The following is a 230,686-nucleotide window of genomic DNA, read 5'->3' on the forward strand; positions in this document are numbered from 1 at the left end:
CCTGTCAGGCCCATGATGAAGGATGTTTCAATGGAAACATCCTTTTTTGTTTGCCTTTTCTTACTGTTTCCGTTACAATTAATACATAATTTAACTTACCATAAGTAGACTATTCTAGAAAGTTGTTGGGTGATGAAAAACAACCAGTTGAAATTCCAGTAAGTTCCAATAGTGGGTAATGCCACTCGGTTAGCTCCGTTATCAGGTGATAATAAGTGTTATTTGCTTTGGCATTAAAGTAGATAAAAACTGGGTGGTACCACGGAAGCGCGTTTTCGTCCCTATTCCTACAAGGTTTAGAGGGGAAACGCGTTTTTGCATACTATAGATATTATGGAGGATAAACTATGTTAGATATAAAATATTTACGGAAAAATGTGGCAGAGGCAACTCGCCGTTTACAGGATCGAGGCATCGAATCTGAGAAGTTAACGACATTATTAAGTTTGGATAAAGCGCGTCGTGAGGCGATACAACAGGTAGAAAGCCTAAAAGCTCAAAGAAATGAAGTCTCTGATAAAATTGCTTACGCGAAGCGTAATAAAACTGATGCTAGTGAGGCTATTCTTGCAATGCAAGAAGTCGGATCAAAGATCAAAGCACTGGATGCAAGACAAGCAAGTCTTGATATGGAAGTTAAAAATTTAGCAGCTCATCTTCCTAACTTAGCTGCGTCTGATGTGCCAGTAGGACCTGATGAAGCAGCAAATGTTGAACAACGTGTTTGGGAACCTAAGACATATGGCCAAAGATTGAAAGCACACCAAGAGGCACCAGAATGGTTAAAAGCACATTATGAAGTCGGCGAGACGCTTGGTATTTTAGATTTTGAAAGGGGTGCTAAGGTATCAGGAGCACGTTTTCTTTATTATGTGGGTGATGGCGCACGACTTGAGCGAGCTGTGTATAATTTCATGTTAGATGAGCACCGTCAAGAAGGCTACACTGAAATGATTACGCCAATTGTGGTTAATGATGCTGCGATGTTTGGCACCGGTCAATATCCTAAATTTCAAGACGATGCATATCGTGTTGAGGGACTTGAACAGACTTATATTCCGACTGCTGAGGTGCCATTAACTAATTATTATTCAGGGGAAACACTACCAGCTGAAGACTTGCCGATTAAATTTACAGCGTTATCACCATCATTTCGTAAAGAGGCAGGTGCTGCTGGTAAAGATACGCGTGGCTTAATTCGGTTACATCAATTCAATAAAGTTGAAATGGTGAAGTTTACTAAGCCTGAACAATCATATGAAGAGCTTGAAAGTATGACGGCCAATGCAGAAAATATTCTGCAGAAACTTGGGTTACCATATCATGTCATTATGCTGTCAACCGGCGATATGGGCTTTTCAGCAGCTAAAACATATGACGTTGAAGTTTGGATGCCACAACAACAAGTTTACCGAGAAATATCTTCTGTCTCAAATACGGAGGACTTTCAAGCGCGTCGCATGCATATCACATATCGCAATGAAGCAGGACAACTAGCTCTGGTTCATACGCTTAATGGTTCTGGCCTTGCTGTGGGAAGAACCGTAGCTGCTATATTAGAGAATTACCAAAATCCCGATGGTAGTGTGACAGTGCCTGAGGTGCTACGCCCTTATTTGGGTGGCCAAGATAAATTGATGGCAACGCCACATCATTAATGTACTAAAAGTCTGTATTTATCAGGCTTTTTTTGCTACAATTGACAGTAGACTATTGTGCGCTAAAACACACAAATTTATATTTCAGAGGAGAAACACACAACCTACTAGCGTTGTGTGCTAAAAATAATGGCAAATCCAATACGAAAACTAGTTGATAATTCAAAAAAACAACTAAAGAAATTAAATCATATTGCTGATAAAGTTGAGGACTACGCTGACGAGATGGCGGCTTTGTCTGATGAAGCGCTTCAGGCCAAAACGCCGGTATTTAAAGAAAAAATTGCTGATGCTTTGCGTGATGTGACAGAGACAGATAAACAAAATAAAGTACTAGCAAAAACATTAGATGCACTCTTGCCGGAAGCATTTGCGGTTGCACGTGAAGCAGCAAAACGCGTGTTGGGATTGTATCCATTTCGCGTGCAGATCATGGGTGCTGCTGTTTTAAATGACGGTAACTTGGCTGAAATGCGAACGGGTGAAGGAAAAACATTGACGGCCACTATGGCGGTCTATTTGAACGCGCTAACAGGTCGTGGCGTACATGTAGTCACTGTAAACGACTATCTTTCCGCACGAGATGCCGAGCAAATGGGGCAGTTATATAATTGGTTAGGTCTATCTGTTGGGGTCAACGTAGGTGACGCGCCAGCTGAGGAAAAACGTGCTGCTTATGATGCAGATATCACGTACTCAACGAACTTTAATATTGGTTTTGATTATCTACGTGATAACATGGTGAGACGTGCTGAAGAACGTGTCATGCAGCGAGGTTTGAATTTTGCGTTAATTGATGAAGCTGATTCTATCTTGATTGATACAGCACGTACACCGTTGATTATTTCGGGACCAGGATCGGGTGTCTCTCAGTTGTATGGGCGTGCAGACCGTTTTGTAAAAACATTACAACAAGATGAAGACTACAAGATTGACGAAGAAGCAAAAACGACAATGCTTACCAACGATGGCATCCATAAAGGCGAAATTTTCTTTAATCTAGATAACCTTTATGATGCTGGAGATACAGCTTTAACACATCATATTGACCAAGCTTTACGTGCGAATTTCAATTATATCAATGATAAAGACTACGTTGTACAAGATGGTGAGGTCAAGTTAATTGACCAATCTACTGGCCGTATTTCTGAAGGCACACGCCTATCTGACGGCTTGCATCAAGCAATTGAGGCTAAAGAGGGTGTTGAAATTCAAGAAGAAAACAAATCTATGGCACAAATCACGTACCAAAACTTGTTTAGAATGTATAAAAAGCTGTCTGGTATGACAGGAACAGCTAAGACTGAAGAAGAAGAGTTACGCGAAATTTATAATATGGAAGTCATTACTATTCCAACCAATCGGCCAATCAAGCGAGTTGATTACCCTGATTTGCTATATCCATCTATTCGTGCTAAATATAATGCCGTTGTCAAATTAATCCAAGAATTACATGAAAAGGGTCAACCTATTCTTATTGGTACGGGATCAGTTGAGTCGTCAGAATTACTATCAAAAATTTTGATGGCACAAAATGTACCGCATAACGTACTTAACGCTAAAAATAATGCCAAAGAAGCTGAAATTATTGCTAACGCGGGGCAACGCGGGGCCGTGACAGTAGCGACGAACATGGCGGGTCGAGGCACTGATATTAAGCTTGGCCCTGGTGTAGCTGATTTGGGTGGTTTGGCAGTTATTGCTACAGAACGTCATGAGTCACGACGTATTGATAATCAATTGCGTGGTCGTGCAGGTCGTCAAGGTGATGATGGCTTCTCACAGTTTTTCTTATCACTAGAAGATGACTTGATGATTCGTTTTGGTGCGGAACGTATTAGAGCTGTTTGGGAACGGATGAATCTGGATGAAGAAGAGACGGTTATTAAAAATCGTTTAATTACACGTTCAGTTGAATCAGCTCAAAAGCGTGTGGAAGGCAATAACTATGATACACGTAAAAACGTTTTGCAATATGATGATGTGGTACGAGAACAACGTGAATTAATTTATCATCAAAGAGATATCATCATTGATGAGTCACAATCATTGGATTGGGTTTTGATGCCAATGGTTTCACGTACGATCAATCGCGTAGTGACAGCACAAACAAAAAGTAAAAAGCCTTCAGAATGGCAGTTACAACAAATCATTGTCTTTGCGGAAAATGTGCTTGTCAACGAAGGTGCGCTGACTGAAAATGATTTGTCTGGCTTGTCACGAGAAGATATTGAAGCGAAGTTATATGCCCTAGCAAAGGAAAACTACGCTAACAAAAAGCGGCAATTATATGAACCGGAGCAAATGTTAGAATTTGAGAAGGTTGTGATTTTGCGTGCTGTAGACCAACATTGGACAGATCATATTGACGCACTGGATCGTTTGCGTCAAGGGGTTGGTTTACGCGGCTACGGCCAGTTGAATCCGTTAATCGAATATCAGAATGAAGCTTTTGAAAACTTTAATAAGATGATTGCTGATGTCGAATATGATGCGACGCGTACATTTATGAAAGCTGAAATTCGTCAGAACTTGAAGGCGTAGTTTTTAGATTCCTTTATAGATAATGCAATAACAGGAGCGAGCCAAAGTGTTCGCTTTTATTTTGAGAGGGTAAAGACATGGAAATTATTGATGCTAAGCATGCGTTAGCAGACATACAAGAAAATATTGCGCGTTTTCAAGGCACTTTAGATCTAGAAGCGTTAACGGAAGAAATTGCCGATTTTGAAAACCGTATGACAGAACCTGGATTTTGGGATGATAATACAAAAGCGCAAAAAGTTATCGAAGAAAACAATGTGCTAAAGAATCGGCGCGACTCATTTTTGAATTTAACGAATCAGGCTGAAGAAATTGAAGTCTTAATTGATATGCTCGCTGAAGATCCTGGAGATGTTGATACAGCTACTGAATTGGCAGACAGCATTGCACAAGCCCAAAAAGATGTTGAGGCTTACAATCTGGAACAGTTACTAACGGAACCATACGACGCTAATAATGCCATTTTAGAAGTTCATCCTGGCTCGGGGGGAACAGAATCAACGGATTGGGGTGCAAACTTATATCGCATGTATACGCGTTGGGCTCAACAGCATGGCTTCCAAGTTGATGTGTTAGACTACCATGCTGGAGATGAAGCCGGCATTGATAGTGCGACAATAAAAATTACTGGGCATAATGCGTTTGGCTTTTTACGAAGTGAAAAAGGCGTACATCGTTTTGTTCGTATCTCACCTTTTGATTCAGCAGGCCGCCGTCATACTAGTTTTGTCAGTGTTGATGTGATGCCAGAGTTAGATGACACTATTGAAGTTGAAGTCCGCGACGATGATATTAAGATGGATGTCTTTCGTTCTGGTGGTGCTGGTGGGCAGAACGTCAATAAAGTGTCAACTGGTGTGCGCCTAACCCACGAACCAACAGGGATTGTTGTGTCATCAACAGTGGAACGAACACAGTACGGTAACCGTGATTACGCCATGAAGCTCTTGAAAAGTAAATTATACCAGCTCGAACTTGAGAAACAAGAGGCTGAGCGGGCTGCTTTAACTGGTGAAAAAATGGAAAATGGTTGGGGATCACAAATTCGTTCATACGTATTGCATCCTTACCAGATGGTTAAAGATCACCGAACAAATTATGAAACAAATCAACCACAGCAAGTATTAGATGGTGATTTGGACCCGTTCATTAATGCTTATTTACAATGGCAATTAAGCTTAAAAAATCCAAATTAAGGTCGAAACAATATGTTTCGGCTTTTTCCATTATCAAACATATTAGTTTCTAACAATAGTCTAATGCGTTATAATATAAGTCAACATTAGACATTAACTGCCTAAAAAATGGAGGGCATAACATGGATAACAAATATACATCAAGTGCACAGAATGTGCTGGTTTTGGCACAAGAACAAGCAAAATATTTTAAACACCAGGCTGTAGGAACAGAGCACCTATTGTTAGCCTTAGCAATTGAAAAAGAAGGCATTGCAAGCAAAATTCTTGGCCAATTCAACGTGACCGATGATGATATTCGCGAGGAAATTGAACATTTTACCGGTTATGGCATGACATCGCGCTATGATAAAAATATCTATTTACCCTATTCGCCAAAAGCTGGCGACATACTTCGTCAATCAGGCGAAGAATCACGCGCGCTAGCACAGACCCAAGTTGGTACAGAGCATGTACTGTTAGCCTTATTACAGGATGAGAGTATCTTATCATCGCGTATTTTATTAGCGTTGGATGCCAATTTACAAGAAATGCGCCGAGCAATTTTGCGGAAACTTGGTGTCACCGATGTACGCAAGCAAATGAAGCAACGTGACAAACAGCAATCACAAGGGACACCAACCCTGGATAGTTTGGCACGTAACTTAACACAACGTGCTAAAGATGGTAAAATGGATCCCATTATTGGGCGCTCAAAAGAGGTGCGTCGTGTTGTACAAATTTTGTCACGACGTACAAAAAATAATCCGGTATTGATTGGTGAACCAGGTGTTGGTAAAACAGCTATAGCTGAAGGTTTAGCGCAAAGAATTATTGCTAATGATGTTCCAGACACATTGAAAAATAAGCGGTTGATGGCATTAGATATGGGCTCTCTGGTCGCTGGCACAAAGTACCGTGGTGAATTTGAAGATCGCTTGAAGAAAATTATTGAAGAGATTTATCAAGATGGACAGGTGATTCTGTTTATCGATGAGCTACATACTTTAATTGGTGCTGGCGGGGCTGAAGGGGCTATCGACGCTTCAAACATTTTAAAGCCAGCTTTAGCAAGAGGTGAATTACAGACCTTGGGCGCAACGACTTTTGATGAATATCAAAAATATGTCGAGTCGGATGCAGCCTTGGAGCGACGATTTGCGCCGGTGACGGTGGATGAGCCATCACAAGAAGATGCCATCAGTATTTTGAAGGGTATTCGTTCTAAATTTGAAAGTCATCATCAAGTAGCGATTGATGATGCTGCGATTATTGCTGCAGTAAAACTATCATCACGGTATATTACAGACCGTTTTTTGCCTGATAAGGCGATTGATTTAATGGACGAAGCTGGTGCGAAGGTTCGTATTGATGCGATTAATCGGCCAAACCCAGTGAATAAAAACAAAGCCAAATTGGCTGAGACAGTTGCGGCTAAAGAAGCAGCAATTACTGCGCTTGATTTTGAAGGTGCAGCTAAATTGCGCACCGAAGAAGTACGCTTAAAAAAGCGTATCAATAAAGCTGAAGCAAAGTTGGCGGATGATACACAACAAAATTACCATCTTCACGTGACTGAAGAAGATATTGCAGAAGTGATTTCACAGCAAACGGGTGTACCGTTAACGCAACTGGAGAAAAATGAACAGCAGCGTTTAGTCAATTTAGAAGCTGTCCTTGGTCGACGTGTCATTGGTCAAAAAGCAGCGATTTCTGCTGTGGCACGTGCAATTCGTCGTGCACGTTCAGGCTTGAAAGACCCTAATCGGCCAATTGGTACTTTTATGTTTTTGGGTCCAACAGGTGTCGGTAAAACAGAGCTTGCTAAGGCATTAGCGGAAGCCATGTTTGGTAGTCAAGAAAATATGATTCGTATTGATATGTCGGAATATCAAGAACGTTGGTCAGCTTCTCGACTTGTAGGCTCAGCACCAGGTTACGTAGGATATGATGAAGGTGGACAGCTAACCGAACAAGTGAGAAACCATCCTTATTCCGTGGTGTTACTGGATGAAGCAGAAAAAGCGCACCAAGATATTTTTAATTTGATGCTACAAGTCTTTGACGATGGTTTTTTGACGGATTCAAAAGGCCGTAAAGTTGATTTTCGTAATACAATTATCATCATGACTTCTAACTTGGGGGCAACACGTTTGCGTGATGAAAAATCAGTTGGTTTTGGCGCAGTTGATTTGAAAAATAATCATGCTGCGATGGCTGAAAAAATTCGTGAGACGCTAAAAGAAACATTCCGTCCAGAATTTATTAATCGCTTGGATGAAGCGGTCGTATTTGAACCACTAACAAAAGATGAGTTACATCAAATTGTTAAATTAATGAGCCGCACAGTACTACAGCGCGTAGCAGAGCAAGGTATATCTGTTAAAATAACGCCTGCAGCTATTGATGTCGTTGCTAGTGCCGGATTTGATCCAGAGTATGGCGCACGACCAATTCGACGGGCTTTGCAGACAAAGATTGAAGACGTTTTGAGTGAAGAATTGTTGCGTGGTCAGATTACCACTGATACGACTGTGACAATTGGTGCGAAAAACGGTGATATTAGACTAAGCATTAAACCTATCGATAAAGTAGCAGCTAAAGCTTAAAAGCCATCACTTAACAAAATAAGTGATGGCTTTTTCACCGAGATTAGCAATGAGCCAGCCGGCTAATAAATAAGGCACAAAAGGCAGACGTGCTTGATTGGCAAAGAGTAAGCCAGTAAAACCTAGTATTGTGGCAATTAACAATGTGTAAGCGAAAATCAGACTATCATTAATTAAGATAAAGCACAGCAGGATGGGGATGTCACCAAAACCAAGCTTGTGGCGATAAACTAAATAGAGACACACAGGGATGACGAGGCAAAAAACTGTTATTTTGTCCTCGAACTGATTGAAATGGCTGGTCATAAACAAATAAATGAGCCAAGGGTATAAAACGCCTATGTGTATCGTGTGGCTGTAGATATCTTCACACGATAGAAAAAATAGTAATACCGCAGTTATCCACACTGTAATATCAGAAAAAAGTGACCAACCAATCATTGCGCCAAGTAGTTCGATATGTGCATAGTGCATACCAAATTTAAATTGACAATGACGACAATGGCCATGTAACAAAATAGCAGATATAACCGGGATTAAGTCATACCAAGATAACTGATGTTGGCATCTAAAACAAAAGGAACGTTTAATACCTAGGGGTATGTTGTGATTTAAGCGCTCGGCAAGGCATAATATTGTAGAAGTGAGCACTGCGTTAAATAGAATAATTAATAGTGTTTGCATAAGGGATTAGACGGAAAAATAAGCGATGACTCATACAAAAGGATATAATCATTTGATGTGCTGATTCACTCTTGACATTAGTCTATAATCTGGTATTATATTGAACGTGCTTTTAAGTAATCTGTTCTGTGAAATCATCACAACGTGCTGAACGGCGCTGTAAAGGCAATTGTCAGCAGATTCCCAGTAAGCATTTTTGTTTAATTACAAAAATGACACACCTGGAACTGTGTAATTAATAAAAAATTTAAGGAGACCGTAGCATGCCTACAATTAACCAATTGGTTCGCAAGCCCCGTAAGTCAAATGCGACTAAGTCAAAGTCACCAGCTTTGAACTTCGGCTATAACTCAATGAAGAAGAAAGCAACAAATAACGTTGCACCACAAAAGCGTGGTGTTGCCACACGTGTTGGTACAATGACACCAAAGAAGCCTAACTCAGCTTTGCGTAAGTACGCTCGTGTGCGTCTTTCAAACTTGTATGAAGTTACTGCTTATATTCCAGGTATTGGTCACAACTTGCAAGAACACTCTGTTGTTTTGATTCGCGGTGGTCGTGTGAAGGATTTGCCTGGTGTGCGTTACCACATTATTCGTGGTGCATTGGATACAGCTGGTGTTGACGGACGTATGACATCACGTTCAAAGTACGGCACAAAGGCGCCAAAGAAGTAAGAAGGAGACTGACAAATGCCACGTAAAGGTTATACTAAGCGTCAGGAAGTTTTGCCTGACCCAATTTACAATTCAAAGCTCGTTTCACGTTTGATCAACAAGTTGATGCTTGATGGTAAGCGTGGAACTGCTTCAACAATCTTGTATGATGCTTTTGATCGTATCAAGGAAGCTACTGGTAACGAACCATTGGAAGTTTTCGAACAAGCCATGGAAAACATCATGCCTGTATTGGAAGTTAAGGCTCGCCGTGTTGGTGGATCTAACTATCAGGTGCCAATCGAAGTACGTCCTGACCGTCGTACAACATTGGGATTGCGTTGGTTAGTAAACTACTCACGTTTGCGTAACGAACACACAATGGATGAACGTTTAGCTAAAGAAATCATGGATGCAGCTAATGATACTGGTGCATCTGTTAAGAAGCGTGAAGATACGCATAAGATGGCTGAAGCTAACCGTGCATTCGCGCACTATCGTTGGTAAGGTTTTTGGCACAACCTTGTGTGTTGTGCTTAAATTAAACCATCATTTATTGGGATGCTAAATTTAATCGTTCACATCGCAATAAATAGTGTAAAATGACAGTAGATGGTAAAGCACTATTGGCTTTTACCATCAAAAAGCGAACACAATTCTGTGTCGCTTTTTGTTGCATATAGAACAAAACCAGGAGATAACTCACAATGGCAAAACGTGAATACCCACTAGAACGTACACGTAATATTGGTATCATGGCCCACATCGATGCGGGTAAGACAACAACTACGGAACGTATCTTGTATTACACAGGTAAAATTCACAAAATTGGTGAAACACACGATGGTGCTTCACAAATGGATTTCATGGAACAAGAAAAGGAACGTGGAATCACAATCCAATCAGCTGCCACAACAGCCGTATGGCACGGTTTCTTTGACCAATTCGCAAAGACACCCTACCGTGTTAACATCATCGATACACCAGGTCACGTTGACTTTACAATTGAAGTTGAACGTGCTTTGCGTGTTTTGGATGGCGCTGTAGCTGTCTTGGATGGTGCTGCTGGTGTTGAACCACAAACTGAAACAGTTTGGCGTCAGGCAACGACTTATGACGTGCCACGTATCGTATTCGTCAACAAGATGGATAAGTTGGGTGCTGATTTTGCTATGTCAGTTGAATCAATGCATGAACGTTTGCAAGTTAATGCTGAAGCCATTCAATGGCCTATTGGCGCTGAAGATGAATTCGAAGCAGTAATTGATTTGATTACACAAGAAGCTTATTACCCAGTTGATGATTTGGGTGAAAAGTGGGAACCACGTGAAATTCCTGCGGAATTAAAAGAATTAGCGGAAGAAAAGCGTAATACTTTGATTGAAGCTGTTGCTGATGTTGATGATGATTTGATGGAAAAGTACCTTGAAGGTGAAGACATTTCTGTTGAAGAATTAAAGGCCGCAATTCGTCGCGCAACTTTGGCATTACAATTCTACCCAGTTCTTGCAGGTTCTGCCTATAAAGATAAGGGTGTTCAAATGATGTTGGATGCCGTTGTTGACTATTTGCCAGGACCTTTGGATGTTAAGCCATATGTTGCTAATGATCCAAAAACAGGTGAAGAAATTGACTTGATTGCTGATGATAGCAAGTCATTTGCTGCGTTGGCCTTTAAGATTATGACTGATCCATTCGTTGGTCGTTTGACATTTATGCGTGTTTATACTGGTACTTTGCAATCAGGTTCATACGTACAAAACACATCTTCTGACACGCGTGAACGTGTTGGTCGTTTGCTACAAATGCACGCCACATCACGTACAGAAATTGATGAAGTTTTCTCAGGTGATATTGCAGCAGCTATCGGTTTGAAGAATACAACAACTGGTGATTCTTTGACAGCCGTTGATCATCAATTGATTCTTGAATCAATGGAATTCCCAGAACCAGTTATTGAATTGGCTATCGAACCAAAGACGAAGGCTGATCAAGACAAATTGTCTAATGCTATTCAAAAGTTAGCCGAAGAAGATCCATCATTCCGTGCGACAACAAACCCTGAAACTGGTGATACATTAATCGCTGGAATGGGTGAATTGCAATTGGATATCATGGTTGATCGTATGCGCCGTGAATTTAACGTTGAAGCAACAGTCGGTGCACCTCAAGTTGCCTACCGTGAAGCCTTTACACAAACAGTGCAGGCGCGTGGTTACTTCAAGCGCCAATCTGGTGGTAAGGGACAATATGGTGATGTTTACATCGAATTCTCACCAAACGAAGAAGGCGCTGGATTTGAATTCGAAGACGCTATCGTTGGTGGCGTTGTGCCACGTGAATATATCCCATCAGTTGAAGCAGGTTTGAAGGATGCTTTGAACGCTGGCCCATTGGCTGGCTTCCCATTAGTTGATTTGAAGGCTAAGTTGTATGATGGTTCATACCACGATGTCGATTCATCTGAAGCTGCCTTTAAGATTGCTGCGTCATTAGCTTTGAAAGAGGCTGCCAAGACTGCCGGTGCAGTTATTCTTGAACCAATTATGGCGGTTGATATTGTTGCACCTGAAGACAATCTTGGTGATGTTATGGGACACGTCTCAGCACGCCGTGGTATGATTGAAGGTCAAGAATCTCGTGGACCTGTTTTGGCTGTTAAGGCTAAGGTGCCTTTGTCAGAAATGTTTGGTTATGCAACAACTTTGCGTTCTGCAACACAAGGTCGTGGTACATTCCAAATGGTATTTGATCACTATGAAGCTGTTCCTAAGAACATTCAAGAAGAAATTATCAAAAACAGCGGTAAAGAAGCTTAATTCTCAACTTCTTAAAACCAATGTGATTAACTGACAGATGGTTCAGTATAAACGGCGTCACTCTACTCAGAGTGGTGCCGTTTTATTTTAAGTATATTGAGGCTTAATATGAAAAAAGAATATAGTCATTATTTAGTACCAGGAATTATTGTTGTTGGCATGGTATTACGGCTCCCATTTACTTCAATACCGCCTATTATAAGCAATATTGCTAAAGCACAACATGTGCCTGTTGGACAATTAGGTATTTTAACGACCATTCCACTTCTAGCATTTGCATTATTTTCATCTATAGCACCTAAAGTAGCACAAAAATTAGGTTTGGAAAGAGCTTTCTCACTAATGCTCTGTGTCATGATTGTTGGCTCAGTACTTAGGATTATTGATACTACCTTTCTTTACATTGGAACATTGATTGTTGGTATTGGTATTGCACACATGAATGTTTTATTGCCAAGCGTTGTGCGAACTTATTTTCCAACACGTCTTGGATCGATGACTTCCCTATTTACGTTTAGTATGATGTTGGCGACAGCCGTTGGCGCCGGATTAGCGGCACCAATTACTATGGCAACTAATTGGCGCATATTTATTTTGCTACTCACTGTATTGCTCGTGATAGCATTGCTGATATGGTTGCCAAATGATTACTTTGCGGCAAAACAAAGAATAATGAATAAATTAACAGTACCGGTGGACATAAAAGATGATCAACCATCAGTTTGGCGTAATAAATATGCTTGGCTCTTACTTTTTTTTGCTGGTATGCAATCTGCGATGTTTTATATATTAATGGCTTGGGGACCAACGATGGCGGTGCAAACAGGTATATCAACAGCCGTAGCTGGTATATTTGCTGGAATTAATGCTTTAATTGGATTACCCTTTGCGTTAACAGTACCAACAATTGTCTCGCGATTAAATGGCAAGCAGCGCCAGTTATTAGTTGGCATGACATCGCTTGTTGGCATCTTGGGTTATCTATTATTGCTTCACCCTGTAGGAAATTTTTGGTACTGGTTAATCGTTAACCTGATGATTGGTGGGAGCACATCCGTACTTTTTCCTTATCTAATGACGACGTTAAGCTTGAAGACGAGCTCACCAAAAGCAACAGCAGTATTATCTGGTATGACACAGAGTGGCGGCTATTTATTGGCAGCTTTGGGACCAGTTTTATTTGGTTATGCATATAATTGGTTTAAGAGTTGGCAACCACAATTAGTGGTTGTATTGTTCTTATTTATCTTGATGACTATTGCAATTATTACGGTTGAGAAACAAAATAAAATATTGTGAGAAAAAAGCATGTCACGCGTGAAGTGGCATGCTTTTCTTGTTACAATATATCTATTGACTAAAAGTGAGGGTTGGGAATTGACTAACACATCAACACCAATTATTGAATTTAAAAATGTTGGCTTATCATATGATGATAACGAGGTACTTAAGAATATTGATTTGTCTTTGGAAGCAGGCAAATTTTATACGTTATTAGGACCATCGGGATCGGGAAAGACAACCATATTAAACTTAATCTCTGGGCAATTAACCGCGACACATGGTGACATTTTATTTGAAGGCAACATTATTAATGATGTGCCTGTCGAAAAACGTAATATGAATACGGTATTTCAAGATTACGGCTTATTTCCAAATATGAATGTTTTTGATAACGTGGCATTTGGTCCGACAATTAAGCGTATGAGCAAGACCGACATCAATGCAAAAGTTACCGAAATGCTGGATTTGGTTAAATTAAGCGACTATGCTGATCGAGAAATTAACGAGCTGTCGGGCGGACAACGCCAACGTGTGGCGATTGCAAGAGCGTTAGCAAACGATCCAGAGGTATTGCTCTTAGATGAACCATTGTCAGCTTTAGATTATAAATTGCGCAAGGACATGCAATATGAATTACGGGAAATCCAACAACGTTTGGGCATTACTTTTGTCTTTGTGACACACGATCAAGAAGAAGCACTGGCTATGTCTGATTGGATTTTTGTGATGAATGATGGGGTTATTCAACAGAATGGATCACCAGAAGATATTTATGATGAACCAATTAATCATTTTGTTGCTGATTTTATAGGCGAATCTAATATACTAGATGGCATCATGAAGACCGATTATTTAGTGCACTTTACCGGTAAAGATTTTGAGAACGTTGATGCGGGAATGCGGCCTAACGAACGTGTCGAAGTTGTTTTGCGACCGGAAGACTTAGATCTTACAACCATTGAGAATGGCAAACTAGTCGTCACAATTGATGACCAATCGTTCCGAGGGGATTACTACGAAATTACTGCGTTAGATGATGATGGGAATGAGTGGCAGGTACAGGCAACCAACAAAGCGGAAATTGGGGAACGCGTTGGTTTAACGTTCGATCCTGAAGATATTCATATTATGCGATTTAATGAGTCGGAAGATGATTTTGATGCCCGTCTGGAAAGTTATGAGGATGATGCTGATGATGCCAAAGAGTAAGCGTCAACGACAATTCTTTTATATTATTCCCTATGGGATATGGTTAGTTCTGTTCGTTATTGCTCCATTAGTGTTGTTAGTGTTTCAATCTTTAACAACACCAACAGGTCACTTTACATTGCATAACTATGCGATTTATTTTGCTAGTGGTACTTACTTGCGGATGACATTTAATTCGGTGTGGTATGCGTTTTTGATTACAGCAGTGACCTTAATTGTGAGTTATCCAATGGCTTATTTGTTAAATCAATTAAAACAAAAACAATTTTGGCTGCTGCTCATCATTTTACCCACGTGGATTAATTTACTGTTGAAAACGTATGCGTTTATTGGTTTGTTATCCAAATCAGGCACGGTTAATAATTTTATTGGTTTGTGGGGGGTTGTACCACAGCAACTCTTATTTTCGGATTGGAGTTTCTTATTAGTCGCAGCATATATTGAGATACCGTTTATGATTTTACCTATCTTTAACTCATTGGCTGAAATCAATCCACGATTAGAACAAGCTAGCCGAGATTTAGGTGCTAATCGCTGGCAAACGTTGCGACGTGTGATTGTGCCATTATCGATGCCGGGGGTCAAAGCCGGTATTCAAGCGGTATTTATCCCGAGTTTGTCACTATTTATGATTACGCGTTTGATTGGTGGTAATCGTGTTATTACTTTAGGAACAGCCATCGAAGAACACTTTTTAGTGACGCAGAACTGGCAACTGGGCTCTACAATTGGCGTTGTGTTAATTGTGGCAATGGTTATCACAATGATTTTGACACGTGATCGTGCACGCCGCTCTGCTAGAAAGGGAAGATAAACCAATGATGAAAAAAATCAAATGGGGTAATTTATATCTTTGGCTGATGTTTGTTGTGTTATATTTACCCATCATATTTTTAATTACTTATTCTTTTAATGCCGGCAAAGTTATGCAAGGGTGGTCGGGTTTTTCGCTGAAACACTATGGTGAGTTATTTGCAGATACGCGTATTTTGGAAATTGTTGTGAATACTTTTTTAGTTGCTTTATTGTCGTCATTGCTATCTAGTGTTATTGGGACAGCAGGGGCATTGTACATTTATAATATTAAGCATGCACTGACTAAAAATGTCTTCTTATCTTTGAATAATATCTTATTAGTTTCACCGGATGTGATTATCGGTGCAGCGTTTTTAATTCTTTTCACGGTTATGGGTTTCTCACTGGGCTTTACTTCGGTACTTTTGTCACACATTGCGTTTAGCATTCCGATTGTCGTCTTGATGGTATTACCACGGCTGCAAGAAATGAATCGCTCGCTAGTTGCCTCAGCTAAGGATTTAGGTGCTAATAATTGGCAAATGTTAACACGTGTGATATTACCAGTTATTTCACCAGGTATTTTTGCCGGTTTCTTTATGGCTTTTACCTATTCCTTGGATGATTTTGCTGTGACTTTCTTTGTGACTGGCAATGGGTTCTCGACGCTTTCTGTAGAAATCTATTCGCGTGCACGTCAAGGTGTTAGTCTAGAAATCAACGCTTTGTCGGCGATGATGTTTATGGTGTCATTAGCACTGGTGTTAATTTATTATGTGATTTCAACACGTGCCGCTAAAAGCAAAAAACAAGGCACTAGATTAGTTTTACCGGCATCGGAGGGGTTATAGTATGAAAAAGCTTATCACAGGTATTTCAGCTATTTTAGTACTTGTTGTCCTGCTGTTTGGAACGCAACGTTATTTGGCGTCTCAGACAGGTACCGGAGAATCTTCTGATAAAGTGTTAAATTTATACAATTGGGGCGATTACCTTGATCCTGATTTGATTACTAAATTTACTAAAGAAACTGGTTACAAGGTCAGCTATGAAACTTTTGATTCAAACGAAGCGATGTACACGAAGATTAAGCAAGGGGGGACGTCATACGATTTAACAGTACCTTCTGACTACATGATCAAAAAAATGAAGCGTGAGAACTTATTGTTGCCTTTAGACCATAGTAAGCTGACAGGTATCAATAATTACGATACGCGTTTCATGAATCAAACATTTGATAAAAATAACAAGTATTCATTACCGTATTTCTGGGGTACTTTAGGCATTATTTATAATGATAAATATGTCAAGCCTCAGGATGTCCAACACTGGGACGATTTGTGGGCGCCTAAATTCAAAAACCAAATCATGCTAGTTGATTCGGCCAGAGATGCTTTGGCTATGGCTTTAATTACACAGAATAAATCAGTCAATGATAAGTCAACAGCCGACTTGGCTGCAGCCCAAGCTAAATTGACCACGCTAATGCCTAATATAAAAGCAATTATAGCTGATGAGATTAAAATGTATATGGCGCAAAATGAAGCTGCTATTGCTGTAACCTATTCAGGGGAGGCTTCTCAAGCAATGGGCAACAATAGTCATTTGCACTATGTTGTGCCCAGTGAAGGTTCTAACCTATGGTTTGATAATATCGTGATGCCAAAAACAGCAAAACATAAAGCAGCCGCCTATGCGTTTCTTAATTTTATGAGTGAACCGAAAAACGCTGCCCAAAATGCAACGTATGTTGGATATGCTACACCGAATAAGCGTGCGATGCCATTCTTATCGGAAGCAGTTCGTCATGATAAACAGTTCTATCCTGATAAGAAAACATTAGATAATCTTCAGGTATATGATGACTTAGGTCAACGATGGACCGAAAAATATAATGATGCCTTCTTAGAATTTAAAATGTCGCAGAGATAACCTTAAAAAACCAATGATGATTGATTGGTTTTTTTTTTTATTGCCCAACAGCACAAATTAATTTAAAAAAGGGTTGCTATGGCGCTGTTAATCTGTTAATATAGTTAAGTACGCTTTTGGAACGGTAGTCACATAAACCTACCGAAAGCCTGGTGTATCAATATTTAGCGATGATGATTAAGGTTGCGACACGCGCGGCCGCGTTGCCATGGGCGCGCAAAACACAAGCAGTGTTGTCGGTTTTTAATCGGAGTTAGCTGATTTACAAAATCAACGAGGAGGCACGAAATAATGGCACAAAAGAAGATCCGTATCCGTTTGAAGGCATACGAACACCGTATCTTAGACCAATCAGCAGAAAAGATTGTTGAGACAGCTAAGCGCACAGGTGCAGAAATTGCTGGTCCTATCCCATTGCCAACAGAACGTACATTGTACACAATTCTACGTTCACCACATAAGCATAAGGATAGCCGTGAGCAATTCGAAATGCGTACGCACAAGCGATTGATCGACATTGTGAACCCTACTGACAAGACAGTTGACGCATTGCGTAAGCTTGAATTGCCATCAGGTGTTGCAATCGAAATTAAGTTGTAATTCATCGGATTACACTTCGCGCCTCATCGAGGCAAAATAAAGTCAAGAAAAAATTAAGGAGATTAGTCATGACTAAAGGTATCTTAGGCCGCAAAGTCGGTATGACTCAGGTTTTCACAGAATCTGGTGAATTGATCGCCGTAACTGCTGTTGAAGCTACACCAAACGTTGTATTACAAGTTAAAAATATTGCAACTGATGGTTATAATGCTATCCAACTTGGTTACCAAGACAAGCGCACAGTTTTGTCAAACAAACCTGAACAAGGTCACGCTTCTAAAGCAAACACGACCCCTAAGCGCTACGTTCGTGAAGTCCGCGATGCGGAAGGCGAATTTAACGCAGGGGATGAAATTAAGGTTGACACATTCCAAGCAGGTGATTACGTCGACGTAACCGGTATCACAAAGGGACATGGCTTCCAAGGTGCTATCAAAAAGCTTGGACAATCACGTGGTCCTATGGCCCACGGTTCTCGCTACCACCGTCGTCCTGGTTCAATGGGTGCAATCATTAACCGTGTATTTAAGGGTAAGCTATTACCTGGTCGCATGGGTAACAACAAGCGTACTATGCAAAATGTTGCTATTGTTCACGTTGATGTTGAAAACAACTTGTTGTTGTTGAAGGGTAATGTCCCTGGTGCCAACAAGTCACTATTGACTATCAAGTCAACAGTTAAAGTTAACGCAAAGCATCCTGAAGTTAAGATGGCCGGTGTATCTGCATCTGCTACAACTGAAGAAGCTTAATATAAAATATATAGAAAGGAGAACAATCAATCATGACTAAAGTTGCTGTATTAAAGCAAGATGGTAATCAAGCTGCTGAACTCGAATTGAATGACGCAGTTTTCGCCATCGAACCTAACAACGCCGTTATCACTGATGCAGTTTTGATGCAACGCGCATCAATGCGTCAAGGGACACACGCTGTCAAGAACCGTTCAGCGGTATCTGGTGGTGGACGTAAGCCTTGGAAGCAAAAGGGTACTGGTCGTGCACGTGCCGGTTCAATCCGCGAACCACAATTCCGTGGCGGTGGTATTGTTTTTGGACCTACACCACGTTCATACGCATACCGTATCAACCGTAAGGCATACCAATTGGCTTTGAAGTCAGTTTTGTCACAAAAAGTTGCTGAAGGTAAGTTAGTAGTTGTTGATGCTTTGTCATTTGAAGCACCAAAGACACAAGACTTCAAGAAGGTTTTGGCTAACTTGTCAGTTGACACAAAGACATTAGTAGTTGTTGATGAAGACAACGAAAACGCAATCTTGTCAGCACGTAACTTGACTAACGTTCAAGTTATGACAACAAAGGGTATCAACGTACTCGACGTTGTTAATGCAGATAAGCTGGTGATTGTTCAATCATCAATCGAAGAAATCCAAGGAGGTCTTGCCTAATGGATGCACGCGATATTATCCGTCGCCCGATTATCACTGAAGCCTCAATGGCACAAACAGAACGCAAGCGTTATGTTTTTGAAGTTGATACTCGCGCAACAAAGCCTGAAATTAAGAAGGCAATTGAAGAGATCTTCGACGTTCAAGTAAGTGGTTTGAACACAGCTAACGTTCGCGGTAAGAAAAAGCGCCAAGGTCGTTATGTTGGTTACACACGCAAGTTGAAGAAGGCAACAGTAACGTTGTCTAAAGATTCAAAAGATATTCAGATCTTTAACGAAGGTTAATTCTAAATAGGAGGAAAAGACATTGGCTATCAAGAAGTATAAGCCAACCTCAAACGGACGTCGTAACATGACGGCTTCAGATTTCGCTGAAATCACGAAGTCAACGCCCGAAAAGAGTTTGTTGGCAAAGAAGTCAAAGACTGGTGCACGTAATAACTCTGGTCGTATGACTGTTCGTCATCACGCTGGCGGACATAAGCAAGCCTACCGTTTGGTAGACTTCAAGCGTATTAAAGATAACACGACAGCTACTGTAAAAGCTATCGAATACGATCCAAATCGTACAGCAAACATTGCTTTGCTTGTCTATGAAGATGGTATTAAGTCATATATCTTGGCGCCAAAGGGATTGAAGGTTGGCGATAAAGTACAATCTGGTCCTGATGCCGACATCAAGGTCGGCAATGCCTTGCCATTGAGCAACATTCCTGAAGGTACTTTGATTCACAACATCGAATTAAAGCCTGGTAAGGGTGGTCAATTGGCACGTTCAGCTGGTACATCAGCACAAATTTTGGGTAAGGATGGCAAGTATGTCATCGTGCGCCTAACATCAGGTGAAGTACGTTTGGTTCTTGCAACTAACCGTGCAACTATTGGTGAAGTTGGTAACGCTGAACACTCATTGATTAACTGGGGTAAAGCTGGTCGTAACCGTTGGCGTGGAAAGCGTCCACACGTTCGTGGATCAGTTATGAACCCTAACGACCACCCACACGGTGGTGGTGAAGGTAAAGCCCCTGTCGGTCGTCCAAGTCCTATGTCACCATGGGGTAAGAAGACTGCTGGTAAGAAGACTCGCGATAAGAAGAAGGCTTCAACAAAGTTTATCGTTCGCGGTCGCAAGAGTAAGTAAGGGAAGGAGACAACTAATGGCTCGTAGTTTAAAAAAGGGACCATTTGCGGACCCACACTTGCTTAAGAAGATTGAAGCGCAAGCTGATTCTGAAAAGAAGTCAGTGATCAAGACTTGGTCACGTCGTTCAACAATCTTCCCAAGCTTTATCGGCTTTACAATTGCCGTTTATGATGGTCGCAAGCACGTTCCAGTTTTTGTGCAAGAAGACATGGTTGGACACAAGTTGGGTGAATTCGTACCAACTCGTACGTTCAAAGGCCACAAGGCTGATGACAAAAAGACTGGTAAAAAATAAAGGAGGAAATTGAAAAATGGCTGAACAAATTACTTCAGCTCGTGCGACAGCCAAGATTGTTCGCGTTGCCCCACGTAAGGCACGTCTAGTTCTTGACACAATTCGTCGTAAGAGCGTTAACGAAGCATACGCAATTTTGAAGTTCCTACCTAACACTTCTACTGAAGATATTTACAAGGTTTTGAACTCAGCAGTTGCTAATGCTGAAAACAACTTCTCATTAGACAGAGAAGATCTTATTGTGAAGGAAGCCTTTGCTAACGAAGGACCTACGCTTAAGCGTTTCCGTCCTCGTGCCAAGGGTTCTGCTTCACCTATCAACAAGCGCACAAGCCACATCACAATTGTGGTTGCTGAGAAGGAGGCAAAGTAATGGGTCAAAAGATTAACCCTACTGGATTCCGTGTCGGCGTTATTCGCGACTGGGATGCAAAGTGGTTTGCTGACAAGGCTGATTATGCTAACCAACTTCACGAAGACTTGCGTATTCGTAAGTATATCGAAAAGAACTTAGCGGACGCCGCAGTTGATCGCATCGAAATTGAACGCAGCACAAAATCACGTGTTGACGTTTCTGTCCACACTGCTAAGCCAGGAATGGTTATTGGTAAGGGTGGCTCTGAAGTTGAAAAGCTTCGTACACAATTAGCAAAATTGACAGATAGAGATGAAAAGGGTCGTTCAAAGCGCGTTTTCATTAACATTGTTGAAATCAAGAAGCCTGATTTGTCTGCTCATTTAGTTGGACAGCAAATTGCTGGTGACTTAGAACGTCGTGTGGCTTTCCGCCGCGCAATGCGTGGTGCTATTCAACGTGCCACACGTTCAGGTGCTAAGGGTATTAAAGTTATGGTTTCAGGTCGTTTGAATGGTGCTGATATTGCTCGTATTGAACAATACACTGAAGGCACAGTGCCTTTGCACACATTGCGTGCCGACATTGATTACTCATGGGACGAAGCAATGACTGCTTATGGTAACTTGGGTATTAAGACTTGGATCTATCGTGGTGATATTTTGCCACAAAAAAAGAACAGTAAGTAAGGAGGGAAGCAAACATGTTAGTACCAAAGCGTGTTAAATTCCGTCGTGTACACCGTGGTCACATGCGTGGCGAAGCAAAAGGTGGAAAGACGGTTGCGTTCGGTGAATTTGGCTTGCAAGCAACAACTTCAAGCTGGATTACCAATCGTCAAATTGAGGCTGCCCGTATTGCAATGACACGTTATATGAAGCGTGGTGGTAAGGTTTGGATTAAAATCTTCCCTCACAAGTCATATACATCTAAAGGTGTCGGTGTTCGAATGGGTAACGGTAAGGGTGCACCCGAAGGTTGGGTTGAACCTGTTAAGCGTGGCAAAGTAATGTTTGAAGTTGGTGGCGTTCCTGAAGCTACTGCACGTGAAGCATTGCGTTTGGCACAGCACAAGTTGCCTGTACGTACAAAGATTATTGCTCGGGAGGCTGAATAATGGCTAAAGCAAGTGAATTGAAAGAATTGTCACTTGCGGATTTGCAAAAGCGCGAAGCCGAATTCAAGGAAGAATTATTCAACCTGCGTTTCCAATTGGCTACTGGCCAACTTGAAAACACGGCGCGTATTGCACAAGTTCGTAAGGACATTGCACGAGTTAAGACAGTTATTCGTGCGCAAGAATTGGCAAACGCCAACAAATAAGACGAAAGGAAGAAGCTGAAAAATGAGTGAAGAACGTAATGCTCGTAAGGTTTATCAAGGCCGTGTTGTTTCAGATAAGATGGACAAGACAATCACTGTCGCTGTTGATACTTATGTGACACACCCTGTCTATGGTAAGCGTGTTAAGTACACAAAGAAGTTTAAAGCCCATGATGAGAACAATACTGCTAAGATGAATGATATTGTTCAAATTATGGAAACACGTCCTTTGTCTGCAACTAAGCACTTCCGTTTGGTTAAAATCGTTGAAGAGGCTGTTGTTCTCTAATTCGATTGATATCAAATCGTCGTAATTAATTGCTAACTAAGGAGGAAGAACCATGATTCAACAAGAGAGTCGTTTAAAAGTGGCTGACAACTCTGGCGCACGTGAAATCTTAACGATTAAAGTGCTCGGTGGTTCAGGCCGTAAGTTTGCTGGTGTGGGTGACATGATTGTTGCTACAGTTAAGCAAGCTATCCCTGGTGGTAACGTAAAGAAGGGTGACGTCGTAAAGGCTGTTATCGTTCGTACTGTTTCTGACGTTCGTCGTGCAGACGGTTCATACATCAACTTTGATGAAAACGCCGCTGTTATCGTTAAGGACGACAAGTCACCAGTTGGTACGCGTATTTTTGGACCTGTTGCACGTGAATTGCGTGACAGCGACTACATGCGTATTGTTTCATTGGCACCAGAAGTGCTCTAATACTGACAAGGAGGAGCCAAATCATGTTTGTAAAAACAGGTGATAAGGTTCGCGTCATTGCCGGCAAAGATAAGGGAAAAGAAGGCACAATCACTAAGACTGTTGCTGGAAAAGATCGCGTAGTTGTCGAAGGCGTGAACATCGTTAAGAAGCATCAAAAGCCTTCTAACGAATATCCACAAGGTGGTGTTATCGATATCGAAGCACCTATCCATGTATCAAACGTGCAATTGCTTGACCCTTCAACTAACGAACCAACAAAAGTTGCGTTCAAGATTGAAGATGGCAAGAAAGTTCGCGTATCTAAAAAGTCTGGTAACGTACTAGGCTAATATTGAAAGGTGAAATCATTTTCATGGCTAACGCACTAAAAGAAAAATATGTTAATGAAGTTCAACCTGCTTTGATCGAAAAGTTTAACTTTACATCACCAATGCAAGCCCCAAAGATCGACAAAATCGTTCTTAACATGGGTGTTGGTGATGCAGTTTCAAACTCAAAGAACTTGGATGAAGCGGTTGAAGAATTGAAGCTAATTGCTGGACAACAACCAGTAATTACAAAGGCAAAGAAATCAATCGCTGGTTTCCGTTTGCGTGAAGGTATGTCAATCGGAACTAAGGTTACATTGCGTGGTGCACGTATGTATGAATTCTTAGACAAGTTGATCAACATTTCATTGCCTCGTGTCCGCGATTTCCGCGGTGTATCATCAAAGGCCTTTGATGGTCGTGGTAACTACACACTTGGAATTCGTGAGCAATTGATCTTCCCAGAAATCGATTTTGACCAAGTTAACCGTGTTCGCGGCTTGGATATTGTTGTTGTTACAACAGCTCAAAACGATGAAGAGGGTCGCGAATTGTTGACACTCTTGGGCATGCCATTTGCTAAGTAATTAGGCATTTTAAAAACGTTTGTTACTCTTAAAAAAGAGTGACACGTTTTTAACTGTTATAGACCAAAATAGTCTATAATAGTTAAGAGCGTGTCATTTCATTATGTCCGTTCAAAAATAAAAGGAGGATATCGATAGATGTCTATGACTGATCCAATTGCTGATTTATTGACACGTATTCGTAACGCCAATTTGGCACATCACGAAGTCGTTGAAATTCCAGCATCAAAAATTAAAAAGAGCATCGCTGAAATCTTGAAATCAGAAGGTTTCATCCGCGACGTAGAGTACATTGAGGATAACAAGCAAGGTGTTATTCGTGTATTTCTTAAGTATGGGGAAGACCGTAACCGCGTGATTACAGGAATTAAGCGTATCTCAAAGCCAGGTTTGCGTAAGTATGCCAAAGCTGATTCATTACCAAAGGTTTTGAATGGTTTGGGTATCGCAATTATCTCAACTTCTGCCGGTGTTATCACTGACAAAGAAGCGCGATCAAAGCAAGTTGGTGGCGAAGTAATCGCTTACGTTTGGTAATATATCTAAGAAAGGAGACTTACCATGAGCCGTATTGGAAATAAAGTAATTACACTTCCTGCTGGTGTTGAAGTATCTCAAGAAGGTACAGTTGTTACTGTTAAAGGCCCTAAAGGCACATTGTCACGTGAAATTGCTTCACAAATTTCAATGTCTGTCGAAGGTACTGAAGTAGCATTCACTCGCGAAAGTGACGACAACAAAACAAAAGCTTTGCACGGTACAACACGTGCTAACGTTGCGAACATGGTCGAAGGTGTTTCAGAAGGATTCACTAAGACATTGAAGCTTGTTGGTGTTGGTTACCGTGCTGCAAAGTCAGGTTCAAAATTGACTTTGTCAGTTGGTTATTCACACCCTGTTGATTTTGAAGACCGTGAAGACTTAACTGTTGAAGTACCAGATGCTTTGACTGTTAAAGTTTCAGGTATTTCAAAGCAACGTGTTGGTGACTTAGCCGCTGAAATTCGTGCCGTTCGTTCACCTGAACCATATAAGGGCAAGGGTATTCGTTACGAAGGCGAAGTTGTTCGTCGTAAGGAAGGTAAGACTGGTAAGTAAAAGTAATTTACTTAGCACGATTATCTTAACTCTCAAAATAAATTTTAAATGGCATATAGCCATCAGAAAAGGAAAGCACAGCTATGATTTCAAAACCAGATAAAAACAAGCTCCGCGTTAAGCGTCACAAGCGCGTTCGTGGAAAGATTTCTGGTACTGCTGCTCGCCCACGTTTGAACGTTTTTCGTTCTAATGCAAACATCTACGCGCAATTAATTGATGACGTAGCGGGTGTAACGCTAGCAAGTGCCTCAAGCCATGATGCAGAAGTATCAGGTACAAAAACAGAACAAGCTACTAAAGTTGGTGAATTGATCGCAACACGTGGTAAGGCTGCAGGATTCGAAGATGTTATCTTTGATCGTGGTGGTTACCTATATCACGGCCGTGTTCAAGCATTGGCAGAATCAGCCCGTGAAAACGGATTGAAGTTCTAAGGAAAGGAGGAATATAAAAAATGGTTGAATTCGTTAACCCTAAGTCACTTGGTGAATTAGAAGAAAACGTTGTTGCTATTAACCGTGTCACAAAGGTTGTCAAGGGTGGTCGTCGTTTGCGTTTTGCTGCGTTGGTTGTCGTTGGTGATAAGCAAGGACATGTTGGTTTTGGTACAGGAAAAGCACAAGAAGTGCCTGAAGCTATCCGCAAGGCTATCGAAGACGCTAAGCGTAAGTTGATTACTGTTCCTACAGTTTCAACGACTATTCCTCACGACGTCCTTGGCGTATGGGGCGGCGGTAAGATCTTGATCAAGCCAGCCGAAGAAGGATCTGGTGTTGCAGCCGGTGGTGCCGCACGTTCTGTTATGGAACTAGCAGGTATTGCTGATGTGACTGCGAAGTCACTTGGCTCAGCTACACCAGTTAACGTTGTTCGCGCAACTTTTGATGCTTTGACAAGTTTGAAAGATGCAGAACAAGTAGCAGCTTTGCGTGGTGTTTCTTTGGAACACTTGGCTGAATAAGGAGCGATAAAATGGCTGATTTGAAAATCACTTTGATTAAAAGTGCGGCTCATCGCTTACCTAAGCAACGTGCGATTGTTAAGTCTTTGGGGCTTGGTCGTGTGTCTAGCTCAGTGGTGAAGCCTAACAACGAAGCTACTCGTGGCGCAATTTTCCACATTGCACACTTAGTAAGCGTCGAAGAAGTAAAGTAATAAACTATTAAAATAGGAGGTACCGAAAGATGAACTTGAACGAATTACAACCTGCTGCCGGTTCACGCAAGTTGCGTAACCGTGTAGGTCGCGGTACGTCATCAGGAAACGGTAAGACATCCGGACGTGGTCAAAAGGGTCAAAAGGCTCGTGGCAAAGTGCGTTTGGGGTTTGAAGGTGGACAAATGCCTTTGTACCGTCGTATTCCAAAGCGTGGATTTACTAACATTTCACGTAAGGAATTCGCTGTGGTTAACTTGGAAAAGTTGAACACATTTGCTGATGGTACAGAAGTGACGCCAGCACTTTTGATTGAAAACGGTATTGTTAAAAATCAAAAGTCAGGTATCAAAGTTTTGGCTGTCGGTCAACTTGAAAAGAAGTTGACTGTTAAGGCACATAAGTTTTCTGGCGCTGCTAAGGCTGCTATTGAACAAGCCGGTGGAACAACTGAGGTACTTTAATGCTACGCACGTTATTTAATGCAGTACGTGAAAAAGATATTCGTAAAAAGTTGGGATGGACGTTTTTAATTCTGTTTATTTACAGAATTGGCACACATATTACGGTGCCAGGTGTCAACCCTTCAGCTATGGCGAATATGGCTAACTCAGGATTAATGAACATTTTGAACATTTTTTCTGGTGGTGGCTTGATGAACTATTCATTGTTTGCAATGGGTGTTTCACCATACGTGACGGCACAAATTGTTGTGCAACTTTTGCAATTAGATATCGTGCCTCGCTTTGTTGAATGGAGTAAGCAGGGTGAAGTTGGTCGGCGAAAGTTGAACAATGCCACACGTTGGTTAACCCTTGTACTTGCCTTTGTTCAATCCGTTGGTATTACAGCAGGGTTTAACTCGCTGTCTGCCTACGGGTTAGTTAGCCAAACAAACAATGTCATGTCATTTATCGTCATTGGTTCAGTAATGACGATTGGGACATTTTTTGCGATGTGGCTAGGTGAAATGATAACTGAAAAGGGACTTGGAAACGGTGTTTCTATGATCATCTTTGCTGGCATCATTGCACAGGCACCTGAAGGTTTGTATGAAATTTTCAAAGAAAATATTTTACAAGCAAATTCAAATGATTTAACAAACGGTATTGTCTTTATGGCTGTGTTGATAACAGCAATGATCTTGATTATTGGTATTACAACATGGTTCTATGAAGCTACTCGTCGTTTGCAAATGCAGTACACGCGTTCTGCAGTATCATATGGTAGTGAAGCTTATTTGCCACTTAAAGTTAACGTTTCTGGCGTTATTCCGGTTATCTTTGCTTCGTCGTTTATTAGTACACCACAGACAATTTTGTTTGCATTCCAAGATAAATTTGCTTCGGCACAATGGTATCAAGTGATGCAACAGATTTTCAGTATGACGACACTACCAGGTGCAATTCTTTATACCGTATTAATCATTGTCTTTACATACTTTTATGCTTTTGTGCAAGTTAACCCAGAAAAGTTAGCTGAAAATTTGCAAAAGCAGGGGGCTTACATCGTTGGTGTACGTCCTGGTGATGAGACAAAAGCATTTGTGTCACAGTTACTTTTGAGCTTGAGCTTTGTTGGCTCTATCTTCTTAGGTTTCGTGGCACTAGTGCCACTCATCGCGTCAGATGTATGGAGTTTGAACGAAAAAATTGGTCTAGGGGGCACCAGCTTATTAATTGCTATTGGTGTTGCACTTGACTTAATACGTCAAATTGATGGTTTGATGCAAAAGAGAAATTATATTGGGTTTATTACGAAAAAACAGTTAGCAACTCGGGAGGCAACTAATGGCTAATAATTTGATTTTGTTGGGTTTGCCAGGTGCTGGTAAAGGCACACAGGCAGAATTTATTGTGAAGGACTACCCTACTGTTCATATTTCTACAGGAGATATTTTCCGTGCCAATTTAGCTAATGATACATCATTAGGTAAGCAGGCGCGTGAATACATGGACGCTGGGAACTTGGTCCCTGACGAAATCACAAATGCGATGGTTGCCGATCGTTTGAATCAAGATGATGTTCAGGCTAATGGGTTTATGTTAGATGGCTATCCCAGAAATGAAGCACAAGCTGAGTTTTTAGATCACTATTTAGCTGAAAACAACTCTGCCGTTTCTGCAACACTTTATTTTGAAGTTTCTGATTCATTACTGCGTGAACGTCTGTTAGGACGTGGTCGCGCAGACGATACACCTGAAGTTATTGATAACCGTTTGGAAGTTAATAAAGCCGCTAATTTGCCACTTGTAGATTATTACAAGCGTGCAGGTGTGCTTCACACAATCGATGGCGGACGTGAACTGGCCGAGGTGTATCATGATGTGAAAGCAGTTTTGGACAACTTATAAAAGTTTCTAAAATCACATTGAGAAATGCCAGTATTTCTGGTATAATTTGATAGGTTAAGCACTTATCAGCAATGTTGAACATGATTAATACAGGAGGTTAAGTGCATGGCCAATGATGTCATCGAAATTGAAGGTAAAGTTAAAGAAACTTTACCAAATGCGATGTTCCAAGTAGAACTCGAAAATGGCGCTGTAATTTTGGCACACGTTTCGGGTAAAATTCGTAAGAATTTTATTCGAATCTTGCCAGGTGATCGTGTCACAGTCGAAATGTCACCATACGACTTAACAAAGGGTCGTATTACTTATCGTTTCCGTTAAGAAGTGATTTGGAATAATCAGTTAACCGAATAGGAGGAATAGATTATGAAGGTACGCCCATCAGTTAAGAAGATGTGTGATGCTTGCCGCGTTATCAAGCGTAATGGTCGGACAATGATCATATGCTCAGCTAACCCTAAGCATAAGCAACGCGCTGGAAAGTAATTTTCAGAACTACGCAGAATAAATAGTTATTGTAAATAGACATAATCGTCGTTTTCAAAATATAAATAGGAGGTAATTTGTTATGGCTCGTATAGCAGGTATTGATTTGCCACGTGACAAGCGTATTGTCATTGGCTTAACATACATCTACGGAATCGGTAATACTACTGCACAAAAGATTTTGGCTGAAGCTGGCGTATCTGAAGACGTCCGTGTTCGTGATCTCTCTGCAGATCAAGAAGACGCCATCCGTGCAACAGTTGACAAGTTAAACTTGCAACTTGAAGGAGACTTGCGTCGTAAGGTATCTTTGGATATCAAATCATTGCAAGAAATCGCTTCATACCGTGGCATTCGTCATCGTAAGGGCTTGCCCGTTCGTGGACAAAACACGAAGAACAACGCTCGTACACGTAAAGGCCCAGCTAAGGCAATTGCTGGCAAGAAAAAGTAATCTAAGATTATCTTTTTCTGTTGTATCCTAATCGATACGGCACATGATTATCGCAACCATAGTTGCGTAATGTTGGTTATTAAGTTAACCCGAGAAATTATACGAAAAGTATTGAAAAGGAGGCAAACATTATGGCAGGTCGTACAACGCGTAAGCGTCGTGTGAAAAAGAATATTGAAGCTGGTGTGGCTCACATCCATTCAACATTCAACAACACTATCGTCATGATTACTGATGTTCAAGGTAACGCAGTTGCTTGGTCATCAGCCGGTGCACTTGGCTTCAAAGGAAGTCGTAAGTCAACACCATTCGCTGCTCAAATGGCAGCGGAAGCAGCAGCAAAGGGTGCCATGGAAATGAACATGCGCACTGTTGCGGTTACTGTTAAGGGGCCAGGTTCTGGTCGCGAATCAGCTATCCGTGCTTTGGCAGCAGCTGGCTTGGAAGTAACATCAATCAAAGATGTTACACCAGTTCCCCACAACGGATCACGCCCACCAAAGCGTCGTCGTGTTTAATTGATTTTCATTGCTCTTGCTTTGAAAGAAGGGGTAAGAATTACAGATGATTGAATTTGAAAAGCCAAATATTCATAACATCGAAGAGGATGCGCACTATGGCAAGTTTGTCGTAGAACCTCTTGAGCGTGGATACGGTACAACGCTAGGTAACTCATTGCGTCGTATCTTACTTTCATCGCTTCCGGGCGCAGCCGTTAATACGGTTCAAATTGACGGCGTTGTCCACGAATTTTCAACAGTGGATGGCGTTGTTGAAGATGTCACACAAATTATCTTAAACCTTAAGAAAGTTGTGTTGGCGATTGATTCAGATGATGAACGTAGCCTTGAAATTGATGTTCAAGGTCCTGCAGATGTTACTGCTGCTGATTTGCAAGCAGGAGCTGATGTAGAAGTTTTGAATCCTGATTTGCATATCGCTACTGTGGCAGCAGGTAAGTCATTGCATATGACGGTCACGGCAGTTAAAGGTCGTGGTTATTCATCGGCTGACGAGAATAAGCAATTGCGCGACGAAATGCCTATCGGCGTGTTGGCAGTTGACTCAATTTATACGCCTATCGAACGTGTGAACTATCATGTTGAAAACACACGTGTTGGATCACGTGATGATTATGATAAGCTCACTTTTGATATTTGGACAAATGGTTCAATCAAGCCAAGTGATGCTTTGAGCCTCGGTTCAAAGATTTTGGCCGAACATTTGAACTTGTTCATGGACATATCTCCAGTGGCAGCTGAAGCCAATGTTATGGTAGAAGCAGAACCTGTTGCAGCTAGTGCGTCAGATTCAGCGCCAATTGAAGATTTGGACTTATCAGTTCGTTCTTATAATTGTCTCAAACGGGCCGGTATCAACACCATTGTGGAGTTGACAGATCGCACTGAAGCCGACATGATGAAGGTGCGTAATCTCGGTCGGAAATCACTTGACGAAATCCAAGAAAAGCTAACAGAAATGGGCTTAGGATTCCGCAAGGAAGATTAACACATGTCTTTAAACTACTAAAAAGGAGGATTCACCAATGCCATATCGTAAGTTGGGTCGTACATCTTCACAACGTAAAGCGATGTTACGTGATTTAACCACTGATCTTTTGATTAATGGTCGTATCACAACAACTGAAGCTCGCGCCAAAGAAGTTCGTAAGACTACTGATAAGATGATTACATTAGGTAAGCGTGGTGACTTGGCGGCTCGCCGTCAAGCTGCTGCCTTTGTCCGCAACGAAGTTGCTGACGTTATCGAAGACGGCGACAACGTGAAAGTCCAATCAGCTTTGCAAAAGTTGTTTGATGACGTTGCACCTCGCTTTGCTGAACGTAATGGTGGTTATACACGAATTCTCAAGACTGTCCAACGTCGTGGCGATGCCGCTCAATTGGTCATCTTGGAACTTGTTGATTAATAATTATCATCACATCTAAAAATCCTTGAAGTTATAAAAACTTCAAGGATTTTTTATATGTTCTATTAATATTTACGGTTGAGTAAAATACCGCTTAGCTGTTCGAGCTGTAATCGAATGCCTTCATCAGGTAATGACTGAATCATCTGCTTTAAGGATTCAGTATAGTTAGTCAATAAATCTGATAATTTCACCATGGCATTACTTTCAGTAATCAAGGTATGCAAAGTCATCATTTCTATGTCGCTAATATCATCACGCTTGGCTAATAAAGGTATTATTTTGTCAGAAATTACCGGATCTGCTAGCGCAAAGAGTATGGGGGCTGTATAGATGCCGTTACGGATATCTTGGCCCACTGGCTTGCCAAGTGATAAATCTTGTGTGATTGACTCAAAATCCAAATAATCATCTAGTAATTGGAAGGTGACACCAATATTTTCTCCGAGATGACTGACCGTTTCTAGTAAAGGTTCACTGTAATTGTCTCCACTAATGACACCAAAACTAACGCTCAATCTAAACAATGCTGCTGTTTTACCTTTAATTTGAGTTAAATAAGAGTTAAAATCAGCAGACAAATTATATCTATTTTGCTTTTGAACAAGCTCGCCAAACAGTATTTCTTGTAAGGCTTTTAGAGCGAGTTTATTAGCAGCGGGTTTGTCGGCGCGCTCCAAAAGTGAAAACATACCAGTCAATAGATAGTCGCCGGCGTAGACGGCAGTATCTTTGCCAAATTGACTTTGAATACTTTCATGGCCGCGACGTAATTTAGATTCATCAATAATGTCATCATGAATCAACGTTGCTAGATGGAGTAATTCAAGGCTAGCACCAAGTGAAATAGCCTTAGCGTTGTAAGGGTTATCACTTAATCTAGAAAATAATAGGGTGAGTGCTGGTCTAATAAGTTTTCCAGCATTGAGCTGGGATCGAATGGCAGTGTCGATTTCTTCAAAACCAATGTGCCAACTTGCAGACATATCTTCTAAGACAGCCTGCAAAGGTGCAGATAATTCAGGAAAATCTTCCCAAAATTTGGGTAAAGTAGGCGTAGACATGTTAATTTTTCTCTATTTCTCTCAAGTATACTTACTGATAAGTATACAGGTATTATGTACAAAGTGCGAGAAACTAAGTATCGCACTTTATTATTATAACTTACTTATCTAAATCATCATAAATTGACTTAGCTTTACCATACCAAAGTCCACCGAATAGCTTTTGAAGTAATGGCACAACATAGAAATCCAAACCAAATCCACGGCCAGAACCATTCATAATAGCAATGCTTGAAAGCAAAATGAACCAGTGTGTCATATCAAAGCCATTAGTAGCCCACGCTGTGATTGTTAAAATAATTGAAACAACAGCAAGTGGCCAAGTGAAGAGACCAAGTAAAATACCTGCACCAGCCACAATTTCAATGAAACTAGCTAGACCATGCTGCCAGAAGAGCATGTTGAGGTCACCGAGTCCACCAACTGCAGCTAAAATCCAAAAGATACCTAGAAACAGACGTAATGGTGTAGACCATAACACGTTACCGAGACGTGAAATCGTACCTTGGAAAGGATTACGGCCATTTTCTGTCCGGAAAAACTCATCCATCATATAGTGGAAAATTGAATACATTGAACGAATTTGAGAGTAAAAGAATAGGTTGATGCCGTGTTTTGCCAAGCTAGCGAAGAAACCAGAGAAATTTAAGCCCATGAGACTAGCTACGGTGTAATGTGAGCCAATAGACACAGCGAAGCCATGATACTTAACCAACTCAGAAAATGTCTTAGCTTGACCAAAGCCAAGATCAGCTAACAGATTATGAGATGCTGTACGAGCAGCACTTTCAGCACCTTCTACGGTTTGTGGGACAGGGCCTGTCTTTTCATCAACATATGATAAGGTATCGCCAGCAACATAAATATCTGTTGCTGATTCATCATTATCTAGTTTGGCACGCATATAATCATCAGCTTCAATACGACCGCCTCGTCCATATTTGAAGCCCCAGTCAGAAATAAATGACTTAGCTTTAACACCTGCTGTCCAGATTAACGACTTTGTAGGTAATGTTGATTCATCAGCAAAGATGACACCGTCTTCATTGACACCAGTGACACGTGAGTTGAGACGAATATCAACACCGTTGCTAGTCATATATTTGAAAGCCTTATCAGCCAAATGACGGTCTTTTAGCATGTTTAGAATTGAAGGTGATGCTTCCAACAAAACCAGCTTAATTTCACTTTCATCTAGCTTATAGTTTTGGGCCAAGACACGTCGTTGCTCAATAAATTCGCCCATCAATTCAGCACCTGTGAAGCCAGAGCCAACAACTGCAATCGTTAGTAATTGGGCACGTTTTACAGGGTCTAATTCAGCAGCACCTTGACCAATAATGTTTTCCACGTGATTACGAATCTTCAAGGATTCTTCCATCGACCACATTTCAAAACCATGTTCTTTAACACCGGGGGTTCCAAAGTCATTTGATTGACCACCAATAGCTAGAATAAGCTTTTCGTAATTAATATCCCCATGTGTTGTTTTAATAATTTTATCATTTTTGTTAATACCATTGACCTCAGCAGTCAACAATTTAACATTTTTATTCTGATAGAAGAGATGTTCTAAATCTTCTTGTACGTGTTTAGGTGCAACACGTTGTGAAGCCACTTCGTGCAATTCTGTCATGTACGTGAAGTAAGAATGCTTATCAATCAAAATGATATTATATTCTTTATGTGATTTTAACTTCTTTGACAAAGTTTTTGCTGCAAATACACCACCAAATCCAGCACCAACAATGACAATGTTTTTTTCTGCCATGACTATTTTCTTCCTTATTGTGAATTGTCTAATATTCTTGTGAAATATCTATTTTATTATAGACTAATTTCCGTTATTTTAAAAGAGTTTACCTGAAAATAAGTTTGTGAAGTAACGTGTCTGTTAATAACATATGGCATAAACTAATAATAGTATAATACGAGCAACCTATGATAAAATAAGGTCTAATGACAAAAGCAATTAAAATTAACAATTTAAAATACAGTTATGATTCTGATCAGAATTTATTCGATGATTTTAATCTCGATATTGAAACTGGTGAATGGGTAGCATTAGTTGGGCATAATGGTTCAGGTAAATCAACATTAGCTAAACTGATATTAGGACTAATTGCCGCGACTGGCGGAACCATTAGTGTTTTTGATGATATATTAAGTCCCGAAACGGTTTACCGTATTCGAGAACAGATTGGCATGGTTTTCCAAAATCCAGATAATCAGTTTGTCGGTGCAACAGTGGCTGATGATGTCGCCTTTGGCTTAGAAAATAAGCAAGTTGCTAGTATCGAGATGCCAAGATTAATTGAGGAAGCACTCACGATTGTCGATATGCAGGCGTTTAAAGATCGCGAGCCGCATATGCTTTCTGGTGGTCAAAAACAGCGTGTAGCGCTCGCTAGTGTGCTTGCTTTAAAGCCTAAAATTATTATTTTAGATGAAGCAACTGCAATGCTGGATCCAGCGGGTAGACAAATGGTCATGGCGACTTTAACGTCACTTAGAGAGCGATTTGGCAAAGCATTGACGTTAATAACGATTACACATGATATGGATGAGGCTGCATTAGCGGATCGTGTCGTAGTTATTAATGATGGGCAACTCATTTTGGACGGCACACCGCATCAAGTGTTTAGCCAACAGACTATGCTACGTGACAGCGGCTTAGAATTACCTTTTTCAGGAGAGTTGGCCTCACAGTTGCACAATCATCCTGAAAAATACTTAGACGAAAGAGAATTAATTCAGTGGCTATCAGATTTGAGCAAGTAAACTTTACTTATGGGGCTGGGACAACATTATCACAAGATGTATTACATGATATTAATGTGAATATGCCAACTGGTGAAATAACGGCGATTATTGGACAAACTGGTTCAGGTAAATCAACACTTATTCAACATATTAATGGGCTATTAAAGCCAACAACAGGGCAAGTTTTGATTGATGATTTTAAACTCACATCAGGTACCAAGGAAAAGCAACTTATCCAATTGCGACAAAAAGTGGGTATTGTTTTTCAATTTCCGGAAAATCAATTGTTTGCTAATACGGTAATTGAAGATGTGATGTATGGGCCATTAAATTTTGGTATGACGAAAGCGGCAGCCAAAATAGCCGCTGAGCAAGCATTAACGCGTATCGGCGTGTCAGAAAATCTATGGTCGAAATCACCATTTGATCTTTCTGGTGGGCAAATGCGTCGCGTGGCAATGGCAGGCACTTTAGCTAGTGATCCTTCGGTGATTGTTTTAGATGAACCAGCAGCCGGTCTTGACCCGCGTGGGCAAGCTGAATTACTGGCACTTGTTTTAGAGTTGAAAAAAATGGGCAAGACTGTTGTATTTATTTCCCATCAGATGGAACATGTAGTCACCGTTGCTGACCAAGTTATTGTGATGCATGAGGGCAGAATCGTAGCGCAAGAAGCACCAAAAGTTTTGTTTAATCGTGATTTATCTTGGTTTCAAGACTTGATGCTAGATTTACCCAAAGCAGGCCAATTTGCTGAAAAAATGAAGGCGGCTGGGCTTATTTTGCCACGCAGACCACTCAATTTACAAGATTTAGCTTCATTAATCAATAAGGGGGCGCAACATGAATAATATTATGATTGGTCGCTTTGTGCCCGGCGAGTCGCTCATTCACCGTCTTGACCCACGTACTAAAATGATTGGGACATTTATCTACATTTTTGTGATGTTGTGGGCGAACAATTGGCAAACCTATCTTTGGTCAGCTGTCTTTGTTGTTGGTTTAATTAAATTTACTGGCCAATCTTTTAAATTATATTGGGATGGCTTGAAGCCCATTTTTTGGTTAATTTTATTCACTGTTATTTTACAGTTACTATTTACTCCAGGTTCGCCAGTATTATGGCATTTAGGCCCGCTAAGTGTGACTGTGCCAGGGGTAGTGAACGCGATTTATGTGATGGTGCGCTTTGTTTTAATTATTTTAATGTCAACCATTCTAACTTTGACAACACCCCCCACGAGCATAGCTAATGCTATTGAATCCTTGTTGGGACCTCTAAAAAAAATCAAAGTGCCAGTTGCCGAATTGGCGCTGATGCTATCAATTGCGTTACGCTTTGTACCTTTACTCATGGATGAGACGCAAAAAATTATGAATGCCCAGAAATCACGAGGCATGAGCTTTTCAACTGGTGGCCCAATTAAGCGGGCTAAAGCAATTATTCCATTACTTATTCCGTTGTTTGTTGGTGCACTACAGCGCGCGCTAGATCTAGCCAACGCAATGGAAGTCAGAGGATTTAAAGATGCAGTTCAGCGCACACGCTATCGTATACTGCATTATGACCGGAATGATTATATTGCTTTTTTTACCATTGTTTTTTTTGTGATTATCTTTTTTGGTATCAAAATAGTCACAGGATTTTAGAAAATTAAGGAGTGCATCAATGAGGTGCAATAGTCATGACACGATATAAAGCAATAGTCGCATATGATGGCAGCAATTTTTTTGGTTTTCAAGTACAAACTAAAAGTGGTGTTGAAGTCCAACGCACGGTACAAGGTGAACTTAATAAAGCCGTCAATCAAATGGCTAAGCAGCCTGTCACACCCATTAAAGTAGTCGGGGCTTCCCGAACAGACACTGGCGTGCATGCTTTTGGGCAGGTGGTGCATTTTGATTTACCATTCGATATTAATCCTGTCGGCGTGAGCAAGGGATTGAATACACTCTTACCAAGAGATATTCTTATCAAAGCAGTTACGAAAGTTTCTGATGATTTTCATGCTAGATTCAGTACACATGCCAAACGTTATTTTTATCGTGTGTCTACGACAGCATTTACGGACCCGTTTAAACGCCATTACACTGGCCATTTTCATTGGCATTTAGACACAAGTCGAATTCAGGAAGCACTACCTGATTTAATAGGCGAACATGATTTTGCTAGTTTTGCTGCTTCGGGTAATCAAACGGCATCGACAGTTCGCACGATTACTTCAGCACAATTGATTGAGAAGCCAGACGAGCAAGAATTGGTATTTGTTTTTGAGGGAAATGCTTTTTTATATAATCAAATTCGAATCATGGTAGGCGTGTTGCTAGAAATTGGCAATGGTCGCCGTGAAATACACGATATTCAACGTTTAATTGCAGTCAAGGACCGTGAGCAGGCCCGTTTTACTGCACCAGCGAGCGGCTTGTACTTGGACGAAATTGACTATGGTGAGCACCCTGCCAATTAAGCACGATTTGTGAATGGATTTTGCCAAAACCATTGACAATAACCCTTATTTTAGGTAAGATAGAACACGGTATTGTTTACCTCACGATAAGCCCCGGAAACTTATTGTAATTGCGTAGCAAGGAACGGCTACGCCTGTAAACAACTAATCAAAGGAGCGCAAACATGCGTACAACATTTTTAGCAAAACCAGGTGAAATCGAAAAGAAGTGGTATATTATTGATGCCAAAGACGTCGTTTTGGGACGTTTGTCAACAGTAGTTGCTTCAATTTTGCGTGGTAAGAACAAGCCAACGTTTACACCAAACGTTGACATGGGTGACCATGTAATCATTATCAATGCAGCCGAAGTAAAGTTGACTGGTAAGAAAGCCACAGATAAGGTTTACTACCACCACTCAAACCACCCAGGTGGTTTGAAGGCTCGCACAGCTGGAAACTATCGTGAATTCAACCCTGAAAAGTTGCTTGAATTGTCAATCCACGGTATGTTGCCAAAGAACACTTTGGGACGTAAGCAAGGCTTGAACTTGCACGTGTATGCTGGTGCAGAACATGCCCATGCAGCACAACAACCTGAAGCACTTGACATCAACAAGTTGGTTTAAGAAAGGAGAATTTAAATTATGGCTACAGCAGTACAATATGCCGGCACAGGCCGTCGTAAGAACTCAGTTGCTCGTGTGCGTTTGGTTCCAGGTAATGGCCAAATCACAATGAACGGCAAGTCAATCGAAGAATATATTCCTTTCGCTAACTTGCGTGAAGTTGTTTTGCAACCATTCAACGCTACTGAAACATTGGGTAACTACGATGTATTAGTTAACGTTATTGGTGGTGGTTATTCTGGTCAAGCTGGTGCAACACGTCACGGTATCGCCCGCGCGTTGTTGACAGTTGATCCTGATTTCCGTGCAGCATTGAAGTCAGCAGGTTTGTTGACACGTGACTCACGAATGAAGGAACGTAAGAAGCCAGGTTTGAAGAAAGCCCGTAAGGCATCACAATTCTCAAAGCGTTAATATTTTATTTGCGTTATTCAATTGGGAACTATATCAAGCACCATCTATTAACGATAGTAGATGGTGTTTTTTTGTGGCGATTTTTTTGCATTTATTGCTTTTTTGTAATAGAATAATCTCATTACGGGATGTAGCTCAGTTTGGTAGAGCGCTGTGTTCGGGGCACAGAGGCCGTGAGTTCAAATCTCGTCATCCCGATAAAAAAACACCAACAAAAAGTTGATGTTTTTTAATCAAATAATATATTTTTTAAATTGTTCAAGCTCTAATTGTGATAGTTCGACTGTCAACAACGTACCTGAATCATCATAATTTTCCGCAATAAAAGTATGATTGGCTGCTAATTTTGCTTGTACGGCCCCTTGATCAAATGGTATATGTAACGTCACAGTTTCGTTATCTTTAAAGACATGTTTTTGAATTAACGTAATGAGCGCATCCTGAGATGCTGCTTCAAGTGCTGATAAGGTAATTGCGTTTTCGCCCGAAACATCTGGATAATTGAGCGTTGTCTTATCGGCTTTATTGTAAACAGTCACCATTGGTATGTTAGTAATACCAACTTCGCGTAAGGTGTTTTCTGTCGTAGTCATCATATCTTTATAATGTGGGTCCGAGATATCTACAACTTGTAAGAGTAAATCAGCTTGCGCAGCTTCTTGTAATGTTGATTTGAAAGCTGCAACAAGGTTATGTGGCAGTTTAGAAACAAAGCCAACTGTATCACTGAGTAAAAATTGTGTCTTATCTGGTAAGGTGAGTTGCCGTACAGTTGTATTTAATGTGGCAAATAGCATATCCTTTTCAAAAACTTGTTTGGTGTCATCAGATTCGGCTCCGATACCAAAACGAGCCAATAAGCGGTTCATTAACGTTGATTTGCCGGCGTTGGTGTAACCAACCAATGCGACATTAGGCAGATTATTAGCCGTTCGCCGTGCCGAACGTGTATCTTCACCCTTCGATAAATCAGCTAATTCTTGTCTAATATGAACCATTTGCGACGTAATACGACGACGCGACTCTTCGAGTTTTGTTTCACCAGAACCTCGCGATGTAAAGCCACCACCACCGGCACCTGTTTGTTGATCGAGACTAACCGACATACTGGTCCGCAAGCGGGGAAGTTGATATTGCAGACGCGCTAATTGGACCTGCAATTTTGCTGCTTTCGTTTGTGCGCGTTGTGCAAAAATGTCTAAAATTAAACCTGTCCGATCCAAAACAGTTGCTTGCGTTACTTTTTCTAGGTTGCGAATTTGGGATGGGGATAATTCGTCGTTGGCGACAATCATATCCACATCATATGTTTTAACCGCTTCGGCAAGTTCATCAACCTTACCTTTACCAAAGTAAGTTGCTGGGTTTGGTCGTTCAAGCTTTTGTGAAAAAATGATTTCGGGGATGAGTTGATTAGCTTTGGCTAAATTAGCTAATTCTTCTAATTCGTAGTCAATATTACTTGCATTAGTCGATAAACCAATTAAAAAGACGCGGCGTTGTCCTTGATTAGTGACATGTTGTTCAGTCATAAAAAAATACCTCCAGTAACTTATAAACGAGACTGGGGGCATTTTGACGTGTTAAGGGCAAAGCTGCAAACCAATCTCAAGAAATGCACACAAAAATAGACAATCTATTTTGATATGCGGAATCTTAAAATTTGTTCAACAATGTGCTTTACTTCCTTCATTAATATGATGTTTAAAGTGTAACAGTTTTCAAGTGACTTGTCCACGAAAACGGGTTAAAAAACGGTGCTATCATCATTAAAACGAATAATGTCAGCATGATCTACTGATAGCGCAATTTGCATTACTGCACCGTTTTTAACGGGTTCGCCAGCTAAATCATGGCGTCCTAACTTTTCAGCAATACCGCGGATGGTGGTGCCGTGGGATACAATTAATACATTATCACCATCTGAATGGCGTGATTGAATATCTGCAAAACCGTGAGATACGCGATGCCACCATTTTTGATCATTCTCAGCAAAATGATAAGGATCAGCTAATGCAACAGTGTCCATTGCATCAGCCATACCATATTTTGCAACGAGATTGGCGTAGGTGCCAAAGTTCTCTGTTTTATAGGCTTGTAGTGTTGTGGTGACAGTTTCACCATTAATACCTTCAAATGAGCCAAAGAATTGTTCGCGGAAATCAAAAAGTTGGGTAGGCTCTTTGGGTGATTGCGTCGTGTTGTTTTGTAGAATATAGCGTGCTGTGTGGATTGCACGGGTTAAGTCAGATGAATAGGCACCATCAAAGTGGATATTGTTAAGGCGCTCACCTGCATCAATGCCGTGTTGGATACCCTTAGGCGTTAGTGGTGCATCAGACCAACCCTGAAAACGATGTAAGAAGTTAAAGTAAGTTTCGCCGTGGCGAACAATATAAAGATTAATAGCCATAATATGGTGTGCTTATTGTTTAATCATTAATATTGATTAGCAACAAGTACAAACCTCCTAATAATAGATTACTTTTATTTTATCATTTGTATGTAAAAGCTTGTAAAAAAAAACCACATTTGTGGTTTTAGTTCGTGGCAGCTTTTTCAGATGGTTGCTCGTTATTTTTATTAGTCATTTCATCTTCATCAAAAATACCATTATTGTTACGATCTTGTCGTGGTGTTGGAGACACCTGAACAATAAATTCGGAAATATAGGCATTGTCGTAATCTAAAGCTGTGAATTGGAAGTTAGCCACTTTCATGGTATCGCCAGCTCTGAATTCTGGATCGTGATTTAAAACGTAACCAGTTAATGTGACGGCATCATCTTCTTCTAATTCTTTAATCGTTTGACTAAAGTATCTTTCAAAATCATAAAGCGTCATTTTACCTGACACCTTGTAGCGATGATCACCGAGCTTTTCAATGTAGTCGTCTGAAACATCATCAATTTCGTCACGTACCGTACCAAATAATTCTTCATAAATATCTTTATCGGTAATTAGACCACTAGTGCCACCATATTCATCGACTACGATGGCAATTGGTGAGCGCTTAATAATCATTTCATCCATGACATCATGAAGATCCATATTTTCAGGTACCGCTGGGATATCACGCATGATTTTTGATACGGGGTCTTTGTCATTAATTCGTGCTTGTCTGACGAGGTCATAGTTAAAGACGTAGCCAAGCACCTTGTCTTTGTCGTTATCAGCAATCACGGGGAAGCGAGAATAGCGTTCTTGTAAGTACAAATTGAGGGCATCAGCAATTGGCGTTTTCACATCAATTGCTGTCATAGAAGTACGATCAATCATAATATCAACCGCAACTTTATCATTCATTTCAAATGCGCGCTGCATAAAGGTTAAATCTTCTTCGTCCAACTCACCAGCCGCAGCAGCATTTTTAGACAATGATAGAATTTCAGTTTGAGAATAGATATCTTCCTCACCATCAGTTCTAAAGCCTAACAAATGTGTGATGACGTTGGATAAGTGGTCTAACGCCCAAATCATTGGGAAGAGTGCGATATGGAAAAAGCGCACGGGACGAACAATGAAAAGTAGTACCTTGACAGGAGACTCAATCGCGATGTTTTTTGGTACCAAGTCGGTAAATACAGCGTGAACAATGGTAAAAATAATCATTGCTGATACAGAAGAAACAATGGCTGAGTACTCAACTGGTAAAAGTCCAGTGCCGAGGATAATTTTTGCAACAGTCGCTTCACCAACCCAACCCAAAATCAGACTGGTTAGCGTAATACCAACTTGTGCAGTGGAAAGATATTCAGTTAAATGTGTTACCATGTGGATGGCATTTGCTATATTTCGTGAAGGCTTTTCTCGATTTTCCTGTAAATCACGAAGTGCACTGAGACGCACCTTAACCAAAGAATATTCAGTCAGTGTGAACAAAATAGCTAGCAACAGCACCAAAACAATAATGAAAAAGTTAAGGAGCATAGACGGACCAGAATCCAAATTCGTAAACCTCTTTTCTTATTATAACTACCGGCTATTATACCAGAAAATCAGACTGAATATTGTAAAATTATTAAAATTATAACTTTTTCAAATAAGACGAACAATGTACCTTAATAAAATGCTAAATGGATATAAAAGCGAACATATTTTCGCAACATGAAAACTAATTTTATGAATGATAGTCGGTAAAAATTTGGTAGACTAGGTATACTGCCTGTTTTATGATAAAAAACTAGATATTTCATTTGTGAACAAATGCGCTAAACGCTTGATATGGCAATGTTTTCAACAAGCATTTCTTGACATTGTGAATTTTTCGCCTGTTTGAATCAGAGATATGTTGGTTTCATTGACTTGTGTCGAACAACTGTTTGTGAACACACATATTGTCCTTGTTTATTTTTGAAAAATAGGTAAACTAACTAGTACATAGTTCTTTGAATTTAATTGATTAAATATTTTAAAAAGTGGGTGTTAACATTATGGAGAAAGTAACCGTTTATACAAAATATGATTGTGTACAGTGCAAGATGACTAAAAAGTTTCTGGAAACACAGGGTATTCCATTTCGAGAAATAAATATTGAAGAAGAGATTGAGTATGTTGATGAATTAAAAGCTGATGGTTTCCGTCAGACGCCGGTTGTATCAATTGAAGGAATGCCTAAGTTTTCTGGATTCCGTCCAGATGTATTAAAAAAGATTTCGGCTTAATCTTAAAGTGATTGATAACATCGAGCGACCAATCGATGTTTTTTTATTTGCCAAGTGATTAGCCAATCGGAAGGATAAGTATAATGCCGTTAAAAGAGATTAACATAGATGAAGTAACATATTTTGACCTAAATAATCAGGTTAATATACCCAAGAATAATCAAATACAGTTAGATAAAGATCAAGAGGCGCTAGATGCCTTTTTGAAAGAAAATGTCTGGCCAAATGTTTTGAAATTTGATTCATTAGCTCAACGATTTGATTGGCTGTTTGATAATCAATTCATTGAACGAGAATTTATCGCACAATATGATTTGTCATTTATTGAAAAATTATATGCTTATCTTGAAGGTGAACATTTTAATTTCAAGTCTTTTATGGCTGCTTTTAAGTTTTATAATCAGTATGCACTAAAAACAAATGATGGCCAATACTATGTCGAAACATATGTAGACCGTGTGGCTATGAATGCTTTGTATTATGCTAACGGTCAAGAGTCATTGGCACTTAAGTTGGCTGATGAAATGATTCATCAACGTTATCAACCAGCAACCCCTAGCTTTTTAAATGCTGGTCGTGCACGGCGAGGTGAGTTGGTATCTTGCTTTATCATTCAAACATCTGATGATATGAATTCAATTGGACGTACAATTAATTCAGCATTGCAGTTATCTAAGATGGGTGGCGGGGTTGGTATTAATGTTTCCAATGTTCGCGAGGCTGGGGCACCTGTTATGGGCATTGCTAATTCAGCTGGTGGTGTTGTACCCATTATGAAATTGTTAGAAGATTCATTTACATTTTCATCGCAGGTTGGTGCTCGTCAAGGTGCTGGTGTTGTCTACTTATCTATTTTCCACCCAGACATTATGGCCTTTTTGTCAACAAAAAAAGAAAATGCTGATGAAAAAGTGCGTGTGAAGACACTATCTTTGGGGCTTACGGTACCAGATAAATTCTACGAATTAGTTCGCCAAAATAAGACAATGTACTTGTTTAGCCCAGTTGATGTGGAAAAAGTGTATGGCCAATCATTCAATTATGTTGATATAACAGCGGAATACGATAATATGGTTGAAAATGATGCAATTACCAAGTATCGTGTTGATGCACGCATGTTAGAAGAAGAAATTTCAAAACTTCAGCAAGAGTCTGGGTATCCTTATATTATCAACATTGATGTAGCTAATAGAGAAAACCCAATTGCAGGTAAAATTGTCTCTTCTAACCTCTGTTCTGAAATTTTGCAAGTGCAAAGACCTTCAGACATTGATAATGGGCAGCAGTATACGCGTTTAGGGTCAGATGTCAGTTGTAACTTGGGATCCATCAATATCGTTAATATGATGGCAACGCAAGACTTTGATACATCTGTTGATACAATGGTGCGTGCCTTGACATTTGTATCAGACACATCTAATCTTGATGTGGTACCTTCAATTGATAAAGGTAATAAAGAAAAGCATGCTATTGGTCTTGGCGCAATGGGATTAGCAGCTTATTTTGCACAAAATCAAATGTACTATGGTGATGAAGAAGCGCTGGACTTTACAACAACTTTCTTTATGACGCTGAATTATTATTCTATTAAGTCATCTATGCGCATTGCAAAAGAGCGTCACGAAACATTTTATGAGTTTGAGAAGTCAACGTATGCTAATGGTGCCTACTTTGATAAGTATATTAACAATGATTGGCAGCCTAAAACGCAAAAGGTTGCGCAAGCTTTTGCGCCACACCATCTGCCAACTAAAAATGATTGGTTGACATTGAAAGACGACGTTGCAAAATATGGCATGTATCATGCATACCGCCATGCGATTGCACCAACAGGTTCTATTTCATACGTTAACGACACAACGGCAACGTTATTACCTATTGTGAATAAGATCGAAGAACGTCAAGAAGGGATGATTGGTAAGGTATATTATCCAGCGCCTGGTTTAAGTGATGAAACTATGCCATATTACGTATCGGCCTATGACACGGATATGCGTAAAGTAATAGATGTCTATGCTGCTGCACAAGAGCATATTGATCAAGGAATGGCGTTGACATTATTTATGCGCTCAACACTTTCTGATAAGCTTTACGAATGGAAAAAAGGTAGAACGGATAAAATGACAACGCGCGATTTAACTATTTTGCGTCACTATGCCTTTAATAAGGGTATCAAGTCGTTATATTATGTACGTACTTTTACAGACGACAACCAAGAGTCTGGTGTTAATGAATGTGAAAGTTGCTCAATCTAATCTGAGTTAAAAGATAAATGCTAAGTAGGTGTTTATCTGTACATAAGATATGAATATTTGATTAAGGAGACAGGGGGACCTATGGTAAAAATGACAGTCTTGTATGCTTCAACAGAGGGTAATACCAAGTCCTTTGTTGAAAAATTACAACGGGTTGCGGCGCAGTATGGTGATAAAGTAGACGCCCGAATGATTGGGGAAGAAACGGACTATGCTAATGAAACAGCGCCTTTTATCGCTATTGTCCCCACCTACTTAACGGGTGGAACCGGGGCTGGACCAGAAGTGACAGAAATATTTACGAATGCGCTGGGAGAATATATTGCCTTTGGCAATAATCGACGTTATTTAAGGGGAATCGTTGGATCCGGTAATCGAAATTTCAATGTGCAATTTAATCTTACTGGGAAACGTTACGCCGAACAATTTGATGTGCCAATGTTGTTTGCTTACGAACTGAGAGGCAGCAAATTTGATGCCGAAAAAGTGTATAATTTAATGAAACCATTATTTGGAGAATAACTGTGAAACATATAAAAGATAATTCATATACAGCAATTAACTGGAATAATATTGAAGATGAGTTAGACAAGGCAACTTGGGAAAAGCTAACACAGCAATTCTGGCTTGATACACGTATTCCGATTTCTAATGATTTGAGGACATGGCGTGGTAATATGTCTGACCAAGAGCGGCAAACCTTGAATTTAGTTTTTGGTGGTTTAACAACGCTTGATACATTACAATCACAAGATGGTATGGCCTCTCTGAGGTTAGACGTTGTGAATCAAAAAGAGGAAGCCGTTTTAAACAATATACAATTTATGGAATCTGTGCATGCTAAGTCATATTCTTCTATTTTTGAAACATTAAACGAAAAATCAGAAATTGAAGCGATATTTGATTGGGCAGATTCTAACGAATTTTTACAGTACAAAGCTAATCGTATCAATGATATTTACCAAACAGGTACGCCATTAGAAAAGAAAATAGCTTCAGTATTTCTTGAAACATTTTTGTTCTATTCTGGTTTCTATACACCGTTGTATTTCTTGGGACATAATAAAATGTTAAATGTTGCTGAAATTATTAAATTAATTATTCGTGACGAGTCTGTTCATGGAACGTATATCGGTTATAAGTTTCAAATAGGCTTTAATAAGTTGCCTGAATCAGAAGCAACAGCACTTCAAAGCTGGATGTATGATTTACTTTATGAATTATACGAAAACGAAGAAAAGTATACACACGAATTGTATGATGATTTAGGTTGGACAGAACAAGTATTAACATTTTTGCGCTACAATGCCAATAAGGCACTCATGAATCTGGGGCAAGAGCCAATGTTCCCAGATGGTGCAGAGGATGTGAATCCGGTTGTCATGAATGGTATTTCAACATCTACAGCTAATCATGATTTCTTCTCTGGTGTAGGTAATGGCTATTTGCTGGGTGCGGTTGAAGCGATGGATGATTCAGATTACACCATTGGACAATGATGGATTAATAAACTATGATATGAAAAAGGACATGATAATAACATCATGTCCTTTTTAAATTAAATTTCGTCGTATTTGAAAAACGGAATACGTGCTTTCAAATATTTGGCCAATTTAGCATAACAGGTTGCCGCGAAAACAACCCAAGCATAAGCAAATAGTATAGCAGCAATGGTATCACTGAAGAAATTGGCATTGAAGTAGATACGGCTCATCAAGGTTAGTCCGCCAATCAAGAAGGCAGCCCATTGCATGGTGAACTGTATGGCAATATTGTTAATGTTTGGGATAATAAGGATACTAACTATGAATATAACCACGAATAGTCCGAATACGTGACCACTTGGGAAGGCTGGTGAGCTATCACCAATTAAATGCCCAACAGGACGTGATCGCTGGATTAAAAACTGTATTATTTTTAAGACGATATCACCTGTTAATAGTGTGATAATGGCCCAAACGGCTGGAATACGCAATCTAGCAAGAATTAATACGCCAGCTAAAATTAGTGTATAAACGATATCAACAACAGGGTTGCCTAAAAAAGTAGCTATAGTCATAATAACGTCGCCAAAGTTACTTTGGAAGCTATTAAACCAGCTATGCATCCAACCATCTAGTGCGACGGGGATTATGAAATTGAGTTTAACGAGAATAGCTAACAATAAGGCAATAGCTAGTACGAGCACTGCTTGCCGACGTTGCTTGTTTGTCACAGCAATAATCATATAATATCACTCCAGATGAAGAATTTTACCTTATTCTAGTATAATGAATGGCGTACATATAAACAAGGCTATTCGGCCACGAATATAAAATTACTGACGCTTGGTTGTGGGTGTTTTAATTAAAACATTAAAAAGACTTGTCAATAGTTCCATAATTTGTTATGATAGTATAGTTGTTTGAGACATGGGAGTGTAGCGAAGTCTGGCTAAACGCGACGGACTGTAACTCCGTTCCTTCGGGTTCGTAGGTTCGAATCCTACCGCTCCCATAGCCGATTTAATAGTTAGCGGCTAAAAAGATTAACTATTGCCCCTTCGCCAAGTGGTAAGGCATCGGTTTTTGGTACCGACATGCGCTGGTTCGAATCCAGCAGGGGCAATTTTAAAAGACCAACCATTTGTGGTTGGTCTTTTATTTTCTTAATTGTAGACGACATAAAAAAGCCAACACATTGATTAGTGTGTTGGCTTTTTTATTACTTGCTCAAAGTCTTCTTAGAAACAACTGACAAATCATCAGCTAAATCGTAAACCAATGGTTGGCCATTGGCAATTTCAACATTTAAGATGTCATCATCAGAGATGTTTTCCAAATGCTTAACCAAAGCACGCAATGAGTTACCATGGGCAGCAATAACAACGTTTTTACCAGCTTGCAATTGTGGGGCAATATCTGATTCCCAGAAAGGCAAAACGCGTTCCAAAGTAATCTTCAAGTTTTCGCCTAATGGCAATTCGCCTTCAGGAACATCTGCGTAGCGACGATCAAAGGCGGGGTATGTCTTTCCTTGAACAGTCATTTCTTTATCGTAACCGTCCAACAATGGTGGCAACACATCATATGAACGGCGCCAAATGTGCACTTGTTCGTCGCCCCACTTTTCTGCAGCCTCAGCTTTATTTTGGCCTTGTAAAGCACCGTAATGACGTTCATTTAAACGCCATGACTTAGCTTCCGGAATGAACAATTGTCCAGCTTCTTCCAATGCATAATGCAATGTTGTGATGGCACGTGTCAAAACTGATGTGTAAGCTTGATCGAATTGGATGCCTTCAGTTGCCAATAATTCGCCGGCTTCCTTAGCTTGTGCGATACCTTTGTCTGACAACTTTGTGTCGATCCAACCGTTAAATAAGTTCAATGCGTTCCATTCACTTTGACCGTGACGGATTAATACTAACTTAGCCATGTGTGCTAAACTCCTTAATTTGTGTTTAATATAACATATCCATTATACCACGATTTTTCGACACAAAAAAACTCGCCTAAGCGAGTTTTGAAAGTATCAGAACTTAATCTTACAACTTTACGATGTTTGCAGCTTGCAAACCACGATCTGATGATTCAACTTCGAATTCAACAGCTTGACCTTCTTCAAGAGTCTTGAAGCCGTCACCTTGGATAGCTGAGAAGTGTGCGAACACATCTTCACCGTTTTCGCGAGTTACGAAACCGTAACCCTTTTCGCCGTTAAACCACTTTACTGTGCCTTTTTCCATGATATGTTTCTCCTTTGGTGTGCTCCACCAATGATTTTATTTTGTAACTTAAATAATTGGTACTTGAGCGCCTTCCGAGAAAAACAAATCAAAATCAATAACTTTTATTACAAACACAGTGTAACATACTGGTGAGAATAATCAAGTATAATATGAATTGATAAGCGCTTGATAATGCAATAGTGCGCTAGAAGTCTGTTATCTTGACATTTTCATTGGGCTGGGTTAGAATAATATGGTTGTCAATACAAACGACATCGCAGCCGTGGCGGAATTGGCAGACGCGCAGGATTAAGGATCCTGTGCCCGTTTAGGGCGTGCGGGTTCGACTCCCGCCGGCTGCATAATCAAGGCACTTCCCATTACTAAAATGGGAGGTGCCTTTTACTTTTAAAAGCTATTCAGTTTTTCCTTGTGGTAAAATAGAAGCAATGGAGAACAACGATGCTACTTTTTAAACGAACAAAGCGAGATGAAAAGGCAGAAGACGTTATACCACAATCTGCTTTAGAAAATATGCAACAAGAAAATGATCAATTATTAGATCAAATAGAAGCATTGAAGTTAGATGTATCAGAATTAAGGTCTGAAAATGACCGACTAGTTGAACAGCTAAATCAAAGCAAGTATCAACGTAAATTGATTAAAACAAGTATGGGGCTTGGCGTGTTAGTTGTGAGTTACGTTTTGCTCCACCTTGTTAATGAAGACGTGCAATATACAGCAATGTTACTATTAATTGAGGCAGCATTTATGTTTATGATGTTACAAGGAGATGATAAATAATCATGTCAAAGATGCATAAAGAACAGCGTGTGCCATTTGTCGTTGCTAATTGGAAAATTAATAAATTGCAAGCTGATGTCATGGATTTTTTATCACAAGTCAATGATAAGGTGCCCGACCAAAAAGTTGTTGAAACAGGAATTGCGGCACAGGATTTGTTTTTAGCTGACATGGTTCGGACGACGGCGGGCACACCTATACATGTGGTCGCTGAAAATGTACATTGGGAAGACGGTGGTGCTTATACAGGGGAGACTTCTCCTAAGGCTTTGAAAGACATTGGCGCAACCTATGTTTTAATTGGCCACTTTGAGCGCCGTAAATTTTTTAACGAAACAGATTCGACTGTGAATTTGAAAGTAACCGCTGCATTACGTAACGGCTTACGCCCGATTATTGATGTTGATGAAGATATGAGTACTTATGCACAGTTTATGGATGCAGAACCGTCTGTTGCACAAGTTGCAGCAGCATTAGCAGGTGTGTCAGTAGATCAGATTCGTAATGTGACGATTGCTTATGAGCCAACTTGGGCTATTGGTTCCGGCGAAGCGGCAAGTGCTGATCAAGCGCAAAAAGCAGCACATTTAATTCGTCAAACATTAGCAAAGCTTTATTCACCGGTTATCGCCGAACAGGTTAGGGTGTTGTATGGTGGGTCGGTAACACCGGATAATGCGCGTGAGATTATGTCACAAAATGATATTGATGGTGTTTTGGTAGGAACGGCTGCATTAGATCCTAAAAAATTTTTACAATTAATTGAAATTGCTCGGGACCCAACTGTTCCAGAATTTGATATTGATCACATTTAATTGGACTTGCAAATTAGTGGTAAAAGCGTATAATTATTGATAGTAGTACTGTGAATAAATACGGAATTTTGCGAAATATTGTCCGCAATGCCTTTATATTGAAGCAAACGTTGTCTGCGGAAACAGCGGCGATTGCTTTTTTTGTGCCTATGCGGGAACAAAAATAGTCTAAAAGACCGTTTTGTAACCAAATTGTAATAACAAAACGCAGCAAAAAACAAACGAGGTGATAAATGTGGCAGGACATTTAGTAAAGTACGGTAAGCACCGTACCCGTCGTTCATATGCTAGCATCAAAGAAGTACTTGATGTGCCGAATTTGATTGAGATTCAAACGGCATCTTACCAATGGTTCTTAGATGAAGGTATCAAAGAAATGTTTGGTGACATCATGCCAATCGATGACTTCCAAGGGACATTGTCTTTGGAATATGTTGATTATCAATTGATGGAACCAAAGTATAATATTGATGAGGCGCGTGAACACGACGCCAATTATTCAGCACCATTACATGTGACTTTACGCTTGACGAACCATGAAACCGGTGAAATTAAGTCTCAGGATGTATTCTTTGGTGAGTTCCCATTAATGACAGAACAAGGAACGTTCATTATTAATGGTGCGGAACGTGTTATTGTATCCCAATTAGTACGTTCTCCGGGTATCTACTATAACCAAGAAAATGATAAAAATGGTCGCCCACGTTATGGAACAACAGTTATTCCTAACCGTGGTGCTTGGTTGGAATACGAAACAGATGCTAAGGGCATTGCTAACGTCCGTATTGATCGTACACGTAAGCTGTTGATGACAGAACTAGTACGTGCATTAGGCTTTGGATCAGATTCTGACATCATTGATATTTTCTCTGACCAATATGATGCTTTGAACATGACGCTTGAAAAAGATGTGCATAAAGACATGTCGGATTCACGTGTTGAGGAAGCCTTGAAAGATGTTTACGAACGTCTGCGTCCAGGAGAACCCAAGACAGCTGATTCATCACGTGCTTTATTGGTCGCACGCTTCTTTGACCCAAAGCGTTATGATTTAGCTTCAGTTGGACGTTATAAGATTAACAAGAAGTTGTCATTAAAAACACGCTTGCTTAATCAAACATTAGCTGAAACATTAGCTGATCCGGATTCTGGTGAAGTCATTGCTGAAAAAGGCACATTAGTTGATAAGACTGTGATGTCTAAATTGAGTCCGTTCTTGGATCGTGAAGACTTCAAGACAACAACTTATACACCATCAGGAGACGCAGTACTTGAAGAACCTGTAACACTCCAAAAAATTAAAATTGAATCACCTGAGAATCCTGAAAAAACATTACTATTAATTGGTAATGGGCACATTGATGAAAATGACCGGACAGTGCGTCCAGCAGATATCTTAGCTGGTATGAACTACTTCTTGAATTTACAAGAAGGCATTGGAAACGTTGATGATATTGATCATCTTGGTAACCGTCGTATTCGCTCGGTTGGTGAGTTGCTACAAAATCAATTCCGTATTGGTTTGACACGTATGGAACGTGTTGTGCGTGAACGTATGTCAATTCAAGATGCAAATACAGTTACACCACAACAATTAATCAACATTCGACCTGTTGTGGCAGCTGTTAAAGAATTCTTTGGTTCATCGCAACTTTCACAGTTCATGGACCAAACAAATCCATTGGGCGAAATGAACCACAAGCGTCGTCTTTCAGCCCTTGGACCTGGTGGTTTGACACGTGATCGTGCTGGTGTTGAAGTGCGAGATGTGCACTATACACACTATGGTCGAATTGATCCAATCGAAACACCAGAAGGTCCAAACATTGGTTTGATTAACTCATTAGCTACTTATGGTCGCATTAACAAGTATGGCTTCATTGAGACACCTTATCGTCGTGTTGATTGGACAACCCATATGGTTACTGACAAAATCGACTATTTAACTGCTGATGAAGAAGATAACTATATTGTCGCACAGGCGAACTCACCGTTGAACGATGATGGTAGTTTCGTTCACGATACAGTTATGGCACGTTTTGGTGAAGAAAACATCGAAACACCAATAGATCGCATTGATTACATGGACGTTTCGCCTAAGCAAGTTGTTTCTGTTGGTACAGCAGCGATTCCTTTCTTAGAAAATGATGATTCTAACCGTGCCTTGATGGGTGCCAACATGCAACGTCAGGCCGTACCTTTGCTTGACCCACATGCACCACTTGTTGGTACAGGTATCGAATATAAGGCTGCTCACGATTCTGGTGTTGCCATGATTTCTCGTGCTGCTGGTGTTGTTGAATATGTTGATGGGCGTCAAATTCGTGTGCGTCGTGAAGATGGTCAACTTGATACGTACGAACTAATGAAGTTCCGCCGCTCAAACGGTGGTAAAAACTATAACCAAAAGCCAATTGTCCATGAAGGTGAGCATGTTGAAGCCGATGAAGTTTTGGCTGATGGCCCATCAATGGAAAAAGGTGAACTTGCTTTGGGACAAAACCCATTGATTGCCTTTATGACTTGGCAGGGTTATAACTTCGAAGATGCCATTGTTTTGAACGAGCGCCTAGTTCGTGAAGATGTTTATACATCAATTCATATTGAAGAATATGATTCAGAGGCCCGCGATACAAAACTCGGACCGGAAGAAATGACTCGCGAAATTCCTAATACTGGCGAAGACCAATTGAAGGATTTGGATGCTGATGGCATCATTCGTGTGGGAGCAGAAGTTCATGATGGCGACATCTTGGTAGGTAAGGTGACACCAAAGGGTGTGACTGAATTATCAGCTGAAGAACGTTTGTTACATGCTATCTTTGGTGAAAAGGCACGTGAAGTACGTGATACATCTTTGCGTGTTCCTCATGGTGGTGGCGGCGTTGTGCAAAATGTCCGTATCTATACGCCTGAAAACGGGGATGAATTAGCACCGGGTGTTAACATGATGGTTCGTGTTTATATTGCACAAAAACGTAAGATTCAAGTTGGTGATAAGATGGCCGGCCGTCATGGAAACAAGGGAACAGTCTCTGTTGTTGTTCCTGAAGAAGATATGCCATACATGCCAGATGGTACACCAATTGATATCTTGTTGTCACCCATGGGTGTGCCTTCACGTATGAACATTGGTCAAGTTCTTGAATTGCATCTTGGTTTTGCGGCTAAGAAGCTGGGTATTCATGTTGCCTCACCTGTCTTTGACGGTGCAAGTGATGATGAGATTGAAGCAGCTTTACGCGAAGCTGGGTTGCCACAAGACGGTAAGTCAGTTGTCTATGACGGCCGTACTGGTGAAGCCTTTGATAAACGTGTCGGCGTTGGTGTCATGCACTATATGAAGCTTGCCCACATGGTCGATGATAAGATTCATGCGCGTTCAATCGGACCATATTCATTAGTAACGCAACAACCTTTGGGTGGTAAAGCACAATTTGGTGGTCAGCGTTTCGGTGAAATGGAAGTTTGGGCCCTTGAAGCTTATGGCGCTGCATACACTTTGCAAGAAATTTTGACTTATAAGTCAGATGATGTTGCTGGTCGTGTTAAGGTTTATGAATCAATCATCAAGGGTGAACCAATTCCACGTCCAGGTGTGCCTGAATCATTCCGTGTGCTTGTAAAAGAATTGCAAGCACTTGGCTTGGATATGCAAGTCTTGGATAATGCAGGTGATGAAGTTGAATTACGTCAAATGGATGAAGATGATTCAATTTTGCCAGTTGATGCACTTGAAAAGTTGGTTCGTTCTAACCCTGAGTTGTTAAATAAAGAAGATGAAGAAGTTGCTGCAGCATTCTCTAAGGTAGAATCTCGCGATAATACTGAAGTAACCGACGAAAATTAAAATACAAATACAATGTGTCATTGTCATGGCACGTTTGTTATAAGTTATTTTTAATCGCGTGATTAAGAGTAACTTATAGCAAACGTGCAGTGATTGCGAGACATGTTGATATCATAAATAATGAAAGGTAACAGCAAATAGATGGCAATCGATGTTAACAAGTTCGAAAGCATGCAAATCGGTTTGGCTTCTCCTGATAAGATCCGTTCATGGTCTTATGGTGAAGTAAAGAAGCCTGAAACGATTAACTATCGAACACTTAAGCCAGAAAAAGATGGCCTGTTTGATGAACGCATCTTCGGACCTACAAAGGATTATGAATGCGCCTGCGGTAAATATAAGCGAATCCGATACAAGGGAATCGTTTGTGATCGCTGTGGCGTTGAAGTCACATCATCAAAAGTTCGTCGTGAACGTATGGGGCACATCGAATTAGCTGCACCTGTTACACATATTTGGTACTTCAAAGGTATCCCGTCACGTATGGGACTTGTCTTAGACATGTCACCACGCTCACTTGAAGAAATTATTTACTTTGCGTCATATGTTGTCATTGAACCTGGTGATGCACCAGTTGAAAAGAAGCAATTGATGACAGAACGTGAGTACCGTGAACTGAAGCGCGAATATGGTGCTAGTTTTAAGGCTGGCATGGGTGCTGAAGCAATTAAAGATTTGTTGGCAAGTGTTGATTTAGCTGCCGAAGCAGATCAGTTGAAGCGCGAATTACAAGAAGCAACAGGTCAAAAACGTGTACGTGCCGTACGTCGTTTAGATATTATCGAAGCCTTCTTGCAGTCAGATAATAAGCCGCAATGGATGGTTATGGATGTGATTCCAGTTATTCCACCAGATTTGCGGCCAATGGTTCAATTAGAGGGTGGTCGTTTCGCCACATCTGATTTGAATGATTTGTATCGTCGTGTCATCAACCGTAACAATCGTTTGAAGCGTTTGCTTGATTTGAATGCCCCAGGCATTATCGTGCAAAATGAAAAGCGTATGTTGCAAGAAGCCGTTGATGCATTAATTGATAATGGTCGTCGTGGCCGTCCTGTAGCTGGACCAGGTAATCGACCATTGAAGTCGCTATCTCACATGCTAAAGGGTAAGCAAGGTCGCTTCCGTCAAAACTTGTTGGGCAAGCGTGTTGATTACTCAGGTCGTTCAGTCATTGACGTTGGACCATTCTTAAAAATGAACCAAATGGGATTGCCACGTCCAATGGCAATTGAATTGTTCCGTCCGTTCATCATGAAAGAATTGACCACACGTAAGTTGGCTGGCAATGTTAAGTCAGCTAAGCGTAAGATTGACAAAGCTGATGAAGATGTGATGGATGTATTGGAAGACGTTATCAAAGAACACCCAGTTCTTTTGAACCGCGCACCTACACTGCATCGTTTGGGAATCCAAGCTTTTGAACCGGTATTGGTTTCAGGTAAGGCGATGCGTTTGCATCCACTGGTTACCGAAGCCTATAACGCCGATTTTGATGGCGATCAGATGGCCATTCACGTACCATTATCTGATGAAGCACAAGCTGAAGCACGTTTGTTGATGCTTGCTGCGGGTCATATTTTGGCACCTAAAGATGGGAAGCCAATTGTGGCACCATCTCAGGATATGGTTATTGGAAACTATTACTTAACGACCGAAGAAGCTGGTCGTGAAGGTGAAGGTATGATTTTCTCTTCAGTTGAAGAAGCAAAAATTGCCTTTGCAAGTAAGGTAGTCCATTACCACACACGTATTGGTATCCAGACGTCTTCATTCCCAGAAGCAAAACCATTTACTGATGAACAACGTTCAAAGATTATGGTGACGTCTGTTGGTAAATTGATTTTTAATGAAATTTTGCCAGTTGATTTTCCATATATTAATGAACCATCTGAAGATAACTTCAAGGGTATTAGTGAACAATTCTTCATCGAAGCCGGTGAAGATATTCATGACTATTTGGCTGACACAGCAGTTATTGGCGCTTTCAAAAAAGGCTTCTTATCAGATGTTATTGCTGAAGTCTATAAGCGTTACAAGGTAACCGAAACATCATTGCTTTTGGATCGTATGAAAGATCTTGGTTATGAAAAGTCAACTGAATCTGGTTTGACTGTTTCGATGAATGATGTGACAGAATTGACTGAAAAGCCAGCTATTCTGGAAGATGCACACAAGCAAGTTGCAACAGTGACCAAGCAGTTCCGTCGTGGTTTGATTACTGATAGTGAGCGTTATCAACGTGTTACTGAAATCTGGACAAAAGCCAAAGATGTTATCCAAGATAAGTTGATTGCGTCGTTTGAACCAACTAACCCAATCTTCATGATGCAAGATTCAGGTGCGCGTGGTAACATTTCGAACTTCGTTCAATTAGCTGGTATGCGCGGCTTGATGGCTGGTCCTGGTGGTAAGATTATTGAATTGCCGGTTACTGCCAACTTCCGTGAAGGCTTAACTGTGATGGAAATGTTTATTTCAACTCACGGTGCGCGTAAGGGAATGTCAGATACGGCCTTGAAGACTGCCAACTCTGGTTACTTGACACGTCGATTAGTTGATGTTGCGCAAGACGTTATCGTTCGTGAATGGAATAATAACGCTGACCGTGGTGTTGCTGTTAAAGCAATCATGGATGGTACATCTGTTGTTGAACCATTGTACGATCGTATCTTGGGTCGTTACGCAATGAAATCAGTCTTTAATCCAGAAACGGGTGATAAGTTAGTTTCACGTAACGAAATGATTGATGAAGATGTTGCTAAAGCAATCGTTGCAGCTGGCATTGAAGAAGTAACCATTCGTTCCGTCTTTACTTCAACAACAGAACACGGTGTGTCAGTGTTAGACTACGGTCGCAACTTGGCTACTGGTGAAGAAGTTGAAGTTGGTGAAGCAGTTGGAACCGTTGCAGCACAGTCAATCGGTGAACCAGGTACACAATTGACCATGCGTAACTTCCATACAGGCGGTGTTGCTGGTGGAAACGATATTACCCAAGGTTTGCCTCGTGTGCAAGAAATTGTTGAAGCACGTATTCCTAAGGGACGCGCCGAAATTTCTGAAGTAACGGGTACAGTGGTTGCCATCGAAGAAAATCCAGCTGAACGTACAAAGGCTGTAACGATTGAAGGCGAAACTGATACACGTACGTACACACTACCATTGGCAGCGCGTATGCGTTTTGCTGAAGGGGATGACATTCAACGTGGTGATGCCATTAATGAAGGACCAATTGATCCTAAGGAATTGCTTGCGGTCACTGATACATTAACGACAGAATCATACATGTTGACGGAAATCCAAAAGGTTTACCGTTTGCAAGGTATTGAAGTGTCTGATAAGCATATTGAAGTTATGATTCGTCAAATGTTGCGTAAGGTACGCGTCATGGATCCAGGTGAAACTAGTCTTTTGCCAGGTATGTTAATGGATATTGCCGATTTCCAACGAGCCAACGAACCAGCTTTGTTTGATGGCTTAGTACCTGCAACAGCACGTCCTGTTTTGCTTGGTATTACGAAAGCTGCTTTGGAAACGAATTCATTCTTGTCTGCTGCATCATTCCAAGAAACAACGCGTGTCTTGACTGATGCTGCTATCAGAGGAAAGAACGATCCATTGGTAGGTTTGAAAGAAAACGTTATTATTGGTAAGATTATTCCTGCTGGAACAGGTATGGCAGAGTATCGTAAAATTAAGAGTAAAGTCGTTGGGGAAGTTGTTGCGCAACCAGAAGTTGAGCAAGAACCAACGCCTGATATTCCTAAGTTAGATGATGTTGCTAAGTCTTTTGAAGAATAGACTTTCAACCACATAGCACTTAAATATTAAAAAACCAGTCACTTTTATATGTGGCTGGTTTTTTTTTAACAATAATCTAATTAGGCCAAAATATGTCCAATTAGGCCAAAAAGATGGGCAACAAATGTTTTATTCGCTAAACTAAAATAGTTCTGCAGAACATTTATCAAACTTGTACGCGTTGTGAAAATCTCGCGTATAATATAATTATGCATAATTTACAATACGAACAAATGAATGGGTTGTCGTTGGCTTATATCGGTGATGCAATATACGAACTTGAAGTGCGCCAATATTTATTATCATTAGGAATAACTAAAGTGAATGCGTTACAGAAACAAAGTAAGTTCTACGTTTCTGCCAAAGCACACGCGGCTTTATTTAATCATATGACAACAGATAACATACTGACTGAACAAGAACTTGTGTATTTTAAGCGCGGACGTAATGCCAAATCACATACAAAGGCAAAAAATACTGATGTGGTAACGTATCGCATTTCAACGGGTGTAGAAGCCTTGTTCGGTTATCTTTATTTATCTGAACAACATGAACGCATTAGTCAATTGATGCGCTGGATTTTTGAACAAGTTGAGACAGGGAGAACAAGTGAATGAAACGTGAACAGGGAACAGCAGATCAAGCAGAATTTGTTTATGGGCATTATGCCAGTGTCGAATCTCTTAAAGGAACACAAGAGATAAACAAAGTATGGTTGCAGACAGGTTTGCAGGACAAAATTAGAAATGAAATAACGCAATTGGCTAAAAAAAGGGGTTTGGTTATTCAGCAAGCACCTAAATCTAAATTGGATGAATTGACTGATGGCGGTAATCATCAGGGGGTTGTTCTAAGCGTAGCTGCATTTGCATATGCAACTGTTGATGATTTGTTTGACTTTGCCGACGCACATCATGAAGCCCCTTTCTTTCTCATTCTTGATGGTATTGAGGATCCACATAATTTAGGCTCCATTTTGAGAACTGCTGATGCAGCTGGGGTTCATGGCATTATTATTCCTAAGCGACGTGCTGTTCAGTTGACGGCAACGGTTGCTAAGATTTCTACAGGTGCCATTGAGCATGTGCCTGTTGCGCGTGTCACGAACTTAGTTAATGTAGTGGGGGAATTAAAAGATCGTGGTGTGTGGGTTTTTGGAACTGACATGTCGGGTGATGATTATCGTCGTTGGGATGCTGAGGGACCCACTGCCTTAGTGATTGGTAATGAAGGGAAAGGCATATCACCACTTTTGAAAAAGAAAGTTGATAGTATGCTTACAATTCCGATGGTTGGTCATGTTCAAAGTTTAAATGCTAGCGTTGCAGCGAGTTTGTTAATTTATCAAGGATTTAATTCACGTCACCCACTATAAAATAGTGAGGATAATATATTTGGGTAAGGACAAATTAGTTCCAGTTGTACATGCAGCACAAAGAGGACATGATTTTGCTTATCATGTTTTAATAAAACATTTAAAGGGTGCTGTATTTGATGTCCATCGTCGTAAAATAAGTGGTAGAATGACGGCCGATGATTGGTATGCTGATGGATTGGAAGTATTGATTAAATGTGTTAATAAATTTGATACACGACAACCACGTGCTAAATTTTCCACTTATTTTATTACGGCATTATCAAATCATGCAACAGATTTAGTTAGAGCACATTATACTGCTAAATCCGATTTTGAAAAAACAATAATGTCAGACAGTGCTGAAGCGGATGGTTACTGTTTCGAACAAGGAACAGATACTTATAATCCAGAAAAGTTAGTTATTTTAAAAGATATGTTGCAGCATACTGAACTAGCGCAAACAGCCGAATTTAAAAAAGCAGCATTACATTTTTTGGGTGTAAAAGCAATGACTACTTCAAGTAGCGGGCGCCGCTTGGAGCAAATGCAATATCGCCTAAAAAAGGCGATTAATCATGCGATTGAAGCCCCATTGTGAAATAATTATGCGACAACGTGTGTTTCAACGAGCTCTCTGTGATATAATATACATGGTATAAAACCATAAACCAAAGGAGAAATAGACATATGTCTTTAATCACTGATATTATCGCACGTGAAGTTCTTGACTCACGTGGAAACCCTACACTTGAAGCAGAAGTTATCACAGAATTAGGTGGTTTCGGTCGCGGTATGGTGCCTTCTGGTGCCTCAACTGGTGAACACGAAGCTGTTGAATTGCGTGATGGTGACAAGTCACGCTTCGGTGGTAAGGGTACAACAAAGGCTGTTGCCAATGTTAACGATGTTATCGCTAAAGCTTTGGTTGGTAAGTTCGATGTAACTGACCAACGTGCAATCGATCAAGCTATGATCGAACTCGACGGTACAGAAAACAAGGGTAAGTTGGGCGCAAACGCTATCTTAGCTGTTTCAATTGCAGCAGCACGTGCTGCTGCCGACGAATTGGGTGTACCATTGTTCTCATATTTGGGTGGTGCAAACTCATACGTATTGCCTACACCAATGATGAACGTTATTAATGGTGGTGCACATTCAGCTAACAAGGTTGACTTCCAAGAATTCATGATTATGCCTGTTGGTGCACCAACAGTTAAAGAAGCCATTCGCTATGGTGCTGAAACTTTCCATGCTTTGAAAAAGTTGTTAGAAGCAGACGGTAAGGCAACTTCAGTTGGTGATGAAGGTGGCTTTGCACCTGATTTTGCTGATAATGAAGAACCATTGAAATATTTGATCCGCGCTATTGAAGCAGCTGGTTACAAGCCAGGTAAGGATATCGCAATTGCAGTCGATGTTGCCTCATCAGAATTATATGATGCAGCAACAAAGACATACAAGTTGCGTTGGTCAACAGGTGATGAATTCACAACACCTGAATTCATTAAGTATCTTGAAGACTTGGCTGATCGTTACCCAATCATTTCAATCGAAGATCCTATCGATGAAAACGAGTGGGAAGATTGGGCTGAAATCACTTCTGAATTGGGCAAGAAAGTTCAATTGGTTGGTGATGACTTCTTTGTTACTAACACGCAATACCTACAAAAGGGTATCAACATGGGCGCTGCTAACTCAATTCTAATCAAGGTAAACCAAATTGGTACTTTGACAGAAACTTTCGAAGCCATTGAGATGGCCAAGGAAGCTGGTTATACAGCTATCGTGTCACATCGCTCAGGTGAAACAGAAGACACAACAATTTCTGATTTGGTTGTTGCTACAAATGCTGGTCAAATTAAGACAGGTTCATTGTCACGTACTGATCGTATTGCAAAGTATAACCAATTGATCCGTATCGAAGAATTGTTGGATACAACAGCACAATACAAGGGTATTCATTCATTCTACAACTTGTCAGCTGCTGCTCGTGAAGCTATTCAAGCGAAGTAATAATTTAATGCCGAAATCATACCTTTGGGTATGATTTTTTTTTACATATAATTAACAATGAATGGTATGATTAATTTTAACAAGAGTAAAAATTATAATGGTAGGTTAAGAGCATGAAACAGAAACCACTTGTGATAACAATAACTGCCGGAATTACTATAGCAACTATTGCACATATTATTTATTGGCAAACTCGTGATGCAAGGACTAGAGAGAAGGAACCAATCAGTAGGATATTACGATGGCTAATACAACAAAAATAGCGCGGTGTGCATGGGCCTCTGGTAGTAAAACGACGCCTTTAATGATGACATATCACGATCTGGAGTGGGGACATCCCCTAAAAAATAATGATAGCTTGTTATTTGAGCTATTAACATTAGAAATATTTCAAGCTGGTCTGAGCTGGGAGATTGTATTAAAAAAGCGTCATCACTTAAAAAAAGCCTTTTGGTCGTTTGATCTCGAATCTGTGGCAAAAATGGGTGATGATGATGTTTATCGGTTGTGCCAGAACGCTGATATCATTCGTAACAAGCAAAAAATTTTAGCCACGATTCATAATGCAAAGGTAATTCAGCAAATACAGACATCATATGGTAGTTTCTCAAATTATATATGGCATTTTACGGAAAATCAGGTGATAGATCACAATATTCAGATACCAGCAGAGGTGCCGTCAAAAGATGCATTGTCAGAATATATTTCAAAAGCAATGAAAAAGATAGGGTTTAAGTTCACGGGGCCAGTTGTTATATATGCTTACTTGCAGAGTATTGGAATCATTAATGATCATGAGTCAAATTGTACTTTTAAATATCACAACTAATTTTTTAGGGGATAAATAAATAGTTCATGTGATAAACTAAGTGTAAATAAAAATTGAGGAAATTATGGCAAAATTAGAGGGTGTAATTTTATTAAATTCCAGCACCGCTGCGTTGCAAATTGTCAACGTGACGACTGGTAAACGAATTGAAAATGTCACGCGTGAGTTTAATGAAAGCGATATTAATGCACCAGTATTTTCAAATGAGATTATGCATCGTGCATTAGCACAAGTACAACGTTTTCAACAATTACTCCGTGATTATGATGTGACCGCCGTTAGATTGTATGGTAGTGAAGCGCTCTCACAAATGAAAAATGCTGTTTACTTTGCAGATCAAATTCAAAACATCACGGGTTTGAATTTGAGCTGGCTTAATGGTAATCAAGAAAGTTACTATCGGCAGTTAGCAGTTAGACGAGCACAGCTTGATGGCAAAACGTTATTGGTTGATGAAGATGTTTTTGTACTGGGTATGAGTTCTACTCGAGTGGATTTGGGCTATTTTGAACATGATTATTTTAAATTTTCGCAGCATTCGTCTGTTGGTCCGATTAGATTGGCTCAAACGATTCATGATATGGCTGTTGAAGTCACGGAAGAAACAGCTTTGGCCAGTGAATTTATTAACAGTAAACTGGCTGATTTTTGGCATATGTTACCACCGTTCAATGCTATTGACCGATTGATTTTATTAGGAGCAGATACAGCGCAACGTATTTTTCTGCCCGAAAACAAGCATTGGGTTGCAGTATCAAAACAAGACATTCAGTTAGTTATTAGTGATTTGGGTCGCTTAAATGATCAAGCCATTATTGAAAAATATGCCGTTGATTTCAACGACGTACCATTTGCTTTAACCGAAATGTTACTTTTAATGAATGTTATGCAGGCTACTAACGTTAAAACAGTTCAAATCAGTGATTTAACGGTATTAGATGGTCTCATTGTACAGGATGTTCGTGATGATAACGATATTATTACTGCTGCGCGTGGTATAGCTGATCGGTATATGGTTGAGGAGAATCACCGTGAAATTGTCTTAACTTATGCAAACCAGTTATTTGACCGCTTAAAGCGAGTGCATCATCTGGGAAAGCGTGACCGACTGTTACTCAGTATTGCTGCACTTGTCCACGATGTGGGCAGTTTCATCAACTCTCAAAAACATTATCAGTATTCCGAAGAAATTTTATCGGGAATAGATTTTCATGGTTTATCGACCGTAGAACAACGTATGATTGCCACTATTGCCCGTTACCATAGTGCCGAAACGCCAGATAGTGCCTTACAAGGCACACATGAATTTTTGCCACAAGAACGCCTACGCATTGCTAAGTTGGCGGCGCTATTGCGCCTAGCAGATGCTCTAGATGACAGTAGACTACAAAAAATAGATAAATTGTCAGTTTCAATCGGGAAGGAAAAGATAACGGTCACAGGACAGACAGTTGCTAATTTACAATTAGAAATTTATGTTTTCAGACAAAAAGCCAGTTTCTTTGAAACGGTATTCGGCTTACCAATTGTGTTAAAGAAAAAGGGGAGAAGAAGTTAATGGTCGATTTTAAACAGCCAAAATACTATGTTAATCGTGAAATTAGTTGGCTGGCTTTTAATGATCGTGTGTTAGAAGAAGCGCGCGATACTGCTAATCCATTGTTTGAGCGAGCTAATTTTTTGGCGATTACACAAAAAAATATGGACGAATGGTTCATGGTGCGTGTCGCTAGCCTGCAACAACAAGTCATGCTAGGTCATGATAAAGTTGATGCTGCAGGGCTAACACCAAAACAGCAGTTAGATGATGTGTCGGCGATTGCTGGGCAACAAATTAGAGATCAGTATCAAGTATTAACGCGTAGTTTGTTACCGGCACTAAAGCGAGAAGGCTTAACACTATTAAAACCAGAGCAGCTTTCTAAAACACAGCACAATTTTTTAAAACATTTTTTTGAACAAGAAATTTTGCCTGTTTTGACACCGATGGCAGTGGATTCTACGCGACCATTTCCTTTTCTAGCAAATGACACTTTGAATATTGGGGTACGATTAAAAAAATCAGGTGAAAAATCAGAAAAATATCTTGCTTTTTTGCAAGTACCTGAAACTTTCACACGTGTAATTGCTTTGCCAGAGGAACAGCAGGCCATTTTATTAGAAGATGCTGTTCAGATGTTTTTAGCTGCACTATTTCCTGGTTATACTATCAAAGAATCTATGGTTTTCCATATTTTAAGAGATATGGAACTCGATGTTGCTGATGATGAGGATACGCCAAATATTTTACAAGAAGTGCAATCCAAGCTACAAGAGCGTGAACGTGGTCGAATTATTCGTGTGATTTTATCTAGTACAGCAAGTAAGGCGTTTACAGCCAAGCTAGTCAAGCTATTGCACGTTGATGAACAGCGTGTTTATGCCGTTAATGGGCCAATTGATTTAACTTTTCTAAATGTATGGCTAAAAAATAATGTGAATGCGCAACTTAAATTCTTGCCGTTTAAAGGTTTCAATAACCCAGATTTAGCCCCTAGTCGTATTTTTGAAAGTATTCGTGCAAAAGATTACCTTCTACATCATCCTTATGATTCTTTTCAATCTGTATTATCCTTTATCCAGACAGCAGCTCAAGATGATCAAGTCTTAGCTATAAAAATGACGCTCTACCGTGTGTCAGGAAAATCCCCTATTATTAAGGCCTTGGGATTAGCCGCACAACGTGGTAAGCAGGTGACGGTTCTTGTAGAAATCAAGGCACGTTTTGATGAAGAAAATAATGTTCATTGGGCGCGAGAATTAGAAAAGCAGGGCGTTCATGTCGTCTATGGGTTACGTGGTTTAAAAACACATGCGAAAGTGACGTTAATTGTGCGTCGTGAAGAAGGTGATATTCGCCGTTACATTCATCTTGGTACAGGGAACTATAATGATGTCACGGCTAATTTTTACACCGACTTGGGGTTGCTCACGAGTGATGCTGAATTAGGCGCTGATGTGGCGTCAATTTTCAATATTTTGACAGGCTATTCAGATCCAGGTTATTTTCACCAGTTACATATGTCCCCTGATGGTATTCGTGAATTTATTTATGAACAAATTGATCGTGAAATTGCCAATGCGAAGGCTGGTAAGCCAGCTGGTATTAAAATGAAATTTAACTCATTGTCAGATGAACGCATGGTAAAACATCTATATGCAGCCAGTCATGCAGGTGTACCAATACATCTCATTGTACGTGGTATTACTATCTTAAAAGTTGGAATTTCTGATGTAAGCGAGACAATCAGTGTGCACTCGATTGTTGGTCGGTTCTTAGAACATAGTCGCATTTATAGCTTTGAAAATGATGGAAACCCCAAAGTTTACCTATCATCAGCTGATTTAATGACTCGTAACTTAGACCGACGTGTTGAATTATTGTTCCCACTCAAGGATGATAAGTTACGCGATAAAGTATTAGAAATATTTGAAACAATGTGGCAGGATAATGTTAAAACGCGTGTGTTACAGGCTGATGGACAGTATGAGAAGAAAGATCGGCGGGGGGTTGCAAGATTAAATGCACAAGAAACCTTCATTGAAGCCGCTGTTCGGCAAACGGATCAAGAGTTAAAACAACAAAAATTAACTGAAATGACCCAGCGCTTTGAACCATTAAATAACCCGTTTACCAATGAAAATGAGGAGGAAAAATCATGACAGTCATTGCAGTCATTGACTTAGGCTCTAACTCTGTTCGTATGACAGTGAGTCGCTATCATGCGAATGGGTCGTATGATGTTTTAGCGCGCTTTCAGGAAATGGTTCGCTTATCAGCAGGAATGGGTAAGGAAAAAGTACTACAACCAGAAGCTATTAAGCGGACATTAGTTGCCTTAGAAAAATTTAAGTTGGCATTAGAAGCATATAATCAAGATAAGTTGTCAGTACACGCTGTAGCAACAGCGGCGGTACGTCAAGCCAGCAACCAAAAAGAATTTTTATCAGCTTTTAAAAAGACTATGGGTTTCAATTTACGCGTCTTAACTGGTGAAGAAGAGGCCCATTATGATTATGTTGGTGTTGTGAATACCTTTCCAATTCATGATGCTTTAATTTTGGATACCGGTGGCGCGTCATCAGAAATTGTATTAGTACGAGATAAAAAAGCTATTCATGCTGTTAGTTTACCAGTTGGTGCGGTTAATATTTCTGAGCGCTATCTAGAACGAGATATCGTGTCGGCTCGTGCACTGTTTCAGGCCATTATTGGTTTGAGACAGCTATTTGGCGATATTGCATGGTTACACGAAGCGATGAATTTACCACTGATTGCGTTGGGTGGGAGCAACCGAACATTAGCTAAAATCAGTCGCAAAAAAGAAAAAATTCAAGATATGGCCATTCATGGCTATCATTTGACCATGTCAGATGTTGCGACAATATATCAAGAAATTTTAGGAAAAAATTTAGAGGGACGTAAAAAAATCCCCGGCCTAGCTAAAGAACGTGGGGATATTATTGTTGGTGGCCTCTTACCTCTTATTGAGTTATTGCTTTACACCGAAAGCCGACAAGTGATATTCTCTCAGAGTGGGTTACGCGAAGGGTTCTTATTCGAACAAATTACTTTGAATACAGGACACGATGTTGTATCACCGGAGCCTGCTGCTATGACAGTTGACACCGAGGATGTATCACAGTGAATCTCTGATGTGTAGAAATGCAGGAATGCGAACAATATCTGCAGGAAATTGATCTCGTTCAATATTTTGGATGAGTGTATCGGCTGCAACACGCCCAATTTCTTGGGGATTTTGTGAAACAGCCGTAATGGCAGGTGTTAACATATCTGCATATTGGTCATCGTCATAACCAATAATGCCAACTTGATCTGGAATAAGAATCTTTTGTGTCTGTAAAAATCGAATAGTTGACCATAAAACATGCCCATTTAAAGCAAAAATGGCTGTTTTTTTTGTGCACTTTAAGTAAGACAGTAATTGGCCTTCCCAATGGCGATCTGAAGTAATCTCAATTTGACTAATTTTAATTGTTGTTGTTGCCAAGGCGTCGGCAAGTCCTTTTAGACGATTCATACGGCTTGAAATGCCATGAATGTGGTTAGACAAAACAACAACCTGTTCGTAATTTGATTGTTTTAATAGGTTAGCGACCTCACGTGATTTTTGATAGTTATCTGAAACGATGGCTGGCCAAATGACAGGGTGAGTGTAGCGATCAACCTGTACAACTGGTAACTGTGCATCGATGATATTTTGGTAATGACTGGGATGATTAGTCAGTGGTTGCAGAATAACCCCATCGACTTGTTCGGTCATCATTTTTTCTAGATTACTTGCCTCACGTGTCGAATCATTATCAGCATCCATGATTAATACTTGATAGGGTGTTGATTGAAAGTAGTCACCAATACCTTTAAGCAAACGAGAAGTATACATATTTGAGATATCGGCAATTGCGACACCAATCAAAAAAGAGCGTCTTGCTTTGAGTGATTGCGCTTGACGGTTGGGGTGATAATCTAGCCTCGCAATGGTTGCTTCAATACGCGACCGCGTATTGGCAGACATGTTATCGAACTTACCATTTAGAAAACGAGAAATCGTGGTCTTTGATACGCCGGATTCGCGAGCAATATCAACAATTGTCACTTTTTTATTCATAAACTTATTATACTTTAATTTTAAAATAAGTCATTGACAAAGAAATTGAAAGCGTTTACACTTATCTTGTAAACCGGTTTCCGTAAACGATTAACCTAAGGAGAATCACGTCATGAATGACCAACCGATGCATATTGATCCAGAAAAATTCGCTTTCAAATTTCTTGAGGCCTATCATTTTGATTTCAATACGCAACATTTAGAACAACAGGCGAAACAAGAATTAGCTGCTTACTTATCGGCCTATTATCTTGCTGATAGATTTAATCAGATTGAGCATCAAAATTTTAACCGTCCAGCCAAGACAGATTTGTCGCATTTAGGGTTTGACGAGCTACTCAAGCATGTGACCAACTTAAATAATTATTGAGAGGAAATATTATGAAAACAGAACAAATTGTATTAAATCTTTTGGTTTTTGATCAATCACGAAAAGCAGGGATGCAACAATTGGCTATGTTACACCATGTTGTTGATTTGGGAATTGGCGCAGCTGAAATACGTCGTGAATATTTTGATGATGTAACAGCTGAAATTGCAGGTATTGCTAGTTACGCCAAAGAACATCAATTACAATTGTTTTATTCTGTGCCTGATGAACTCTTCGTTAATCAGCAATTAAATCCGAAATTAACGCAATATTATGATGAGGCTCAAGCGATGGGCGTAACTGCCATCAAGTTTAACATTGGCGATTTTATAGCATTTTCGCAATCGGATGTCAGTGAGCTCAAGCAATTATTGGCACGTGGCATTCAGACAAATATTGAAAATGACCAAACATTAGTTTCAGGTCGATTAATGCCTATTCAACGTTTTATGGTCGGTGTGCAGCAGTCTGGCCTAGACGTTGGTTACGTTTATGATATGGGTAACTGGCGATATGTTAACGAGGATGAAGTGGCGGCTGCTCAGCAATTAAGTCACGTCGTGCGTTATATTCATGTGAAGGATGATCAAGGGGTTGCAGAAACACTTAAAACAGTGCCCTTAGGTGAAGGGGAAATTCAGTGGCAAAATATTTTACAGTTATTACCAAGTAATGTCCCTGTTGCTATTGAATATCCAACACAAGATGACACGGTGATTAAAAGGGGAATTGATGATCTCCTAAACTATGAGGCGCATCAATCATGACGAATATTATAATCAGTATACTATTATTGTTAACATTTATTGGTTTTATTTATTTCATCATTAAAGGTGGCAATTTAGTCATTGGTTTCTTTGTAATGGCTATCTTGTGGTCAGTCATCGGACTGATACCATTTAATCAAGTCATTCAAAATGTGATTGCAAAACCAGCCTTAAATTATGGCCCCACTATTATTTATATCGTATTTGGTTCATGGTTTGGGCGGGTGTTAGTTGATTCTGGCATTGCCGGCTCAATCTCTGCTCAAACACAAAAAGTGGGCCGGAAAGCACCAGTACTTGCTGCTATTTTAGTCGTCTTAGTCACTGCTTTGATTTTTTCATCAGCTTACGGTGTTGGTTCAGTGATTGCCATAGGTGTTATTTTAATTCCAATACTATTATCAATTGGTGTACCGAAAAAAGTTGCAATACCAGCATTCACTATGGCAATTGGTGCGCCAATGTATATCAATGTTGTGCTATTTAATCAAATTAAAGCATTTTTTCCATCTGTTAATTTTTCTGGAAAATATCTCGTTTTTGGTTTAGTAGCAATGTCTGTGCAATTATTAGGTGTGATACTATTTATTCTGCTTCATGCTAAACAAATTAAAAATGGCAAGATTGAAACTATCGCCGATTCTGAAGAAACTACCATAACGCAGACACATCCTATCACATATATTATTCCCATATTGCCAGTTGCTTTAAATATGTTTTGTCATTGGGATGCGATTCCAGCTTTACTGTTAGCAACAATTATTGCGCTATTGTTCACAGGACAAATGGCATCATATACAAAACTGGTTGCTTTCATTAACAAAACAGTTAGCCAAGCTATTAATGATATTTCTGGGCTCATTATTTTTTTGATGGCTTTGGTGATGTTTGCTGGCGCAGCAACTGCCAATGTGCCACATTTTAAAAGTATGATTGAGGTTATTTTGCCACATAATCCGCTAATATTAGCAGTAGCAATTGGTATATTAGCACCGTTAGCCTTGTTTAGAGGCCCTTTACATGTCTGGGGTGCGGGGGCAGCTACCGCGGCAGTATTAGCAGCAACTGGCACATTTTCGCCAATGTTTTTACTGCCACTACTTTACACGGCTAGCATTATGGCGGTTTCAATTGACTTAACCCAATCATGGAATACTTGGGCATTGACCTATTCCAAATTGGAAACCAAAGAATTCTTAAAAATGGGCATACCAGTCATGTGGGCTGTGTCTATTGTGAATGAACTATTAGTTTATGTATTTTTCGGACATTAATAATATATAGAAAGTGTGGAAATATGAGTGAAATACTAACGTTAGGCGAACCTATCGTCACGTTTACAGCAACTGATTTAAATGCTGGTTTAGTAGATAGTATTAATTATTACAAGTTTTTAGGCGGTGCCGAATTGAATGTCTTAATTGGCGCCACTCGTTTAGGACATACAACCGACTATATTTCTCAAGTAGGGGCCGACCCATTAGGACAATTTACGATTAAAGAAATCGCGCGTCATCAAGTTGGCAATCAATATATTTCAGAAGATGCGAAGCATTGGACAGCCTTTCAATTGAAAGAACTAGTTGACCAAGGTGATCCTAAAACTTTTAATTTTCGAAAAAATTCTGCTGCCGCGCATTTAACACCGGACAAAATTGATGCTATTGACTTAACAACTACCAAAATGGTGCATCTTTCCGGTATTTTTCCGGCGATTTCTGTACAAGCACGTGAGACCTTTAAATATTTTGCTGAAAAGGTTATTGCGCAAGGAATTACAACGACTTTTGATCCTAACTTAAGGCCAGCTTTGTGGGCAACTGAATCAGAAATGATAACAACCATCAATACATTAGCAAAATATGGTACCATTGTGTTGCCTGGTATTGATGAGGGTGAAATTTTAGTCGGTACGCGTGATCCGGAAGCAATTGCTGATTTTTACTTAGGTAATAGTGAACGTACGACCACTGTTGTTGTTAAATTAGGCACTAAGGGTGCTTATATTAAAAGTAAATCAGGTGAAAGTACAATTGTTCCTGGCTTTAAGGTGGCTAAAGTCGTTGATACGGTTGGTGCCGGGGATGGTTTTGCACTTGGTCTTATTACAGCTCTGATTGAGGGAGCCACTATGACAGAGGCAGTAACACGTGGCAATGCAGTCGGTGCCTTGCAGGTTCAGACAACAGGGGATAACGATGGCTATCCCACACAATCAGAGTTAGCTGAATTTCTTTCAAGCAACGTACAAGGAGTTAGAAAATGACAAAAAAAGTATATTTACCAGATGATATTCCTGCTGTGGGCAAAGACATTTTGACAGCTGCAGGTTTTGAAGTCATTGTTGGTACCGGTCGCCAACGCGAGATCATGAAAAAAGAAGGTGCCGAGGCAAATGCTGTGCTTATTGGCACACAAACTTTTGACGAAGACATTATGCGGGCTATGCCAAACCTGCAAGTCATCGCGCGTAATGGCGTTGGTTATGATGCTGTTGATATTGCAGCAGCTACGCGACGGGGTATTTATGTTGTCAATACGCCAAAAGCACTATCTAGTTCTGTTGCTGAAACAGCTGTTGCTGAGTTATTGGCAATTAGTAAGAATCTATACCAAAATGCTAAGGCTATTCATGAGGATAACTGGGGTTACCGTAAACAACACCCAGGACGCGATGTTGCCGGTAAAACGGTTGGTATATTAGGTTTTGGCAGAATTGGGCAGCAAGTCGCTGAAAAGTTGAGTGGTTTTGGTCTCCACGTCATAGCTTTTGATCCATTTGCAAAGTCTACTGACACAGTCACCATCGTTGACCGTGAGATGGTGTTTAAAAAATCAGATTATGTGATGATTCATTTACCAGCCATGCCGGAAACGATTCATTCGATTGGTAAAACAGAGTTTGACATGATGAAAAATGATGCCTATTTAATCAACATGGCACGCGGTAACATCATCGTGACGTCAGATTTGGTTGCTGCACTAAAAAATCATGATATTGCTGGCGCAGCTTTAGACGTTTTCGAAGAAGAACCACTACCCGTAAGTGACCCTTTGGTCGCATTAGATAATGTGCTATTAACGCCACATATTGCCTCCAATACGGTAGAAACGAAAGAACGTATGGCTATTGATGCAGCACATGATATTGTTCGAGTGCTTATGGGTGATCAGCCAGTATCATCAGTTAACCAGATATAGTAACAAACAAAAACAGCACAGATTAATCTGTGCTGTTTTTTATAATGATCCACCCGGGAGTCGAACCCGGATTTCAAGAACCGGAATCTTGCGTGCGATCCATTACACTAGCGGATCATAACTATTTAATTATAGCCTATTTGGTTGGAATTTCAAAGAAAGTTTCGTCACCAATAGCGATATTAATTTGTCCAGCGAGTAAATCGTTCAAAGTCGTCTCTACTGCTGTAATATTTTCTTCGGCAATGGGCACAATAAAGTGGACATTTGTGTCATAAATGACATCCAAAATATGATATTGCTGATTGGTCAACCAATAATTTAAAGTATCACTATGCTTGTAATCTACCGTGATTGTTACTTTGATTCGGGTCAAGCGTGTAACCAAACCAGCTGCTTTTATGCCGTCAGCCGTGGTGCCGGCATAGGCACGAATTAAGCCACCGGCTCCTAGCTTAACGCCGCCAAAATATCGAGTGACGACAGCAACGACATCGTGTACCTGATTTTTCTGTAAGACTTCTAACATGGGTACACCTGCTGTACCGCTAGGTTCACCATTATCAGAATAACGTTGAATTTGATCACGGTCGCCAATCATGTAGGCAAATACGTTATGTGTTGCTTTATGATGTGTTTTCGTTATACGATTAATAAAATCACGTGCTTGTTCTTCTGAGTTTACGCGGGCTATATTGAAAATGAAACGTGATTTTTTAATAACTTGTTCCCAAGTGTAGTCGTGTGGTGCGATTGTGACATAATTATTCATATATCGTATTATACAGCATGAATAACTACTATGGACGTCAGATTGTTAATCCTAAAATTGCATCAGTACCAGCAGGTATTATTGTCAGGCCAGCTTTTATTTCTGGTATTTGTCAGCGTTGCGGACAGCAACAACTTGCCCCCTTGCCGAACCAGCAGTTCTATTGTTTAGCATGTTTGTCACTAGGGCGTGTGAGTTCGTTAGATGTACTATGGTCATTACCAGAGCCCAATGCTTTTGCCCATCACGAGATGACTTTGACATGGCAAGGGACACTAACGGCTCAACAACGATTAGTGAGTCAGGCTTTAATCGATACGCTGGGCGCACAACAAGAACATCTTGTTTGGGCAGTTACGGGTGCTGGTAAAACTGAAATGATGTTCCCGGTAATTTCTCATGCTTTACAGGCCAAGCACCGCGTAGCTATCCTCTCACCAAGAGTAGATGTTATTGTTGAGTTGGCACCTAGAATAGCAACGGCTTTTAATACGACGCCAATGGCTGTCTTATATGGGACGCAAGAAGAAAACTATCGCTATACAGCGCTAGTTTTGGCCACGACACACCAAATGTTACGTTTTAAATCGGCATTTGATTTATTAATTATTGATGAAGTGGATAGTTTTCCCTATGTGAATAATGCCATGCTAGCATATGCTGTTAAACAAGCAAAAAAAGCTGAAAGTACAGTCATTTATTTGACTGCTACACCAACAAAAATCATGAAAAAGCGTGCTGAACGTCGTGAGATAAACGTTTCCTACTTACCTTTGCGATTTCATCAGCACCCATTACCAACATTAAACGTGAGTTTAGTCGGACGTTGGCGAAAAAAGTTGCCACAGAAACTGCTGCGGCAATTACGTCAATTTCAAAAGCGGATGCAACGTTTCCTGATTTTTGTACCACGCGTTGCTGATACGCTAGTTATTTATCGCAAGATTAGTCAACGCTTTCCCGATATGTTGGGTGATTTTGTTCATGCAGGGGATGTCTCACGTCAACAGAAAGTGCAAAATATGCGGGATGAAAAAATTCAGTACTTGGTGACAACAACCATTTTAGAACGAGGTGTAACTTTTCCTGGTATTGACGTCCTGATATTGGGTGCTGAGGAGGAAACTTTTAGTGAAAACGCACTTGTTCAAATTGCTGGTCGGGTCGGCAGAGACAACAAAAGGCCCACTGGTTTGGTTCGAGCTTACGTCCAACACATTAATCTGAAGGTTTTAGCTGCCAAACGGCAGATTAAATTAATGAATCGTCGTGGGGCAACGTTAGGTGGCAAACGTTGATGTGCCTTATTTGTCAAAAAAAGCGACGCGAAACAATTAGCCTATTAGAAACACTAGGTTTACTTAAACAAAAACACCAAACAATCTGTGAGCAGTGTGCCACTCAGTTTGCAAGCATTACGTTGTCTTGTTCCGGTTGTGGTCGACAGCAAGAACATAATGAGCTTTGTTATGATTGCTGTCGTTGGCAAAATCAGGGCCAACTCTTGCTAACTCATCAAGCATTATATGTATATAATGACGCTATGCATGACTATATGCAGCGCTATAAGTTTAATGGTGAGTACGCTTTGCGTCATGTATTTAATCGTCAATTAATACAGGCAGTTCAAAATATAGAGATAGATTTGGTTGTTCCAATACCAGTTAGCCAATACACATTACTGACAAGAGGTTTTAATCAAACGCTTGGCTTATTTGAAGGCTTACGATATCAACAATTATTATCAGTGTCTCAAGCAAAAAAAACAGATCAATCCCGGTTTAATCGGCAAAAGCGCCTAACGCGTGCGCAACCTTTTGTTATAGCAAACCATACATCTTTAAGCGGAAAATCCGTTTTGCTGATTGATGATGTGTATACTACCGGAAGAACGCTCTATTATGCAGCAGAATTAATCTACACACTAGGGGCTAAAAATGTGAAAAGTTTGTCTTTAGCGCGGTAAATATGAAAAAATGATTATTTTTACAGAAAACGCTTACACTTATGGTATAATAACTATAGTAACTCAATGGAGGAATTAATTATGTTAGATTATAATGTACGTGGCGAGAATATCGCGGTAACTGATGCACTTCGTGACTATGTCGAAAAGCGTTTAACTAAGTTAAACCGATACATTGAAGAAAAGTCGAGTGCTAACGTTAATTTACGGACCTATAAGTCGGATAATTCCGGTAAGGCGGAAGTCACAATTGTACTACCTTATGTTGTCTTACGTGCGGAAGATACAAACCCAGATTTGTATGCTGCGGTTGATGCCGTTTCTGAAAAGTTAGAACGTCAAATTCGTAAGTATAAGACTAAGATTAATCGTAAGTCAAGGGAAACGGGCTTTAAGGGCATTGATTCAAAAAATGAAATTCCTGCAACTGATTCTGATGATGAAGCATTGCAAATTGTTCGTACGAAGCAAGTTGATTTAAAGCCAATGTCACCTGAAGAAGCAGCGCTACAAATGGATTTGTTAGGGCATAACTTCTTTATTTTCAGAGACGCTGATACAAATACAGATTCTGTTATTTATAAGCGTCAAGATGGTAAGTATGGCTTACTGGAAACAGTCGAAGACTAATTTTGATTGACATAGGAGCGGCGTCATGACGTTTAGCTCCTTTTTGATGTACAAAAACCTTATATGACAGAATTGTTTTAAAAGTCATAAAACTTTATAAAGCCTAACAAAAAAGCTGTTTTTATCGGTATGCTATTATTAGCAGATAGAAGAGGTTTTTTATGTTAAAGTGGCATGATGTATTAGAAGACAGACGACAATTAATCACATGGCTTTGTGCGATATGTATTCCAGTATGCCTACTTATCGGTATGATAGGGGTAGTTGGGCATCGGACAGAACAGGCAAAACAATTACGTGTAGCGGTTGTTAATTTAGATCAGGGTGGTCAGTATCAAGGCAAGCAACGACAAGTTGGACAGGAAGTCGTTGCAACGCTTAAGCGTACGCAGCAATTTAAAACGATAACTTTTAAAGACGCAAAACAAGCTCGGCAAGCACTTAAAGACGGTCGTGTGGCCAGCACTGTTATTATTCCTAAGCAATTAACGCAACAGTTAGGTCAGTTCCAACAAAATGGCCAAGCAACAGCAATCACACGCTTAGTGGCCAGTGGTCGCAATCAATTTGCTGCTAAGTATATACAGGAAAAATTAAACCAAGTATTAGCGCAAGAAAATACAATGCTTATGGTCGGCGCAGAAAATAATACAATATTCAAAAACATTGCTAGTCAAAGTGACAAGTTAGCTCAGCAATCCAATGATTTGCAAGTTAATTTGCAAGCAATAGGTAATGGTATTGATTCGCAGACCCTAGGGGATTTGCAGGACACAGCTGGTGATGTGGCAACTAAATTAGCTAATTATTCAGCGCAATTAAATGACGCCATCAATGCTGGCGATAGTGCTAAAACGCAAGCAATGGCGGTAGCGATTAACAATCTGTCATACACGATGCAAAGTAGTGTTGTTGGTGGCATTAGCAATGCGAACGCTAATTTAGCTCAGACAAAAGCACTTAGCGACCACAATGGTAGTATTCAATCCAGCGCTAGAGCAATCCAAAGTCAACAAGCAGACATAGCAGATAAATTAAAAACATTGTTTGGTGACAATGATGCTAATAAAAATACGTCACCACTAACGCAATTAATGGTTTTCAAAACGGACGACACACAACTTGTTCAGCAAGATGGACAGGTGTTTTTACCTTATCTATTAGTTATTGGGGTAGCACTTTTGGCCGCTTTAATTGGCTTGTTGCTTCCAAATATGGAAGCTAATCAAGATATTCTTGCTTTAGAACAATGGTGGCGTATCTTTAGAATAACTGGTGTATTGAGTACAGTTGCCGTCATTTTGATGTCTTCGACTGCTGTGATATGGCGTATTTCAGTGGGGAATATAGTCATCATTATAGGTGCTTCACTCCTGACATCTTGGGCAATGATTGCGCTGGTCTGGTTTTTGAAACAATGCTTAGTTTTAGTTGGCTGGTGGGCGTCTGTCTTATTATTAGTTATCCAAATCATCTTTGCCCAACCTATATTGGCGGCAAATTCAGTGACAACACTTATGCGACAACTGTTACCATTATCAGCTTTGCATGATACGCTACAAGGGGTAATTTTTGCTGGTGATATACAGCAAGGCATTGTGACAATAGTTATTTGGTTTATGGCTCTGACAATATTTGTCGTGGGTTACTATCGTGTCAAGCAAAGACGTCATTTTAAAGCAGCTATTGAGCAGTAATTATTTTGCTGCAAATAAGATGTATTTCTGATAAAGTTTAGCAATAGACTTGATGTAAAAGGTAACAAGCAAGATGACAGTTAAAACACAAGCAAATGAAGCAACGCGTGAAAAAATTATGCTAGCCGCAACGACAGTATTTTTATCACACGGTTACGAACAAACAACGACACGAGATATTTCAAAATTACTAGGCATTAGCCAGCCAGCACTTTATCACTATTTTGGTGACAAAGAGGCACTTTTCGTCGCAGTAATTAAACGTGTTGGGCACCAGGTTTTTTCAGACATGTCTGATATTTTAGCCCAACAGTATGCGCAACCAATTGATCAGTTAACAGCATTAACAACAGTGATTGTGACGCGTCATCCGCGAGACGTGTTTACCTTGATTCACGGTAGTTTTGCAACGCTTTCAGCAGAAAGTCAACAGCAATTAGGTCGCGTGTTTGGTCATGACTATGTTATGCCAATTACCCATTTTTTTGAGCAAGCAGCCGTGAAACGTAGGGAAAATATCGATGCGCGTATGGCAGCTTCCTTTTATATTACTAGTTTAGCCCCGTTATTTGGCAGCTTTCACGCACTTGATGACAACTTGAACATGACGGCGCGAATTCAACAGTTATTGGATCTCATTTTTTATGGTGTCTCAGAACGTTGAGTTTTAAAGGCTTAAATGTTATCCTTGTATAAGAATTAATGGAGAACATATATGGCAAGTCAAAAAGTATCACTCGCGTGTACAGTATGTGGTTCTCGCAATTACACAGTCACTTTATCAAAAGATCGCACAGAACGTTTAGCGGTCAGTAAGTATTGTTCTTTTTGTGGGAAGCACACGTTACATCAACAAACAAAGTAAAGGTTACGAAAATGTTGAAATATTTTAGAAACGTTGCAGCAGAAATGAAAAATGTGACATGGTTGTCACCAGATCAAGCCTCAAAAGAGACAGTAACAGTTATTACTGTGTCAGTTGTGTTTGCGCTATTTTTAGGCGGCGCCGATTGGCTAATGCAAAGTGGCTTTAATATGATCATGAAATAATAGCAGTATATTCAAAAATGTAGTATACTGTTTATAGCGAGGAGAACTTCTGTGGAAGTTCTTTTTTATATTACAAAAGAAAGGGCGCATTTAAGGATAATTCACTCAGATGATTATCGTTAAATCGATTAATAACATGTCAGAAAATAACGAAACCCCCATTACAAACACAGATGATATCGAAAAGTCTTGGTTTGTCGTTCATACATACTCAGGGTATGAGCATAAAGTAAAAGCAAACTTAGAGTCGCGAACACAGACAATGGGTATGAGTCAACAAATCTTTCGGATTTTGGTACCAGAACAAGAAGTGACAACAATCCAAGATGGTGAAGCTAAGACTTCAGTTGAAAATGACTTCCCAGGCTATGTTTTGGTTGAAATGGCAACGCCACAAGACTACAATATGACTGATGAAGCTTGGTACGTTGTCCGTAACACACCAGGCGTTACAGGGTTTTTGGGTTCGCACGGTGCGGGTTCCAAGCCAAATTCATTGTTGCCAGAAGAAGTTGATTTGCTGATGAAGCGTATGGGTATGGTAACACGCGAAGTGGTCGATCTTGATGTCGAAGTTGGTCAAGTTGTCAAAATTATTGCTGGACCTTTTTCAGGTATGGAAGGAACAGTTACTGCTATTGATTCAGAAAAGCAAACTTTGGAAGCCACAGTTGAAGTCTTTGGTCGTGAAACACCGACAGAACTTGACTTTGCTGATGTCGACACTGTTTTAGATGAAGCTTAAAAAAACTATTGCTAAGATAGTTTTTTTTTTGTATAATAGACGAGTATGTCATCGACATACGTGGGAGCAGCACTTAAGCTGCGTCTACCACAACACGAGGAGGAAAAAATCGTGGCTAAAAAAGTTACAACAGTAGTTAAACTACAAATTGCCGCTGCTAAAGCAACGCCAGCACCACCAGTTGGTCCAGCTTTGGGACAAGCCGGTATTAACATCGCGCAATTCACTAAAGAATTTAACGCGCGTACAGCAGACCAAGCAGGTTCAATTATTCCGGTGGAAATCTCTGTTTTCGATGATCGTTCATTCGAATTCGTTACAAAGACACCACCTGCTGCTGATCAATTGCGTAAGCTTATTGGTAAGGGTTCAGGTGAACCTAACACTAAAAAAGCTGGAAACGTTACTTTGGATCAAATTCGTGCAATTGCTGAAAATAAGATGGCAGATTTGAATGCCAACGATATTACAGCAGCTATGCGTATGATTGAAGGTACAGCACGTTCAATGGGTGTTACTGTTGATGGTGTTGACTTGACTGTTGAAGGAACAGCAATCAAGGAGGACGCAGAATAATGACTCAAAAGCATGGTAAAAAATATACTGCAGCATTGGCAAAGGTAGAAGCTGAAAAGAATTATGCCTTGAACGATGCTGTTGCATTGGTTAAAGAAATTGACTACGCTAACTTTGATGCTTCAGTTGAAGTTGCATTTAAGTTGAATGTTGATACACGTCAAGCTGATCAACAATTGCGTGGCGCAGTTGTTTTGCCAAACGGTACTGGTAAAGATAAGAAAGTTATCGTATTTGCACAAGGTGACAAGGCCAAGGAAGCTGAAGCTGCCGGCGCTGATGTTGTTGGTGCTGCTGACTTAGTTGCCCAAATTCAAGGTGGCTGGATGGACTTTGATACAGCCATTGCCACACCTGATATGATGGCACAAGTTGGTCGCGTTGCTCGTATCTTGGGACCTAAGGGTATGATGCCTAACCCTAAGACTGGCACAGTAACAATGGATGTTGCTAAGGCTGTCTCAGATGCTAAGGGCGGACAAGTGACATACCGTACAGATCGTGACGGAAACGTTGCTGTACCTGTGGGTCGTGTATCATTTGAAGAAGGTAAGTTAGCTGAAAACATTAAGACAATTGCTGATACTGTGTTAAAAGCACGTCCAGCAGCTGTTAAAGGCACTTACGTACAACACGTATCTATTGCTTCAACATTTGGCCCAGCCGTTGCATTAGATCTTAATACATTATAATTATTTGACGATATCAATTTCATTTGGTATACTCATTGAGTGAATTAAATCATTTTGCCTAAGACTCAGGTGGTATTTATACCTTAATATCCTGCCGAGGAAGTTTAAAAACTTTTCCCGTGTGTCTTTTAGCGCACGGGATTTCTTTTGCAAAATAATACTAAGGAAGGAGAAGTTATAACATGAGTGAAAAAACTATTGCGATTAAAGCGCAAAAAGTTGAAGAAATCGCTGATCAATTCAAGAATGCTGCTTCAGCAGTTGTTGTTGACGCTCGTGGATTGACAGTTGCGCAATCTACAGAATTACGTCATCAGTTGCGTGAAGAAGGTATTGTTCTTGAAGTTATCAAAAACAAGATTTTGACACGTGCTGCTGAAAAAGCTGGTTTTGCTGAATTGAACGACATTTTTGCCGGTCCTTCAGCCGTGGCCTTCTCAAATGATGATGCAGTTGCACCATCACGTATTTTGAAGAAGTTTGCTGACGCCAACGAAAAGTTGGAAATCAAGGGTGGTGTTGTTGACGGCACTATTGCTAACATCGAAGACATCAACAAGTATGCATCTTTGCCATCACGCGAAGGTTTGCTTGGTCAATTGATGGCCGAATTCCAATTCTCAATTCGTTCATTTGCATATGCTGTTAAGGCTGTGCAAGACAAATTAGAAGAGGGCGGCGAAGCTGCTGAAGAAGCACTTGCAGCGGAATAAGTATTTTTGGTTGGACAACCAATCAATGACACAGTATTAATAAAAATTAAACATATAAATTGGAGGATTTAATCATGGCTTTTGATAAAGACGCGATTATCGCATCATTGAAGGATGCAACAATCTTGGATTTGGCTGACTTGGTTTCAGCAATCGAAGAAGAATTTAACGTTTCAGCAGCAGCTCCTGTAGCAGCAGCTGGTGGTGCTGACGGTGCAGCCGCAGCTAAGACAGACTTCGACGTAGAATTGACTTCAGCAGGTACTGCTAAAGTTAAGGTTATCAAGGCAGTTCGTGAAGCAACTGGTCTTGGTTTGAAGGAAGCTAAGGACTTAGTTGACAATGCACCTTCAATCGTTAAGGAAGGTCTTGACGAAGCAGCAGCCAACGATTTGAAGGCAGCTTTGGAAGAAACTGGCGCATCAGTTACTTTGAAGTAATTTCAATTTTTAAAATTTACGGATTTGTATTGTGTTGGATGATAAACTATGTTATCTTACAACTAAACAACCGTTATATTAAAAGAGGTGCTTCGGTACTTCTTTTTTTGTACATAATATTTAAAGGGGTATACTATGCCAACTAAATCGGGAAAAACTGCAAATGAAATGTACTTTACTGCTAATCCAAATTCCGAACACCATTATCAAAATTTTGAATTCGAATTGTTAAACCACAAGCTACATTTCACGACAGATAGCGGTGTTTTTTCAAAATCTACAGTTGATTTTGGTACGCGCACCATGCTTGAGGCCCTTGAAACGGTCATTATTAATGATGGCAAAATATTAGATTTAGGCACAGGTTATGGCCCAGTTGGCATTGCTATTGCAAAAGCAATGTCGCGGCAGGTTGATATGGTAGATGTGAACGAACGCGCTTTAGAACTTGCACAACAAAATGCGCAGAAAAATGGTGTGACGCAATTAACGCGAATTTTTCAGTCTAATATTTATGACAAAATTACGGATAAGTATGCACTGATTTTAACAAATCCGCCAATTAGAGCAGGAAAAGCTGTGGTGACAGTCATGTTGCAAGATGCGATAAAGCACCTTCAGCCAGGTGGCAAGCTAATTGCTGTGTTACAAAAAAAACAAGGGGCACCATCAGCGCAAAAAAATATGATGACCATATTTGGTAATGCTCGTATTATTGCTAAGAATAAAGGTTATTATATTTTGGAGAGCACTTATGATTCAAATACCAACATTTAGTGATGAACAAATTGATTATTTCATGCAAGTGGCGTTAAACGAAGCAAGCATTGCTTTTAATGAGGGCGAAGTGCCGATTGGCGCGGTAATTGTTAAAAATAATCAAATTATTGCCAAAGCGCATAATCATCGAGAGGCAGAACAATTAGCAACAGCACACGCTGAACTGATGGCAATCGAAAAGGCTAATCTCAAATTAAAATCATGGCGGCTAGAAAATACAGCCTTATTTGTGACGCTTGAACCATGCGTGATGTGCGCGGGGGCAATTATTAACTCGCGTATTCCTGCTGTGTATTATGGGGCAGATGATGTTAAGGGTGGCGCAACGCGATCACTTTATCGCTTATTAGAGGATGCTCGCTTAAATCATCGTGTGGCTGTACATCATGGAATAAGAAGTGAGGATTGTGGGCAATTACTTAAACAGTTTTTTGCACAAATTCGGCTGAAACGTCAAGAAAAAAAGGTTTTACCAAACAAATAATACACGAAATTAAAAATTCGTACTATAATAGACCTAGACTGATTAATAAAGAGGCAAAAAATACATGCATAACCCTAATGCTTGGCGCCAAGACCAAGATTATCTTAATATTGTTGATGATTTATTACAACATGACGAAGTACAGCAACTCGCACAATACACGCAGCATCATTTTTCTAACCGCTTACGGCACTCCATTTCAGTGTCGTACCAATCATATACTATTGCTAAGAAAATCGGTGCAGATGCTGAGGCAACAGCCAGAGCCGGGCTTCTACATGATATGTTCTACTATGATTGGCGCGTGACAAAGTTTGAAGAGGGATCACATGCGTATGTTCATCCCCGAATTGCTTTACAAAACGCACGCAAGATAACACACATTAGTGATAAAGAAGCTGATATTATTGTGAAACACATGTTTGGCGCAACAATTGCCTTGCCAAAATATCGTGAAAGCTGGATTGTATCGATCGTTGATGATTTTGCGGCTGTCAATGAATATCTTATTCCAAAAGCGTATCTAACTTATTTTAAATGGCATACAAAGTGGCTCAAGAAAGTTTCTGAAGTGTTTGCTTAAAATAGAGAAATTAGATATAATAATAAAGCAGGCAAATGTCGGCTCTCGAACCGGGTCAGGACAGGAATGTAGCAGCCCTAAGGTTGTTCGATGTTGTGCTTGTGTACATATTTGGCCGCTTAGCGGTCTTTTTTTGTCAGTTGAGTTATCGTAAGATAAAATAGGCAAGCAAAAATTGCAAATACAATTCAGGTGCAGGAGGAGAAAACATTGGCGTATCAAGCATTATATCGTGTATATCGGCCGCGAACATTTGAAGACATGATTGGGCAAGAAGTCATTACACAGACTTTGAAAAATGCTATTGAGACTCATCAAACGGGTCATGCTTACTTGTTTTCAGGACCAAGAGGCACTGGGAAAACTTCTGCTGCCAAAATTTTTGCTCGTGAAGTGAATGGGATTGCCCCCGAAACTGATGATTCACAAATATCAGATATTGTTGAATTTGACGCGGCTTCCAACAGTCGTGTCGAAGATATGCGCGATATTTTATCGAATGTTGATTATGCACCGATTGAAGCTGAATTCAAAGTTTATATTATTGATGAAGTGCATATGCTATCAAATAGTGCTTTCAATGCGCTACTTAAGACGTTGGAAGAGCCACCAGCAAATGTGAAATTCATTTTAGCAACGACTGAACCACAAAAAGTCCCAGTTACTATTTTGTCACGGACACAGCGATTTGAATTTAAACGTATTGATGGTCAAGCGATAGCAGCTCATTTAGCTGATGTTCTAAAGCAACAGCATATTGATTTTGACCAAGATGCTTTGCGTATCATTGCCAATGTGGCTGAAGGCGGCATGCGTGATGCTTTGTCTATTTTGGACCAAGTAATTGCTTTTGGCACTGACACTGTGACAGTTGATAATGCCTTACAGGTTACTGGGTCAACCACCACAACACAATTAATGCAGTATCTCACAGCAGTAACAAATAGCCAAACACCAGAAGCACTGAAATTGTTACATGATATACTAGTTGCCGGCAAAGATGCACAACGTTTTGTTAGTGATATTATCGGTCTATTAAGAGATATCATGCTGGCTAATATTGCACCGGAACTCATCAAATCAACCGCACCTTTAAATGACTTACGCACATTAGCACAACAATTAAATTCGCAACAAATTCAAGCCATGATGGGCGAACTAGATGATATTCAAAAGCAGTTGCTGCAGACAATGCAGAGTGATGTGTACCTCGAATTATTAACTGTTAAACTAGGGATGATGATACAAGGTGATCAATCGCATACTGAATCGACTCAACATGCAACGCGCAATACATCGTCATTTGCGTCGCCAGAATCCCTCAATGACCCAACAGTCACAACGCAACCTGTATCTTCAGATACACAACCAGATACAACTACGGTAATTGCGGAACCAACTCAAAATGAGGGTGTAAGTGCTCAAGAAAATTTGGAAGCGACACATGATACTGTTAAGCCAATAGCACAATCATCACAGTATGATGAGTCAGAAGCAGTGTCCCACAATAATAGCTTAGCGCGTACTGGCCAGTTAGCTGTTTTTGCTATTTTACAGGCGGCTAAGCGTGACACCCTTAGCCGGTCAAAAAGTACTTGGGCAACGTTAATAAGCACTTTTAATGTTGCACATCAAGCTTTGTTGACAATAGCATCGCCAGTTGCAGCAAGTCAAGAAGGACTGGTCGTGGCTTTTGATTACCCAGCCCTACTAGATCAAGCGTTAAAAGATGTCGTCTTACAAGAAAAACTGATTGCGGCGTTGCGCGAGCAAAATTTGCCAACAGCTTTAGTGCTTATTTCAAAATATGATTGGCAGCAGGAACGTGCAGAGTATGTTAAGCAGCTTAAAGCTGGGACAACACAGACAATTAGCTTATCTGATGTGCCATATGTCAGTCAGCAAGAAGTATTAACGACAGCGACAGATGCTACCATAACAGCGACAGATGCGGTGATAGCGCCAAAAGTTGTGACAGAAGCGCAAAAATTGTTTGGCAATGATATTGTGACAGTTGTTGACTAAGAAATGAAATGAAAGGATTGGCTGACAAATAAGCCTGGTCGTGTTTATGGATTATCCAGAACCAATTGCAAAATTAATTAATAGTTATACCAAATTACCAGGTATTGGCCCAAAAACAGCAACTCGCTTAGCTTTCTATACATTAGGCATGCAGGAAGACGATGTTGTTGATTTTTCAAAGTCGCTTTTGTCGGCAAAAAAAGATCTCACCTTCTGCCGAATATGTGGTAATATAACTGAAAATAGTGTCAATCCATGTGCCATCTGTCAAGATAAGTCGCGTGATCAATCAACGGTGTTTGTCGTTGAAAACTCACGAGATGTCATGGCTATGGAGAATACGCGAGATTATTACGGTCTTTATCATGTTTTAAATGGTGTGATTTCGCCTAGTGCAGGGACTGGACCAGAGGATATTAACTTGCCAAGCTTGATTCGTCGACTATCAGACCATCAAGAAATCAATGAAGTTATTGTTGGTACCAATGCTAATGCTGAAGGTGAGGCAACAGCGATGTACTTGGCGAGACTGTTAAAGCCAGCAGGCATTAAAGTGACACGATTAGCGCATGGCTTAGCTGTTGGGTCTGATATTGATTACGCTGACCAATTGACATTAATAAAGGCTGTACAAGGACGAACAGAACTATGATATTTGGTAAGAAAAAGACAAATTTAAGACGTGAATATGATCAGGCATTAGTTTTTCAAATTGACAAAGCTAAAATAGATTGGGACACTGCAAAAAATTCAGAAGAAGCATTGCTTGATGGTCAGGTGAATGTTCGTCTCATTCAAGCACAAACGGCATTAGCCAAAGCAAAATTTAATTATTTATATCGTGAGGCACGTCGGCGAAAAACAGTTGGTCATATGCAGACGCATGTCTTAAAAACTGACCGCATATAGTGTAGTAGCCGTTGCGTGCAATTACGTTGAGAAAACATTGGGGATTATGACTAGACCATTATTTATCACATTTGAAGGGCCCGAAGGTGCTGGCAAAACGAGTGTATTGGAAGCACTAGTGTCTGAATTAAAACCAATACTTGGTGATCAACTTGTGACAACAAGAGAACCAGGGGGAAATCCTATTTCTGAAGCCATTCGTCAGATTTTACAACCAGAAGATGACAATGGGATGGATGATCGAACCGAGGCGTTGCTATATGCTGCTGCTAGACGGCAACACATCGTTGAAACTATTTTACCGGCTTTGTCTGCAGGAAAGGTCCTAATTTCGGACCGCTACGTTGATAGCTCGTTAGCTTATCAAGGTGGTGGCCGCGACTTAGGGGTCGACAACATTTGGCAAATTAATCAATTTGCTATTGATGGTCTATTACCAGACCTCACAATCTATTTTGATGTACCTTCAGAGTTAGGCTTGAGTCGTGTGATGGCTAACCGTCAGGGCAAAATAGATCGCTTGGATAAAGAAAGTTTATCCTTTCATCAACGTGTTCGAACAACATACCTTGAGCTACAACATGATTTTTCTGATAGAATTAAAATAATTGATGCAACACAGCCGTTAACAGATGTCATATCAGATACGCGTGCGTTGCTACAAGAGGCATTGAATTCGCGAAAGGGGTAATAATTTATGAAATTAATTACAGCGATTGTTCAAGATAAAGACACAAATAGGTTGAGTAATGCATTTGTTAAGGCAAATATACGTGCGACACGTTTAACGACATCAGGTGGTTTCTTACGTTCTGGCAACACAACATTTTTGATTGCGATTGATGATGATCGTGTACAAGATGTGTTAGATATTATTCAAAAAGTATCTCAGAAACGCAAGCAGTTTATGGTACCGCCAATTAATTTAGATGCAGGTGGTGACCACATGGGGGCCTATCCAATTGAAGTCGAAGTTGGTGGGGCAACAGTATACACACAGAGCATTGAGTCATTTCATCAGTTCTAATGCAACCAGATTTTTTAACGACAACAAAACAATATTATCCAACACAAATGGGACATTTTCATGGGTTAATTCGCAGTAATCAGCTTAGTCACTTGTACCTATTTGTTGGACCGAGCCAGCAGACTAAGCTGGCTTTTTCGCATTGGCTAGCTTGGGAAGTTGTTGGTCCTAATGAGCTAAATGCCATGCGCATTAATAAAAACGAACACCCAGATGTCAAAATAACACGACCAAGTTTACCTAAGAGTGGTAGTGGCACAAAGCGTACATGGAAAGTTGACCAAATTAGGAGTTTAAAGCCTGAGTTTATTACTATGTCGCGAGAAAGTCCACGTAAAGTCTTTGTATTTGATGCTATTGAAACGTTACAAGCAGAAGCTGGTAATGCGTTACTGAAATATATTGAAGAACCAGCAGGGCCACAATTGATGGTAATGCTAGCAGAAAATGTTAATGATATTTTGCCAACAATCAAATCGCGTGCACAAATTGTACACCTTAGACCGGAAATACAATTAGATACACCGCACAACGATGAAACAATAGCAGATTTTGAAGCGTGGCAACAATTAACCCGTAGCCTATTATTCAAATGGTTTGAGTTAATGATGCAAAGACGTATTGAAGCCTTTGTTTACGTGCAACAATATTTAGTTAGCCAATTAAAAGATGAACAGCAGCAAGCATTATTTTTAAATTGGCTACATGAACTAACGCGCGATACCATTGTATTTGGTCAAATACCTGAAACACAGTTGAAATTTCCTAAGCTAATTGGGCTATATAAAGTGCTAAATAAGCAGTACAATCAGGCACAATTAGTGAAAGCTAGCGATGCCATACTCAGAGATGATTTTTTTCGACAGTTTAATATGACTTTACAAGCGCGACTTGAAAAAATAGTATTAGATGTTGCTATCGCGTTAGGAGCGTAACATGAATCAACAAAAAAGCTTTGAAAAGCATGAGACGGGCACGTTGTTTTTAGTACCAACACCCATCGGTAATTTACAAGATATGACACCACGGGCAATTGATACTTTGAATGCAGTGGCCCTAATTGCAGCTGAGGATACCCGACACACCCAGCAGTTATTGAACCACTTTGATATTGAAACGAAACAAACGAGCTTTCATGAGCACAATTGGCAGTCAAAAATACCGAGTTTAATTGCAACGCTTAGCCAAGGGGGGGATGTTGCACAGGTCAGTGATGCGGGAATGCCGTCTATCTCTGATCCTGGTAAAGAACTGGTTGCTGCGGCTGTGGAAAACAATATACCAGTTGTCCCGATTCCTGGGGCAACAGCTGGTGTAACAGCTTTAATTGCAAGTGGTTTGGTGCCACAACCATTTTATTTTTATGGTTTTTTACAAAGGAAAAATAGTGAACAACTGTCAGAATTAAAACAGTTATCCACAGTAAAAGATACGGTTATTTTTTATGAATCGCCGCATCGTTTAAAACAAACCTTAGCAAACATTCAAAAAGTAATGGGCAATGATAGACAAGTTGTTTTGGCGCGTGAATTAACTAAACGATATGAAGAATTTTTGCGAGGCCATATTGAAGAATTAGTTTTATGGTCCAAAAATAATGATATTCGTGGCGAATTCGTGGTGATGATTGCTGGTTTTACTGGTGCTAGCCAGTCTGAACCAGAGACAGATTTAACCATGTTGTCTGTTCATGACGCGGTCTCAGCACTGGTAGCAAAGGGGCTTAAGCCAAATGCTGCGATTAAGCAAGTCGCAAAAGAACGGCAATTAGATAGACAAGCAGTTTATACAGATTATCATGGGTTAATGTAAGGGGCAAAAAATGAATTCTTTTGAAATTAAGCGTCGCGTTGAATATTACGAAGCCGACGTCACAGGCAAGTTAGCTTTGCCAATGATATTAAATTGGGCTGTTTTAGCTTCTAAGTTACAGAGTGATGCGTTAGGTGTGGGACAATCAACACATTTAGCACGTGGCTTGGGGTGGATTATTTTACAGTATGAGGTACATATTACCAGACGCCCAGCTGTCAATGAAGAAATTACGATTCAAACTTATGCCGCGAAATATAATCCGTTTTTTGTGAGACGTCCGTTTGCATTTTTTGATGCACAGGGTGAGGAGATTATTCGCGTAGATTCAATTTGGACCATGATTGATATTAATAATCGACGGATGGCGCGATTACCACAGGATATCGTTGATAAGTATCAAGCTGAACGCGTGAAGCAAATTCCGCGTATGCCCAATCCAATTAAAATTTTGCCGAATGATGACATGATTAGCAAAGATTATCACGTGCGCTATCTCGATATTGATGCTAATCAACATGTCAATAATTCGAAGTATTTTGAATGGATGCAAGATGTTGTCCCAACAGAATTTTTAGAAACCCATGAAATTACATCAATCAATCTAAAATATGAGAATGAAATACATTTAGGTCATACAATTCAATCACAAGTTGTGCTTGGCAATCAGTCCAGTAAGCATCGCATTATGTTGGGGGATGTTGTTAGTGCTGAGGCAGAATTCAATTGGCGTAACGTGACATTATAGTGTACACTGAGAGTATCATTTTAGAATAAAGAGGCTTATTATGTCAGTATTAGTACTAGGTGGTGCCGGTTACATTGGCTCACATATGGTCAAAACACTTGTTGAAGCTGGTCGCGAAGTGGTAGTTGTTGATGCTTTATTTACAGGACATCGTGACGCTGTAAATCCCGCGGCCAAGTTTTATCAAGTTGATATTCGCGATAAAGCAGCATTATCGGCAGTATTTGAACAAGAAAATATTGAACAAGTTGTTCATTTTGCTGCTTTTTCAATCGTACCCGAATCAGTAGCAAATCCGCTGAAATATTTTGATAACAATACAAGCGGTATGATAACGCTACTCGAAGTGATGAAAGCACATGATGTTAAGCAAATTGTGTTCTCATCAACAGCAGCAACTTATGGTAATCCTGTCAACATTCCAATCAAGGAAACGGATCCACAAAATCCAATTAACCCTTATGGTGAATCAAAGTTGATGATGGAAAAAATCATGGCTTGGTCTGACCAAGCTGATGGCGTGAAGTGGGTAGCCTTACGTTACTTCAACGTTGCTGGTGCAGCTGAAGATGGCACAATTGGTGAAGACCACAAGCCTGAAACTCATTTAGTGCCTATTATTTTGCAAGCTGGGTTGGGACAACGTGACTATATTGAAATGTTTGGCGATGATTATAAGACACCAGATGGCTTTAATGTTCGTGATTATGTTCATGTCTTAGATTTGGCAGATGCACATATTCGTGCGCTAAAGTATTTGGCAGATGGGCATGATTCTAACCAATTCAACTTAGGGTCAGCAACTGGATTTTCAGTTAAAGAAATGGTTGAAGCCGCACGTGAAGCAACAGGTGTTGACATTCCAGCTAAAATTGGACCACGTCGTGCCGGGGACCCAGATATTTTGATTGCTAACTCTGACAAAGCCCGTGATGTGCTTGGTTGGGCGCCAAAATATGATAACGTACAAGACATTATTAAGACGGCTTGGAATTGGCACAAGAGTCATCCAACAGGCTATAACGATAAGTAAATTGCTAACAGAAAGAACAACCATTAGGTTGTTCTTTTATTTGGTTTGACAAGAAAAGTAAAAGATGTTTTACTATATATATGTAAAATATCTTTTACATAAGGAGTTGGCATTGCATAACTATATCCGTAAGCGACGAAAAGAACGACATTTGTCACAGGACATGTTAGCCCAAAAGGCGAATGTCACGAGACAGACAATAAATGCTATTGAAAATGCAAAATATGACCCATCGTTAGCGTTAGCTTTTAAATTAGCCACAATATTAGAAACGACGGTGGATCAGTTATTTACCAAAAGTGAGGACGAGAATGATTAACGTCAAAAAGAATGCACTCATGACAACACTTATGGTGTTTGGGCTACTCATCATTTCTGTGACATACAGCGTGACAGGGAACATGGCATTATTTGCCATTTACTTTATTTATGGCATCGTGCTATTAAAATATTATAGGACACAAAAACAGACAATAGGCCAACTGTCTAAAAAAGCACAGCTGACTATTAAATTGGATGAATTATACAACGATGAGCGTGAATTAAATGCCATTATGATTGCCAACCGCTTTGCCACACACGCTGCATTTAAGGTGTTGGCAATACTGGGTATTTTGTGTGTTAGTTTTTCACGATCATTGGATCAAATAACAATATCTTTATCCAGTGTGGGTATCGTGTTGTTAATACTTGCGTTTCTTTTGCAATTGTTTTATGTGACAAGATTATTTTATGAGCTACGTGATAATTGACAGGCAAACAGTGAATTAAAACTATTGCGCAAAACAAAAATACATGATATACTATTTTTTGTTGTGAAAGCGACACATGGACAGTTAGCTCAGTTGGTAGAGCAACGGACTCTTAATCCGTGGGTCCAGGGTTCGAGCCCCTGACTGTCCACTAAGTAACCGATACAAATTGTATCGGTTTTTTTTATGCACGGCTTAATGTGCCATGACGTGGTAGAATGAAATGGTATGAAGCAAGTGAGTACCTTGCGATGTGGGCAAAACTATTGGGGAGTTAAACATATGATGGGACGACGTCAGATTTGGCAGAAGATTACACTTATCGTTATTGTTATCGTAGTGGGCATACTAATTATTAGTTTTTTGCAGCCTACGCGTAAAAAAGCGCAGATGCAGACAACCACGACATCAAAAGCTGTATCTCAAGATTCTGGGTTACCCAAACAGGCAAGCGTGTCAGATTGGCAACTTATTTTAGTTAATAAACAGCACGCACGGCAATCAGAAATACCTTTTACGCATGTTACTGTGGATGATAAACAGATGGATAAACGCATTGTGGCGCCGTTAGCAGCATTTCGACAAGCTGCTCAAAGAGCAGGTTATGCCACCACGCTTGTTTCAGCGTATCGATCAATAGCTTACCAAACACAAGTGTATGATCAGTCCATTGCGCAACATGAAGCCAATGGTATGACCCATGATCAAGCCGTCAAACTAACGCAAACAGTCATCCAAACGCCAGGTTCATCAGAGCATCAAACCGGGTTAGCGGTTGATTTAGCAGGCACAGATGCAGTGGCAAAATATCCACAATTAATGGCGCAAATGGATGAATTTAAGTCACAGCAGTGGCTAATTCAACATGCACCAGCGTATGGTTTCATTTTACGTTATCCGAGTGATAAACAAGCCATAAGTGAGACAGGAATCGATTATGAATCATGGCATTTTCGCTATGTTGGTATTGACAATGCACAGTATATCACTAAACATCACTTGACCTTAGAAAAGTATTTGTCACAATTAGGACAACGTTAATTCTGAAAAATAGGCCAAATTTTGATATACTAGTTAGGGACTAAATTAATAGAAATTAGGAGAATTGGCATGATCGTATTATCAGGCACTATTGGCGCCGGCAAAACAAGTTTAACGGAAATGTTAGCAGAACACTTGGGTTCAGAGGCGTTTTATGAAAGTGTAGATGATAATCCGATTTTGCCACTTTTTTATGAAAACCCTAAAAAATATGGCTTTTTATTACAGATTTATTTTCTAAACAAGCGACTATCGCAAATTCAAGTTGCACAAGCAACTGGGCGTCATAACATTTTAGATCGCTCAATATATGAAGATGCGCTGCTGTTTCAATTAACGGCTGATTTAGATCGGGCAACACAAACAGAAGTTGATATATATAAATCACTACTAGATAATATGATGGCTGAGATTGCTGGTACAGCAAATCTGAAAAACCCAGAACTTTTAATTCATGTACGTGTTAGTTTTGAGACAATGTTAACACGTATAAAAAAACGCGGACGCTCATTTGAACAAATCGATGAAAATCCTGGGTTATATGCTTACTATAAAGAACTTAACAAACGTTATGATGATTGGTTTGCAGCGTATGACCGCTCGCCAAAAATCCAAATTGATGGTGATCACTATGATTTTGTGACTAACACCACAGCACGTGATCAAGTATTAGCAGCAATTGATGATAAATTGTCAACATTGAAAGATTAAGTTGCTGTCAGTATATCCAATTGCTTTAAGTAAAGGAGCGACTATGTCAACATATGGTTTTATTGGTACTGGTAATATGGCACAAGCCATGATGAAAGGCCTATTGCGTCAAGGTGTCCCAGCAAAAGATATCCACATCACTTCACCGCGTTCTGCTGAAAAATTGGCGGCAGAACTAGGTGTTGTGGCTATGTCGCCAGAATCATTGGTAGCTGCCAGTGATCTCGTTGTTTTAGCTTTTTTGCCTAACCAATTAGAGAAAATTGTTCAGCCATTAAATTTGCAAGATAAGTTAGTAGTTTCTGTGTTAGCAGGTGTTACACTTGAAACGCTTTCTGCGGCGACAAAGTCAACTCAAATTGTACGCACACTACCTAATGTCAATGTGGCAATTAATCAAGGGGTTATTGCGTATGCAAGTACAGTATTATCGGCAACGCATGAGAAAGTATTTCAACAATTTGCTGACAGCTTAGGGCATCATTTTGATGTGAGTGAATCCCAGTTTGCAACTTTTTCTGCAGTTGCAGGTTCTGGACCAGCCTATGTTTTCAAGTTTATTGCTGCATTAGCTCAGGCAGGAACGCAAAATGGTTTAGAAGCAACACTGGCTACAAAAATAGCCACACAAACTGTCCTTGGCTCAGCTGAAATGCTGAAACAGAGTGACTTAACAGCACAAGCCTTGCAAAATGCAGTGGCCTCACCTGGGGGTTCAACCCGTGCTGGCTTGGACGATTTTGATACCCAAAATTTTGACGCAGTTGTTGCGCATGCCATTTTAGCAACAATAAAGCATAAGCATCTTTAATCTTTGCACAAAAGAAAACCGCTCAATGTATTATTGAGCGGTTTTCTTTATTGTTAGGCCCAATCACCGTTACGGAAAACGGGAACGCTGTGATTGTCTTGTGTTATCCCATCAATCATCATATCAGATGAACCAATCATGAAGTCGACATGTACATCGGAGATGTTCCAACCACGGCTAGCCAAAGATTCGGGACTAGCAGTTTTACCATCTGAGATGTTCGAAGCATAGGCTGCGCCAATTGCTAAGTGGTCTGAAGCATTTTCATCAAAGAGTGTGTTATAGAATAAAATACCACTTTGTGAAATCGGTGATGGATCAGGCACAAGCGATACTTCGCCCAATGACTTTGACCCATCATCTGTCTCAATCAATTGCTTCAAGACGTTTTCACCTCTTGTTGCTGTCGCGTCAATGATACGGCCATCTTTAAAATCCAGTGCAATGTTGTCAATGAGGTTACCTTGATATGATAGAGGCATAGTGGCTGCGACATGACCATCAATGTGACGATTGTCAGGGGCAGTGAAAACTTCTTCGGTTGGCATATTTGGAATAAAGATATTACCGGCTTTATCTTGTGAAATAGCAGCTTCCCAAATATGGCCTTCAGCTAAACCAATTGTAAAGTCTGATTTAGCATTTTTATAATGGAGCGCTTTAAAGTTTTGTTGATTCAGCCAATCCGCCTTGGCTTGTAATTTTTTGATGTGGTGGTTCCAATTATCGATGGCGTCTGATGTGTCATCGATACGTACATCTTTCAAAATCTCTTCCCATAGGCGATTAACAGCAGCTTGACCAGACAAATCTGGGAAAACTTTTTCAGCCCATGCTTGCCCAGCCGCAGCGACAACTAGCCAGGAAATATCATCCTTCATTGTTGCTTCACGCACACTTGTAAAGGCCTTTTGATTGGCTTTGGTCATTGTCTGCAAACGTGTTGAATCAACGCCAGCAAGACCATCTGGGTCCTGCGATACAAGCGAAATACGTGAAGCGTTATTAGCCATTAGCGTATTAGCTTTTAAGATATCATATTCTGGGACATTCGCTAAACGTTCCAAGGATGTATGCGTTAAAAACGCCTTATTGATTTGTTGATCAGACCATTCTAAGACAACTTCATGTGCACCAGCACGATAAGCCGCGGCAACAATCTTACGTGCAAAATAAGCTTCATCAACGGCGGCGTAGAGTATGATAGTTTGGCCCGGTTGAACGTTCACACCGCGTTTAACAATTAATTCAGCATATTGGTCTAATTTGTGGTCAAGTGTCATGTTTTTTAGTAATGTCAGATGTTATTTATCTAACGTTTCCCTTCATTTTTTAAAAATAATATCATCATTATCTCATGAAAAATATAAGACATCAACTACTGTGATATTTGTGACCTAAGCTTAATGTATTTTATGAGCGTTTGGCTAAGAAATTTTGTATAATTAATATTATGACAAATAACACTGAAACCCCAAAAAAAGTTAAGACTAAAAAATCTTTGTCGCTCATTACCTGGCTAATTATTATTGTTGGTATTATAGCAACAATTGTCATTTGGCTAATGGCCAAACCACCAATTACTGTTGTGAAAAACACGGCACCAAGTGGTTTTAGTGTTCAAGGTGTTGCCATTAACCAAACTTCAGGTTATGTGGATTATAATAATCTAGCAACAAATGGCATTGATTTTACCTACCTGCGTGCAACTTCAGGGGTTACTTTTGCAGATGATGGTTACCAGGCAAGCTATGACCGTGCGCAAGGGGCACATTTGAAAGTCGGGAGTATTCAAGTATATGATGCGAGTGTTGACGCTGCAACACAGGCACAATATTTCATTGATAAAGTTGGCAATAATATTGGGCAATTACCAATTGCCATTTATGTAACTAATGATCAAATTGCTACGAAAAGCAGCAAAGAACGATTAGCCGTACTTATTCAGTCGCTGTCTACACATTATAATCGCGATATTGTCATTTACACGACACCTAACGTGCAACAACAATTAAACCAAGTCATCAAAAAGACAAAATATTGGTTAATTGCAGATAATACTGATAATAGAGCAACAGCAAATCAATTTATTCAGTATAGTGAAGATCATACAATTGGTAAGGGCTTGAAGGCGGTTAAAATGCCAACTAGTGTATTTAATGGTACAAGACAACAATTTAAGGAGATAAAATGATAAAACTTGGTATTATTGGGACAAATTGGATTACCAAAATGTTCGTAGAAGCGGCATTGGCAACCAATGAGTATGTATTAACGACAGTTTATTCACGCTCGTTAGACAGTGGGGAAAAATTTTTAGCTGACTTAAGGATTGAAGATGCATCTGTTGTCACAACTTTAAGTGATTTGTATGCAGACATTGATGTCGTTTACATTGCTTCACCTAATGCTTTGCACTTTGAGCAATCAAAGGCGGCGATTGAAGCTGATGTGCATGTGATTGTTGAAAAACCAACAACAAGTAATCCTGTTGAATTTGCTGAGATTGAACAATTACTCGCTCAACATGCAGACGTTCGTTATTTCGAAGCAGCAAGGCATATTCATCAACCGAATTTTAAAATTATCGCGCAGACCATTGGTGAGTTATCAGAAATACAAGGGGCAACACTAGTCTATCAAAAGTATTCATCACGATTTGATGCCTATCTAGCTGGCAAAGAACCAAATGTCTTGACACGTGAGTTTAGTGCGGGCGCTTTGTATGATTTAGGTATTTATCCAATATATGCTGCCATTGCCTTGTTTGGTGCACCACAAGCTGTTCAATATTTACCAATATTACTGGCAAATGGGGCCGATGCCCGTGGTACAGCAAACCTATTCTATGATAAATATAATGTGACGGTTATTTTCGGTAAGAATGCTAACTCTTATTTGCCTAGTGAATTTTATGGTTTAAAAGAAACCATTTCAACGTCAAATATAGCCGAACTAGAGCATGTCACTTATTATGATGGTGAGGGTCAGACTGAAAATATCGGGGAAACACCTTATGATAATCCTATGATTCGTGAGGCACAAGACTTTGCCAATGTCATCAATGATCCAGTAGGTAATCACGTGATATATAATCAGTGGTTCCAACTTGCAAAACAAGTCAACCAAACATTGTTTGATTTGCGTTCGTCTGCGGGGATTGAATTCCCAGCAGACCAGAAAGAATAATAAATTAATGGCTATTAGACCAGAGTTACAGGAAAAATTTAATCAAGTATTTGACAAACCGACACCAATCCAAGATGCAGTTTGGGAACGTTTAACAGATGGCGGAAGTGTTTTTGGATTGGCACCAACGGGTACTGGGAAAACATTGGCTTTTCTATTACCAATTTTGTCGCGTATAGATACAAACGCAAAACGCACACAAGTGTTGATTTTAGCACCCAGCCAAGAATTAGCTATGCAGACAACGTCTGTTGCGCGAGAGTGGGGTGCTACGATTGGGGTAACTGTTACGAGCCTGATTGGTGGTGCCAATGGCCGTCGACAGGCAGATAAATTGAAAAAAGATAAGCCACATGTTGTTATCGGTACGCTCGGTCGTGTATTGACTATGGCTGCGGGTGGTACGCTAAAATTTGGGATGGTTCAGACTGTTATCTTTGATGAAGCAGATGCCATGCTAAATGACGAACGGCATGATAGTTTGCAAGAATTAGCAACTCAATTGCCAGAAAAAGTACAACTAGGCCTCTTTTCGGCGACTTCTGGTGTTGATTTGAAATATGTTTCAGACACTTTTAATCAGATTGTCAAACCTATTTCAGTTGGTACAGATGCGCCAGCAGCAATAAGTCATGAGTTTCAATATGTTGATCAAAAAGCCAAAGCAAATATACTCATTCAATTAGCGCGACACAACCAACAGGCTCTGGTATTTTTTAATACAATTAGTGGTCTGGTGAATATGCAGGCAACACTGCGTCACGCACATGCCAGTGTGATGAGCATCGGTAGTAATGACAAACGACAGGTACAACGTGCAGATGCATTGCGTCTCTTTAAGAAAGGTGACGTTAAGTTATTACTCGTGACCGATGTTGCGGCCAGAGGTTTAGATATTGATGATTTACCACTGGTAGTTAATGCGCAACTACCACAACGAAAAAAGACTTATATCCACCGTGCTGGTCGGACTGGTAGAATGGGTAAGCCAGGGCGAGTACTGAATCTCGGCAATGATCATGATATTCGTAATCTCAAACACGAATTAGGAGACGATTTTGCCTTAGTGAAGGCAGTGAATGATTTTCCTGACAAGACAGAAAAGACATCGGTACAAGTTGGTAATGCAGCATCGCTATCTCGTGCAAAGTTAACCGCTAGAGATTCGGATGTCAAAAAGTCGGCATACGTTAAAGCACCTCAATCCGACATAAACCATGTTATTTCTGAAAAGCCAAAAAAGAAAAAGCGTGCTAAAGCATCAAAAGATAAAGGTAAGCCGAAATGGGCAGGGCAAAAAAAGTAAAAACGCAGATTGCGTTTTTTTTATTGACATTTGCATCTTAAAATTATAAAATATCTCATATTAATAACATTTTTCTAATTGCATAGGGGACAGCAACATGGCAATGAAATATATTAAGCAATTGAAAAAGCAACTCAACCTACTCATTTCCTAATGAGTAGGCATTTTGAGCACTGTCTACGGTATCTGGTAAGTACGTAGACAGTTAGTTGATGGGAAAAGCATTCTAACTGATCAGCAGTTAGAATGCTTTTTTGTTAGGAGAAAAGATGATTGTAGATATTGATAAATTTATAAATACACGTAAACAGCTAAAAATATCACAAGTGGCCTTATCGGCAGGCATTTGTACCCAAGCAACCTTGTCGAAATTTGAGCATCAACAGCAGACACCTTCTCTAGAAATAACAAGTGCACTTTGTTCACGACTTAATCTGACCTTAGATGATATTTTTATTATTGAGAATTTGAACAAGCGCCAAGAAGAATATCTTTTACAACAAATTTTTAGAGCATTAAGTAGCCAAAATGATATGTTATTTGAAACAGTTGTTAGAACTTGTGATGTGAGACAGTTTTCTTTGGCGGGATATCAGTTACTTCAATTGTGTCGTTACTTTAAAGTGGTATTAGTGACAAAAAACACACAACAGGCGAAAAAATTATTGAAAACAATCGTAGTTAGTAAGTTAACGACGGCGCAATGTTATTTTTTTTATGCGATTACGGCGTATTATTATCAATTAATTGGGCGCACAAAGGAAGCAGGACAAATAGTGTCCGACTTGTTAGAACGAAAAGATAGTATAATGTCTGGTGAGTATAGCATTGTGAAAATCATGACAATTTACACCATTGCTATGTCACAACGAGATATGCAACATACTCAAGCATCAGTCACTACGGCGGCAAAGGGTATTGCTTTATCAAATCAATATGATCAAACAGCATTTTTAGAAAATTTTTTTTGGTTAATAATAGATGCTAGTCCGACGTGGTCTAGTCAGCATTTCGTTGTAACCGAACTAACTAAAAATGCGTGTTGCTTGGCTAAAATGCATGGCAACCAGTGGATATTAGACAAAATAAATCAACAAAGTGGGGGAAAACAATGACAACATTACAAATTAAGAATTTACATGTGGCAGTCAGTGGCAAAGAAATACTAAAAGGCGTGAATTTAACAGTTCATACTGGCGAAATGCATGCCATTATGGGGCCAAACGGTACCGGAAAATCAACATTGTCTCAAGCTATCATGGGACATCCAGCTTACCAGGTAACATCGGGAAGCATTACTTTAGATGGACAAGATTTATCAGAAATGGCTGTTGATGAACGCGCACGGGCGGGTTTATTTCTGGCTATGCAATATCCATCAGAAATTCAGGGTGTCACTAATGCGGAATTCATGCGTGCAGCCATCAATGCGCGACGACCTGAATCCGATCAGATGAGTATTATGACATTTTTAAAGACCTTAGATCGTCAACGTGAGTTTTTATCGATGACATCGGAAATGGCAGAACGCTATCTCAATGAAGGTTTTTCAGGTGGTGAAAAGAAGCGGAATGAAATTTTACAAATGATGATGATTCAACCTAAAATTGCTATTTTAGATGAGATTGATTCAGGCCTAGATATTGATGCCTTGAAAGTTGTGTCACGAGGTGTCAACCATATGCGCTCAGATAACTTTGGCACATTAATGATTACACATTATCAACGGTTATTAGATTACATTGTCCCAGATTTTGTCCATGTTATGATGGGTGGCAAAATTGTTAAAACGGGTACTGCAGATTTGGCAAAAAAGTTAGAGCTGGAGGGCTATGCTGGTTTACGTGATGAACTTGGACTGGATATTGTGTTAACTGACGAAGACGCTGATCGTCTTGTGGCGGTGAAGCATGAATGAAGAAAGTCTACCCTTGCCTGAATTTACCAAGGTGAAGTATCGTACTTGGCAGTTAGATCAAATGAACCCTTCTCAGGCACAGAGCGCAACGTCCCATTTTTTAACAGACGAATTAGGCATTGAAGTAAGTGGAACAGCAACGAGCTATTATTATTTACCAAAATATCTTGTTGCGCAAGGCGTGTTGCTGACCAACATCAATACTGCTCAATCACGTTATCCGCAACAATTGGATAAGCTGTTAGGACAAGTCATTGCCAATAACACTGATCGACTAACAGCGCAAAATGCCCAGAAATTTAACACAGGCATCCTACTTTATGTGCCTGACCATACAGTGATTAAAGACGTGATCCATCTTAATTTGAACCAATTATCGGTTGGCGGAAATGATTATATTGCGCGGGTATTAGTTTATGTTGGTCGTCAGTCATCAGTCACTATTTTACAATCAGCCCACACAATAGGCTCTGACACAACAAAAGCATCGCTTGTCGTTGAAGTGATTGCTGACGTTGGCGCCTCGGTTCACTATGCTAATCTAGACGCGTTCTCTGGCAAAACAACAGCTTACATTCATCGTGAAGCTGATATTCGTGACCATGCTACCTTAGATTGGTCAAATGTGGCTTTTAATGATGGCCAAGTGGTGACCAAATTAGTGAGTCACTTGAATGGTGAGGGGGCTGTTTCACATGCAAATATTATGGCGATGACCCACCATAAACAGACGCAGGGTTTTATGACGAACATGGTTAATCGTGGCCGTCATTCACTTGGTCATATTTATCAACGCGGTGTCATTTTGAATCATTCAACCTTGGTTTTTAACGGTATCGGACAAATCATTAAGGGTGCCAAGGGTTCTGATGCACAACAAGAATCACGTGTATTGATGCTATCACGTCGGGCACGTGGCGATGCAAACCCTTTGCTCCTCATTGATGAAAATGATGTCACTGCTGGGCATGCAGCATCAGTTGGTCGCGTTGATGAAAATCAAATGTATTACTTAATGAGTCGTGGTTTGAGTGAAAAATTGGCACGAGAACTAGTTATTTGCGGTTTTATGGGTAATGTTTTAGCAGAAATACCGACAAACAGAGCACAACAAGCTGTTATTAATGCGATTGCGGAGAAACTAAAAAATGAAAATTAAACCATCAGATTTTCCTATTTTGGCACAACAGGTCAACCAACATCGACTAGTGTATTTGGATAGTGCAGCAACATCTCAGAAACCAGCAAGCGTACTGGCAGCTTTGAACCAATACTATACCCATGACAATGCAAATGTTCATCGTGGTATTTATGATTTATCACAACGAGCCACCACTGCTTACGAATTAGCACGAGATAAAGTACAACATTTTATCCATGCTAAGAAACGTGAAGAAATTCTTTTTACGCGTGGTACAACCGAAGCGATTAATTGGGTTGCGCAAACTTACGGCATGACGCATATTAATCCTAGTGATGAAATTGTTATTTCTTATATGGAGCACCATGCCAATATTGTGCCGTGGCAACAACTTGCTAAACAACGTGGTGCAACCCTAAAATATATTAGGTTAGCTGCCAATGGCACATTAGATATGCACGATGCAGACAAACAAATTACGGCACGTACTAAAATTGTTTCTATCACACAGGCGTCAAATGTGTTGGGTGTTGTTAACCCAATTAAACAAATCGCAGCTTTGGCTCATGCTCAACACGCAGTATTGTTGGTTGATGGTGCGCAATCTGTACCCCACATGCCAATTGATGTGCAACAATTAGATGCTGATTTTTTTGTTTTTTCAGGTCATAAAATGATGGGTCCAACAGGAATTGGCGTCTTATATGGCAAACGTGACCTTTTGGCACACATACCACCTGCGCAATTTGGTGGTGAAATGGTAACAACTGTTTCACAAAATGACGCTCATTTTCAACCATTGCCTTGGCGATTTGAGGCTGGGACACCTAATATTGCTGGAGCCATTGGTTTGGGTGCTGCAATTGATTATCTACTGACATTAGATATGGTGGAAGTTGCCAAATATGAGCAACAACTAACACAATACGCATTAGAGTCATTACATAAAATTGATGCTATTACGGTTTATGGTGCTGATGATGTCCACCAAACAGGGATTATTACTTTTAACATGGCAGGCGTACATGCACATGATTTAGCCACGGCATTAGATCAATTGGGTATTGCAGTACGTGCTGGGCATCACTGTGCGCAGCCACTAATGCGTTATTTAGGCGTAGCTGCAACGGTGCGCATGAGTTTCTATGTGTATAATACGCTTGACGATATTGATGACACTGTTGCTGCAATAAAGGAAATAAAGGATTACTTTAAAAAATGACTTTGCATAATTTAGATCAAATTTATCGACAAGCTGTACTTGATTATGCCCAACATCCCCACCACAAAGCACCAGTGACAAAAGCGGATAGTTGTCAAATTGAACAGTATAATCCAACTTGTGGGGATATTATTCGGTTAGCGCTGACAGTTGAACATCAAACAATAGTTGCTTGCCATTTCGATGGTGAGGGATGTGCTATTTCGACGGCTTCAGCATCAATAATGATGGACCTTATTATCGCGCAATCGTTAGTCACCACTAAAGAACAAATCAAATTATTTTCGCGTATGGTGACAGGAGATGATGGTGACTATAAAATGTTGGGGGATGCACAAATGTTAGCTGGCGTCACACAGTTTCCAGCACGTGTGAAGTGTGCCACGTTGCCATGGCACGCATTGTCGCTGTTAATACAACAAATTGAGGAGGAATAGTGTCATGGAAATTGACCGCCAAGAAGCATTGGAACGCACAAAAATAGCAATTCAAACCAAAAAAATAGACGAATTAGGCCGTCAAGATGATTATCAGGCTGTTTTTTCAACTGGACGTGGGCTTAACGAATCAGTTATTCGCGCGATTTCTGCTGAGAAAAAAGAACCAGAGTGGATGCTTAACTATCGGTTACGTGCTTATCAATCTTATTTAGATATGCCGATGCAAACTTGGGGACCAGATTTAAGTGACATCGACTTTGATGCTATCTATTATTATAATAAACCAACACATGAAAAATATCGTGATTGGCAGGACGTACCAGATACTTTGAAACAAACCTTTGAAAGGTTGGGTGTGCCAGAAGCTGAGAGGCGTTGGCTAGCAGGCTCTTCAGCACAATACGAATCGGAAGTTGTTTACCATCGGATGAAAGCTGAATTTGAAAAAACAGGTATCGTATTCACGGATACAGATACAGCAGTACAAGAATATCCAGAATTAGTGAAAGCTTATTTTGGTTCGTTAGTAAAACCGACCAATAATAAATTAGCGGCCTTGAATGCGGCAGTATGGTCAGGTGGCACTTTTATCTATGTGCCAAAAGGTGTCCATGTCACTACGCCCATTCAATCTTATTTCAGAATTAATACAGCGAATGAAGGACAGTTTGAGCGCACACTAATTATTGTTGATGAGGGGGCACATGTTGACTATGTTGAAGGGTGTTCGGCACCAATGTATTCTGGTGATGCATTGCATGCGGCCGTAGTGGAAGTGATTGTTAAAAAAGACGGCTATTGCCGATATACAACCATTCAAAACTGGTCAAATAACGTTTATTCTTTAGAAACTAAGCGTGCTGCTGCACATGAAAATGCCACAATGGAGTGGGTGGATGGCAATTTTGGCTCAAAAACAACCATGAAGTATCCATCAGTTTATTTGGAAGGTGAAGGCGCGCGAGGAACCATGCTGTCCATTGCTGTTGCTGGACAAGAGGTGACACTAGATTCTGGTGCGCAAATGATTCATCATGCTAAAAACACCTCTTCGTCGATAGTGTCTAAATCAATAGCTCATGATGGCGGTGCAACGGATTATCGTGGCACGATTAAATTTGGCCGTGAATCTGATGGGTCTTTTGCCCATGTTGAATGTGATACGATTTTGATGGATGACCAGTCATCTGCTGATACGATTCCCTATAATACCATTTTGAATGGCAATGTATCGATGGAACATGAAGCTAAAGTATCACGTGTGTCTGAAGAACAGCTTTATTATCTTATGAGTCGTGGTATTTCTCCCGAAAAAGCCACAGAAATGATTGTTATGGGATTTGTGGAGCCCTTCACAAAAGAATTGCCAATGGAGTATGCTGTAGAATTAAATCGTCTCATGAAATTTGAAATGATTGGATCGGTGGGTTAAATGGCTACAATTGAAGAAGCTATTATGGCACAGTTGCGTATGGTTGTTGATCCTGAATTACAGATTGATATTGTCAATCTTGGTTTAATCAATCAGGTTACCTATGAAGAAGATGGACATGTCATCATTAATATGACGTTAACGACAATGGGATGTCCGTTAACATCAGTATTAGAAACGATGATTGACGATGCGCTTAAAATTTTACCAGAAGTTAATACGACAGAAATTGTATTGCAATGGGAACCAGCATGGACCATAGATCGCATGTCACGTTACGCTAAAATGGCATTAGGCTTAAAATAATGCGTGATATTATATCCATTTGGCATATTTTGATATAATTGCTTGCCGTTGAGACATAAAATGATTATGATGAGTTTATTAAATGAAAAGGAAAAAAATCACATGATGAGTAGCATGACAACACAAATAAATAATAGTGCAGTGCGCCTTCTCAACTTGCTTAGAAACTCCTAACAAGTTGGGCTTTTAAGGCTGGTTTGTTGGGTTAAGTTAAACTCTAACGGCTGGCTGACGAGGACATGTGATAATCCCAAACAAGCCGTTTAACGGCAGGTTTGGGATTTTTTGATGACTAAGGGGGTCAAAATGACAAATCAAATCACTTTTTATGACCCCACCATGCGTGATGGAGAACAAACCATAGGAGTAAATTTTACGATTGATGAAAAAATAAAATTAGCGCAAGCACTAGAAAAATATGGGGTGTCTGCTATAGAGGCTGGTTTTCCAGCAGCATCCAAAAAAGACTTTGATGCTGTGGTAGAAATTTCAAAGGTAGTACACACAGCTAAGGTTGTTGGTCTTGCGCGACTTGTGCGTCAAGACATTGATGCCGTGGTTGCAGCCACACAGCAGGCAAAGCACCCCATGATCCATGTTTTTATTGCCACATCACCAGTGCATCGTACCTATAAGCTACATATGTCGCCTTCAGAAATTATTGAAAAAGTAATATCAGATATTCGCTACACAAAAACAATGATGTCAGAAATAATTTTTTCACCAGAGGATGCCACGCGAACTGAACCAGAATTTTTAGCGCGCGTGATTCAAGCAGCCATTGAATCCGGCGCAACGATGATTAATATACCGGATACCGTAGGCTACGCCACACCATATGAATATGGTGAACTGTTTGAGTATTTACGCGAACATGTACGAGATTTTGATCAAGTGACTTGGGCCACACATACACACAATGATTTGGGAATGGCTAACGCCAACGCATTGGCAGGTATTATGCACGGGGCTACAGAAATTCAAGGCACAATTAACGGTATAGGTGAGCGTGCGGGGAATGTCGATATTATTGAGGCTGCTGCAGCTATTTATGTTCGACGACAAACTTTTGCGAAACAAACAGCAATTATTTTAGAGCAATCAAAGCACATTTCGGATATTGTTGCTCAGGCCACTCACATGCCGGTAGCTAAAAATAAACCCATCATGGGGCGTAACGCGTTTGCACATGAGTCAGGCATTCATCAAGATGGGTATCTTAAGAATCCTGAAACTTATGAAATCTTGAGACCGGAAATGGTCGGGACGCAAGCCTCATTACCACTAGGAAAACTATCCGGTTCGCATGCTGTCATGAATCAGTTGCTCTCTCTGGGCTATCATATTTCTCGTCAAGATATGGTGACCATTCTACCTATTTTTAAGCGTATTGCTGAAAAAACATCAACGGTTTCCGATCAACAAATGCAAGATATGATGACCATGATTCAAACCAACAAGATGATGGGGGCCATTCATGAGTGACATCAAAAAAATAGCGATATTAAAAGGCGATTACATTGGACCGGAAATTATGGCTGCAGGGCTGGCAGTTTTAGAAGCCGCGACGGCGGGTTCTACTTTTAAATATGAGTTAATCGACCTGCCTTTTGGTGGGGATGGCATAGACCGTGTAGGCGACCCGCTACCTGAAAAAACGATTCAAGTAGCGAAACAATCGGATGCCGTCTTATTGAGCGCGATTGGTGGTCCTAAATGGGATGACGCAACGAAACGACCCGAAGAGGGATTACTTGGTATGCGATCGGCTTTAGGCTTGTTCGCAAATATCCGACCAACGCATATCACAGCAGCACAAATTGCGCGTTCACCACTAAAACAATCGTACGTTGCAGACACCGACTTTGTGATTGTACGTGAATTAACGTCAGGCGCTTACTTTGGTGAACCCCGTGTGTTAGCAGCAGACTTTGCAAAAGATACCATGTATTACAGTACTTCTGAAATCACTCGAATCATGCAGACAGGCTTTCAACTTGCCGAAAAACGACGACAACATGTCACGATTGTGGATAAATCAAATGTGCTGGCAACGTCTAAATTGTGGCGTCAAATTGCAACAGAAGTGGCAAAAGCCTACCCGGATATTTATGTTGATTATTATTATGTCGATGCTATGTCGATGGCTATTATTGCTAAACCTACAGCCTTTGATGTGATTATCACGCCGAATCTATTTGGTGATATTCTCAGTGATGAGGCAGCACAAATTACTGGGTCTATCGGACAAATACCTTCAATGTCAGTTGGTCAAGGCGGGCCGAATTTATATGAGCCAATTCACGGATCAGCGCCAGATATTGCCGGAAAAGGTATTGCGAATCCAATGTCAATGATTCATGCTGTAGCGATGATGCTTTCCGAAAGTTTTGGGGAAGTGAACTTGGCCAGGCAAATTACTGATGCTGTATCGGCTGCCATTAATGCTCAGGTTATGACGCCTGATATGGGTGGTCATGATACAACGCTCACAGTAACTAACTACGTGATTCAATCTATTCAACATGTGAGAGAGGGTAAGCAATGAAGCAAACACTATTTGATAAAATTTGGAATACGCATGTAGTGGCTGGTGAGCCGGGTGAGGCACAACTGATTTATGTCGATTTACATTTAATTCATGAGGTGACCTCACCACAACCGTTTGATGGTTTGCGTAGTACAAAGCGGCAATTACGACGACCGGATTTAACCTTTGCCACAATGGATCATAATGTACCAACAAAAGACATTTTTAATATTGAGGACCAAATGTCTCGTTTACAAATGGATACTTTGGTAAAAAATGCGCAAGAGTTTGGGGTGCCATTGGCTTCAATTGGTGATGATAAGCAAGGCATTGTCCATGTTGTTGGTCCAGAGCGCGGGCTAACACAACCGGGAAAAGTCATTGTTTGTGGGGATTCACATACAGCTACACACGGTGCATTTGGCGCCATTGCGTTTGGTATTGGTACATCTGAAGTTGAACATGTGATGGCTACGCAAACGATTTGGCAAGTTAAACCAAAAACGATGGGCATTAAAGTAACAGGTGAAATGCCAAAAAATACTTATGCTAAAGATATTATTATGGCTATTATTGCAGAACATGGTGTCTCTTTTGGTACCGGTTATGCGATTGAATTTTATGGTGAAACGATTGAGGCGCTGTCTATGGCTGCACGGATGACATTATGTAATATGTCAATTGAAGCAGGTTCAAAAACTGGGATGGTGAAGCCAGACCAGACCACATTTGATTATATAGCCGGTCGAGAGTTTGTACCAAAAAAATTTGACTCGGCTAAGGCTTATTGGTCGCAATTTTATACAGACGATGAAACGGCCTTCGATGAGATTATCACTTTTGATGTCAGTCACCTTAAGCCGATGGTAACATGGGGAACAAATCCGGGGATGGCAACTGCAGTAGATCAAATATTACCGGAAATAAGAGATGATAATGATCGCGCAGCATACGATTATATTGGTTTAGAGCCAGGAATACCAGTGACCGATATTCCACTAGACTATATTTTTATTGGCTCTTGCACAAATAGTCGTTACGAAGACTTGGCAATCGCTGCTGCCATGATGAAAGGGCAGCATTTGGCACCCAATATCACAGCATGGATTGTGCCAGGGAGTCGCGCCATTCGTAATCGTGCGATTGCAACCAGTATTGCTAAAATTTTTGAAGCGGCGGGTTGCGAATGGCGAGAACCTGGGTGTTCAGCATGTTTGGCCATGAATCCAGATAAAATACCAGCCGGCAAGCATGTGGCTTCCACGTCTAACCGTAATTTCATTGGGCGACAAGGGGCTGGCTCTCGTACACATTTGGCTTCACCAGCAATGGTTGCTGCTGCGGGTATTGCCGGACACTTTGTTGATATTACAGAAATCTGATTTAAGGGGGATCTATGGAAGCATTTATTAAAGAAACAGGTCGTGCGGTGGTGATCCCAAACGACAGTATTAATACCGACATCATTTTACCAAAGCAGTTTTTGAAAAATATATTGAAAACGGGGTTTGGGCCACATTTATTTTATGATTGGCGCTATCTTGCAGATGGCAAAATAAACCCGAAATTTGAGCTCAATAAGCCAGAACATGCTGGTGCTACTGTACTGATTACTGGGGTTGATTTTGGTTCTGGTTCGTCGCGCGAACATGCGGTATGGGCACTTACTGATTATGGCTTTCGTGCGGTGATAGGTGGCAGCTTTTCAGATATTTTTTATATGAATGCCACTAAAAATGGGTTACTACCTATTGTGTTACCAGAAGCAGAACGACAAATTTTACGTGATATAAAACCTGATGAAACAATAACGATTGATTTGCCAAATCAAATAGTCACTTATAACAATAATCAATTTCACTTTGATATTAATCCGCAGTGGCAAGCAAAGTTTATTAATGGTGAAGATGATATCGATGTCACAATGAAATTTGAAGCAGCCATTACAGCGTTTGAAAAAAAACAGCCAAACTTTGATTAGGAGGAAACCAGATGAATCGTGCAACTGTCTTGCAACAGAGCATGGACGCAACACTTGTCGCCATCTGGGGACCAGAAACGAAAAAATCTACAATGAACTAAAAGGAGTATTGAAAATGTCAGAAACAGCTACAACTACAAAAACAATAACATGGAACGGTGGTGTTCAAGAAGAGGCCATCACGATTTTGAAAGCAGCAGGGGGCATGATTGTTAGTCCAACAAAGGTTGGTTACATTATTATGACTTCTGATAAGCAAGGATTAGAACGCAAATTTTCTGCAAAAAATCGTCGACGAAATAAACCTGGGGTTGTTTTATGTGGCTCAATGGCACAAGTCAAAGCATTGGCACAAATGACGCCCGAAATTGAGCAAATGTACCAAAAACATTGGGATGACGATATTTTGCTTGGATGCATTTTGCCATGGAAAGCGGCCGGTAAGGCCATGATTCCAGCAGATGGCAGTCAAGAATTGATGATGGATCAACGTGAGACGAGTTGTTTTGTGATTAAGTTTGGTAAACCAAGCGAACAAATTGCCAAGACAATGTGGGAAACTTACCATAAGTTTTCGTTTGCGAGTTCAGCAAACCCATCAGGCAAAGGGAACCGCGGACTTGTCACAGGTATTGGGGAACAGATTGAGCGGGCAGCAGACTTAATTATTGAAGCTAATGACTATGTTGCTAGCATTCAACCTGATAAAACAGTTGATACACGCTATGAACAAGGTGTTATGGTTTCAATGGTTGATGACAAAGGGCACCTTATTCCAGAACAGCATGGTCGTGTGGGCGTGCAACCAGCACCTATTGTTATTCGTAAGGGATTAGATGTTGATAAAATTATGAAGCACATGAGTGATATTTTCACTACCTGGGATTACCGACATGGTTTCTATTATTAAGTGGGCAACAGAACAATTAGGAGAATAGTATGATAGAAAAACAGCACCGCACCACATTACAAACCGATATTCTACGGTATAGTAGCTTTATTTTACTCATTTTAGTAGCTGGTATTTTGCTACTAATGTCAGGTGTTGCAAAATATCCTGAAATCATAGGAATGGCTTATTTATCCTTTACGTTTGGGTTGCGTCATGCCTTTGATGTTGATCACATTGCAGCGATTGATAATATGACACGTAAAATGCTGAACGATGGCAAAAATACACGTGGTGTGGGCTTTAGTTTTTCATTTGGACATTCAATGGTGGTTGTTTTAATGGCATTGTTGACGGTTTTATTTGTGGCGTGGGCGAAGCAATCCATGCCGATTTTTGAGCAAATTGGCGGTGTTTTTGGGACAATGATAGCTGCTGTTATGCTGTTATTATTGACGGTTGTTAATACGTTTATTATGCGTGGTATTTGGCGAGAGTTTAGGCACATTGGACGTGGTGGACAGCAACACACGACTGATGAACGATATCAGCAAACAGCAATCTATCGCTTCTTTTTAAAGTTGCTAAAATTAATTAAACACAACTGGCAAGTTGCAATTGTTGGCTTTTTGTTTGGTTTGGGTTTTGACACAGCGACGCAAATTGCGGTATTAGCGACATCAGCGACGGCTGCAAATGCAGGCATTGCCTGGTATACCACGCTTGCTTTCCCGCTGTTATTTACAGCTGGTATGTGTTTGATGGACACAGTGGATGGTTTTTTCATGAGTACCACCTATACTTGGATTGTGTCGTCATCGTATCGTAAGGTTTACTATAACTTGATTTTGACAGGTATTTCGATTATGGCTGCAGGCTTTATTAGTTTTGTTGATTTCATTCAGTCAATCAGTGTGATGCTTAATTGGCATAATAGTTTGACCGATTGGGCACAAGCTTTAGATTTCAATAAATTAGGGATTATTTTAGTGGCAATATTTGCCGTAACATGGATTATTGCCTTAACATTGTGGCGTGTACTAAAGCTCTCTGAGAAAGATGTGTTATCTCACTAAACTGCAAAAGAATGTCTGTTACTAAGCAAGATTCTTTTCGTATAATAAATGCGTTAACCATTACAACGGTTGAATATGCTACTATTAATGGTAGGATATAAATTTATTGTGTCAGTTGTTTTTAATCTTCTATTAATCAGAAACAAGTACAATAAAAACAACATAACGCTACAATGGAGATGCAAAATGTCAAAGGCAATTAAAATTTTATTAATCGAAGATGATGCTAATCTCGCAGATAATATTGTGGGCTTTTTGCAAGATTTTGCGGACGTTAATGTTGTAACCAATGGATTAGATGGGGAATACGAGGGACAAGAATCCCCTTATGACTTAATTATTTGTGATTTAATGTTACCTGGCGAAAATGGGCTAGAGGTGATTAAGCACTTGAGAGACAATGATATTGAGACGCCTGTCTTAATTTTAACGGCTAAAAGTTCTTTGGATGATAAGATTGAAGGTTTCAATGTTGGTGCTGATGATTACTTGACAAAGCCTTTCTATCGTGAAGAGTTACTAGTACGTGTTAAGGCATTATTGCGCCGAGCAGGTGTCTATTCTGAAGATAACATGATAACTGTTGGTGATGTACTCATTAATTTGGAAAATCGCGGGGTACAAGTTCATGGTCAACCGGTTAAATTAGTGGGTAAGGAATTTGATATTTTAACTTATTTAGCTCAAAACAAGAACATTATTGTGACACGAGATCAAATTTTTGACCGTGTGTGGGGAATTGATTCAGATACGACGATTAATGTTGTCAATATTTATTTGAACAATCTTAGACGTAAATTAGAAGCTGTCGGGCAAAATGATTTGATAAAAACATTACGCAACATCGGTTTTATTTTAGAGGTTGATGATGCCTAATGTCATTAATAAACAACAACAAATTCGCGGATTTTTACTTTTGATTGCGAGTTTTTTTGTTATTTTCTCAGTTCTTGGTGGGGTGATTTATTGGTCGTACACACGGACAATTTTTCAGAATTCTGATTCTGCCATTACCCAACAAATTAAACAGTTTAATTTAGCAGGGGCATTAAGAGATTCGGAAGATACTAACCGTAAATCACCAATGCTGTTACAATCTAATACATTGGCGGATGTTTGGGTTTATGATAAAGACAAACATCTCTTGTTAGATGACCGTATACCAGAATCATTACAAGAGATCTACCGCAAGCAGTTCAAATATCGTGGTAATTTTATCTCGTCAAGACCCAAGACAGTACAAATAGAAGGTAATTACTATCGTGTCGCCAGCGTAGAATTTATTGACAATACCCGTAATAATAGTGGGCAACTTGTTAAGTATGGGATTATCACTGTCAATGTGAATGATACAATTTTTAACCTGAACCACTTCAAAAAAGTTATTTTGTGGTCGTTTGGTACTTTTGGTCTACTCGCATTGATGGTCTCATATTGGATTAGCCTTAAAAATATGAAACCAATCATTAAATCTTGGCAACAGCAACAAGATTTTGTTAATAACGCGGCACATGAATTACGAACACCGATGGCAGTCATTCAAGGTAAACTAGAAAATATGTTGACGCACCCAGAATCAACAGTCCGCGAGCAGTCGAATGCAATTATCTTGTCGCTATCAGAAGTACGACGTCTAACGTCCTTAACGAACAATATGCTCACATTAGCAAAGTCAGAATCCAATATGACGCGTATTGAAAAAGAACCGACTAATATCGCCGATTTCTTGTCTCGTATTTTAGCACCTTATCAAGAAATGGCAGAATTTGATGGCAAGCAGGTATTACTTTCTGCACATGTTAATCAGCCTATTTATATTGATCAAAAGCGCATTCATCAGTTAATTGTACTTTTAGTCGATAATGCTATGAAATATTCAGAAGCAGGTGCCACGGTAGCAATTGCTGCTAGCATTGAAAAACGTAAGTTTGTTTTGACAGTAGCTGATACGGGACGCGGTATTAGCGATGAAGCCAAAAAGCATGTTTTTGACCGCTTTTATCGTGAAGATAAAACAGGCAGTCGCGAAACAGGTGGTACTGGTCTGGGACTATCTATTGCGGAATGGATTGTCAGGGCACACGGTGGTAAAATTACTGTAGCAGACAATCAGCCGAAAGGCACCGTTTTTAGAATTACCTTACCACTTTAATATTCAGTAAAACTTGTCACGCTATACTACTTTTATCTTAGGAGGGTCGTTATGAAACATAGTTTAATTGTCGTGGCTGCCGTTTCGGCAATTGTTGGTGGCGGAGTTGTTTATTCAGGTACGCAGCCAAACTCGTGGTTTCAAAGAGAACCAGCAATTGAGAAAAAAGCTAATGTCACAGGGCAAGCAACCATAGCTAAAACATCTTATAAAAGCCAAGACACAGCAACGACAGCCTACAATAAAGTTAAAGATGCTGTTGTTACAGTTCAGAATATGAAAAGAGAGACAGCGCAGCCAACAGATGGTTTTGCTGCATTATTCGGACAAAAACCTAAGCAAAATAATCCAAATGGTGCCGTTCAAACAGCATCAGAAGGGTCAGGTGTTGTTTATAAAATTGATAATGGTTATGTCTACATGATTACTAACAATCATGTCGTGGCTAATTCCGATGCATTACAAATCATCACGGCTAGTGGTGAAAAAATCAAAGCAACTATTGTAGGGACTGATCAACAAAAAGATTTGGCTCTCATTAAAGCCAAGACAGATGCAATTAAAACGGTTGCACCATTTGGCGATACGAAGAATATCCAATCGGGACAGCCGGTCTTAGCCATTGGTTCGCCGTTAGGTTCACAATATGCCACTTCAGTAACCAGTGGTATTATATCTGCTCCTCGCCGTGATTTAACAAGTCAACAGACTGGCGGTAATACAGAGCAAGTGATCCAAACAGATACTGCTATTAATCCTGGTAATTCAGGGGGCCCCTTGGTTGATTTAAATGGGCAAGTAATTGGAATTAATTCTTCAAAAGTAGCCGCTTCAGACAACGGGACAAGTGTAGAAGGCATGGGCTTTGCCATTCCTGCTGATGTCGTACAAAGCTTCATAAAAAACACTGAAAAATAATATGAGTTAAAAACACCATTGCGTCGATAATTATCGATGTAATGGTGTTTTTTGATACTTTTCAACGGATTTTCAAATATATTAGTAAAACATATGAAAGGGCTTTCATTAATAAGAGTGATGTGCTATCATTAAAACTTGTAAACGCTTACAAGTGATAACACTTGTTTCTACTAGAGGAGAAGTAGCATGATTAATACTGTTAGCAAAAGTGCTAAGCATCATCATGATTTTGGGCAATTAGCAGATGGATATCTGAAAAAGACACCAATTTTCCAATTTGTCGTTGTCTCACTTATGTTTCCGTTGTGGGGAACAGCAGCAAGTTTGAATGATATTTTAATTACGCAGTTCAAAACTGTTTTTGAATTAAATGATGCAGCGACAGCTTTTGTTCAGTCTGCATTTTATGGCGGTTATTTTCTGGTAGCCATTCCAGCGAGCTTTGTGATTCGCAAAGCGTCTTATAAAGTAACGATAATGACAGGGTTAGTCGCCTATATTTTGGGCGCAGGGTTATTTTTTCCGGCTTCACGTGTAGCAACTTACTCAATGTTTTTAGTGGCGATTTTTGCGATTGCGATTGGCTTGTCCTTTCTTGAGACAGCAAGTGATACATATAGTTCCATGATGGGTCCCAAAAAGTATGCTAACCTACGTTTGAATATTTCACAAATCTTGAACCCAATAGGTAGTATTACGGGTATTTTGTTGGGTAAGTATTTGATTTTTGGTTCTGTGGGCAATTTATCAGAGAAAATGTCTGGTATGCAAGGTGCAGAACGAATTGCATACGGTGAAAAAATGTTGCAGTTGACCTTGCAACCGTATAAATACATTTTGTTTGTCTTGATTGCGATGTTGATTGTCTTGGCTTTTACTAAAATGCCAAGTGCTAAGCCAATTGTGGATGAAACGAAACACGCTAAAGTGCGTTTTAGTGAGTCCATTGCTTATTTGTTTCATAATTATCGGTTTAAAAAAGGTATTTTAGCGCAATTTATCTATGTCGGCATGCAGACAGCAGTTTGGTCATTTACCATTCGTCTAGCTTTGGTGATGAATCACAGTATTTCTGATGCACAAGCGTCTAATTTTATGATTTATTCATATATTGTCTTTTTCCTTGGAAAGGTTGTAGCGACATGGCTATTTACTCAAATTAAGCCGACGCAAGTATTGACTGCTTATTCAATTTTAGGGACCTTATCACTACTGCTGGCAACATTTGCCCCAGGTATGATTGCTGTTTATGCAGCCGTTGGCGCCAGCTTCTTCTTTGGACCACAGTGGCCAACTATCTATGCGCATACACTTGATAACGTCGCAGATAAGCGTCATACCGAGACAGCAGGTGCCATTTTGGTCATGGCTATTGTTGGTGGTGCTGTGGTACCAGCTATCCAAGGACTTGTATCGGATGCGGTGGGTTCGATGCAACTATCATTTATCGTCCCTACCGTAGCATTTGCTTTAGTCAGTTACTATTTTGCAACTGAAATCAAGCACGATATTGAATGATTGAACGAAATGGAGAAACTCATGGCAATCAATGACTATTTTACTGGGATACAACATGTTGGCATACCAACTCAGAATTTAGAGGCAACAATAGCCTTTTATGAAACACTTGGCTTCAAAAAAGCCGGTTTATTTCGAAATAATGACAGTCGTTGTGCTTTCATGCAATTTAATAATCTCGTTATTGAGACATGGGAGGGCGATACAATAAATCATGCGGGGGCAATTAACCACATATCTTTGAATGCAACAGACATTGATAAAGCCTTTGCAGCTGTTAAAGCAGCTGAGTTGACCTTGGTGGATCAAGAGATACAAAGTATCCCTACTTTCTGGGAAAATGGCATACGTTACTTTAACATTTTGGGACCGAATCAAGAAACGATTGAGTTTTGTCAAATTTTATAACTAAAAAAAGACACATAGCCTATATGTGTCTTTTTAATTCAACGTCCTTTGGTACCAATCGAGAATTTGTTTTGGTGTGAGTCGTTCGCCGTGACCAATGCGAGATATTTCTTTACCATTCTCAAACAAAACAAAAGATGGAATGCCACGTAAATTATATGCTGTTGCAACGTCCAGGTTATCATCACGATCAGCATCGAACCAGTTTGCTGTTTGGATAACAGTGTCTTTAATATTTTGGATGAATGGTTTAATAGCACGGCAATCGCCACACCAATCCGCTGAAAGAAACATGACATTACGACCAGGCTTGTGAATATTTTCTGTCACAACAGCGTTGGTATTTTTGACAGGCTGATACATGGTTATTCTCCTTAGTGACATTATTTTTGAAAAGTATACCACAAATTCTAATGGATAATATTTTTTATGTTTGTGAGTTTAAAATGATAAAAATAAAAAAAGGATTTGAAAAATGTTTGACATCACACAAATGTTGCGTTAAAGTATAAACAACATAAACGTTGATGAGATAAGTACACTATTTAATCTTAATGAGAGAGCCCGTATTTGGTGTAAGCGGGTAAGTGCGGATAGTCGAAAATGGTCTTGGAGTTTTTTATGGAGATGAGCCAGCGAGCACTCATATGTGTGACGTAGTAAGTTGAAATCGAGGGTGTTCGTTAACGCACGACGTATAACCAAAAGTATTCACAGATGTTCTCGACGAATACTTTGAGGCGTACGCTTAAGGTGTTGTGCGGAAGCACAACATGAACACAGGGTGGTAACACGTGTATTGAACGTCCCGTAGTCTAGCAATCTAGACTACGGGATTTTTTTGTTAACAGCAGGACCAGGAGGGGTAAACAGTGAGTGTGACATTGCAAAATGGCTTATTACGTAGAAAAAAAATAATTGTGGGGGAATTTAATATTTTAGCACCGACGTTGAATATTTTGGTGGTTAATTTAATGCCAAATCGATTACAGACAGAAAAACAATTTGTGGCACATTTGGCATCACAACGTATTAATATCAGGCTGACTTTTGCAGTGCCAACTGCGCATAAAGTGAAGCATGAGAGTAATTTAATTAAAGGACATTATGTCACGCTAGATGATATTTGGCAAGAATACTTTGACGGTCTCATTGTAACTGGTGCGCCAGTTGATCAAGTTCCCTTTGAATCAATTGACTATTGGTCTGAATTTCAGAAGTTATTGTTTTGGCGTCAATCTCATGTGTCTGAAAGCTTATTTACTTGTTGGGCAGCCTATGGTGCTGGTTACGTTGAAAAAAATTTTCCGGTTGAATCAGTAGTACACAAAATTTTTGGTGTCTATCAAGCAAGTGTGGCAAGTGATAATCAACACCCAGAATTAGTGCAGAATATTGACCAGCTGATCATGCCACACTCTCGTTATTTTACAATTCCAGATGACAATGTGTCCAAGAACTTAAGGATTGCAGGGAACAATCAAGTAGGAACAGTGTTGTTAAGAGATGCATCGCGACATTCCACTTATACCACTGGGCATTTAGAATATGACACGAATACCCTGCAAACTGAATATTATAGGGATATTCAGCAAGGCGTTCTACCACAAAAACCAGAAAATTATGATAGTTTTGGTCAACCTAACAATACATGGCATGTAAGCGCTAAAAGTTTTTTCGGCAATTGGACTAAGCTATTGCTGATGCAGAAGCATTTGCCTGAAACTGTTGATTACATCGCTGCACTCGGATAAAAGGAGCCTTTGAATATGGAATTAAGTATTGATACTGTTTTAGCACAAGCAGGGAATGGTAGTGATGATGACAAAACTGGTGCGATTGTGACGCCATTATATTTTTCAACGGCTTATCGGCATCCTAGTTTGGGCGAATCAACTGGATTTGATTATGCACGTTTAACCACCCCGACACGAGCTGTACTTGAACAACAACTTGCATTATTAGAGAAAGGGGTGCAAGCTTTTGCAACTAGTTCGGGTATGTCAGCGATTGATTTAGTTTTTGAAACTTGTCTTAAAAGTGGCGACCATTTTTTGACGAGTGATGATTTATACGGTGGGACATATCGTTATTTTGATGCCATTGTATCTCAAAGTCAGATTACCTATGACACATTTGATACTGTTTCTCATCTGATGCAAAAGCTTCAGTCGAACACGCGATTGATTTGGCTTGAAACACCCTCTAATCCAATGATGAAAGTGATAGATATCGTAGAGTTATGTAGACAGGTACGTCGTGTCAGTCCAGATATTGTGATTGCTGTGGATAATACATTTTTAACACCAATTTTTCAACAGCCTTTAGCATTGGGGGCAGATATTGTTGTCCATTCTGCAACAAAATATTTAGGTGGACATAATGATTTATTAGCTGGCGCGGTCATTGCCGGTAACCAGTTGCTTGCCAAACAGTTGATGGATACACTCATAACACATGGACAAGTGTTGGATAATTTTAGTGCTTGGCTGCTGATTCGTAGTTTGAAAACGTTGCACCTGAGAATGGCACGGCACAATGAAAATGGCCAGTATCTAGCTAAGAAACTTCTGAATGTAGCTGGTATAACTAGTGTAAAGTACGCAGGAGTAGGCGGTATGATAAGCTTCTATTTGGCTAAAGGATATGATGTTAATCGCTTTTTAACACGATTACAACTTGCTTCGTTTGCTGAAAGTTTAGGCGGACCAGAGACGTTAATTACAATACCAGCAATACAAACACATCATGATATGACCATTGAAAAGCGCGAAGCATTAGGCATAACGGACCAGCTTGTCCGTGTTAGTGCCGGTTTGGAAAACAAATTAGACATATTTGAAGATATTGAACAAGCAGTGGTGGGGGCAAAACTATGAGTGATTGGACAGATATTATTCACGTTGCAACAACACATGACCCATTATCTGGCGCCATCAATACGCCAATACAGCTCAGCTCTACTTTTCATCAATCATCTTTTAATGATTTTGGTGAGTTTGATTATGCACGGTCTGGGAACCCAACACGTGCATCAGGCGAAATAGCAATTGCGACACTCGAACATGGCACGCATGGATTTCTTTTTAGTACGGGGATGGCAGCTATTAGTAGTGTCTTGTTTACCTTATCTGCTGGTGATCATATTGTTGTGAGCAAGCATGTTTATGGTGGTACTTTCCGTGTACTAGAAGATATCCTACCACGATGGGGAATTACACATGATTTTGTCGACTTTGCTGATGTGGCAGCTGCTACAAAAGCCATTAAGCCAAATACGAAAGCATTATATATTGAAACACCTTCAAATCCAACATTACAAGTTACCGATATTAAAGCTATTGTTGCTGTCGCAAAAAAGCATCATCTGCTAACAATTGCGGATAATACCTTTTTATCACCATTTTTGCAGCGACCATTGGATCTGGGTGTTGATATTGTTGTCCATTCTGCGACTAAGTTTCTAGCTGGTCATTCGGATATATTGGCTGGTGCTGTTGTCGTTAAACAGAAAGCATTAGCTGATCGCATTTATTTTATTCAAAATGCGGTTGGTGCTACCCTTGGTGTGTTTGATACATGGCTGCTGTTGCGTGGTATGAAGACGTTAGCAGTACGGATGACGCAATCCAGTCAGTCCGCTAAAAAAATTGCCACTTTTTTAGCTCAGCACGATAAAGTTAGCCGTATATTATATCCCGGCTTATCAACGCATCAAGGTTATGATATTCAGCTATCACAGGCTAAAAACGGTGGTGCAGTTCTCAGCTTTGATGTCGGTAGCCAGCATAATGCACAAACTGTTGTTGCTAATTTGAAAATACCTGTATTCTCGGTCAGTTTGGGTGGTGTCGAAAGTATCATTAGTTATCCGCCAAAAATGAGCCATGCAGAATTAACAACAACACAATTATTAGAAAACGGAATTTCTCCTGGTTTACTCAGATTATCCGTAGGATTAGAATCTGCCGATGATCTCATAAATGATTTAAATCAGGCATTAAACAAGATAAAAAAAGGAGCATGATAACTATGACACAGGCAGGAAAATTAAACTATCATTTCGATCAAGTGGGGTCATATTTACGACCTGAAAACTTAAAGATAGCGCGTGAACAATACGCAAATGGTGATATTTCAAAAGAAGATTTATTAACAGTACAACATGCTGAGATTAAAAAGCTTGTCGCCCAGCAAGTGGCTGCCGGCTTAAAGGCTGTCACTGATGGCGAATTTAATCGGTCGTGGTGGCATCTCGATTTTCTAGGGAACTTGGGTGGTTTTGAATTTTACGATCAAGTAGATTCTTACAAATTTCATGGTGAAAAAACACGATCAACCAATATACGACTAAATGGCAAGGTTCATGCTAATTTAAAGCATCCGTTCTTTGAAGATTTTGACTATTTAAAACGCATTGTACCTGATGGTATTGAAGTTAAGCAAACCATACCGTCGCCAAGTTTGATTATCAACCGCGATCAACGGTCAGATGCATGGGCACAATACTATGACAACTGGTCTGATTTTCTCGATGACTTAGCGCAAGCTTACCATGATACACTGCAGCAATTTTATGACTTGGGTGCACGTTATATTCAGCTTGATGATACAACTTGGGCTTACTTGATTGCACAGCTCAACGCTTACCGTGATGATCCAGTTGGCCGTGCGCCATTTGAACAAATAGCAGCAGATGATGTGTATGTCATTAATAAAGCCATAGCAGGTTTGCCAGAAGATTTAAAGTTATCGACGCACATTTGTCGTGGGAATTTCAAATCCACTTACTTATTTGAGGGTGGTTATCAACCAGTAGCTCAATATCTTGGACAATTAAATTATGATGCTTTTTTCTTAGAATATGATAATGATCGTTCAGGTGACTTTGAACCACTGAAAGCGATTTACAATAACCGGCCAAATGTTGAAATTGTATTAGGTCTATTAACGTCTAAATCAGCTGATTTAGAATCCTCACAAGAGGTTATTGCGCGTATTGACGAGGCAGCAGCTATTATTCCAAGATCTCAGTTAGCGCTATCCACGCAATGTGGCTTCTCATCAACAGAAGAAGGCAACATTTTAACAATTGCTGATCAATGGCGTAAGTTAGCCTTGGTCAAAAGCATTGCTGATCAAGCTTTAGGGTAAAAATAATATCATTTGTTGTCGCTAACCGAGGCGCGTATACTTAGGTTAACGCATTATTAAAAGGAGAAAATTATGTCAGAAACAGTTGTTGAAAGTTTCACACTAGACCATACAAAGGTTAAAGCACCTTATGTTCGTGTCATCGAGACACAAAGTGGCCCAAATGGTGGAACCATTACTAATTACGATTTACGCTTAACCCAGCCTAATGAAACGGCTATCGAAACTGGGGGATTGCATACGCTAGAACATCTTTTTGCTGGCTTAGTGCGTGATGAAATTGATGGCATTATTGATATGTCGCCATTTGGCTGCCGTACTGGGTTTCATGTCATTTCTTGGGTAAATTATGATTCAGAAACTTTGGCCAAGGTCTTTAAGAAAGTCTTGGAAAAAATAGCCAGTGATGATATTACTGAGGTACCTGCTGCGGAAATTGAGAGTTGTGGTAACTATAAAGATCATAGCTTACATTCTGCTAAAGAATGGGCCAAACTAATTTTGGCTCAAGGCATTTCAAGTGATGCGTTCGAACGTCATGTTGTATAAGTATTAAAAATAGCCGAGATGAGTAATTGTGTCATACACTAAACAGAGAGTTCAAGTTGGCTGAAATTGAACAGGGTAGCACTATGAATATGGTCTCGGTATATTATTGGTTACTATTGTGAGCTGAATAAACAGTTAGCATTAGTCGGTGAGCGCGTTATTGCTTGGTTAATTGGAATGATCCGATTAACAATGAGATATACCTGTGTATATAAACGCTGGGTGGTAACACGATCACACGTCCCGCAGTCTAATAATTTAGACTGCGGTTTTTTATTAGTCAAATGAAACGGGTGGTAGATGATGAAGAAGCAAATAATCTATTATTTACATGCCAATCAAGTTGTCACTGCTATCTTTCTTTGTGGGGATGGCGCACAGGTTGACTGCTAAGCGTTAAAACACTATTTAAGCGGAAAAAATTAATATTTGAAAAAGGTAAAGTATATGACAAACAAGACTTTAAATAAAATTGGCTTTCAACATGTGGGATCATTTTTGAGGCCAGAACAACTTAAACAAGCGCGCGCAGACTATGAAGCGCATAAAATTACTGCAGCCGAATTAGACAAGGTAACGGATGAAAAAATCAAACAGTTAGTCGAAAAACAAGTGGCTGCTGGGTTAGACATAATTACAGATGGGGAATTTCGGCGCTCGTATTGGCACCTTGATAATTTTTGGGGTTTTGGTGGTGTTGAACGTTTCAAGTTTGGCGAAGGGTATCGTTTTGCCCATGAAGAAACACGTGATGACTCAGCACGTTTAACGGGGCGTTTAACTTTTGACGCTGAGGTGCATCCTTTTATTCAACAGTTTGTATTCTTAAAAAAATTGGCAGACCAGCATGGTGTGGCTGCTAAAATCACGCTACCTGCACCAGCGCAATTTTATGCTGAGCTTGTGCGTGGGGATAATGCAGCACGTATAGTAAAGTATTACGACAATTATGAGACATTATATGATGATATTAAGCGTGTCTATCATGAAGAAATGTTGGCATTATATGAGGCGGGGGCACGTACCATACAATTAGATGATTGTACTTGGGGCATGTTGGTGGATCCGAAATTCTGGTCTTTGATGGCTGGCGACGATTTTGATGCTCATACGATTAAGCAAATTTATTTAGACTTAAACAACGGGGCGATCGCTGGTTTGCCAGATGATTTAGTGATTAACACACATATTTGTCGTGGTAATTACCATTCAGATTGGGCAGCAACAGGTGGGTACGATGCTGTTGCTGAACCATTATTTACGCAAGAAAATGTTGCTAATTATTTCTTGGAATATGATACAGCGCGATCAGGTAGTTTTGAACCATTAGCAAAAGTGTCAGGAAATAAGTGTGTTGTTTTGGGCTTGGTAACAACTAAAAGTGGTGAATTAGAGGATCGTCAAACTATTATTGACCGTATTCATGATGCGTCAAAGTATCTGCCACTCTCACGACTTTGGTTATCAACGCAATGTGGTTTTGCTTCAACCGAAGAAGGCAATGTGATTACGGAAGCACAACAATGGGCAAAATTGGCATATGTGAAATCGATTATTGATGAAGTATGGCAATAAATAATCAGGCGAGTTATCGCCATACATAAAGGATAATCATATGGAGAACCAAAGCAGTTTGAAATCATATGAATTGAATCACATCGCCACTCGCGCTATACTTTAATTATTTACTTTGAGAAAAATTGTGTGATAGGTTAAATTATTTAGGGAATAGGATAACAATATGAATCGAAAAAAACTGACGGGTATTGCCATTGTGGTTGTGCTAATAATAGGTAGTTATTTGTTTTTACAGCAAAAACCAAAAGAACAGCCAAAAAGCCAATTGCAAGTTGCCGTTCAAAACCCAATTACAACACTAGACCCAAATTTTGCTGATGATATTGGTTCTAACTGGGCTGAAACACAAACGTTGGAAGGCTTATATACATTGGATGATAAAGGTCAGGTGGTCGCTGGTATGGCGGAAAAAGTCGTTAAGCCAACGGTCAATAATACGGTTTATACGATTAAAATAAAGGCTAACCAAAAATGGTCGGATGGCACGCCTGTTACAGCTGATGACTTTGTCAATTCGGCTAAGAGACAAGTTAATCCCGCCTCAAAATCAACACGAGCGAATCATTTTAAAGATTTAGCTAACTATGATAGTATCCGCAAGCAAGGTGCAGATATCAATGAACTTGGTATTAGTGCACCGGATAAGGCAACAGTTAAAATTCAACTATCACATCCCGTGCCGTATTTTAATTTTATCTTAGCTAACCAACTTTACCCAATTAATATGGCAAAGGTGCAGGCATATGGTAAAAGGTATGGGCAAACAGCCGAGACGACGGTGTCTAATGGGGCTTATGCAATTAAAAATTGGAATCAATCAGCTACCACTTGGCAATTTGTTAAAAACCCATATTATGCTAACAAGCAACAGGTCCATTATCAAACGATTAATACAACTGTTGTCACGAATGCAACGTTAGCTAGTAAACAGTATTTGGCCGGTAAAGTGGATGAAGCCGAAATTACTGGAAGTGTCCTATCTGATTTAAAAAAGCAGCATAACAAAGATATTAAATCACAACAAAAAGGTCGTATGGTGTTTATTGTTTGGAACGCACAAGACAAAATTGCCGGCAATACCAATTTTAAAAGGGCAGTGAGCTATGCAATTAATCGGGATGTTTTGGCACAACAAGCTTTGGGAGATGGTTCAACAGCAGCAAAATCTATCGTACCTAGTGGTGAAATCACAATAGATGGGCAAGACTTTAACCATGATTTATCGTTACCTTTTGACAAAACAAAAGCGCAAGCATATTTGAAAAAAGCACAGGATGAATTAGGGACCAAAAAAATTAGCCTCAATTTGAACTTGGCAGATACCGATGCTTATCGTTCGTTAAGTGTTTACCTGAAAGAGAGAATTGAAAGTGTATTACCTGATGTTACAATTAATATTAACCGAATGCCGTTAAATGCAGAAATTTCCGCATTTAATGCACGTAATTTCCAGGCAGGTACGTTGAGTTGGTCGACAGATTATAACGATCCAATTGATTTCTTGGACATGGCCTATTCAGATGGCGCAATTAATTTCACAAAATGGCAGCATCCGGATTATGACCAATTGATTCAACAAATTAATCAGCAAGGTGATGCAACAACAACACGCTTTAAATTAGAAAAAGACGCAGCTAAATTAAATAATGACTTAAATGGTGTCACACCACTCTACCAAATGGCCAATGTTCATTTATTACAATCACACGTACGTGGCTTAACTTATCCAGTAATTGGTTATCAAAATTATAAATATGCTAAGTAGCGCGAAAGAAGGACAGAACAATCATGAAGAAAATAGGCATTGCTGGTAATCACTTGATGCATGCTAATCCGAGGTTTGGCACGAATTATGTGAATTATATTCAGAAAAATTATGCGGCAGGTATCACTAATGGTGGGGCACTTCCGATTATTTTGCCAATTGGCGCCCCCGAATTAGCCTCAGATTACATCGCAACAATCGATGCGTTACTATTACCTGGTGGCCAAGATGTCTCACCAGATGACTATGGTGAAGAACCTATACCACAAATCGGTGAAATAGATCCGCAACGTGATGCTTTTGAAATAGCGTTAATTCAAGCCGCAATTGTCGCAGATAAGCCTATTTTTGGTATCTGCCGTGGCGCACAGATAATTAATGTTGCCTTGGGTGGTACACTATACCAAGATTTAACAACACAAGTACCGGCATTAGCGGTCAAACATGACCAGTATCCAACAAAATGGTCGACACCAACACATCACTTGGCTTGGCAAAGTAGTAACTGGCTAACAGCACATATGTCAAAGACGGCGTTAGTCAACTCTTTTCATCATCAAGCAGTCAAAACATTGGCGACAGGTTTGCAGTTAGATGCTACTAGCACTGATGGCGTCATCGAAGCCTTTTCAGATGAAGAACGGCGTATTTACGGTGTTCAATGGCATCCGGAAATGCTGCTGATGGCGGATAAAAATGCACAACTTGTTTTTGATGCGTTCATTAGTAGGGTTTAACTACTTGTTTGTCATAAAGTCGTTATATAGGACGGCTTTTTTTCATTGCTAAAATAGCGTACAATGTGATGAGTGATGAATAAAAAAGTTTTTGGGTGCGCAGGTGGGAAATAAAACACCGTCATCCTGGAGAAGAAAATGTTTCAATATATAAAAAAGATTTTGATTGGTAAGCCACTAAAAACACTAGATGAGGGCGGACAATCACTTTCTAAGAAAAAAGCGCTTGCACTATTGTCATCAGATGCGTTATCATCTGTTGCTTATGGTACAGAATCGATTACAACAACTTTGCTGGCTGCAGGCGCGGTTGCGTTGTGGCTCCAGCTACCAATCGCTTTATTGGTTCTGATACTATTGGCAGCAATTGTTTTGAGTTACCGACAAATTATTCATGCTTACCCTTCAGGTGGCGGTGCGTATGCGGTAGCGAGTGAAAATTGGGGCGCTAAGGCCGGCTTGGTCGCTGGTGGCTCCTTACTTGTGGATTATATGTTGACGGTGGCAGTATCTGCCTCGGCTGCATCTGATGCAATCACGGCAGCTATCCCGATGTTCCAACCTTATGTTGTGCCACTATCGATTGTTATTGTGGTGTTATTGACAGGGATGAATTTACGCGGATTACGTGAAAGTGCTAATTTTTTGATGTTTCCCGTTTATTTCTTCATCATGGCTTTAGGCATAATGATACTGTGGGGTGTTTATCAAGCAGCAACTGGGCAATTGCCTTACCATGCTGCTGCACGTGTTGGCACGAGTTTTTCCGGCTTGTCATTTGTGTTGTTTATGCGAGCCTTTTCTAGTGGTTCCTCATCATTGACAGGTGTTGAAGCAATTTCCAATGCTGTACCAAACTTTAAAGTACCAAAAGAGAAGCATGCAGCAACGACACTGAGTATGATGGCCTTAATTTTGGCCTTATTTTTTGGTGGTATTACTTTTCTAAGTTATTGGTACGGGGTTAAGCCAAATGCCCATTCGACCGTATTGTCTCAAATTGCGGCAACAACATTTGGCGGACATGGTGTTGGTTTTTATTTCATTCAGCTTGCGACGGCTTTGATTTTGGCAGTGGCGGCTAATACCGGTTTTTCTGCATTCCCAATGTTGGCACTTAATCTCGCTCGGGATAAGTACTTGCCACATCTTTATATGGATAAAGGTGATCGATTGGGTTATTCAAATGGTATTTTATCACTGGCATTTGGTGCGATTATTCTGTTATTGATTTTCCATGGTTCAACAGATGCGCTGATTCCTCTATATGCTGTCGGCGTTTTCGTACCATTTACACTATCGCAATCAGGTATGATTATCCATTGGTGGCGTAAAAAACCAGGTTATTGGTGGTTTAAAGCCCTGATTAATTTTATTGGCGCCGCGATATCGGCAATTCTAGTTATCACGCTATTTGCGACACGTATCGAGCACGTTTGGCCATATTTGTTGATTATGCCAATTGTGATGTTTATGTTCTTAAATGTTAAGCATCATTATGTTAGCATTGCACGTCAGTTGCGTTTAGAATATGTTAAAAATGATCGTGCGGTTCGACATCACTATGATGGTGCCACGGTGATTGTATTAGTATCAAATATCACTAAGGTGACAACAGAGGCCATTGATTATGCATTATCAATTGGCGATTATGTTGTTGCGATGCACGTGAGTTTTGATGTTAATCCTAAAAAAGAATTAGAAACATCCAATGGCTTCAAAGAAGACTTTCCAGATGTGCGTTATGTTGATATCCATTCATCTTATCGGTCAATTGTGAAACCGGCATTAAGTTTCGTAGATGCCGTTGTGAAACAGGCTGAAAAGCGTAACCATTCTGTGACTGTTTTGTTGCCACAATTCGTACCGAAAAAGCCGTGGCAGAATATCCTACACAACCAAAATTCGTTAAGGTTACGTACAGCATTTGCTTCACGTAATGATATATCTGTGTCAACGTATTATTATCACTTATCAGAATAAATTGTGTACATCACACAAACAAGCGCAATAGCTAACCGTAATTTTACTTAAAGGAAAGGGCGACGCCATTATTCGACGTTAGAGGCTAAAATCTATGTCATTTGATACAAAATTAATTTTGTTTTTTATTTGGGTTGTGATCGCTATGACAATTTCAACAGTTGGCCTGATTCTTATCATGAGATGGTACCACCGCGAAGTTAAAAAAGTTAAAAGTGCACAACAAGAGAAGCAGGTACTAGACAATAAACGAATACCAAAAAAATAAGGGACAAAAAAAGCAGTCAGACGTTTGACTGCTTTTTTAGAACGATTCGGTTGGCACAGTGTTAAGTTTACTTTGCCAATCGATGTCTGGATATTTACGTTGTAGTGTGGTAGCAAGCACTCTCTTTGCTAGATTACCATTTCGTGTAAAAATAGGTCCGTGGAAATAAGAACCATAGACATTTTTATAAATGACACCTTCAGAATGATCCATGCCGTTGTTACCGTTGCCGGAAATAACGGTACCAAGTGCACGTTCGCCTTGGCCAAGGAAAGTTCGTCCTTGGTGATTTTCAAAGCCGTGATATTCTTCACCATTGTCGTTGTTTTTGATGACAATATTGCCAGTTAAACGTTTACCCGACAAAACGGTTAAGCTTTTATCATACATATTTGTTGTAAAATGATCCATCACGCCAATACCGTCAACTTTTTTGCCATCGGCCATAACCATGTAATGTCCTAAAAGTTGAAAACCACCACAAACAGCTAAGAGTGGGCCGTCATTTTCGATATATTGTTTTAAATCTGTTGCTTTTTGCTTGAGGTCTTCGGCGACGATAGTCTCTTCATAGTCTTGTCCACCACCAAAGAGAACAAAATCAAACGCTGAACTATCAAAACGATCCCCTAAAGAAACCAGATGGTAATTCATCGTTACACCTATTTTGGTAGCATAATATTTTAGGGCAATAATATTACCATAATCGCCATAGGTATTCATGAGGTCACCATAAAGATGTGCGACCGAAATGTCATATGTCGCCATTAAAAGCCTCCTTTAATGTAGCCAGCCGAGCCTAATTGTTCACGTAATTGTAGCATTGCCGTGTAAGTTGCGACAATGTATACCTTATCTGTTGGCATGGCTTTGATTGCTTCAACAATACGTGTAAGATCTTGATAAATGGCCTGATCTTCAAAGCCGGCCATTTTCAAACGAACGTGAATATCTTTATAACGCTGACCACCGGTGGCAACAGCTTGAATGTTGGTATCATGCAGTTTTTCAAACTCAGCATCCCAAATCCAGCTTGTGTCAATACCATCGGCATAATTGGCATTGAGTAATGCGAGCATAGAAAAATCATCCTGTTCGGTAAGCATCATATCAATAACCGAATTGGTGCCGACTGGGTTTTTAATGAGGACAATGGTGACATCCTTACCATCAACATGAATGGCTTCTTGGCGACCAAATATTTGTGCATTTGACTCAAAAGCTGTTTTTATCTGATCGGCTGAAACATTAAATTCGCGTCCGACAGCAAAGGCGGTGAGGGCGTTATAAATGTTGTACAAACCACCAATCTCAATGCGCAGTGGTGTATTATCAATTGAAAAAGTAGAGTATTTTGGTGTGAGCTCATCGACATGTGTGACTTGATAGCGTAAGTTAGGCCTAGCAAATTGATCAGTGGTGCTAAAATATTTACCAAGATTAGCATAAGTAATGAAATCATAGTGCAATACACTGTGGTCTGTTGGTGATAAAATACCGTCTGTATTAATTGGTGCTGCACCTGGCTGATATTCTGCAGGCTGTACATGATTAAATCCAAAATAACGTCGTTCATTCGGGAAATCGCCGCGTGTGAAAATTGGTGAATCGCCATTAGCTAAGACGACCGCTTCGGGGGCATGCTTGATACCCGCGATAATTTTATCGTAAGTGGTGTAAATTTCACCATAGCGGTCAAGTTGATCTCGAAAAATATTTGTCAAAACAAACATCTTAGGCTTAATTGCAGAAGCAATTTTTTCGACGTTAGCTTCATCTACTTCTAATACAGCAACGGGCTTCTTGCCATTCGCTGATGGCTTAATTTTACTAGTAACTAGCGTACCAGTGATACCTTGAATCATATTCGAGCCAGAATGGTTGGTAATGACTTCATAACCGCCAGCTTGTAAAACACGTGTGATTAAGGCAGTGGTTAACGTTTTACCATTTGTACCGGTAACAATAACTAAATCAAAATCTTGCTGAATAGACTTTAAAACATCAGGATCAATAGATACAGCTAATTTACCTGGTAAGCTAGTGCCACCACGATGGAGCACGTCATGTAGCAACCAATGAGCGCTTTTGGCTGTTGTACGTGCAAGTGTACTTTTAAGTGTCATAAATATCCCCACTTTCATGTTTATAATTTTACCACGGGAAGGCTTGTTTTGGCAGTTTTAGTTCATATTTGTCACATGCTTAGTCAGGTTGTTTCATTAGACGACTCGTCTAAGTAGTTAATCATTTTGCTTGAATTTTGATATAATGTTAAGGAGTGACAATTCTTTGTCAACGATGAAGAATTGGGAAAGGGTGTGTTGACGAATGAATCCGCCAGCACATATAAATTATGGCACAATTATTCTTTGAATATGGCGCAATGAGTTCAGGCAAGTCAATTGAAATCCTGAAAGTCGCGCATAATTATGAATCGCAAGGACGTAAGGTTCTGCTGATGACCCCTAATATTGATACACGAGCTGGTGTTGGCATCGTAGCGAGTCGTATTGGTTTATCGCGTGAAGCCGTCGCCGTCAAACCCGAAGACGATTTGTATGAGTTAATCAAGCAAATGAAAAATAACGATAATCTGGCTGTGGCGTTAGTTGATGAGGCACAATTTTTGACGACAAAACAGGTGGATCAGCTGGCCTATGCTGTTGATCATTTGAATATGCCAGTGATGACTTTTGGCCTTAAGCAAGATGCTTTTAATCAACTGTTCGAAGGTTCCAAACGTTTGATAGAAATGGCTGACAAGCTAGAAGAAATGAAAACAATTTGTTCGTTTTGTGGTAAGAAAGCCACCACACAATTACGTATTGTGAACGGCCAACCACAGCGAAAGGGCGCACAAGTATTTATTGGCGGTGATGAAGCTTATATACCAACATGCCGACACCATTGGTATCATCCTGATTTAGACAAAATCACAGAGATGTTTCCTGCAAATTAACACTCACCTTATGGTGACGCGTACATATAAAATAAGACATGCTGCTAGCACATGTGTCATGGAGAAATAAAATGGACCCAATATTCCAATCGCTACAAACAGTAGTTGACCGTTATGATGAACTGAATGAACAGTTAGCTGACCCGGAAATAGCCGGAGATGGTCAAAAATATATGGCTTTATCAAAAGAAGCCGGTGAAATGCGTGAAACAGTGGAAACATACTTGCACTACCAACAGGTGTTGCAAGATATTGCTGATGCTGAGGACTTACTAGATGATGCTGAAATGGCGCCTTTAGCTAAAGAAGACTTAAATACGTTAAAGCCAGAAAAAGAAGCATTAGAGTCACAATTAAAAATCTTGATGCTACCCAAAGATCCTAATGATGACAAGAACATCATTATGGAGATTCGCGGTGCCGCAGGCGGGGATGAATCATCCTTATTTGCTGCTGATTTGCTTGATATGTATCGCCGTTACGCAGAAAAGCAACGTTGGACGTTAAGTATTATTGATGAAACGCTGACAGAGGTTGGTGGATATAAAGAAGTTGCGGTGATGATTACAGGAGACAACGTTTACTCAAAATTGAAATTTGAGTCAGGCGCGCATCGTGTGCAACGCGTACCAGCCACAGAAACGCAGGGACGTGTGCACACATCAACGGCAACTGTTGGTGTGATGCCTGAATTTCAAGAAATCGATTTTGAATTAGCAGAGTCTGACTTGGAAGAGGAATTCTTTCGATCAGGTGGTGCTGGTGGGCAAAACGTCAATAAAGTCTCGACAGCTGTGCGTCTAGTGCATAAGCCAACCGGTATTATGGTCAAAATGCAAGAGGAACGGACACAGATTAAAAATCGTGACAAGGCGCGTAAATTGTTAGCAAGTCGTGTGTATGATTTTTATGCCCAACAAAACGAAGCCGAATATGCTGAGAAACGTAAATCAGCTGTCGGGACAGGTGACCGTTCTGAGCGTATTAGAACATATAATTATCCGCAAAATCGCGTGACAGATCATCGTATTGGGTTAACACTCAATAAGTTAGACCGTGTCATGAATGGTGAGTTAGGTGAGGTGATTGACGCGCTAGTTATTGCCGATCAGACAGCCAAATTGGCCGAATTGAATAACGCATAAAATGACAGAAAAACACTTTGAAACACCAAAACAATTTAAATCTTTGGTGGCACAAAAGAAGCTAAAATCAGACCGACTAACGACACCTAAGTGGTATGACTGGGACGATATTAAGAAGCCGACACAACTTGATCATGTCAAAATGTCTTTATTAGAGGCTAGAAAATGGGCCATTAATGAGTTATTAGATGCTGGCATGCCCAAAGATGATGCAACCGACAATGTTGATTTTTTGTTGAGTGGCGCGCTAAATATTAACTATGCTTATTTACGCGCTAATATTACACGTACCATGCCAGCAAAGTTGGCGGCTGTTTGGCCAAAGTGGATTGCGATGCTTATACAACAACAACCACCACAATATATCTTAGGTCATGCGCCTTTTTATGGTCGTGAGTTTATCGTTGATGAGCGTGTCTTGATTCCACGTCCTGAGACTGAACAATTAGTTGCATGGATACTTGCAGATGCTAGTGGCACAACCGGCGAATCGGTATCTGTGCTAGATATTGGGACAGGTTCTGGTGCTATTATTGAAACGCTCATGTTAGAGAATCCACGTGTTCGAGGATTTGCAGCAGATATATCAAGCGATGCGTTAACTGTTGCGGCGTTAAATGCGCAGCAATTAAACATTAAACAACTTCGTTTTGTAGAAAGTGATGTCTTTTCAGGCTTGGCAGACCTTAGATTTGATTTAATCGTCAGCAATCCACCTTATATTGCTAGTTCAGACGAAGATGAAATGGATGCTAGTGTGTTGACTTATGAGCCGCATGACGCATTATTTGCTGATAATCAGGGATTAGCTATTTATCAAAAAATTGCTGAAGGGCTGGCCGCGCACTTAACACCTCAAGGTCGTGCTTATTTTGAAATAGGGTATAAGCAAGGGCAGCAAGTTGTTGACATCATGCAGAAGGCTTTACCCAAAGCCACAGTCACATTGAAACAAGATTTTGCTGGGCTAGATCGTATGGTCCGTGTAGTGAAAGGATAACAAGTTAGGCATGACTAACTAGATAATAAATGATGAATACAGAACGTTTAACAAATCAAGATATTCAGCGCGCTGGCGTCTTACTCAAAGCTGGTGAAGTTGTCGCATTTCCAACAGAAACAGTGTATGGTTTAGGTGCTGACGCAACACATGAAGAAGCAGTCCAAAAAGTATTTGTGGCTAAAGGGCGGCCGGCCGATAATCCGTTGATTATGACTGTGGCAGATGCTGAGCAGTTAACAAATTTTGTGAGCGTATCTGAAGCAGCGAAAGCATTAATAGATGCCTTTTGGCCAGGTTCCCTAACCATTATTCTACCCATTAAACCAGGACAAGTATCTATGATGGTGACTGGTGGGTTAGACACTGCTGCCTTTCGTTTGCCAGATAATGAAACGACACGTGCGATTATTCGCGAAGCAGGCGTACCAATTGTCGGCCCAAGTGCGAATACATCAGGCAAACCTTCGCCAACAACAGCACAGCATGTTTGGCACGATATGCAAGGTAAAATTGCGGCCATTGTTGATGATGGGCCAACACAAGTTGGCGTTGAGTCAACAGTGGTTGATATGGCGGCAGATGTGCCGACTATTCTAAGACCTGGTGCTGTCACACAGCAGCAACTAGAAGATGTCTTAGGTATTCATGTGCTTGATGCGACAAGTACGATGTCAGTTGCTGATGATGTCACACCAAAAGCGCCAGGTATGAAATATAGGCATTATGCGCCTGATAAGCAAGTGGTTATGTTTGATAGATTAGACGCGCTGGCTTTGAAAGTAAGTTTAGCACCGACTGACGTTGTGATGGCGCAAGAAGAAACGTTGCAACGCATGGCACTACCCTTAGCACAAACTTGGTCATTAGGCACGACGTTAGAAAATGCAACAGAACAACTTTTTGCTGGTTTAAGATATTATGATGATGTGGCACATGTCAAAACTATCTATGTTGAGAAGATGCCACCAATTGGTCTGGGAAAAGCTTTCAATAATCGCTTAGGGAAAGCCTCGGGAAACCAAGAATATCAAGGCTAATCAAAAACAGCTTCGTGCTGTTTTTTTATTTACAGAAAAAGGCTGTTCTGTTTGTGTAAACGTTTACATTTAAAAGCCCGCCAGATAGGCATTTTCAGCTTAATTCCCTGATATATCAGGGATTAAGCCAACATTTTACTTGATATTTTGTAAGCGCTTTGATACACTAATAGCAGAAGCTGATTCACAGCTAAAAAGGAGAAATTAATCATGGCACAATCAAAAGACTTTCATATCATAGCAGAAACAGGAATTCATGCACGTCCAGCAACTTTGTTGGTACAAGCTGCCTCAAAGTTCACTTCAGATGTTACATTGTCATATCAAGGTAAGGATGTTAACTTGAAGTCAATCATGGGTGTGATGTCACTTGGTGTTGGTCAAGGTGCCGATGTTACTATCAAAACTGAAGGCGATGATGAAGAAGCTGCAATGGCTGCTATCGTTGAAGCAATGGGAACAGAAGGACTTGCAGAATAACAATGGCTAAGAACTTCAAAGGAATCGCGGCAAGTAATGGCGTAGCAATTGCTAAGGCCTATTTGTTAGTTGATCCAGATTTGTCTTTTACAAAGACAACAATTACTGATGTGACAGCTGAACAGGCTCGTGTCGACGATGCTTTGAAGGCTGCCAGTGCTGATGTTGAAATTATTAAGCGTAAAGCTGAAAAAAACTTAGGTGCTGATGAAGCACAAGTTTTTGAAGCACATTTGATGGTTTTGTCTGACCCTGAAATGTCAGGTGCGTTTAAGCAAAAGATTGCTGACGATAAGGTCAATGCTGAAGAAGCAGTTAAAGAAGTAACAGACATGTATATTAGCATGTTTGAAGCAATGACTGACAATGCTTATATGCAAGAACGTGCGGCAGATATTCGTGACGTCACGAAACGAATTCTATCACATTTGTTGCAAGTAACATTACCAAATCCAGCGTTGATTGATGAAGAAGTTGTTTTGGTTTCTAAAGACCTGACACCATCTGATACAGCACAACTCGACCGACAATTTGTTAAGGGCATTTTAACTGATCTGGGTGGTCGTACTGCGCATGCTTCTATCATGGCACGTACGCTCGAAATTCCTGCTGTTGTTGGGTCAGATGTTGCAACGCAAGAAGTAACAGATGGCGTCACAGTAATCGTCGACGGCTTAACTGGTGATGTGATCGTTGATCCAGATGCTGATACTTTGGCAACTTACCAACAAAAGGCAGCAGACTATTCAGCACAACGTGCTGAATGGGCTTTGTTAAAAGATCAACAGTCGGTGAGTGCGGATGGCAAGACTTTCGTAGTTGGGGCCAATATTGGTTCACCAAAAGATATGGCTGCTGTTTTGGAAAATGGTTCAGAAGGCGTTGGTTTGTATCGTACTGAGTTTCTATATATGGAATCGGATCACTTACCAACCGAAGACGAACAATTTGAAGCTTATAAGGCTGTTGTCGAAAAAATGGCCGGTAAGCCTGTGACAGTGAGAACGATGGATATTGGTGGCGACAAGCACTTAAGTTACTGGAAGCTACCTGATGAAGAGAACCCATTCTTGGGTTACCGTGCTATCCGTATTTCTTTGGACCAGACTGAAATTTTCCGTACACAACTACGCGCGTTATTGCGGGCATCTGCCTATGGTAATTTGTGGATTATGTTCCCGATGATTGCCACATTGGCTGAATTCCGTGCTGCTAAGAAACTTTACTTAGAAGAACGTACTAAGTTGGAAAATGACGGCGTTGCAATGGGCGAAGTCAAGTTGGGTATTATGATTGAAATACCAGCTGCTGCCGTTTTGGCCGACAAGTTTGCTAAAGAACTTGATTTCTTCTCAATTGGCACAAACGATTTGATTGGCTACACAATGGCTGCAGATCGTGGTAATGATAAGGTTGCTTATTTGTACCAACCCTACAACCCTTCAATTTTACGCCTAATCAATAACGTGATTGAGGCAGCTCATAAAGAAGGCAAGTTCGTCGCTATGTGTGGCGAAATGGCTGGTGATCCAGTTGCCGTCCCAGTTTTGATGGGCATGGGCTTGGATGAATTCTCAATGAGTGCCCCTTCTGTTTTGCAGACACGTTCATTAATGAAAAAGTTAAATACAGCTGACATGAAATTATTGGCTGAAAAGGCTTTGGATGCTGAAACAAATGATGAAGTAATTGCATTAGTTGAAGCAGCAACAAAATAAATAGTTAAATTTTTTTAAAATGCAAGTATGACTCATATTGAGAAGTACTTGTTTTTTTGTGTAACCATTTTGTTTTTGATTCGTTATATCTATAGAAAGGCGGGGGAGATGAAAATAGATTACTATGAACAGGTTTTACTTGACATAGCACATGAGCTCACCGGTTTTTTGATTAATCATCGGATTCAAAAACAAGATGCAGAAGACATTATACAAGATGTCTTTGTCAGACTGATTCAAGCCGACATCATGTTACCGCCTGAGAAATTAAGACCGTGGCTATATCGTGTTGCTTTATCACGTTTTTACGATTTATATCGTCGGCAAAAAAAGTATCGCGATATTTTACTAGCACAGTATGCACAATATTCTGAAATTGCGCCAAGCATGACTAAAAATGAGCTTTTGCAACAGGCACTAGACAAGTTAGATGACTATCAAAAATCGTTGATATTACTTTATTATGACAGTCGCCACAGTATTCGTGATATTGCCACAATATATAATGCGAGTGATTCAAAAATAAAAGTTGATTTATATCGCACAAGACAGCAACTGAGGCAGACAATAGAAAGGGCACAAAATGAACGATAACCAAAATTTTGAGCGAATAATCAAAAAAGAAAAGCGTAAAAAACTACTCATAACAGCAGTTATTTCAAGCATCGTTACAGTAACTATTGGTTTTGTTGCGGTTATGGCAACAACCATTATTTTAGGAAAACAGATGGACGTTCAAGCTGAAAAGCAGATTAATCAATTTAATATTGCTGATCTTATTTATTCACCAAATATTAGGTCAACATCGCAACGTTATAGGCTTACGGCAATGACGCGTGCAACATTATCTAGTGATCGTCAAAAGAATATTGATGGTTATCGCGTTGCTTATCCTGAAAAAAAAGTGATACTCAATCTGAGTGGACCAGAGAGTAGCAGTGAAACATCCTCTAATATCTATAAGAACGATACCATTAAAAACATTAACATTATGGCAGCAAACCCTAAAACAGGGCAAAAAGAACCGATATTTTTCAATCGGGCCTACCCAAATTGGTATAGTAGCCAAAAGAACAAAGACAAGTTGATGTCACCGATTACACCGACACATGAAGCGAAAACCCTACAAGCATTACCCAACACACTAGGCGAAGTGGCTATCACGTTTGATAAGCGATACAGATACGAAGATATTTTAAAGATGATGCCACACAATATTATGATCAACTATTATTGGCTTGGTTTCCATTCTGCTGCACTTGATACGTCAAGTCATGTTGGTTGTTATGTTGGTTTGAATGCAAAAGATGACGGCAGCGGGAAATTGAACGATCAATTTGCTGGGCTACCTGATAAAACGAAATATAATGATTATCAAGGTCTGAAGAAGGCTTTAAAAAGTCAAATTAACAGAAAAGATGTTGATCATATTGATATTGCTAAAGATGCGGAAAAGCAACTTGTACCATCGCTTAAAACGGCTGAGTTTGCTGGGGTTATCGTCACTGGACGTACAGAAAATCTTGCGAAGTTAGACCAATTACCTTATACTTATGCAAGTAATGTCGGTATAACCACACCTATCATGCCATACCAGTCGCCAATTAAATAAATGGTGATTGTATTTGTTTGAAATCAGTATAACAGTTCAAGACCGTCGTTTGGCGGTTTTTTTGTGGTAGAATATAGATTATGAAGATTTTAGCATTTGATACAAGTAACCAACCACTAACCGTGAGTTTGGCGCAAGATAATCAGGTTATTCGTGTTTTTTCAACCAACGAAGCACGTAACCATTCTATTCAGCTACTACCAGCGATTCAGCAAACAATTGCAGAACAGGGTTGGACATTATCGACAATTGATCGAATCATTGTTGCACAAGGGCCTGGTTCTTTTACAGGATTACGTATTGGCGTTACTGTAGCTAAAGTATTAGCCGATACAATTAAGTGTGAGTTAATTGGGGTATCTAGCTTAGCTATTTTGGCTGAACAACAAACATTTGATGGGCTAACCATCCCATTATTCAACGCACGTAATGACAACGTGTTTACTGGGGTGTACGCGATGGGAAATAATGTATTGCCGGATGCGCACCGGCCAGTAAAAAGTTTATTTGATTGGTTGGCGTCTCGACCAGAACCATTGCTTTTTATTGGTGATACTGATGTGTTTGGCACAGCAATTGTTGAACACTTTGCTTCTCGAGCGCAAATTTTGTCACCTACTGAGAGTTTGCCAGATGGGCAGGGTATTGTGTCGCTTGGAAACAGGACATTACCAGCTAAGAGGGTAGCGGATTTTAATCCAAATTATTTGCGTCGCACGCAAGCAGAATTAAATTGGTTAGCTGCCCACCCAAATGAGGATAAGCCTGAAAATTATGTTTTTGAAGTTTAATCGTCAAGGTAAATTACCTTTAACAATCCCACAATATCAAAAGCGTGCTATTGACAGTCAGGGTTATAGTTTTTTGATACGGCGTGCAACTGTTGAAGATATTGATACGCTGGTGAACATTGAGGAAGCTGTTTATGCTGGTCAGGCGCCTTGGTTATTGAGAGATTTTTTAAGTGAACTATCACGACCACATATCCGACTGTATTTAGTTATTGAGCGTCATAACCAGGTCATCGGTTTTGCTGGTGCGGCTTATCAGCGTGAAATATATGACATGCATATTACAAATATTGCCGTCGTACCGGTCTGGCAAGGCAATGGGTTAGGACGCTTGCTGATTGAAGATATCGCTAACTTCTCTAAAAATATTGGTATACACACAGTATCCTTGGAGGCTAGATCATCAAATGTTAGAGCAATAGCCCTATATCAACGACTAGGATTTAAAAATGTTGGGATTAAAAAAGGCTACTATTTAGGTGATCATGAAGATGCGATTTCGATGGTAAGAGAGATTGATAATAAGACAAGCCAAAACTGAAGATGCACGGTTGATTTTTAATATTGCCGAAGCAGCATTTGTGCCGTCGCCTTGGCCGATGGCTGTTTTTGAGCATGAATTATCTAGCCCGCGAAGCAGGTATTTTATTGCAAATGCTGGATTTATTGGTGTGACGCAGATAATTGATGAAATCGAAATTGGCAGTTTGGCCGTTCATCCTGATTATCAACGGCGAGGTATAGCACAGCAGTTGTTAAATCAAGTCCTTAAGCAGCCAAAGGTCAAACGATTTCTATTAGAAGTTGATGAAACCAATATTTCAGCCATTCAATTATACGAAAAAAATGGTTTTCAGGCTTATTTTCGCCGTGAAAAATATTATAAAAACGGCCATGCAGCAATCATGATGGAAAGGAACATCTAACCGTGACAAAAATTATAGCTTTTGAATCAAGTGCCGACGAAACTAGTGTAGCGATTGTTGAAGATGGTCATATTGTACTTAGTAATGCGGTAGCTACACAAATTAATTCCCATCAACGCTTCGGTGGGATTGTGCCAGAAGTTGCTAGTCGCCATCATATTGAATGGATTACGCGTGTCTTAGATGATGCACTAGATGCAGCACAAGTTAGGCCTGAAGATTTAGATGGTGTAGCTGTGACTTATGGCCCAGGATTGGTTGGCTCGTTACTAGTTGGGCTGATGGGAGCCAAAACTTTCGCTCTGGCACATGATTTGCCAATCATACCGGTTAATCACTTGGCGGGTCATATTGCCGCTGCTAATTTCAATGTCCCAATTATTTATCCAGCGTTAGCATTGATGGTTTCCGGTGGCCATACTGAGCTAGTATTAATGACATCAGAAAATAATTTCGCTGTCTTAGGTGAGACTCGTGATGATGCGGCAGGTGAAAGTTTTGATAAAGTTGGTCGATTACTCAAACTCCCTTATCCAGCAGGTAAAACAATTGACGAAATGGCGCATAGGGGACAAGCAACCATTAAATTTCCAACTGCTATGGCACATGAAGATAACTATGATTTTAGTTTTTCTGGCTTAAAAAGTGCAGTTATTAACTATGTTCATCATGCTGAACAAAAGGGTGAAACAATCGATCATAACAATTTGGCGACAAGTTTTCAAAATGCTGTCGTTGATGCATTGATTGGTCGTACCAGAAAAGCCTTGAAGGATTATGACGTTAAAAGTTTTGTTTTGGCCGGTGGTGTAGCGGCCAATGGGCAGCTACGTGATGAGTTAGACGTATTATTATCACAATTCCCCAAGACGACCTTTATTCCAGTGCCACGAGAATACACAGGCGATAATGCGGCGATGATAGGTGCTGCTGGTTATTGGAACTTTAAACAACATATTTTTGCTGGATTAGATCTTAATACTAACCCTGGCTTAGATTTTGAATTATTAAATAAATAGTCACTTTGTGAATGAATCACTATCTTTTTTTGAAAAGCCTATTTATGTGATATAATAGTTATGCAAAAGTTCACAAGGTGAACATAGAGTGTGCTTTAATATTAAATAGAAAGTGACCACGTTCAGATGGTGACTTAAATGAATTGGAGAAATTATGACTCAACAACCAAAAATTCCACGTGCTACGGCAAAAAGATTGCCGATATACTTCCGTTACTTAACATTTTTACACGATGCGGGGACTGATCGCATTTCATCAGCAGAACTTAGTGATGCTATTAAATTTGATGCGGCAACAATACGTCGTGATTTTTCTTATTTTGGTGCACTTGGTAAGCGTGGTTATGGTTATGATGTGAAAGCACTATTAGATTTTTTTGCTAATGTTTTAGATCAAGACAGCTTAATTAATGTTGCTTTGATTGGCGCTGGTAATCTTGGACAAGCGCTCCTAAACTTTAACTTCCATCAATCTTCAAATATGCGTATTTCCGCTGCCTTTGACGTTGATGAAACTCGAGCTGGAACGATTATGGCTGGTGTGCCTATCTATGCCATGAGTGAGTTGACAGAACAGATTACAGCACAGCGCATTAATATTGCTATTTTAACTGTTCCACAAGGTGTCGCACAAGAGATTACTGATAAGCTTGTTGAAGCAGGGATTAAAGGTATTTTGAACTTTACACCACTGCGTGTGACTGTACCAAATAATGTGCGTGTGCAGAACGTTGATTTAACAAATGAATTGCAAACATTGGTTTATTTTATTGATAACTATGGTTCAATTACGACAGGGTTATAATTCAGATGGCTATTTTAGATTTAAATGATGCAGAGAAAGTTACCGCCTACCAAGAATTTGTTCGTCGTGATCCAAGAGGGCAGGTAACACAGGATCCGCTTTGGGGTGAATTAAAATCTAATTGGGGTCATGTCTACGTTTACCATGAGACTAATGGCCGTATTGATGCAGTTTTGTCAGTCTTAACGGTTGAAGCTGTTACTGGCAAGTTACTAGGCTATGCTGGTCGCGGGCCGATTGCGGACATCGACGATATTGATTTGATAAAGTCTATGATTGAAGAAGCTTTGACAGCTTTACCAGATAATGTATTTTTAATTCGGATGGACCCTGAAGTGCCTTACACACCAGCACGTAATACAGCTTATCAAAACGCAGGTTTTGTCACTCGTAATCGCGATATTACGCACATGCATGGCAATATACAACCACGAAAGAACGTTGTCTTATATTACGATGGTCGTGGTGAAGGCGCTAAACCAATTACCAATGAAGATGACTTGATGTTGCATTTTAAGCGTGATTATCGTAATCAAATTAGACGTGCAGCCAAGGATGGTGTGACAGTAACTTCTGGTGATAGCGAAGCCGATGTCCGGGCATTCTTTGAGACCTATGTGATGATGGCTACAGCTCAAAGTATTACACATCGTCCAATTGATTATTTCTTGCGTATGCAAAAACTATGGCAAGGGACAGGACTATTTAAGGTATTCTTAGCTCACTTTGAGGGCCATGTTGTTGCTAGTGGCATTGGCTTTAGTTATGGGGACGAAATTTGGTATATGTATGCTGGATCTGATCGTCGTTATGCCAAGCATTATGGGCCTTATGCAGTGCAGTGGCATATGTTACAATGGGGCTTGGCCCTGGGTAAAGTAGCCTACGATTTTGGTGGTGTGGGGGACTTTGTGCCAACAGATGGGCTATATAAATTTAAACATGGCTTTGCCTATCATGATCCGCATGCTGAATATATTGGTGAGCTTGATTGGGTTCTTGATGATAGTGCATATCAGATGTATCTTGAGCAATTTAGTTAAAAACCGCCAAAAGGCGGTTTTTAAAATTAATATGTTATAATTAATGAGTTATCTATGTTAAATTGAACAATACTGTATCACTACTTTCTGATACAATTTTGTTTGGCTTCGCATAGATTTTTATTCATTAACAAGTTTAATATGGCGTAATAGATTACGCATTAACATTTTTTAAAAGGTGGGAGACCAGTGAACATTAGGATGATTGCCTCTGATATGGATGGCACGTTTTTAACAGCTAATGACGAATATAGCCAAGGTCGTTTTGAGCGTATTTTGGATAATATGAAAGCGCGCGACATGCGTTTTGTCGCGGCTTCTGGGCGACAAGTTAAAAACTTACAAGAACTATTTGAACCAACAATTGGTAAAGGTTACGAAATTGACTTTGTTGGTTCAAATGGGGCTATGGTCGCGACGAGTCAAGAACAGCTATACGCTGTGCATTTATCACCAGCACAGCTATCAAAAGTGATTGCTTGGAATGCTAAAAACCCAGAATCAGCGGAAAATATTATTATTATGACTGGTGATCGGGCAACATATGTTTCTAATCATGCTACGGGGCCAGTAGCTGAGATGGTATTTCAATTTTATCCTAATGTTAAACAAGTTGAAAAGCTTATGGAGGTTGATGACCATATTTTAGAAATTACGTTTGTTTGGCCGAATGATGAAGTGCAACAACATGTTGCTGAATTACGAGAAATATTTGGTAGTGAACTTCATGCAACCGGTTCGGGATTTGGTTCGGTGGATGTGTTGGGTAAAGGTGTAGATAAGGCTGCCGGTTTGCAGGTGTTGCAGGATTATTATGATGTGTTAGACAGTGAAGTAATGACTTTTGGTGATAATGGGAACGATCTAGAGATGCTTCAAAAGTATCCTAATAGTTTTGTCATGCCAAATGCCAATTCATTCATGCTAACCGCAGTTCAAAACAAGGCTTTAAATACCAATGTCAATGATGGCGTATTGGAAACAATAGAACATTTTCTAGGTATATAATTAGTCAAAAAAAGTTAATGGTTAGCAAAAAAAATAAGGCGTCAAGCCTTATTTTTTTGGATCGGGGGACGCAAATCGATTAACAGCAATGGCTACAAAGACACCAATAAATGTATCAGCAATACGATCAATGACATAAAGCACAGTTGCCCCACTTGGAATGTTTAGTGAAATCATTAATAGTGCCGCTAGTGCACCAATGACACCGCTATTATAGTTAAAACCGTCTAAGAAAACAATGGCTACAACAACTAAAAAAGGTAAGAAAATCATTGACACCCATACTGCATGAGACGTAGACGTATGAACCATAAAATAGACTAAGGCTAGTAACCCGCCGACCATGTTTGAAATGAGACGGATCTTAGCAAAGCTTAATGTTTTATCCCAACTTTCTCTTAGCGCAAATACTGATGCCAATGCGGCAACAAATGGTGGGCGCTTGAAGAAATAGAAGGCGGTAATAATGAGCATAACGGCCATTGCTGTCTTTAGTGTGCGTAACCCGATACGGAATTTTCCGAATTGCATAGTCGCCTCCACTAATATTCTTATTATCTTATCATAAAAACATGGTAAAATCTATTTATTATAATAATGGAGGAATAATGATTATGTTCGCGCTCGAGCGTGTATACATAATTATATAAAAACGATGACAAATCCTGTAATTGATTTACTCAAGAATCATAAATCTATTCGTGCCTATACCGATAAGCCTATATCAGATGATATCGTTGAAACGATTTTCAGTGCGGCTATTGCTGGACCAAATATCAATAACTTTCAACCAGTGACTTTTATTGAAATTACCGATCAAGCATTCAAAGCAGAAATTACAGCGCAGGTTGGCATGAAATATATTGAAAGTGCTGCGCGCTATTTTGTTGTGGCAATTGATTTTAATAAGGACTTAATTGGCTTGACGCCAGAGGTGCGTCAACTGGCAGAAGAACGGTTAGCCAGTTACCCTATGTTGGAGGGGGCAATTGTTTCAGCTGGTATTGCCTTAGGACGTGCTCAAGTTGCTGCTGAATCACTAGGTTTGGGAAGCGTGACCATGGCCGGAGCGTTGGGGTCTTTTGAATTATACGAAGCGCGCTTGAAATTACCAAAATTTGTTAAGGCTGTTATGGGATTTTCCTTAGGCTATCCAGATCAAGAACCTGGCATTAAACCAAAGCTTCCTCTGTCAGGTGTACTTATGAAAGACGGTTATGATCAAACCACTTTAGAAAAAACAGTTATGGCTTATGACAACACAATGAAGGCCTATTATGCTGATCGTGGGGTTGATAGCTCGTGGTTTAAAAATAACACGAAATTATTGACTAGGGACCGAGATATGGAACCTTTATCAAATTATCCAACGCGTAAAGGTTTTAAATTATAGTAACTAAAAAAGTATGTGTGTTTTTAATTTACTCACATACTTTTTTGATTGGCGTTAATAAACGTTCCACTAAGTGCGTCAATGGACCTAAACCAAAGGTATTAATAAAATTGAAGCGGTTGTCCCAACGCCACTTTTGTGATGTCAAATCAGCAAAATAAAAATCTAAGAGTAATTGGATTGCATCTATATGTGCCCTTTTTTCAATTGTTACTTTCGCAAAATAATTGCGGTGATAGTTTGATGAAGAAAGTTGATGCAAAAGGTGTGCTATTTCATGTGCAACACGAAAATCATAACTAAAGTGCGTTTCATAATTGCAATTAATAATAATCACACGCTTATTTAAATTCACCACATCAGGATCATAGGCTGAACCGTGAAGGTGAAGTATAGTTAATTTATTTTGGTAAATAATACGCTCAAAATATTCTTGAATCGCATCACTTTTAAATGAAGGTCGCTGCTCAGTATTTTTTAGCATCAGGTAATGTTTTTAAAATAGAGAGAATAGCTTGTCGATATTCTGGTGATAGCTCTTTACCTTCAAAAGATAATAGCAGTTTATCGTTATCAAGTTGTTCACCTAAGTCAATTGTGTAACGATCAGTTTTATCATTTTCATGGGTAGTGATACCTGCTATATCTAAAATTTCGTTCTCAGAAATTCTTAGACCTTTAGCAATTTTATAGAGTGTTTCAACCTTAGGTATATTTTTATTACCATTCTCAATTTGAGATAAGTAGGCAGGTGATATGTGCCCTTGGAGTGCTGTTTGACGAACAGTAAAATGCTTTTGCACGCGTATTCTTTTAATTTCTAAACCGAAAATTTCTTTAGATATCATATTATCAATTGTTTTCCTTGTTGCAATGTATTATGTACAACTATAAAGCAAACAATAAACAAATGTAAAACAAATAACTGAAAAAACGTTTGACGATGTGATACAGCGACTGTATAATAACAACATAGTAATAATTAAAAAAGGGGCAATATTGTGGCATTAACATTGAAATTTAAAAATCCGGAACAGGTCAAAGAAAAGATAGCCATGCAAGGTGAGACAATTGCTGGATTTTCAAGACGAATAAGCGTTAATTACTCGCTGATGGTTGAATATCTAAATACCAAAAAATTTCCATCACCACCAACAGCCAAAAAGATAGCGGATGGGCTAGAAATGGCTATCGGGGATATTTTTTCGATTTAATGTTTACTAAAGTAATACAAAAGCGGTTAACCGCTTTTTTTATTTGAAAAAAATACCATTATTCGTATAACCGTATAACAAGATACCATGTTTTAAAGGAACACATTGTGACGTGATAATGTTTAAAAAATAGAAATCCCTTTTTTGATATTAATGGCCAAAAAATACAATGATTTTAAAAAATTAAGATGTTAATATAAGCACTAGCTATAATCAAAGGGTGGTGTCAAACGAGTAAACTAGTGATTTCGCTAGCTAATAGTGCGTAAATATTAGCAAGTAAAGTAACGTTGTGACAACCTATCAAGGGGGAAAAATGGAAAATAAAAAAGAACATTAATATCATTATGATTGTTTTAGCAGCTGTGTTTCTTGATCGAGGGACAACTGCCAGAATAACATTTGGTAGTCTTATCTTACCAATTCTTTTAAAAATCACACCTAGTGAACAAGTCTTAACAGATAGAACCTTTTCTGTGCTTGTGGGCGGTACTATTTTTGCTATTGGCGTGGCATTATTGTATCGTGTTGATGCATCGAGTGGGGGTACAGCAGTGCCGCCAATGATTTTAAAAAAATATTTTCGTATTGCGCCAGCTGTTTCATTGTTAGTTATTGATATGGTTGTCTCGTTAGGTAACTTAGTAACGGAAGGGATCGAAGCATTATTATTAGCTTTCTTTTCTTTGATGATTACCGCAGTTGTCATGAATTATATTGAAACTGGATTAGATAGACGCAAGATGGTTTATATTACAAGTAATCATCACATCAATGCAGTTAAAGACTATTTATCAGAAAATGAGACTGGTTATACAGCAATGGATGTTCGTGGTGGTTATACTGGTGATGGTCGTGAAATGTTAATGGTTATTTTAGATAACCACGATTATAATCGTTTAATTCGCGGTGTGCACCAAGTTGATCCAGAAGCATTTATGATAGCTTATGATATCAGTGAAGCACATGGTGGAACTTTCTTATAGAGAACAATTACCTAAGCAGATGAAGTCATTTTCTAATGATGAAAATGTGCTTTTTTTATTGACAATTCATGGTAAAGTGCTATACTTAAAATTGTAATTAGCACTCATTGTAAAAGAGTGCTAAAACTTAAAAATCGGAGGTATTGTCTCATGTTGAAGCCATTAGGTGATCGCGTGATTATTGAAGTAACAGAAGCTGCAGAACAAACAGTTGGTGGCATTGTTTTAGCTAATAATGCCAAGGATAAGCCAGTCACAGGTAAAGTTGTGGCTGTTGGTTCAGGCTATGTTCTAAACGATGGTTCAAAGCAAGACCTAACAGTTAAGTCTGGTGATCAGGTCTTGTTTGATAAGTATGCAGGGCAAGAAGTATCATTTGAAGGGGCAGATTATCTGGCACTTCATGAAAAGGATATTGTTGCGATTGTTGAGTAACAACAAAAGAGACGTAGTCACTTTTTAAGTGAATTCAAAATATAACGATAAAAATTCTAAAGAGGTATTTTAACAATGGCTAAAGAATTAAAGTTTTCAGAAGATGCACGTGCTAAGATGAAGGCTGGCGTTGATAAGCTTGCTGACACAGTTAAGACAACAATTGGTCCTAAGGGCCGTAATGTTGTTTTGGAACAGTCATACGGCGCACCAACGATCACAAATGATGGTGTAACAATTGCTAAAGCAATTGAATTAGAAGATCATTTTGAGAATATGGGCGCTAAACTAGTCGCTGAAGTCGCCTCAAAGACAAATGATATTGCTGGTGATGGCACAACAACAGCAACGGTTTTGACACAAGCAATCGTTGCAGAAGGCTTGAAAAACGTCACAGCTGGGGCTAACCCAGTTGGTATCCGTACGGGTATTGAAAAGGCAACTGCGGCTGCTGTCGCAAAATTGCATGAAATGTCACATACAGTTAATACAAAAGATGAAATTGCTCAGATTGCTTCAATTTCAGCGGCTAATGAAGAAGTAGGTGCTTTAATTGCCGAGGCAATGGATAAGGTTGGTAATGACGGTGTCATTACCATTGAAGAATCAAAGGGTATTGAAACAACACTCGATGTTGTTGAAGGTATGCAATTCGATCGAGGTTACATGTCACAGTACATGGTAACTGACAATGACAAGATGGAAGCAAACTTGGATAATCCATACATCTTGATTACAGATAAGAAGATTGGTAACATTCAAGATATTTTGCCTGTGTTACAAGCTGTTGTTGAGCAAGGTCGTGCGATGCTAATTATTGCTGATGATATCACCGGTGAAGCATTACCAACACTTGTACTAAACAAGATGCGTGGTACATTTAATGTTGTTGCGGTTAAGGCACCAGGATTCGGTGATCGTCGTAAAGCACAACTTGAAGACATTGCTATCTTAACTGGTGGTACGGTTATTACCGAAGATCTTGGATTGAATTTGAAAGATGTTACAATTGATCAGCTTGGACAAGCAAGCAAGGTTAATGTGACAAAGGACAACACAACGATTGTGGAAGGCGGTGGTGACAAAGCAGCTGTAGCAACGCGTGTGGAAACAATTAAGCAACAAATCGCTGAAACAACTTCTGACTTTGATCGCGAAAAGTTACAAGAGCGTTTGGCAAAATTGGCTGGTGGTGTTGCCGTCATTAACGTTGGTGCAGCAACCGAAACTGAACTCAAGGAACGCAAGTATCGTATCGAAGATGCTTTGAACGCAACGCGTGCAGCTGTTGAAGAAGGTTTCGTTGCTGGTGGTGGCACAGCGCTTGTTAATGCCATTTCTGCTGTAGAAGCTTTGTCAGAGGCTGGCGATGTACAGACTGGCATTAACACAGTGATTAAGGCGCTTGAATCACCAGTACGTCAGATTGCTGAGAATGCTGGCCTTGAAGGCTCAGTAATTGTCAACAAGTTGAAAGATCAAGACGAAGGATTTGGTTACAATGCGGCAACTGATGAATGGGTTGATATGATTGCCGCTGGTATCGTGGATCCAACTAAGGTAACACGTTCTGCCTTGCAAAATGCAGCCTCTGTCTCAGCTTTGTTGTTGACTACTGAGGCGGTAGTTGCTGAAGAACCAAAAGATGAAACACCTATGCCTATGCCACAAGGTGGTATGCCAGGCATGATGTAATGAAGTGATACAGTCAAACGATAACCTTTTTGATAGGGTTTATCGTTTTTTTGTGAATTGATAAAGCTTCAGGGTTGCGGTATACTGTCATAGAAACTAATTAAGAGTTGCCAGCGAGCAATCATTGGAGGCGTATATGATTATTTACTTTTCACAGGGTGGGCATACGAAAAAGGTTGCAGAGGAGATAGCCAACAAAACAGGCGATCGCTTATATGCTATCGAACCAGTTGTACCCTATCCAAGTAGTACAATATTAGCAACGCCACGTATTACTAAGGAAATTGCTACACAGAGCATACCAGAAGTCAAAAAAGCGCCGACAGATGTGTTATCAGATGATACGATATATCTCGGTTATCCAATGTATGGCATGGACATGGCACACGCTATGCGCGGATTTTTGGCAGTAAATGATTTATCCGGAAAGACGATTAAGCCTTTCATAACGAGCGGAACAAGCACCGTTAGTATGAGTCTCAAAACGCTCCAACAATTAGCCTCAAATAGTGTTATCGATAACAGTTTTGATCCTAAACAGTTATAGAAGTGTTTTTTAATTAAGATGAGTAAAGCGCAGCTGTTTGTAATAAACATAAACTGCGCTTTTTATTGTTGTTTGAATTGTTTTAAAAAGCGGTCGGGGGAGAGATAGATTGTGAATTTTTATAGTGTTAATTTTTTAAGTCAGAATGCTAACTTGAACGATACGATTGTCATTTATACTATGGTAGTTGTTTTTGGATTAATGGCGGTTGGTGCAGTTGCCTCATTACGAAATCGTTATAATACTAAATATCGAGACTTAAGTATTATTGCATTATTGTTGTTTTTATTTTTAGCAGGTGCTAGATATACAGACTATGAACAAGCAAAGTCAAATGATACACAAGTAACGCAGATGCCTTCTTTTGCACAAAAAGTTGCTGAGACACAACATGTAAGTAAAAATGACCTCTATTTTAATCAAAAAACGATCAATGATGGCATGATTGTTAAAATAAAGGACAAGTTTTTTCGGATGACAATTAGTCCTGACCAACAGTCTTATACATTAACGCGAACTTATATTACAGCAAAGGAGATTAACTATATCAAATGACAACCTATTTTCCGATTTTAATTAAATTAGCGATTGGTTTGTTAGCGTTAATTATCCAAATTAATATTATGGGTAAAGGTAATTTAGCGCCTACATCAGCACTAGATCAGGTTCAAAATTATGTATTAGGTGGCATTATTGGGGCAGTGATTTATTCCGATACCATTACTATTTTCCAATTTACGATTGTGCTTATTATTTGGACGATGCTCGTGATGTCGTTGAAATTTGCTAAGCAACATAACAACCTTGTTAAAAAGCTAATTGATGGGCAACCACGCGTCGTGATTGAACGTGGTCAAGTTCGTGTCGATAATGTGTTACGTGCCAGTATGACGGCTGATGAATTAATGTTTAAGCTACGGACACAAGGGATTTATAAAATTGCAGACGTCAAGCGGGCTATTTTGGAGCAGAATGGGCAATTAACTGTGATAGAATTTGGTGATGATAGCATTAAGTATCCCATTATTTACGATGGCCAAATTAATGTGGATGTATTAGAGATGGTTGATAAAACAGAAGACTGGCTCAATGATCAGGTTAAGGCACAAGGTTATCAGCACATTGGCGATATCTTTATTGGTGAATTTATTGATGGTGAGGTGCGGTTAGTTGCTTATCATAAAACTCAAAGTTAGCTGACGATATTTTTCTGGTAAAATAAAAGACTAGAGGTTGAAAAAATGACACCAAAACAGTTTTTAGACTTAGTTGAGATTCGTGTTGTGATTCCTAGTGTGGCCCCTTTAATGGTCGGATTAGCCTATAGTCAGTGGCAATATGGCCGTTTAAATTGGACCAACGCACTATTACTCATAATCGCGACAGTATGCGTTCATTTAGCAGTTAATACATTTAATCGCTATGAAGACTCAAAACGACAAAAAGAAAATGAGTTTTTGCGTGAAGCAGCACAAGGTGAAGTGATTTCTAACAAGCAGGTACTGTACGTTGCTGCAGGGTTGGCATTGATTGCCGCCATTGCTGGTGTTGTAGTTGCTGTGCGTACTGATTATGTGACATGGATTATTGGTATCGTCAGCTTTTTAATTGGTTATTTGTACTCGGCAGGACCCAAACCAATTACTAATACGCCTTTTGGAGAAATTGTTTCAGGCATCACCATGGGTTATTTCATTTTTGTTGCCCAGGTATATGTCAATACACGTATGGTACCGATGCCAAGTGTATTATGGCAATGGTTTATGGTCAGCTTGCCTTTGACAGTGTTTATTGCAGAAATTATGTTGGCCAATAATATCGCAGACCATGCTGAAGATGAACGTAACAACAGACATACGATTGTTCATTATACTGGTATCGCTGCCGCAAAAAAGCTTTATCTATTTTGGGCAATATTAGCCGTGGTGGCGTTGTTGATTGTGACGTACGTTGGTTGGTTACCGGTGACAAGTTATGCAATTATTATTTTGTTACCTTTGATTATCAGTAATGCGCGTCATTTTACTGCCCGGCCAATCAAAAAAGAGACCTTCATATTGGCTATCAAAAACTTAATCATTGTTATGCTCGGTATGACAGTAGCGATTCTTGCTGGTATATTGATTTGAATTAAAAAAGTTAGACCGTTTATGGTCTAACTTTTTTTGTAGTGAAACCTTGTTGAAAAGTAACAGGCAAAGTTGTAATTGTTGCTTGGGATACGGGATGCTGTGACGCCATTTGTTCGTATAATTTTTCCACAGTTGTTTTGGCAATGGCTTCTACAGGCTGACGTATTGAGGATAAAAAAATTTTTTGGCGTTTATAAACATGCGCAGCATCAAAACCAATAATTTGGACAGTGTTGGGAACATCAATATGCTGTTGCATAAGCAGATGCCAAAAATCACTGGCATACTCATCGGCATCTGAAAATATTCCATCGTAAGCAAAATCATGATTGTGAGTATGATTAATAATGAATGCTTCAAAGTCGTTAATGAAATCAGGTGAGTCAGAGGCCAGAAAGGTACTAACTGATAGGTTATTTTTAGTACAAAAATCTTTAAACCCTTTTTCTCGAATACTAGATATATTTTTAACAGGTGCTTTAGAAATAAAGAGCAGTTTCTTGGCACCGAGCGTCTGTAATTGTTTGGCTGCTAATTGACCGCCTGCATAGTTGTCAGATACAACGAGAGGAAATTGAGGCGAAACAGGTTTTTCGATAGCCACGAGTGGAATATTAGGAGAGACAATATCAGCAATATCGGAATATGACATGGTAATAATGCCAGCTACTTTTTGCATATTAGCCATTTGAATGTAATCAATTTCATCTTCGGGATTACTATTAGAATTGCATAAAATCATTTTATAGCCAAATTGATTTAATGATAGCTGCATGTGGTAGCTCAATTCTGAAAAGAAAGGGGTGTTGACCGTTGGAATAATTAGCACAACGTAATTTGACTTGTTGGTTTTGAGCGCTCGTGCAGTAGCATTGGGCACGTAATTTAATTGCTCAATAGCTGCTTCTATTTTCAATTGTGTTGCTGGTTTTGTACGACGACCATTGATGTAATTAGATATCGACCCTCTCGATACTCCAGCAACGCGCGCAACATCATTCATATTAACCACTAGTCATACCTACTTTTATTTTCTAAAAAAACGTCTGATACAGACGTTTTGACATGTTAAGGTTGAAACCTACCTGATAGTATTTTATCAAATAATTCGGAAATTTGCTTTTGTTTCATCTGATCCATTTGACTAATTTCAAGGTGATTAAAATCTTTAATTAAATAATATGTTTCTAAGTAGAGTGTTAATTGTTGTTTGATGAACTGTGTATTCGTTGTTTTCGGCTCTTTTTGTGTATTGCGAATGATTGTCATCGCAAATTCAGTGGGATCGATTTGTAATTTGTCTTCGGATAGCATGTTTATTTCCTCATTTCATTAGTTGCTGAAGGCTGCATCCTCGGCAGCTTCTTTTTGGTGTTTTGCATTAAGTTCTTGTCGCATAATCCGTTCTTTGTTTGGCGTGAGTTGATAGAATAAAATAAGAATAAAGGATAGTACGAGTGCGAGTAATGGGACCCAAACGTAGTTTGCTTCAATACTAAAGAGCGAAGCAGCTGTTTGCGTTTTATTTGGGACGTAGTGACCGATTGAGAGTAGTAGGCCAGTAATGGCGCCACCTAAGCCCATGCCGAATTTTGCTGTAAAACTTGAAGCAGAAGTCACGATACCTTCGGCACGAACGTTATTTTTCCATTCACCATAATCAACGGCGTCAGCTAATAATACCGCGATTAAAGCACCGACAAAGCCGTTACCAAAGTTACCGACAATTGTGCCTAAAATAACAGTTACTGTGCTTAAAGTCCAAGCGCCGAGGCCCAAAATAAGTTGACCGACAATACTAATCAGTAGACCGCCCAGCAAGGTTCGTTTCTTGCCAATTTTTGTTACGACGTAAGGGGTTAAGAAAACAGAGACAAGACCAACGGCATTAAAGAACAGTGCAAGAGAAACTAAACCAGGTTCCTGTAAGTTATATTTGAAGAAGTAAATAGTGACTTGACCTTTAGTTTGCATACCCAGCCAGTAGACAAAATTGAGACCAATCACAATTAACCATGGCCAGTTACGCTTAAGGGCTTTGAGAGATGTTTTAATCGGCAATGGTTTTTGAGACTGCCGTGTTTGGACACGCTCTCTTAAGTTAGCAAAAACAAATAAATAAATGACGAAGAATACCAAAGCAGCAAGGACAGCTAACCAAAAGAAGCCACGCCGTGGATTATTTGCGCCACCAAACAGGCCAACTAATGGTAACGCTATAACAGAAATTAAAGTACCACCAAAATTTGAGAAGAGTGAGCGTATCGTAGATAAGACAACGCGCTCATCAGGGTCTGCAGTCATACTTGGCAGAATCGATGTCAAGGGGATGTTGACGGCCGAATATAACACATCAATACCAATATAGGTGACATAGGCCCAAACGATTTTCCAGGTCATGGGGAGATTGGGTGTGGTGAAACAGAGAATGGTAAAAATAGTAAACGGGGCATTAAACCATAAGAGAAATGGTCGACTACGACCCCATTTTGTATGTGTGTGGTCAATCATAATACCCCAGAAAGGACCATCTAAGGCATCAATAACACGAGCAACTAGCATTAAGGTACCGACAGCGGCAGCAGAAATACCAAATACATCCGTATAAAAATACATTAAATAAGTGCCAATAAGACTAAAAGTAAAGCTGCAGGCAAAGTCACTGGCACCATAACTGAGTCGTTCACGCCAAGGCAGTTTTCCTGTAATATAATTATCCTGTGCATTTATATGATTATCCATGATACAAGACCTCCTTGTTAATCAGTTGCAGCAGTTGATTGATAAAGGTAGACTTTCGTTTCATAAGGGCGTAGTGTGCTGCCTTGATCATCGGTATAATTTTGAACAATTAATTTATGATCACTTGGTATGTCGTAATGGCGCGTGAGTTGATTTGCAGTAAAATTAGCTATGACTAGCAGTGTTTGATCACTGTTTTGACGCGTATAAGCAAAGACTTCTGTATCTTTCTCATTGCCTGTTATTAAACTAAAAGTACCGTTTGTTACAACAGGCAAAGTGTGGCGCCATTTGATGAGTTGCTTATAGAAATTGAAAACAGAGTTGCTGTCTGATAGTTGCTGTTGCGCATTTACCTCGGTATGGTTATCGTTGACAGGCAACCAAGGCTTATTTTGACTAAAACCGGCGTACTGGCTGTTATCCCATTGCATCGGTGTACGTGCATTATCGCGAGAAGTTGTCTGTAAGTAACGTAGCATAGTTTCAGGTGAGACAAGTGCTTCTTTATCAACGAATTCATGATAGGCATTGAGAGATTCCAAATCACGATATTGTGATAAATCATGCCACGCGCTATTGGTCATTCCCAGTTCTTCACCTTGATAAATATAAGGCGTACCTTGCATGAAGTGTAGCATAGCACCAAGCATTTTAGCTGAATAGTCACGATATTGTGGATCATCGTCACCAAAACGTGAGACTGCGCGCGGTTGATCATGGTTGTTCCAATAGAGACTATTCCACGCTTTGCCGGCTAATTGTGTTTGCCACTTAACAAGATTTTCTCTCAAGTCAACTAATGAGACACGACGATCAGACCATTTTCCTAGTATAGGGTTCACATTACCATCTAAGCTGACATGTTCAAATTGAAATACCATATTTAACTCTGAACCATCGAGGTTAGCGTATTTGTCAGCTTGTTCCGTTGTGACACCGGCAGTTTCGCCGACGGTAATCCAATCATATTTTGATAAGACTTCTTGGTTCATTTCTTTGAGATATTGGTGTACATGGGGACCATTGGCAACAGCTTGGCCAGCATCTTCATAAGGTTGGCCTTTACCTGCGTGATCATCTGTTAAATTGTTTGGTTTAGATATTAGTGAAATGACATCCATTCTAAAACCATCAATACCCTTTGCCGCCCACCAATTCATCATACGAAAAATGGCCTTGCGAACTTCCGGGTTATCCCAGTTAAGATCAGGCTGCTCTTTAGCAAATAGGTGTAGATAATATTGTTGGGACTGTTCATCGTAGGTCCAAGCAGGGCCAGAGAAAAACGATCCCCAGTTATTTGGTTCATGACCGTCAACTGGGTCGCGCCAAATGTAATAGTCGCGATAAGGATTGTCTGTTGATGAACGACTTTGTTTAAACCAATCATGATCGCTAGAAGTATGATTAACGACAAGATCCATCATAATCTTTAAACCACGTTGATGAGCTTCAGTAACTAATGCATCAAAATCAGACATTGTGCCTAAGTCAGGGTTGATACTTTGGTAGTCTGAGATATCGTAGCCACCATCAATATTAGCAGTTTTATAGACCGGATTAAGCCAAATCACATCTGCACCTAACTGCTTAATATAGTCTAGTCGACTGATGATTCCACGCAAATCACCTAGGCCATCTTGATTACTATCTTGAAAGCTTTTGGGATAAACTTGATAAATAACGGCTTGTTGCCACCACTTTGAATTGTTCATGTGATACATCTCCTTTATTGTCATAACGACTAAAATGGAACGTTCCATTTATCAACTATAGTATATGCCTAAGTGTCATTTTATGCAAGCGCTTACATTTTTATGTAACAAAAAAAGAGTGACTAATTTGATACTTTTGGAAAGCACCATTGTTAGTGACTCATGAATTGTTTGAACTATATCAGTTTATGCATTGAAACGTTGTAAATCTTCAATACTAGTTACTTGAAAACGCTTTTTCTCAAGATGCTTTACCAGTTTTTGTAGTTGTGGACTATCGACACTAATTGGCAGTGTGAACATAAGTGTTACTGTTTCACTAACGGCTTGTAGGCTTAGTACCGACTCAATGTTTGAATAACGTGCAATGATACCAGAAATGAGCTTGAGATCACCTTGTGTATTATGTGATGCAATCGATACAGCCACACCACCAGTGCGAACAGACCAACTTTGTGACAATAAGTCCATTAAAGCATCATGCGTGAAAATCCCAGTAAAATAATGATTTTCATCTAGAACAGCAATAAATGGTAAATCGCGAATAGCAAAAAATACCTCATAAAACTGACTAGTCGTATAAATGAACTTAGTCGAGTTACGCATGATAGCGGTAACTGGCAAATTCATATCACCTTGCTTTGCAATGTGTTCATAGACGTGTTGTTTGTAAACGTTTCCCCGAAAAAGCTTGCCAGATTCATCTAAAATTGGCATTGTCCGTGTGTGAGCCTCTTCAGGAGAATTAAATAATTCATTTACTTGTGCAATCGTTGTATTTTCAGTTACGGTTGTAATATCTGATTTTGGTGTGATAAATGACTTATGAATCATATCTATATCCTAAAATTAATTTTTTTATCATGAAATAGCCATATATCATGATAACACAGAATTCTGTTATACTGGTATATAAGATTAAGAAATTTATTAAGGACACACGTATAATCAATATGAAGTATGTTATTGGATTGGGAAATATTGGCACGAAATATGAGAAAACACGTCATAATATTGGATTTATGGCAGTAGATAATTTTGCTGAAGCACATCATGTCGCTTTTTCGCCCAGCAAACAATTTGCAATTGTGGGCAAGACATCGACTAATGGGGAGCAAGTGCTAATCGTCAAGCCAACAACCTACATGAATGATTCAGGGAAAGCAGTGCGTGCACTGTTAGACTACTATGGCGGGCACATCGATAGTGATGTTTTAGTATTAGTTGATGATATGGATTTGCCATTTGGCAAGTTGCGTTTTCGAGGCAAAGGGTCAGCTGGTGGGCATAATGGGCTAAAATCTATCATAGCGCATACTGGCTCACAAGCTTTTTTGCGTTTAAAATTTGGGTTAGGTCATCCACAGCATGAGCAAGAGGCTGTGATTAATTATGTTCTTGGTCAGTTTACACGTAGTGAACAACCAGAAATTGATCAAATGCTAGATCGGAGTACACAGGCCATTGACATGTGGCTATCAGGGGCCGAGGTATCACAACTAAGTAATCAATTTAACGGATAATAGGCGGTAGTAAAATAATTATGACAAATGTGTTAACTGATTTTCTAGCACAAACCGACACAATTAAAACATTAAATCAGCATGCGCGCCCAACAACACGACAACTTTTGCTAGGCGTGAATGGTAGTGCTAGAGCTGCAAGCATTGCCGCTTTATATCAGTCAAATCCGCGACAGATGTTAGTCATTACGGACACCCAGGCACATGCTGACCAAATGTTAGCCGATTTATCTGGCTTAACCCCTGAAGCAATAAGCTTTCCGGCTGAAGAATCCTTAGCAACTGAGATGGCCATTAGTTCACCTGAATTACGTTTGCAGCGCGTCTTAACGTTACTCAGGCTGCGTACACAACAGCCATGCATTGTTGTGACTAGTCTTGCAGGTGCCGAACGCTTTTTACCGGAGCCAAGTACTTTAGATCAGGCGTCACTATCGTTGACTGTGCAAGCACGATATGACATTCATCAGATTAAAAATACTTTGATGATGATGGGGTATATACCCACTAAGCTAGTACAAGGACCTGGTGAGTTTGCACAACGTGGTGCAATTGTTGATATTTACCCACTAACTGAAGACAATCCTATTCGATTAGACTTTTTTGATGATGAGCTCGATCAGATTAAAATATTTGATGTTGAGACACAAAAAAGTATCGCTGTGCTTGAAGCGACAACGATACAGCCGGCAACCGACTTGATTGTCTCGGAAACGCGCTATGAGCAAGCAAAACAAATAATTGAAGCACAATTTAATACTTATCGTACGACATTATCAGGCATTGATAAAAAGCATATTACAGAGGGCTTTGCGGCAACGCAATATAGGCTTAGTAATCACACCCGTGATAACCAGCTGTTACCTTATGCACTGCATTTCTTTGGTAAAGAAACCAATTTATTAGACTATTTTGATGGGCAAGCATTAGTCGTTATTGATGAGTATACACGCCTCAAAGAAACAAGATTACAGCAGTTGACGCGTGACCAAGAGTGGTTATCCCATCAACTTGAAACTTATCAAATATTGCCACATCAATCCTTACGTGCAGACTTTGATCATATTGTTTCTAGTATGGCCCAACCATTTATTTACTTAGCTAATTTTCAACGTGGTCTCAATAAAATTCATTTCACTAACATTGTTGAAGTGACGACAAGGCCTGCTACTCAGTATTATGGTCAATTACCGGCAATCAAAAATGACCTTGTTTACGCGCAAGAATCGGGAACAACGGTTGTTATGCTAATTAGTGAACCGCAAAGAAGGCAACATTTCGGTCAATCGTTACAGGACTTAACGGTGCCACTGCATGAATCAAATCATTTATTAGTTAATGAAGTACAGTTGGCAGATGGCAATCTATCAGCTGGATTTGAATGGCCTAAACTTCATTTAACTGTTTTAACAGAGCACGAATTGTTTACCCAGTCGCGGCGGCCTGCACCGCGGCAACGAAAAATAGCCAATGCTGAACGTTTAAAATCATATAACGAGCTCAATGTTGGTGACTATGTTGTGCATATTAATCATGGTATTGGTCGTTATGAAGGCTTACAGACTATCACTGTAGATGGTGGTAAGCAAGATTATTTGTCGATTGCCTACCAAAAAAATGCTAAGATTTTTATTCCAGTCACACAGTTAAACCTGATTCAAAAGTATATTGGTGCCTCGGATGCAGCAAAGGCGCCCAAGTTAAATAAATTGGGTGGTGCAGAATGGGCAAAGACGAAGCGACAAGTTGCAGCCAAAATAGAGGATATTGCTGATGATCTCTTGGATTTGTATGCGCAAAGAGAGGCTTTGTCAGGATATGCCTTTCCACCAGATGACACCGCCCAATTACAATTTGATACTACATTTGGATACCCTGAAACACCAGATCAAATTCGTTCTATTGAAGAAATTAAGGCAGATATGCAAAAAGAACGACCGATGGATCGGTTATTAGTTGGAGATGTTGGTTTTGGAAAAACAGAGGTTGCCTTGCGTGCTGTATTTAAAGCAGCACATGCTGGGAAACAAGTTGCATTTTTGGCGCCAACCACAATTTTAGTGCAGCAGCACTATGAAACGATGCTGGCACGGTTTAGTGACTTTTCAGATATTCGTATTGGCGTCTTGAGTCGCTTCCAAACACCAGCGCAAAATAAAAAAGTGATCAAGGAACTTGAAGCACATGAACTTGATGTAGTGGTTGGTACACATCGATTATTAAGTCAAGATGTTAACTTTGCTGATTTAGGCCTACTCATCATTGATGAAGAACAACGTTTTGGTGTGAAACATAAAGAACGTCTGAAACAATTACGAAACAATGTTGATGTGTTAACGTTGACAGCCACGCCAATTCCCAGAACACTTAATATGGCCATGGTTGGTGCGCGTGACTTATCCGTCATCGAGACGCCACCCGCTAATCGTTATCCAATTCAAACATATGTTCTTGAAGCGGATTGGACAATTGTCAGAAATGCGATTGAAAAAGAATTAGCACGAGACGGTCAAGTCTTTTATCTGCACAATCGTGTGGCAGATTTAGATCGCGTTGCCAGTCAAATAGAAGACTTAGTGCCATCTGCACGTGTAGCCAGTATTCATGGGCAAATGTCAGAAACGCAATTAGAAAGTGTGCTTTATGACTTTTTAAATGGCAACTATGATGTGCTCGTGACCACAACTATTATTGAGACGGGTGTGGATATTCCTAATGCGAACACGCTGATTGTTGAAAATGCTGATCACATGGGGCTTTCACAACTTTATCAACTACGTGGTCGCGTTGGTCGTTCAACACGTTTGGCCTATGCTTACTTTACTTATCCATTCACACGTACACCTAGTGAGGAAGCCGAAAAGAGGCTGGAGGCTATTAGAGATTTCACTGAACTTGGCTCTGGCTTTAGAATTGCCATGCGAGATTTAAGTATCAGAGGTGCAGGTGATTTACTTGGTAAGCAGCAGCACGGTTTCATAGATTCTGTTGGTTATGACATGTATACACAAATGTTAAAAGACGCCGTGGCAAAAAAACAAGGCAAAGTAACGCAAAATCAGCAACCAGAAACAGATACAGAATTGATATTGGGTGTGTTGGCTTATTTGCCTGACGACTATGTTCCTGATAATGCGCAAAAAATTGAACTTTATACGCGTATTAGACAAGCAAAATCAAATGAACAGTTTGAAGATATTGAAGCTGATATGTTAGACCGTTTTGGCGACATGCCAGATGAGGTCGCACGCTTGTTATTGGTTGGGCAAATTAAATCACTAGCTGATCAAACGCAGTTAGTCTATATTAGACGACAAAAAAATCAGTTAACCCTACAGTTTAATCATGATGCAACCGAAAAATTAGCTGGAGAAGCAATTTTTGAAACCTTAGCTGATGTGCCACTTAAAGTCGCCGTCCGAACAGAAGCGGGAGATTTACAGGTGATAATGACGGTTGATGATGTTGCTGAAAGTAGTATATGGTTAATTATTTTACGTCAGTATTTATTGACTGTCTTAGAAAAAGAGCAAAATATGACGAGCAACCAAATTTAATTAAAAGGAAATAAATTATGCGTTTAGATAAATATTTAAAAGTGTCACGCTTAATCAAGCGTCGCACTGTTGCAAAAGAAATCGCCGATCAAGGGCGCATTTCAATCAATGGGAAGGTTGGCAAATCTTCTTCTGATATTAGTACAAATGACATACTAGAAATAAGGTTTGGCAACAAAACACTAACCGTTAAAGTATTGAAAATTGTCGAAACGACTAAAAAAGAGGCATCTGCAGATATGTATGAAGTGATTAGTGAAAAGTATGAGAATGATTTTCGTACGCCGAGTGATGAGACGCCAAAAGTTTAAGTATTGTTAAATATTCTTGTAAAAATGATAAGAACGTGCCAAACTAGGACTAGGTAAAGTTCATGTCGACTCAAAAAAGAAGACAATTGAATAGGCAGCATGTTAATCCTGAAATACAGCAAATTATCCGAAACTCAGAATCGGCAAACATGCAGGCAAGGCGTCACTATAAAAAGGCGCATGCTAGTCGTGAAAAAAAGATTCTGTTTTTTGGCGCGGTCATCGCAACTATTTTTGCAGTACAGCTGCTTGTTAGCCAAGTGAAACTACACACGGCTAATGCGACTTTAACAACAACACAAAGTCGCTTGACATCAATACAAAAAACAAATGATAATCTTAAGGCTGATGTTAAACGCCTGAATGATCCAGCTTATTTGCAGCAAATTTTGCGAGATAAGTACGGTTACACTAAGCAAGGTGAACTAATCTATAATTTGCCTTCGGATAAGCAGTAATAGGGCACCGGAATGGTGCTTTTTCTAATATGATTAATAAAATTGATGAACAATTACGACGCTATGCTTGGGAAGCAACGATTATTGTGGCTGTTTCAGGCGGAGTAGACTCGGTTGTCTTGCTCCATGCTTTGCGTCAATACTTACCTGACACCAAGTTAGTGGTTGCGCATGTTAACTATCATCTTCGTAAAGAAAGTGACGGTGATGCGCTTTTTGTGCGTCAGCTTGCTACGACCTATCAAGCAGCTTTTGAACAAATAGACTGGTCAATTATGCCTAGTCATGCTGTGGAAGAACAAGCACGTGAGTTCCGCTATCGTTTTTTTGCGCGATTGGCTGGCCAGTATCGAACCAAGACTATTGTTGTTGCACACCATGCCAATGACCAGGCTGAAACAGTGTTACTCAAATTAATCCGTGGCGGACGGTTGGAACAGCTGGCGGGGATGTCAGTAAAAAAACGCTTAGTTTTGCGTCCCTTTTTGGGGATAACTAAGCAGCAACTGATAACTTATGCACAACAACATCATTTATCATGGCGCGAAGACGACACTAATTTTGATGCGACATACACGCCTAGAAATCTTTTGCGAAATATTGTCATACCCGAATTGAAGACAATTAATCCGCAAGTGGTTAATCATGTGAATAGCTTTGCCAAGCAAATAGCCGAACAATCTGAACTTATCTCTTTTCAAGCGAAACAGTACTTACCGTTATTGACAAAGGATTGGACCAAAATTCCTGATTTGTGGCTTGAAGTCACGTTAGCCGCTTATTTACATGAGCAGAAGGTATATCGGTTTAAGCAACAGCAATTAAAACAAATTCATCAATTGCTGATTAATGAGAAAAAACCGACTGGTTCGATTCAATTATCTCACACGGTTGTGTTAATTAAGAATTATCGGCAGGTTTATCTTAAAAAAACAACAGAAATACCAAATACAGTGCAAGATTTGCCGACACTTATGTTAAAATTAAATCAATGGCAAAATTTTGCAGATGATGTATATTGTTGGACAACAAATCAGCCAGTTAACTCTGACAATAGTTTTGTCTTTGGCTTGGTTGATGAGCTGCCAGCTATATACTTGCGCCCAGTAAAAACAAGTGATAAACTTGCACTCATACATGGGCATAAAAAACTGCGACGCTTAGCGATTGATGAGAAATTATCACAAAATGAACGGCATGATATGGTCGTTTTATCAACACCAAATGACGATGTGATAGCCGTACGTGTTCGTCAGCGTTGGCGTTTAAGTGCAAATTTTGTCAGCAAACAAGATGCAACCAATTATTGGCTTGCATGGCGAATTGAGGAAAAGTAGTGGATAACGATATACAAGAAGTGTTATTTGACCAGGCTAGTATTCATAATGCTGCCTCACGCTTAGGTCAAAAAATTACACAAGATTATGCAGGCGAAAAACCGATTGTTTTGTCAGTGTTGAAGGGCGCGTATCTTTGGACAGCTGACTTGTTGCGAGAAGTTGATTTATACGTTGACTTAGAGTTTATTAACGTATCTAGCTACCATGGTGGCGTTAAAAGCACCGATGAAATTACACTGGTGACAGATATTCGTTCCGATGTTAAAAATCGACAGGTCATCATTCTTGAAGACATTGTTGACACTGGACAATCATTGTTGTTCATGAAAGATTTGTTACGCAAGCGTGGTGCAAAGTCAATTAAAGTAGCAACCTTGTTAGATAAAAAAGAAGGTCGTAAGGTATCAATTGATGCTGATTATGTCGGCTTTGATGTGCGTAACGAATTTGTTGTTGGCTATGGTTTAGACTACAAAGAAATGTACCGAAACTTGCCATATGTTGGTATTCTGAAAAAAGAAGTTTATACTGACTAACTTCTAGAAATTGGGGAAACTTAATGAATAATAATCCAAAAGGTGGTTTCTTAAAAAGTTCTGTCTTCTATATTTTCATTTTCCTAGCTGTCGTTGGGATGATTTATGGTTTGTTTGGTAATGATAAGTCATCTTCTAAGACACTAACGTCAAGTGAATTTATGAAGGCACTGAATGACAAGGAACTTAAGTCAATTACAGTGCAACCTGGAAATGGTATCTATAATGTTTCAGGTGAGTATCGTACGGCACAAAAGACGAAGGCTGACAAGGGATTAAGTTTCTTGCAGTCATCTCAAAAAGTAACACGCTTCAGTTCTACATTGCTACCTAACGATGCTTCTCTGAAGTCAGTGACACAAGTTGCTTCATCAACTGATACGGATATGGTTACAAAGCAACAAGAGTCGTCAGGCTTTTGGCTAAATTTGTTAGTATCGTTGATACCTGTTTTGCTTATCGTGGCAGTATTTTATGTCATGATGAGCCAGGCTGGGGGTAAAGGCGGCCAAGGTGGCATGATGAGCTTTGGAAAATCAAAAGCAAAGCCATCTGATCCTAAAGACAACAAAGTTCGCTTTTCTGACGTCGCTGGCGCCGAAGAAGAAAAACAAGAATTGGTTGAAGTTGTTGAGTTCTTAAAGTCACCTAAGAAGTTCGTCAATCTTGGTGCCCGTATTCCAAAAGGTGTTTTGCTTGAGGGACCTCCGGGAACTGGTAAAACATTATTAGCTAAAGCAGTCGCTGGTGAAGCGAGTGTCCCATTCTTTTCAATGTCAGGTTCTGACTTCGTTGAGATGTTTGTTGGTGTTGGTGCTTCACGTGTACGTGATTTGTTTGAAAATGCTAAAAAGTCGGCACCAGCCATTATCTTTATTGATGAAATCGATGCCGTTGGTCGTCGACGCGGTACAGGCATGGGTGGCGGAAACGATGAACGTGAACAAACACTTAACCAAATATTGATTGAAATGGATGGTTTTGAAGGATCAGAAGGTGTCATTATTTTGGCTTCAACTAACCGTTCTGATGTGCTAGATCCAGCATTGCTTCGTTCTGGTCGTTTTGACCGTAAAATTTTAGTTGGGGCACCTGATGTTAAGGGCCGTGAAGCTATCTTAAATGTTCATGCCAAGAACAAGCCATTGGCAGATAATGTTGATTTGAAAGCCATTGCGCAGCAGACACCAGGGTACGTTGGTGCCGATTTGGAAAACTTGTTGAACGAAGCTGCTTTACTTGCAGCACGTCGCAATAAGAAAAAAGTTGATGCAGCAGATATTGATGAAGCTGAAGATCGTATTTTCCAAGGCCCAGCAAAAACAAACCGTGGTATGTCAGAGCAAGAGCGTCGAACAACAGCATACCACGAAGCGGGTCATGCATTAGTTGGTTTGGTACGTTCAGAAGCATCAGTTGTCCGTAAAGTAACGATTGTACCACGTGGTCGTATTGGTGGTTATGCATTGATGACGCCTAAAAATGATCGTTACAACTTACGCTACTCTGAGGCAAAAGAGCAGCTAGCTGGTTTGATGGGTGGTCGTGCCTCGGAAATATTCATGTTTAATGAAGCTAGTTCTGGCGCGTCAAACGATTTTCAACAAGCTACTGGTTTAGCAAGACAGATGGTTACGGCATTTGGTATGTCTGACAGAGTTGGTATGGTACAGCTTGAAGGTAATGCCAGTGTCGGTTACGCTGAACAGGCTGGGAATCGTAGTTATTCTGAAGAAACCGCAAGATTGATTGATGAAGAAGTGCGTCGTATTACGAAGGAAGCATTTGAAGACGCTTCAGCAATTCTTTCTGAACATAAGGATAAGCTGGTTGCGATTGCCGAAGCATTGCTAGAAGTTGAAACATTGGACGAAAAGCAAATTAGAGATATTTACGAAACTGGTAAATTTACACGTAAAGATATACAAGATGATGATGAACTGGCAACAGCTAAATCATTTGAAGAAGCAAAAGCAGCCGTTGATGCTAAAGATTCAGAGGCTGAAGAGCGTTATGAACATCACGATGAACCAAAAAAACAAGATGATAGTCAGTCAGAAGTTGAAACACCAGATGATGCGCCAATTGATGACAAAAACGATAAAAATAAGTAAAATGATAGTTGGCGTTTAACGTCAACTTTTTTATTTTAATGACGCATGGCGTAGAAAGTATATTATGGCAGATCAATTTATTAAAACAGTGACAAAAAACAAATTTTTTCGAGCATATGCATTAGATGGGACGCAGCTTGTTCGTGCTGCAGCTTTGACACATGACACATCGCGCTTAGGAGCGATTGTTTTAGGGCGTGGTATGTTGGCAACGACATTAACTGCTCAATCAGTCTTAAAGGGCGAAGAACGACTTGCTATTCAAATTAATGGCCGTGGCCCAATTGGGAATATTGTGGTCGAGGCAGATGCTAAGGGTAGCGTTCGCGGTTACGTGACCAACCCGCAAGTTGCATCAATCGTTGATGACAAAGGACAATTGGATGTTGCGCAAGCTGTTGGTTCAAATGGTTTCTTACAAATAACTAAGTTTGCACCTTATTCAGATCCTTATATAGGGCAGAGTCAGCTGGTCTCAGGCGAAATAGGTGATGACTTTACCTATTACTTGGCGCAATCTGAACAAATACCATCAGTTGTTGGTGTATCAGTTTATATGAACGCTGATAACACAGTTGAAGCTGCCGGTGGTTTTCTCATTCAAGCATTACCGGATGCAACCGACGAAGCACTTGATACCCTAGAAAAAGCGTTAAAGCAAATGAAGCCCTTGGCGGATATGCTAGTTGATAGTTACACACCACTAGATATTTTAGAAGAAATTTTTGGTAAAGGTGAAGTCGAGATACTACAAGTAGCAGGGGTTGGTTTAGCTGCAGAGCCATCAAAAGCGGCTTACCGGGATATGTTGACAACTTTGCCCGCAGAAGAAGTACAAGCGATGATTGATGAAGATGGCGGTGCGGAGGTTGTGGGTAAGTTCTCTGGTAAACGGTACTTTTTCACAGCTGAAGAATTAAGCCGTATTGTTGCAGAAATTAAGAAGAATAATCAGGACTAACCTTTGAGGTTAGCTTTGTTTTTTGGTATAGTTATTATTAGTGAGAACTTTTAGAACTGGTTAATATAACCAGAATAATATGGAGGAAACGTGCTCAATTCAGAGCACTTTATACACATGGCAGAAGAAAAAGCCCTCAACGATCAAATGCTGGCTCGTCGTCAAAAATTAGCAACTATTGTTGATGATTTGCATTTAGATCCATTTGGTAAGCGTTTTGAGCGTACAGCAAAGGCGCAGGAATTACACGATTTATATGACAACAGTACATTGGAAACGCTCGAATCAGAACAACATGAAGTTGTGATTGCTGGTCGTATGATTGCTAAGCGTGGTGCAGGGAAAGTGATTTTTGCTGATTTCCGCGACGTTTCAGGCAAAATTCAAGTCTATGCTAAGCGCGATGATTTGGGTGAAAATTATCCAATTATTAAGCGAGCTGATTTGGGCGATTTCCTTGGTATTAAAGGAATTATAATGAAAACTGAAGCGGGTGAATTAACCGTTTTGGCAACCGAATTAACGCATTTAACAAAGGCTTTACGTCCCATGCCTGACAAGTTCCATGGTATTGCTGATGTTGAAACTCGCTATCGCAAGCGTTATTTAGATTTGATTGCTAATGAGGAATCATTCAAGAAATTCCAATTACGCTCGAAGATAATCTCAGCAATTCGTGCTTATATGGATTCACAAGACTTTATGGAAGTTGAGACGCCAATTTTACAAACAGAAGCTGGTGGTGCTGCTGCGCGGCCATTCATCACACATCATAATGCACTTAATATTGACATGTATATGCGAATTGCGACTGAATTGTACTTGAAGCGTTTGGTTGTTGGTGGCTTTGAACGTGTTTATGAGATTGGCCGTATTTTCCGTAATGAAGGTATGGATCCTAAGCATAACCCTGAGTTTACAACAATGGAGACATATGCTGCATATATGGACTTCACAGACGTTATGGACGAAACTGAAGGCATATTCAAGGCAGCAGCTTCGGTAGTCTCTGACGATTTAAAAGTGACGTATCAAGGGACAGAAATTGATTTGGGTTCAAACTTTGCGCGTAAGCATATGGTTGACTTGATTAAAGAACAAACAGGTATTGATTTCTGGCAAGACATGTCTGTCGAGGCAGCACAAAAGTTAGCTGACGATAAGCATGTTAAATACGAAAAATATTGGGGTGTTGGTCATATTATCAATGCATTCTTCGAAGAGTTTGTTGAAGACACACTGGTACAACCAACCTTTGTTTACGGTCATCCCGTCGAAGTATCGCCATTGGCTAAACGTAACGCTGAGGACTCTCGTTTTACAGATCGTTTCGAACTGTTTATCATGGGTAGCGAGTATGGCAATGCCTTCACTGAGTTGAATGATCCCATTGATCAGCGCGCACGTTTCGAAGCGCAAGTTGCTGAACGTGAAAATGGGAATGATGAAGCAGAAAATATCGATGAAGATTTCATTGAAGCACTTGAATACGGTATGCCGCCAACAGGTGGTTTGGGCATTGGCATTGATCGTTTGGTCATGCTGCTGACAGATTCTGATACGATTCGTGATGTTTTGCTTTTCCCAACAATGCGTTAAATTGTAAAAACTAATTATCAAAAACGCTTGACACATCGCCTAGTTATTCGTTATAATAATTAAGTTGTGTTAAGCAATTATTCCGACTTAGCTCAGTTGGTAGAGCACCTGACTGTTAATCAGGTTGTCGCCGGTTCGAGCCCGGCAGTCGGAGTTATATGAGAAGCAAATCTTAAAAGATTTGCTTTTTTTGTGCCATTTTTCTGGGTATCTTTATCGAAAAAAGTGTTGACATTTTTAGTCAAAACTGGCATAATTAAATAGTTGTGTTAAGCAATTATTCCGACTTAGCTCAGTTGGTAGAGCACCTGACTGTTAATCAGGTTGTCGCCGGTTCGAGCCCGGCAGTCGGAGTTATCAGGTAACCTCAGTGTTATCTACTTGCCGATGTAGCTCAGTTGGTAGAGCACGGGTATCGTAAACCTGGGGTCGGAGGTTCGATTCCTCTCGTCGGCATCAGTTTAAAACCTTCAATCATGAATGATTCGTGATTGAAGGTTTTTTTGTAATGTTGAGACTAATTGATTAGCTCAGTGTTATGTTGGTAATTTGAAAAATAAGCAAATGACGAGGTACAAAATACTTACTAACAAAAGATAAAAACAATTTGATTACAATATGTTGTTATTCTTATTAAAATGGCTGTTATTGCGAATCGATGTGATACAATAATGGCGGTGTAATTGACTTGCCTGATGACTCAGTGGTGATGGTCTACTTGTTTGCAAAATAGCTAAGTACTAAGTATTTCAACTTACTGCTTCCCATTGGTGCCAAAGGTATAGCCGTTTAATAATGGGAGAAAATCATGTTTAAACCTTGGTCTATTTTATCAACGTCTGTTATCATCGCAACAGCACTAACTACTATCAGTTTAAAGCAAGCAAGCGCGGATACAATAACTGGCGCAGCAGTAGCCGACAATAAAACGCAGACAGTAACAACGCCAATAACAGCTGACGCTACTATGGTGTTAACTGCAACTGATGTTAACCGTCACCAAAATGTTGCAACGGTAACGAGTAAAGTACCTGATAAAGCCAGTGACACAAAAAATGATGTTTCAGTAACAACGGCTAGAGATAAGAGTCAGAAACAAGAGATTGTTCAAACCCCAGACAAACAAACGAGTGCTGGCAATGATATACCAACAGATATACAAGTCTCTCATTCAGTGGCGCGTGATGACACATCTGCTACTGAAACGACAGACACAGACAAGACATCGGAATCTGCCAGTGCTGGTAAGGTAGTGGTCAATCAAGAGACACATGAACATACTAATTCTCTGCAAGTAGCAACATTAACTAGTTTTCAAAACCAAAGGACCTTTCGGGATTCTAATCGGGATTCTAAAATACAAGCTCGTTCTGGCTGGGTAAATGATAATGGTCAAAGAAAGTACCAAGAAAATGGTCATTTTATCAGTGGTGAGAAGAAAATAGATAACTACTGGTATAATTTTGATAACAACTATGTCATGTCACGTGGTTTGACACAATTACCAAATAAAATCGTGTACTACAATGCGCAAACTGGGCGAATGGTGTATGGGTATCTTTGGTACAATAATGATTTTATGTACTTTGATGATTATGATGGTCACATGATTAAGGGTGAACGGCATTACGGTAATAACAGCATGGAGTATTACGATAATTCTGGTATGCAAGTACGTGATGCTTATGTCTGGGCTGGTAACACATTTTATTATATGAAGCCAAATGGCGATGCGGTTAAAGGTGTGCGTTATTATGGTAATGGCAATATGGAATTTTATGGTGATGATTTCAAGCAAGTACGTAATAATTATGCACAAGATGCTGCTGGCCGATATTATTTAACTAGTAATGGGGATGCTTTCAAGGGTGTTCGCAACGTTGGTAATAGTTTTGAAATTTACGGTAACGATTATAAACAAGTTATCAATCAATATGTCGCTACTGGCAGTACCTTTTATTATATGGATCAAAATGGTCTGGCGATTAAAGGGATTCGCCATTATGGCAATAATAACATGGAGTACTATGGTAGTGATGCCAAACAAGTTCGAGACGCCTATGTTCACGACAATGGTGTGCTATACTATATGAAATCTAATGGCGACGCGCTGAGAGGCTTTCGGCATTATGGCAATAACATGTTAGAGTACTATGGAGATAATTTTGTTCAGTACCGTGACAAATACTTAATATACGGTCATAAAAGATACCATTTTGGCCGGTGGGGTGACGCTGACACGATTGATACTGTTGATGCCAATGGCAATGTGGTCGCCGTATCGAAATTCAACGTCTGGGACACAGCTTATATAACAAAGTTTGCTGATTCAACATTAGGCGGTAGTCATGACTTGAAGCAGCTGGCTGGACAAAATGTTACAATTCTCAACAAGACACAGACGAATTATTCAAATTCTTCATACTATTATACGGTTAGGCTGGCTAATAATAACATTATTAGTCATGTTTTAGAGCAAGACTTACAATCGTCTCCGGTACAATTTCACGTGGATGTTAATCAAGTCATTAATTGGTTTGAATATAATAAGGGTCGTTTGACTTATTCAATGTATGGTTCACGTAATGGCGCCGATGGTACAGCCGATTGTTCTGGTTCAATGACACAAGCTTTGTATGAGGCTGGGGCTAAACCATATGATTACTTGTACAGTACAGAGTCATTACATGATTATTTGACAAATAATGGATTCAAATTAATTATTGAAAATGCTTCTAGTTGGGATGCCAAACGTGGCGATATTGTGATCTGGGGTAAGCGCGGATTTAGTGAGGGAGCTTTTGGTCACGTTGGGATTATGACCACAACAGAAAATGACCCATACTTTATTTCAACATGTTATTTAACAGCAGGGGCAAAAGGATCAGCTGTTCAAGAAGTGCGTTATAATGAATTTGCGCAACGTGACAGTTACCCGTATTACTATGTTTATCGTCAAATGTAAGTTATTAAAAGCCGAAGGGCTTTTTTTCATTGCTTTCTGAAAATATTTGTTATAATGACAGTAGCAACACAGAAAGTTTTGAGTATTCATACGTTAATTTGGCGCAGCCATTAAAGGGGTAGCAAGAAATATGAATATGATTTTTAACATACTAGCTGACTTACACTTAGAAATTATATATCGAAAAATACGCTCAAGAATTGTAACTAGTTCGCCATAGATTTTTTCATGCGCACGTGTATATATTGTGCTATCAAGCTGTCTCCAAAAATTTAAACGATAATCACAATAGGCATTGTGCGCATTTATCAGCTTAATGAGTCTAAATGACAATTGTTGAAAGTGAGTTGGCGCATGAATAGCGATTATTTGTACAAAGTCATTAAACACGCATTGTTAAAATTACAGGCAAAAGCTAATCAAAATGAGGCTGAGAGAGAAAAACTTATACCATATATTAAAAATTACCAAAAAGACCTAACAACACTTAAACGTAAGCAACGCGCAGTTCATCCAAATGATCTTAATAGTGGCGATTTAGCCGTGCGCTATGAAACACAAGTTGCCGTTGCCGACCACGAAGTTATCTTAATTATGCGAAAAACTGAACGGATAATTCAGGATCTGGCTAAGTGTCCGAGACGCGGTATTGCTGTTAATTATTAATATAAAAGAGACGTGCAATCTATTAATGGATTGGACGTCTCTTTTAAAATGTCGTTAAGCTGGCTTAAATTTAACAGTGAAAGTTAGCACACTCGCAATGACTAATATGACAGCCACGAAACTATATGGCAAAAAACTATTAATGTCCAGTAGCACACCGCCCAGAACAGGACCAATAATATTACCGACACTTGTCAAAGACATATTTAAGCCATTAATAAATCCTTGTTGTTCATTATCAATTTTGGATAGCATAGTTGTGATGGCGGGTCGTAGAATATCAAAACCAACGAAAATAATTAAGGTAGCGATAAATACTTCCCATTTGCTTTGCGAGAATAAAATCCACAAAATAGCAACAAATCCAGCCATAAAGCTGATACGAATGACCATCAGCTCACCGACTAACATGACGAGCTTTTCAAACAAAATAACCTGGAAAAAAAGAGATACGGCACCGTTGATTACTAAAAACCAAGCAATTTCTGTTAAATTAAAACCACGAACATCATGAAAGTATAGGCTGAACATATTCTCAAAGGCAGACAAACCAAACGATGCCACAAAAATCATTAATAAAAGCATGACTAATGCGACTGTCCAAAAATTACGAATAGTTTTAGTCTGAGATTGTGTCGTCTCAGCAATATTTTTGACGCGTAAGTCCTCGTCTTTTGGCATGAATATCATAAAAATGAGGAAAGCAGTGGCACCGAGTACAGCTGAACCAACGAAAGGCAGTGTATGATTAATATTAGCTAAAACACCACCAATACCAGGGCCTAAGATAATACCACCACTAAAAGAAGCGGATAACCAACCAATCACACGCGCACGATTATCGTTAGTTGTCATATCGGCTGCTAGTGCGGTAATTGAAGGAATTGACAATGCTGCCGCAAGACCACCTAATGCGCGAGCTAGGTTGAGTAACCACAAAGCATTGCCTATGCCAAAAGCGAAAACAGCTTCCGATACAGCAAAAAAGAATAAACCAGCAGCAATTAAGGGGACACGCGCAAATTTATCAGAAATTTTACCAATAATGGGTGAGGCCACAAATTGTACAGCTGCAAACAGTGCAGCCATAATGCCCATATCAGTGGCTGTCAGTCCCATATCATCTTTGATATAGGGTTCAACTGGAATAATGAGACCAATACCCAACATAATGAGTAATTGTGATCCAACTAATAAAGTTAATGCACGTTTTTGAATCTTTGTCATGAAATGTTCACGCTCTCTTTCAGTATTAAAAAAGTGTATAAAAAAGAGGACGTCGCATTGACAACGTCCAATCTATACCCATTCTGCAGGGTTAACGCATACGTGAAGTCACGTCGGTATTTACTTAATCACTATACAATATCATCAAAAAAAAGTTGTGTCAACTAGTCAAGCTGGCGTAGTAAAATAGCAGCGAGGAAACGATAACGGTATACTAAAATAGGTTATCGCGCTAACTGCGTATAAATGACGTACCAATTGACAAAAAAGACAATTACAAAGCAAACAATTGACGATTATTTTCATGAAAAGAGATATGTTTGTAACATATAACCTGTTATGATAGAAGAATATGTTTAATCATAAATGGAGAAATAGAGGAGTAAACATGGCGACAGATCAAAAACTTAATCGGACCATGACGTTAGTCCCTGCGATTTCAACTGTGATGGGTACAGTGATTGGGGCAGGGGTATTCTATAAGGCATCGAGTGTAGCTGATGCAACTGGTTCGACAAGCATGTCGTTGTTTGTATGGTTAGTTGGTGGATTAATTAGTTTAGCAGCTGGTTTGACAGGCGCTGAATTGGCGGCCGCTTTGCCACAAACGGGTGGGATGCTTGTCTATATTGAACGTGCCTATGGCAAGCTAGCAAGTTATTTATTAGGTTGGGCACAAATTATTATTTATTTCCCAGCCAGCATTGCAGCTAAGGGTGTCATCTTTGGGACACAGGTCGCTAATTTGCTACATTGGGGTAGTGCGGCGATTATTCCTTCTGGTATTGCCGCTTTGGTATCAGTTGCAATGATTAATATGTTGGGTTCAAAAATTGCTGGGCAGTTCCAGTCAATTACATTATTTTTCAAACTAATACCACTAGCTTTAATTATTATTTTTGGCTTATTACAGCCAGGCGGGGTTGATGTCAGCTTATTCCCTGTGTCACCTGGACACGCAGTTGGCGGTTGGGCAACTGCGATGGGTGCTGGATTATTAGCCACAATGTATGCTTATGATGGTTGGATTCACGTGGGTAATATCGCCGGTGAAATGAAAAATCCAACCCGTGATTTACCACGTGCGATTGCTGGTGGCTTACTAGGCATCATGATTATTTATTTGTTAGTTAATTATGCTTTCTTGCATGCATTACCATTTCATGCTATTCAAGGCAATCAAAACACCGCTATGGATGCTGCACAACAAATATTTGGTGGTTTCGGTGGTAAATTAATTACAATAGGTATCTTAATCTCAATTTATGGTACTTTAAATGGTTATACCATGACCGGAATGCGCTTGCCCTATGCTATGGCATTAGAAAACAGCTTGCCATTCTCAAAACATTTAGTTAAACTTAATCGTTTCAAGATTCCTTATATTGCTGGTATATTTGAATTGATAGTGGCGATTGCTTTGATGTTTGTCGGTGGGTTTGATACATTAACTGATATGCTGATTTTTGTGATTTGGTTATTTTACACAATGGTCTTTATTGCGGTGATTAAGCTGCGTCGTACAGAACCAGACTTAAAGCGCCCATACCGTGTGCCATTTTATCCGGTTGTGCCAATTATCGCTATTTTAGGTGGTGTATTCATTATTGGCATGACATTGATGACTGAATTTAAATTAGCTATGATTGGTGTCTTGGCAACATTAGCTGGGTTGCCACTGTACTATTTCATGCAAAAGCGTAAATAAATCAGTAAAACGTCTGACGATTGTCAGGTGTTTTTTATTTTCGCCAACCACGCTTAAAAGCGAACCAGTAGCATTTTGAAAAATGACATGGTAAAATTTTATTAATTAAATCTTTTTTGCTCAGTATTGACATGCTTGCGGGAGTAGCGGCACAAATGTGTGGGAAACTGACTAACTGGGTAATCTAATATCTAGCGGCCAACCTTAAACAGCAAGACGCAAAGTAAATTTCTCTTAAAGGAGTGTGTCATATGAGCATACAAACTAGTGAAACGGACGACGGGCCGTTATCGCCTGACATTAAGTTTCACAATCAAGAATGGTCCCAAGTTGTTGATGAACTATCAACGCCGTATCCTGATGGTTTAAGTACCAAGGAAGCAACTGATAGGTTACACAGCAATGGGTATAATGAGGTGACGTTAAAACCAACACCAAAATGGGTCATGTTTTTACGGCAATTCAATAATATCATTGTGTATATTTTAGTTGTTGCCGCTGTTTTAACGTTATTGATGAGGCATTACTCTGACTCAGTGGTTATTGGATTAGTCGTGGTTATTAATGCGCTAATTGGCTATTTACAAGAAGTTAATGCAAGTAATGCACTTGAAAAGATTAAGCGCATGTTGTCAGTGGAAGCAACAGTGATTCGACAGGGACAACGTGTAGATATACCAGCGCGTGAATTAGTGACTGGCGATTTAGTATACTTAGAGGCTGGGGATAATGTCCCTGCAGATTTACGATTATTAGATGTTGATAACCTACGCATACAGGAGTCATCCTTAACCGGGGAAGCAGATTCGGTTTTAAAAAATGATGCTGTATTATCTGCTAATATGCCATTAGCTGAGCGCTATAATATGGCCTATGCTTCAACAGCAGTGACTAACGGTAGTGCTACAGGTATTGTTGTGGCTACAGGGCTACAAACACAAATTGGACAAATTTCTCAAAGTGTATCAGATGTCGCTGGAAACAAATCACCATTAACGCGAGAATTAGATAAACTGGGACATGGCATTTCTTGGTTTATTGTTGCGGCTTCTGTTGTGATGTTTGTTATTGGATGGTTACTAGATATTTATACATTGCCAACTTTGGTAATGGCTATTATTGCTATGATTGTTGGTTCAATGCCGGAAGGCCTTCCAGCTGCAACATCAATTATTTTGGCAACTGGTGTACAGAAGTTAACCAAAAAACATGCGATTGTAAAAACTTTACCTGCTGCTGAAACACTGGGAGCCGTTGATATTATAGCTTCTGATAAGACTGGGACGCTCACAAAAAATGAGATGACGGTGCAAGATATTGTGATTGATGAGAAACATTATCAAGTCACAGGAACAGGTTATGCACCCAATGGTCAAATTCTATATAACCAACAACCAGTTGAATTATCACAAGATAAACCACTAGCTATGTTTTTGACTATGGGGCATCAAGCTAATGATACGTTTTTAACAGAAACAAATGGTATTTGGGAAGTTAATGGTGAACCAACGGATGCAGCATTCTTGTCAGCTTATTATAAAGCTTTTGGACAGAAAACACCTCAGTTAGTAGAAATAGATCGTATTCCTTTTGATTCAGATTATCGGTATATTGCCAGATTAGTTGAAAACCAGAAACACGCACGTTTTATTGCTATAAAAGGTTCCCCGGACAAATTATTTGACTTAGCAGCGCATGATGATCAGTTCGATCGTCAGTATTGGGAAAAACAAGCGACTCATTTTGCGCAACAAGGTAAACGTGTGATTGCTGTGGGTTACTTAGACGTTGCTACTACATTGTCTGAAGTGACACATGAGCATTTAGTTGTTGAAGGGATTAAATTGCTTGGTTTGGCAGCTATTATCGACCCACCACGGCCAGAGGTAGTTGAAGCAATTGCTGACATGCGACGGGCAGGCATTCGCGTTAAAATGATTACTGGCGATAGTGCGGATACAGCCAGAGCCATTGGTAGTCAACTCGGCCTTGCTAATAATATTCAAGCAATGACAGGCGCTGAGGTAGAAAGCCTTTCTGATCGTGCCTTAGCAAAAATCGTTCCAAAATATGATGTCTTTGCTCGTACCACCCCACAGGATAAGTTACGCATTGTTGCTGCTTATCAAGCTAACGGTCTTGTAACGGCGATGACTGGGGATGGCGTTAATGACGCACCAGCGTTAAAAAAGGCAGATATTGGCGTTGCTATGGGGATTAAAGGTACGGATGTTGCCAAAGATTCTGCGGATATGGTACTAGCAACCGATGATTTCTCAACGATTAAAGTAGCCATTGCACAGGGACGCCGCTTGTATGATAATATTCGTAAAACAATTTTATATTTATTACCTACAAGTTTTGCTGAGGGGCTGATTGTGGTCTTTAGTATCTTGCTACGCCAACCAATGCCGCTAACAGCAACACAATTATTGTGGATAAATATGGTGTCAGCACTGACGTTACAACTTGCCTTGATTTTTGAACCAGCTGAACCAGGTATTATGACAAGACCACCACGTCGGGCCTCGGCAAAACTGATGACACGTCATGATGTTATTCAGATGGTTTATGTAAGTGTAATTATTGCTGCGGTAGCTTTAGGCGTCTTTGAATACCTTAATGGTAAAACGAGTTTTGCTGTTGCCAGTACGATGGCAGTGAATGTGATTATTTTCGGGAAAATTTTTTATCTTTTTAATATTAGAACAGCAGCGCCTGCGCTAAGTCGTTCATTTTGGACGAATCCAATGGCATTTGTGACAATTGCTGTGATGATTCTATTACAGTTGGTTTTCACCTATGTGCCATTTATGCAAAGTGTCTTCTCGACGGCTGCATTGCGTCTAGAAAACTGGGGGGTTATTATCGCAACAGGCACAATTGTCTTAATTATTGCAGAATTAGATAAATACCGACGTCTTTTCAAGAGTCGTCATTAAGTAACAATATATCATACGATAATAGCTGGAAGGTCGCTTAATGAGTGGCCTTTTTGCTATAATAAAAATGGTATACCCATTTAGGGCAATAATTTGAGATAGGTAATGACATGGCAAAAGTTAGATTTCACATTGCATCACAAACAGAATTAGTCCTTGATCAAGAAGCTCGTATCGGGGATGTGATTGATTTGACTGATGAACAAAATATTGATACGTCTATTATTAATGGTAAGATTGCAGATATTTTAGATGATAAGTTGGTGCAGGCCAAGGTGGAATGGCAGGCACAACAAGAAAAGCAAGCGCAAATAGAATTAGAAAACCAATTACAAGCGCAAAAACAAAGTTTACAAGAACAACTTAATGACAAGTCACAACAAATTGTGGCACTAGAGACCAAATTAACAGCATTATCACAACAAAATGAGGCTGAACTACAATCAAAACTTATACAAAAAGACCTTGATTTGCAAGAAACATTAGCTAAAAAGCAGGCTGAAATCGTTGAATTACAAGCTAAAATTGATGCTGTGAAACAACAAAGCCAATCTGAATTGACAACAACTTTAATCAAAAAAGACGCAGAAGTGCAAAATGAATTAGCTACACGAGAAAAGGTTTTAGCCGAACTGCGCTCACAATTACAGCTCAAGGAACAAGAAAAACAATTACAGCTAGCTAGTGTTAAAAATGACTATGAAACACAACTTAAAACAGCTAATGAACAAGTTGAATTCTATAAAGATTTTAAGGCACGTCAGTCAACTAAGGAAATTGGAGAAAGTCTAGAGCAATATGCCATGACAGAATTTAATAAGATTCGGCCATATGCTTTCCCAAATGCTTATTTTGAGAAAGATAATACCTTGTCGGAAACCAATTCCAAAGGCGACTTTATTTTTAGAGACTACCAAGATGATTTAGAGTTTATTAGTATTATGTTCGATATGAAAAATGAGGCTGATACAACAGCTTCTAAACATAAAAATACTGATTTTTTTAAAGAATTAGATAAGGACCGCCGAGAAAAGAAAACCGAATATGCAGTTCTAGTGTCCATGTTGGAAGCCGATAGCGACTTATACAATACCGGTATTGTCCAGGTGCCGGATTACGATAAAATGTACGTGATTCGACCACAATTTTTTATTCAATTTATTGGTGTGTTGCGTAATGCGGCACTCAATTCAGTTAGTTATAAAAAAGAACTAGAACAAGTTAAAGAACAAAACATTGATATTACACATTTTGAGAGTGATTTGACCCAATTTAAAAATGCGTTTGGTAAAAATTACGAAAGTGCCTCAAATAACTTTAAAAAAGCAATTGAGGAAATTGATAAGTCAATCGCCCGAATGGAAGCTGTTAAACGCGCGTTGACAACTTCGGAAAATCAATTACGGTTAGCCAATAACAAGTTGGAAGATGTGAGTGTTAAGAAACTGACAAGAGGCAATCCAACGATGAAGGCAAAGTTTGATGAGACTAAACGAGTGTAAATATTTTTTCTAGTTAGTTGGTTTATATGCTTAACTAAATTTAGTTGAGTAAAATTCAAAAAACAACTTATTGCTTCTTTTTATTTTTGGGGAGAAAGATAATCGACTTATGAATTTACACAAATTAATTAAACAAAAATGAGAAAATAAAGCTTTGTTAAAAAACGTGATTAATGTACTGTTGAATAGAGGAGTGCATGGATTGTATATTTATGCTTTGGATACTGATTTACGGTAAAAATTAGTATCATTGAAACAAGATAGATTATGAATTATGAATATTAGGATTCTAAAAGGTTTATAAAGCTCAGGCTCGATTTCATAGGTTCATTACATTTTAGATAACTGAATGTTTTTTTAAAAGCTTAATGATTAGACATATTATCATTAAGCTTTTTTTAACTCAAACCAACATAAAAAGCCGCAACCGAAGTTGCGACTTGATATAGCTCGTGAGAGAATCGAACTCTCGATTCCGCCGTGAAAGGGCAGCGTCTTAGCCACTTGACCAACGAGCCATGGTCAGTGATGTCTAATTTGTATCAGACAACTATAATATCATATCAACTTTCACGGTGGGTGTCAATACTTTTTAATTGCTAGTTAAGTATTTTTTTTAAAGTTTGTCGTTGCGCAACTGTTAGATATGTTTCTAACGCACATAATTGTGCTATAAAGTGTTGACGCCCTTGGTATGCGATGATGCCTTTGGCATGTTGTAAATGTTGGTAATGAGCAATTAATACGTCTGCTTGAGATTGTGCAACTTGGTTAATTTTGGCATGTATATTGTTATCTTTCGTGGCATGTGCCATAAGATTTAAATCGTTAATTGTCACATCTGGCATTGTCAGCACGTAGTCAAAACCTAGTTGTGATAACGCTTGTGTGCGCAGTGCGTCTGATAAATTTAATGAAACCATCTCATACTCCTGTTTAACGTCCAAAGGACTAGTTAAACAAATAAAAAACGTGCACGATATACGCGCACGTTAAGAGTGACGTATATCCTATTACAGTGGAGCACCTTGCCAAAGTGGTAGGTTGCTGCTAGGTCGAAGTGTGTAATCACTCACTAGCTCTCGATATAACACGTGATTTAATTGTTACACTCAGTCTATACAATAAGACAATGAATGTCAATACGACAGTGATTCATTTTTGTAGTAGCCCAGAATTATTTCTGGGCTATTTTTTTTAATAAAAAGTTGTCTAGGGACAGAATAACGAGATAGAGTGCTTGCTTATCAACTTGTCTATACATTTCTTTAAAAAGTGCGTATATCTAATTTGTAAGCGGTTACATTACGTGATATATTGGGGTTGTTAACACAGGGGAGGGCATTAAAATGAATAAATATCAGATAATTCATGATGACCTAGTGAAAGATATTCTGGCGGGTAAATATCACGAAAAAATGTTACCTAGTGATTATGCGTTAATGAATCGCTATCATGTTGCGCGCGAAACTGCTCGCAAAGCTATTGCTATGTTGGTCGATGAAGGCTATGCCATGCGAATCAAAGGCAAGGGCACATTTGTGATTCAACATAATCGTTATTCATTTCCAATCTCTCATGTTGAGAGTTATCGTGAATTAGCCAATAGATTACACCTTAAAGAACATACACAACTAGTTGCGATTCAGGACGCTGAGGTGCCAGCAACTTTTGATAGTAAAGCAGAAACAGTGGTGCTAGCAACAGAAATTACGCGTGTGCGTTATTTAGATGATGAACCAATCATCATTGATAGAGATTATGTTTTGAAAGCTGTGATTCCGGAAATTCTAGCACTTCCAAAATCATTGTCTCTATTTGAATTATTTGAGCAGCAACTAGGCTTAACGATTAGTCATGCGACCAAAACAATTACCATTGAAGCACTAAGTATACAAGATAAACAACTAATGAAATTACCCGAAGCGGGTGTCGTCGTTGTTGTGCGTTCCGAAACGTTTTTAAGCGATGGCAGGACATTGTCGTACACTGAATCACGTCATCGCGCTGATAAATTTAAGAGCGTCGAATTTGCTAGACGGCATTAAATTACTACGTGACTCATGCACTAACAGCCGATATGAAGGAGAAAATGATGAATAATGTGGAGATATTGGCACCAATTACTGGGCAACTGATAGCGTTGTCATCTGTAAAGGACAACGTTTTTAGTCGAGAAGTGATGGGGAAAGGTTTTGCTATTATACCGACTGGGCAAGAAATCGTTGCGCCAGTCGATGGCGAAGTGATAGCTTTGCAGGGACATGCTTTTGGCATCAAGCAAGCCAATGGACTAGAAGTACTGACGCATGTTGGTTTAGAAACAGTTACCTTGAATGGCAAACCCTACTCATGGTCAATTAAAGTAGGCGAAATGGTTCATGCAGGAGATGTTATTGGTCATGTCGATTTGGCACAAATTGCGGCAGCAAATTTAGATGCAACAACAATGGTTGTGATGACAAATACTGATGATGTCGTAGAGCATGTTAATATTTTGTCGCAAAGTACAGTCAATATGGGGCAATCAGTTGCTAAAGTAACGTTGAAAAAAGTCCAACTGACAGAAGCCGCCAGTCCAACTGGTAGCCAATACGAAAAATTGGCAGCTGATATTATAGCTGGCGTAGGTGGTAAGCAAAATGTAGTTAAAGTCATTCACTGTATCACACGGTTACGATTTTATCTTAAAAATCATGAGCTTGCTGACGACCAGGGAATCTCACAGTTAAATGGCGTTGCTGGCGTGAACTATGCAGAATCACTGGGACAATATCAAGTAGTGATTGGACCAGCTGTGACTGATGTTTATGATGAAGTAATCTCACAGCTTGGTGATGGTGTTGCCGATGATTCAGCCAAAAGCAACAATAATACGGATAGTGCCTCAAAAAATCCAATAATACGTGGTTTTCAAGCAATTATTGGTACAATTACAGGTTCTATGATGCCTATTATTGGGTTATTGGCTGCTGGTGGAATGCTGAATGGTTTCTTAAGTTTATTTTCTAATAAAGCGTCGTTTCCAGCGATTTATTTTATTGATCCTGCATCAAGTACTTTTACTATTTTACAGTCCATGGCGATGGCACCATTCTATTTCCTGCCAATTTTAGTAGGTTTTCTGCTGCACAACAACTTAAAAGTGACCCATTTGTCGTTGCAGCGATTGGGGCTTTCTTAGTTAAGCCTGAGTTTATTGGGATAACTAATCCGCATGTTGTCGATGGTAAGTTGGCAGAACCAGCCAAGGCAGTTGGTTCATTATTCGGCGTATCGCTGAATGCGACTTTTTTCGGGCTACCAATTAACATCCCTAGTTATGCCTATTCAATTTTCCCAATTATTTTTGCAGCCTGGCTAGCAAGACCAGTAGGTAATTGGTTAAAGAAACATTTACCATTGGTTTTGCGGTCAATTTTCCAACCATTGTTAACGCTCTTGCTTGTTGGGGCAGTCGTTCTTGTCTTTGTTGGCCCAGCGATTACATTACTATCGCAGGGTATTTCTACCATAATTAATTGGTTATTGCACTTGAATTATCCATTGTCTGGATTGATTATTGGTGGCTTGTATCAAGCTTTGGTTATTTTCGGGTTACATTGGATGGTTGTACCATTGATTGCCAATGAAATTGCACAAACAGGGCACTCAACTCTAAATGCAATCGTGAACTTTACAATGATTGCACAAGGTGCTGGGGCATTAGCTGTTTGGGCAAAAACCAAGATACCATCATTAAAGGGGTTGGCTGGTGCTGGTTTCTTGTCAGCGATGGCTGGTATTACAGAGCCAGCAATGTATGGTATTAATTTGAAATATGGTCGTGTATTCTGGATGGCTAATATTGGTGGTGCTGTTGGCGGTTTGATTGCTGGGTTATTTAATCTGAACATGTATGGCTTTACAGGGTCATTAATTGGTTTTCCATCATTTGCGGTACCAAAGGGACAAGCTGGTTCAGCAAACAATATGCTTATATTCTGGGTTGCAGCTATAGCAACCATCGCTGTTGCGTTCCTGATGGTTTACTTCTTTGGCTTCAAAGATACAGATACACAACAAATTAAAACTGTCGAAAAGAAAAATGCTTTTAAAGACGCAGTAAAAAAGTAGAAAGGACAACACATGGTGGATCAAAGATGGACCTTAACATACGATACGATGGCAACGGGGGTTAAAAATTATGGTCGTGAGAGTTTATTAAGCCTTGGCAACGGTTTTCTAGGCTGGCGTGGTGCTCTAGTGACCAACGACTTCAGTGATGATTCATACCCTGGGTTGTATGCGGCCGGTGTTTTTAATCATACGACAACACCGGTGGCCGGCCGCCAAGTGGTAAATGAAGATTTAGTCAACTTGCCCAATTTACAGCGTATTAATATCATTATTGATGAACAGCCTTTACGTGTTAACGCTGAAACAGTTAAACATCTAAAACAAACTTTAGATTTTAAAACAGGGACACTAACAGATTCATTTCGTGTACAAGTTGATGATAATGTCTTGCATTATGTTGATATCACTACAGTGAAAGTGATTGATCCTGTGAATTGGCATTGTTTAGGCTTAACATTGGCACTCAAAACAAGTTATGAATTTAATCTGACTTTGAAGGCAGAAATTGATGGGCAAGTATTGAATCAAAATGTCGCGCGCTACCGACAATTTGATAGTCAAGAATTTGAGGTAACCGCTACTAAACCAGGGTTGATGTTGCTATCTACTAAAACGACTGCAGTCGATATTGCCATTGCGGCGCAATCAAGCCTGGATGTAGCAGCCCATAAAGAGGTTGTCGTAGAAGCTACAAAGTTATCCGATCGTTATCAGCTGCAATTGGCACCTCAGCAAACAGTCACTTTGAGCCGAGTGATGGCAGTTGCCACAAGTTTGGAAACACCAGGTAACTTGGCCACATTTACAACGCAGACAATCGAAAAGCAAACGTTTAAACAAATGCAGATGAGTAGTCAAAATTATTGGCAACAGTTTTGGCATGAAAAAGATGTTCATATTGTCGGCGATGATGCAATTCAACGTCTAGTGCGAATGAATATTTTTCACCTTAATCAAATGGCTAATCCCAATGCTAATAGCCACTTAGACGTTTCAATTGGTTCACGTGGCTTGACCGGAGAAGGCTATCGTGGTCATATTTTCTGGGATGAATTGTTTGTTTTGCCTTACTATTCAGCCAATGAACCTACTATGGCTAGTCAGCTATTGAATTATCGTAAGCGCCGACTACAAGCAGCAGAAAAAAATGCTGATTTTGAAAATGAGGTTGGGGCGATGTATCCGTGGCAATCAGGCATGTATGGGGATGAACAAAGTCAACGGATTCATCTTAACACGGTAGATCAAACTTGGATTCCTGATAATTCGAGATTGCAGCGGCACGTTTCTCTGGCAATAGCCTATAACATGTGGGTTTATCAACAAATCAGTGGCAAAAAAGATCATTTGGAGAATGATGGCTTGGCTATGTTGTTGGCGATTGCACGTTTTTGGGTGAGTAAAGCGGAAAAAGTTGCTGGACGTTATCATATCAGTGGTGTTATGGGGCCTAACGAATTTCATGAAGCCATGCCTAAACAGTCAATTGGTGGGCTAAAAAATAATGCTTATACGAACTTAATGGTGGTTTGGTTGTTAAACTATGTGCATGATTTAGAACAGCAGGATAAGACAGCCTTTGATTTGATTGCTGCGACAGTCGGCTACACGAAAGCATTACAAGATAAGGCTGTTATGATGCGACATCAGATGAAGCTATCAATTAGTTCAGAAGGTATTATCGAACAATACGAGGGTTTTTTCAGCTTAAAATCGTTAGATTTTCAAGCCTACAAAACAAAATATGGTGATATTCATCGTATTGATCGCCTCTTAAAAGCCGAAGGTCAGTCACCAGATGAATTTCAGGTCATTAAGCAGGCTGACTTGTTGATGCTCCTTTATAATTTTGGGGCCCGTCAGACCGAGGCGTTGGTCACACAACTTGGATATACCTTACCAAGTGATTGGCTAGCGAAAAATACGGCTTATTATTTAGCACGTACAACGCATGGTTCAACTACGTCACGACCAGTTTTTGCTGGTATTTATGTTGCGTTAGCGCGGCAAGGACAACAAGTATTTGAAAAACAAGCCTATGATTTTCTGACTGAGGCGATTGGCTCTGATTATTATGATATTCAGGGCGGGACCACCGCTGAAGGTGTGCATATGGGTGTGATGGGCGAAACCTTAGCGGTCATTCAAAATGATTATGCTGGAGTTGACATGCTGCATGACACATTTCGGGTGATGCCAAAGTTACCATCGCAATGGTCAAGTATTTCTTTCACGCAAAAATATCATGGCGTCACTATTGATTTACAAATTTCGCATCATCACGTGATAGCTAAGGCAGATAAAAAAATTTCTGTGATAATTGCTGGCGAACAGATGATATTACAACCAGATGAAAGGAAAGAGGTAAAATACCATGGTTGAGTTTTCTGATATTAAAGGATTTACTTTTGATTTAGATGGGGTAATAACTGATACCGCTAAATTTCATGAACAAGCTTGGCATGCATTAGCAACAGAACTATCTTTGCCTTTTCCAGATGAACTTGCGCGTCAACTAAAGGGCATTAGCCGGATGGATTCCTTGCAAATGATTCTTGATCAGGGGGATAAGTCCTATACGGATGATGAAAAAGCAAATTTTGCAGCACGTAAAAATAAGCACTATGTGACATTAATTACCGGGTTGACGCCAAATGATATTCTACCAGGTATGTTTGACTTTATTGCTGATATAAAACAGAAAGGTTATGTGGCTAGTATCGCTAGTGCCTCAAAAAACGCGCCGACAATTTTAAAACAGTTGGGTTTGACAGATTATTTTATTGGTATTGTTGATCCAAGTACATTGGCGCATGGTAAGCCAAATCCTGAAATTTATATCAAAGCTGGGGAATTGCTAAAGTTAGCACCACAACAAATTATTGGTCTAGAGGATGCCAGTGCAGGCGTTAAAGCCATTCAAGATGCTGGGCAAACAGCATTGGGTATTGGCCCAGCTGTGTCGCAAGACAATTTACAGCTGTGGTTTGCCGATACAGCAAGCGTGACATTAGATAATATTAAACAAAAGCTAACGCAGTAAGTTTTACATTGCAAGGCAGTGCAACATAAAGGTAAATTAAAACCGCTTATCACAAAAGCGGTTTTTTTTTTGATGCTACTTGGTAAACTAACATCATAAAGATAGGAACAACAGGGGGAATGATATGTTAGAGATGAAGCATATTAAAGTCAATTATGGTGAGTTTGTTGCACTTGATATGGGACGCGATATAATTGTTGATGCACATGATATCGTTGGCATTGTTGGCAGTAACGGGGCTGGTAAATCAACTTTAATCAAGGCATTAACGAATCAAGTAGCTTATACTGGTAAAATCGTTAAACCAGGGCAAATTGCGGTGCATTTGCAAGAAAACAATTACCCAGCCATTGTCACTTGTCGCACAATTTTGGAAGGTTTATTACAAACAACCTACAAGAAAGATCCAAAATTAATTGCGCTCGTACAATTTTTTGACTTTGAAAAGAATTTGAAAAAAAAGGTGGCCCAGTTATCGGGTGGGCAAAAGCAGAGATTGACGATTATTATGGTGTTATATCAGGATGCGCCATTAACTTGTTTTGATGAGTTGAGCACTGGCCTTGATTTTGAAACACGCTTTAACTTAATGGCTAAAATTAAAGCATGGTATGCTAATAAGCCAGCTATGATTTTACTGATTACACATTATTTTGATGAATTGGAAAAATTAGCCAATAAATTATTGATTATTGATCAAGGGCACGTCGTAGATTACGATTTAGCGACGATGTTGTTTGCAAAATATGTGGGTTATTCGGCGGTTGTCGTAGATGCACCGCAGTTAGCGATTACCTTGCCAAAAGGGTGCGATATTATACGTGGTGAAGCAGGGCAAACTGTGATTGGTTGTGACAATCAGAATAGTCAACAGTTAGTGATTGCGCACTTAAATCAACACGGTTTTACCTTTTCGGCAACACGAACAAGTGTGACACTTATCTATTTGAACGCGTTACACCGTCGTGAAATAAACAGATTGGGGCAGACATCATGAAGCACTATATTAAATTTGAACTTAAAAATACACTAGGGTATAGTCTTGCGATGATTGTTGGTGGACTATTACCGATGATTTTGGCTATTGGCAATTATCATGCCACTAGTAACACGTTAGCAAATCAAGCATTAGCTAAAGGTTTATTTGCAACGTTATTACCGATGATACCGCTTGGCTTAGTCATTTTGCCATTCACGATTTCTTTTGGTCGAGATATGGCTGATGGTGTCACAACACGATTTGTCTTGTTTGGCTATCGTATGGCTAAACAGTTGGTCGCTAAATTTGTCTCAGTGGCCATTTTGGTGTCACTGGTGACAGTAGTTTATTGTTTGGTTTTGTATCAGGTATTACCGTTGCCTTCAATGAGTATGCTGAGCTTAGCCAACGTCTTTGCTAGCACCATGATTCTAACTGCAGCATTATATCTTTTGTCTTTTGCCATTGCCCAAGTTTTTAAAGGCTTCAATATGATTCAGGGCGTGGCGATGGTGTGTTACTTTGGTATTGCCTTCTTAACAGGCAGTATGGGCACATTTCAATTGCCGCGTACGCTTGAAAAAGCCATAGAATGGATTCCATTTGCTGCCATACGAGAGACACTCAAAATGCATTGGGGCAGTAATACGGTGACTGATATGCAGACAGAGTGGTTTAAACTGATTGTTTTCTTATTAATCACGCTATTCTTATTTGGTCTGGCAGAATTTTATCGCCGTCTCAAAATACACGCCGTCTGATAACAGAATTTGATAGAATAAGGTTATATTGGTAAGCTAATTGCCACATGGGGGAGAGACATGGAAATTAAAATCAATGTCGATGAGCAACTTGATGGCATTAAAGTTGTCATTTCGGGCAACGATTTGACACAAATGACAGCCATCGCCAAACAACTACAAACAAAAAAATCAGAAACAAGTAAATTTGTGGTTAAAACGGTTGATGATATTCATGTGATTACGCAATCAGATATTTTAATGGTATCAAGTTTTGGTAACGAATTAACAGTGACACGTAACAATCATCAGCAATTAGTAACGCGTAAAACACTAAAACAATTTTTAAATGAAGACAAGTCGCAGTTGTTTGTTCAAATATCTAAAGCAACAGCGATTAATTTAAACCAACTATCACGAATGGCATCGGCTTTTTCTGGTAATTATTATGGTTTTTTAACAGATGGGACACGTGTTACTGTGTCGAGACGATATATTAAGCATATTTTAAATCGACTAGAAGGGAATGATGAAAATGAGACAATTTAAGTATATAATCATGCTAGCTTTCATCGGTATCGGGATAGGATCATTTTTCTCCTTATTGTCAATCACGTTAAATCAAGCAATATTTTCATTGACACAATTTGCTTTGTTAATGACCATGAGTGCCATTATGGGAATATTATCAATAATTTTTGATTATGATAAGTTCAGCTTCATGACGCAACTAGTCTTACATTTTGTATTAGAGATGTTAACTTATTTGATCTTTATTGCTTTGACTTTTGGTAAAACAAGCATCGCATTAACAAATATACCAACTTTTGTGATTATCTATTTAGCGATTTTTCTTTATATGCGTCAACAAGGACATGACAATGCTCGACGTATTAATGAACAATTGGCCAATAAAAAGCACAGTTGAATGAACGCATTCAACTGTGCTTTTTTGCTGATGTTAACGATAAGCAAAGGATAACTCACCATATCAAATTTTGCCATAGCAATACCAGTTTTTAGTGAAATATGTGATAATCTGGTAAAATGAGAGAAAGTATTAGAGAAGAAGTGACACAGGATAGGACATGCCCAATTATCTTATTTTAACTGAAAAGCCGTCAGCTGCCGCAAATTTTGTGAAAGCGCTAGGCGGTAAAAACGGTCAATTTGACACGTTTACTTACACAATTACCAATTTGCGTGGTCATGTGATGACGCTAAAAGATCCTGAAGAAATGGTGTCAGAAGACCTAAAAAAACAGTATAAATCCTGGTTAATTAAGCATTTACCTTGGAATTTAAACGATTTTAATTGGGCGCGTACCTATATTCGACAACGTAATTTGCGGACAGGTAAAGTTGCATCTACTAAGCAGTTAGTTGACGATCTCAAAAAAGAAGCTGCAAATGGTTATGATGCCATCGTGATTGCCACCGATACGGATCCTTCTGGTGAAGGTGAGTTATTGGCTTGGGAAGCATTAGAAGCAATTAAATGGCGCGGACAAGTATTACGTGCCAATTTTATGGATGAATCGGTTAAGGGTATTCAGACGTCTATGCAGCATTTACGTGATGTTTCTGATAAAAATCAAGATGGCGAGTACATTAAAGGTGAAAGTCGTAATCGATGGGATTTTGCGTCCATGCAATTGACACGTATCGCCACGACAGCTGCCAAGAAGCAAGGTTTCAAAGTTGTGGCACGTGAGGGCCGACTGAAATCAGTGATTGTTTGGCAGATTTATGCCCAGCTAGAAGCGATTAAACGATATGTGAAAAAACCTTATTTTGAAGTTAAGTTTAAAGACCTCGCGGGGCACATTTTTGGTCGTATTACGCCAGAAGGGGATGTGATACCTTGGCGTTTTGATAGCAAAGCAGTTGCACAGCAGGATTTATTGCAATATCATGAGAGTGCGGTTACTAATGAGCGGTACCAAACCCGTACACAAGCACCTGGTAAACTATTAGATTTAGCTGGATTAGCAGCCATATTAGCACCACGTGGTTTTTCTGCCAAAGAAGTATTAAGTACCTACCAAAAAATGTATGAGGCCCAGGTTGTTTCATATCCGCGTACCGAAGATAAGACAGTGACCCCAGAACAATTTAATGAACTATTACCTAAAATTGATCAAATTGCTCAAGTTGTGCATGTTGATACAGCTCTGCTGACACATAGGCAACCACGGGCGACCCATGTTAAGAACCAAGGAGCACACGGGGCTAATCGACCTGGAGAAAATGTACCTACTGATTTGGCAACCCTAACCAAATTTGGAGCGAGTGCACAAGCTATCTATGAGGTATTGGCCAAAAACTATTTGGCCATGTTGGCAGAAGATTATGTCTATGATCATGTCACGGCAAATTTGACTGATTATCCAATTTTTAAGACAGCTTATAATGTGCCAGTTCAGTTAAATTTTAAGGCTGTGTATGATTCACAGCGTGCCATTAAGGTAGATGATGATGATGAAACAGCTGTAATGGGTCAGCTTGGACCAACTGCACAACCTTATTTGTATGAAGGGGCCAATAAAAAGCCACAGGCGCCAAGCACGAAGTGGATCATGGCCTTTTTAGAGAAACACAATGTTGGAACAGGTGCGACGCGCGTCTCGACCTTATCTGATATGAGTCGGGGGACGAAAGCTATGATTAAGGAAACGCGTGGTAAATTAACACTGACTGAAACAGGTAATGTCTCAGCTGTTATGGTTAAAGGCACATGGATTGCGTCCCCTAAAATAACTAAGCGCCTCTTTGAGATGATGGACCAAGTCGGTCGTTTTGAAATGACAATGCCTAAATTATTGGACTCTGTTACCCAAGTTGTGGTACATGACATGCCTATCATGGTAGCAAATGCTGAGCAATTAGAAACGTTACTTGGACAACCAAAAATAAAACCGAAACGCCCAGTAAGTGAAAAGACGACGGGCCAATTTAAAGGTGAAGAAATCACCTTTGCTAAAGAATGGAGCGGGCATGTTTTTACGGACGAGGAGCTAACCAAGTTACTCAATGGCGCTGAAATTAGTTTTGAAGCTAAATCTAAACGTGGTAAACTATATACGGCTACAGGCACAATGGCAAAACAAACATATAAAGGGCGTACTTTTTATGGCTTCAAGTTAAAACCCAAGCCCAAAAAATGAAACATCTAACAGTACATTAATGACTGTTAGATGTTTTTTAATTTGATGTATTATTTAGTTGTTCTAATATGATCAGCATAGTCGAACCTTTTGGTGAGATTTTATAGATAACACGCAGTGGAATACGTTCCACAACTGTGCGACTAACTAGACGATAAGTCACTAGTTGTTTTAAACGATCAGTGAGTACCTTGTGCGATATTCCCGGTAAAGACTGATGCAATTGGTTGAAACCAGTAACTTGTAAATCTGCAATGGTCAATAATATTTCAATTGACCATTTGGCGCCCATTAGCTTCATGACTTGCTTTGTAGATGTTGAAATAGTGGGTATGTTTCCTCGATTTAGTCATTAACGCACAAAATAGTGCGTTATGTGCGATTACAGATAAATATAGTAAAATAATTCACATGGCTAATTATAAACTATGCAATATTATTTAGCAAGATAAGGAGGCCTCCCATGCAGATTGATCACTTTGCTGAAGCATTAGATGCCTCTCAGCCATTGTCTATTGATGCCAATAGCTTGCTGGCACACCATCTGCTTATTACTGGCGCCACAGGGAGTGGTAAATCAACCTCACTCCTGAGGCTAGTGGAATGTTTACGAGACAAAAAACAAGCAACAATTATTTTTGACCCAACAGGAGAATATCAGACAGCTGGGCATGTTGTTCGTTATAAATTAGGAGAAAATGCCAGTATAGATGTTAGTCAGTTAACCGCCATGGAAATTACCAAGCTTCTTGGTGATCATGAGGGCGAGTTTGTTGACAGGTTTGAGAGTGCAATTGCTGCGTTACAAATACAAAAACAAGTCGTCAAGCAACCAGGGATATACAACAAAATTAATCGCACACAAGTCAGTTACAGAAATGATAAATCGCAGCTAAAATTCTGCGGACATGACTATGATACGTCTCAATTAATTAATCAATTAATTCAAGAATATATTGTACCATATGCTGATCATCAGGCTGACTACAATTTATTGGGTCAGACATTAGACTATCAAGTTATTCAAAGACATTGGTCAAAAATATTGGCCATGCAAGAACAATTATCATCACCGAATTTGGCTGGATTATTTAAGCATGAACAAGTCAATGCGCAACAGCCACAAACAGATATGAGTTATGTACTTAAGTTATTTGCAACACGAAAAAGTCAGGCTACTTTGGTGATTGACGTGAGCATGCTAATGAAGCATGGGGCACAAAGTAGGCTAGTATTATCCATTTTGTTAAGAGAATTACTGACTATTCGCACGACAAGTGATGCCCGTTTTCCGCTAACTATATTTTTAGACGAAGCACATCGTTTCTTACCAAATAACAATGATACACTTTCTGATTCAGGACTTTTTAAATTAATACGTGAAGGACGTAAGTATGGTTTGTATGTTGTGTTATCGACGCAATCGCCATTGGACTTACCAGTCAAATTAAGCGGACAATTTGGCAGCTTGTTGATACACCAGCTAAATAATCAAGCAGAGATAACGAGCTTACTAAATAACCAAGCAGAGCAGGTCGCTGCATATCAAAAGTTATCACCAGGTCAAGGGCTACTTAAAATCGATGGGACAACAGTGGTACATCCAGTTTGTGTTGCTATACCGAATGCTTTACATTCTACGGATTCACCTAAATTTAGTTAAAATAAGGAAAAATAAATGAATATACTAGTAATTAATGGCTTTGAAGAACACCGCGATGCAAATGGTCAGTTGAATCACCGTTTGTTTACAGAATATGTGAGACAACTAAAAACACAACACAACATATGTGTGTCATTTGCAACAGAATATCAACGTGCTGATGAAATTAATAAATGGTTATGGGCTGATTTAATCATCATACAATGCCCTATTTATTGGTTTAATGTACCAGGAAAACTGAAAAGTTACTTTGATGATGTATTCGCTTATGGCATCTTTTATGGGCTAGATTATACAAAATATGGTCAAGGTGGCCGATTAATAGGTAAAAAGTTCATGTTATCGACAACATGGAATGCACCTGAGTCAGCATTTAATGATAATAATGAATTCTTTAATGGTATGCGAGTGGTAGACATCTTGATGCCCACAATTAAAGCATTAGAATTTGTTGGTGTAGCACCTTGGTCACGTGATGGTGTCATTGCTTATCACGATGTGATTCATAACCCGCAATTTGAGCTGTATTTATCGCAGCAAGCGCAATTTATTGATGAGGTTAATGCATGATTTGTATCGTTAATTTTAAGAGTCTGATGTGCTATAAGAAACAGCTACAATGGTTACAAGATATTGAGCAACTGCCACTTAATTTTAAGTTACTGGTTGCACCAACACTACCTGAGCACAACACGTATCAAAATTATGAAATTATTGCGCAAAACATTAGTCTAGCACAACGTACCGTTGGTGAAATGTCTGCCAATGTGCTTAAAGCATTAGACATTAGATACGCTTTTGTTGGTCATTTAGAACGACGAAAATTATTGAACGAGACCACGGATATCATCCATGAACGTTTAGCCAACTGTCTGAATAATGATATGATTCCAATTATTTGTTTGGGGATGCATAGTGGCCCAGATTTGGTTATACGTGAATTAAAATCTATTCTTAAAAATATTGATTTTATGGGGCAACGTATTATTGTTGCTTATGAATCGCTTCGTTCCACACAGTCTAATAGTTCAGCGTACTCTTATGTAGAAATGGAAGCTGTTTATTTGAAGTTAAATCAATATCTGTCTGAATTAGTGAAAAACAGCAATTTAGCGTCTTATAGTTTAGTAATGGGTGGACATATTACGGCAGAAGGTATTTCTGTAGCTCGAAAGATTGGCTATGATGGGGTGCTTATTGGCGATCGGTATCAAGAAGTTAGTGCATTTCAGCCCATTATTGAGGCATTAAATCAAGTTAAAAAAGAAAGGTGAGGCTGCTTTGAAAGCTGAAATTATATCTGTCGGCACCGAATTGTTACTAGGTCAAATAACAGATACGAATCGACCATACATTGCACGGGCTTTGCACGATATGGGGATTGAATCGTATCATCAGTCAATTGTGGGCGGTAATGCGGCCGATATTCTAACAACGCTGCGTTTAGCTGCACATCGTTCTGATTTAATTATATTAATTGGTGGATTAGGGCCTGCCGTTGATGATCTCACAAAACAAGTTGTGTCGCAATTCATTAATAGCTCACTGATACCAGATACAGAAGCATTGCGTAAATTAAAAAAGTGGCATGATGCTGTTGATGTTGAAATGGCCGATAATAATTATCGGCAAGTGCTCTTCTTAGAACAGGGTAAGCCATTAAAAAATGATTTTGGTTTTGCTGTTGGTAGTTTTTATCAAAGTAATGATGGGCCAGATTTTTTATTAATGCCTGGACCACCTTGGGAAATGGTGCCAATGTTTGATCATTATGTTGTCCCGTTACTTGAAAGACAGTATTTGCATGGCCAGGTATTGAACTCGCTCGTCATGCGTTATTTTGGTATTGGTGAATCGCGATTATCTCAACTAATCAGTGATTTAATGATTTCTCAAACGAATCCAACAATGACAACTGATGCTAAAAAACACGAAGTAACCATTAGGTTAACGTCTAAGGCATCATCTGAAGCCTTAGCAGAGAATTTAAATCAAAAAGCGGCTGCTAAGATTAATACATTGGTTGGAGACTACTTTTATGGTTATGGTGCCCATAATTCACTCGAAAAAGTGGTTGCAAATTTACTTGAAGAAAATCAGCAAACGATTGCGATGACAGAAGTTTTTACACGTGGCTTGGTACAATCAACATTGCAAAATGCGTTATCGCAAACGGAAACATTAGCTGGTGGCTTTAATGGTATGAGTGCTTTACTAGATCTAACTGACGATGAAATTGAACTATCTGGTGATAATGGCGCACAATTAGTGTCACGTCTAGCACAACTAACGCAACAGCGTTTAGGCGCTGATATAGGGTTGGCAATTTTAGCAGAAACACCCGAATCCAATGGACAGCATGATTATGTTAATGAAAAAGTTTGGTTTGGCTTAGTTAGCCATCAAGAGAGGTTACTAGTCACTTCACAAAGCTTTGCAAAAGATCATCAAGATAACGTTGAAGATGCGATTTTTGTAGCACTTGACTTAATTCGTCGACACTTATCGCAGCAAAATTTAGTAGATCGTGCTTGAAAAATAGGGGGAATAGATATGGTTAAACAGTTACAAGGTAAGACGGTTTTAATAACAGGTTCTTCTCGAGGTATTGGTTTGGCAATGGCTAAGCATTTTGATATTCTCGGGGTACAAGTCATTTTACATTCACGACAAGGTGTCGCAGACAATGTAAAAGCACAATTCCAGACACAACCATTGGAAGTGATGTTTGATTTGACTAATCAGCAAGCCATTGATGATGGCATAACTGCCTTGTACCGAAGTCAGGCATTTAAAGGGGTTGATATTTTAATTAATAACGCAGGCATTACAGCCGATCAACTAGCTATCAATATGTCATCAGACAACTTTGCACAGGTTATTAATGCTAATTTAGTGGGGACGTTTAATGTGACGCAACCAATTTTAAAACACATGCTTAAAGCCAGAACAGGCTGCATTATTAACATGAGCTCGATTGTCGGTCTGCATGGTAATATTGGACAGGTTAATTATGCTACAAGTAAAGCAGGATTAATCGGCATGACAAAAACGCTAGCCAAAGAAGCGGCAAGAAGACAAGTGCGCGTCAATGCAATTGCCCCTGGTATGTTTAAATCTGATATGACTGATGTGTTATCTGATAAGATTAAGTCTCGAATTCTAGAGACAATACCGATGCAACGCTTTGGAAATGTAGCTGAATTAGCTGAAGTAGCAGCATTTTTAGCTGAAGCACCATATATCACAGGGCAAACAATTGTGGTCGATGGCGGTCAAAGTATGTAACTTAGAGGAGGAAGTATGATGAAAAGCTATTCTAGTCCAGCTTTATATATGCAGGGTCAAAATATTCTATCACAAGATTACGATCAAATAACGTGTCTTGGTCACCGTGCAATTATTCTGAGTAACGGTATTGCAGTTAATGTTGCAGCAGAACCACTATGCCAGACATTAAATACGCAAAATTTAGTGAGTGAAGTTGTTGTAATTAGTGATCATTTTAATGATCATGAATTGACTAATTTAACGACACTCATCAAAGAAAGAGCAGCAGATATTGTCATTGCTGTTGGTGGCGGTAAAGTTATAGACATTTCTAAGATTGTCGCCGCAAAAATTGACTGTCAATTAGTTATTGTGCCCACATTGGCATCGACAGATGCACCAACCTCAAGATTATCGGCAACTTATAATGCACAGGGACATTTTGAAAATTATATTTTTTTTGATCGCAGCCCCAGCCTCGTGATGGTCGATACGGACATCATAGTCAATGCACCAACACGTACACTGATTGCAGGCATTGCTGATGCACTGGCAACATTTGTTGAATATCGTGCTGTCAAGTGTGCTCATGGACAAAATATGTTTGGGGATAAGGCTACGATCGCAGCAGGCGTGTTGGCAGAACAAGCGACTAAAACAATTTTTAGAGAAGCAAAATTAGCGATTAAAGCCAATAGTGCACACACTGTAGATCAACATTTTGAAAATGTTGTTGAGGCGAATATCTTATTAAGCGGTATCGGTTTTGAGAGCGGTGGTGAGGCGGCAGCCCATAGTATTGCTAATGGTTTAACGCAATTTGTTTCGCCTACCATTATGCATGGTGAAAAAGTAGCTTTCGGATTGTTGGGTCAACTAGTACTCTCGCAATCATCTAGTGTATTATATCAAAAATATCTCAAATTTTTGCGAGCCTTAGGTTTGCCAGTTTGTCTAAAGGATTTAGGATTAACACGAGATCGACAAATACTTTATCAGATTGCACAAGAAGTATTAAGACCTAATGAAACAATTCATCAAATGAATCTCTCATTGACAGCAGCTGATATTGTTAATACGCTGTTACAAATAGATAGTTACGCCAATTAATTATGGATGATCAGTATGTCTGATAAGCAAAAAAAGCGACTAACACGAATAAGGTGTGAGCCGCTTTTTGAATCAAATACTGTTATTTATTTAAATCACCATCAGCTATGGCAGCTAGTAAATCGCGCGATGGAATAAAGAATAATTGACCAGAAAGTATATCAGAAAAGCTAAGTAAGAAATCGGATTGATCTAGCATGTTTTGAAGCATGCCTTTAATAATATGCCAGTGACGTGAGTAACCCATAAAGTAGGTGCCAGTTTTACCTGAGGCGGGATTAGAAAAAGGGACATTCATACGAATTATTTTTTGTTCTTCACCGTTTGGTTCAAATTTTGAGGCAACATTGTGCGCATTATGATATTTATCTTCATCTGCTAATTCAAGATCTGAGAATTTTTCGCGACCAATGACTTTTTCTTGTTCTTCAGTCTTCAAATTGTGCCAGAAATCCATGTTATGTTGCCATTTTTGTGCAAAAGCATAAGATCCATTAATGAAAGGTGCATCTTCATCACCAATTAATGCATACTCTGCGGTATCTTCAATAGCAGGTGCCTCTGTGCCATCAATAAAACCAATAATTGCGCGACCTTCAAAATAACGAAAACCTTTCGTTTCATCCACCACACTAGTAATATTTTTTAAAAAGCGCATAAATTGTGTTTGTGCTTCGTAAACAACGGCTTCATTACTAGCACGAATATGAAAGAAAATATCACCGTCAGTTGCTGGCATGCTATATTCAGGGCCGCGCAAGGTTTGGTATGTTTCTAATTCACTTGGTTTGGCTGCATTGGGAAATAAATATGTCCATGCTTGGTTGCTGAAGCCAAAGGCTACTTTCAAACCAGATTCTGCGGCTAAATGAGAATCACGAATGCGTAGTGATCTTATAATAGCTTGTGAACGGTCGGCAAATTCTTGTATTGCCTCTTGTGCTAGCGCTTGATTGTGTCTTGTTAATTTTAAAACGGTAAATTGTACATGTTCACCAACGTCTTTCCACACATCTTGTGCTTTACTTGGGGTAATTGCCATAGTGATAACCTCCAAAAGTTAGATTTTATTTGCAACATTAGCGTACACTATTTTAATTCATTAATCAAGAATCATTCTAATTTAACTTGAAAAAATCATTCTAAAAGTTTAGAATGATTATAAGTTATTTACAGAGGGAGAAACAAAAAATGTTTAAAAATGTGAAACAATTAACCCCATTTTCGCTCGTTTTACTCGCTATTTCATTTACAATGTCAATTAGTCAATCAACTATGACAACAGCTTATCCGATTTTAATGAAAAATTTTGGGGTTGATGCTAGTACAGTACAATGGCTAACTACTGGCTTCATGATTGCGATGACACTTGTTATGCCACTTAGTCCATGGCTATTAGATAATATTAAACTAAAACCATTACTCAACGGAATTGTAGCCGTTTTTTTAGTTGGCACAGCAGTAGCTATGGTGACGCCTGTGTTTTCGGGTATTATTATTGGTCGGTTATTAGAAGGCATGGCTGTTGGCGCACTATTTCCAACTTTTCAAAGTGTTATTATGGAAAACACTAACCAAGAAAAACGTGGGACAACAATGGGGGTTGTTGGTCTAGTGATGGGTTCAGCACTTGCTGTTGGTCCGATTATAACTGGCGTTGTGTTGCAATGGGTATCTTGGCGCGCACTATTTATTTTATTTTTTGTTATACTACTTGGCCTTTTAATAGGCTGCCAGAAGTTGATTCAAAACACACACGAGCTTAAAAAGTCGCAATTTGACTGGTTATCAGCTGTTACGCTCATCGGCTTTGGGGGTATTTTGTACGATATTTCTAGTTTGCCAAAAAATGGCTTTAGTGTACAGTGGTGGCTGATTTTAGTTGTCAGTCTGATATTACTGACTTTTTTCGTGTTTCGGCAACACAGATTAACACAACCATTCCTTAATTTAACGGTATTTAAATATAAAGGGTTTTTACCAGGTATGTTGTTAACTGGTATTTCTTATTCAGGGCTCATTATTGCTACCGTTTTAATGCCGTTATTTTATCAACGTGTTTTTTATTTAACACCCCTTTGGTCAGGCCTATTAATGGTACCCGCCGCCATCTTTCTCAGCCAGCTCAATCCAAGAGCCGGACGTTTACTTAATCAAATTGGCCTAAAAAAGCTAGTCTATATTGGAACTAGTATGATGATTTTTGGGTATTTATTATTAAGTATTGCCGGCACTACATCCTGGCTCATTGGTTTACTGGCGGCGATGCTACTAGAAGGTGGCAATGCCTTTATTATGATGCCCGCGATAACAGCTGCTAACAATGCCTTAACGAAAGACCTGATGAGTCATGGGACAGCTCTAATTACAACAATGCGGCAAGTCATCGGCGCAGCGAGTGTTGTTGTGGCGTCTATATTAATTACTTACTTTAGTACTACTAAGACGATTGGTACCGCATTATCTCAAACGAGCGCGTGGTTTGTTCTCGTGCCGATTATAGGGTTATTAATGACTAGTCGTTTACAAAATCATGTATCCAAATCTCAAATGAATAAATAGTAAAAAAGCAAGGAGTGCCTGTGATCCTTGCTTTTTTATTGTCCTATTATAAATAAAGGGTGTAATATTCAATTTTGCATAATTTAAGATAAGCTGTTTTTGCTATGTATGATTTAATGAGAGTCTTGTGCTTAAGCGTCAATATGAAGTCATTGACCTATTATACAAGCAAATTATGAGTTCATAGGAGAACAAAAATGCAAAACGGCGAAGTGTGTCAGCGTAAAAAACTGTACAAGTCAGGGAAGATATTAGTTACAGCAAGTATTTTTGCTGTTATGGGTTTTGGTACTGCCATATCACAAGCAAACGCGAGCAGTAGTGATAATGATAGCAAAACACAAACTATTTCAAAAATAGTAAAAAGTAAAGTCGAACCGGCAACTGTTCAACCAGCGGAACCTACTAATAAAATAGTTGACCAAGCAGATATGCATACGGTCAGCGGGCAAAACAGCGTGCCACCAGTAGTGACTAATCAATCCAATCAACAGGCTGCAAAACCAACTACACCTGTTACCGATGTCACAGATACGCATAAAATCGAAGCAAACAACGTCCCTGCTGATGTTATGCCAGCAAATGCCCCAGATAAACAATCAGTGACTAATGCACCAGTAGTGCCGCCAAAGCATGATACGGACCAGCAGGACGATTCACTAGAAAAACAGCAAGTATTAGAACCGACCGTAAATAGTAATATACCAAAAAAGCAGACAAATCAACAGTTAGCGGTTGTTACAGCACCAGCAAATTCAGCACCTCAAACCAAAACAACAGCAGAAATTTCTGCTGGTACAGAGTTAGACACGATGCCTAATGTTAAGCATGTAGATGGCAAAGTTTATTTTTATGGAGATGATGGGCAACCAAAAAAGAATTTTACTACTATTATAGATGGTAAACCTTACTACTTTGATAAAGATACAGGGGCACTATCTAATAACGATAAGCAATATGTATCGGAATTATTCAGTATTGGCAATAAACATAACGCCGTCTATAACACATCATCAGATAATTTTACGCAATTAGAAGGACATCTGACGGCAAGTAGTTGGTATCGTCCAAAAGATATTTTGAAAAATGGTAAACGTTGGGTACCTTCAACAGTGACTGATTTCAGACCATTATTGATGGCCTGGTGGCCGGATAAGAGTACGCAAGTCACTTATCTGAATTACATGAAAGATCAGGGCCTCTTGTCTGGTACTCATCACTTTTCCGATAATGAAAATATGCGGACCTTAACGGCAGCTGCCATGCAGGCACAGGTAAACATTGAGAAAAAAATTGGGCAACTTGGCAATACGGATTGGTTGAAAACGGCGATGAAGCAATACATTGATGCCCAGCCCAATTGGAATATTGACAGTGAGGCGAAAGGAGATGATCATCTACAAGGTGGTGCACTGCTTTATACAAATAGTGATATGTCGCCAAAGGCCAATTCTGATTATCGTAAGCTGAGCCGTACGCCTAAAAATCAAAAGGGTCAAATTGCTGATAAATATAAGCAAGGTGGGTTTGAATTATTACTAGCAAACGATGTCGATAATTCTAATCCAGTTGTGCAAGCAGAACAACTTAATTGGTTACATTATATGATGAATATCGGTAGTATTTTACAAAATGATGATCAAGCTAATTTTGATGGTTACCGTGTTGATGCTGTCGATAATGTGGACGCTGACTTACTACAGATTGCTGGTGAATATGCTAAGGCTGCCTATGGTGTTGACAAAAATGACGCGAGAGCGAATCAACATCTATCAATTTTGGAAGACTGGGGAGATGAAGATCCAGACTATGTCAAAGCACATGGCAACCAGCAAATTACAATGGATTTCCCCTTGCATTTAGCGATTAAATACGCGCTCAACATGCCTAATGATAAACGGAGTGGCCTTGAGCCAACCCGTGAACACAGTTTAGTCAAACGAATTACAGATGATAAAGAAAATGTTGCACAACCAAATTATTCATTTATCCGAGCTCATGACAGTGAAGTACAAACGATTATTGCTGATATTATTAAAGATAAAATCAACCCGGTCTCAACAGGGTTAGATTCAACAGTGACTTTGGATCAAATTAAGCAGGCTTTTGACATCTATAATGCTGATGAATTGAAAGCAGATAAAGTTTACACACCTTACAATATTCCAGCTTCATACGCTTTGTTATTAACTAATAAAGACACAATTCCACGTGTTTATTATGGTGATATGTTCACGGATGATGGCCAATACATGGCTAAACAATCACCTTACTATCAAGCCATTGATGCGTTGTTGAAAGCTCGTATCAAGTATGCTGCTGGTGGTCAAACCATGAAAATGAACTATTTTCCAGATGAACAATCTGTTATGACATCAGTTCGTTATGGTAAGGGTGCAATGACGGCAAGTGACTCTGGTAACCAAGAGACACGCTATCAAGGTATTGGACTTGTTGTCAACAATCGCCCAGATTTGAAACTATCTGACAAAGATGAAGTCAAAATGGATATGGGTGCGGCACATAAAAACCAAGATTATCGCCCAGTTTTGTTGACGACAAAATCAGGATTAAAAGTCTACAGCACTGATGCAAATGCACCTGTCGTTCGAACTGACGCCAATGGCCAATTAACTTTTAAGGCAGACATGGTATATGGTGTAAACGACCCACAAGTGTCAGGGTACATTGCGGCTTGGGTACCAGTAGGGGCTTCAGAAAATCAAGATGCTCGAACGAAAAGTGAAACAACGCAGTCAACTGACGGGAGTGTTTATCATTCTAATGCAGCGTTAGATTCGCAAGTCATTTATGAAGGCTTTTCAAATTTTCAAGACTTTCCAACAACACCCGATGAGTTTACGAACATTAAAATTGCTCAAAATGTTAACTTATTTAAGGATTGGGGTATTACTAGCTTTGAAATGGCACCACAATATCGCGCCAGCTCAGATAAAAGTTTCTTAGATGCTATCGTACAAAATGGTTATGCATTTACAGATCGATATGATATTGGTTACAACACACCAACAAAGTATGGGACAGCAGATAATTTGTTAGATGCTTTACGTGCATTGCATGGTCAGGGGATTCAAGCGATTAACGACTGGGTACCAGATCAAATTTATAATCTACCCGATGAACAGTTAGTCACGGCTATTCGAACAGACGGTTCAGGTGATCATACTTATGGTTCAGTTATTGACCATACTTTGTATGCATCAAAAACAGTTGGCGGGGGCATTTATCAGCAACAATATGGTGGGGCCTTCTTGGATCAATTAAAAACACAGTACCCGCAACTTTTCCAGCAAAAACAGATTTCCACAGATCAGCCAATGAACCCAGATATTCAAATTAAGTCATGGGAAGCCAAGTACTTCAACGGTTCGAACATTCAGGGGCGTGGGGCTTGGTATGTTTTGAAGGACTGGGGCACACAACAGTATTTTAATGTGTCAGATGCGCAGACCTTCCTTCCAAAGCAATTATTGGGTGAAAAGGCCAAAACTGGTTTTGTTACGCGTGGTAAGGAGACTTCATTCTATTCCACTAGTGGCTATCAAGCAAAATCTGCCTTTATTTGTGATAATGGTAATTGGTACTACTTTGATGACAAAGGGAAAATGGTTGTTGGAAACCAAGTTATCAATGGCATCAATTATTACTTTTTACCGAATGGTATCGAATTACAAGATGCCTATCTAGTACATGATGGTATGTACTATTATTATAATAATATTGGCAAGCAACTGCACAACACATATTTTCAAGATAAACAAAAAAATTTCCATTACTTCTTTGAAGATGGGCACATGGCACAGGGTATTGTCACCATCATTCAAAGTGATGGCACCCCAGTCACACAGTACTTTGATGAAAATGGTAAGCAACAAAAAGGCGTGGCGGTCAAAGGATCAGATGGTCATTTACATTACTTTGACGGTGCGTCAGGGAATATGCTCTTTAAATCATGGGGTAGACTAGCAGATGGCTCTTGGCTATATGTAGACGAGAAAGGTAATGCGGTTACAGGCAAACAAACCATTAATAATCAAACGGTTTACTTTAATGATGATGGTCGTCAAATCAAAAATAACTTTAAAGAATTAGCAGATGGTTCTTGGATTTATCTTAACAATAAAGGTGTTGCAGTAACAGGAGAGCAAATAATTAATGGGCAGACACTTTATTTTGGTAACGATGGTCGTCAATTTAAAGGGACAACACATATAAATGCTACTGGTGAAAGCCGTTACTATGACCCAGACTCAGGTAATATGATAACTGATCGTTTTGAACGTGTTGGTGATAATCAATGGGCTTATTTTGGTTATGATGGTGTTGCAGTAACAGGGGACCGAATCATTAAAGGGCAAAAACTCTATTTCAACCAAAATGGTATCCAAATGAAAGGCCACTTACGTCTTGAAAATGGTATCATGCGTTATTACGACGCTGATACTGGCGAATTAGTTCGTAATCGATTTGTATTGCTATCTGATGGTTCATGGGTTGACTTTGGCCAAGATGGCGTACCCGTAACTGGCGTGCAAGTGATTAATGGCCAAACATTATATTTTGACGCAGATGGTAGGCAAGTCAAAGGGCAGCAACGTGTAATCGGCAATCAACGCTATTGGATGGATAAAGACAATGGTGAAATGAAAAAAATAACATACTAGAATGATTAAAAAATAACCTCACAGGCGTTGGTTGCCTGCAAGGTTATTTTTTAATGTTGAAATTGCCATGTTTTTTGTTGCCAAGCAGCTTCCCAAAAGTGCCATTCCATTTCTAAACTGCATAAAAATGTTTGTGCAACATGCTCTTTTTGTTCATTATTTAGAGTCGTTACTGCTCGGTTTAGCGCTTCAAAACGCCAAATATTGTAATCAGGTGTATCTGAATTTTTTTGTGGTGCATAAAGTTCAATCCACTCTTTCAAGGGGTTTTGCTCTCGATTAGCGCCACGTGAAACGAGTTGTTCACCAATGACCGCATAACTCCAAGCACATGGTAGCAAAACAGCGATGGCGTCCGCATAAGTACCGTGATATGCAGATGCATACATGTGATCAGTATAGCGTTTTGTTTCTGGTTCACGTTGCCAATTTTCTATGTGGTGACCAGTGATGCCAAGCATGACTTCATGTGCTTGTGACTCATTTTGAACAAAGGCGGCGGTCGCTAAAAGATTGGTAATATCTTCGGCATTCGTTGTTTTTGTAATAGCTAATGAAGTGACCTGCAAATAATCTTTTAAATAGTGTTCATCTTGTTCAACATAATAATTTAAAACGTTGTGAGGCACCTGACCATTGGCGATAGCTTCGACAAATGGGTGGCTCATAATCGCGCTCATCATAGGTTGCGCACGTTCTAAAAGTGTTTCTGAAAAAGACATGTTTTTTCTCCTTAATACCAACCTGGGAATAATAGTAGCTGAAACATAAGTAAGATAATCGCGGCAATAACCCAATCACGCAATTTGATTTTTACAACTGCCAGATGTGTTCTGGTTGCCCCCTCTGTGAAGCCATGGCTAACCATACCTTCTGCTAAATTTTGAGACCAACGAATCGCAGCTAAAATGGCTTTGAAATATAACTGTGGTGCCCAAATATGAAGTGTTTGGCCACGCATTTGTGCTGCTACGCGTATAGTTTTAACTTGTTGATTCACTGCTGGCATGAAGTTCAAGACGCCAACAAGGGCATAAACAAATGTCGCGCTTAAATGTGCGCGTTGCTCAAGTGTCGCCAGGAAAATATCACGTTCATCATTGAGTTTTAATGTGAATAAACCACCAAGCCATAAGTAAGCAAAAACACGAGATAACATGATCCATGCCATATGAACATGATCACCGGTACCAAAATACATCAGTGAGAACCATGATCCCAGGCCAGGCAAAATTGGAAGTAACAATAGCCAAAGCCATTGTTGCCAACGCAATTTAAGGACAGTATAAATGAGGGCACTAACGATGATAATTACCAAATTAACAGTGACGCTTTTAATAAAAGTTAGTTCCAACGCAATCAACATAATAACACCAAATTTCATTAGTGGATTCATGAGGCATCCCCCTGAAATGTTAAGTGTTGTTGCTCGAATTCGAGATGATAGTCAAACCAATCCGTTACAGCATGCAGTTGATGACTAATCATGATAACAGTCTGTGATTGTTTATCGGTTACTTCGGCAATTAAGTCTAATAGTTGTTTTTGTGATTCAGCATCTAGTCCGGCCAGCGGTTCGTCAAATAATAACACTGGGGTACCTGTAATTAGCATCAACAAAACTTGCAGCTTTTTTTGTTGTCCACCAGATAGTTGATAAACAATATGGTCGCGAACATGTGCGAGATTTAAGCGTTGCAAGGTGGAAGTAATGACATCATCTGACCATTGTTTGGCGAAATGACTGGTAGCTTGCGCTTGTTTGAGTTCTTCTGCCATTGTCATTGCAATAAATTGTTGTTCAGCATTTTGAAAGATCAGGGCAACCTGACGTACATGCTGTGCAATACGGCGTTTAGCAATGTCTTGGCCTTGGTAGCTGATTTTACCACCATAAGGGTAAAGTTTGACTAACGCGGAAAAAAGAGTCGATTTACCTACACCATTTGGTCCAGTAATCAGGGTGCGTTTAGCTGTAGGAAAAGACAAACTTGTCTCATTTAGTAGTAGTCTGTCACCATTTGATAGGGAGACTTGTTTGAGATCTAAATCACCAGTCTGGGCTGCCGGTAATTTTGTATGAATTTCAGGGGCAATAGGTAACTGCGATAAAATATGATGGCTTTCTTCGGCATTTGCTACATGGAGTTGGCCATCAGACATCACAAAAATATCGTCAATGACATCAGCATAACCACTCCAATCATGATCAGCAATCAGAATGGTTTTACCTTGTTTTTGATAATCCTTAATTAAATGAATGAGCTGTAACCGTGATTGAGGGTCTACATTAGCAAAGGGTTCATCGAGTAATAGATAATCGCTGTCTGCTGCTAAGATAGCTGCTAAGGCTACCTTTTGTTTTTCACCACCAGATAATGTCATGAGGTCATGCGTGATAAATTCTTTCATACCGACACGTGCAAGTGATTGCGTAATAAGATTAGGTATTATTTGAGGAGAACGCTGTAAATTTTCCAGACTGAAACGCAATTCTTCAAATGGTGTTTTCATCACGAACTGGCGGGTTGGGTTTTGGAAAAGATAACCAATATGGTCAACGCGTTGATAAGGGACGATATCATGAATCGCATAGTTGTCAAGTGTTAGTTCTCCTGTCAGTTTACCACCACTAAATGTTGGATAAAGACCAGCAATTAATTTAAGTAGTGTTGATTTGCCGCTACCACTAGGTCCAACTAGCAAATTGAGACTACCAGGTCGCAACGTCATCGAGACGTTTTTGAGTACGGTGGTGTCTTGATAAGCAAAACTGACCTGTTTGACAACCAGATTAGCCACGATGCAAGACACCTGATTTTTCAATTAATTTTTGAATAGCAACAACTAGTACACCGCCAAAGAAAAACAATGAAATGAACCGTGTAATAAATAGGGCCACCAACAAACCAACATGATATGAAGCATAGCCATCACGGAATAATGACCAAATAAAAGTGATAATTGTACCAGTAATTGCTGAGGCGAAAATACCTCGCCAATGCCAATCTTTATAAGCTAAAGCGGCAAATCCGGCTTCACTACCCACACCTTGAACCAAGCCTGAGAGCAATGTTGCAACCCCCCATTGACCACCAAGCAACATTTCGACTGCTGAGGCAAAGAGCTCGCCTAATACACCAGCGCCAGCCTGACGAATTAATATGCTGGCTAGTGGCGCGGCCATCATCCAACCCCCGATTAATAAATCGTTAGCAAATGGGGCTAATCCCATGGGTGTCAAAGCAGCTGCTAGTATATTATAAACAGGGCCGAGGACCCAAAAGATAAAGCCAATAAACACCGCAACAAAAGCGAGCAGTAAGACATCGCGTAGCGCCCAATGGTGTTGTTTAGATTCTGAAACAGTTTGCATAATAGTTATGCCTCCATAAAATTTTTTGTAGTTTCTATTTTATGTCTGGCAAAGTGCAGTTATGGTGTGCTGATGCTTGAATTTTAGCAAATAAAAAACGCCTGGCAATTAGATGAGCCATGCGTTTGCTAAAATACACACTAAAGCGCAATGCTCCCTTCGCTGGTGCTAACCAGAGCAGGTTCAATGGGTGTTTCTCAGCCAAATGGCACCCCAGATTGTTAAATATAAAACTACACGTTAAACTTAACATAAATTGTGTAGATATGCAATTATTTTCATGAAAACGACCAGTATATTGACTTGACATTGCCTGATATAATATAAGTAACGAGGTAAATGATGGTTGAATATCAGTATGAAGTTGGTGTTATTGGCGCTGGTCCAGCAGGACTTGCAGCCGCTTTTGCCGCAAAAGCTTTGGGTAAAAAAGTGGTCATTTTAGAGCAATACTTATGGGGTGGAACCTGCCCAAATTACGGCTGTGATCCTAAGAAAATTTTGCTTGCAGCAGTTGAGAACATTAAAAGACAAAAAGCCTTACAAACGCGAGGTTTGCATGGCTATTCACAAATTAATTGGTCTGATTTAATAGCTCACAAACAGCGTTATGTTGATGCTGTGCAACCGCGTAAAATTCGTGGTTTGGATCAAGCAGGTATTGCGCGCTTTTATGGTCATGCCAGCTTTATCAATGAAGATACTGTTCGTGTCGGAGATTTCAAGGATACAATTAGAGCAAGTGATTGGGTTATTGCAACGGGTCAGCGACCGCAGACATTAAATTTTCCGGGCTCAGGCTATACACAAAATTCAGAAGATTTTTTGAACATGCCAAATATGCCAGAAGACGTGACATTTATTGGGGCTGGTTTTGTGGGCGTTGAATTTGCAACAATTACGAATACGGTTGGTGCACACACGCGTATTGTTACTGAGGGACAAACTGCTTTGCGGGCATTTGATCAGATATTGGTACAACAATTGATGACAGAGATGCAGGAATCAGGGATTGAATGGTATTTTAATGCTACTGTGTGCCGCATTGATAAGGCTTTAACTGGTCGCTTGGTCGTTAAACTAACCAACGGAACAACATTTGAAACAGACCGTGTGTTTGTTACGGCTGGACGTATTGGCAATTTTGATCAGATGAATTTGGCCGCAGCTGGTGTGGCTTGTCAGGTGGCCGATTTGCCTGTTGATGAGCACTTACGTACCAGTAATTCCCATGTTTATGCTGTCGGGGATGTTGGCGGCTCACCAGTACCAAAACTTGTCCCAACGGGTAACTATGAAGGACGTTATGTGGCACAAGTGATTGCCGGAAAAACGAACGCGCCAATAAGTTATCCAACAACACCAATTGTCGTATTTGGATCACAGCACATCGCCCAAACGGGCTTAACGGTTGCCGCCGGTCGAACAGCAGGTTATCGTGTGATAGATATGGATATGAGCGATGTGATTACTTTTTTCCGTTACCATGATCAAGTGCGTGTACGTGTGGTATTGGACCACAATGACTGCATTGTCGGCGCGAGCGTCATTGCAGCTGAAGCAGAAGAAGTGATTAATTATTTTGTGACAGCGATTAATGAACGGCGTACATTAGCGGAAACACAGGCAAATTTGTATGCTTATCCATCTTTGGGTTCGGAATTTGCAACATTTTATTAACCTTGCATCTAAAAATGGGCCGACATTCAATGGCAAAAAGCATAACATGACTTTGTTCTGTCAATCAATTGTTACTATACGCGTTTTTAAACCAAAAAAAACAGTCCGAAGACTGTTTAGAAATTGCCCCTGTTGGATTCGAACCAACGCATAGTGGCACCAGAAGCCACCGCCTTACCGCTTGGCCAAGGGGCAATTACTCTATATATTTTACAGGGTCTCCTACCATTTTGCAAGTAGAAATTTGTCTTTGTCAAAAATAAGATTTTTCGTTATACTTAGGAAACAGACTAAGGGGGATACCATGCAGTACGCAACCTATGAAAATACCGTTGAGAAGCTAGAGCGTCATCACATTACAATTCGTGCCATTGCAGACATTGCTTACAATAGCGAAAAAGCTTATCTGCCGAATTTATCTATTGAGCAAGTGGAAGAAGCTGTTATCAGTATTTTGCATAAACGTGTTGTACAACACCAAGTCTGGGTAGCCTTAGAACTTGATCGTTTAGCAGAAGCACATTTACTCGAGTCGCCATTGCAAGATCTTGTTGAAAGCGATGATTCTTTGTTTGGTGTGGATGAAACACTAGCCACTGCTATTGCTATGTCTTACGATACCATTGGGGTAACGAATTATGGCTATATCGATAAATTAAAAATTGGTTTGGTGGGCGAACTTGACCGTAAAGGGAAAACCACCTCAGCTGTAACAACTTTTGCAGACGATATTGTTGGTGCTTTAGCTGCAGCTGCAGCATCTAAAGTTGCTCATAAATACCCAACTGGTATTTTGGACTCAGATAAAATTAATTAAAAACGCGTTGACGTTTTTTTTATTGCCTTGATTTGCATAATCGGTCTATACCAATTATAATAAGTATAGACACAAGGAGGAGAGGTGCTCAAATGTCTACGTTAATAAACATGTTGTGGTGTGCGGTGTGTTAGTAACTAGACTACCTCGCAGATAATTATGGCAAAGTTACTGAAAAATATTGATTTATATACGGGTTATCAACATATAGCAGATGCCTATGTGCGTTTCACGGATGTTATACAAGATGTTGGCTATATGGTAGATTTTTCAGAGCAAGCAGATGATGAGCTAATTGCGGAGGCAACAGGACGATTGGTTGTCCCAGGATTTATTGATGTCCACAAACATGGTGGCTATGGTTTAGATACGATGGATGGTGATCCAGATAAATTAAATAACATGGTTAATTTGATGGTTACTGAAGGGATTACATCATTATTTCCCACAACAATCACGCAATCGCCCGAGAACATTGAGCGCGCACTTGTCACAATTAATCAGGTTGCAAAAAAAAATCTTGTGATTCAGGGCATTCATTTGGAAGGACCGTTTATTAATAAAGTCTTTATGGGCGCACAACCAGAAGAATACATTATTAATCCGAATACGGCTTTACTTAAAAAGTGGTATGCTTTATCAGGTGAACGCATTCGGCTAGTGACCTATGCACCAGAAAATGGCGGCATTCCTGATTTTGAAGCATTTATGTTGGCACATCATATTGTTCCTTCTATTGGACATTCTAATGCTACACGCGCACAATTGTGCCATTCACGAGCAACGCATATCACGCATCTGTATAATGCCCAACGGCCATTACATCATCGTGAGCCAGGTGTCACCGGGCATGGTATGATAGAAGAAGCAATTACTGGTGAGCTAATTGCTGATGGTTTCCATATTACCCCTGACATGTTAGAGTTGGCTTTTCGCTTGAAGGGTGCGCAACGACTTGAATTAATCACTGATTCAATGCGTGCTGAAGGTTTAGGTGATGGTATCTCAGAACTTGGTGGTCAAAAAGTCACCGTAAAGGATAAACAAGCACGTCTAGATAATGGTCATTTAGCTGGGTCAGTCCTAGCTTATGATGATGCCTTCCGCAATATTCAAACGATGACTTCAGCCAGTATTCAAGACGCGGTGCAGATGAGTTCTGTTAACCAGGCACTTGAATTTGGATTAACACAAAAAGGGCATCTCGCGATTGGTAAAGATGCTGATTTCAATTTATTTAATAAGAAGGATATGCGATTACAGGCGACTTACTCAATGGGTCGCCGCTTTGCAAGGGAATAATGATGACAAAATCCGCCACACCACGTTATATTCAAATTCACAATCAAATAAAAGCGCGAATTGAAGCCGGCGAATGGCAGTCCGAAAAACGGCTGCCGGCTGAACGTGAGTTGGCGGAAACATTTGGCGTATCACGAATGACGCTAAGACAAGCTATTCAAACACTAGTAGATGAAGGCATACTTGAACGTAAAGTTGGTTCTGGGACTTATGTTGCCGAGCAGAAAGTAGCCGAGCGTGCTTTGGGGATGACTAGTTTTACGGAATTGATGTCAGCGACTGGACGCGTAGCAAAAACACAAACAATCAGTTATAAAATGACTTCACCCTCGGCCTCAGAAATGGCACAACTGAATTTATCAGAAAATGATGAAGTGTTGGTCATGGAACGCTTGAGAATGGGGGATAACGAACCAATTTTGCTGGAACGGGCAACGGTGCCCGCAACACTTGTGCATGGCTTTTCGCGCCATGATCTAACGGAGTCGTTGTATCATACTTTAGCAAAAGCGGGTATCAAACCAGGCCGAGCGGAGCAGACGATATCAGCGAGCCTAGCGAACGAACGTTTGTCGGAATTATTACAAATTAAGCGTGGAGATGCTATTTTAAGTGTACGTCAAGTGTCATTTGACCAAAATGACCGTCCCTTTGAATATGTGAGATCGTATTATGTTGGTGAACGATTTGAGTTTCAATTAGCACGTTAAAAAAGCCTTGGTTATACACCAAGGCTTTTTATTTATGACTGAGCTTTTTAGCTAGGAAATCCCCAACTAATTGGACAATTAAGACAAAAATCAATACAAGAATTGTTGCTACCCATGTCGTATCTGAAGCAAAGCGATTATAGCCATACGAGATAGCCATATTTCCAAGCCCACCGGCACCAATTGCGCCAGCCATAGCGGTTAAACCAATTAAGCTGATTAGTGTTACAGTTGACACACGAATAATTTCTGAACGACCTTCGCGTAAATAAACACCAAATACAATATCCCAAAATGAGGCGCCAACTGCTTGTGCAGCTTCGACAATGCCGCCATCTACTTCAGCTAATGCTACTTGTACTTGACGTGCATAAAAGGGAAAGACACCCAATGATAAAGGTACTAATGCAGCAGTTGTACCAATTTGTGTACCGACAATTAGTTTCGTGAAAGGTGCGATAGCAGCCAGCAAAATAATGAATGGCACGGCACGGAATATTGAAACGACTTTATCAAAGAGCCAGAATAGAGCCCGATTTGGGGCGATACCATTTGGTGCAGTAATAACCAAGCCAATACCAAAAATCAAGCCCAGCAAACCGCCAAATAATGCAGACCAAAAGGTCATGAATAATGTTTGTGTAATAGCAGTTAGCCAACCGGTATCGCCGGTCCAACCTTGATAAACGACGTTAGGAAATGTTTGTGTAAACCATTGGCTCATAGTGTTGAACCTCCTTTAAGAACTTCTACTTCGACATGATGATCAGCTAGTGTTGATATGGCTGATTTCACTTGTTCGGCATGACCAGAAAGTACAACCAGTAAAGACCCTACCGGCGTATCCTGCAAAATTTCAATATTACCATATAAAATATTGGCCGTGACATTGAAATCGCGGAATAATCCAGTAATTAGTGGTTCGTCTGTCGTATCACCCACGTAGGATAAGCGAACAAAGACCTCGTCTGACTTTAAGTTTTGAACGAGTGGTTGGAAAGAAATTGTCTCGATAGCTTTATCAATATTAGTTGCTGTTTCGATAAATTCCTTAGTCAGTTGTTCAGTTGGTTGTGCAAAAATTTCTAGTAGTGAACCGCGTTCTATAATTTCACCATTTTGCATCACGGCAACTTTGTTGGCAATTTCTTTTACTGCCTGCATTTCGTGTGTGATTAAGACAATCGTTAGACCAAGTTCTACGTTTAATTTTTTCAAAAGTGCAAGAATTTGGTTGGTTGTCTTCGGGTCAAGAGCTGAAGTGGCTTCGTCTGAAATCAGTATTTCCGGATCATTAGCCAATGCCCGCGCAATGGCAACGCGCTGTTTTTGCCCACCCGATAGTTGTGAGGGATATTGTTCAGCACGGTCTGTTAAATCGACTAAGGCAAGTAATTCTTTAACTTTTGCCTCTTTTTGTGCTTGGGACAACGAACTGTGTTGTAGGGCGAAGGCAACGTTTTCGGTAACGGTACGTTCGTTTAGTAAATTAAAGTGCTGAAAAATCATACCAATTTTACGGCGACGATTGCGTAAATCTTTTGCTGAAATATGTGTTTTAGCCCCTGCTTCTGTATCAGCTTTGAAAAATGTTTCGTCGTTAACAACAACAGAACCGCTAGTTGGCTCTTGTAACAAATTGATAACGCGAACAAGAGTTGATTTACCGGCACCCGAATAACCAACGATACCATAAACATCCCCACGTTCGATGTGAACAGAAACATTTTTTACCGCGTTGATTGTTCGTTTTTTTTGGTGAAAGGTAACATTAATATTATCTAGTGCAATAATTGGTTGGCTCATAGAGTTACTCCCTTAGTGATTTATGATTTTATGTTTTGACTCATTGTAGCTGTTAATAAGCGCTTTGATGACATCAATATGCTCGTTATAGTCCGATAAACGAACATTTTCATTTGGCGCGTGATCATATGTTTGCGCATAACCAATGCCTAAACTGGCAATTGGTGCTTGCAGCGCATCGTGAATAATGGCCATTGGTCCAGTCCCAGGGGAGGTTGGCATCACACTTGGTTCAGCATGGTAGTATTGTCTGGCAACATTAATCACGCGTGCAATTTCTGGGTGAGACATGTCGCTTCGGTAACCCGGCTGTCCCAATGTCATAGTCAATGTGATATCTGGAAAGCCTTGCGGGACTAGGTGATTATTGATATGTTGAATCGTTGACTCTGGGGACATATTTGGCACTAGTCGTGATTCCAATTTAGCATGAGCTTGCGCTGGTAAAACTGTTTTGACGCCTTTACCATTATAACCCGAGATTAAGCCTTCAATGCTAATTGTTGGTTGAAAGTACAAGATTTCTTTAAAATCAGCATCATAGCGATTAGTATATAGTGGTGCGTTCAGGCTGTATTTCTCAATGAGAGATTCAGGTGTAATTGGTAGCGCAGCGACTAAATCTTTTTCACGCTGATTAGGCGGCAACACGTCGTCAAAAAAATGTGGAACGATAATGCGACCGTGTTTATCGAACAGTGTCGCAATGGCTTGCGACAAGCGTATTGCTGCGGAATCGACAACGCCTGCTAACGAAGAGTGTAAGTCAGTATTAGCTGTTGTGACAGCTAAGTCAAAAGTGACGATGCCTTTATTACCACCAAAAATTTCAAGTACACCGTCATCGTTTTTACCACCGGATTCCCAAATAACTAAGTCAGCAGTTAAACCTTGCGTATGCTTAATCAGGTATTCTTGTAAGTAACGAGAGGCCGTTTCCTCTGAACCTTCAACAATAAAAACAATGTTAACTGGTAATGTCTCATGTTCATCGATATATTCTGCAACAGCAGCCATCCGTGCAGTGAGATTACCCTTATCATCGTCGACACCACGGCCAAATAATTTATCATCATGTGATGTCAATGACCATGGATCAGTTTGCCATAATGCCAGTGGCTCGGCGGGTTGCACATCATAATGATTATATATCACGATAGTTTGCGCATCTGGATGGGGACTGTGTAATTGGGCCATGATGAATGGTGCAAAGTAAGTGTCATCATAAATGACTTCAGCGCCGAGTAATCTAAAAGCATCAGCGATACAAGTTGCTGCCTCTGGTAGATGCGATTGTTGCGCCGAAACACTAGGAATAGCGATTAATGTTTTTAAAAGATTGAGATAATGATCACGAATAGACACTGGCTTTCCCCTTTTTTTGTGATGAAGTTATGTACCTGCAAACTTAGTTTGCAGATGAGTGGGACTATTTTTTATAATCCCAAACAGTGATTTCAGCTGAACCATAATATTTCTTAACAAGCGCCTTTGTTTTATCAGTTTGTAGTGATTTCACAACATCCTTATAAATTTGCTTATCTTTATCTTTCTTATTGGCAGCGATGAAGTTAAAGTATTGCTCTGAATCTTTGTTTAAACGTTCAATGTAGATAGCTGTGTCAATATTTAACTTGGCAGATTTAGCAAAGTTTGTGTTAACTACGGCAGCACCAACCTTTGGATCTTTTAATGATGAGGGTGTTTGTGAGCCATCAACGGGCGTAATTTTAAGATTCTTAGGGTTGTCAATAATATCTTTAGGCGTAGCTTTGTCAGTCTCTTTAATCTTAATTAAACCGGCATCTGCTAATAAGTGAATGCCACGATTTTCGTTGGTAGGATCATTAGCAACTGTGATTTGCTCGCCATCTTTAATATCTGAAACATGTTGATACTTATCTGAATAAATGCGCAATGGTGTTGTCCATGTGTCACCAATCGATACAATGTCTGTCTTATATTGTGCATTCCAGTTTGCTAGATAAGGGTAATTTTGGAATGCATTTAAATCAATATCACCAGCAGATAGCGCTTTATTGGGCTGAAGGTAATCTGTAAATTTCTTTGTTTTTAAGGTAATACCATATTTATCTTTGGCTGTTTTAATGACAGATTTCCAAATTTCGTCTTCATTTTTGTCACCAGCCATCACACCAATTGTGACAGTTTTGTTCGCTTTTTGACTACCGTGACCACCAAAACTAAAATAAGCAGCAACAGCAATCACAACGACGATGATACCGCCAATTAACCAATTCTTTTTACGCATAAATAAACTCCTTTTCTATTCAGATTATTGCTTACTATCCCAAGCGGGTAATTCTGCACCATCGTATACTTTTTTAATCACATCTTTTGTTGTTTGAGTTTGATAAGCTTTGACAACATTTTTTAGTACTTGTTTATCTTTATCCTTGTCATTTGCAGCAATAATGTTAACCCACTGATGAGAATCCTTATTGATTGGTTCTACAAAGATAGCCTTTTTATAATCAAGTCCAGCAGTGTCGGCGTAGGTACCATTCACCACAGCGCCTTGTACATCAGATAGTGTTCGTGCAGTTTGGTCAGCGGCTAACTCTTTAATTTTAAGTGATTTAGGATTTTTGGTGATATCCTTCACGGTAGCTGTTTTTAAGCCGGCTTTTAGATCAATTAGTCCCGCAGCCTTTAAGACGTAGAGTGAACGGCTTTCATTGGTAGCGTCATTTGGTACAGCAATGGTATCACCCGCTTTGAAATCTGATACTTTTTGATAAGTGTTTGAGTAAAGTCGAATAGGGGAGATAACAGTATCACCAATCGCAACAATCTTATTGCCGGTTGCTTTGTTAGAGGCATCTAAGAAAGCATAATGTTGAAAGGCGTTGATATCTACTTCACCATCAGACAAGGCCTTGTTAGGCTGATTATAATCTGAGAATTGTTTGAATTTAAGTGTGATGCCGTATTTATCTTTAGCTGTTTTAGAAACTGAATCCCAAATAGACATGTCTTGCTTGGATCCAGACATAATACCAACTTTAACCACTTTACCATCAGTTTGGTTTGATGCTGGTTTACCAAAACTCAGGTATCCGATGGCGCCAATAGCAATGATGGCAGCGCCACCAATCAGCCAGTTTTTTGTTTTACTCATAATTGATTCTCCCAATAATATATTCATTTTAGAGATAGGCTAAGCAGCAGCAGTTAAACGAAAAAAAGCCGCTTCTGTATACCTAAATACAGAAGCGGCTAAATAGCGCGTTACCATTCTGAGTTGTCAGTTATTATTACTAATAACTTGCTCACTAACCATCGAGCATTGGGAGATGACCCTAGCTGAATGGTGTGCCCAGTAACGAGGGCCAAACCGTTGTCAACTAAATGGTAAACCAATTCGTCAACACCAATCACAGGTCATTTTCGCAATCGCACGCATGCTAATTTTCATCAACCATTAGCTTTCTGATTTTTGCTTAATTGCTACTTTTCTGCTCTACTTGTTTATCTCTAAAATCGTTAAACCTAATAATACATATCTCGATTATGTTTGTCAACTATTTTATTTCGTATTGTCAAAAATAAGGAGAAAAATACCAGTTAAAATAGCAGTCGAACCAAATAGTGTGTATTGTCCAAACCAAGGGACAAATAGTGTAGAAAGCAGGGCGCCAAAGAAGAACGCTAAAATAATTAATGTAAATAGTCCAGCATTTCTCAAAGCAGCATGATCCTTGGTGTAAATAAAAGTCATGAGGTTTGCACCAACGTTACGCAGATTACCTGTTGACATCACACTTGTGAAAGGTAACCCTTGCACTTTAGGAAAAGCATCTAGTTGAATCGCTAGAAAAAAGGAAAGCAAAGTGATATATGTGGTACTACTGATATGATGTGATAATATCACAACTAAAATGATACCGATGGTTTCAACGAGGATACTGTGTTGTTGTGTCGATAACTGCTTAGGTTTGAAACGGTGCTTAATAATACCATTGAAAGCTGCGCCCAAAAGAAAAAATAAGATAGGCAAAATGAAGTTGACCGCACCTGTGTAATTGCCCTTGGCAAGCACGATGCCAGCCTGAATGATATTGCCTGTTTGCAAACTGGCGAAACGTTCACCATGAAATTGAAACGTGTAAGCGTCGACAAACCCAGAATTAGTGGCTAACAGTAGTGCAATCGGGAGGCGCTCGTGAATGGGGTGGTTAATCGTGTTTTCTGACATAATTTTGTGGACAGCAGCGCCGGTGTGATTCTTTTGGCCTGTGTCGATTCTCCGATAAAATTTACCTTTCTATTTTACGCTATTTTATGTGATACGTGGTGAAAACAATTGAAAATAGCATCATTAGAAACGGAAAAAACTTATTTTAGTCATCATATTTGTTATAATATGAGCAATGAGGAGAGCTAATGAAAAAAATAATCACAATTATCTTAACTATGATAACGACGTTTGTGATTGGCATCGGCATGGCGCAAGCCGATTATCAAATTACAAAATATCAACAGCACATCACAATTAATGAGGATGGTAGTGCTTTGATTGAAAAAGAGGTTCATTATCATTTTGATAAGCAGATGAATGGTATTTATCTTAATGAAACGTTAAAGGGGGCTGCTGACCAGAAACGCAACTACACTTGGGGCGGATTAAAAGCTATTACTATATCTGACAATGGTGGACCTTTTAAGTCTGTTCCGCCAATGGAAAAATCAGCAGTCATAGGCTACGTAGAAACGCAGCATCAGGATGAGGTGCAAGAAAAAGTTTACTATCCGATAAAAGCTGATAAACAATTAGTTGTTAAGTACCTTTACCAAGTCAACAATCTTGTCGTTAATTGGGATGATGTATCAGAATTAAATTGGTTAGTGATCACTAACTGGGATGTGGCGTTACATGATGTTAAAGTGACCATGTCATTACCTCATCAACCCAGTCAAACTCTGAAAGCTTGGGTACACAATGATAAAGGAATACAAGGACGTGTAGCTATCAATAAGGCCAAGTCACAGCTGACTGTTACCACAGATGAAGTTGCACGCCATAAACGATTAGAATTAAGAAGTTATTTTGACAAAATGCAGACACCGCGTAATCAGAATAGCCAATCGGGTCAACGCGCTAAAGTAATTTCAAATCAGGAAGCAGCAAAAACGATCAAAGCCTATCGCGCTTTGCAACGTGTTAAACTATTCGGATTAGTGGTATTGCCAATGGTAACGTTATTATTACTACTTGCCATGCTAGGGTTTATGTATCATGTGAGACGAGCCATTAAGCAGGGAAAGCAAGCCAGCGGTGCCAGTCAACCGCCTGTGCATGTTTACGATATTCCTAATGACTTGGGACCAGCAATTATTAATGCGCGTATTGATTATAAGGCTGATGTGTCAAAAGTGATTGTGGCAACATTATTAGATTTGGTCGCTAAGCATAAAATTACAATAGCATACACGCAAGTCACTGATGTTTCGCATGCGGTTTACAAAGTAATCAATGAAGATGGTTTGCAAAATTATGAGCGGACATTTATTCGCATGATTTTTGGTCCATCGCGTGATAATGTGTTTCAATCTGAGTTTAAGCGACAAGATTCGGCTGTTTCTGACAGAATTCGGAAAGGTGTTGGCTTGTTCACGCAACAAATACGCAACCATGATGAGACAAAGGCGCTAATCAACCAAAAGCGCACAGATTATTATAATAATTTGAAAATCAGTCTCAATGGATTGATTGGTTTTAGTGGCTTTATTATTTTTATCGCCAATATACTAATGGCCAATTATAGTGGTATTTGGCAAATATGGTTAGCTGCAGTGCTTGAACTGATTATAAGTATTGCCATGTTTGGTATCGTTTATTATCAAAATACAACAGTATATACTGTGCCCGATGGCTTTTCAGAAAAATGGGCATGGGACGGCTTTCGCTTGATGTTACATGACATTGCTAATTTGAAAGATAAAACAGTATTGGATGTGCAATTGTGGGATAAGTTACTGGCATATGCTGTGATATTTGGCGAAGCTAAAAAGGTGTCCCAAACTTTGAAATTATGGGCACAAGATGAAAACGTCGTTGTCCCTAATTTGCCACTCTATATGGTATACAGTAGTTTTGGTGTCGACTGGGCTGATAATTTAGCCCAGAATATCCAAACAAATAGTGCCTTTGAGAGTAACGTTTCTGGTGATGGGGGTAGTTTCTCTGGTGGTGGATTTTCCGGCGGTGGCGGCGGTGGCGGCGGTGCTTTTTAGCTGTGACACGGGGTTCAGCTTGCGTAGTTCACATGATTTTGATAAAATTAAAGTATAATTAAATCATTCCTGAGGGAGTAACTGGCGGATTTTCCGCGATAATACCGTCAAAGCAAGTAATTTCAAAGAGATTACTTATATCGAACACTATGTTCCGGTACTATCTGAAACGGTGAGACTCATGTAAAAACCAGACGTTGTTCGTTGGGTTATTTACATGAGTCTTTTTGTTTCTGGTGAGACACAGGGTGATGAGCGCAAAATGCGTGGGAGGAAAATATATGCCAAATCGGCCATTGTATAATCAGGATGCGACGGAGATATTATCTGATTTAAAGACAGATCGTCATCATGGGTTGAGTCAAGACGCGGCAACAGCGTTGCTAGAGAAAAATGGCTATAATCAGCTTAAAGAGGCAGCCTCAACGAGTTTATTGCAAAGATTCATTAATCAGTTTAAAGATTTTATGATTGCAATTTTGTTAGTTGCAGCTGTCGTTGCAGCTTTCACTGGTGAACTAGTTGATGCTATTTTTATTTTGGCCATTGTCATCATTAATGCCGTTTTTGGTGTTTTTCAGGAAGCCAAAGCGGAAGATGCTATTAACGCACTAAAAGAAATGTCAACACCCAACGCCAATGTTATTCGTGATGGGAAGGAAATGTCCGTGAAATCAACAGCGCTAGTTGTTGGTGATATTATTCGGTTAGAGGCTGGTGATATTGTACCAGCCGATTTGCGGTTAATTGAATCTGCTTCATTACAGATTGAAGAAGCCTCGCTGACTGGGGAATCTGTTCCGGTGAATAAAGTGTCTGATGCCCTAACAGATAAAGATTTGCCATTAGGTGATCGTACTAATTTAGCTTTTATGAATACTAACGTGACTTACGGTCGTGCCGTCGGCGTTGTCATTGGGACGGGGATGCAGACTGAAATTGGTCATATTGCTGGAATGCTGGAGGCTGCAGACGAAACGAAGACACCTTTGCAAGAAAACTTAATACGACTAGGTCGTGTTTTGACATATCTGATATTAATTATTGCTGCGGTCACCTTTGTTGTTGGTCTCGCAAGAGGCAGGGAAACCATTATCGACATGTTGTTGACATCAATTTCCTTAGCTGTTGCGGCTATTCCCGAAGGATTACCTGCAATTGTCACGATTACATTGGCGCTAGGGACAACACGAATGGCTGCACGGCAAGCCTTAATTAGAAAATTACCAGCAGTAGAAACACTAGGTTCAACTGATATTATTGGTTCTGACAAGACTGGTACCTTAACCCAAAATAAGATGACAGTCGAAAAAGTTGTGGTCAATGCTGAAATTCAAGATGCAGCTACTACGGAAGAACTGAGTGGTACTTACGCACGTTTGGCTGATATTTTAGCGTTAAACAACGATACTAAGCGTACAGAGAATGGTTATGTAGGTGATCCAACAGAAACGGCCCTAATTGCTTTTAACGAAAACCATCACCGTGACATTGATACATTATTTTCAGAAATGCCACGTGTTGCTGAAATTCCCTTTGATTCTGAACGCAAGCTGATGTCAACAGTACATCCAGCACCTAATGGGTACATTGTTACCGTGAAGGGGGCACCAGATGAATTGCTTAAACGCGCCACACAGATTGAAATGTACGGTGATGTCGTACCATTGACGGATGAAATTCGGACAAAGTTGTCTGATATTAACTCGGAATTAGCAACACAAGCATTGCGTGTGTTGGCCTTTGCTTATAAATTGTCTGATACTGTGCCGCCAAATATGACTTCTGATGCTGTGGAAAACAATTTGATTTTTACTGGTTTTGTCGGCATGATTGACCCAGAACGACCAGAAGTGGCGCAAGCGGTATTAGAGGCCAAAGCAGCCGGTATTCGTCCAATGATGATTACTGGTGATCATCGTGATACGGCAGCAGCCATAGCTATTCGTCTGGGCATTTTGAATGAAGCAGATAAGGCGACTGCGGTGATTTCAGGCTCAGAGCTAGATGCTATGACAGATGAAGCATTTGCTGCAAATGTGCATAAATATAATGTTTATGCGCGTGTGGCACCAGAACATAAAGTAAAAATTGTGACGGCTTGGCAGAAGAAGGGTAAAGTTGTTGCCATGACAGGCGACGGTGTCAACGATGCACCCGCTTTAAAAGCTGCTGATATAGGTATAGCTATGGGCATTACAGGTACTGAAGTGTCTAAAGGTGCTTCAGATATGGTTTTGGCTGATGACAACTTTGCGACAATTGTTCACGCCGTTGAAGAAGGTCGTAAGGTGTTTGCGAATATTCAAAAGTCATTACAATATTTGCTTGCTTCCAACTTAGCTGAAGTCATTTCAATTTTTGTGATGACACTATTAGGCTGGAATATTTTAGCACCAATTATGATTCTATGGATTAATTTAGTAACGGATACGCTACCAGCTATTGCCTTAGGTATTGAACCAGCGCAAAAAGATGCCATGTCACGTCAACCGCGTGGCCGCAGTGCAAGCTTCTTATCTGGTGGTGTTGGGGCAGCCATTATTTGGCAAGGTATTTTACAAGCTGTGATCGTATTAAGTGTTTATGGTTTCGCACTTGCCTATCCGGTACATGCTGCTGAATTTGAAGCTCATCGTGATGCGTTAACCATGTCATTTATGACGTTAGGTTTGATGCAAATGTTTAACGCCATCAACGTTAAATCGGTTTATGGTTCAATGTTTGGTCCCCAAGCTTTCAAAAATAAACTATTTAATTGGGCACTCTTGGGCTCGTTAATTGTGATGGCAGCAGTTGTTGTTATCCCACCGTTAAACCCAATTTTCCATGTATCACATCTAGATGGCTATCAGTGGGCGATTGTATTAGTTGCAGGAATCAGTATCATTATTATTGTTGAACTGGTAAAATTAGTACAGCGAAAATTTTTTAAAAAAGGATAAAAACATTGGCAAAATTTAACCCTAAGCAAGCACAAATCTATATTCAAACACTTCAAAGTGTATTAACAAATACAGAAGACACGGCAACGCGCGTCACACCGTTCTTTACAAAATTAGATGATGCGAAAGCGGCAGACAAAATTTCAGAGATTCCTGCAGCTGAATTTGCAGAAATTAAAGCTGAATTTGAAGACGCTGTTGCCAGCTATCAAAGCAATGCGCAACAATTAGCCAAAGCATCAGCACCGGTGCGCCTTCTTGGCGTCCATAAGACATTGTCAGCTGCTTGCACAAAGTACGCAGAGGCGACGCAGTTGATGTCTGAGGCTGTTATTGTTGATGGACAATCAGTTGATAACGACAAATATGCAAAGTCTGAAGCTGATCAAGCAGTGTATCTTGAAAAAATACATGCAGCGGTTGGCAAGATTATGAACAGTGCTAGCATGTCAAGATAATAAAAAAACGTTTACCCATTGGCGGTAAACGTTTTTTATTTGGCATCATCTGGATCAACACCATAAATTTCAATGTGAAAACCAGTAATATTTAAACCACTTGCCTGTCTGGCAGCCTCAAACAGTGGTTTAACATCAAAATTATCCGCATCAATAATTTCATTGGTGCGACTATTAATAATATGGTAATGTGGTTCACCATAAAAATCATAATGTCGTTTGCCATCTTTTTGGGTATCAATGACAATGACAATCCCGACATCTACCAATTTTTCGAGTGTATTGTAAATTGTAGCAAGACTAATAGTGGTCAAGTCCGCATGAATCATTTCAGCTGTTGGATGCGTTTCGTGAGTCATTAGATAGTCCAAAATGGTCAGTCGCTGAGATGTTGCTTTTAAACCGTGATTTTGTAAAATATCACGTAATAATGGTTCTGTCATGAGCTAGCCTCCTATTAGTCTCTAAAAATATTATAGCACGTAAAATAGAATGTTTCTAATTAACTTGATTTATAATGATAAATTTGGTATAACTAAATTAGAATAATTCTAAAGAGGGAAATGATGGATAAGCAAAGTTTAATGCAACGCAATAACTTAATTCGTGCAGGCGTTATGGGTGCCAATGATGGCATTTTATCAGTTTCAGGTATTGTTTTGGGGGTGGCTGGGGCTACAAGTAACACAGGAACTATTTTGCTGGCGGGTTTTGCTGGTATGTTAGCTGGTACAGTATCAATGGCGATGGGGGAATATGTCTCAGTTAGTTCGCAGCATGATGCCCAGGAAAAAGTTCGGCGTGTACAGACCGAAGCACTAAAATCACAATATGATACTGAATTTACATTTGTTAAAGATAAATATGTGGCAGAAGGCATTTCGTCACATTTAGCACATCAGGCTGCCGAAGAAATGATGAGCAAAGATCCACTAACAACCACTGTACGTGAACGATATGGCTTTTCACTTGATCACGAATTGAGTGCTGGGGGTGCGGCATTGGCATCCCTGATTAGTTTTCCAATTGGTTCTATTTTACCGATGTTAGCCATTTCTGTGATGCCAAGAAGTATGCGCGAAATTGCTACCTTTATTGCCGTAGTCATTGCTTTGGCCTTAACAGGTTATGCAGCAGCCGCTTTAAATGGGGCCAACAAACAAAAAGCTGTGATGCGAAACATTATTGCCGGTGTATTTACGATGATTGTAACTTATGTCATCGGCTCGTTATTTAGATGAAAGGGGTGTGCTAAGCTATTATGTTTTTAGGCACAATAAAACCAATGGATATATTTAAAAAAGAAAAAGCGACAAAAGAACAAGCAACGATGGATGAAAAGCTCAATGCTATTCGTGCCGGTGTTTTAGGATCTAATGATGGCATTTTAACGGTTGTTGGTGTACTATTTTCGGTTGCAGCTGCGACAACGAATAATTTTGCAATCTTTATCGCCGGTCTTGCCGATTTAATGGCTTGTGCGCTATCGATGGCTTCAGGGGAGTATGCTTCTGTTAGTTCACAATCCGATAGTGAAAAAGTAGTTGTGGCACAAGAAGAAGCATTATTAAAAAGTGATTTTAGTGGACAACATCTGACTGTAGAGAATTTTTACGTTGACCGTGGTGTGACACGGTCAACAGCAAAGGCGATCGCAGACGAATTATTGACAAAAAAGCCATTAGAAACAATGTTGAGCATTAAGTATGATATCAAGCTTGGACATTACATGAACCCATGGTCTGCAGCTTGGGCGTCATTATTTAGTGCAGCTATCGGTGGTGTGTTTCCATTGGCTGCATTAATATTGTCACCAGCACGATATCAATTTATTGCGACAATTGCTGCGACAGCTGTTGCGGTAGCACTTACTGGCCTGTTAAGCGCTAAGCTATCTAATGGCCTAGTTAAGCGTGCTGTCATTCGTAATATTATCATTGGGTTGCTTACGATTGCTATTCACTACGGTATTGGTAAGTTATTCTAAAAATAGTTTTTTTAGTATAAATATTGATTGATATTTGGCATAATAGAGTTATGCTAAACCAAATGAAAAAACAATTCGATATCATTTATAAGCGTTACCATTTGGCAGTTTTGAAAGATCTTTTTGATCGTGCTCAGATAGGTTATGTTGGGCCAACGTTTGCTTATTACGCTTTGTTGACTATATTTCCAACGATTATGTCTGTTGTTATGCTTATTTCTATTACCAACGTCAATCAAAAAGACATGATAGCGGTTGTCTCAAGTATATTACCACAAAATATTCAAGCTATTGTGTTGCCAATATTGAGATCTGTCCTTTCGTCAACGCATTTGACACTTTTATCTTTTTCGGTACCATTCACGTTATGGACGGTGTCACAGGTGCTTGCAGTCTTTCGCATGTCGTTCAATCGCATTGCCGATGTTGAAGAACATATCAGTGGGCTCTTAACGCGCGTTTGGTCATTTCTTTGGCTACTTTTAATTATAGCGGCATTTGGTGTCTTGATGATTGGTAGTAACATTCTAGCAATTGTCGTTCGCTATATTCCCGGTAGTCAGGTGCAAAATATAATTATTAGTGGCTCGAAATGGTTTATATGGCTCGGCATGTTTTTGCTACTTGTCATGTTAAATTATTTTTTACCGACAAAAATGGGACGCGCACCAATTAAATGGGTCGCTCTTGGTAGCTTTATTGAATTAATCATGTTAAATCTACTTAATGTCGGTTTCACATGGTATGCACAAGTGGGTATCAAGCAGTACAACTTTTATCAATCAATAGGGTCTATTATTGTGTTGTTAATTTGGCTGAACCTGATTGGTACCATATTGGTATTAGGTTATGTGTTGATTCAATGGTTCAATATGATTAATCAGCAGGCTGATACGACACAATTGGAGGAGAGTGCTAGTGATCTTTAAACAGGAAGATTTTAAGGTTTTTGATGAACAAACATTAGATGGTCGTATGCAAGGTATTCGATCAGTTATCGACCCCAAATTTGAACAATTAGCCAAGGTAATTTTACCGCTCTTATCGGAAGACGGCCAAGCGTGGTACGCACACATTGCGAAACATTTGCGACGAACTACTAATCCGCCTGAAAATACTTGGGTTGCTTTCGCGCCAAATAAGCGTGGCTACAAAATGATGCCACATTATGAAGTGGGAATGTGGGATGATCATGTGTATATTTATTTAGCTGTAGAAGAAAATATGAAACCAGTATCAACCCAAAAAATTGTAGCGCAAATGACAAAGGCACGGGAACTTGTGGCACGATTACCGGCCACTTTTACCTTAAGCCAGGATCATATGGTTAATAAGACAGAGCCGTTGACGTTAACGCATTATGATTTGGCCGTTCAAAAGTTTGCTGAGACGAAACATAGTGAGGTATTGATCGGTTTGCAGATTATGAAATCTGACTATGAAACATTATCGTTTGAGGATACGAATCATATTATGGCGACTTTTAAAGCACTGCGTGCTATATATGAAATAATCAAATAAAAAAGTGTCTGTTATGAACAGACACTTTTTTTAATGATAGATCAGCAAAGTTGATAAGGCTAACATTAAAACGTAACCCATATGCTGCCAGTTACCAATTTTTGCTTTAACAAACTGTAAAACAAAAGCAAATAAGCTAAATATGATAATAAATAACGTGCCAAAGTTAACAGCATGACTAAATAATGTCACCCAAAACAATCCAAGCGTTAGAATACTAAGTTTGCGACCATCAGGATTAGGCATCATAATTGGGGTGAAATAAAATAAAAAGGCAAAAAACAAGGGTAACAGTTGCCAAATAAAACGCTGTGTCAAGAAATTATTGGTGACGTAAAATATAGCAATGGGTATAGTAAATGTTGATAAAACACTCAGTAAAATCAAACCTAAAATATTTTGTAACCCTAGCCAACTTTGTTGAATGGCAATGAAAAAGGCGCTTAGGAGTAATAGTAGTATGAAAACTTCATGCCGCGTCTGAATGAGGGAACTAAAAGTAAACAATAAACTGATACCTAGAAAAAGGTAACTTAATAGACTACGAAAATTTTGCGTGATTAATAGAGTTACGGCGATTGATAGTACTAAAGTATAGCCAAATAGTGGCATAATTTGCCAACTCACAGTAGCAGCTGACAAAGCCTGCGTATGTAATAACGGTTGTCGCCACCAAACAATATTGAGACTAACCACAATCACGACAAGTGGCATCCATCGGCGCCAATCAAAAAAACCAGCAGGCGTAAAGTTTTCGTAACTACGGCGCTCTTGCGGATTGGTTGTGGCGCGTCGTGGTATCACGCGACCATCTGGGAGCTGATGCATTTGTTCATATTGACTATCCATAAGTAATATTGTACCTTAAACCGTAAGTTTTGATGGTACGAGTTTGTGATATTTATGTTACGATTTGCTTTTTTACGCAACCTTTGCTATTCTGAATATACAATTTAAAACAGCTATCAAGAGCAGGTGAGTGATACAGCACTATGACCCTGCACCAACCGGCAAATATGTCAACGCATATTGTGTCACGGTGGTCCATCTGTACAGATAGTCGTCACGTTAAGCGCGTCCCGACTTATCATTGGGACGCGCTTTTAATTTGCGGCCAGTAGCTTTTTAATTTGAATTTTGAAGGAGGTCATGTTTTTATCATGACAAAGTATTTTACATCAGAATCAGTATCTGCGGGGCATCCA

233 protein-coding genes, 11 tRNA genes, 1 other RNA gene, 1 pseudogene, 2 riboswitches and 2 other annotated features (2 of these 250 only partly in view) are annotated in these 230,686 nt (G+C 39.7%); of the genes and pseudogenes, 205 read left to right on the forward strand and 41 right to left on the reverse strand.

The window, feature by feature from the left end:
• The 5 genes from FAZ25_RS03730 to FAZ25_RS03750 form a co-directional block, all read left to right on the forward strand.
• Positions 1-13 (forward strand) — tRNA-Ile (locus tag FAZ25_RS03730) (it extends 61 nt beyond the left edge of the window).
• Between the two features lie 334 nt (positions 14-347).
• Positions 348-1,658, forward strand: a complete 1,311-nt coding sequence (gene serS / locus FAZ25_RS03735) for a serine--tRNA ligase (protein ID WP_004904446.1) — start codon at positions 348-350, stop codon at positions 1,656-1,658.
• A gap of 129 nt (positions 1,659-1,787) precedes the next feature.
• On the forward strand, positions 1,788-4,202 hold the full coding sequence (gene secA, locus FAZ25_RS03740; protein ID WP_004899482.1) for a preprotein translocase subunit SecA: 2,415 nt from the start codon (positions 1,788-1,790) through the stop codon (positions 4,200-4,202).
• Positions 4,203-4,279: 77 nt separating this feature from the next.
• Complete coding sequence (gene prfB / locus FAZ25_RS03745) at positions 4,280-5,398, forward strand: peptide chain release factor 2 (protein WP_004899481.1); 1,119 nt, start codon at positions 4,280-4,282, stop codon at positions 5,396-5,398.
• A gap of 122 nt (positions 5,399-5,520) precedes the next feature.
• Entirely contained in the window at positions 5,521-7,986 is a 2,466-nt protein-coding gene (locus tag FAZ25_RS03750; RefSeq protein ID WP_100665084.1) for an ATP-dependent Clp protease ATP-binding subunit, read from the forward strand.
• A 6-nt stretch (positions 7,987-7,992) separates the two neighbouring features.
• Here the strand turns inward: FAZ25_RS03750 and FAZ25_RS03755 are convergent, their stop codons facing one another.
• Entirely contained in the window at positions 7,993-8,670 is a 678-nt protein-coding gene (locus FAZ25_RS03755) for an A24 family peptidase (protein ID WP_080984269.1), read from the reverse strand.
• A 263-nt stretch (positions 8,671-8,933) separates the two neighbouring features.
• On the opposite strand from FAZ25_RS03755, the gene rpsL reads away from it, so the two are divergent.
• The 36 genes from rpsL to rplQ all read left to right on the forward strand — a co-directional run bounded on the left by rpsL (position 8,934) and on the right by rplQ (position 31,580).
• Positions 8,934-9,347 carry a 30S ribosomal protein S12 gene (rpsL, locus tag FAZ25_RS03760; protein ID WP_004899477.1) on the forward strand — a complete coding sequence of 138 codons (414 nt, stop codon included), beginning with the start codon at positions 8,934-8,936 and terminating at the stop codon, positions 9,345-9,347.
• A gap of 15 nt (positions 9,348-9,362) precedes the next feature.
• The gene (gene rpsG, locus FAZ25_RS03765) at positions 9,363-9,833 is read left to right on the forward strand and encodes a 30S ribosomal protein S7 (RefSeq protein WP_004899475.1); all 471 of its coding nucleotides are present in this window, start codon (positions 9,363-9,365) and stop codon (positions 9,831-9,833) included.
• 200 nt (positions 9,834-10,033) lie between these two features.
• Complete coding sequence (fusA, locus tag FAZ25_RS03770; RefSeq protein ID WP_004899474.1) at positions 10,034-12,145, forward strand: elongation factor G; 2,112 nt, start codon at positions 10,034-10,036, stop codon at positions 12,143-12,145.
• A gap of 108 nt (positions 12,146-12,253) precedes the next feature.
• Positions 12,254-13,444: an MFS transporter gene (locus tag FAZ25_RS03775; RefSeq protein WP_004909192.1), complete on the forward strand. Its 1,191-nt coding sequence runs from the start codon at positions 12,254-12,256 to the stop codon at positions 13,442-13,444.
• A gap of 78 nt (positions 13,445-13,522) precedes the next feature.
• Positions 13,523-14,638 (forward strand): ABC transporter ATP-binding protein, encoded by a 1,116-nt coding sequence (locus FAZ25_RS03780; RefSeq protein WP_176606029.1) that lies wholly within the window; start codon positions 13,523-13,525, stop codon positions 14,636-14,638.
• A complete protein-coding gene (locus FAZ25_RS03785) occupies positions 14,625-15,452 on the forward strand; it encodes an ABC transporter permease (RefSeq protein WP_004899469.1) in 828 nt (275 codons plus the stop codon). The genes FAZ25_RS03780 and FAZ25_RS03785 overlap by 14 nt, the downstream gene beginning before the upstream one ends.
• Before the next feature lie 4 nt (positions 15,453-15,456).
• The gene (locus FAZ25_RS03790; RefSeq protein ID WP_004904441.1) at positions 15,457-16,284 is read left to right on the forward strand and encodes an ABC transporter permease; all 828 of its coding nucleotides are present in this window, start codon (positions 15,457-15,459) and stop codon (positions 16,282-16,284) included.
• A gap of 1 nt (position 16,285) precedes the next feature.
• Complete coding sequence (locus FAZ25_RS03795; RefSeq protein WP_004899466.1) at positions 16,286-17,365, forward strand: PotD/PotF family extracellular solute-binding protein; 1,080 nt, start codon at positions 16,286-16,288, stop codon at positions 17,363-17,365.
• 291 nt (positions 17,366-17,656) lie between these two features.
• On the forward strand, positions 17,657-17,965 hold the full coding sequence (gene rpsJ, locus FAZ25_RS03800) for a 30S ribosomal protein S10 (protein ID WP_002816040.1): 309 nt from the start codon (positions 17,657-17,659) through the stop codon (positions 17,963-17,965).
• A gap of 68 nt (positions 17,966-18,033) precedes the next feature.
• The gene (rplC, locus tag FAZ25_RS03805) at positions 18,034-18,717 is read left to right on the forward strand and encodes a 50S ribosomal protein L3 (RefSeq protein ID WP_004904438.1); all 684 of its coding nucleotides are present in this window, start codon (positions 18,034-18,036) and stop codon (positions 18,715-18,717) included.
• Positions 18,718-18,749: 32 nt separating this feature from the next.
• Positions 18,750-19,373 carry a 50S ribosomal protein L4 gene (gene rplD / locus FAZ25_RS03810; RefSeq protein WP_100665081.1) on the forward strand — a complete coding sequence of 208 codons (624 nt, stop codon included), beginning with the start codon at positions 18,750-18,752 and terminating at the stop codon, positions 19,371-19,373.
• Positions 19,373-19,660: a 50S ribosomal protein L23 gene (rplW, locus tag FAZ25_RS03815; protein ID WP_004899461.1), complete on the forward strand. Its 288-nt coding sequence runs from the start codon at positions 19,373-19,375 to the stop codon at positions 19,658-19,660. Before rplD ends, rplW begins: the two co-directional genes overlap by 1 nt.
• 22 nt (positions 19,661-19,682) lie before the next feature.
• Entirely contained in the window at positions 19,683-20,516 is an 834-nt protein-coding gene (gene rplB, locus FAZ25_RS03820; protein ID WP_004899460.1) for a 50S ribosomal protein L2, read from the forward strand.
• Between the two features lie 16 nt (positions 20,517-20,532).
• The gene (gene rpsS / locus FAZ25_RS03825) at positions 20,533-20,814 is read left to right on the forward strand and encodes a 30S ribosomal protein S19 (protein ID WP_004899458.1); all 282 of its coding nucleotides are present in this window, start codon (positions 20,533-20,535) and stop codon (positions 20,812-20,814) included.
• 16 nt (positions 20,815-20,830) lie between these two features.
• Positions 20,831-21,187: a 50S ribosomal protein L22 gene (rplV, locus tag FAZ25_RS03830; protein WP_004899456.1), complete on the forward strand. Its 357-nt coding sequence runs from the start codon at positions 20,831-20,833 to the stop codon at positions 21,185-21,187.
• Positions 21,187-21,858 carry a 30S ribosomal protein S3 gene (rpsC, locus tag FAZ25_RS03835; RefSeq protein ID WP_004899455.1) on the forward strand — a complete coding sequence of 224 codons (672 nt, stop codon included), beginning with the start codon at positions 21,187-21,189 and terminating at the stop codon, positions 21,856-21,858. The genes rplV and rpsC overlap by 1 nt, the downstream gene beginning before the upstream one ends.
• A gap of 14 nt (positions 21,859-21,872) precedes the next feature.
• Complete coding sequence (gene rplP, locus FAZ25_RS03840; RefSeq protein ID WP_004899453.1) at positions 21,873-22,286, forward strand: 50S ribosomal protein L16; 414 nt, start codon at positions 21,873-21,875, stop codon at positions 22,284-22,286.
• Positions 22,286-22,492, forward strand: a complete 207-nt coding sequence (gene rpmC, locus FAZ25_RS03845) for a 50S ribosomal protein L29 (RefSeq protein ID WP_002816028.1) — start codon at positions 22,286-22,288, stop codon at positions 22,490-22,492. Before rplP ends, rpmC begins: the two co-directional genes overlap by 1 nt.
• 22 nt (positions 22,493-22,514) lie before the next feature.
• Positions 22,515-22,781, forward strand: coding sequence for a 30S ribosomal protein S17 (gene rpsQ / locus FAZ25_RS03850; RefSeq protein WP_004899451.1), 267 nt, complete (start codon positions 22,515-22,517; stop codon positions 22,779-22,781).
• 52 nt (positions 22,782-22,833) lie between these two features.
• A complete protein-coding gene (rplN, locus tag FAZ25_RS03855) occupies positions 22,834-23,202 on the forward strand; it encodes a 50S ribosomal protein L14 (RefSeq protein ID WP_004899448.1) in 369 nt (122 codons plus the stop codon).
• A 23-nt stretch (positions 23,203-23,225) separates the two neighbouring features.
• On the forward strand, positions 23,226-23,534 hold the full coding sequence (gene rplX / locus FAZ25_RS03860; RefSeq protein ID WP_004899447.1) for a 50S ribosomal protein L24: 309 nt from the start codon (positions 23,226-23,228) through the stop codon (positions 23,532-23,534).
• 23 nt (positions 23,535-23,557) lie between these two features.
• On the forward strand, positions 23,558-24,100 hold the full coding sequence (gene rplE, locus FAZ25_RS03865; RefSeq protein ID WP_004899445.1) for a 50S ribosomal protein L5: 543 nt from the start codon (positions 23,558-23,560) through the stop codon (positions 24,098-24,100).
• A gap of 138 nt (positions 24,101-24,238) precedes the next feature.
• Positions 24,239-24,637, forward strand: a complete 399-nt coding sequence (gene rpsH / locus FAZ25_RS03870) for a 30S ribosomal protein S8 (RefSeq protein WP_004899444.1) — start codon at positions 24,239-24,241, stop codon at positions 24,635-24,637.
• A gap of 24 nt (positions 24,638-24,661) precedes the next feature.
• On the forward strand, positions 24,662-25,198 hold the full coding sequence (rplF, locus tag FAZ25_RS03875) for a 50S ribosomal protein L6 (protein WP_004904436.1): 537 nt from the start codon (positions 24,662-24,664) through the stop codon (positions 25,196-25,198).
• 83 nt (positions 25,199-25,281) lie between these two features.
• On the forward strand, positions 25,282-25,635 hold the full coding sequence (gene rplR / locus FAZ25_RS03880; RefSeq protein ID WP_004899440.1) for a 50S ribosomal protein L18: 354 nt from the start codon (positions 25,282-25,284) through the stop codon (positions 25,633-25,635).
• Between the two features lie 20 nt (positions 25,636-25,655).
• The gene (rpsE, locus tag FAZ25_RS03885; protein WP_004899439.1) at positions 25,656-26,162 is read left to right on the forward strand and encodes a 30S ribosomal protein S5; all 507 of its coding nucleotides are present in this window, start codon (positions 25,656-25,658) and stop codon (positions 26,160-26,162) included.
• A gap of 11 nt (positions 26,163-26,173) precedes the next feature.
• Complete coding sequence (rpmD, locus tag FAZ25_RS03890) at positions 26,174-26,356, forward strand: 50S ribosomal protein L30 (protein WP_004899438.1); 183 nt, start codon at positions 26,174-26,176, stop codon at positions 26,354-26,356.
• A 29-nt stretch (positions 26,357-26,385) separates the two neighbouring features.
• Complete coding sequence (rplO, locus tag FAZ25_RS03895) at positions 26,386-26,820, forward strand: 50S ribosomal protein L15 (RefSeq protein ID WP_004899436.1); 435 nt, start codon at positions 26,386-26,388, stop codon at positions 26,818-26,820.
• Positions 26,820-28,154, forward strand: a complete 1,335-nt coding sequence (gene secY, locus FAZ25_RS03900) for a preprotein translocase subunit SecY (protein WP_004899434.1) — start codon at positions 26,820-26,822, stop codon at positions 28,152-28,154. Before rplO ends, secY begins: the two co-directional genes overlap by 1 nt.
• Positions 28,147-28,710 carry an adenylate kinase gene (locus FAZ25_RS03905; RefSeq protein WP_004899432.1) on the forward strand — a complete coding sequence of 188 codons (564 nt, stop codon included), beginning with the start codon at positions 28,147-28,149 and terminating at the stop codon, positions 28,708-28,710. Before secY ends, FAZ25_RS03905 begins: the two co-directional genes overlap by 8 nt.
• 105 nt (positions 28,711-28,815) lie before the next feature.
• Complete coding sequence (gene infA, locus FAZ25_RS03910) at positions 28,816-29,031, forward strand: translation initiation factor IF-1 (protein WP_002816015.1); 216 nt, start codon at positions 28,816-28,818, stop codon at positions 29,029-29,031.
• A gap of 45 nt (positions 29,032-29,076) precedes the next feature.
• Entirely contained in the window at positions 29,077-29,196 is a 120-nt protein-coding gene (rpmJ, locus tag FAZ25_RS03915) for a 50S ribosomal protein L36 (RefSeq protein ID WP_002816013.1), read from the forward strand.
• Positions 29,197-29,278: 82 nt separating this feature from the next.
• A complete protein-coding gene (gene rpsM / locus FAZ25_RS03920; RefSeq protein WP_004899407.1) occupies positions 29,279-29,650 on the forward strand; it encodes a 30S ribosomal protein S13 in 372 nt (123 codons plus the stop codon).
• 131 nt (positions 29,651-29,781) lie between these two features.
• Positions 29,782-30,168, forward strand: coding sequence for a 30S ribosomal protein S11 (rpsK, locus tag FAZ25_RS03925; protein WP_004899402.1), 387 nt, complete (start codon positions 29,782-29,784; stop codon positions 30,166-30,168).
• 46 nt (positions 30,169-30,214) lie between these two features.
• Complete coding sequence (locus FAZ25_RS03930) at positions 30,215-31,159, forward strand: DNA-directed RNA polymerase subunit alpha (protein ID WP_004899399.1); 945 nt, start codon at positions 30,215-30,217, stop codon at positions 31,157-31,159.
• A 37-nt stretch (positions 31,160-31,196) separates the two neighbouring features.
• Positions 31,197-31,580, forward strand: coding sequence for a 50S ribosomal protein L17 (rplQ, locus tag FAZ25_RS03935; protein ID WP_004899394.1), 384 nt, complete (start codon positions 31,197-31,199; stop codon positions 31,578-31,580).
• Positions 31,581-31,645: 65 nt separating this feature from the next.
• On the opposite strand, the gene FAZ25_RS03940 is transcribed toward rplQ, so the two are convergent.
• A complete protein-coding gene (locus tag FAZ25_RS03940) occupies positions 31,646-32,644 on the reverse strand; it encodes a polyprenyl synthetase family protein (RefSeq protein ID WP_004904433.1) in 999 nt (332 codons plus the stop codon).
• Between the two features lie 100 nt (positions 32,645-32,744).
• Positions 32,745-34,415 carry an FAD-dependent oxidoreductase gene (locus FAZ25_RS03945; RefSeq protein ID WP_100665080.1) on the reverse strand — a complete coding sequence of 557 codons (1,671 nt, stop codon included), beginning with the start codon at positions 34,413-34,415 and terminating at the stop codon, positions 32,745-32,747.
• A 188-nt stretch (positions 34,416-34,603) separates the two neighbouring features.
• On the opposite strand from FAZ25_RS03945, the gene FAZ25_RS03950 reads away from it, so the two are divergent.
• The 7 genes from FAZ25_RS03950 to FAZ25_RS03980 all read left to right on the forward strand — a co-directional run bounded on the left by FAZ25_RS03950 (position 34,604) and on the right by FAZ25_RS03980 (position 39,095).
• Positions 34,604-35,425: an energy-coupling factor transporter ATPase gene (locus tag FAZ25_RS03950; protein ID WP_040190653.1), complete on the forward strand. Its 822-nt coding sequence runs from the start codon at positions 34,604-34,606 to the stop codon at positions 35,423-35,425.
• Complete coding sequence (locus FAZ25_RS03955; RefSeq protein ID WP_004899382.1) at positions 35,401-36,258, forward strand: energy-coupling factor transporter ATPase; 858 nt, start codon at positions 35,401-35,403, stop codon at positions 36,256-36,258. Before FAZ25_RS03950 ends, FAZ25_RS03955 begins: the two co-directional genes overlap by 25 nt.
• Positions 36,251-37,057, forward strand: a complete 807-nt coding sequence (locus FAZ25_RS03960) for an energy-coupling factor transporter transmembrane protein EcfT (protein ID WP_048801691.1) — start codon at positions 36,251-36,253, stop codon at positions 37,055-37,057. Before FAZ25_RS03955 ends, FAZ25_RS03960 begins: the two co-directional genes overlap by 8 nt.
• 35 nt (positions 37,058-37,092) lie before the next feature.
• Positions 37,093-37,875, forward strand: a complete 783-nt coding sequence (gene truA / locus FAZ25_RS03965; RefSeq protein ID WP_048801690.1) for a tRNA pseudouridine(38-40) synthase TruA — start codon at positions 37,093-37,095, stop codon at positions 37,873-37,875.
• Positions 37,876-38,039: 164 nt separating this feature from the next.
• Entirely contained in the window at positions 38,040-38,483 is a 444-nt protein-coding gene (gene rplM / locus FAZ25_RS03970; protein ID WP_004899373.1) for a 50S ribosomal protein L13, read from the forward strand.
• 18 nt (positions 38,484-38,501) lie between these two features.
• Positions 38,502-38,897, forward strand: coding sequence for a 30S ribosomal protein S9 (gene rpsI / locus FAZ25_RS03975; RefSeq protein WP_004899371.1), 396 nt, complete (start codon positions 38,502-38,504; stop codon positions 38,895-38,897).
• Positions 38,898-39,021: 124 nt separating this feature from the next.
• Positions 39,022-39,095 (forward strand) — tRNA-Pro (locus FAZ25_RS03980).
• A 35-nt stretch (positions 39,096-39,130) separates the two neighbouring features.
• Here the strand turns inward: FAZ25_RS03980 and hflX are convergent.
• The 3 genes from hflX to FAZ25_RS03995 form a co-directional block, all read right to left on the reverse strand.
• A complete protein-coding gene (hflX, locus tag FAZ25_RS03985; RefSeq protein WP_040177462.1) occupies positions 39,131-40,429 on the reverse strand; it encodes a GTPase HflX in 1,299 nt (432 codons plus the stop codon).
• Between the two features lie 215 nt (positions 40,430-40,644).
• On the reverse strand, positions 40,645-41,310 hold the full coding sequence (locus FAZ25_RS03990; protein ID WP_100665077.1) for a histidine phosphatase family protein: 666 nt from the start codon (positions 41,308-41,310) through the stop codon (positions 40,645-40,647).
• Between the two features lie 127 nt (positions 41,311-41,437).
• Positions 41,438-42,844, reverse strand: a complete 1,407-nt coding sequence (locus tag FAZ25_RS03995) for a hemolysin family protein (protein WP_004899359.1) — start codon at positions 42,842-42,844, stop codon at positions 41,438-41,440.
• Between the two features lie 485 nt (positions 42,845-43,329).
• Here FAZ25_RS03995 and nrdH point away from each other — a divergent pair, with 485 nt between their 5' ends.
• The 4 genes from nrdH to nrdF all read left to right on the forward strand — a co-directional run bounded on the left by nrdH (position 43,330) and on the right by nrdF (position 47,314).
• Positions 43,330-43,560, forward strand: coding sequence for a glutaredoxin-like protein NrdH (gene nrdH / locus FAZ25_RS04000; RefSeq protein WP_004904428.1), 231 nt, complete (start codon positions 43,330-43,332; stop codon positions 43,558-43,560).
• An 83-nt stretch (positions 43,561-43,643) separates the two neighbouring features.
• Positions 43,644-45,815: a class 1b ribonucleoside-diphosphate reductase subunit alpha gene (nrdE, locus tag FAZ25_RS04005; protein ID WP_004899357.1), complete on the forward strand. Its 2,172-nt coding sequence runs from the start codon at positions 43,644-43,646 to the stop codon at positions 45,813-45,815.
• An 81-nt stretch (positions 45,816-45,896) separates the two neighbouring features.
• Complete coding sequence (locus FAZ25_RS04010) at positions 45,897-46,337, forward strand: class Ib ribonucleoside-diphosphate reductase assembly flavoprotein NrdI (protein ID WP_048801689.1); 441 nt, start codon at positions 45,897-45,899, stop codon at positions 46,335-46,337.
• A gap of 2 nt (positions 46,338-46,339) precedes the next feature.
• Positions 46,340-47,314, forward strand: a complete 975-nt coding sequence (nrdF, locus tag FAZ25_RS04015; protein ID WP_192269785.1) for a class 1b ribonucleoside-diphosphate reductase subunit beta — start codon at positions 46,340-46,342, stop codon at positions 47,312-47,314.
• Positions 47,315-47,373: 59 nt separating this feature from the next.
• On the opposite strand, the gene FAZ25_RS04020 is transcribed toward nrdF, so the two are convergent.
• Positions 47,374-48,042 (reverse strand): phosphatase PAP2 family protein, encoded by a 669-nt coding sequence (locus FAZ25_RS04020; RefSeq protein ID WP_004904427.1) that lies wholly within the window; start codon positions 48,040-48,042, stop codon positions 47,374-47,376.
• A gap of 186 nt (positions 48,043-48,228) precedes the next feature.
• Between FAZ25_RS04020 and FAZ25_RS04025 the strand changes: the two genes are divergently transcribed.
• Positions 48,229-48,311 (forward strand) — tRNA-Tyr (locus tag FAZ25_RS04025).
• Positions 48,312-48,350: 39 nt separating this feature from the next.
• Positions 48,351-48,422 (forward strand) — tRNA-Gln (locus tag FAZ25_RS04030).
• 96 nt (positions 48,423-48,518) lie between these two features.
• On the opposite strand, the gene gpmA is transcribed toward FAZ25_RS04030, so the two are convergent.
• Both gpmA and FAZ25_RS04040 read right to left on the reverse strand, forming a co-directional pair.
• Entirely contained in the window at positions 48,519-49,232 is a 714-nt protein-coding gene (gpmA, locus tag FAZ25_RS04035; protein ID WP_004899344.1) for a 2,3-diphosphoglycerate-dependent phosphoglycerate mutase, read from the reverse strand.
• 109 nt (positions 49,233-49,341) lie between these two features.
• On the reverse strand, positions 49,342-49,542 hold the full coding sequence (locus tag FAZ25_RS04040; RefSeq protein ID WP_004899341.1) for a cold-shock protein: 201 nt from the start codon (positions 49,540-49,542) through the stop codon (positions 49,342-49,344).
• A 259-nt stretch (positions 49,543-49,801) separates the two neighbouring features.
• Here FAZ25_RS04040 and FAZ25_RS04045 point away from each other — a divergent pair.
• The 13 genes from FAZ25_RS04045 to FAZ25_RS04105 all read left to right on the forward strand — a co-directional run bounded on the left by FAZ25_RS04045 (position 49,802) and on the right by FAZ25_RS04105 (position 67,684).
• A tRNA-Leu gene (locus FAZ25_RS04045) sits at positions 49,802-49,886 on the forward strand.
• Positions 49,887-49,986: 100 nt separating this feature from the next.
• The gene (locus FAZ25_RS04050) at positions 49,987-50,328 is read left to right on the forward strand and encodes a hypothetical protein (protein WP_004899340.1); all 342 of its coding nucleotides are present in this window, start codon (positions 49,987-49,989) and stop codon (positions 50,326-50,328) included.
• A 2-nt stretch (positions 50,329-50,330) separates the two neighbouring features.
• Positions 50,331-51,143: a triose-phosphate isomerase gene (tpiA, locus tag FAZ25_RS04055; RefSeq protein ID WP_004899338.1), complete on the forward strand. Its 813-nt coding sequence runs from the start codon at positions 50,331-50,333 to the stop codon at positions 51,141-51,143.
• A gap of 235 nt (positions 51,144-51,378) precedes the next feature.
• The gene (locus FAZ25_RS04060) at positions 51,379-54,993 is read left to right on the forward strand and encodes a DNA-directed RNA polymerase subunit beta (protein WP_100665075.1); all 3,615 of its coding nucleotides are present in this window, start codon (positions 51,379-51,381) and stop codon (positions 54,991-54,993) included.
• A gap of 141 nt (positions 54,994-55,134) precedes the next feature.
• Positions 55,135-58,797 carry a DNA-directed RNA polymerase subunit beta' gene (rpoC, locus tag FAZ25_RS04065; RefSeq protein WP_048801688.1) on the forward strand — a complete coding sequence of 1,221 codons (3,663 nt, stop codon included), beginning with the start codon at positions 55,135-55,137 and terminating at the stop codon, positions 58,795-58,797.
• A 209-nt stretch (positions 58,798-59,006) separates the two neighbouring features.
• On the forward strand, positions 59,007-59,414 hold the full coding sequence (locus tag FAZ25_RS04070) for a Mini-ribonuclease 3 (RefSeq protein ID WP_048801687.1): 408 nt from the start codon (positions 59,007-59,009) through the stop codon (positions 59,412-59,414).
• Positions 59,411-60,172: a 23S rRNA (guanosine(2251)-2'-O)-methyltransferase RlmB gene (gene rlmB / locus FAZ25_RS04075; protein ID WP_048801686.1), complete on the forward strand. Its 762-nt coding sequence runs from the start codon at positions 59,411-59,413 to the stop codon at positions 60,170-60,172. The genes FAZ25_RS04070 and rlmB overlap by 4 nt, the downstream gene beginning before the upstream one ends.
• A gap of 19 nt (positions 60,173-60,191) precedes the next feature.
• Positions 60,192-60,752 (forward strand): sigma factor, encoded by a 561-nt coding sequence (locus FAZ25_RS04080; RefSeq protein ID WP_004899328.1) that lies wholly within the window; start codon positions 60,192-60,194, stop codon positions 60,750-60,752.
• An 89-nt stretch (positions 60,753-60,841) separates the two neighbouring features.
• The gene (gene eno, locus FAZ25_RS04085) at positions 60,842-62,167 is read left to right on the forward strand and encodes a phosphopyruvate hydratase (protein WP_004899326.1); all 1,326 of its coding nucleotides are present in this window, start codon (positions 60,842-60,844) and stop codon (positions 62,165-62,167) included.
• 241 nt (positions 62,168-62,408) lie between these two features.
• Positions 62,409-62,996 carry a DNA-3-methyladenine glycosylase I gene (locus FAZ25_RS04090; RefSeq protein ID WP_048801684.1) on the forward strand — a complete coding sequence of 196 codons (588 nt, stop codon included), beginning with the start codon at positions 62,409-62,411 and terminating at the stop codon, positions 62,994-62,996.
• Between the two features lie 64 nt (positions 62,997-63,060).
• Positions 63,061-64,554: an HD domain-containing protein gene (locus tag FAZ25_RS04095; protein WP_004899322.1), complete on the forward strand. Its 1,494-nt coding sequence runs from the start codon at positions 63,061-63,063 to the stop codon at positions 64,552-64,554.
• Positions 64,554-66,698: an RNA degradosome polyphosphate kinase gene (locus FAZ25_RS04100; RefSeq protein ID WP_012305431.1), complete on the forward strand. Its 2,145-nt coding sequence runs from the start codon at positions 64,554-64,556 to the stop codon at positions 66,696-66,698. Before FAZ25_RS04095 ends, FAZ25_RS04100 begins: the two co-directional genes overlap by 1 nt.
• Positions 66,695-67,684 (forward strand): Ppx/GppA family phosphatase, encoded by a 990-nt coding sequence (locus FAZ25_RS04105; protein ID WP_004899305.1) that lies wholly within the window; start codon positions 66,695-66,697, stop codon positions 67,682-67,684. Before FAZ25_RS04100 ends, FAZ25_RS04105 begins: the two co-directional genes overlap by 4 nt.
• Here the strand turns inward: FAZ25_RS04105 and FAZ25_RS04110 are convergent.
• The gene (locus tag FAZ25_RS04110; protein WP_004906875.1) at positions 67,676-68,665 is read right to left on the reverse strand and encodes a LacI family DNA-binding transcriptional regulator; all 990 of its coding nucleotides are present in this window, start codon (positions 68,663-68,665) and stop codon (positions 67,676-67,678) included. The genes FAZ25_RS04105 and FAZ25_RS04110 overlap by 9 nt on opposite strands.
• A gap of 112 nt (positions 68,666-68,777) precedes the next feature.
• Here FAZ25_RS04110 and FAZ25_RS04115 point away from each other — a divergent pair, with 112 nt between their 5' ends.
• Genes FAZ25_RS04115 through FAZ25_RS04135 form a run of 5 tightly spaced genes read left to right on the forward strand, consistent with a single transcriptional unit; the run spans position 68,778 to position 73,003 of the window.
• Complete coding sequence (locus FAZ25_RS04115) at positions 68,778-69,035, forward strand: hypothetical protein (RefSeq protein ID WP_004899297.1); 258 nt, start codon at positions 68,778-68,780, stop codon at positions 69,033-69,035.
• Between the two features lie 11 nt (positions 69,036-69,046).
• A complete protein-coding gene (locus FAZ25_RS04120) occupies positions 69,047-69,802 on the forward strand; it encodes a sugar phosphate isomerase/epimerase (RefSeq protein WP_004906872.1) in 756 nt (251 codons plus the stop codon).
• Positions 69,799-71,076, forward strand: coding sequence for a hypothetical protein (locus FAZ25_RS04125; RefSeq protein WP_004899292.1), 1,278 nt, complete (start codon positions 69,799-69,801; stop codon positions 71,074-71,076). The genes FAZ25_RS04120 and FAZ25_RS04125 overlap by 4 nt, the downstream gene beginning before the upstream one ends.
• A gap of 23 nt (positions 71,077-71,099) precedes the next feature.
• Complete coding sequence (locus FAZ25_RS04130; protein ID WP_004906870.1) at positions 71,100-72,068, forward strand: sugar kinase; 969 nt, start codon at positions 71,100-71,102, stop codon at positions 72,066-72,068.
• Positions 72,065-73,003, forward strand: coding sequence for a phosphoglycerate dehydrogenase (locus FAZ25_RS04135; protein ID WP_004906868.1), 939 nt, complete (start codon positions 72,065-72,067; stop codon positions 73,001-73,003). The genes FAZ25_RS04130 and FAZ25_RS04135 overlap by 4 nt, the downstream gene beginning before the upstream one ends.
• Before the next feature lie 136 nt (positions 73,004-73,139).
• Here FAZ25_RS04135 and FAZ25_RS04140 read toward each other — a convergent pair whose 3' ends face one another.
• Complete coding sequence (locus tag FAZ25_RS04140; RefSeq protein WP_004899283.1) at positions 73,140-73,775, reverse strand: YigZ family protein; 636 nt, start codon at positions 73,773-73,775, stop codon at positions 73,140-73,142.
• 17 nt (positions 73,776-73,792) lie between these two features.
• On the opposite strand from FAZ25_RS04140, the gene FAZ25_RS04145 reads away from it, so the two are divergent.
• From FAZ25_RS04145 to proC, 31 genes are all read left to right on the forward strand, one after another.
• Positions 73,793-75,073, forward strand: coding sequence for a DEAD/DEAH box helicase (locus FAZ25_RS04145; protein ID WP_004906866.1), 1,281 nt, complete (start codon positions 73,793-73,795; stop codon positions 75,071-75,073).
• 245 nt (positions 75,074-75,318) lie between these two features.
• A complete protein-coding gene (locus FAZ25_RS09625) occupies positions 75,319-75,741 on the forward strand; it encodes a ComF family protein (RefSeq protein WP_004906864.1) in 423 nt (140 codons plus the stop codon).
• An 81-nt stretch (positions 75,742-75,822) separates the two neighbouring features.
• Entirely contained in the window at positions 75,823-76,371 is a 549-nt protein-coding gene (hpf, locus tag FAZ25_RS04155; RefSeq protein ID WP_004899274.1) for a ribosome hibernation-promoting factor, HPF/YfiA family, read from the forward strand.
• Between the two features lie 161 nt (positions 76,372-76,532).
• Positions 76,533-78,068, forward strand: coding sequence for a YhgE/Pip domain-containing protein (locus FAZ25_RS04160; RefSeq protein ID WP_004906863.1), 1,536 nt, complete (start codon positions 76,533-76,535; stop codon positions 78,066-78,068).
• Between the two features lie 73 nt (positions 78,069-78,141).
• Complete coding sequence (locus tag FAZ25_RS04165) at positions 78,142-78,732, forward strand: TetR/AcrR family transcriptional regulator (RefSeq protein WP_004904410.1); 591 nt, start codon at positions 78,142-78,144, stop codon at positions 78,730-78,732.
• Positions 78,733-78,783: 51 nt separating this feature from the next.
• Positions 78,784-78,933: a 50S ribosomal protein L33 gene (gene rpmG, locus FAZ25_RS04170; RefSeq protein ID WP_004899264.1), complete on the forward strand. Its 150-nt coding sequence runs from the start codon at positions 78,784-78,786 to the stop codon at positions 78,931-78,933.
• Positions 78,934-78,944: 11 nt separating this feature from the next.
• Positions 78,945-79,118, forward strand: coding sequence for a preprotein translocase subunit SecE (gene secE / locus FAZ25_RS04175; RefSeq protein ID WP_004899259.1), 174 nt, complete (start codon positions 78,945-78,947; stop codon positions 79,116-79,118).
• Positions 79,119-79,254: 136 nt separating this feature from the next.
• Entirely contained in the window at positions 79,255-79,863 is a 609-nt protein-coding gene (nusG, locus tag FAZ25_RS04180; protein ID WP_036058301.1) for a transcription termination/antitermination protein NusG, read from the forward strand.
• A 111-nt stretch (positions 79,864-79,974) separates the two neighbouring features.
• Positions 79,975-80,439, forward strand: a complete 465-nt coding sequence (gene rplK / locus FAZ25_RS04185) for a 50S ribosomal protein L11 (protein WP_004899252.1) — start codon at positions 79,975-79,977, stop codon at positions 80,437-80,439.
• Positions 80,439-81,131, forward strand: a complete 693-nt coding sequence (gene rplA / locus FAZ25_RS04190; RefSeq protein ID WP_004899250.1) for a 50S ribosomal protein L1 — start codon at positions 80,439-80,441, stop codon at positions 81,129-81,131. The genes rplK and rplA overlap by 1 nt, the downstream gene beginning before the upstream one ends.
• A gap of 39 nt (positions 81,132-81,170) precedes the next feature.
• Positions 81,171-81,287: a sequence feature (ribosomal protein L10 leader region), on the forward strand.
• A 26-nt stretch (positions 81,288-81,313) separates the two neighbouring features.
• Positions 81,314-81,844: a 50S ribosomal protein L10 gene (gene rplJ / locus FAZ25_RS04195; RefSeq protein ID WP_004906858.1), complete on the forward strand. Its 531-nt coding sequence runs from the start codon at positions 81,314-81,316 to the stop codon at positions 81,842-81,844.
• A gap of 74 nt (positions 81,845-81,918) precedes the next feature.
• Positions 81,919-82,284, forward strand: a complete 366-nt coding sequence (gene rplL / locus FAZ25_RS04200; RefSeq protein WP_004899246.1) for a 50S ribosomal protein L7/L12 — start codon at positions 81,919-81,921, stop codon at positions 82,282-82,284.
• Between the two features lie 135 nt (positions 82,285-82,419).
• Positions 82,420-83,061 carry a class I SAM-dependent methyltransferase gene (locus FAZ25_RS04205; RefSeq protein WP_004899243.1) on the forward strand — a complete coding sequence of 214 codons (642 nt, stop codon included), beginning with the start codon at positions 82,420-82,422 and terminating at the stop codon, positions 83,059-83,061.
• Positions 83,039-83,548 carry a tRNA adenosine(34) deaminase TadA gene (gene tadA, locus FAZ25_RS04210; protein ID WP_004906853.1) on the forward strand — a complete coding sequence of 170 codons (510 nt, stop codon included), beginning with the start codon at positions 83,039-83,041 and terminating at the stop codon, positions 83,546-83,548. Before FAZ25_RS04205 ends, tadA begins: the two co-directional genes overlap by 23 nt.
• Positions 83,549-83,612: 64 nt before the next feature.
• Positions 83,613-84,131: an HD domain-containing protein gene (locus FAZ25_RS04215; protein ID WP_004899235.1), complete on the forward strand. Its 519-nt coding sequence runs from the start codon at positions 83,613-83,615 to the stop codon at positions 84,129-84,131.
• 23 nt (positions 84,132-84,154) lie between these two features.
• An RNA gene (gene ffs / locus FAZ25_RS04220) (signal recognition particle sRNA small type) lies at positions 84,155-84,242 on the forward strand.
• A gap of 99 nt (positions 84,243-84,341) precedes the next feature.
• A complete protein-coding gene (gene dnaX / locus FAZ25_RS04225; RefSeq protein ID WP_133424544.1) occupies positions 84,342-86,156 on the forward strand; it encodes a DNA polymerase III subunit gamma/tau in 1,815 nt (604 codons plus the stop codon).
• A 46-nt stretch (positions 86,157-86,202) separates the two neighbouring features.
• Complete coding sequence (recR, locus tag FAZ25_RS04230; protein WP_004906849.1) at positions 86,203-86,808, forward strand: recombination mediator RecR; 606 nt, start codon at positions 86,203-86,205, stop codon at positions 86,806-86,808.
• Positions 86,805-87,065, forward strand: a complete 261-nt coding sequence (locus tag FAZ25_RS04235; RefSeq protein ID WP_004899224.1) for a YaaL family protein — start codon at positions 86,805-86,807, stop codon at positions 87,063-87,065. Before recR ends, FAZ25_RS04235 begins: the two co-directional genes overlap by 4 nt.
• Before the next feature lie 46 nt (positions 87,066-87,111).
• On the forward strand, positions 87,112-87,756 hold the full coding sequence (gene tmk / locus FAZ25_RS04240; RefSeq protein ID WP_012305425.1) for a dTMP kinase: 645 nt from the start codon (positions 87,112-87,114) through the stop codon (positions 87,754-87,756).
• 6 nt (positions 87,757-87,762) lie between these two features.
• Positions 87,763-88,092, forward strand: a complete 330-nt coding sequence (locus FAZ25_RS04245; protein WP_004899218.1) for a cyclic-di-AMP receptor — start codon at positions 87,763-87,765, stop codon at positions 88,090-88,092.
• A complete protein-coding gene (locus FAZ25_RS04250) occupies positions 88,092-89,027 on the forward strand; it encodes a DNA polymerase III subunit delta (protein WP_004899217.1) in 936 nt (311 codons plus the stop codon). The genes FAZ25_RS04245 and FAZ25_RS04250 overlap by 1 nt, the downstream gene beginning before the upstream one ends.
• 1 nt (position 89,028) lies before the next feature.
• Positions 89,029-89,904 (forward strand): 16S rRNA (cytidine(1402)-2'-O)-methyltransferase, encoded by an 876-nt coding sequence (rsmI, locus tag FAZ25_RS04255; RefSeq protein ID WP_004899214.1) that lies wholly within the window; start codon positions 89,029-89,031, stop codon positions 89,902-89,904.
• A 10-nt stretch (positions 89,905-89,914) separates the two neighbouring features.
• Entirely contained in the window at positions 89,915-90,652 is a 738-nt protein-coding gene (locus tag FAZ25_RS04260; protein ID WP_004906846.1) for an acyl-[acyl-carrier-protein] thioesterase, read from the forward strand.
• A gap of 40 nt (positions 90,653-90,692) precedes the next feature.
• Positions 90,693-91,685, forward strand: a complete 993-nt coding sequence (galE, locus tag FAZ25_RS04265) for a UDP-glucose 4-epimerase GalE (protein ID WP_004899202.1) — start codon at positions 90,693-90,695, stop codon at positions 91,683-91,685.
• A 112-nt stretch (positions 91,686-91,797) separates the two neighbouring features.
• On the forward strand, positions 91,798-92,004 hold the full coding sequence (locus tag FAZ25_RS04270) for a helix-turn-helix transcriptional regulator (protein WP_004904405.1): 207 nt from the start codon (positions 91,798-91,800) through the stop codon (positions 92,002-92,004).
• A complete protein-coding gene (locus FAZ25_RS04275; RefSeq protein ID WP_012305423.1) occupies positions 91,997-92,437 on the forward strand; it encodes a hypothetical protein in 441 nt (146 codons plus the stop codon). Before FAZ25_RS04270 ends, FAZ25_RS04275 begins: the two co-directional genes overlap by 8 nt.
• Positions 92,438-92,515: 78 nt before the next feature.
• Positions 92,516-92,588 (forward strand) — tRNA-Lys (locus tag FAZ25_RS04280).
• Positions 92,589-92,719: 131 nt separating this feature from the next.
• A complete protein-coding gene (locus FAZ25_RS04285) occupies positions 92,720-93,478 on the forward strand; it encodes a M15 family metallopeptidase (RefSeq protein ID WP_004906841.1) in 759 nt (252 codons plus the stop codon).
• Between the two features lie 69 nt (positions 93,479-93,547).
• Entirely contained in the window at positions 93,548-94,189 is a 642-nt protein-coding gene (locus FAZ25_RS04290; RefSeq protein WP_004899199.1) for a deoxynucleoside kinase, read from the forward strand.
• A gap of 43 nt (positions 94,190-94,232) precedes the next feature.
• Positions 94,233-95,000, forward strand: a complete 768-nt coding sequence (proC, locus tag FAZ25_RS04295; RefSeq protein ID WP_004906838.1) for a pyrroline-5-carboxylate reductase — start codon at positions 94,233-94,235, stop codon at positions 94,998-95,000.
• Between the two features lie 53 nt (positions 95,001-95,053).
• Here the strand turns inward: proC and FAZ25_RS04300 are convergent, their stop codons facing one another.
• Positions 95,054-96,283: an aminopeptidase gene (locus FAZ25_RS04300; protein WP_004906836.1), complete on the reverse strand. Its 1,230-nt coding sequence runs from the start codon at positions 96,281-96,283 to the stop codon at positions 95,054-95,056.
• 170 nt (positions 96,284-96,453) lie between these two features.
• Between FAZ25_RS04300 and FAZ25_RS04305 the strand changes: the two genes are divergently transcribed.
• The 21 genes from FAZ25_RS04305 to FAZ25_RS04405 all read left to right on the forward strand — a co-directional run bounded on the left by FAZ25_RS04305 (position 96,454) and on the right by FAZ25_RS04405 (position 117,429).
• On the forward strand, positions 96,454-97,194 hold the full coding sequence (locus FAZ25_RS04305) for a GH25 family lysozyme (protein WP_004904401.1): 741 nt from the start codon (positions 96,454-96,456) through the stop codon (positions 97,192-97,194).
• Complete coding sequence (locus tag FAZ25_RS04310) at positions 97,191-98,189, forward strand: Gfo/Idh/MocA family protein (RefSeq protein ID WP_004906835.1); 999 nt, start codon at positions 97,191-97,193, stop codon at positions 98,187-98,189. Before FAZ25_RS04305 ends, FAZ25_RS04310 begins: the two co-directional genes overlap by 4 nt.
• A 7-nt stretch (positions 98,190-98,196) precedes the next feature.
• A complete protein-coding gene (locus tag FAZ25_RS04315) occupies positions 98,197-99,495 on the forward strand; it encodes a DEAD/DEAH box helicase (RefSeq protein ID WP_004906832.1) in 1,299 nt (432 codons plus the stop codon).
• Between the two features lie 269 nt (positions 99,496-99,764).
• Positions 99,765-100,610 carry a helix-turn-helix domain-containing protein gene (locus FAZ25_RS04320; RefSeq protein WP_004906830.1) on the forward strand — a complete coding sequence of 282 codons (846 nt, stop codon included), beginning with the start codon at positions 99,765-99,767 and terminating at the stop codon, positions 100,608-100,610.
• Entirely contained in the window at positions 100,607-101,413 is an 807-nt protein-coding gene (gene sufC / locus FAZ25_RS04325) for a Fe-S cluster assembly ATPase SufC (protein WP_004904397.1), read from the forward strand. Before FAZ25_RS04320 ends, sufC begins: the two co-directional genes overlap by 4 nt.
• On the forward strand, positions 101,406-102,572 hold the full coding sequence (gene sufD / locus FAZ25_RS04330; protein WP_004906827.1) for a Fe-S cluster assembly protein SufD: 1,167 nt from the start codon (positions 101,406-101,408) through the stop codon (positions 102,570-102,572). Before sufC ends, sufD begins: the two co-directional genes overlap by 8 nt.
• On the forward strand, positions 102,562-103,776 hold the full coding sequence (locus FAZ25_RS04335) for a cysteine desulfurase (protein WP_004906825.1): 1,215 nt from the start codon (positions 102,562-102,564) through the stop codon (positions 103,774-103,776). The genes sufD and FAZ25_RS04335 overlap by 11 nt, the downstream gene beginning before the upstream one ends.
• A complete protein-coding gene (gene sufU, locus FAZ25_RS04340) occupies positions 103,773-104,213 on the forward strand; it encodes a Fe-S cluster assembly sulfur transfer protein SufU (RefSeq protein ID WP_004899158.1) in 441 nt (146 codons plus the stop codon). Before FAZ25_RS04335 ends, sufU begins: the two co-directional genes overlap by 4 nt.
• Before the next feature lie 4 nt (positions 104,214-104,217).
• Positions 104,218-105,648, forward strand: coding sequence for a Fe-S cluster assembly protein SufB (sufB, locus tag FAZ25_RS04345; protein WP_004906823.1), 1,431 nt, complete (start codon positions 104,218-104,220; stop codon positions 105,646-105,648).
• Entirely contained in the window at positions 105,649-105,954 is a 306-nt protein-coding gene (locus FAZ25_RS04350) for a metal-sulfur cluster assembly factor (RefSeq protein ID WP_004899151.1), read from the forward strand.
• 306 nt (positions 105,955-106,260) lie between these two features.
• Positions 106,261-107,439 (forward strand): 2-isopropylmalate synthase, encoded by a 1,179-nt coding sequence (locus tag FAZ25_RS04355; RefSeq protein WP_004906821.1) that lies wholly within the window; start codon positions 106,261-106,263, stop codon positions 107,437-107,439.
• Positions 107,432-108,502: a 3-isopropylmalate dehydrogenase gene (gene leuB / locus FAZ25_RS04360; RefSeq protein ID WP_004906819.1), complete on the forward strand. Its 1,071-nt coding sequence runs from the start codon at positions 107,432-107,434 to the stop codon at positions 108,500-108,502. Before FAZ25_RS04355 ends, leuB begins: the two co-directional genes overlap by 8 nt.
• Positions 108,499-109,866: a 3-isopropylmalate dehydratase large subunit gene (leuC, locus tag FAZ25_RS04365; protein ID WP_192269788.1), complete on the forward strand. Its 1,368-nt coding sequence runs from the start codon at positions 108,499-108,501 to the stop codon at positions 109,864-109,866. Before leuB ends, leuC begins: the two co-directional genes overlap by 4 nt.
• A gap of 14 nt (positions 109,867-109,880) precedes the next feature.
• The gene (gene leuD, locus FAZ25_RS04370; RefSeq protein ID WP_004906816.1) at positions 109,881-110,465 is read left to right on the forward strand and encodes a 3-isopropylmalate dehydratase small subunit; all 585 of its coding nucleotides are present in this window, start codon (positions 109,881-109,883) and stop codon (positions 110,463-110,465) included.
• Positions 110,466-110,580: 115 nt separating this feature from the next.
• On the forward strand, positions 110,581-111,375 hold the full coding sequence (locus FAZ25_RS04375; RefSeq protein ID WP_004906814.1) for an L-threonylcarbamoyladenylate synthase: 795 nt from the start codon (positions 110,581-110,583) through the stop codon (positions 111,373-111,375).
• A gap of 29 nt (positions 111,376-111,404) precedes the next feature.
• Positions 111,405-112,430 carry a HoxN/HupN/NixA family nickel/cobalt transporter gene (locus FAZ25_RS04380; RefSeq protein WP_004906812.1) on the forward strand — a complete coding sequence of 342 codons (1,026 nt, stop codon included), beginning with the start codon at positions 111,405-111,407 and terminating at the stop codon, positions 112,428-112,430.
• Positions 112,431-112,616: 186 nt separating this feature from the next.
• Positions 112,617-113,306, forward strand: a complete 690-nt coding sequence (locus tag FAZ25_RS04385) for a response regulator transcription factor (protein ID WP_004899129.1) — start codon at positions 112,617-112,619, stop codon at positions 113,304-113,306.
• A complete protein-coding gene (locus FAZ25_RS04390; RefSeq protein ID WP_004899127.1) occupies positions 113,299-114,582 on the forward strand; it encodes a cell wall metabolism sensor histidine kinase WalK in 1,284 nt (427 codons plus the stop codon). The genes FAZ25_RS04385 and FAZ25_RS04390 overlap by 8 nt, the downstream gene beginning before the upstream one ends.
• A gap of 51 nt (positions 114,583-114,633) precedes the next feature.
• Entirely contained in the window at positions 114,634-115,500 is an 867-nt protein-coding gene (locus FAZ25_RS04395) for a S1C family serine protease (RefSeq protein WP_004899126.1), read from the forward strand.
• A 189-nt stretch (positions 115,501-115,689) separates the two neighbouring features.
• Complete coding sequence (gene fucP / locus FAZ25_RS04400) at positions 115,690-117,021, forward strand: L-fucose:H+ symporter permease (protein WP_004899125.1); 1,332 nt, start codon at positions 115,690-115,692, stop codon at positions 117,019-117,021.
• 21 nt (positions 117,022-117,042) lie between these two features.
• Positions 117,043-117,429: a VOC family protein gene (locus tag FAZ25_RS04405; protein WP_004906811.1), complete on the forward strand. Its 387-nt coding sequence runs from the start codon at positions 117,043-117,045 to the stop codon at positions 117,427-117,429.
• A 33-nt stretch (positions 117,430-117,462) separates the two neighbouring features.
• Here FAZ25_RS04405 and FAZ25_RS04410 read toward each other — a convergent pair whose 3' ends face one another.
• The gene (locus FAZ25_RS04410; protein ID WP_004906810.1) at positions 117,463-117,792 is read right to left on the reverse strand and encodes a thioredoxin family protein; all 330 of its coding nucleotides are present in this window, start codon (positions 117,790-117,792) and stop codon (positions 117,463-117,465) included.
• Between the two features lie 509 nt (positions 117,793-118,301).
• On the opposite strand from FAZ25_RS04410, the gene FAZ25_RS04415 reads away from it, so the two are divergent.
• The 10 genes from FAZ25_RS04415 (at position 118,302) to FAZ25_RS04460 (ending at position 129,463) form a co-directional block, all read left to right on the forward strand.
• A complete protein-coding gene (locus FAZ25_RS04415) occupies positions 118,302-119,183 on the forward strand; it encodes a homoserine O-succinyltransferase (RefSeq protein WP_004906809.1) in 882 nt (293 codons plus the stop codon).
• A gap of 15 nt (positions 119,184-119,198) precedes the next feature.
• Positions 119,199-120,308, forward strand: coding sequence for a PLP-dependent aspartate aminotransferase family protein (locus tag FAZ25_RS04420; RefSeq protein WP_004906807.1), 1,110 nt, complete (start codon positions 119,199-119,201; stop codon positions 120,306-120,308).
• On the forward strand, positions 120,305-121,456 hold the full coding sequence (locus FAZ25_RS04425; protein ID WP_004906805.1) for a PLP-dependent aspartate aminotransferase family protein: 1,152 nt from the start codon (positions 120,305-120,307) through the stop codon (positions 121,454-121,456). Before FAZ25_RS04420 ends, FAZ25_RS04425 begins: the two co-directional genes overlap by 4 nt.
• A gap of 5 nt (positions 121,457-121,461) precedes the next feature.
• Positions 121,462-122,583 (forward strand): vitamin B12 independent methionine synthase, encoded by a 1,122-nt coding sequence (locus FAZ25_RS04430; RefSeq protein ID WP_012305419.1) that lies wholly within the window; start codon positions 121,462-121,464, stop codon positions 122,581-122,583.
• 72 nt (positions 122,584-122,655) lie between these two features.
• The gene (locus tag FAZ25_RS04435; protein WP_004899110.1) at positions 122,656-123,132 is read left to right on the forward strand and encodes an S-ribosylhomocysteine lyase; all 477 of its coding nucleotides are present in this window, start codon (positions 122,656-122,658) and stop codon (positions 123,130-123,132) included.
• A gap of 447 nt (positions 123,133-123,579) precedes the next feature.
• A complete protein-coding gene (locus FAZ25_RS04440; RefSeq protein ID WP_012305418.1) occupies positions 123,580-124,707 on the forward strand; it encodes a 5-methyltetrahydropteroyltriglutamate--homocysteine S-methyltransferase in 1,128 nt (375 codons plus the stop codon).
• Positions 124,708-124,873: 166 nt separating this feature from the next.
• Positions 124,874-126,475 (forward strand): peptide ABC transporter substrate-binding protein, encoded by a 1,602-nt coding sequence (locus FAZ25_RS04445; RefSeq protein WP_004899106.1) that lies wholly within the window; start codon positions 124,874-124,876, stop codon positions 126,473-126,475.
• A 23-nt stretch (positions 126,476-126,498) separates the two neighbouring features.
• A complete protein-coding gene (locus FAZ25_RS04450) occupies positions 126,499-127,212 on the forward strand; it encodes a gamma-glutamyl-gamma-aminobutyrate hydrolase (protein WP_004906799.1) in 714 nt (237 codons plus the stop codon).
• A gap of 138 nt (positions 127,213-127,350) precedes the next feature.
• Positions 127,351-129,195: an APC family permease gene (locus tag FAZ25_RS04455; RefSeq protein WP_004906797.1), complete on the forward strand. Its 1,845-nt coding sequence runs from the start codon at positions 127,351-127,353 to the stop codon at positions 129,193-129,195.
• 94 nt (positions 129,196-129,289) lie between these two features.
• Positions 129,290-129,463, forward strand: coding sequence for a hypothetical protein (locus FAZ25_RS04460; protein ID WP_004906796.1), 174 nt, complete (start codon positions 129,290-129,292; stop codon positions 129,461-129,463).
• A gap of 36 nt (positions 129,464-129,499) precedes the next feature.
• On the opposite strand, the gene FAZ25_RS04465 is transcribed toward FAZ25_RS04460, so the two are convergent.
• Together FAZ25_RS04465 and FAZ25_RS04470 are read right to left on the reverse strand one after the other, a co-directional pair.
• Positions 129,500-130,231, reverse strand: a complete 732-nt coding sequence (locus FAZ25_RS04465) for a type 1 glutamine amidotransferase (protein ID WP_004899098.1) — start codon at positions 130,229-130,231, stop codon at positions 129,500-129,502.
• A complete protein-coding gene (locus FAZ25_RS04470) occupies positions 130,231-131,589 on the reverse strand; it encodes a Mur ligase family protein (RefSeq protein ID WP_004905517.1) in 1,359 nt (452 codons plus the stop codon). Before FAZ25_RS04470 ends, FAZ25_RS04465 begins: the two co-directional genes overlap by 1 nt.
• A 230-nt stretch (positions 131,590-131,819) precedes the next feature.
• Here FAZ25_RS04470 and FAZ25_RS04475 point away from each other — a divergent pair, with 230 nt between their 5' ends.
• The 15 genes from FAZ25_RS04475 to FAZ25_RS04545 all read left to right on the forward strand — a co-directional run bounded on the left by FAZ25_RS04475 (position 131,820) and on the right by FAZ25_RS04545 (position 145,012).
• Complete coding sequence (locus FAZ25_RS04475; RefSeq protein ID WP_004899095.1) at positions 131,820-132,425, forward strand: thymidine kinase; 606 nt, start codon at positions 131,820-131,822, stop codon at positions 132,423-132,425.
• A 71-nt stretch (positions 132,426-132,496) separates the two neighbouring features.
• Entirely contained in the window at positions 132,497-133,570 is a 1,074-nt protein-coding gene (gene prfA / locus FAZ25_RS04480; RefSeq protein WP_004906791.1) for a peptide chain release factor 1, read from the forward strand.
• A 1-nt stretch (position 133,571) separates the two neighbouring features.
• Entirely contained in the window at positions 133,572-134,570 is a 999-nt protein-coding gene (prmC, locus tag FAZ25_RS04485; RefSeq protein ID WP_004906788.1) for a peptide chain release factor N(5)-glutamine methyltransferase, read from the forward strand.
• A gap of 29 nt (positions 134,571-134,599) precedes the next feature.
• A complete protein-coding gene (locus FAZ25_RS04490; protein WP_004906784.1) occupies positions 134,600-135,610 on the forward strand; it encodes an L-threonylcarbamoyladenylate synthase in 1,011 nt (336 codons plus the stop codon).
• A gap of 210 nt (positions 135,611-135,820) precedes the next feature.
• The gene (locus tag FAZ25_RS04495; protein WP_004899089.1) at positions 135,821-136,090 is read left to right on the forward strand and encodes a phosphocarrier protein HPr; all 270 of its coding nucleotides are present in this window, start codon (positions 135,821-135,823) and stop codon (positions 136,088-136,090) included.
• A 2-nt stretch (positions 136,091-136,092) separates the two neighbouring features.
• A complete protein-coding gene (gene ptsP, locus FAZ25_RS04500) occupies positions 136,093-137,808 on the forward strand; it encodes a phosphoenolpyruvate--protein phosphotransferase (RefSeq protein ID WP_004906783.1) in 1,716 nt (571 codons plus the stop codon).
• 108 nt (positions 137,809-137,916) lie between these two features.
• Entirely contained in the window at positions 137,917-138,402 is a 486-nt protein-coding gene (locus FAZ25_RS04505) for an RNA polymerase sigma factor (protein ID WP_004906778.1), read from the forward strand.
• A complete protein-coding gene (locus FAZ25_RS04510) occupies positions 138,392-139,420 on the forward strand; it encodes an anti sigma factor C-terminal domain-containing protein (protein WP_192269791.1) in 1,029 nt (342 codons plus the stop codon). Before FAZ25_RS04505 ends, FAZ25_RS04510 begins: the two co-directional genes overlap by 11 nt.
• Positions 139,421-139,500: 80 nt before the next feature.
• Positions 139,501-140,211: a tRNA (adenosine(37)-N6)-threonylcarbamoyltransferase complex dimerization subunit type 1 TsaB gene (tsaB, locus tag FAZ25_RS04515; protein ID WP_004906772.1), complete on the forward strand. Its 711-nt coding sequence runs from the start codon at positions 139,501-139,503 to the stop codon at positions 140,209-140,211.
• Positions 140,195-140,752: a ribosomal protein S18-alanine N-acetyltransferase gene (gene rimI, locus FAZ25_RS04520; RefSeq protein ID WP_004899074.1), complete on the forward strand. Its 558-nt coding sequence runs from the start codon at positions 140,195-140,197 to the stop codon at positions 140,750-140,752. The genes tsaB and rimI (FAZ25_RS04520) overlap by 17 nt, the downstream gene beginning before the upstream one ends.
• Positions 140,727-141,137 (forward strand): ribosomal protein S18-alanine N-acetyltransferase, encoded by a 411-nt coding sequence (gene rimI / locus FAZ25_RS04525; RefSeq protein WP_004899072.1) that lies wholly within the window; start codon positions 140,727-140,729, stop codon positions 141,135-141,137. The genes rimI (FAZ25_RS04520) and rimI (FAZ25_RS04525) overlap by 26 nt, the downstream gene beginning before the upstream one ends.
• A 2-nt stretch (positions 141,138-141,139) precedes the next feature.
• Positions 141,140-142,156: a tRNA (adenosine(37)-N6)-threonylcarbamoyltransferase complex transferase subunit TsaD gene (gene tsaD / locus FAZ25_RS04530; protein WP_004906769.1), complete on the forward strand. Its 1,017-nt coding sequence runs from the start codon at positions 141,140-141,142 to the stop codon at positions 142,154-142,156.
• Between the two features lie 154 nt (positions 142,157-142,310).
• A complete protein-coding gene (locus tag FAZ25_RS04535; protein ID WP_004899069.1) occupies positions 142,311-142,961 on the forward strand; it encodes a redox-sensing transcriptional repressor Rex in 651 nt (216 codons plus the stop codon).
• A gap of 5 nt (positions 142,962-142,966) precedes the next feature.
• The gene (locus tag FAZ25_RS04540) at positions 142,967-144,004 is read left to right on the forward strand and encodes a peptidoglycan bridge formation glycyltransferase FemA/FemB family protein (RefSeq protein ID WP_004905568.1); all 1,038 of its coding nucleotides are present in this window, start codon (positions 142,967-142,969) and stop codon (positions 144,002-144,004) included.
• Positions 144,005-144,193: 189 nt separating this feature from the next.
• The gene (locus FAZ25_RS04545; RefSeq protein WP_036058290.1) at positions 144,194-145,012 is read left to right on the forward strand and encodes an HAD-IIB family hydrolase; all 819 of its coding nucleotides are present in this window, start codon (positions 144,194-144,196) and stop codon (positions 145,010-145,012) included.
• Between the two features lie 48 nt (positions 145,013-145,060).
• On the opposite strand, the gene FAZ25_RS04550 is transcribed toward FAZ25_RS04545, so the two are convergent.
• A complete protein-coding gene (locus FAZ25_RS04550; protein WP_004899061.1) occupies positions 145,061-145,543 on the reverse strand; it encodes an aromatic acid exporter family protein in 483 nt (160 codons plus the stop codon).
• 124 nt (positions 145,544-145,667) lie between these two features.
• Between FAZ25_RS04550 and FAZ25_RS04555 the strand changes: the two genes are divergently transcribed.
• On the forward strand, positions 145,668-146,405 hold the full coding sequence (locus tag FAZ25_RS04555; RefSeq protein WP_004906763.1) for a nitroreductase family protein: 738 nt from the start codon (positions 145,668-145,670) through the stop codon (positions 146,403-146,405).
• A gap of 28 nt (positions 146,406-146,433) precedes the next feature.
• On the opposite strand, the gene FAZ25_RS04560 is transcribed toward FAZ25_RS04555, so the two are convergent.
• Both FAZ25_RS04560 and FAZ25_RS04565 read right to left on the reverse strand, forming a co-directional pair.
• Positions 146,434-146,889, reverse strand: coding sequence for an ImmA/IrrE family metallo-endopeptidase (locus FAZ25_RS04560; RefSeq protein WP_155280157.1), 456 nt, complete (start codon positions 146,887-146,889; stop codon positions 146,434-146,436).
• The gene (locus FAZ25_RS04565) at positions 146,873-147,253 is read right to left on the reverse strand and encodes a helix-turn-helix domain-containing protein (RefSeq protein WP_155280156.1); all 381 of its coding nucleotides are present in this window, start codon (positions 147,251-147,253) and stop codon (positions 146,873-146,875) included. Before FAZ25_RS04565 ends, FAZ25_RS04560 begins: the two co-directional genes overlap by 17 nt.
• Before the next feature lie 153 nt (positions 147,254-147,406).
• Here FAZ25_RS04565 and FAZ25_RS04570 point away from each other — a divergent pair, with 153 nt between their 5' ends.
• From FAZ25_RS04570 to FAZ25_RS04605, 8 genes are all read left to right on the forward strand, one after another.
• On the forward strand, positions 147,407-147,619 hold the full coding sequence (locus FAZ25_RS04570; RefSeq protein ID WP_004905583.1) for a helix-turn-helix transcriptional regulator: 213 nt from the start codon (positions 147,407-147,409) through the stop codon (positions 147,617-147,619).
• 347 nt (positions 147,620-147,966) lie between these two features.
• Positions 147,967-148,605, forward strand: a complete 639-nt coding sequence (locus FAZ25_RS04575) for a YitT family protein (RefSeq protein ID WP_371812528.1) — start codon at positions 147,967-147,969, stop codon at positions 148,603-148,605.
• A 150-nt stretch (positions 148,606-148,755) separates the two neighbouring features.
• Positions 148,756-149,040, forward strand: coding sequence for a co-chaperone GroES (gene groES, locus FAZ25_RS04580; RefSeq protein WP_004901550.1), 285 nt, complete (start codon positions 148,756-148,758; stop codon positions 149,038-149,040).
• A gap of 75 nt (positions 149,041-149,115) precedes the next feature.
• Positions 149,116-150,735, forward strand: coding sequence for a chaperonin GroEL (gene groL / locus FAZ25_RS04585; RefSeq protein ID WP_004906732.1), 1,620 nt, complete (start codon positions 149,116-149,118; stop codon positions 150,733-150,735).
• 136 nt (positions 150,736-150,871) lie between these two features.
• Positions 150,872-151,282 carry a flavodoxin gene (locus FAZ25_RS04590; RefSeq protein ID WP_004906729.1) on the forward strand — a complete coding sequence of 137 codons (411 nt, stop codon included), beginning with the start codon at positions 150,872-150,874 and terminating at the stop codon, positions 151,280-151,282.
• A gap of 111 nt (positions 151,283-151,393) precedes the next feature.
• Positions 151,394-151,837 carry a DUF3290 family protein gene (locus FAZ25_RS04595; protein ID WP_004906727.1) on the forward strand — a complete coding sequence of 148 codons (444 nt, stop codon included), beginning with the start codon at positions 151,394-151,396 and terminating at the stop codon, positions 151,835-151,837.
• On the forward strand, positions 151,834-152,478 hold the full coding sequence (locus tag FAZ25_RS04600; protein WP_004905436.1) for a DUF421 domain-containing protein: 645 nt from the start codon (positions 151,834-151,836) through the stop codon (positions 152,476-152,478). Before FAZ25_RS04595 ends, FAZ25_RS04600 begins: the two co-directional genes overlap by 4 nt.
• 45 nt (positions 152,479-152,523) lie before the next feature.
• A complete protein-coding gene (locus tag FAZ25_RS04605; RefSeq protein ID WP_004906724.1) occupies positions 152,524-153,411 on the forward strand; it encodes a prenyltransferase in 888 nt (295 codons plus the stop codon).
• A gap of 19 nt (positions 153,412-153,430) precedes the next feature.
• Here FAZ25_RS04605 and FAZ25_RS04610 read toward each other — a convergent pair whose 3' ends face one another.
• The 5 genes from FAZ25_RS04610 to cbpA form a co-directional block, all read right to left on the reverse strand.
• Positions 153,431-154,417, reverse strand: a complete 987-nt coding sequence (locus FAZ25_RS04610; RefSeq protein ID WP_004905433.1) for a LacI family DNA-binding transcriptional regulator — start codon at positions 154,415-154,417, stop codon at positions 153,431-153,433.
• Positions 154,418-154,482: 65 nt separating this feature from the next.
• Entirely contained in the window at positions 154,483-154,728 is a 246-nt protein-coding gene (locus FAZ25_RS04615) for a hypothetical protein (protein ID WP_004901528.1), read from the reverse strand.
• Positions 154,729-154,746: 18 nt separating this feature from the next.
• The gene (locus FAZ25_RS04620; RefSeq protein ID WP_004905432.1) at positions 154,747-156,156 is read right to left on the reverse strand and encodes a glycoside-pentoside-hexuronide (GPH):cation symporter; all 1,410 of its coding nucleotides are present in this window, start codon (positions 156,154-156,156) and stop codon (positions 154,747-154,749) included.
• A 17-nt stretch (positions 156,157-156,173) separates the two neighbouring features.
• A complete protein-coding gene (locus tag FAZ25_RS04625) occupies positions 156,174-157,874 on the reverse strand; it encodes an alpha-glucosidase (RefSeq protein WP_004906718.1) in 1,701 nt (566 codons plus the stop codon).
• Between the two features lie 186 nt (positions 157,875-158,060).
• Positions 158,061-158,708, reverse strand: a complete 648-nt coding sequence (gene cbpA / locus FAZ25_RS04630; RefSeq protein WP_004901521.1) for a cyclic di-AMP binding protein CbpA — start codon at positions 158,706-158,708, stop codon at positions 158,061-158,063.
• A gap of 119 nt (positions 158,709-158,827) precedes the next feature.
• On the opposite strand from cbpA, the gene pth reads away from it, so the two are divergent.
• From pth to FAZ25_RS04700, 14 genes are all read left to right on the forward strand, one after another.
• Positions 158,828-159,397 carry an aminoacyl-tRNA hydrolase gene (gene pth / locus FAZ25_RS04635; protein ID WP_004906714.1) on the forward strand — a complete coding sequence of 190 codons (570 nt, stop codon included), beginning with the start codon at positions 158,828-158,830 and terminating at the stop codon, positions 159,395-159,397.
• Between the two features lie 20 nt (positions 159,398-159,417).
• Positions 159,418-162,954 carry a transcription-repair coupling factor gene (gene mfd / locus FAZ25_RS04640; RefSeq protein WP_004906712.1) on the forward strand — a complete coding sequence of 1,179 codons (3,537 nt, stop codon included), beginning with the start codon at positions 159,418-159,420 and terminating at the stop codon, positions 162,952-162,954.
• Between the two features lie 17 nt (positions 162,955-162,971).
• Complete coding sequence (locus FAZ25_RS04645; protein ID WP_004905425.1) at positions 162,972-163,265, forward strand: RNA-binding S4 domain-containing protein; 294 nt, start codon at positions 162,972-162,974, stop codon at positions 163,263-163,265.
• A 62-nt stretch (positions 163,266-163,327) separates the two neighbouring features.
• Positions 163,328-163,723, forward strand: a complete 396-nt coding sequence (locus FAZ25_RS04650) for a septum formation initiator family protein (protein WP_004906709.1) — start codon at positions 163,328-163,330, stop codon at positions 163,721-163,723.
• 29 nt (positions 163,724-163,752) lie between these two features.
• Positions 163,753-165,060 (forward strand): tRNA lysidine(34) synthetase TilS, encoded by a 1,308-nt coding sequence (gene tilS, locus FAZ25_RS04655; protein ID WP_004906705.1) that lies wholly within the window; start codon positions 163,753-163,755, stop codon positions 165,058-165,060.
• A complete protein-coding gene (gene hpt / locus FAZ25_RS04660) occupies positions 165,060-165,599 on the forward strand; it encodes a hypoxanthine phosphoribosyltransferase (RefSeq protein ID WP_004901507.1) in 540 nt (179 codons plus the stop codon). The genes tilS and hpt overlap by 1 nt, the downstream gene beginning before the upstream one ends.
• Positions 165,600-165,622: 23 nt before the next feature.
• On the forward strand, positions 165,623-167,713 hold the full coding sequence (ftsH, locus tag FAZ25_RS04665) for an ATP-dependent zinc metalloprotease FtsH (RefSeq protein WP_004901503.1): 2,091 nt from the start codon (positions 165,623-165,625) through the stop codon (positions 167,711-167,713).
• Between the two features lie 64 nt (positions 167,714-167,777).
• On the forward strand, positions 167,778-168,674 hold the full coding sequence (gene hslO, locus FAZ25_RS04670) for an Hsp33 family molecular chaperone HslO (protein WP_004901500.1): 897 nt from the start codon (positions 167,778-167,780) through the stop codon (positions 168,672-168,674).
• 117 nt (positions 168,675-168,791) lie between these two features.
• A complete protein-coding gene (gene lysS, locus FAZ25_RS04675; RefSeq protein WP_012305406.1) occupies positions 168,792-170,273 on the forward strand; it encodes a lysine--tRNA ligase in 1,482 nt (493 codons plus the stop codon).
• Positions 170,274-170,354: 81 nt separating this feature from the next.
• Positions 170,355-170,427: transfer RNA gene (locus FAZ25_RS04680), tRNA-Asn, on the forward strand.
• 127 nt (positions 170,428-170,554) lie between these two features.
• Positions 170,555-170,627, forward strand: a tRNA-Asn gene (locus FAZ25_RS04685).
• 29 nt (positions 170,628-170,656) lie between these two features.
• Positions 170,657-170,729: transfer RNA gene (locus FAZ25_RS04690), tRNA-Thr, on the forward strand.
• Between the two features lie 352 nt (positions 170,730-171,081).
• Positions 171,082-173,238, forward strand: a complete 2,157-nt coding sequence (locus tag FAZ25_RS04695; RefSeq protein ID WP_004906698.1) for a peptidoglycan amidohydrolase family protein — start codon at positions 171,082-171,084, stop codon at positions 173,236-173,238.
• Between the two features lie 354 nt (positions 173,239-173,592).
• Complete coding sequence (locus tag FAZ25_RS04700; RefSeq protein ID WP_004905414.1) at positions 173,593-173,904, forward strand: hypothetical protein; 312 nt, start codon at positions 173,593-173,595, stop codon at positions 173,902-173,904.
• A 54-nt stretch (positions 173,905-173,958) separates the two neighbouring features.
• Here the strand turns inward: FAZ25_RS04700 and FAZ25_RS04705 are convergent, their stop codons facing one another.
• Positions 173,959-175,131 carry an MFS transporter gene (locus tag FAZ25_RS04705; protein ID WP_004906695.1) on the reverse strand — a complete coding sequence of 391 codons (1,173 nt, stop codon included), beginning with the start codon at positions 175,129-175,131 and terminating at the stop codon, positions 173,959-173,961.
• 388 nt (positions 175,132-175,519) lie between these two features.
• On the opposite strand from FAZ25_RS04705, the gene FAZ25_RS04710 reads away from it, so the two are divergent.
• From FAZ25_RS04710 to FAZ25_RS04725, 4 genes are all read left to right on the forward strand, one after another.
• Positions 175,520-176,839: an APC family permease gene (locus tag FAZ25_RS04710; protein ID WP_004901491.1), complete on the forward strand. Its 1,320-nt coding sequence runs from the start codon at positions 175,520-175,522 to the stop codon at positions 176,837-176,839.
• Positions 176,840-177,090: 251 nt separating this feature from the next.
• Entirely contained in the window at positions 177,091-179,781 is a 2,691-nt protein-coding gene (locus FAZ25_RS04715) for an HAD-IC family P-type ATPase (RefSeq protein ID WP_004906692.1), read from the forward strand.
• Between the two features lie 110 nt (positions 179,782-179,891).
• On the forward strand, positions 179,892-181,283 hold the full coding sequence (locus FAZ25_RS04720) for a DUF2130 domain-containing protein (RefSeq protein ID WP_004906690.1): 1,392 nt from the start codon (positions 179,892-179,894) through the stop codon (positions 181,281-181,283).
• A gap of 154 nt (positions 181,284-181,437) precedes the next feature.
• Complete coding sequence (locus tag FAZ25_RS04725; protein WP_133424550.1) at positions 181,438-181,521, forward strand: DNA/RNA helicase domain-containing protein; 84 nt, start codon at positions 181,438-181,440, stop codon at positions 181,519-181,521.
• Between the two features lie 208 nt (positions 181,522-181,729).
• Here FAZ25_RS04725 and FAZ25_RS04730 read toward each other — a convergent pair.
• Together FAZ25_RS04730 and FAZ25_RS04735 are read right to left on the reverse strand one after the other, a co-directional pair.
• A tRNA-Glu gene (locus FAZ25_RS04730) sits at positions 181,730-181,801 on the reverse strand.
• Between the two features lie 81 nt (positions 181,802-181,882).
• Entirely contained in the window at positions 181,883-182,206 is a 324-nt protein-coding gene (locus tag FAZ25_RS04735) for a hypothetical protein (RefSeq protein ID WP_004901463.1), read from the reverse strand.
• A 426-nt stretch (positions 182,207-182,632) separates the two neighbouring features.
• Here FAZ25_RS04735 and treR point away from each other — a divergent pair, with 426 nt between their 5' ends.
• From treR to FAZ25_RS04780, 9 genes and pseudogenes are all read left to right on the forward strand, one after another.
• Positions 182,633-183,331: a trehalose operon repressor gene (gene treR, locus FAZ25_RS04740; RefSeq protein WP_004901460.1), complete on the forward strand. Its 699-nt coding sequence runs from the start codon at positions 182,633-182,635 to the stop codon at positions 183,329-183,331.
• Positions 183,332-183,378: 47 nt separating this feature from the next.
• A pseudogene (locus FAZ25_RS04745) lies at positions 183,379-185,399 on the forward strand (glucose PTS transporter subunit IIA).
• A 12-nt stretch (positions 185,400-185,411) separates the two neighbouring features.
• A complete protein-coding gene (locus FAZ25_RS04750; RefSeq protein WP_004906683.1) occupies positions 185,412-187,784 on the forward strand; it encodes a glycosyl hydrolase family 65 protein in 2,373 nt (790 codons plus the stop codon).
• Positions 187,777-188,445, forward strand: coding sequence for a beta-phosphoglucomutase (gene pgmB, locus FAZ25_RS04755; protein WP_004906681.1), 669 nt, complete (start codon positions 187,777-187,779; stop codon positions 188,443-188,445). Before FAZ25_RS04750 ends, pgmB begins: the two co-directional genes overlap by 8 nt.
• Positions 188,446-188,569: 124 nt before the next feature.
• Entirely contained in the window at positions 188,570-189,442 is an 873-nt protein-coding gene (locus FAZ25_RS04760; protein ID WP_004906679.1) for an ATP-binding cassette domain-containing protein, read from the forward strand.
• Entirely contained in the window at positions 189,439-190,185 is a 747-nt protein-coding gene (locus tag FAZ25_RS04765; RefSeq protein ID WP_004906677.1) for a hypothetical protein, read from the forward strand. Before FAZ25_RS04760 ends, FAZ25_RS04765 begins: the two co-directional genes overlap by 4 nt.
• Before the next feature lie 60 nt (positions 190,186-190,245).
• Positions 190,246-190,713: a LytTR family DNA-binding domain-containing protein gene (locus FAZ25_RS04770; protein WP_004901442.1), complete on the forward strand. Its 468-nt coding sequence runs from the start codon at positions 190,246-190,248 to the stop codon at positions 190,711-190,713.
• Entirely contained in the window at positions 190,700-191,092 is a 393-nt protein-coding gene (locus FAZ25_RS04775; RefSeq protein ID WP_012305402.1) for a DUF3021 family protein, read from the forward strand. The genes FAZ25_RS04770 and FAZ25_RS04775 overlap by 14 nt, the downstream gene beginning before the upstream one ends.
• 160 nt (positions 191,093-191,252) lie before the next feature.
• Entirely contained in the window at positions 191,253-193,331 is a 2,079-nt protein-coding gene (locus tag FAZ25_RS04780; RefSeq protein ID WP_004906674.1) for a DNA topoisomerase, read from the forward strand.
• Between the two features lie 37 nt (positions 193,332-193,368).
• Here the strand turns inward: FAZ25_RS04780 and FAZ25_RS04785 are convergent, their stop codons facing one another.
• On the reverse strand, positions 193,369-193,632 hold the full coding sequence (locus FAZ25_RS04785; protein WP_012305401.1) for a helix-turn-helix domain-containing protein: 264 nt from the start codon (positions 193,630-193,632) through the stop codon (positions 193,369-193,371).
• Between the two features lie 162 nt (positions 193,633-193,794).
• Between FAZ25_RS04785 and FAZ25_RS04790 the strand changes: the two genes are divergently transcribed.
• The 6 genes from FAZ25_RS04790 to FAZ25_RS04815 are packed head-to-tail and all read left to right on the forward strand — an operon-like array spanning position 193,795 to position 199,374.
• The gene (locus FAZ25_RS04790; RefSeq protein WP_012305400.1) at positions 193,795-194,994 is read left to right on the forward strand and encodes an ATP-binding protein; all 1,200 of its coding nucleotides are present in this window, start codon (positions 193,795-193,797) and stop codon (positions 194,992-194,994) included.
• Between the two features lie 15 nt (positions 194,995-195,009).
• Positions 195,010-195,564: an NAD(P)H-dependent oxidoreductase gene (locus FAZ25_RS04795; protein ID WP_004906668.1), complete on the forward strand. Its 555-nt coding sequence runs from the start codon at positions 195,010-195,012 to the stop codon at positions 195,562-195,564.
• Positions 195,561-196,268, forward strand: a complete 708-nt coding sequence (locus FAZ25_RS04800; RefSeq protein ID WP_012305399.1) for a triose-phosphate isomerase — start codon at positions 195,561-195,563, stop codon at positions 196,266-196,268. The genes FAZ25_RS04795 and FAZ25_RS04800 overlap by 4 nt, the downstream gene beginning before the upstream one ends.
• A gap of 7 nt (positions 196,269-196,275) precedes the next feature.
• Entirely contained in the window at positions 196,276-197,529 is a 1,254-nt protein-coding gene (locus FAZ25_RS04805) for a CinA family nicotinamide mononucleotide deamidase-related protein (RefSeq protein ID WP_004906666.1), read from the forward strand.
• An 18-nt stretch (positions 197,530-197,547) separates the two neighbouring features.
• Positions 197,548-198,282 carry a 3-oxoacyl-ACP reductase FabG gene (gene fabG / locus FAZ25_RS04810; RefSeq protein ID WP_004906664.1) on the forward strand — a complete coding sequence of 245 codons (735 nt, stop codon included), beginning with the start codon at positions 197,548-197,550 and terminating at the stop codon, positions 198,280-198,282.
• 18 nt (positions 198,283-198,300) lie between these two features.
• Positions 198,301-199,374, forward strand: a complete 1,074-nt coding sequence (locus FAZ25_RS04815) for a glycerol dehydrogenase (RefSeq protein ID WP_004906662.1) — start codon at positions 198,301-198,303, stop codon at positions 199,372-199,374.
• A gap of 82 nt (positions 199,375-199,456) precedes the next feature.
• On the opposite strand, the gene FAZ25_RS04820 is transcribed toward FAZ25_RS04815, so the two are convergent.
• Positions 199,457-200,416 carry a Dyp-type peroxidase gene (locus FAZ25_RS04820; protein WP_004906660.1) on the reverse strand — a complete coding sequence of 320 codons (960 nt, stop codon included), beginning with the start codon at positions 200,414-200,416 and terminating at the stop codon, positions 199,457-199,459.
• 149 nt (positions 200,417-200,565) lie between these two features.
• On the opposite strand from FAZ25_RS04820, the gene FAZ25_RS04825 reads away from it, so the two are divergent.
• The gene (locus FAZ25_RS04825; RefSeq protein WP_192269794.1) at positions 200,566-201,936 is read left to right on the forward strand and encodes an MFS transporter; all 1,371 of its coding nucleotides are present in this window, start codon (positions 200,566-200,568) and stop codon (positions 201,934-201,936) included.
• Positions 201,937-202,133: 197 nt separating this feature from the next.
• Entirely contained in the window at positions 202,134-206,621 is a 4,488-nt protein-coding gene (locus FAZ25_RS04830; protein WP_155280154.1) for a glycoside hydrolase family 70 protein, read from the forward strand.
• A 50-nt stretch (positions 206,622-206,671) separates the two neighbouring features.
• On the opposite strand, the gene tenA is transcribed toward FAZ25_RS04830, so the two are convergent.
• From tenA to FAZ25_RS04850, 4 genes are read right to left on the reverse strand one after another with little or no spacing between them, the layout of a single operon-like run.
• Positions 206,672-207,343, reverse strand: coding sequence for a thiaminase II (tenA, locus tag FAZ25_RS04835; RefSeq protein WP_004901410.1), 672 nt, complete (start codon positions 207,341-207,343; stop codon positions 206,672-206,674).
• 11 nt (positions 207,344-207,354) lie between these two features.
• Positions 207,355-208,017 carry an energy-coupling factor transporter transmembrane component T gene (locus FAZ25_RS04840; RefSeq protein ID WP_004901408.1) on the reverse strand — a complete coding sequence of 221 codons (663 nt, stop codon included), beginning with the start codon at positions 208,015-208,017 and terminating at the stop codon, positions 207,355-207,357.
• On the reverse strand, positions 208,014-209,423 hold the full coding sequence (locus FAZ25_RS04845) for an ABC transporter ATP-binding protein (protein WP_012305396.1): 1,410 nt from the start codon (positions 209,421-209,423) through the stop codon (positions 208,014-208,016). The genes FAZ25_RS04840 and FAZ25_RS04845 overlap by 4 nt, the downstream gene beginning before the upstream one ends.
• A complete protein-coding gene (locus FAZ25_RS04850) occupies positions 209,416-209,997 on the reverse strand; it encodes an ECF transporter S component (RefSeq protein WP_004901403.1) in 582 nt (193 codons plus the stop codon). The genes FAZ25_RS04845 and FAZ25_RS04850 overlap by 8 nt, the downstream gene beginning before the upstream one ends.
• A gap of 136 nt (positions 209,998-210,133) precedes the next feature.
• A riboswitch (TPP riboswitch) is annotated at positions 210,134-210,223 on the reverse strand.
• Between the two features lie 116 nt (positions 210,224-210,339).
• Here FAZ25_RS04850 and FAZ25_RS04855 point away from each other — a divergent pair.
• On the forward strand, positions 210,340-211,677 hold the full coding sequence (locus tag FAZ25_RS04855; RefSeq protein WP_004906651.1) for an NAD(P)/FAD-dependent oxidoreductase: 1,338 nt from the start codon (positions 210,340-210,342) through the stop codon (positions 211,675-211,677).
• A 123-nt stretch (positions 211,678-211,800) separates the two neighbouring features.
• Here the strand turns inward: FAZ25_RS04855 and FAZ25_RS04860 are convergent.
• Positions 211,801-211,872, reverse strand: a tRNA-Gln gene (locus tag FAZ25_RS04860).
• Positions 211,873-211,981: 109 nt separating this feature from the next.
• Between FAZ25_RS04860 and FAZ25_RS04865 the strand changes: the two genes are divergently transcribed.
• From FAZ25_RS04865 to FAZ25_RS04875, 3 genes are all read left to right on the forward strand, one after another.
• Complete coding sequence (locus tag FAZ25_RS04865; RefSeq protein WP_004901399.1) at positions 211,982-212,494, forward strand: phosphatidylglycerophosphatase A; 513 nt, start codon at positions 211,982-211,984, stop codon at positions 212,492-212,494.
• A 159-nt stretch (positions 212,495-212,653) separates the two neighbouring features.
• Entirely contained in the window at positions 212,654-213,796 is a 1,143-nt protein-coding gene (gene nagA / locus FAZ25_RS04870) for an N-acetylglucosamine-6-phosphate deacetylase (RefSeq protein WP_004906649.1), read from the forward strand.
• A gap of 2 nt (positions 213,797-213,798) precedes the next feature.
• Positions 213,799-214,506 (forward strand): GntR family transcriptional regulator, encoded by a 708-nt coding sequence (locus FAZ25_RS04875; RefSeq protein WP_012305395.1) that lies wholly within the window; start codon positions 213,799-213,801, stop codon positions 214,504-214,506.
• A gap of 28 nt (positions 214,507-214,534) precedes the next feature.
• Here FAZ25_RS04875 and FAZ25_RS04880 read toward each other — a convergent pair whose 3' ends face one another.
• The 6 genes from FAZ25_RS04880 to FAZ25_RS04905 form a co-directional block, all read right to left on the reverse strand.
• Positions 214,535-215,230, reverse strand: a complete 696-nt coding sequence (locus FAZ25_RS04880; protein WP_004905337.1) for a methionine ABC transporter permease — start codon at positions 215,228-215,230, stop codon at positions 214,535-214,537.
• A complete protein-coding gene (locus FAZ25_RS04885; protein WP_004901388.1) occupies positions 215,227-216,312 on the reverse strand; it encodes a methionine ABC transporter ATP-binding protein in 1,086 nt (361 codons plus the stop codon). The genes FAZ25_RS04880 and FAZ25_RS04885 overlap by 4 nt, the downstream gene beginning before the upstream one ends.
• A 12-nt stretch (positions 216,313-216,324) precedes the next feature.
• Entirely contained in the window at positions 216,325-217,677 is a 1,353-nt protein-coding gene (locus FAZ25_RS04890) for a M20/M25/M40 family metallo-hydrolase (RefSeq protein WP_004906644.1), read from the reverse strand.
• Positions 217,678-217,741: 64 nt separating this feature from the next.
• Complete coding sequence (locus FAZ25_RS04895; protein ID WP_004901382.1) at positions 217,742-218,584, reverse strand: MetQ/NlpA family ABC transporter substrate-binding protein; 843 nt, start codon at positions 218,582-218,584, stop codon at positions 217,742-217,744.
• Between the two features lie 24 nt (positions 218,585-218,608).
• A complete protein-coding gene (locus tag FAZ25_RS04900) occupies positions 218,609-219,454 on the reverse strand; it encodes a MetQ/NlpA family ABC transporter substrate-binding protein (protein WP_004905335.1) in 846 nt (281 codons plus the stop codon).
• Positions 219,455-219,541: 87 nt separating this feature from the next.
• Positions 219,542-219,808 (reverse strand) — a binding site (T-box leader).
• A 54-nt stretch (positions 219,809-219,862) separates the two neighbouring features.
• The gene (locus FAZ25_RS04905; protein ID WP_004906641.1) at positions 219,863-220,531 is read right to left on the reverse strand and encodes a YoaK family protein; all 669 of its coding nucleotides are present in this window, start codon (positions 220,529-220,531) and stop codon (positions 219,863-219,865) included.
• Between the two features lie 188 nt (positions 220,532-220,719).
• Between FAZ25_RS04905 and FAZ25_RS04910 the strand changes: the two genes are divergently transcribed.
• The 3 genes from FAZ25_RS04910 to FAZ25_RS04920 all read left to right on the forward strand — a co-directional run bounded on the left by FAZ25_RS04910 (position 220,720) and on the right by FAZ25_RS04920 (position 225,973).
• Entirely contained in the window at positions 220,720-222,570 is a 1,851-nt protein-coding gene (locus tag FAZ25_RS04910; RefSeq protein WP_004906638.1) for a DUF2207 domain-containing protein, read from the forward strand.
• Between the two features lie 281 nt (positions 222,571-222,851).
• Complete coding sequence (locus FAZ25_RS04915) at positions 222,852-225,515, forward strand: cation-translocating P-type ATPase (protein WP_004906635.1); 2,664 nt, start codon at positions 222,852-222,854, stop codon at positions 225,513-225,515.
• 5 nt (positions 225,516-225,520) lie between these two features.
• The gene (locus FAZ25_RS04920) at positions 225,521-225,973 is read left to right on the forward strand and encodes a chemotaxis protein (RefSeq protein ID WP_155280153.1); all 453 of its coding nucleotides are present in this window, start codon (positions 225,521-225,523) and stop codon (positions 225,971-225,973) included.
• Between the two features lie 35 nt (positions 225,974-226,008).
• Here the strand turns inward: FAZ25_RS04920 and FAZ25_RS04925 are convergent, their stop codons facing one another.
• On the reverse strand, positions 226,009-226,416 hold the full coding sequence (locus FAZ25_RS04925; RefSeq protein WP_004904825.1) for a Fur family transcriptional regulator: 408 nt from the start codon (positions 226,414-226,416) through the stop codon (positions 226,009-226,011).
• A gap of 123 nt (positions 226,417-226,539) precedes the next feature.
• Here FAZ25_RS04925 and FAZ25_RS04930 point away from each other — a divergent pair, with 123 nt between their 5' ends.
• The 4 genes from FAZ25_RS04930 (at position 226,540) to FAZ25_RS04945 (ending at position 229,481) form a co-directional block, all read left to right on the forward strand.
• On the forward strand, positions 226,540-227,214 hold the full coding sequence (locus FAZ25_RS04930; RefSeq protein ID WP_004902611.1) for a VIT family protein: 675 nt from the start codon (positions 226,540-226,542) through the stop codon (positions 227,212-227,214).
• A 44-nt stretch (positions 227,215-227,258) separates the two neighbouring features.
• Entirely contained in the window at positions 227,259-227,960 is a 702-nt protein-coding gene (locus FAZ25_RS04935; protein WP_036058469.1) for a VIT family protein, read from the forward strand.
• A gap of 62 nt (positions 227,961-228,022) precedes the next feature.
• A complete protein-coding gene (locus FAZ25_RS04940) occupies positions 228,023-228,889 on the forward strand; it encodes a YihY/virulence factor BrkB family protein (protein ID WP_004902606.1) in 867 nt (288 codons plus the stop codon).
• Positions 228,879-229,481, forward strand: coding sequence for a DUF1054 family protein (locus tag FAZ25_RS04945; protein ID WP_004906626.1), 603 nt, complete (start codon positions 228,879-228,881; stop codon positions 229,479-229,481). Before FAZ25_RS04940 ends, FAZ25_RS04945 begins: the two co-directional genes overlap by 11 nt.
• A gap of 30 nt (positions 229,482-229,511) precedes the next feature.
• Here the strand turns inward: FAZ25_RS04945 and FAZ25_RS04950 are convergent, their stop codons facing one another.
• A complete protein-coding gene (locus FAZ25_RS04950; protein WP_004902602.1) occupies positions 229,512-230,330 on the reverse strand; it encodes a hypothetical protein in 819 nt (272 codons plus the stop codon).
• Between the two features lie 110 nt (positions 230,331-230,440).
• A riboswitch (SAM riboswitch) is annotated at positions 230,441-230,544 on the forward strand.
• A 97-nt stretch (positions 230,545-230,641) separates the two neighbouring features.
• Here FAZ25_RS04950 and metK point away from each other — a divergent pair.
• On the forward strand, positions 230,642-230,686 hold the start of the coding sequence (metK, locus tag FAZ25_RS04955; RefSeq protein WP_004902599.1) for a methionine adenosyltransferase. Its footprint extends 1,113 nt past the window's final position; 45 of the gene's 1,158 nt are visible here — the first part of the coding sequence; the start codon lies at positions 230,642-230,644; its stop codon lies off the right edge, out of view.

The sequence above is a fragment of the Leuconostoc sp. LN180020 genome, from assembly GCF_014844115.1.
Lineage (GTDB): Bacteria > Bacillota > Bacilli > Lactobacillales > Lactobacillaceae > Leuconostoc > Leuconostoc citreum.

Bases quoted from the DNA above. Each gene is read 5' to 3' on its own strand.
- FAZ25_RS04695 (WP_004906698.1), top strand. From the start codon at position 171,082: ATGTTTAAACCTTGGTCTATTTTATCAACGTCTGTTATCATCGCAACA.
- pth (WP_004906714.1), top strand. From the start codon at position 158,828: ATGAAGTATGTTATTGGATTGGGAAATATTGGCACGAAATATGAGAAA.
- FAZ25_RS04785 (WP_012305401.1), bottom strand. From the start codon at position 193,632: ATGAAGCTAATGGGCGCCAAATGGTCAATTGAAATATTATTGACCATT.
- pgmB (WP_004906681.1), top strand. From the start codon at position 187,777: ATGGTTGAGTTTTCTGATATTAAAGGATTTACTTTTGATTTAGATGGG.
- rplQ (WP_004899394.1), top strand. From the start codon at position 31,197: ATGCCATATCGTAAGTTGGGTCGTACATCTTCACAACGTAAAGCGATG.
- FAZ25_RS04390 (WP_004899127.1), top strand. From the start codon at position 113,299: ATGCCTAATGTCATTAATAAACAACAACAAATTCGCGGATTTTTACTT.
- ftsH (WP_004901503.1), top strand. From the start codon at position 165,623: ATGAATAATAATCCAAAAGGTGGTTTCTTAAAAAGTTCTGTCTTCTAT.
- FAZ25_RS04115 (WP_004899297.1), top strand. From the start codon at position 68,778: ATGAATGACCAACCGATGCATATTGATCCAGAAAAATTCGCTTTCAAA.
- FAZ25_RS04800 (WP_012305399.1), top strand. From the start codon at position 195,561: ATGATTTGTATCGTTAATTTTAAGAGTCTGATGTGCTATAAGAAACAG.
- FAZ25_RS04610 (WP_004905433.1), bottom strand. From the start codon at position 154,417: ATGAATGATGTTGCGCGCGTTGCTGGAGTATCGAGAGGGTCGATATCT.
- FAZ25_RS03755 (WP_080984269.1), bottom strand. From the start codon at position 8,670: ATGCAAACACTATTAATTATTCTATTTAACGCAGTGCTCACTTCTACA.
- FAZ25_RS04535 (WP_004899069.1), top strand. From the start codon at position 142,311: ATGACTCAACAACCAAAAATTCCACGTGCTACGGCAAAAAGATTGCCG.
- FAZ25_RS04820 (WP_004906660.1), bottom strand. From the start codon at position 200,416: ATGGCAATTACCCCAAGTAAAGCACAAGATGTGTGGAAAGACGTTGGT.
- FAZ25_RS04095 (WP_004899322.1), top strand. From the start codon at position 63,061: ATGGCAAAATTAGAGGGTGTAATTTTATTAAATTCCAGCACCGCTGCG.
- FAZ25_RS04880 (WP_004905337.1), bottom strand. From the start codon at position 215,230: ATGAGCCAATGGTTTACACAAACATTTCCTAACGTCGTTTATCAAGGT.
- FAZ25_RS04795 (WP_004906668.1), top strand. From the start codon at position 195,010: ATGAATATACTAGTAATTAATGGCTTTGAAGAACACCGCGATGCAAAT.
- truA (WP_048801690.1), top strand. From the start codon at position 37,093: ATGACACGATATAAAGCAATAGTCGCATATGATGGCAGCAATTTTTTT.
- rpsG (WP_004899475.1), top strand. From the start codon at position 9,363: ATGCCACGTAAAGGTTATACTAAGCGTCAGGAAGTTTTGCCTGACCCA.
- FAZ25_RS04310 (WP_004906835.1), top strand. From the start codon at position 97,191: ATGATAAAACTTGGTATTATTGGGACAAATTGGATTACCAAAATGTTC.
- FAZ25_RS03795 (WP_004899466.1), top strand. From the start codon at position 16,286: ATGAAAAAGCTTATCACAGGTATTTCAGCTATTTTAGTACTTGTTGTC.
- rplA (WP_004899250.1), top strand. From the start codon at position 80,439: ATGACTCAAAAGCATGGTAAAAAATATACTGCAGCATTGGCAAAGGTA.
- rplR (WP_004899440.1), top strand. From the start codon at position 25,282: ATGATTTCAAAACCAGATAAAAACAAGCTCCGCGTTAAGCGTCACAAG.
- prmC (WP_004906788.1), top strand. From the start codon at position 133,572: ATGACAGAAAAACACTTTGAAACACCAAAACAATTTAAATCTTTGGTG.
- FAZ25_RS04475 (WP_004899095.1), top strand. From the start codon at position 131,820: ATGGCACAATTATTCTTTGAATATGGCGCAATGAGTTCAGGCAAGTCA.
- FAZ25_RS04205 (WP_004899243.1), top strand. From the start codon at position 82,420: ATGCCAACTAAATCGGGAAAAACTGCAAATGAAATGTACTTTACTGCT.
- FAZ25_RS04775 (WP_012305402.1), top strand. From the start codon at position 190,700: ATGAGACAATTTAAGTATATAATCATGCTAGCTTTCATCGGTATCGGG.
- FAZ25_RS04380 (WP_004906812.1), top strand. From the start codon at position 111,405: ATGATAGAAAAACAGCACCGCACCACATTACAAACCGATATTCTACGG.
- FAZ25_RS04830 (WP_155280154.1), top strand. From the start codon at position 202,134: ATGCAAAACGGCGAAGTGTGTCAGCGTAAAAAACTGTACAAGTCAGGG.
- FAZ25_RS04450 (WP_004906799.1), top strand. From the start codon at position 126,499: ATGAAGAAAATAGGCATTGCTGGTAATCACTTGATGCATGCTAATCCG.
- rpsL (WP_004899477.1), top strand. From the start codon at position 8,934: ATGCCTACAATTAACCAATTGGTTCGCAAGCCCCGTAAGTCAAATGCG.
- secE (WP_004899259.1), top strand. From the start codon at position 78,945: ATGTTGAAATATTTTAGAAACGTTGCAGCAGAAATGAAAAATGTGACA.
- FAZ25_RS04445 (WP_004899106.1), top strand. From the start codon at position 124,874: ATGAATCGAAAAAAACTGACGGGTATTGCCATTGTGGTTGTGCTAATA.
- FAZ25_RS04750 (WP_004906683.1), top strand. From the start codon at position 185,412: ATGGTGGATCAAAGATGGACCTTAACATACGATACGATGGCAACGGGG.
- FAZ25_RS04825 (WP_192269794.1), top strand. From the start codon at position 200,566: ATGTTTAAAAATGTGAAACAATTAACCCCATTTTCGCTCGTTTTACTC.
- rplJ (WP_004906858.1), top strand. From the start codon at position 81,314: ATGAGTGAAAAAACTATTGCGATTAAAGCGCAAAAAGTTGAAGAAATC.
- FAZ25_RS04815 (WP_004906662.1), top strand. From the start codon at position 198,301: ATGAAAAGCTATTCTAGTCCAGCTTTATATATGCAGGGTCAAAATATT.
- FAZ25_RS04720 (WP_004906690.1), top strand. From the start codon at position 179,892: ATGGCAAAAGTTAGATTTCACATTGCATCACAAACAGAATTAGTCCTT.
- FAZ25_RS04160 (WP_004906863.1), top strand. From the start codon at position 76,533: ATGTTAAAGTGGCATGATGTATTAGAAGACAGACGACAATTAATCACA.
- FAZ25_RS04145 (WP_004906866.1), top strand. From the start codon at position 73,793: ATGAATAACTACTATGGACGTCAGATTGTTAATCCTAAAATTGCATCA.
- hpf (WP_004899274.1), top strand. From the start codon at position 75,823: ATGTTAGATTATAATGTACGTGGCGAGAATATCGCGGTAACTGATGCA.
- recR (WP_004906849.1), top strand. From the start codon at position 86,203: ATGGATTATCCAGAACCAATTGCAAAATTAATTAATAGTTATACCAAA.
- FAZ25_RS04355 (WP_004906821.1), top strand. From the start codon at position 106,261: ATGACAAATCAAATCACTTTTTATGACCCCACCATGCGTGATGGAGAA.
- FAZ25_RS03945 (WP_100665080.1), bottom strand. From the start codon at position 34,415: ATGGCAGAAAAAAACATTGTCATTGTTGGTGCTGGATTTGGTGGTGTA.
- FAZ25_RS04290 (WP_004899199.1), top strand. From the start codon at position 93,548: ATGATCGTATTATCAGGCACTATTGGCGCCGGCAAAACAAGTTTAACG.
- FAZ25_RS09625 (WP_004906864.1), top strand. From the start codon at position 75,319: ATGCATGACTATATGCAGCGCTATAAGTTTAATGGTGAGTACGCTTTG.
- rplE (WP_004899445.1), top strand. From the start codon at position 23,558: ATGGCTAACGCACTAAAAGAAAAATATGTTAATGAAGTTCAACCTGCT.
- FAZ25_RS04865 (WP_004901399.1), top strand. From the start codon at position 211,982: ATGCAGTACGCAACCTATGAAAATACCGTTGAGAAGCTAGAGCGTCAT.
- FAZ25_RS04605 (WP_004906724.1), top strand. From the start codon at position 152,524: ATGACACCAAAACAGTTTTTAGACTTAGTTGAGATTCGTGTTGTGATT.
- FAZ25_RS04425 (WP_004906805.1), top strand. From the start codon at position 120,305: ATGAGTGATTGGACAGATATTATTCACGTTGCAACAACACATGACCCA.
- rpmG (WP_004899264.1), top strand. From the start codon at position 78,784: ATGGCAAGTCAAAAAGTATCACTCGCGTGTACAGTATGTGGTTCTCGC.
- FAZ25_RS04715 (WP_004906692.1), top strand. From the start codon at position 177,091: ATGAGCATACAAACTAGTGAAACGGACGACGGGCCGTTATCGCCTGAC.
- rpsI (WP_004899371.1), top strand. From the start codon at position 38,502: ATGGCTACAGCAGTACAATATGCCGGCACAGGCCGTCGTAAGAACTCA.
- FAZ25_RS04905 (WP_004906641.1), bottom strand. From the start codon at position 220,531: ATGTCAGAAAACACGATTAACCACCCCATTCACGAGCGCCTCCCGATT.
- lysS (WP_012305406.1), top strand. From the start codon at position 168,792: ATGGCAGAAGAAAAAGCCCTCAACGATCAAATGCTGGCTCGTCGTCAA.
- FAZ25_RS03790 (WP_004904441.1), top strand. From the start codon at position 15,457: ATGATGAAAAAAATCAAATGGGGTAATTTATATCTTTGGCTGATGTTT.
- FAZ25_RS04465 (WP_004899098.1), bottom strand. From the start codon at position 130,231: ATGGCGACATATGACATTTCGGTCGCACATCTTTATGGTGACCTCATG.
- FAZ25_RS03785 (WP_004899469.1), top strand. From the start codon at position 14,625: ATGCCAAAGAGTAAGCGTCAACGACAATTCTTTTATATTATTCCCTAT.
- FAZ25_RS04555 (WP_004906763.1), top strand. From the start codon at position 145,668: ATGACAAATCCTGTAATTGATTTACTCAAGAATCATAAATCTATTCGT.
- FAZ25_RS04235 (WP_004899224.1), top strand. From the start codon at position 86,805: ATGATATTTGGTAAGAAAAAGACAAATTTAAGACGTGAATATGATCAG.
- nrdE (WP_004899357.1), top strand. From the start codon at position 43,644: ATGCCGTTAAAAGAGATTAACATAGATGAAGTAACATATTTTGACCTA.
- FAZ25_RS04375 (WP_004906814.1), top strand. From the start codon at position 110,581: ATGTCAGAAACAGCTACAACTACAAAAACAATAACATGGAACGGTGGT.
- leuB (WP_004906819.1), top strand. From the start codon at position 107,432: ATGAGTGACATCAAAAAAATAGCGATATTAAAAGGCGATTACATTGGA.
- FAZ25_RS04135 (WP_004906868.1), top strand. From the start codon at position 72,065: ATGACAAAAAAAGTATATTTACCAGATGATATTCCTGCTGTGGGCAAA.
- FAZ25_RS04335 (WP_004906825.1), top strand. From the start codon at position 102,562: ATGAAAATTAAACCATCAGATTTTCCTATTTTGGCACAACAGGTCAAC.
- leuC (WP_192269788.1), top strand. From the start codon at position 108,499: ATGAAGCAAACACTATTTGATAAAATTTGGAATACGCATGTAGTGGCT.
- FAZ25_RS04490 (WP_004906784.1), top strand. From the start codon at position 134,600: ATGATGAATACAGAACGTTTAACAAATCAAGATATTCAGCGCGCTGGC.
- FAZ25_RS04600 (WP_004905436.1), top strand. From the start codon at position 151,834: ATGACAACCTATTTTCCGATTTTAATTAAATTAGCGATTGGTTTGTTA.
- rplP (WP_004899453.1), top strand. From the start codon at position 21,873: ATGTTAGTACCAAAGCGTGTTAAATTCCGTCGTGTACACCGTGGTCAC.
- rplN (WP_004899448.1), top strand. From the start codon at position 22,834: ATGATTCAACAAGAGAGTCGTTTAAAAGTGGCTGACAACTCTGGCGCA.
- prfB (WP_004899481.1), top strand. From the start codon at position 4,280: ATGGAAATTATTGATGCTAAGCATGCGTTAGCAGACATACAAGAAAAT.
- nagA (WP_004906649.1), top strand. From the start codon at position 212,654: ATGGCAAAGTTACTGAAAAATATTGATTTATATACGGGTTATCAACAT.
- FAZ25_RS04625 (WP_004906718.1), bottom strand. From the start codon at position 157,874: ATGAACAATTCAAAGTGGTGGCAACAAGCCGTTATTTATCAAGTTTAT.
- FAZ25_RS04020 (WP_004904427.1), bottom strand. From the start codon at position 48,042: ATGATTATTGCTGTGACAAACAAGCAACGTCGGCAAGCAGTGCTCGTA.
- FAZ25_RS04505 (WP_004906778.1), top strand. From the start codon at position 137,917: ATGAAAATAGATTACTATGAACAGGTTTTACTTGACATAGCACATGAG.
- FAZ25_RS04495 (WP_004899089.1), top strand. From the start codon at position 135,821: ATGGCACAATCAAAAGACTTTCATATCATAGCAGAAACAGGAATTCAT.
- FAZ25_RS04455 (WP_004906797.1), top strand. From the start codon at position 127,351: ATGTTTCAATATATAAAAAAGATTTTGATTGGTAAGCCACTAAAAACA.
- mfd (WP_004906712.1), top strand. From the start codon at position 159,418: ATGACAAATGTGTTAACTGATTTTCTAGCACAAACCGACACAATTAAA.
- rlmB (WP_048801686.1), top strand. From the start codon at position 59,411: ATGAAACGTGAACAGGGAACAGCAGATCAAGCAGAATTTGTTTATGGG.
- FAZ25_RS04275 (WP_012305423.1), top strand. From the start codon at position 91,997: ATGATTAACGTCAAAAAGAATGCACTCATGACAACACTTATGGTGTTT.
- FAZ25_RS04550 (WP_004899061.1), bottom strand. From the start codon at position 145,543: ATGCAATTCGGAAAATTCCGTATCGGGTTACGCACACTAAAGACAGCA.
- FAZ25_RS04420 (WP_004906807.1), top strand. From the start codon at position 119,199: ATGGAATTAAGTATTGATACTGTTTTAGCACAAGCAGGGAATGGTAGT.
- FAZ25_RS04895 (WP_004901382.1), bottom strand. From the start codon at position 218,584: ATGCGTAAAAAGAATTGGTTAATTGGCGGTATCATCGTCGTTGTGATT.
- tpiA (WP_004899338.1), top strand. From the start codon at position 50,331: ATGTCAAAGATGCATAAAGAACAGCGTGTGCCATTTGTCGTTGCTAAT.
- FAZ25_RS04215 (WP_004899235.1), top strand. From the start codon at position 83,613: ATGCATAACCCTAATGCTTGGCGCCAAGACCAAGATTATCTTAATATT.
- FAZ25_RS04885 (WP_004901388.1), bottom strand. From the start codon at position 216,312: ATGAGCCAACCAATTATTGCACTAGATAATATTAATGTTACCTTTCAC.
- rpmJ (WP_002816013.1), top strand. From the start codon at position 29,077: ATGAAGGTACGCCCATCAGTTAAGAAGATGTGTGATGCTTGCCGCGTT.
- FAZ25_RS04435 (WP_004899110.1), top strand. From the start codon at position 122,656: ATGTCAGAAACAGTTGTTGAAAGTTTCACACTAGACCATACAAAGGTT.
- rpsJ (WP_002816040.1), top strand. From the start codon at position 17,657: ATGGCACAAAAGAAGATCCGTATCCGTTTGAAGGCATACGAACACCGT.
- FAZ25_RS04350 (WP_004899151.1), top strand. From the start codon at position 105,649: ATGGCTACAATTGAAGAAGCTATTATGGCACAGTTGCGTATGGTTGTT.
- FAZ25_RS04770 (WP_004901442.1), top strand. From the start codon at position 190,246: ATGGAAATTAAAATCAATGTCGATGAGCAACTTGATGGCATTAAAGTT.
- rplC (WP_004904438.1), top strand. From the start codon at position 18,034: ATGACTAAAGGTATCTTAGGCCGCAAAGTCGGTATGACTCAGGTTTTC.
- FAZ25_RS04950 (WP_004902602.1), bottom strand. From the start codon at position 230,330: ATGGATAGTCAATATGAACAAATGCATCAGCTCCCAGATGGTCGCGTG.
- FAZ25_RS04935 (WP_036058469.1), top strand. From the start codon at position 227,259: ATGGATATATTTAAAAAAGAAAAAGCGACAAAAGAACAAGCAACGATG.
- proC (WP_004906838.1), top strand. From the start codon at position 94,233: ATGTCAACATATGGTTTTATTGGTACTGGTAATATGGCACAAGCCATG.
- ptsP (WP_004906783.1), top strand. From the start codon at position 136,093: ATGGCTAAGAACTTCAAAGGAATCGCGGCAAGTAATGGCGTAGCAATT.
- prfA (WP_004906791.1), top strand. From the start codon at position 132,497: ATGGACCCAATATTCCAATCGCTACAAACAGTAGTTGACCGTTATGAT.
- FAZ25_RS04285 (WP_004906841.1), top strand. From the start codon at position 92,720: ATGATGGGACGACGTCAGATTTGGCAGAAGATTACACTTATCGTTATT.
- nusG (WP_036058301.1), top strand. From the start codon at position 79,255: ATGTCAGAAAATAACGAAACCCCCATTACAAACACAGATGATATCGAA.
- FAZ25_RS04125 (WP_004899292.1), top strand. From the start codon at position 69,799: ATGACGAATATTATAATCAGTATACTATTATTGTTAACATTTATTGGT.
- groES (WP_004901550.1), top strand. From the start codon at position 148,756: ATGTTGAAGCCATTAGGTGATCGCGTGATTATTGAAGTAACAGAAGCT.
- leuD (WP_004906816.1), top strand. From the start codon at position 109,881: ATGGAAGCATTTATTAAAGAAACAGGTCGTGCGGTGGTGATCCCAAAC.
- eno (WP_004899326.1), top strand. From the start codon at position 60,842: ATGTCTTTAATCACTGATATTATCGCACGTGAAGTTCTTGACTCACGT.
- tenA (WP_004901410.1), bottom strand. From the start codon at position 207,343: ATGTCTTTTTCAGAAACACTTTTAGAACGTGCGCAACCTATGATGAGC.
- FAZ25_RS04875 (WP_012305395.1), top strand. From the start codon at position 213,799: ATGACAAAATCCGCCACACCACGTTATATTCAAATTCACAATCAAATA.
- FAZ25_RS04710 (WP_004901491.1), top strand. From the start codon at position 175,520: ATGGCGACAGATCAAAAACTTAATCGGACCATGACGTTAGTCCCTGCG.
- sufB (WP_004906823.1), top strand. From the start codon at position 104,218: ATGGAAATTGACCGCCAAGAAGCATTGGAACGCACAAAAATAGCAATT.
- FAZ25_RS04410 (WP_004906810.1), bottom strand. From the start codon at position 117,792: ATGTATCAGCCTGTCAAAAATACCAACGCTGTTGTGACAGAAAATATT.
- FAZ25_RS04260 (WP_004906846.1), top strand. From the start codon at position 89,915: ATGAATTCTTTTGAAATTAAGCGTCGCGTTGAATATTACGAAGCCGAC.
- rplF (WP_004904436.1), top strand. From the start codon at position 24,662: ATGAGCCGTATTGGAAATAAAGTAATTACACTTCCTGCTGGTGTTGAA.
- FAZ25_RS04700 (WP_004905414.1), top strand. From the start codon at position 173,593: ATGAATAGCGATTATTTGTACAAAGTCATTAAACACGCATTGTTAAAA.
- FAZ25_RS04010 (WP_048801689.1), top strand. From the start codon at position 45,897: ATGGTAAAAATGACAGTCTTGTATGCTTCAACAGAGGGTAATACCAAG.
- rpmD (WP_004899438.1), top strand. From the start codon at position 26,174: ATGGCTGATTTGAAAATCACTTTGATTAAAAGTGCGGCTCATCGCTTA.
- rsmI (WP_004899214.1), top strand. From the start codon at position 89,029: ATGAATCAACAAAAAAGCTTTGAAAAGCATGAGACGGGCACGTTGTTT.
- rplD (WP_100665081.1), top strand. From the start codon at position 18,750: ATGACTAAAGTTGCTGTATTAAAGCAAGATGGTAATCAAGCTGCTGAA.
- FAZ25_RS04070 (WP_048801687.1), top strand. From the start codon at position 59,007: ATGCATAATTTACAATACGAACAAATGAATGGGTTGTCGTTGGCTTAT.
- sufC (WP_004904397.1), top strand. From the start codon at position 100,607: ATGACAACATTACAAATTAAGAATTTACATGTGGCAGTCAGTGGCAAA.
- FAZ25_RS04850 (WP_004901403.1), bottom strand. From the start codon at position 209,997: ATGCAAACTGTTTCAGAATCTAAACAACACCATTGGGCGCTACGCGAT.
- infA (WP_002816015.1), top strand. From the start codon at position 28,816: ATGGCCAATGATGTCATCGAAATTGAAGGTAAAGTTAAAGAAACTTTA.
- FAZ25_RS04430 (WP_012305419.1), top strand. From the start codon at position 121,462: ATGACACAGGCAGGAAAATTAAACTATCATTTCGATCAAGTGGGGTCA.
- FAZ25_RS04735 (WP_004901463.1), bottom strand. From the start codon at position 182,206: ATGGTTTCATTAAATTTATCAGACGCACTGCGCACACAAGCGTTATCA.
- FAZ25_RS03750 (WP_100665084.1), top strand. From the start codon at position 5,521: ATGGATAACAAATATACATCAAGTGCACAGAATGTGCTGGTTTTGGCA.
- FAZ25_RS03905 (WP_004899432.1), top strand. From the start codon at position 28,147: ATGGCTAATAATTTGATTTTGTTGGGTTTGCCAGGTGCTGGTAAAGGC.
- FAZ25_RS03930 (WP_004899399.1), top strand. From the start codon at position 30,215: ATGATTGAATTTGAAAAGCCAAATATTCATAACATCGAAGAGGATGCG.
- rpsK (WP_004899402.1), top strand. From the start codon at position 29,782: ATGGCAGGTCGTACAACGCGTAAGCGTCGTGTGAAAAAGAATATTGAA.
- FAZ25_RS04925 (WP_004904825.1), bottom strand. From the start codon at position 226,416: ATGACAGAACCATTATTACGTGATATTTTACAAAATCACGGTTTAAAA.
- rplO (WP_004899436.1), top strand. From the start codon at position 26,386: ATGAACTTGAACGAATTACAACCTGCTGCCGGTTCACGCAAGTTGCGT.
- groL (WP_004906732.1), top strand. From the start codon at position 149,116: ATGGCTAAAGAATTAAAGTTTTCAGAAGATGCACGTGCTAAGATGAAG.
- FAZ25_RS04840 (WP_004901408.1), bottom strand. From the start codon at position 208,017: ATGAATCCACTAATGAAATTTGGTGTTATTATGTTGATTGCGTTGGAA.
- hflX (WP_040177462.1), bottom strand. From the start codon at position 40,429: ATGACTGAACAACATGTCACTAATCAAGGACAACGCCGCGTCTTTTTA.
- FAZ25_RS04540 (WP_004905568.1), top strand. From the start codon at position 142,967: ATGGCTATTTTAGATTTAAATGATGCAGAGAAAGTTACCGCCTACCAA.
- FAZ25_RS04245 (WP_004899218.1), top strand. From the start codon at position 87,763: ATGAAATTAATTACAGCGATTGTTCAAGATAAAGACACAAATAGGTTG.
- FAZ25_RS03940 (WP_004904433.1), bottom strand. From the start codon at position 32,644: ATGTCTACGCCTACTTTACCCAAATTTTGGGAAGATTTTCCTGAATTA.
- FAZ25_RS04855 (WP_004906651.1), top strand. From the start codon at position 210,340: ATGGTTGAATATCAGTATGAAGTTGGTGTTATTGGCGCTGGTCCAGCA.
- FAZ25_RS04575 (WP_371812528.1), top strand. From the start codon at position 147,967: ATGATTGTTTTAGCAGCTGTGTTTCTTGATCGAGGGACAACTGCCAGA.
- cbpA (WP_004901521.1), bottom strand. From the start codon at position 158,708: ATGATTCATAAGTCATTTATCACACCAAAATCAGATATTACAACCGTA.
- FAZ25_RS03960 (WP_048801691.1), top strand. From the start codon at position 36,251: ATGAATAATATTATGATTGGTCGCTTTGTGCCCGGCGAGTCGCTCATT.
- FAZ25_RS04780 (WP_004906674.1), top strand. From the start codon at position 191,253: ATGCCCAATTATCTTATTTTAACTGAAAAGCCGTCAGCTGCCGCAAAT.
- tsaB (WP_004906772.1), top strand. From the start codon at position 139,501: ATGAAGATTTTAGCATTTGATACAAGTAACCAACCACTAACCGTGAGT.
- FAZ25_RS03990 (WP_100665077.1), bottom strand. From the start codon at position 41,310: ATGGCTATTAATCTTTATATTGTTCGCCACGGCGAAACTTACTTTAAC.
- rplM (WP_004899373.1), top strand. From the start codon at position 38,040: ATGCGTACAACATTTTTAGCAAAACCAGGTGAAATCGAAAAGAAGTGG.
- FAZ25_RS04650 (WP_004906709.1), top strand. From the start codon at position 163,328: ATGTCGACTCAAAAAAGAAGACAATTGAATAGGCAGCATGTTAATCCT.
- fucP (WP_004899125.1), top strand. From the start codon at position 115,690: ATGATTAATACTGTTAGCAAAAGTGCTAAGCATCATCATGATTTTGGG.
- FAZ25_RS04050 (WP_004899340.1), top strand. From the start codon at position 49,987: ATGCTACTTTTTAAACGAACAAAGCGAGATGAAAAGGCAGAAGACGTT.
- sufD (WP_004906827.1), top strand. From the start codon at position 101,406: ATGAATGAAGAAAGTCTACCCTTGCCTGAATTTACCAAGGTGAAGTAT.
- tadA (WP_004906853.1), top strand. From the start codon at position 83,039: ATGATTCAAATACCAACATTTAGTGATGAACAAATTGATTATTTCATG.
- FAZ25_RS04510 (WP_192269791.1), top strand. From the start codon at position 138,392: ATGAACGATAACCAAAATTTTGAGCGAATAATCAAAAAAGAAAAGCGT.
- rpsE (WP_004899439.1), top strand. From the start codon at position 25,656: ATGGTTGAATTCGTTAACCCTAAGTCACTTGGTGAATTAGAAGAAAAC.
- FAZ25_RS04765 (WP_004906677.1), top strand. From the start codon at position 189,439: ATGAAGCACTATATTAAATTTGAACTTAAAAATACACTAGGGTATAGT.
- FAZ25_RS04440 (WP_012305418.1), top strand. From the start codon at position 123,580: ATGACAAACAAGACTTTAAATAAAATTGGCTTTCAACATGTGGGATCA.
- fabG (WP_004906664.1), top strand. From the start codon at position 197,548: ATGGTTAAACAGTTACAAGGTAAGACGGTTTTAATAACAGGTTCTTCT.
- FAZ25_RS04100 (WP_012305431.1), top strand. From the start codon at position 64,554: ATGGTCGATTTTAAACAGCCAAAATACTATGTTAATCGTGAAATTAGT.
- FAZ25_RS04320 (WP_004906830.1), top strand. From the start codon at position 99,765: ATGATTGTAGATATTGATAAATTTATAAATACACGTAAACAGCTAAAA.
- hslO (WP_004901500.1), top strand. From the start codon at position 167,778: ATGGCAGATCAATTTATTAAAACAGTGACAAAAAACAAATTTTTTCGA.
- gpmA (WP_004899344.1), bottom strand. From the start codon at position 49,232: ATGGCTAAGTTAGTATTAATCCGTCACGGTCAAAGTGAATGGAACGCA.
- FAZ25_RS04645 (WP_004905425.1), top strand. From the start codon at position 162,972: ATGCGTTTAGATAAATATTTAAAAGTGTCACGCTTAATCAAGCGTCGC.
- FAZ25_RS04130 (WP_004906870.1), top strand. From the start codon at position 71,100: ATGAGTGAAATACTAACGTTAGGCGAACCTATCGTCACGTTTACAGCA.
- secY (WP_004899434.1), top strand. From the start codon at position 26,820: ATGCTACGCACGTTATTTAATGCAGTACGTGAAAAAGATATTCGTAAA.
- FAZ25_RS04705 (WP_004906695.1), bottom strand. From the start codon at position 175,131: ATGACAAAGATTCAAAAACGTGCATTAACTTTATTAGTTGGATCACAA.
- FAZ25_RS04615 (WP_004901528.1), bottom strand. From the start codon at position 154,728: ATGCTATCCGAAGACAAATTACAAATCGATCCCACTGAATTTGCGATG.
- FAZ25_RS04395 (WP_004899126.1), top strand. From the start codon at position 114,634: ATGAAACATAGTTTAATTGTCGTGGCTGCCGTTTCGGCAATTGTTGGT.
- rplX (WP_004899447.1), top strand. From the start codon at position 23,226: ATGTTTGTAAAAACAGGTGATAAGGTTCGCGTCATTGCCGGCAAAGAT.
- FAZ25_RS04405 (WP_004906811.1), top strand. From the start codon at position 117,043: ATGGCAATCAATGACTATTTTACTGGGATACAACATGTTGGCATACCA.
- tilS (WP_004906705.1), top strand. From the start codon at position 163,753: ATGATTAATAAAATTGATGAACAATTACGACGCTATGCTTGGGAAGCA.
- FAZ25_RS04910 (WP_004906638.1), top strand. From the start codon at position 220,720: ATGAAAAAAATAATCACAATTATCTTAACTATGATAACGACGTTTGTG.
- FAZ25_RS04250 (WP_004899217.1), top strand. From the start codon at position 88,092: ATGCAACCAGATTTTTTAACGACAACAAAACAATATTATCCAACACAA.
- FAZ25_RS04315 (WP_004906832.1), top strand. From the start codon at position 98,197: ATGGCTATTAGACCAGAGTTACAGGAAAAATTTAATCAAGTATTTGAC.
- FAZ25_RS03950 (WP_040190653.1), top strand. From the start codon at position 34,604: ATGACAAAAGCAATTAAAATTAACAATTTAAAATACAGTTATGATTCT.
- FAZ25_RS04300 (WP_004906836.1), bottom strand. From the start codon at position 96,283: ATGACACTTGACCACAAATTAGACCAATATGCTGAATTAATTGTTAAA.
- sufU (WP_004899158.1), top strand. From the start codon at position 103,773: ATGACTTTGCATAATTTAGATCAAATTTATCGACAAGCTGTACTTGAT.
- FAZ25_RS04140 (WP_004899283.1), bottom strand. From the start codon at position 73,775: ATGAATAATTATGTCACAATCGCACCACACGACTACACTTGGGAACAA.
- rpsH (WP_004899444.1), top strand. From the start codon at position 24,239: ATGTCTATGACTGATCCAATTGCTGATTTATTGACACGTATTCGTAAC.
- rpsC (WP_004899455.1), top strand. From the start codon at position 21,187: ATGGGTCAAAAGATTAACCCTACTGGATTCCGTGTCGGCGTTATTCGC.
- serS (WP_004904446.1), top strand. From the start codon at position 348: ATGTTAGATATAAAATATTTACGGAAAAATGTGGCAGAGGCAACTCGC.
- rpsM (WP_004899407.1), top strand. From the start codon at position 29,279: ATGGCTCGTATAGCAGGTATTGATTTGCCACGTGACAAGCGTATTGTC.
- FAZ25_RS04460 (WP_004906796.1), top strand. From the start codon at position 129,290: ATGTCATTTGATACAAAATTAATTTTGTTTTTTATTTGGGTTGTGATC.
- FAZ25_RS04900 (WP_004905335.1), bottom strand. From the start codon at position 219,454: ATGAGTAAAACAAAAAACTGGCTGATTGGTGGCGCTGCCATCATTGCT.
- FAZ25_RS04590 (WP_004906729.1), top strand. From the start codon at position 150,872: ATGATTATTTACTTTTCACAGGGTGGGCATACGAAAAAGGTTGCAGAG.
- FAZ25_RS04040 (WP_004899341.1), bottom strand. From the start codon at position 49,542: ATGGAAAAAGGCACAGTAAAGTGGTTTAACGGCGAAAAGGGTTACGGT.
- rimI (WP_004899074.1), top strand. From the start codon at position 140,195: ATGTTTTTGAAGTTTAATCGTCAAGGTAAATTACCTTTAACAATCCCA.
- rpsS (WP_004899458.1), top strand. From the start codon at position 20,533: ATGGCTCGTAGTTTAAAAAAGGGACCATTTGCGGACCCACACTTGCTT.
- rplV (WP_004899456.1), top strand. From the start codon at position 20,831: ATGGCTGAACAAATTACTTCAGCTCGTGCGACAGCCAAGATTGTTCGC.
- rplW (WP_004899461.1), top strand. From the start codon at position 19,373: ATGGATGCACGCGATATTATCCGTCGCCCGATTATCACTGAAGCCTCA.
- treR (WP_004901460.1), top strand. From the start codon at position 182,633: ATGAATAAATATCAGATAATTCATGATGACCTAGTGAAAGATATTCTG.
- FAZ25_RS04565 (WP_155280156.1), bottom strand. From the start codon at position 147,253: ATGATATCTAAAGAAATTTTCGGTTTAGAAATTAAAAGAATACGCGTG.
- FAZ25_RS04915 (WP_004906635.1), top strand. From the start codon at position 222,852: ATGCCAAATCGGCCATTGTATAATCAGGATGCGACGGAGATATTATCT.
- FAZ25_RS04105 (WP_004899305.1), top strand. From the start codon at position 66,695: ATGACAGTCATTGCAGTCATTGACTTAGGCTCTAACTCTGTTCGTATG.
- galE (WP_004899202.1), top strand. From the start codon at position 90,693: ATGTCAGTATTAGTACTAGGTGGTGCCGGTTACATTGGCTCACATATG.
- FAZ25_RS04120 (WP_004906872.1), top strand. From the start codon at position 69,047: ATGAAAACAGAACAAATTGTATTAAATCTTTTGGTTTTTGATCAATCA.
- FAZ25_RS04470 (WP_004905517.1), bottom strand. From the start codon at position 131,589: ATGACACTTAAAAGTACACTTGCACGTACAACAGCCAAAAGCGCTCAT.
- secA (WP_004899482.1), top strand. From the start codon at position 1,788: ATGGCAAATCCAATACGAAAACTAGTTGATAATTCAAAAAAACAACTA.
- FAZ25_RS04790 (WP_012305400.1), top strand. From the start codon at position 193,795: ATGCAGATTGATCACTTTGCTGAAGCATTAGATGCCTCTCAGCCATTG.
- FAZ25_RS04305 (WP_004904401.1), top strand. From the start codon at position 96,454: ATGACAAATAACACTGAAACCCCAAAAAAAGTTAAGACTAAAAAATCT.
- FAZ25_RS04930 (WP_004902611.1), top strand. From the start codon at position 226,540: ATGGATAAGCAAAGTTTAATGCAACGCAATAACTTAATTCGTGCAGGC.
- FAZ25_RS04940 (WP_004902606.1), top strand. From the start codon at position 228,023: ATGAAAAAACAATTCGATATCATTTATAAGCGTTACCATTTGGCAGTT.
- FAZ25_RS04385 (WP_004899129.1), top strand. From the start codon at position 112,617: ATGTCAAAGGCAATTAAAATTTTATTAATCGAAGATGATGCTAATCTC.
- fusA (WP_004899474.1), top strand. From the start codon at position 10,034: ATGGCAAAACGTGAATACCCACTAGAACGTACACGTAATATTGGTATC.
- FAZ25_RS04165 (WP_004904410.1), top strand. From the start codon at position 78,142: ATGACAGTTAAAACACAAGCAAATGAAGCAACGCGTGAAAAAATTATG.
- FAZ25_RS04560 (WP_155280157.1), bottom strand. From the start codon at position 146,889: ATGCTAAAAAATACTGAGCAGCGACCTTCATTTAAAAGTGATGCGATT.
- rpmC (WP_002816028.1), top strand. From the start codon at position 22,286: ATGGCTAAAGCAAGTGAATTGAAAGAATTGTCACTTGCGGATTTGCAA.
- nrdH (WP_004904428.1), top strand. From the start codon at position 43,330: ATGGAGAAAGTAACCGTTTATACAAAATATGATTGTGTACAGTGCAAG.
- rplL (WP_004899246.1), top strand. From the start codon at position 81,919: ATGGCTTTTGATAAAGACGCGATTATCGCATCATTGAAGGATGCAACA.
- FAZ25_RS04090 (WP_048801684.1), top strand. From the start codon at position 62,409: ATGGCTAATACAACAAAAATAGCGCGGTGTGCATGGGCCTCTGGTAGT.
- rpsQ (WP_004899451.1), top strand. From the start codon at position 22,515: ATGAGTGAAGAACGTAATGCTCGTAAGGTTTATCAAGGCCGTGTTGTT.
- FAZ25_RS03775 (WP_004909192.1), top strand. From the start codon at position 12,254: ATGAAAAAAGAATATAGTCATTATTTAGTACCAGGAATTATTGTTGTT.
- FAZ25_RS04760 (WP_004906679.1), top strand. From the start codon at position 188,570: ATGTTAGAGATGAAGCATATTAAAGTCAATTATGGTGAGTTTGTTGCA.
- FAZ25_RS04620 (WP_004905432.1), bottom strand. From the start codon at position 156,156: ATGGATAATCATATAAATGCACAGGATAATTATATTACAGGAAAACTG.
- FAZ25_RS04110 (WP_004906875.1), bottom strand. From the start codon at position 68,665: ATGAATAAAAAAGTGACAATTGTTGATATTGCTCGCGAATCCGGCGTA.
- rpoC (WP_048801688.1), top strand. From the start codon at position 55,135: ATGGCAATCGATGTTAACAAGTTCGAAAGCATGCAAATCGGTTTGGCT.
- tmk (WP_012305425.1), top strand. From the start codon at position 87,112: ATGACTAGACCATTATTTATCACATTTGAAGGGCCCGAAGGTGCTGGC.